The 226,213-nt window shown below is 44.1% G+C and carries 188 protein-coding genes and 3 pseudogenes (1 of these 191 only partly in view); 87 read left to right on the forward strand and 104 right to left on the reverse strand.

The genetic code is table 11. The annotated features are described in order from the left end of the window. The 5 genes from ACQEXP_RS07910 to ACQEXP_RS07930 all read left to right on the forward strand — a co-directional run. Positions 1–238 carry the 3' portion of a diacylglycerol kinase gene (locus ACQEXP_RS07910; protein WP_426969264.1) on the forward strand. It extends 137 nt beyond the left edge of the window, so 238 of the gene's 375 nt are visible here — the last part of the coding sequence; its start codon lies off the left edge, out of view; the stop codon is at positions 236–238. 208 nt (positions 239–446) lie between these two features. Then, positions 447–1,124 (forward strand): response regulator transcription factor, encoded by a 678-nt coding sequence (locus ACQEXP_RS07915; protein WP_426969266.1) that lies wholly within the window; start codon positions 447–449, stop codon positions 1,122–1,124. After that, positions 1,121–2,389: a sensor histidine kinase gene (locus tag ACQEXP_RS07920; RefSeq protein ID WP_426969268.1), complete on the forward strand. Its 1,269-nt coding sequence runs from the start codon at positions 1,121–1,123 to the stop codon at positions 2,387–2,389. Before ACQEXP_RS07915 ends, ACQEXP_RS07920 begins: the two co-directional genes overlap by 4 nt. A gap of 210 nt (positions 2,390–2,599) precedes the next feature. Further along, a complete protein-coding gene (locus ACQEXP_RS07925; protein WP_426969270.1) occupies positions 2,600–3,418 on the forward strand; it encodes a M14 family metallopeptidase in 819 nt (272 codons plus the stop codon). 299 nt (positions 3,419–3,717) lie between these two features. Next, positions 3,718–4,257, forward strand: coding sequence for a DUF3332 domain-containing protein (locus ACQEXP_RS07930; protein WP_269374882.1), 540 nt, complete (start codon positions 3,718–3,720; stop codon positions 4,255–4,257). Positions 4,258–4,445: 188 nt separating this feature from the next. On the opposite strand, the gene ACQEXP_RS07935 is transcribed toward ACQEXP_RS07930, so the two are convergent. Beyond that, a complete protein-coding gene (locus ACQEXP_RS07935) occupies positions 4,446–4,946 on the reverse strand; it encodes an N-acetyltransferase family protein (RefSeq protein WP_426969272.1) in 501 nt (166 codons plus the stop codon). 242 nt (positions 4,947–5,188) lie between these two features. Between ACQEXP_RS07935 and nfsA the strand changes: the two genes are divergently transcribed. Further along, positions 5,189–5,911: an oxygen-insensitive NADPH nitroreductase gene (gene nfsA, locus ACQEXP_RS07940; protein ID WP_426969274.1), complete on the forward strand. Its 723-nt coding sequence runs from the start codon at positions 5,189–5,191 to the stop codon at positions 5,909–5,911. A gap of 101 nt (positions 5,912–6,012) precedes the next feature. Here nfsA and ACQEXP_RS07945 read toward each other — a convergent pair whose 3' ends face one another. Together ACQEXP_RS07945 and ACQEXP_RS07950 are read right to left on the reverse strand one after the other, a co-directional pair. Beyond that, positions 6,013–6,357 (reverse strand): YajD family HNH nuclease, encoded by a 345-nt coding sequence (locus ACQEXP_RS07945; RefSeq protein WP_426969276.1) that lies wholly within the window; start codon positions 6,355–6,357, stop codon positions 6,013–6,015. 439 nt (positions 6,358–6,796) lie between these two features. Beyond that, positions 6,797–7,045, reverse strand: a complete 249-nt coding sequence (locus ACQEXP_RS07950; protein WP_426969278.1) for a hypothetical protein — start codon at positions 7,043–7,045, stop codon at positions 6,797–6,799. A gap of 138 nt (positions 7,046–7,183) precedes the next feature. Here ACQEXP_RS07950 and ACQEXP_RS07955 point away from each other — a divergent pair, with 138 nt between their 5' ends. Next, positions 7,184–8,587 (forward strand): HD-GYP domain-containing protein, encoded by a 1,404-nt coding sequence (locus ACQEXP_RS07955; protein ID WP_426969279.1) that lies wholly within the window; start codon positions 7,184–7,186, stop codon positions 8,585–8,587. Positions 8,588–8,732: 145 nt separating this feature from the next. On the opposite strand, the gene ACQEXP_RS07960 is transcribed toward ACQEXP_RS07955, so the two are convergent. Then, complete coding sequence (locus ACQEXP_RS07960) at positions 8,733–9,194, reverse strand: hypothetical protein (protein WP_426969281.1); 462 nt, start codon at positions 9,192–9,194, stop codon at positions 8,733–8,735. A 256-nt stretch (positions 9,195–9,450) separates the two neighbouring features. On the opposite strand from ACQEXP_RS07960, the gene ACQEXP_RS07965 reads away from it, so the two are divergent. Next, on the forward strand, positions 9,451–9,945 hold the full coding sequence (locus ACQEXP_RS07965) for a peptidylprolyl isomerase (protein WP_426969283.1): 495 nt from the start codon (positions 9,451–9,453) through the stop codon (positions 9,943–9,945). Between the two features lie 319 nt (positions 9,946–10,264). Here the strand turns inward: ACQEXP_RS07965 and ACQEXP_RS07970 are convergent, their stop codons facing one another. From ACQEXP_RS07970 to ACQEXP_RS08020, 11 genes are all read right to left on the reverse strand, one after another. Next, positions 10,265–10,654 carry a carboxymuconolactone decarboxylase family protein gene (locus tag ACQEXP_RS07970; protein ID WP_426969285.1) on the reverse strand — a complete coding sequence of 130 codons (390 nt, stop codon included), beginning with the start codon at positions 10,652–10,654 and terminating at the stop codon, positions 10,265–10,267. Positions 10,655–10,712: 58 nt separating this feature from the next. Then, positions 10,713–11,069, reverse strand: a complete 357-nt coding sequence (locus ACQEXP_RS07975) for a MerR family transcriptional regulator (protein WP_269374892.1) — start codon at positions 11,067–11,069, stop codon at positions 10,713–10,715. A 791-nt stretch (positions 11,070–11,860) separates the two neighbouring features. Continuing rightward, the gene (locus ACQEXP_RS07980; protein WP_006880396.1) at positions 11,861–12,115 is read right to left on the reverse strand and encodes a hypothetical protein; all 255 of its coding nucleotides are present in this window, start codon (positions 12,113–12,115) and stop codon (positions 11,861–11,863) included. A gap of 5 nt (positions 12,116–12,120) precedes the next feature. After that, on the reverse strand, positions 12,121–13,341 hold the full coding sequence (locus ACQEXP_RS07985; protein ID WP_426969287.1) for an RHS repeat-associated core domain-containing protein: 1,221 nt from the start codon (positions 13,339–13,341) through the stop codon (positions 12,121–12,123). 391 nt (positions 13,342–13,732) lie between these two features. Next, complete coding sequence (locus ACQEXP_RS07990) at positions 13,733–14,464, reverse strand: hypothetical protein (RefSeq protein WP_426969289.1); 732 nt, start codon at positions 14,462–14,464, stop codon at positions 13,733–13,735. Beyond that, positions 14,461–14,685, reverse strand: a complete 225-nt coding sequence (locus tag ACQEXP_RS07995) for a hypothetical protein (protein WP_426969290.1) — start codon at positions 14,683–14,685, stop codon at positions 14,461–14,463. Before ACQEXP_RS07995 ends, ACQEXP_RS07990 begins: the two co-directional genes overlap by 4 nt. After that, positions 14,672–15,400 carry a hypothetical protein gene (locus tag ACQEXP_RS08000; protein ID WP_426969292.1) on the reverse strand — a complete coding sequence of 243 codons (729 nt, stop codon included), beginning with the start codon at positions 15,398–15,400 and terminating at the stop codon, positions 14,672–14,674. Before ACQEXP_RS08000 ends, ACQEXP_RS07995 begins: the two co-directional genes overlap by 14 nt. After that, positions 15,397–18,648, reverse strand: coding sequence for a T6SS effector BTH_I2691 family protein (locus ACQEXP_RS08005; RefSeq protein ID WP_426969294.1), 3,252 nt, complete (start codon positions 18,646–18,648; stop codon positions 15,397–15,399). The genes ACQEXP_RS08000 and ACQEXP_RS08005 overlap by 4 nt, the downstream gene beginning before the upstream one ends. A gap of 2 nt (positions 18,649–18,650) precedes the next feature. Continuing rightward, positions 18,651–19,493: a DUF4123 domain-containing protein gene (locus ACQEXP_RS08010; protein WP_426969296.1), complete on the reverse strand. Its 843-nt coding sequence runs from the start codon at positions 19,491–19,493 to the stop codon at positions 18,651–18,653. 159 nt (positions 19,494–19,652) lie between these two features. Then, positions 19,653–19,949, reverse strand: a complete 297-nt coding sequence (locus ACQEXP_RS08015) for a DUF6404 family protein (RefSeq protein WP_426969482.1) — start codon at positions 19,947–19,949, stop codon at positions 19,653–19,655. Between the two features lie 343 nt (positions 19,950–20,292). Further along, positions 20,293–21,486 carry an acetate/propionate family kinase gene (locus ACQEXP_RS08020; protein WP_426969299.1) on the reverse strand — a complete coding sequence of 398 codons (1,194 nt, stop codon included), beginning with the start codon at positions 21,484–21,486 and terminating at the stop codon, positions 20,293–20,295. Positions 21,487–21,830: 344 nt separating this feature from the next. Here ACQEXP_RS08020 and cueR point away from each other — a divergent pair, with 344 nt between their 5' ends. Then, positions 21,831–22,223, forward strand: coding sequence for a Cu(I)-responsive transcriptional regulator (cueR, locus tag ACQEXP_RS08025; RefSeq protein ID WP_426969301.1), 393 nt, complete (start codon positions 21,831–21,833; stop codon positions 22,221–22,223). A gap of 37 nt (positions 22,224–22,260) precedes the next feature. Here the strand turns inward: cueR and vctC are convergent, their stop codons facing one another. The 5 genes from vctC to ACQEXP_RS08050 form a co-directional block, all read right to left on the reverse strand. Next, positions 22,261–23,016, reverse strand: a complete 756-nt coding sequence (gene vctC / locus ACQEXP_RS08030; protein WP_269374898.1) for an iron chelate ABC transporter ATP-binding protein VctC — start codon at positions 23,014–23,016, stop codon at positions 22,261–22,263. A 9-nt stretch (positions 23,017–23,025) separates the two neighbouring features. Next, positions 23,026–23,976, reverse strand: coding sequence for an iron chelate uptake ABC transporter permease subunit VctG (gene vctG / locus ACQEXP_RS08035; protein WP_426969303.1), 951 nt, complete (start codon positions 23,974–23,976; stop codon positions 23,026–23,028). Beyond that, complete coding sequence (gene vctD / locus ACQEXP_RS08040) at positions 23,969–24,904, reverse strand: iron chelate uptake ABC transporter permease subunit VctD (protein WP_269374900.1); 936 nt, start codon at positions 24,902–24,904, stop codon at positions 23,969–23,971. Before vctD ends, vctG begins: the two co-directional genes overlap by 8 nt. 71 nt (positions 24,905–24,975) lie before the next feature. Further along, positions 24,976–25,887 carry a siderophore ABC transporter substrate-binding protein gene (locus ACQEXP_RS08045; protein WP_426969305.1) on the reverse strand — a complete coding sequence of 304 codons (912 nt, stop codon included), beginning with the start codon at positions 25,885–25,887 and terminating at the stop codon, positions 24,976–24,978. Positions 25,888–26,046: 159 nt separating this feature from the next. Further along, on the reverse strand, positions 26,047–27,141 hold the full coding sequence (locus ACQEXP_RS08050; protein ID WP_426969307.1) for an HD-GYP domain-containing protein: 1,095 nt from the start codon (positions 27,139–27,141) through the stop codon (positions 26,047–26,049). A 111-nt stretch (positions 27,142–27,252) separates the two neighbouring features. Between ACQEXP_RS08050 and ACQEXP_RS08055 the strand changes: the two genes are divergently transcribed. Beyond that, positions 27,253–31,209, forward strand: coding sequence for a response regulator (locus ACQEXP_RS08055; protein ID WP_426969309.1), 3,957 nt, complete (start codon positions 27,253–27,255; stop codon positions 31,207–31,209). An 81-nt stretch (positions 31,210–31,290) separates the two neighbouring features. Next, positions 31,291–33,027, forward strand: a complete 1,737-nt coding sequence (locus ACQEXP_RS08060) for a methyl-accepting chemotaxis protein (RefSeq protein ID WP_269374904.1) — start codon at positions 31,291–31,293, stop codon at positions 33,025–33,027. A gap of 156 nt (positions 33,028–33,183) precedes the next feature. Here ACQEXP_RS08060 and ACQEXP_RS08065 read toward each other — a convergent pair whose 3' ends face one another. Beyond that, the gene (locus ACQEXP_RS08065; RefSeq protein ID WP_426969484.1) at positions 33,184–33,939 is read right to left on the reverse strand and encodes a hypothetical protein; all 756 of its coding nucleotides are present in this window, start codon (positions 33,937–33,939) and stop codon (positions 33,184–33,186) included. Between the two features lie 400 nt (positions 33,940–34,339). On the opposite strand from ACQEXP_RS08065, the gene ACQEXP_RS08070 reads away from it, so the two are divergent. Next, positions 34,340–35,902 carry an amidohydrolase family protein gene (locus tag ACQEXP_RS08070; protein ID WP_426969311.1) on the forward strand — a complete coding sequence of 521 codons (1,563 nt, stop codon included), beginning with the start codon at positions 34,340–34,342 and terminating at the stop codon, positions 35,900–35,902. Positions 35,903–35,922: 20 nt separating this feature from the next. On the opposite strand, the gene ACQEXP_RS08075 is transcribed toward ACQEXP_RS08070, so the two are convergent. Continuing rightward, complete coding sequence (locus ACQEXP_RS08075; RefSeq protein ID WP_426969313.1) at positions 35,923–36,894, reverse strand: helix-turn-helix domain-containing protein; 972 nt, start codon at positions 36,892–36,894, stop codon at positions 35,923–35,925. A 72-nt stretch (positions 36,895–36,966) separates the two neighbouring features. Next, positions 36,967–37,398, reverse strand: a complete 432-nt coding sequence (locus ACQEXP_RS08080) for an RNA-binding S4 domain-containing protein (RefSeq protein ID WP_426969314.1) — start codon at positions 37,396–37,398, stop codon at positions 36,967–36,969. 107 nt (positions 37,399–37,505) lie between these two features. Here ACQEXP_RS08080 and ACQEXP_RS08085 point away from each other — a divergent pair, with 107 nt between their 5' ends. Both ACQEXP_RS08085 and ACQEXP_RS08090 read left to right on the forward strand, forming a co-directional pair. After that, positions 37,506–38,291: a substrate-binding periplasmic protein gene (locus tag ACQEXP_RS08085; protein ID WP_426969316.1), complete on the forward strand. Its 786-nt coding sequence runs from the start codon at positions 37,506–37,508 to the stop codon at positions 38,289–38,291. Between the two features lie 152 nt (positions 38,292–38,443). Next, a complete protein-coding gene (locus ACQEXP_RS08090; RefSeq protein ID WP_426969318.1) occupies positions 38,444–39,076 on the forward strand; it encodes a response regulator in 633 nt (210 codons plus the stop codon). Here ACQEXP_RS08090 and ACQEXP_RS08095 read toward each other — a convergent pair. Then, positions 39,057–39,947 carry a LysR family transcriptional regulator gene (locus ACQEXP_RS08095; protein WP_269374910.1) on the reverse strand — a complete coding sequence of 297 codons (891 nt, stop codon included), beginning with the start codon at positions 39,945–39,947 and terminating at the stop codon, positions 39,057–39,059. The genes ACQEXP_RS08090 and ACQEXP_RS08095 overlap by 20 nt on opposite strands. A 385-nt stretch (positions 39,948–40,332) precedes the next feature. Here ACQEXP_RS08095 and ACQEXP_RS08100 point away from each other — a divergent pair, with 385 nt between their 5' ends. Beyond that, positions 40,333–42,108 carry an EAL domain-containing protein gene (locus tag ACQEXP_RS08100; protein WP_426969320.1) on the forward strand — a complete coding sequence of 592 codons (1,776 nt, stop codon included), beginning with the start codon at positions 40,333–40,335 and terminating at the stop codon, positions 42,106–42,108. A 250-nt stretch (positions 42,109–42,358) separates the two neighbouring features. Beyond that, positions 42,359–43,663, forward strand: coding sequence for an insulinase family protein (locus tag ACQEXP_RS08105; protein ID WP_426969322.1), 1,305 nt, complete (start codon positions 42,359–42,361; stop codon positions 43,661–43,663). 72 nt (positions 43,664–43,735) lie between these two features. Here ACQEXP_RS08105 and ACQEXP_RS08110 read toward each other — a convergent pair whose 3' ends face one another. From ACQEXP_RS08110 to ACQEXP_RS08135, 6 genes are all read right to left on the reverse strand, one after another. Beyond that, positions 43,736–45,328 (reverse strand): ABC transporter ATP-binding protein, encoded by a 1,593-nt coding sequence (locus ACQEXP_RS08110; RefSeq protein ID WP_426969324.1) that lies wholly within the window; start codon positions 45,326–45,328, stop codon positions 43,736–43,738. A gap of 2 nt (positions 45,329–45,330) precedes the next feature. Next, on the reverse strand, positions 45,331–46,365 hold the full coding sequence (locus ACQEXP_RS08115) for an ABC transporter permease (protein WP_426969326.1): 1,035 nt from the start codon (positions 46,363–46,365) through the stop codon (positions 45,331–45,333). Next, positions 46,365–47,453: a microcin C ABC transporter permease YejB gene (locus ACQEXP_RS08120; protein WP_426950224.1), complete on the reverse strand. Its 1,089-nt coding sequence runs from the start codon at positions 47,451–47,453 to the stop codon at positions 46,365–46,367. The genes ACQEXP_RS08115 and ACQEXP_RS08120 overlap by 1 nt, the downstream gene beginning before the upstream one ends. A gap of 11 nt (positions 47,454–47,464) precedes the next feature. After that, entirely contained in the window at positions 47,465–49,279 is a 1,815-nt protein-coding gene (locus ACQEXP_RS08125; RefSeq protein WP_426969486.1) for an extracellular solute-binding protein, read from the reverse strand. A gap of 217 nt (positions 49,280–49,496) precedes the next feature. After that, positions 49,497–50,015 carry an NUDIX hydrolase gene (locus tag ACQEXP_RS08130; protein ID WP_269374918.1) on the reverse strand — a complete coding sequence of 173 codons (519 nt, stop codon included), beginning with the start codon at positions 50,013–50,015 and terminating at the stop codon, positions 49,497–49,499. Positions 50,016–50,077: 62 nt separating this feature from the next. Further along, on the reverse strand, positions 50,078–50,545 hold the full coding sequence (locus ACQEXP_RS08135) for a GNAT family N-acetyltransferase (RefSeq protein WP_426969328.1): 468 nt from the start codon (positions 50,543–50,545) through the stop codon (positions 50,078–50,080). Positions 50,546–50,713: 168 nt separating this feature from the next. On the opposite strand from ACQEXP_RS08135, the gene ACQEXP_RS08140 reads away from it, so the two are divergent. After that, the gene (locus ACQEXP_RS08140; protein WP_426969329.1) at positions 50,714–51,712 is read left to right on the forward strand and encodes a 2-hydroxyacid dehydrogenase; all 999 of its coding nucleotides are present in this window, start codon (positions 50,714–50,716) and stop codon (positions 51,710–51,712) included. A gap of 47 nt (positions 51,713–51,759) precedes the next feature. Here the strand turns inward: ACQEXP_RS08140 and ACQEXP_RS08145 are convergent, their stop codons facing one another. Next, complete coding sequence (locus ACQEXP_RS08145) at positions 51,760–54,120, reverse strand: Lon protease family protein (RefSeq protein ID WP_426969331.1); 2,361 nt, start codon at positions 54,118–54,120, stop codon at positions 51,760–51,762. A gap of 205 nt (positions 54,121–54,325) precedes the next feature. Between ACQEXP_RS08145 and ACQEXP_RS08150 the strand changes: the two genes are divergently transcribed. Together ACQEXP_RS08150 and ACQEXP_RS08155 are read left to right on the forward strand one after the other, a co-directional pair. After that, a complete protein-coding gene (locus tag ACQEXP_RS08150; protein ID WP_426969333.1) occupies positions 54,326–54,820 on the forward strand; it encodes a hypothetical protein in 495 nt (164 codons plus the stop codon). A gap of 13 nt (positions 54,821–54,833) precedes the next feature. Further along, positions 54,834–56,456, forward strand: coding sequence for an ABC transporter ATP-binding protein (locus ACQEXP_RS08155; protein WP_426969335.1), 1,623 nt, complete (start codon positions 54,834–54,836; stop codon positions 56,454–56,456). Between the two features lie 151 nt (positions 56,457–56,607). Here ACQEXP_RS08155 and ACQEXP_RS08160 read toward each other — a convergent pair whose 3' ends face one another. The 3 genes from ACQEXP_RS08160 to ACQEXP_RS08170 form a co-directional block, all read right to left on the reverse strand. Then, entirely contained in the window at positions 56,608–56,787 is a 180-nt protein-coding gene (locus tag ACQEXP_RS08160; protein WP_426969337.1) for a hypothetical protein, read from the reverse strand. Then, entirely contained in the window at positions 56,774–57,079 is a 306-nt protein-coding gene (locus ACQEXP_RS08165; protein ID WP_426969339.1) for a hypothetical protein, read from the reverse strand. Before ACQEXP_RS08165 ends, ACQEXP_RS08160 begins: the two co-directional genes overlap by 14 nt. A gap of 110 nt (positions 57,080–57,189) precedes the next feature. After that, positions 57,190–58,089: a LysR family transcriptional regulator gene (locus tag ACQEXP_RS08170; protein ID WP_269374926.1), complete on the reverse strand. Its 900-nt coding sequence runs from the start codon at positions 58,087–58,089 to the stop codon at positions 57,190–57,192. A 153-nt stretch (positions 58,090–58,242) separates the two neighbouring features. Here ACQEXP_RS08170 and ACQEXP_RS08175 point away from each other — a divergent pair, with 153 nt between their 5' ends. From ACQEXP_RS08175 to ACQEXP_RS08195, 5 genes are all read left to right on the forward strand, one after another. Continuing rightward, positions 58,243–59,934, forward strand: a complete 1,692-nt coding sequence (locus tag ACQEXP_RS08175; RefSeq protein ID WP_426969341.1) for an L-lactate permease — start codon at positions 58,243–58,245, stop codon at positions 59,932–59,934. A 162-nt stretch (positions 59,935–60,096) separates the two neighbouring features. Beyond that, complete coding sequence (gene lldD, locus ACQEXP_RS08180; protein ID WP_426969343.1) at positions 60,097–61,236, forward strand: FMN-dependent L-lactate dehydrogenase LldD; 1,140 nt, start codon at positions 60,097–60,099, stop codon at positions 61,234–61,236. A gap of 100 nt (positions 61,237–61,336) precedes the next feature. Further along, positions 61,337–64,186, forward strand: coding sequence for an FAD-binding and (Fe-S)-binding domain-containing protein (locus ACQEXP_RS08185; protein WP_426969344.1), 2,850 nt, complete (start codon positions 61,337–61,339; stop codon positions 64,184–64,186). Positions 64,187–64,344: 158 nt separating this feature from the next. Continuing rightward, positions 64,345–65,133, forward strand: a complete 789-nt coding sequence (locus ACQEXP_RS08190) for a PhzF family phenazine biosynthesis protein (protein ID WP_269374930.1) — start codon at positions 64,345–64,347, stop codon at positions 65,131–65,133. 152 nt (positions 65,134–65,285) lie between these two features. Continuing rightward, a complete protein-coding gene (locus tag ACQEXP_RS08195; RefSeq protein ID WP_426969347.1) occupies positions 65,286–65,903 on the forward strand; it encodes an esterase/lipase family protein in 618 nt (205 codons plus the stop codon). Between the two features lie 33 nt (positions 65,904–65,936). Here the strand turns inward: ACQEXP_RS08195 and ACQEXP_RS08200 are convergent, their stop codons facing one another. Further along, positions 65,937–68,687 carry a M16 family metallopeptidase gene (locus tag ACQEXP_RS08200; protein ID WP_426969349.1) on the reverse strand — a complete coding sequence of 917 codons (2,751 nt, stop codon included), beginning with the start codon at positions 68,685–68,687 and terminating at the stop codon, positions 65,937–65,939. A gap of 165 nt (positions 68,688–68,852) precedes the next feature. On the opposite strand from ACQEXP_RS08200, the gene ACQEXP_RS08205 reads away from it, so the two are divergent. Further along, entirely contained in the window at positions 68,853–69,194 is a 342-nt protein-coding gene (locus ACQEXP_RS08205) for an ArsR/SmtB family transcription factor (RefSeq protein ID WP_426969351.1), read from the forward strand. A gap of 59 nt (positions 69,195–69,253) precedes the next feature. On the opposite strand, the gene ACQEXP_RS08210 is transcribed toward ACQEXP_RS08205, so the two are convergent. From ACQEXP_RS08210 to ACQEXP_RS08245, 8 genes are all read right to left on the reverse strand, one after another. Then, entirely contained in the window at positions 69,254–71,296 is a 2,043-nt protein-coding gene (locus ACQEXP_RS08210; RefSeq protein ID WP_426969353.1) for an EAL domain-containing protein, read from the reverse strand. Positions 71,297–71,540: 244 nt separating this feature from the next. Further along, complete coding sequence (locus tag ACQEXP_RS08215) at positions 71,541–72,401, reverse strand: mechanosensitive ion channel family protein (protein ID WP_426969355.1); 861 nt, start codon at positions 72,399–72,401, stop codon at positions 71,541–71,543. A 72-nt stretch (positions 72,402–72,473) separates the two neighbouring features. After that, on the reverse strand, positions 72,474–73,364 hold the full coding sequence (locus ACQEXP_RS08220) for an OmpA family protein (RefSeq protein WP_269375435.1): 891 nt from the start codon (positions 73,362–73,364) through the stop codon (positions 72,474–72,476). A gap of 15 nt (positions 73,365–73,379) precedes the next feature. After that, positions 73,380–76,913 (reverse strand): hypothetical protein, encoded by a 3,534-nt coding sequence (locus ACQEXP_RS08225; protein ID WP_426969356.1) that lies wholly within the window; start codon positions 76,911–76,913, stop codon positions 73,380–73,382. Positions 76,914–76,959: 46 nt separating this feature from the next. Next, complete coding sequence (locus ACQEXP_RS08230; protein ID WP_426969358.1) at positions 76,960–87,969, reverse strand: DUF11 domain-containing protein; 11,010 nt, start codon at positions 87,967–87,969, stop codon at positions 76,960–76,962. Between the two features lie 263 nt (positions 87,970–88,232). Further along, on the reverse strand, positions 88,233–88,700 hold the full coding sequence (locus ACQEXP_RS08235; RefSeq protein ID WP_269374938.1) for a DM13 domain-containing protein: 468 nt from the start codon (positions 88,698–88,700) through the stop codon (positions 88,233–88,235). Positions 88,701–88,775: 75 nt separating this feature from the next. Continuing rightward, positions 88,776–90,005, reverse strand: coding sequence for a peptidase T (pepT, locus tag ACQEXP_RS08240; RefSeq protein ID WP_426969360.1), 1,230 nt, complete (start codon positions 90,003–90,005; stop codon positions 88,776–88,778). Between the two features lie 165 nt (positions 90,006–90,170). After that, positions 90,171–91,379 carry a NupC/NupG family nucleoside CNT transporter gene (locus ACQEXP_RS08245; RefSeq protein ID WP_426969361.1) on the reverse strand — a complete coding sequence of 403 codons (1,209 nt, stop codon included), beginning with the start codon at positions 91,377–91,379 and terminating at the stop codon, positions 90,171–90,173. 540 nt (positions 91,380–91,919) lie between these two features. Here ACQEXP_RS08245 and ACQEXP_RS08250 point away from each other — a divergent pair. Both ACQEXP_RS08250 and ACQEXP_RS08255 read left to right on the forward strand, forming a co-directional pair. Further along, complete coding sequence (locus tag ACQEXP_RS08250; RefSeq protein ID WP_426969363.1) at positions 91,920–92,366, forward strand: exoribonuclease R; 447 nt, start codon at positions 91,920–91,922, stop codon at positions 92,364–92,366. A gap of 121 nt (positions 92,367–92,487) precedes the next feature. Continuing rightward, complete coding sequence (locus tag ACQEXP_RS08255; protein ID WP_426969487.1) at positions 92,488–93,408, forward strand: hypothetical protein; 921 nt, start codon at positions 92,488–92,490, stop codon at positions 93,406–93,408. 35 nt (positions 93,409–93,443) lie between these two features. Here ACQEXP_RS08255 and ACQEXP_RS08260 read toward each other — a convergent pair whose 3' ends face one another. Next, a complete protein-coding gene (locus tag ACQEXP_RS08260; RefSeq protein WP_426969364.1) occupies positions 93,444–94,697 on the reverse strand; it encodes an SGNH/GDSL hydrolase family protein in 1,254 nt (417 codons plus the stop codon). 422 nt (positions 94,698–95,119) lie between these two features. On the opposite strand from ACQEXP_RS08260, the gene ACQEXP_RS08265 reads away from it, so the two are divergent. Together ACQEXP_RS08265 and ACQEXP_RS08270 are read left to right on the forward strand one after the other, a co-directional pair. Then, positions 95,120–97,150, forward strand: coding sequence for a S8 family serine peptidase (locus ACQEXP_RS08265; RefSeq protein WP_426969365.1), 2,031 nt, complete (start codon positions 95,120–95,122; stop codon positions 97,148–97,150). A gap of 15 nt (positions 97,151–97,165) precedes the next feature. Then, on the forward strand, positions 97,166–97,495 hold the full coding sequence (locus ACQEXP_RS08270) for an ATPase (protein WP_269374945.1): 330 nt from the start codon (positions 97,166–97,168) through the stop codon (positions 97,493–97,495). A gap of 122 nt (positions 97,496–97,617) precedes the next feature. On the opposite strand, the gene ACQEXP_RS08275 is transcribed toward ACQEXP_RS08270, so the two are convergent. From ACQEXP_RS08275 to ACQEXP_RS08290, 4 genes are read right to left on the reverse strand one after another with little or no spacing between them, the layout of a single operon-like run. Next, entirely contained in the window at positions 97,618–98,880 is a 1,263-nt protein-coding gene (locus ACQEXP_RS08275) for a sigma-54-dependent transcriptional regulator (protein WP_426969367.1), read from the reverse strand. Beyond that, positions 98,816–101,227 (reverse strand): ATP-binding protein, encoded by a 2,412-nt coding sequence (locus tag ACQEXP_RS08280; protein WP_426969368.1) that lies wholly within the window; start codon positions 101,225–101,227, stop codon positions 98,816–98,818. The genes ACQEXP_RS08275 and ACQEXP_RS08280 overlap by 65 nt, the downstream gene beginning before the upstream one ends. Beyond that, positions 101,224–102,507 (reverse strand): ABC transporter substrate-binding protein, encoded by a 1,284-nt coding sequence (locus ACQEXP_RS08285; protein ID WP_426969369.1) that lies wholly within the window; start codon positions 102,505–102,507, stop codon positions 101,224–101,226. The genes ACQEXP_RS08280 and ACQEXP_RS08285 overlap by 4 nt, the downstream gene beginning before the upstream one ends. A gap of 46 nt (positions 102,508–102,553) precedes the next feature. Next, positions 102,554–102,742, reverse strand: coding sequence for a hypothetical protein (locus ACQEXP_RS08290; RefSeq protein WP_426969371.1), 189 nt, complete (start codon positions 102,740–102,742; stop codon positions 102,554–102,556). 68 nt (positions 102,743–102,810) lie between these two features. Between ACQEXP_RS08290 and ACQEXP_RS08295 the strand changes: the two genes are divergently transcribed. Both ACQEXP_RS08295 and pyk read left to right on the forward strand, forming a co-directional pair. After that, positions 102,811–104,190, forward strand: a complete 1,380-nt coding sequence (locus ACQEXP_RS08295) for an MFS transporter (RefSeq protein WP_426969372.1) — start codon at positions 102,811–102,813, stop codon at positions 104,188–104,190. A gap of 172 nt (positions 104,191–104,362) precedes the next feature. Then, on the forward strand, positions 104,363–105,817 hold the full coding sequence (pyk, locus tag ACQEXP_RS08300; RefSeq protein WP_426969374.1) for a pyruvate kinase: 1,455 nt from the start codon (positions 104,363–104,365) through the stop codon (positions 105,815–105,817). Positions 105,818–105,960: 143 nt separating this feature from the next. Here the strand turns inward: pyk and tdh are convergent, their stop codons facing one another. Continuing rightward, positions 105,961–106,992: an L-threonine 3-dehydrogenase gene (tdh, locus tag ACQEXP_RS08305; protein ID WP_269374946.1), complete on the reverse strand. Its 1,032-nt coding sequence runs from the start codon at positions 106,990–106,992 to the stop codon at positions 105,961–105,963. Beyond that, positions 106,992–108,188, reverse strand: a complete 1,197-nt coding sequence (locus ACQEXP_RS08310) for a glycine C-acetyltransferase (RefSeq protein WP_426969375.1) — start codon at positions 108,186–108,188, stop codon at positions 106,992–106,994. The genes tdh and ACQEXP_RS08310 overlap by 1 nt, the downstream gene beginning before the upstream one ends. A 234-nt stretch (positions 108,189–108,422) precedes the next feature. On the opposite strand from ACQEXP_RS08310, the gene ACQEXP_RS08315 reads away from it, so the two are divergent. Then, entirely contained in the window at positions 108,423–109,331 is a 909-nt protein-coding gene (locus tag ACQEXP_RS08315) for a LysR family transcriptional regulator (RefSeq protein ID WP_269374948.1), read from the forward strand. Positions 109,332–109,386: 55 nt separating this feature from the next. Here the strand turns inward: ACQEXP_RS08315 and ACQEXP_RS08320 are convergent, their stop codons facing one another. The 4 genes from ACQEXP_RS08320 to ACQEXP_RS08335 all read right to left on the reverse strand — a co-directional run bounded on the left by ACQEXP_RS08320 (position 109,387) and on the right by ACQEXP_RS08335 (position 112,655). Then, entirely contained in the window at positions 109,387–110,853 is a 1,467-nt protein-coding gene (locus ACQEXP_RS08320; RefSeq protein WP_426969376.1) for a PepSY-associated TM helix domain-containing protein, read from the reverse strand. Positions 110,854–110,950: 97 nt separating this feature from the next. Then, complete coding sequence (locus ACQEXP_RS08325) at positions 110,951–111,325, reverse strand: hypothetical protein (RefSeq protein ID WP_269374950.1); 375 nt, start codon at positions 111,323–111,325, stop codon at positions 110,951–110,953. Positions 111,326–111,445: 120 nt separating this feature from the next. Continuing rightward, a complete protein-coding gene (locus tag ACQEXP_RS08330) occupies positions 111,446–111,829 on the reverse strand; it encodes a cytochrome b562 (protein ID WP_269374951.1) in 384 nt (127 codons plus the stop codon). Between the two features lie 82 nt (positions 111,830–111,911). After that, on the reverse strand, positions 111,912–112,655 hold the full coding sequence (locus tag ACQEXP_RS08335; protein WP_426969378.1) for a phosphatase: 744 nt from the start codon (positions 112,653–112,655) through the stop codon (positions 111,912–111,914). A gap of 181 nt (positions 112,656–112,836) precedes the next feature. On the opposite strand from ACQEXP_RS08335, the gene ACQEXP_RS08340 reads away from it, so the two are divergent. From ACQEXP_RS08340 to gnd, 4 genes are all read left to right on the forward strand, one after another. Further along, on the forward strand, positions 112,837–115,713 hold the full coding sequence (locus tag ACQEXP_RS08340; RefSeq protein WP_426969380.1) for an HD domain-containing phosphohydrolase: 2,877 nt from the start codon (positions 112,837–112,839) through the stop codon (positions 115,711–115,713). A gap of 370 nt (positions 115,714–116,083) precedes the next feature. Beyond that, on the forward strand, positions 116,084–117,586 hold the full coding sequence (gene zwf, locus ACQEXP_RS08345; protein ID WP_269375437.1) for a glucose-6-phosphate dehydrogenase: 1,503 nt from the start codon (positions 116,084–116,086) through the stop codon (positions 117,584–117,586). Further along, positions 117,583–118,299: a 6-phosphogluconolactonase gene (gene pgl / locus ACQEXP_RS08350; protein WP_269374954.1), complete on the forward strand. Its 717-nt coding sequence runs from the start codon at positions 117,583–117,585 to the stop codon at positions 118,297–118,299. Before zwf ends, pgl begins: the two co-directional genes overlap by 4 nt. 34 nt (positions 118,300–118,333) lie before the next feature. Then, entirely contained in the window at positions 118,334–119,782 is a 1,449-nt protein-coding gene (gnd, locus tag ACQEXP_RS08355; protein WP_138972627.1) for a decarboxylating NADP(+)-dependent phosphogluconate dehydrogenase, read from the forward strand. A gap of 460 nt (positions 119,783–120,242) precedes the next feature. On the opposite strand, the gene ACQEXP_RS08360 is transcribed toward gnd, so the two are convergent. The 5 genes from ACQEXP_RS08360 to ACQEXP_RS08380 form a co-directional block, all read right to left on the reverse strand. Further along, entirely contained in the window at positions 120,243–120,425 is a 183-nt protein-coding gene (locus tag ACQEXP_RS08360) for a hypothetical protein (protein ID WP_269374956.1), read from the reverse strand. A gap of 394 nt (positions 120,426–120,819) precedes the next feature. Next, complete coding sequence (locus ACQEXP_RS08365; RefSeq protein WP_426969382.1) at positions 120,820–121,062, reverse strand: hypothetical protein; 243 nt, start codon at positions 121,060–121,062, stop codon at positions 120,820–120,822. 153 nt (positions 121,063–121,215) lie between these two features. Then, positions 121,216–121,407, reverse strand: coding sequence for a hypothetical protein (locus tag ACQEXP_RS08370; protein ID WP_269374957.1), 192 nt, complete (start codon positions 121,405–121,407; stop codon positions 121,216–121,218). A gap of 152 nt (positions 121,408–121,559) precedes the next feature. Further along, positions 121,560–122,324, reverse strand: a complete 765-nt coding sequence (locus tag ACQEXP_RS08375; RefSeq protein ID WP_426969384.1) for a sulfite exporter TauE/SafE family protein — start codon at positions 122,322–122,324, stop codon at positions 121,560–121,562. Between the two features lie 87 nt (positions 122,325–122,411). Further along, a complete protein-coding gene (locus ACQEXP_RS08380; protein ID WP_426969386.1) occupies positions 122,412–123,242 on the reverse strand; it encodes a DUF6279 family lipoprotein in 831 nt (276 codons plus the stop codon). A gap of 393 nt (positions 123,243–123,635) precedes the next feature. On the opposite strand from ACQEXP_RS08380, the gene ACQEXP_RS08385 reads away from it, so the two are divergent. From ACQEXP_RS08385 to ACQEXP_RS08395, 3 genes are all read left to right on the forward strand, one after another. Beyond that, positions 123,636–123,980 carry a DUF3316 domain-containing protein gene (locus ACQEXP_RS08385; RefSeq protein WP_426969388.1) on the forward strand — a complete coding sequence of 115 codons (345 nt, stop codon included), beginning with the start codon at positions 123,636–123,638 and terminating at the stop codon, positions 123,978–123,980. 167 nt (positions 123,981–124,147) lie between these two features. Then, positions 124,148–124,519 carry a cystatin domain-containing protein gene (locus ACQEXP_RS08390; RefSeq protein WP_269374961.1) on the forward strand — a complete coding sequence of 124 codons (372 nt, stop codon included), beginning with the start codon at positions 124,148–124,150 and terminating at the stop codon, positions 124,517–124,519. Positions 124,520–124,663: 144 nt separating this feature from the next. Further along, positions 124,664–125,092: a DUF3010 family protein gene (locus ACQEXP_RS08395; RefSeq protein ID WP_138972633.1), complete on the forward strand. Its 429-nt coding sequence runs from the start codon at positions 124,664–124,666 to the stop codon at positions 125,090–125,092. 83 nt (positions 125,093–125,175) lie between these two features. Here ACQEXP_RS08395 and ACQEXP_RS08400 read toward each other — a convergent pair whose 3' ends face one another. Together ACQEXP_RS08400 and ACQEXP_RS08405 are read right to left on the reverse strand one after the other, a co-directional pair. After that, a complete protein-coding gene (locus ACQEXP_RS08400) occupies positions 125,176–125,589 on the reverse strand; it encodes a GFA family protein (RefSeq protein ID WP_269374962.1) in 414 nt (137 codons plus the stop codon). A gap of 246 nt (positions 125,590–125,835) precedes the next feature. After that, positions 125,836–127,407 carry a BCCT family transporter gene (locus ACQEXP_RS08405; RefSeq protein WP_426969390.1) on the reverse strand — a complete coding sequence of 524 codons (1,572 nt, stop codon included), beginning with the start codon at positions 127,405–127,407 and terminating at the stop codon, positions 125,836–125,838. A 366-nt stretch (positions 127,408–127,773) separates the two neighbouring features. On the opposite strand from ACQEXP_RS08405, the gene ACQEXP_RS08410 reads away from it, so the two are divergent. Both ACQEXP_RS08410 and ACQEXP_RS08415 read left to right on the forward strand, forming a co-directional pair. Continuing rightward, positions 127,774–128,250: a MarR family winged helix-turn-helix transcriptional regulator gene (locus tag ACQEXP_RS08410; protein ID WP_138972636.1), complete on the forward strand. Its 477-nt coding sequence runs from the start codon at positions 127,774–127,776 to the stop codon at positions 128,248–128,250. Positions 128,251–128,340: 90 nt separating this feature from the next. Then, positions 128,341–129,390, forward strand: a complete 1,050-nt coding sequence (locus tag ACQEXP_RS08415) for a GGDEF domain-containing protein (RefSeq protein ID WP_426969392.1) — start codon at positions 128,341–128,343, stop codon at positions 129,388–129,390. 5 nt (positions 129,391–129,395) lie between these two features. On the opposite strand, the gene ACQEXP_RS08420 is transcribed toward ACQEXP_RS08415, so the two are convergent. Beyond that, positions 129,396–129,851: an Lrp/AsnC family transcriptional regulator gene (locus ACQEXP_RS08420; RefSeq protein ID WP_269374965.1), complete on the reverse strand. Its 456-nt coding sequence runs from the start codon at positions 129,849–129,851 to the stop codon at positions 129,396–129,398. A gap of 146 nt (positions 129,852–129,997) precedes the next feature. Between ACQEXP_RS08420 and ACQEXP_RS08425 the strand changes: the two genes are divergently transcribed. The 3 genes from ACQEXP_RS08425 to emrD all read left to right on the forward strand — a co-directional run bounded on the left by ACQEXP_RS08425 (position 129,998) and on the right by emrD (position 132,745). Continuing rightward, complete coding sequence (locus tag ACQEXP_RS08425) at positions 129,998–130,930, forward strand: DMT family transporter (RefSeq protein WP_426969488.1); 933 nt, start codon at positions 129,998–130,000, stop codon at positions 130,928–130,930. Positions 130,931–131,020: 90 nt separating this feature from the next. Then, on the forward strand, positions 131,021–131,329 hold the full coding sequence (locus ACQEXP_RS08430) for a cysteine-rich CWC family protein (RefSeq protein WP_426969394.1): 309 nt from the start codon (positions 131,021–131,023) through the stop codon (positions 131,327–131,329). A 210-nt stretch (positions 131,330–131,539) separates the two neighbouring features. Then, positions 131,540–132,745, forward strand: a complete 1,206-nt coding sequence (gene emrD / locus ACQEXP_RS08435) for a multidrug efflux MFS transporter EmrD (protein WP_426969396.1) — start codon at positions 131,540–131,542, stop codon at positions 132,743–132,745. A gap of 34 nt (positions 132,746–132,779) precedes the next feature. Here the strand turns inward: emrD and viaA are convergent, their stop codons facing one another. Together viaA and ACQEXP_RS08445 are read right to left on the reverse strand one after the other, a co-directional pair. Further along, positions 132,780–134,225, reverse strand: a complete 1,446-nt coding sequence (viaA, locus tag ACQEXP_RS08440) for an ATPase RavA stimulator ViaA (protein WP_426969397.1) — start codon at positions 134,223–134,225, stop codon at positions 132,780–132,782. Positions 134,226–134,234: 9 nt separating this feature from the next. Further along, positions 134,235–135,899, reverse strand: a complete 1,665-nt coding sequence (locus ACQEXP_RS08445) for an ATPase RavA domain-containing protein (protein ID WP_269374969.1) — start codon at positions 135,897–135,899, stop codon at positions 134,235–134,237. A 274-nt stretch (positions 135,900–136,173) separates the two neighbouring features. Here ACQEXP_RS08445 and ACQEXP_RS08450 point away from each other — a divergent pair, with 274 nt between their 5' ends. From ACQEXP_RS08450 to ACQEXP_RS08460, 3 genes are all read left to right on the forward strand, one after another. Then, a complete protein-coding gene (locus tag ACQEXP_RS08450; protein ID WP_269374970.1) occupies positions 136,174–136,698 on the forward strand; it encodes an NUDIX hydrolase in 525 nt (174 codons plus the stop codon). An 11-nt stretch (positions 136,699–136,709) separates the two neighbouring features. Then, on the forward strand, positions 136,710–137,717 hold the full coding sequence (gene ltaE / locus ACQEXP_RS08455; RefSeq protein ID WP_426969400.1) for a low-specificity L-threonine aldolase: 1,008 nt from the start codon (positions 136,710–136,712) through the stop codon (positions 137,715–137,717). A gap of 74 nt (positions 137,718–137,791) precedes the next feature. Then, the gene (locus ACQEXP_RS08460) at positions 137,792–138,100 is read left to right on the forward strand and encodes a c-type cytochrome (RefSeq protein WP_426969402.1); all 309 of its coding nucleotides are present in this window, start codon (positions 137,792–137,794) and stop codon (positions 138,098–138,100) included. Between the two features lie 136 nt (positions 138,101–138,236). Here the strand turns inward: ACQEXP_RS08460 and ACQEXP_RS08465 are convergent, their stop codons facing one another. Both ACQEXP_RS08465 and ACQEXP_RS08470 read right to left on the reverse strand, forming a co-directional pair. Then, on the reverse strand, positions 138,237–138,689 hold the full coding sequence (locus ACQEXP_RS08465) for a GNAT family N-acetyltransferase (RefSeq protein ID WP_426969403.1): 453 nt from the start codon (positions 138,687–138,689) through the stop codon (positions 138,237–138,239). An 80-nt stretch (positions 138,690–138,769) separates the two neighbouring features. Continuing rightward, on the reverse strand, positions 138,770–139,204 hold the full coding sequence (locus tag ACQEXP_RS08470; protein ID WP_426969404.1) for a GNAT family N-acetyltransferase: 435 nt from the start codon (positions 139,202–139,204) through the stop codon (positions 138,770–138,772). A gap of 255 nt (positions 139,205–139,459) precedes the next feature. Here ACQEXP_RS08470 and ACQEXP_RS08475 point away from each other — a divergent pair, with 255 nt between their 5' ends. Beyond that, positions 139,460–139,798 carry a cytosolic protein gene (locus ACQEXP_RS08475; RefSeq protein ID WP_269374975.1) on the forward strand — a complete coding sequence of 113 codons (339 nt, stop codon included), beginning with the start codon at positions 139,460–139,462 and terminating at the stop codon, positions 139,796–139,798. Between the two features lie 169 nt (positions 139,799–139,967). Here the strand turns inward: ACQEXP_RS08475 and ppiC are convergent, their stop codons facing one another. Further along, positions 139,968–140,246, reverse strand: a complete 279-nt coding sequence (ppiC, locus tag ACQEXP_RS08480) for a peptidylprolyl isomerase PpiC (protein WP_038177557.1) — start codon at positions 140,244–140,246, stop codon at positions 139,968–139,970. A gap of 196 nt (positions 140,247–140,442) precedes the next feature. Between ppiC and ACQEXP_RS08485 the strand changes: the two genes are divergently transcribed. Then, positions 140,443–141,378 (forward strand): chemotaxis protein, encoded by a 936-nt coding sequence (locus ACQEXP_RS08485; RefSeq protein WP_138972171.1) that lies wholly within the window; start codon positions 140,443–140,445, stop codon positions 141,376–141,378. A 193-nt stretch (positions 141,379–141,571) separates the two neighbouring features. Continuing rightward, positions 141,572–142,588, forward strand: a complete 1,017-nt coding sequence (locus ACQEXP_RS08490) for a GGDEF domain-containing protein (RefSeq protein ID WP_269374977.1) — start codon at positions 141,572–141,574, stop codon at positions 142,586–142,588. Between the two features lie 59 nt (positions 142,589–142,647). On the opposite strand, the gene ACQEXP_RS08495 is transcribed toward ACQEXP_RS08490, so the two are convergent. Further along, the gene (locus tag ACQEXP_RS08495) at positions 142,648–143,580 is read right to left on the reverse strand and encodes an exopolyphosphatase (protein WP_426969406.1); all 933 of its coding nucleotides are present in this window, start codon (positions 143,578–143,580) and stop codon (positions 142,648–142,650) included. 195 nt (positions 143,581–143,775) lie between these two features. Between ACQEXP_RS08495 and ACQEXP_RS08500 the strand changes: the two genes are divergently transcribed. Next, positions 143,776–144,039, forward strand: coding sequence for a putative hemolysin (locus ACQEXP_RS08500; protein ID WP_269374979.1), 264 nt, complete (start codon positions 143,776–143,778; stop codon positions 144,037–144,039). 193 nt (positions 144,040–144,232) lie between these two features. Then, positions 144,233–144,916 (forward strand): hypothetical protein, encoded by a 684-nt coding sequence (locus ACQEXP_RS08505; RefSeq protein ID WP_269374980.1) that lies wholly within the window; start codon positions 144,233–144,235, stop codon positions 144,914–144,916. Here the strand turns inward: ACQEXP_RS08505 and ACQEXP_RS08510 are convergent. Next, positions 144,879–145,712: a YdcF family protein gene (locus ACQEXP_RS08510; RefSeq protein ID WP_426969408.1), complete on the reverse strand. Its 834-nt coding sequence runs from the start codon at positions 145,710–145,712 to the stop codon at positions 144,879–144,881. The two genes, ACQEXP_RS08505 and ACQEXP_RS08510, sit on opposite strands and share 38 nt — an antisense overlap. Before the next feature lie 188 nt (positions 145,713–145,900). On the opposite strand from ACQEXP_RS08510, the gene ACQEXP_RS08515 reads away from it, so the two are divergent. Continuing rightward, on the forward strand, positions 145,901–147,271 hold the full coding sequence (locus tag ACQEXP_RS08515; RefSeq protein ID WP_426969410.1) for an L-serine ammonia-lyase: 1,371 nt from the start codon (positions 145,901–145,903) through the stop codon (positions 147,269–147,271). 64 nt (positions 147,272–147,335) lie between these two features. Here the strand turns inward: ACQEXP_RS08515 and ACQEXP_RS08520 are convergent, their stop codons facing one another. Then, a complete protein-coding gene (locus tag ACQEXP_RS08520) occupies positions 147,336–148,460 on the reverse strand; it encodes a M14 family metallopeptidase (protein ID WP_426969411.1) in 1,125 nt (374 codons plus the stop codon). Positions 148,461–148,739: 279 nt separating this feature from the next. Here ACQEXP_RS08520 and ACQEXP_RS08525 point away from each other — a divergent pair, with 279 nt between their 5' ends. Beyond that, the gene (locus ACQEXP_RS08525; protein ID WP_426969413.1) at positions 148,740–150,215 is read left to right on the forward strand and encodes a peptide MFS transporter; all 1,476 of its coding nucleotides are present in this window, start codon (positions 148,740–148,742) and stop codon (positions 150,213–150,215) included. Positions 150,216–150,278: 63 nt separating this feature from the next. Here the strand turns inward: ACQEXP_RS08525 and ACQEXP_RS08530 are convergent, their stop codons facing one another. From ACQEXP_RS08530 to ACQEXP_RS08555, 6 genes and pseudogenes are all read right to left on the reverse strand, one after another. Then, complete coding sequence (locus ACQEXP_RS08530; RefSeq protein WP_426969415.1) at positions 150,279–151,181, reverse strand: EamA family transporter; 903 nt, start codon at positions 151,179–151,181, stop codon at positions 150,279–150,281. 74 nt (positions 151,182–151,255) lie between these two features. After that, positions 151,256–151,960: a phosphonate utilization transcriptional regulator PhnR gene (gene phnR / locus ACQEXP_RS08535; RefSeq protein ID WP_426969417.1), complete on the reverse strand. Its 705-nt coding sequence runs from the start codon at positions 151,958–151,960 to the stop codon at positions 151,256–151,258. A gap of 254 nt (positions 151,961–152,214) precedes the next feature. After that, positions 152,215–152,472 (reverse strand): annotated as a pseudogene (locus ACQEXP_RS08540) (IMP dehydrogenase); the annotation flags it as partial. Between the two features lie 225 nt (positions 152,473–152,697). Then, positions 152,698–152,874, reverse strand: coding sequence for a hypothetical protein (locus tag ACQEXP_RS08545; RefSeq protein WP_165491420.1), 177 nt, complete (start codon positions 152,872–152,874; stop codon positions 152,698–152,700). A 363-nt stretch (positions 152,875–153,237) separates the two neighbouring features. Further along, positions 153,238–153,837 (reverse strand): hypothetical protein, encoded by a 600-nt coding sequence (locus tag ACQEXP_RS08550; RefSeq protein ID WP_074545127.1) that lies wholly within the window; start codon positions 153,835–153,837, stop codon positions 153,238–153,240. A gap of 12 nt (positions 153,838–153,849) precedes the next feature. Continuing rightward, positions 153,850–154,698 carry an endonuclease/exonuclease/phosphatase family protein gene (locus ACQEXP_RS08555; protein WP_074545125.1) on the reverse strand — a complete coding sequence of 283 codons (849 nt, stop codon included), beginning with the start codon at positions 154,696–154,698 and terminating at the stop codon, positions 153,850–153,852. Positions 154,699–155,585: 887 nt separating this feature from the next. On the opposite strand from ACQEXP_RS08555, the gene ACQEXP_RS08560 reads away from it, so the two are divergent. Next, positions 155,586–156,452 (forward strand): IS5 family transposase, encoded by an 867-nt coding sequence (locus ACQEXP_RS08560; protein WP_276396143.1) that lies wholly within the window; start codon positions 155,586–155,588, stop codon positions 156,450–156,452. 147 nt (positions 156,453–156,599) lie between these two features. Here the strand turns inward: ACQEXP_RS08560 and ACQEXP_RS08565 are convergent, their stop codons facing one another. Then, entirely contained in the window at positions 156,600–156,989 is a 390-nt protein-coding gene (locus ACQEXP_RS08565) for a ribbon-helix-helix domain-containing protein (RefSeq protein ID WP_042770534.1), read from the reverse strand. Between the two features lie 55 nt (positions 156,990–157,044). Further along, positions 157,045–157,839 (reverse strand): type 1 glutamine amidotransferase domain-containing protein, encoded by a 795-nt coding sequence (locus tag ACQEXP_RS08570; protein WP_052036783.1) that lies wholly within the window; start codon positions 157,837–157,839, stop codon positions 157,045–157,047. A gap of 465 nt (positions 157,840–158,304) precedes the next feature. Here ACQEXP_RS08570 and ACQEXP_RS08575 point away from each other — a divergent pair. After that, positions 158,305–159,128 (forward strand): annotated as a pseudogene (locus ACQEXP_RS08575) (IS5 family transposase). Positions 159,129–159,286: 158 nt separating this feature from the next. Here the strand turns inward: ACQEXP_RS08575 and ACQEXP_RS08580 are convergent. The 11 genes from ACQEXP_RS08580 to ACQEXP_RS08630 form a co-directional block, all read right to left on the reverse strand. Then, complete coding sequence (locus ACQEXP_RS08580; RefSeq protein ID WP_074545115.1) at positions 159,287–160,363, reverse strand: glycerol dehydrogenase; 1,077 nt, start codon at positions 160,361–160,363, stop codon at positions 159,287–159,289. 58 nt (positions 160,364–160,421) lie between these two features. Beyond that, positions 160,422–161,822: an aldehyde dehydrogenase family protein gene (locus tag ACQEXP_RS08585; protein WP_139309360.1), complete on the reverse strand. Its 1,401-nt coding sequence runs from the start codon at positions 161,820–161,822 to the stop codon at positions 160,422–160,424. A 17-nt stretch (positions 161,823–161,839) separates the two neighbouring features. After that, entirely contained in the window at positions 161,840–163,030 is a 1,191-nt protein-coding gene (locus ACQEXP_RS08590; RefSeq protein ID WP_074545110.1) for an FIST signal transduction protein, read from the reverse strand. Between the two features lie 325 nt (positions 163,031–163,355). Next, complete coding sequence (locus tag ACQEXP_RS08595; protein ID WP_074545109.1) at positions 163,356–164,045, reverse strand: EAL domain-containing protein; 690 nt, start codon at positions 164,043–164,045, stop codon at positions 163,356–163,358. A 10-nt stretch (positions 164,046–164,055) separates the two neighbouring features. Then, positions 164,056–165,114, reverse strand: coding sequence for a hypothetical protein (locus ACQEXP_RS08600; protein WP_426969421.1), 1,059 nt, complete (start codon positions 165,112–165,114; stop codon positions 164,056–164,058). 10 nt (positions 165,115–165,124) lie between these two features. Then, the gene (locus ACQEXP_RS08605; RefSeq protein ID WP_285373016.1) at positions 165,125–165,790 is read right to left on the reverse strand and encodes a fimbrial biogenesis chaperone; all 666 of its coding nucleotides are present in this window, start codon (positions 165,788–165,790) and stop codon (positions 165,125–165,127) included. Then, positions 165,769–168,252 carry a hypothetical protein gene (locus ACQEXP_RS08610; RefSeq protein ID WP_426969423.1) on the reverse strand — a complete coding sequence of 828 codons (2,484 nt, stop codon included), beginning with the start codon at positions 168,250–168,252 and terminating at the stop codon, positions 165,769–165,771. The genes ACQEXP_RS08605 and ACQEXP_RS08610 overlap by 22 nt, the downstream gene beginning before the upstream one ends. Before the next feature lie 81 nt (positions 168,253–168,333). Continuing rightward, a complete protein-coding gene (locus ACQEXP_RS08615; RefSeq protein ID WP_285373013.1) occupies positions 168,334–168,879 on the reverse strand; it encodes a fimbrial protein in 546 nt (181 codons plus the stop codon). 323 nt (positions 168,880–169,202) lie between these two features. Then, on the reverse strand, positions 169,203–171,083 hold the full coding sequence (locus ACQEXP_RS08620) for a methyl-accepting chemotaxis protein (protein ID WP_426969424.1): 1,881 nt from the start codon (positions 171,081–171,083) through the stop codon (positions 169,203–169,205). Between the two features lie 80 nt (positions 171,084–171,163). Then, the gene (locus ACQEXP_RS08625; protein WP_042769940.1) at positions 171,164–171,433 is read right to left on the reverse strand and encodes a ribbon-helix-helix domain-containing protein; all 270 of its coding nucleotides are present in this window, start codon (positions 171,431–171,433) and stop codon (positions 171,164–171,166) included. A gap of 413 nt (positions 171,434–171,846) precedes the next feature. Further along, on the reverse strand, positions 171,847–173,709 hold the full coding sequence (locus ACQEXP_RS08630) for a methyl-accepting chemotaxis protein (protein ID WP_426969426.1): 1,863 nt from the start codon (positions 173,707–173,709) through the stop codon (positions 171,847–171,849). Between the two features lie 673 nt (positions 173,710–174,382). Here ACQEXP_RS08630 and ACQEXP_RS08635 point away from each other — a divergent pair. Further along, entirely contained in the window at positions 174,383–175,402 is a 1,020-nt protein-coding gene (locus ACQEXP_RS08635) for a helix-turn-helix domain-containing protein (protein WP_407006185.1), read from the forward strand. 30 nt (positions 175,403–175,432) lie between these two features. Here the strand turns inward: ACQEXP_RS08635 and ACQEXP_RS08640 are convergent, their stop codons facing one another. Beyond that, positions 175,433–175,696 carry a hypothetical protein gene (locus tag ACQEXP_RS08640; protein WP_426969428.1) on the reverse strand — a complete coding sequence of 88 codons (264 nt, stop codon included), beginning with the start codon at positions 175,694–175,696 and terminating at the stop codon, positions 175,433–175,435. Positions 175,697–176,847: 1,151 nt separating this feature from the next. Here ACQEXP_RS08640 and ACQEXP_RS08645 point away from each other — a divergent pair. The 25 genes from ACQEXP_RS08645 to traI all read left to right on the forward strand — a co-directional run bounded on the left by ACQEXP_RS08645 (position 176,848) and on the right by traI (position 204,573). Continuing rightward, on the forward strand, positions 176,848–177,225 hold the full coding sequence (locus ACQEXP_RS08645; RefSeq protein ID WP_407006182.1) for a hypothetical protein: 378 nt from the start codon (positions 176,848–176,850) through the stop codon (positions 177,223–177,225). Between the two features lie 60 nt (positions 177,226–177,285). Beyond that, positions 177,286–177,609, forward strand: coding sequence for a type IV conjugative transfer system pilin TraA (gene traA, locus ACQEXP_RS08650; protein ID WP_407006238.1), 324 nt, complete (start codon positions 177,286–177,288; stop codon positions 177,607–177,609). 17 nt (positions 177,610–177,626) lie between these two features. After that, complete coding sequence (gene traL, locus ACQEXP_RS08655) at positions 177,627–177,929, forward strand: type IV conjugative transfer system protein TraL (RefSeq protein WP_407006180.1); 303 nt, start codon at positions 177,627–177,629, stop codon at positions 177,927–177,929. 12 nt (positions 177,930–177,941) lie between these two features. Continuing rightward, complete coding sequence (traE, locus tag ACQEXP_RS08660; protein WP_407006179.1) at positions 177,942–178,511, forward strand: type IV conjugative transfer system protein TraE; 570 nt, start codon at positions 177,942–177,944, stop codon at positions 178,509–178,511. Then, positions 178,508–179,251, forward strand: coding sequence for a type-F conjugative transfer system secretin TraK (gene traK / locus ACQEXP_RS08665; protein ID WP_407006178.1), 744 nt, complete (start codon positions 178,508–178,510; stop codon positions 179,249–179,251). Before traE ends, traK begins: the two co-directional genes overlap by 4 nt. After that, a complete protein-coding gene (locus tag ACQEXP_RS08670) occupies positions 179,241–180,722 on the forward strand; it encodes a TrbI/VirB10 family protein (RefSeq protein WP_407006177.1) in 1,482 nt (493 codons plus the stop codon). Before traK ends, ACQEXP_RS08670 begins: the two co-directional genes overlap by 11 nt. 12 nt (positions 180,723–180,734) lie before the next feature. After that, positions 180,735–181,121 carry a type IV conjugative transfer system lipoprotein TraV gene (gene traV / locus ACQEXP_RS08675; protein WP_407006176.1) on the forward strand — a complete coding sequence of 129 codons (387 nt, stop codon included), beginning with the start codon at positions 180,735–180,737 and terminating at the stop codon, positions 181,119–181,121. A gap of 8 nt (positions 181,122–181,129) precedes the next feature. After that, positions 181,130–183,718 carry a type IV secretion system protein TraC gene (gene traC, locus ACQEXP_RS08680; protein ID WP_407006237.1) on the forward strand — a complete coding sequence of 863 codons (2,589 nt, stop codon included), beginning with the start codon at positions 181,130–181,132 and terminating at the stop codon, positions 183,716–183,718. Further along, a complete protein-coding gene (gene trbI / locus ACQEXP_RS08685; RefSeq protein WP_407006174.1) occupies positions 183,715–184,059 on the forward strand; it encodes a type-F conjugative transfer system protein TrbI in 345 nt (114 codons plus the stop codon). The genes traC and trbI overlap by 4 nt, the downstream gene beginning before the upstream one ends. A gap of 2 nt (positions 184,060–184,061) precedes the next feature. Continuing rightward, entirely contained in the window at positions 184,062–184,736 is a 675-nt protein-coding gene (gene traW, locus ACQEXP_RS08690; protein WP_407006173.1) for a type-F conjugative transfer system protein TraW, read from the forward strand. 23 nt (positions 184,737–184,759) lie between these two features. Beyond that, entirely contained in the window at positions 184,760–185,740 is a 981-nt protein-coding gene (gene traU, locus ACQEXP_RS08695) for a conjugal transfer pilus assembly protein TraU (RefSeq protein WP_407006236.1), read from the forward strand. Between the two features lie 61 nt (positions 185,741–185,801). Next, on the forward strand, positions 185,802–186,053 hold the full coding sequence (locus tag ACQEXP_RS08700) for a hypothetical protein (RefSeq protein ID WP_426969431.1): 252 nt from the start codon (positions 185,802–185,804) through the stop codon (positions 186,051–186,053). Then, positions 186,037–186,276, forward strand: coding sequence for a hypothetical protein (locus tag ACQEXP_RS08705; protein ID WP_407006172.1), 240 nt, complete (start codon positions 186,037–186,039; stop codon positions 186,274–186,276). Before ACQEXP_RS08700 ends, ACQEXP_RS08705 begins: the two co-directional genes overlap by 17 nt. A gap of 9 nt (positions 186,277–186,285) precedes the next feature. Further along, positions 186,286–186,990 carry a type-F conjugative transfer system pilin assembly protein TrbC gene (trbC, locus tag ACQEXP_RS08710; RefSeq protein ID WP_407006171.1) on the forward strand — a complete coding sequence of 235 codons (705 nt, stop codon included), beginning with the start codon at positions 186,286–186,288 and terminating at the stop codon, positions 186,988–186,990. After that, entirely contained in the window at positions 186,990–188,783 is a 1,794-nt protein-coding gene (traN, locus tag ACQEXP_RS08715; RefSeq protein ID WP_407006170.1) for a type-F conjugative transfer system mating-pair stabilization protein TraN, read from the forward strand. The genes trbC and traN overlap by 1 nt, the downstream gene beginning before the upstream one ends. 85 nt (positions 188,784–188,868) lie before the next feature. Continuing rightward, entirely contained in the window at positions 188,869–189,657 is a 789-nt protein-coding gene (gene traF / locus ACQEXP_RS08720; RefSeq protein ID WP_407006235.1) for a type-F conjugative transfer system pilin assembly protein TraF, read from the forward strand. Positions 189,658–189,678: 21 nt separating this feature from the next. After that, positions 189,679–190,092: a type-F conjugative transfer system pilin assembly thiol-disulfide isomerase TrbB gene (trbB, locus tag ACQEXP_RS08725; protein ID WP_426969434.1), complete on the forward strand. Its 414-nt coding sequence runs from the start codon at positions 189,679–189,681 to the stop codon at positions 190,090–190,092. A 205-nt stretch (positions 190,093–190,297) separates the two neighbouring features. Beyond that, positions 190,298–191,707: a conjugal transfer protein TraH gene (locus ACQEXP_RS08730; protein WP_407006167.1), complete on the forward strand. Its 1,410-nt coding sequence runs from the start codon at positions 190,298–190,300 to the stop codon at positions 191,705–191,707. 3 nt (positions 191,708–191,710) lie between these two features. Further along, a complete protein-coding gene (locus ACQEXP_RS08735) occupies positions 191,711–194,521 on the forward strand; it encodes a conjugal transfer protein TraG N-terminal domain-containing protein (RefSeq protein WP_426969436.1) in 2,811 nt (936 codons plus the stop codon). Positions 194,522–194,600: 79 nt separating this feature from the next. Further along, complete coding sequence (locus ACQEXP_RS08740; RefSeq protein WP_407006164.1) at positions 194,601–195,119, forward strand: hypothetical protein; 519 nt, start codon at positions 194,601–194,603, stop codon at positions 195,117–195,119. A 142-nt stretch (positions 195,120–195,261) separates the two neighbouring features. Continuing rightward, the gene (gene traD / locus ACQEXP_RS08745) at positions 195,262–197,355 is read left to right on the forward strand and encodes a type IV conjugative transfer system coupling protein TraD (RefSeq protein WP_407006163.1); all 2,094 of its coding nucleotides are present in this window, start codon (positions 195,262–195,264) and stop codon (positions 197,353–197,355) included. Positions 197,356–197,385: 30 nt separating this feature from the next. Then, on the forward strand, positions 197,386–197,565 hold the full coding sequence (locus ACQEXP_RS08750; protein WP_407006162.1) for a hypothetical protein: 180 nt from the start codon (positions 197,386–197,388) through the stop codon (positions 197,563–197,565). 15 nt (positions 197,566–197,580) lie between these two features. Then, positions 197,581–198,324: an endonuclease gene (locus tag ACQEXP_RS08755; protein ID WP_407006161.1), complete on the forward strand. Its 744-nt coding sequence runs from the start codon at positions 197,581–197,583 to the stop codon at positions 198,322–198,324. Positions 198,325–198,524: 200 nt separating this feature from the next. Next, positions 198,525–198,674, forward strand: a complete 150-nt coding sequence (locus ACQEXP_RS08760) for a Hok/Gef family protein (protein ID WP_080286292.1) — start codon at positions 198,525–198,527, stop codon at positions 198,672–198,674. Between the two features lie 103 nt (positions 198,675–198,777). Further along, positions 198,778–204,573 carry a conjugative transfer relaxase/helicase TraI gene (gene traI, locus ACQEXP_RS08765; protein ID WP_426969439.1) on the forward strand — a complete coding sequence of 1,932 codons (5,796 nt, stop codon included), beginning with the start codon at positions 198,778–198,780 and terminating at the stop codon, positions 204,571–204,573. 19 nt (positions 204,574–204,592) lie between these two features. On the opposite strand, the gene ACQEXP_RS08770 is transcribed toward traI, so the two are convergent. Further along, on the reverse strand, positions 204,593–204,952 hold the full coding sequence (locus ACQEXP_RS08770) for a hypothetical protein (protein ID WP_074545446.1): 360 nt from the start codon (positions 204,950–204,952) through the stop codon (positions 204,593–204,595). A gap of 774 nt (positions 204,953–205,726) precedes the next feature. On the opposite strand from ACQEXP_RS08770, the gene ACQEXP_RS08775 reads away from it, so the two are divergent. After that, a complete protein-coding gene (locus ACQEXP_RS08775; protein WP_426969442.1) occupies positions 205,727–206,200 on the forward strand; it encodes an Hcp family type VI secretion system effector in 474 nt (157 codons plus the stop codon). After that, positions 206,179–206,976 (forward strand): DUF4225 domain-containing protein, encoded by a 798-nt coding sequence (locus ACQEXP_RS08780; protein ID WP_426969444.1) that lies wholly within the window; start codon positions 206,179–206,181, stop codon positions 206,974–206,976. The genes ACQEXP_RS08775 and ACQEXP_RS08780 overlap by 22 nt, the downstream gene beginning before the upstream one ends. A gap of 580 nt (positions 206,977–207,556) precedes the next feature. Here the strand turns inward: ACQEXP_RS08780 and ACQEXP_RS08785 are convergent. From ACQEXP_RS08785 to ACQEXP_RS08845, 13 genes and pseudogenes are all read right to left on the reverse strand, one after another. Further along, positions 207,557–210,673, reverse strand: a complete 3,117-nt coding sequence (locus tag ACQEXP_RS08785; RefSeq protein ID WP_426969446.1) for an HsdR family type I site-specific deoxyribonuclease — start codon at positions 210,671–210,673, stop codon at positions 207,557–207,559. Further along, positions 210,666–211,829, reverse strand: coding sequence for an AAA family ATPase (locus tag ACQEXP_RS08790; RefSeq protein WP_426969448.1), 1,164 nt, complete (start codon positions 211,827–211,829; stop codon positions 210,666–210,668). Before ACQEXP_RS08790 ends, ACQEXP_RS08785 begins: the two co-directional genes overlap by 8 nt. 1 nt (position 211,830) lies before the next feature. Next, a complete protein-coding gene (locus tag ACQEXP_RS08795; protein WP_426969450.1) occupies positions 211,831–213,060 on the reverse strand; it encodes a restriction endonuclease subunit S in 1,230 nt (409 codons plus the stop codon). Positions 213,061–213,074: 14 nt separating this feature from the next. After that, the gene (locus ACQEXP_RS08800) at positions 213,075–214,622 is read right to left on the reverse strand and encodes a type I restriction-modification system subunit M (protein ID WP_426969452.1); all 1,548 of its coding nucleotides are present in this window, start codon (positions 214,620–214,622) and stop codon (positions 213,075–213,077) included. A gap of 112 nt (positions 214,623–214,734) precedes the next feature. After that, complete coding sequence (locus tag ACQEXP_RS08805; RefSeq protein WP_426969454.1) at positions 214,735–215,688, reverse strand: nucleotidyl transferase AbiEii/AbiGii toxin family protein; 954 nt, start codon at positions 215,686–215,688, stop codon at positions 214,735–214,737. Position 215,689: 1 nt separating this feature from the next. Next, a complete protein-coding gene (locus ACQEXP_RS08810; RefSeq protein WP_371693100.1) occupies positions 215,690–216,094 on the reverse strand; it encodes a DUF6088 family protein in 405 nt (134 codons plus the stop codon). Positions 216,095–216,283: 189 nt separating this feature from the next. Next, positions 216,284–216,804: pseudogene (locus ACQEXP_RS08815) on the reverse strand (tyrosine-type recombinase/integrase). 192 nt (positions 216,805–216,996) lie between these two features. Beyond that, positions 216,997–218,292, reverse strand: a complete 1,296-nt coding sequence (locus ACQEXP_RS08820; RefSeq protein WP_426969456.1) for a tyrosine-type recombinase/integrase — start codon at positions 218,290–218,292, stop codon at positions 216,997–216,999. Further along, positions 218,289–219,419, reverse strand: a complete 1,131-nt coding sequence (locus ACQEXP_RS08825) for a tyrosine-type recombinase/integrase (protein ID WP_426969458.1) — start codon at positions 219,417–219,419, stop codon at positions 218,289–218,291. Before ACQEXP_RS08825 ends, ACQEXP_RS08820 begins: the two co-directional genes overlap by 4 nt. A gap of 342 nt (positions 219,420–219,761) precedes the next feature. Continuing rightward, entirely contained in the window at positions 219,762–220,205 is a 444-nt protein-coding gene (locus ACQEXP_RS08830; RefSeq protein ID WP_426969491.1) for a lytic transglycosylase domain-containing protein, read from the reverse strand. 53 nt (positions 220,206–220,258) lie between these two features. Continuing rightward, entirely contained in the window at positions 220,259–220,600 is a 342-nt protein-coding gene (locus tag ACQEXP_RS08835) for a type I restriction endonuclease subunit M (RefSeq protein ID WP_426969460.1), read from the reverse strand. Between the two features lie 81 nt (positions 220,601–220,681). Continuing rightward, the gene (locus tag ACQEXP_RS08840) at positions 220,682–221,062 is read right to left on the reverse strand and encodes a DUF7659 family protein (protein ID WP_426969461.1); all 381 of its coding nucleotides are present in this window, start codon (positions 221,060–221,062) and stop codon (positions 220,682–220,684) included. Between the two features lie 3 nt (positions 221,063–221,065). After that, complete coding sequence (locus tag ACQEXP_RS08845) at positions 221,066–221,446, reverse strand: hypothetical protein (RefSeq protein ID WP_426969463.1); 381 nt, start codon at positions 221,444–221,446, stop codon at positions 221,066–221,068. Positions 221,447–222,143: 697 nt separating this feature from the next. On the opposite strand from ACQEXP_RS08845, the gene ACQEXP_RS08850 reads away from it, so the two are divergent. The 3 genes from ACQEXP_RS08850 to ACQEXP_RS08860 all read left to right on the forward strand — a co-directional run bounded on the left by ACQEXP_RS08850 (position 222,144) and on the right by ACQEXP_RS08860 (position 225,939). Continuing rightward, entirely contained in the window at positions 222,144–222,458 is a 315-nt protein-coding gene (locus ACQEXP_RS08850) for a hypothetical protein (RefSeq protein WP_104038400.1), read from the forward strand. A 3-nt stretch (positions 222,459–222,461) separates the two neighbouring features. Further along, a complete protein-coding gene (locus ACQEXP_RS08855) occupies positions 222,462–223,904 on the forward strand; it encodes a DUF4041 domain-containing protein (protein ID WP_426969464.1) in 1,443 nt (480 codons plus the stop codon). 1,012 nt (positions 223,905–224,916) lie between these two features. Next, positions 224,917–225,939: a hypothetical protein gene (locus tag ACQEXP_RS08860; protein WP_426969466.1), complete on the forward strand. Its 1,023-nt coding sequence runs from the start codon at positions 224,917–224,919 to the stop codon at positions 225,937–225,939. Positions 225,940–226,213: the final 274 nt, after the last annotated feature.

The raw sequence follows: 226,213 nt of genomic DNA on the forward strand, positions 1-226,213 counted from the left end.
TACTGTGTTTGCATTCTGGCTTGACCTCCCCACTATGCAAACCTTACTGGTAATACTGAGCATGGTTTTTGTCCTGTTCGCAGAAATGGTCAATACCGCAATCGAAGCCGTCGTTGACCGAATTAGTCTCGACTACCACCTGTTATCCGGTGTCGCTAAGAATATAGGTTCTGCTCTTGTTCTACTGAGCATGTTATCCAGTTTAGCCGTTTGGGGAACCGTGCTGTGGTTACGGTGACTCGATCGGTTGAAACTTAGATTTAGAGGATGATAAACCGCACCACTAATGCGACATTAATAACGCCAGATAATTCTATCTGGCGTTGCTATTTCCTGCACGATGGCTTTAGATGCTATTGTTCAAGTAATAAGATAAATCACTTTATCCAACCCCAACTGGGTGATTAAATTGAAACTAAGCTTGCGTTAACTTATTGAGTATAAATGTGAAAAAAATATTGCTGGTCGAAGACAATAGAGAAATTGTCGGTATTTTGTTTGACTATTTCGAAAGTGAAGGGACGATAATAGATTACGCTGATAATGGCGAACTCGGATTGAAACTCGCGTTGGAAAACACCTTCGATGTGATCATTCTTGACCTTATGCTCCCTCGCATGAGTGGTTTGAGTGTGTGCGAAAAACTCAGAGAAGCCGGCAACGTCACGCCTGTACTCATGCTCACTGCGCTAGACAGCCGCGAAGATATGCTAAGTGGATTCAAATACGGTGCCGACGAGTACGTAACCAAGCCGTTTGATCTTGAAATACTTGAAGCCCGTTTGCATGCGCTTATCAAGCGCTATCGCAGAACCGTTGCAGATACTTGGCTTGAATTCGCCAATCTACGTATCGATCAAAAAACTCATCAAGCTTACCGAGATGGCATAAAGTTGACTCTCAACCCTACGACATACGCAATACTGGAACTGCTGTGCCAGCGAGCTCCTGACGTTGTCACACGGGAGGAAATTATCTCTATGCTTTGGCAAGATAACGAGCCTGACACCGATATCTTACGTAGCCATATTTACAATCTTCGTAACCAGTTAGACAAACCTTTTGGTTCTTCTATGCTCGTCACCGTTCCCAAAGTAGGCTTTCGTTTGGAAAAAGCATTATGAGACCAATCAACAGCACCAGTACTCGCACACTTACCAGCCAGCTGGTATTTTTCTTTACCTCTGTCGCCTTAATCATGGGCTTCGCAAGCTATATTATCTTCTATGCGGCTCTGCATTGGTCTGAGGATAAAGTGGGAGAGCGGCGTATTGAAATAGATAAGAATGAAGCGATTCATCGTTTTCTTCACGGTGAACAAGGCGAGATAACGATAGACATCCTTACGCGAGCCTATGACGACATTAACCTAGTGCCTGAAAGTTACCGCAGACAGTTTGAAGGCAAAGAGGAGTTCGTTGGGGAAGTCGGTAGCGGTGAAGAATCACGCATGCTCTACTTTGGCTATTACATGAAGGACGGCTCCAAGCATCCCGTCATTTTGGTCTCTGACATCAATCAAATTGAGTTTGGGTTATCTGAAACCATCTTTGCCAGCCTTATTGTCATCACCAGCATCGCCGGGCTATTGGTCATATTCGGTGCCCTGCTTTCACGCATGTCACAGCGTTTAATCGCTCCACTTATTCACTTGACTGAGCGATTAACTGAACAAAGCGGCAACTCAGCACATCGATTCGAAATACCATCAGGTGCCGCATCAGAATTTCAAATACTGGCCAATCAACTCAATAAAGACCGCCTTGAAATCCATAGCTTACTTAAACGCGAACAAGCTTTCGCCCGTTACGCCAGCCATGAATTAAGAACGCCGCTAACCATTGTAAAAGGAGCGAGCAAGCTGTTAGAACGTAATTCATCTGATGAATTTCAACAGCGTCAAATCCAGCGTATCAACGAAGCAACTACCCAAATGAGTACTATGGTCGATGCTCTACTTGGCCTTGTTCGCTATGAACGTAGTGATGCAGACGCGGCGGTTAGACAGGTCGATAGAGCCGAATTTGAAGCCATTATCGAAACCAATACCGCTCAAGCCAAAGATAAAAGCATTGAGACAGCATTAATATTCCACCAAGCACCACAACTCAAAGCCGCACCAGCTGTGCTCAACATGGTGATTGGAAACCTGATCCGAAATGCCATTGCCGCATCTGACCAAGGAACAGTGACGCTTGAGGTCTCAGAGCAATCCATCAAGGTGACGGACGAAGGTACGGGACTGCACAGTACTTCAAACCATGATGGACATGGATTGGGGCTACTTATCGTCGAAGACCTCTGCCATCGATATGGTTGGACATTCACCATCGAGAATAGGATGACGACAGGTTGTGAGGCACGAATTTCGTTTAACCCTTTCTCTTAACTAAGCGTTAAGCCGCAATAATAGATATATCGTTATGCGAATGCAGAAGATAACCATTGCCTTAGCGATAAGCTCTCCCAGACGACCCAAAGATGGGGGAGCGAGTTCCCACCACTCTACCCTACGCTATCCTTTTGAATCTACTTCACTTCCTTAGTTTTGCTGGTATGCTGACAACGTTCAAGACAAATTTTTAACAAGGACGTAACAATGGCCCAATCTACTGCCTTAGCCTATCAATGGCATAGTGAGATTTTTGAGTGTCAAACTAACGATATTGATCGTTTTTACCATTTGTTGGAACAACAGATAGAGCGCCTTGGTCTCTCCAAGAGCATATTAGGAACCTCAGGTGAATATCCTGTATGCCTCTTACAATCATCACAACACATTGCCTCTAATCCTAACTTGATGATTAGCGCTGGGTTTCATGGCGAAGAGGCTGCCGGACCATGGGGATTACTGCATTTTCTATCGAGTTTAGATCAACCTCTTTTCGCCCAAGTGAATCTGAGCTTACTGCCACTGGTCAACCCTACTGGCTTTGCCATTGGTCAACGATTTAATCAGCGTGGCGAAAACCCTAACCATGGATTTTACCTTGAAGATGGTACTCCGACGTCAGGTCGAGGAACATCCATCGAAGCAAAGATACTGATGGATCATACAGAGACCCTGTTGTCAGCGAGTCGAGATGGAATACTGACCTGCCATGAAGATGTGTTATTGACAGATACCTACATCTATTCATTCGAACCACAACAAACTCCGGGGCGTTTCAGCGAAAACTTGAGAGATACTCTCGGACAGTTCTTTCCTATCGCAGCAGACGGGGAGATTGATGATTGTCCGGTTCAAAATGGCATTATTTTCAACCATTTTGACACCTCGTTTGAATCATTCCTAGTGCAGCAAGGAAGCCGCTTCGGCTGCTGTAGTGAAACGCCTGGTCAACAGAATATCGACCAGCGCATTTTGGCCAATGCAGCAATAATGACGGAGTTTGTGAACATCGTTAGACGCGCCTAGTGATCATTGCCCTTTAGATATAACAGCGAGCCTATTGAGCTCGCTTTTTTCACCCTCGCACCAATACGACCGCATAGCAGATGCCCACTTGTTGATAAATTATCAACGACTAGCCAAGCAATGAAGTTTCTTGATGATTCGTTTAAGAGACAAAATCACGTCAACGGAACGTTTAAAATTTGGGACTACTAGTACAATTTTGAAAATTACTTCTAAATTATTGATGCGCATAACATATGCAACTCAACTATTACACTACGCTTGTTATTGATTGTTATCGAAAATAGTTAGAGGGATTTATGAAATCAACAATAGCAAAAGTAGTGGCGTTGTCGGCAGTAGCAATTAGCTTGTCCGGTTGTGTAGGCAGTAATGCGGTGACAGGAATGTTGATGAAATTCAACGTTGAAGCGGTCGACAACCGCTATGCTAGGGGCGGACTCAATATGCTGCTAGCGCCAGTTTACGGTATCACGGTAGCAGCGGACTATTTAATCTTTAACTCTCTTGAGTTTTGGACTGGTAAGAACCCATTAAATGGCAAGCCGCACATTTTCGATACTAAGACTGAAACCATGATTGATATTAATGACAATCTTGATGATTCGTTAAAAGAAGCGCCTATCGCTCCAATTAGCCAATTCCGCACCATTGAGCGCGGTCATATGCAGTCATTAGATGCGAATACCATTCAAATGGATATTACTTACAATAACGGTGAGCGAGCGACTCTTATTGGTGTTAAAGAAGGCGAGAAAGTTTCTTACTTCATCGATGGAGAGTTAGTGGCTGAGACCAGCCTACAAGAGCTTGAAGACTATTTAGCAACTCAAGCCTAACGTGATGACCTCGGATATCTAGACGTTTACGCTCTGGCAAATATCCCCTCGTTGTTATCCAAAGCCACGGGCACTGCCTGTGGCTTTGTTTCATCTGTAGAGTCACGCTCATTTGTACTTTACTAATCGAGACTAATTTCATAAGCGTAAGGAACCTCAATTTCTTGCTAATTTTCGATTTTCAACAGCTACAAAAACTTCTCTATAATAATTTCGTCTACGTATTTCCCGCAAACTTTCGCATGTTTCTTCGCTGTGCCCACAACTTCAAAACCTTGTTTAAGGTAAGCGGCTAAAGCACGTTCATTGTCACTACGCACGTACGCGAATACCTTTTCATAACCCTTCTGCTTTGCAACTTCAAATGTCGAACTAAAAAGCTGTTTAGAAACACCTTGGCCACGAGCCGTTTCACACACAAACGTACCAATAACGCCAACATGGTCAAAAGCTTTTGTGTATTGTGCAAACGGTTCTATATTTTGAAAACCAATGACTGTGGCGTCCTTTTCGGATAAAGCCACTGTAAACACACCACGCTCAGGAAAATTAGTAATGAATGCTTTTTCTTCTTCGGGTGTAAAAGTCTTGTCCAATACAGTGTATAAACCTTCAGTAATGATTGGGTTGAGAACATTTGTAATGCCTTTAGCATCTCCTACCGTAACCTGACGTACAACTAAACTCATGCAACTTAACTCCTATTATAATTAGAGTTGTTTTGTACATGAGTGGAACTTTTTCGGCAACTACTAACGAATGATATAAACTCCCTCCACCTAAGCCACACAGTGTCATAACCGACCCTTAATACGTCGTATAAACAATACGTTATCTAGCCCTCTTAATTTTTCGATTTACGCAGCCACGACAACTCGCTATGGTGAAGTCGTACCCTGTCAGAATCAAAATCAAAGGATGTATTTTCATCATGAACAGTACAATAGAAACCATTCTCGGCCATCGTTCCATTCGCAAGTTCACTCCAGAGCCGATTGAATATGACCAATTGCAAACCATCATTCAGGCGGGTCTTGCGGCTTCTTCGTCTAGTATGTTGCAGGTAGTCTCAATTATCCGAGTGACGGACAACGAGAAACGTAAGCTGTTGGCACAATACGCGGGTAATCAAGCCTATGTCGAGAGTGCGGCAGAGTTTCTGGTGTTTTGTATTGATTATCAACGCCATTCAACCATCCGACCTGATGTGCAAGTGGATTTTACAGAGCTAACGCTTATCGGTGCGGTTGATTCTGGCATCATGGCCCAAAACTGTTTATTAGCAGCAGAATCTTTGGGGTTAGGTGGGGTATATATTGGCGGTTTAAGAAACAATGCTGAACGTGTGGATGAACTGCTCGGCTTACCAAGCCACACCGCAATTCTGTTTGGCATGTGTCTAGGACACCCAGACCAACAACCGGAGGTGAAACCGAGACTGCCAATCAATGTCGTCATGCACGAAAACCAGTATCAAGCGCTCAATCTTGATGCTATTCACGACTACGACCAAGCCATGCAAGAGTACTACTCAAGCCGCTCTAGCAACCAGAAGCAAAGCACATGGTCACAAGAAGTCACTGGTAAGCTCGCTGGGGAATCTCGTCCTCATATTCTCCCCTACCTAAACAGTAAAGGGTTGACAAAACGATAGAACAACAGCGTTTTATAAGGCCTCAGTGAGGCCTTAAATGCAATCGAAGACGATTAAACTCTCAAGTCACTCGCCCATCACTTTCACCAACAACTGTTACATCACTTCTTCATCATTTTTGCCAAATCAGCAAATGGATTGTATGTCGCCCCTTGGTGTTCATCTTCACCTGGTTTTATTTCACTACCGTAACGTTCATGTTCAAGGTATTTACTGTGTTCATGATCGTGGCAATAGAGGCAAAGCAACTCCCAGTTGCTCCCATCTTCAGGGTTATTCGTGTGGTCATGATCTTTGTGGTGAACGGTCAATTCGCGCAGATTTGAGTAAACGAACTCTCTCGCACATCTGCCGCATACCCACGGATAGAGTTTTAGCGCTTTCTCTCGATAACCCGCTTCTTTACGTGCGTAATTGGCGCTGGTTCCGTAATGGTCTGATGACATTTTTGTCCCCTAGGTAATTGATTACATCTGATGCTAGCACGAGTACAAACTGGACTAAAGTGACCAACGTTAAGCTTGAAGAGACTATTTGCAAACTTGCATTTATATTGTTCAAAAAATCTAGATCAACATAGGTTGGATAAGAGGTTTCCTTCGCCAGCTCATGCATTGACTGAGTTCTCTCCTCCACCTTAACAGAACGCGACACTGATCAATCATTTCAAATCATGTGTATAGGTTCTACTCCATTCATTGTGATCAAAAATAGAGCTATCTTTAATTTATTAAACCTGTATAGTGGCTCTTGCTCTGACACAGAGTTGTTTAAAGATAAAAATTATTAACCAAGTTTTCCAGCGTCATTCCTAGCAAGTTTCTCTCTGTATCTCCCTAATTCTCTATCCAAAAAATAATACCCATGTTCAGTGCACCTTAATTCTCAAATAAAAAAGGCGTATGGTATGTCAAATAAAAATACCGCTGTTATTAATTTCTCTAGCAGCAATAAAACCAAAACAAAAAAGACTTCAAACAATAAAAAGCCAGTAAAAAATTTACTGCAAAGAATAACAAGCGGCCAAAGCGGTGTCGTTTTAGATGTGTTATTTTGATAAGCCATCGAAGCAACAAAGTAGCGACGATTTAAACTAAACAAAGCCAGCCCTCTAATAAAAACCAAGCTAATCATTGCTCTTTTCTTTAAATACCTGCTTCACAAAACAGACCAAGAACACCGCTATTACAGTGTGTTATTGTTTATTTGTCCTTAGGTTTTAGTGCAAGATTGCACTATAATTTTTGTTTCAATCGTGAAAAGTAGAGTGCAATGTTACTACAAGGTTCAAATCTCAATATGCCTCTGGCTGAGCTCGTTTCGTCACTGACACTAGCGTTAGATATGACGGAGGGACAGCCCGCAGAACACAGTATGCGTTGCTGCTGGATTGGAATGCATATTGGTGAGCGAATGAGACTTTCAACATCTGAGCTCTATGACCTTTATTTTACGTTACTTCTCAAGGATGCAGGCTGTAGCAGCAATGCAGCGCGTATCTGTGAACTCTACGCAACCGATGATCTCACGTTTAAGCAACGCTATAAGACTGTCGGTACCAGTCTAACGAGCGCGATTAATTTCGTACTAAAAAATGCAGGCTCGGGAGAGAATTGGCACAAGCGTATCTCAACCACTATCGATATTTTGAAAAACGGTACAGATTACGCTCAAGAGCTGATTCAAACGCGTTGTACAAAAGGGGCCGAAGTGGCTCGTGAACTCTTGTTCAGCGAAGATGTGGCACTGGGAATACGTCATTTGGATGAGCACTGGGACGGTTCAGGCCGTCCGGATAGATTGATGCATGACCAAATCCCACTGTTTTCGCGAATTGCCCTCCTCGCTCAAGTGATGGATGTTTTTCAACACGAACATGATTTGAATATTGCATTTTCTGAACTGGAAAGTCGCTCTGGAAACTGGCTAGATCCTCACTTAGTGGCTATCTCTAAGCAGTTGAAAAACAATCCTGACTTCATAGAAGCGCTCAATGCACCATCTATCGTTCCTTTCGTGCTCGCTATGTCACCCGCCCAAGCGATGATTCCTTTAGATGATGATTACTTCGATCGAATTGTGACTGCTTTTGGCAAAATCATCGATGCCAAAAGTCCCTTTACCTCCGGACACAGTTCCAGAGTGGCCGTGTTTAGTACACTCATTGCCGAAGAGCTCAATATAGACCAAGAGGATCGACTATGGCTGAAACGTGCAGCACTCTTACATGATCTAGGTAAACTTGGGGTAAGTAATACTATCTTGGATAAACCAGGAAAGTTGGATGAAGATGAGTGGGCACAAGTACAAAATCATGCGGTGTTTACCAGAGAGATCATTGCTAAGATCTCTCCACTCAAACAATTTGCCAAAATGGCAGCGGCTCATCATGAAAAATTAGATGGAACCGGCTACCCCGATCGACTGGTTGCCGACGAAATCTCTATGATGACGCGGATCATTACCACAGCGGATATTTTCGATGCCATTACGGCGGAGCGCCCTTACCGAGCGGCTATCCCCATTCCTAAAACCTTAGAGATCATGGAAGAAAATGTTGGTACAGCCATCGACCCATTATGCTTTGAGGCGTTAAAAACGGCACTCAGCAAACTGCCTGAAAAGTATATGAAAGATATTGGTATGAGTGCGGTTCCGCCGTCACCAATGCTCTAAACCAATGAGTAAAAGCGTTAAAAACCGTCTTGGATGATGAATCCGCTCGGGTTAAGCAAATTTCGTTAATCGAAAAAGATCCCCAATATTCCACAAATTCACCACCTATATTAGAAACCTCGCAAGCATTACACACTTGCCATGCTTAGTTTATGCTTTCATATATCTCGTTGGCGATAAAGGGCTGTTTAATGACGTTTTGTAGAATATTTAGTTCTACGCGGTCAATACCTTTTGGGGGTTCTTGCTTGAACTCATGCAGACCAACATACTGATTAAAAAACAGTTGTATATCATCAGATTGCTTTGCCAAAGACATTTTAACCACCTTGACCTCTTCGCTAATACACAAATTGTAGGCATATTGCGCTAGGTAGCTAAGGACCTGTTTTTGGTCTTTTTCAGTTAGACTTCGTAACCATTGAGACTCAGGAAACGAATGTACCCCATTTTTGGCTCTCTCAAAACAGGCTTCTTTTTGGGCCATTAACTGACTATATGGCTGAGTGAGGCTTGGAGGCGAAGCCGTACAACCAACCAACAAAATAAAGGCAATGCTACAGAGCAGCTTCGCTGACACACTTCCAAAACTTTTGTTCTTCACCATAAGTAAGCAGCTCTTTAACGGAGCAGTAGTCTCTTAAAGACATATAAACTCCAAAATAACCATGTGAAGGCAGTTTAAATCAATACGCGGCGAAGCAATGAGAAACTTGGAACACATTGAATAAAAGTCACAAAGTCAGTCAAAAAATGGGGATGCTAAATTATCAACTTCATCGGATAACGGAACAAACACTTGTTATAACGCGCTACCACTACCTATAATTGCGGCCATCACTCCAATGAGATTGCCATATACAATGATTACGCTTCACACCAACTTTGGTGACATCCAAATCGAACTTAACAAAGACAAAGCTCCTGTCTCCTCACGTAACTTTAAAAAATACTGTGAAGATGGTTTCTACAACGGCACTATCTTTCACCGTGTGATTAAAGGCTTTATGATCCAAGGCGGTGGTCTAACGGAATTAATGGACGAAAAGGAAACTCGCGCTCCTATCACCAATGAGGCGAATCGCGGTCTAAAGAACCTCACCGGCACCATTGCAATGGCACGAACGGATGCTCCACACTCTGCAACCGCACAGTTCTTTATCAATCTTGATGACAATGATTTCCTAGATCACACAGCAAAAACCAACAACGGCTGGGGTTATGCTGTGTTTGGTAAAGTGATAATGGGTATGGATGTGGTATATAAGATTGCCGAACTACATACGCTATCAAGGATGGGGCATGATGATGTGCCAGCAGAGACGGTTATGATTGAACGGGTAACCATAGAAGAATAGCAAGACATTGGGAAACACTGTCGATGATCTCGTCCCTACAAATCATGAAATGATGTGTAAAAACAAAAATTTAGGTCTATTCTATCGCTTTAATTCTTATAAAGTGAAAGACAGTGTTGCCATGCGCGTGGTTAGCGATATTCTCCCAACGTATCGAAGAAGCGAGTTTCGGAAAAACTAGTATTAGCAATTCTTGAATAACTACAGGCATGGCAAAATAAGTTGAGCAGAGCTAGTGCGATGAGTAAAAAATCGCACTAGTAAAAAGGTTATGTTCATTTCAGATGCGGATTAAGTATCCTTTAGGTTAAATACAAAATTAGCAATTGTGATTTGCCATTCGTTCAGCGAGCACTTCTTTGAACGCAAACATCCCATTCAGCGCAGCAGGAAAGCCAGCGTAAACAGACATCTGAATGATCACTTCTTTGAGCTCTTCTTCATTGCACCCCACATTAAGCGCAGCATTCAGATGCACTTTAAGTTGTGGGGCACAGTTGCCTAATGCCGTTAACGCTGCCACCGTCGCAATTTCACGAGATTTCAAATCCAAGCCTTTGCGCGCATAGATATCACCGAAAGGATACTCAATAGTGTATTGCGCCAAGTCAGGACTGATATCTTGCAAGCTATCGATAACATTTTGCCCTGCTTCACCATCAATCTGCTCAAGTAGTTCTAATCCTTTTTTAAAGCGTGATGCTTCCATTGTATTACTCCTATGTGTTCAATAGGATCGAAGCATACAAGTTAGAGTTCACTCTAAGTCAACACACTTTTCCATCTTTATACAGAGTAATTTTGTCTTCCAATACCGAAAGGTGGGATTGTTGTTGCTCAATATGCACTTTTAAACTCTGTTGGTGCTGTTCTAGCAAGGCTTGACGCTCAAGTACCGTGCTACTGCCCAACTCTCTTAGCCGAGCGTATTTCAATATCTCTTCAAGTGGCATGGCCGTTTCTTTCAGGCGAATAACAAACTCAATCCATTTTACGTCTTTCTCGGTATACACTCGGTGGCCACTATTGTTGCGCTGAACATTTTTAAGCAAGCCGATTTTTTCATAATACCTAAGTGTATGATGCGACAAGCCGACCAAACTAGAGAACGCCTTCATGTTCATTTTTTTATTTCCTTAATGGCAGCTGGATTGTGCATTGAAGCCGAAATAATTTCGTCAAGAAGTGCCGCATGATACCAACTTTTCACACTTTGTTAAAAATGACCTGGGATTGGTTATATTTGCTCAAGATTCGTCCAATTCCGAGAGTGGTTTTCTGGCTAGTACATAATGGGACAATTCTGAACTAGCCTCACCAGGTAACACAAAGTTGGACATTTTCGTTTTAGCAATCGTGCTAATTTAACAAAGCACTAATTACTAAAAGTATGGCAAAAGTCGCTTATGGGAGTGTTCAGTATCACTGAAGCAGAACTGTGCGCATGAGGGTTATACCAACGCGCATCCATTTGTACGAAACCCGTGTGACTTTCTGTTAACTTACCAGTGTATTGGCATTAACCGTATCATTCTTTTTCCAGAACGCTTTGCCATTGTTCTTGCGATAGACCTCACCACATGGGGGGTAGCCTAAACGTATTGCTTCTTTGCCTTTAAAATCCACCACTCCAATCGCACTGCCTTGACGGTCAAAGTGGGTGTAAAGGTCACTGATGTTTGCGCCTTTATAACCATCGGCATCAAGGTACGGTGAGTTAGTTTGGTATAACGATTGGTGCAGTACCTGACCATAACCGTCTTGCTGTGGCAGCAGGGTTCACTAGATAGAAAAATGGACACACACCTCTTAATCGGTGTTTGTCTTATGAAGTATCTGGGGGTAGTGGTGGTGAATGACTTGGGTGGATATGACCTGATCCTCGTCGGAGGATCAGGTACAAGTCTAAATAACGTTACTTTCTTTTAACTTTCGAGCCGAATGTGCCTAGCCAAGAAAACAGAACAAAAATAGCAATTTCTTTAATTAACTTTGAGTAGAACGCATATGATTCTTCCCCTAAGATTAATTCTTTGCCTTTACTATTAACTGCTGACCCTGAGCTAATAATATCTATAATCTCCAAGGCAACAGGGATAGCCAAGACCATCATTAAAAGTTTGAAACCAAGTAAGTACTTTTTTTCCATGTATACGACTAGTAGTTTCATTACCTTTATTCCTTATCTTCTTGCTTGAAAACGTCACCTACTTCATTTTCGACATACTCTGAAATACCGTCTGTAACATTATTATCAGGTATCACCTTTGCACCCTTTAAAATAGTAAATGCAGGAACTGTAGCCTTTTTACCCGCCACATATGAAAGAGCTTCATCCGTTGCAGCATCAACAGGATCATCATCCATAAAAATAGACACTACTGTCGCGACACTAGCCAGCAGTGATGTTGGTGCTGATATCCATAGCTGACCTGTAAGTGTCCCACCGATAGAAGCGGTGATCATGTTATCTCTAAAGGCTTCCACATCCGTTTGTGAGTATGGCTCTACACCTGCATTAGTCGCAGCAGAGTAAGCATCTTCACCATTCTGCTTCACCGTACCATCAGAGAATGTTTCTACTAATGTACCGCCAGCATTATAGGAGTTAGTGGCTTCAATTCCGTAGAACTCTGGTAAGCACAGTCCCCATGGATCCACCCAAGTCAACGGATTGCCACTCACATACCCAAATGCCAGTTGTTGATTTGGGTCGCGCAGCAGTTGATTGGCATTGAGCCCCGTAAACCGCATCAACTCATGCTGAATCTCTGCTGGCAAATAAGTGTTCTTGAGGTTCCAGTAGTCTGGCTGCACAAATCGGCTGGAGTGTGGGTTGTACCAACGGGCATCTAAATGCACCAAACCCGTATTACCATCCGTGTAACCACCAGTGTACTGGTATGGCATCAACTGACTAAGTTGCTTGTTGGCGTTGACGCCTGCGTTAATCTTCCACTGCGTTTTGTCGTTGTGCTTACGATACACTTGACCAAATGGGCTGTAACCTAAGCGCATCGTTTGTGTGCCAGTGTTATCCAACACCTGCATCGCACTGCCCAAACGGTCATGATGCACGTATAGGTTAGCTATATCGGCCCCTTTTGTCCCGCTGGCTTTCACAAGCTGTGACTTGCTGTCAGAAAGACTTTGATGCAGCACTTGAGCATGCGGCAAGTTCGCTTGTGGGAGCAACGTGAGCGAGCGGAATACCTCAAAGCCATGGCCTGCTTGTTGCCACTGGCCTTGCTCTTGGCGACCATCATAATGACTGTAGAGGGTAATGATGCCTGATTGTGTGACACTGCTGGTGCTGCTTTGTCCCTTGCCTTTGCCCCTGCCGTTATTACCCTTGTTACCGTTAGAGGTGGTATCTGGCTCAGCGTCAAAGCTCATGGTGCGCTCGGTCATCACGCGTCTAGAACGAGCGTCATAGCCATGCGTTCAAGGTGAGACCAATCTGCGCACGCATTCCAGATAAGATTTTCTAAGGAAAAACGACGTTCAGCATTTTAAGGAGATCATCCCGCTAAAACGTTTTGGGGCACAAACGTTTTAGAGTCGTAGCTCAAAGGCGCTCTTGTTGAAGTGCGGCAACAATATGGCTTCAAACGATAGCAACGCTCGCTTCCTTGAGAGAGGTTTCACTACCTTCAACACCAAAGTAAAACGATCAGCACTATATACCTCAATCAAGTTGACCCCTTTTGTTGTTCGTAACACCGCTTGGTTGTGACAACGGTTCCGTCAAGGCATTTACAAACGCTGCAACGGACTCACTATTGGACTACTCCGTAGCACTCCCTTCATCTCGCTGATAAACAGGGTGTTTATATTGGTCATTAAGTCTTTTGATTTTGACGATCTCTATATTGGGAAAAGTCTTTTTCAAGTAAGTAAGTAACTCTTCTTTTTGCGCAGGGAATATAAAAATATCACCGGAGTAAGCAAGAGTTCCTATATCTGGGGTTGTAAATGAAACGACCCCATCGTTTATTAGATTAAAAGCGACGCTACGTTCGTCCATGAGAAGATAAGATTTAATTACCTCTGGCTGAAAATTGGTCATCCCAAATGACATCAACGCAAATGCCCCCGCTCCAACTAAGGCTAACGGGCCAAGTAACAAAACCGCAATAACACACACCGCAATCCCTACCCAAGCAAAGCCGCGCACAATTTTATACGCCACCTCTGGGATCATATCTTGCTCTGTATAATGAATCCCCAATGAGGTTAAGTGATAACAGTAGTGCTTATCTGGGGAAAAAAGGTATCTTGAGACCAATACCATCATCGTCATGAAAAGAAATAGCCCCCAAAAAGCGGGAGTATCTGCAGTAAGCTCATCAATAACATACCAAAGAAATAGTAAAAAAAGAGCGCCAAATACGACAGACCAAACCCAATCCAATAGATTATTGTACTTAAATCCTGCTCCCTTATACTCCCAAGAATAGGCTACCTCAGCGTTATAAAGTTGTTCTTTATGGGACTCAATGCCTTGTTTACTATTCATTCGTCGATTCTCACTTCAATCACTCGTGTACCAAACTCTCTCGGTACTGGCTCCACCGTTAGGCCACCTTGGTGATTGCCCGTTGCCACATAGCCCAGTTGTTGATGCGTTGATGCTTGCCAGTTAAACGGCATACTGACCAATACCGTAATAGTGTCGTCCGGTGCAGCCACGCAAATCTGATGATTTTGTGAGAAAACGATAGCGTTACTCCGTAGCACTCCCTTCATCTCGCTGATAAACAGGGTGTTTATATTGGTCATTAAGTCTTTTGATTTTGACGATCTCTATATTGGGAAAAGTCTTTTTCAAGTAAGTAAGTAACTCTTCTTTTTGCGCAGGGAATATAAAAATATCACCGGAGTAAGCAAGAGTTCCTATATCTGGGGTTGTAAATGAAACGACCCCATCGTTTATTAGATTAAAAGCGACGCTACGTTCGTCCATGAGAAGATAAGATTTAATTACCTCTGGCTGAAAATTTGTCATTCCAAATGACATCAACGCAAATGCCCCAGCACCAACGAAGGCTAACGGCCCAAGTAAAAAAACCGCAATAACACACACCGCAATCCCCACCCAAGCAAAGCCGCGCACAATTTTATATGCCACCTCTGGGATCATATCTTGCTCTGTGTAATGAATACCCAGTGAAGTTAAGTGATAACAGCGATGTTTATCTGGGAAGAAAAGGTATCTCGATACAAAAATCATTATTAAACTAAATGACGAAAACAGCCAAAAACCGGGTTGGTAAATTGCATCATCGTCTACGACTAATAAGAACAACGGAAATAGTGAACCAACCAATATCGCCACTCCCCAGCGCCATAGATAATCGTATTTTCCTCCCCATCCTTTGTGTTCCCAAGAATACGCTATCTCAGCGTTATAAAGTTGCTCTTTAAGGGACTCGATGTCTTGTTTTCTATTCATTCGTCAATTCTCACTTCAATCACTCGTGTACCAAACTCTCTCGGTACTGGCTCCACCGTTAGGTCGCCTTGATGATTACCCGTTGCCACATAGCCCAGTTGTTGATGCGTTGATGCTTGCCAGTTAAACGGCATACTGACCAATACCGTAATGGTGTCGTCCGTAGTGCCGCCGGTAGTCAGTCGATAAATAGGATTTCCTTCCTCGTTATCTAAATGCCAAGTACCCAATTGCTCATTAAGGAGTTGAGCGGGTATCTCCTCACTGGTGCCATAGCTATAAACTTGTTTGGGCTTACGAGTTATTTGTAAGCCAATCCGTTGGCCTTTGGTAAATGCAGGCAAGGTCAACTCCAATTGCCATTGGTTAGTGCCAGAGTCCATCCATTGGGACGGGTTGCGGTTAGGTACTGAGATAAGTTGAACTTGAGGTTTATGAATAATCTGCTCTAAGAGCGTTAACTCCTCGATAGGCTTCCAACGCTTCGATTGTTTGCCCCATGTGGAGTGAAGCAGCCATTTCTCTAGTTCTGAGCGTTTAAACACATTAATGATGATGTCAGCAATCAGATATGCAATACCAACCACCATCAACGTGCTCAGCATCCAAGAGGCGATAATAGATCCAATACTAAAAGCACCTATTCGACTCAATGTACTAGTTATAAACTGTGCTCCAAATACCACGACTTGAGCCAAGGTTGATACCCCTTTTAACCCATAGCCCACTCGTTCCATTGGCGCATGACTTGAATCAGTGAATTTATCGTAGCTTTCCCATGTTTCGAAACCTGTGGCAATCAAACCAAACAAAGATACGGCTGCCGTGGTTTTAGCAAAGGTTTTGAGTGTTGCCGCTTTGGAAGAATCGACTCTCGAAATAGCTCGACTTAAACTTGTTTCAAGCAATTTTTCATCTTTAACGATCTTATCCCAAGCCGCATCTCGCCATACAGCAGTAACGGTAGAGACCGCATAACCTGTTGCATAGGTCGCTTCCCTAATCGCTGGATTAATCCATAAATCACTACTTGACTGTTGCTGAGCTTTGCTCCGAATATCACGCAACACCAGCGCGCTATTCCAAAGGTTAAGGATGGCGACTAAGCCCCCTATTTTACCCAATTTGCCCCACGATGCTTGAGTGAATTGCTTACCTTGCTGCCAACTGCGCTCTATCGCATCGTTGAGTATTTGCTTGGCGGTATTATTGACCGCTTCATGCTTAAGCATCACCATCATTGGCAACTCACTGCTCAACAGTTTCTGCATTTTCTGCTGAGCAAGGCGCATGGTTTGTATCTCATGGTTCTTTGGCGTTACGCTCCCTGATGGAAGCTGACTGATACGACGAATCGTGGTCATTTCTGCGTTTAACTTGCGCTGCCATGCTTTAAACTGTGCGGGATAGTCAGGATTATGAACCACGATAGCTTCTGGGTTCACGATGGCCTCTAAGATAACCAGCCGTAAGTTACTGACTAAACCTTCCGGTGTTGCGGTGGTATCTATCTGGCTTGGCAGCAAAAAGTTAGTGACGGCGCGCCAACTCTCTTTAGCTTGCCCTAATACCGCGTTTTGCAGTGCCGTAAAACTTAACTGAACGGGTTCGGTTAACGCTTTAAACCACACTTTATCTTGCATACGTAGGTCACTACTAAACGCCCCCCAGTTCGCAATCGCACTAGAAAGGGCCACCATATCGCTAGCGCTCTCGATGGAAAGTAGACTAGGATTAAGTTCATTTACGTAAGCGTTCAGTGCTTGCCAGTTTTCTAACTTAAAGCCAAGTGAGGCTAAGGCGAAAAGGTTTTTTGGGGAATCCCACGCGAGCATTTGCTTCAACTGTTCGTGCGCTTGTTCGGTATTCAGCGCTTGTTTCACCACCGCTAAGTACTGGCTGGTTAAGCTAAGTAGATAAGTCAGGTGAATCTCGTCTTGATTATCGAGACCAAAAACCAGTGGGTCCGTCCCCAATTGATTAAACACCGACATAAAGTCTTGATAAAGCACATCAATACGCTCATCCAGACCTTTCACCTGAGTGTAGTACTGAGTGAGGAAAGCATCGAGTTCACTCCAGTTGACTTCGTCACTAAACACCGTATTGCGTTGCCAACTTTCTCGTTGCGCGTCAGTCGGAGTGAAGCGATACGTCTGTTTTAGCTTAGCAAGCTTCTCAAGCGCTTGTTCTTGAAGTTGAGTCAACGGGGCGTTGCCCACATTCGGGTTAGCTTCAAGGGCTGTACGTTCTTTATCTGCAAGAGATTGAATGGCGACATATTCGGTAAGTTGACGTTCAAACTCCATCACCTTAATTGGGTCATCTTTAACCTGCACCGGTAATTCATCATGTTCTACTCTGATCCGCCCCAGTGTTCGAGTCAGTTCGGCCATTTGCAGTTTGTAAAGGTTGTCTTCCTCTTGGAAAACGTTGTTGCGCGCCGCGACTTCCGCAGCAAGAGGTAAGAACAAGTCGCTCACATCCGCTAGAGGGTCATCGAGGGCAATGAACATCCCGCAATCTTGAGCGGGCAAATCCGCTCGGTAATCCAAATCCCAACACCCTGCCTTATCTGCCACATGTTTAAAGTCATCAATATCACCATCCATTGGCGTTAATGGTGTACAGGTCGTGTCAAACACGCCTGTTGGTGCGCCCTCAGTCCCCACATCAGCGACATACTTGCCAAGCTGAGACGAAAGGCCCGCATGGGGGTGACTCTGTGTTGAATGGAACTGTTGCAAATTTACCTTACGCATCCATAACGAACGATCAGATAGGTTAGAACGCATATGCTCACACAGTCGCCATGTCCAGCGTTGATGGGCAAATGTCATATAGAGTGTATTTTTAGCAGGATAGACCAAGCAACTTCTTGTTTCGCCTTCGCTGCCACGCTCATTCGCGGGTTTATCCGCTTCATCGTTTGACCCGTCAATTTTGGTAAACTCATACCCTTTCACCTGATACTCATCAAAAGTCTTATCTGTCTCGTCATAGACATACAACCATCCGTCACGTAGCTGCCTCAAGGTATACTGACGTTGCTTTAGGGCAAATCGACCTTGCCACTGGGTATCGGTGGTAGGCAGTGGGTGAAGTGGTTGGCCTTGTTCATTGATATCATCCAAGGCGTAACGTACAGGGATAATTCCCACATCATTACGTCGAAAAGGGCATAGGCCAACCCCACTTTTTGCATTGTGGGTGGACGCGCATTTAGCGGCTTTATTGGGGGTACTCATACTTAGTTCTCCCTAGATTGGTTAGCAATTTGCTCGGCTAAATACGCCGCTTGTGCAATGCGTTGTGATGGCGTGTGTGATGACGGTTGTTCGATAAGTTGAGAGAGGCTTGGGTAGGTATTGTTAAGCAACGCCTGTTCGCCAACATACCCAAGAATATTGAAGTAATAGAGTAAGTCTTGCTCTGTCTCGAAGCCTTTAGCATAAGCGGTATCCATATGGGTACAAACCCAGCCCCTTAAATCGTGAGCCTGGTGGTCGTACTTTGCATACCAGCGTTTCATGTGAGCAATCAATGTATTGGGCAGTGAATTTTGCCATGGGATGAGCGAGATTCTTCGCCACTGTTCGTCTGTAAGTTTCAGCGTTTGATGGGGTATTTCAGGAGGTATCACGAAAGGATTATCAAGTGTTTGCCACTCTCCCATGTGATGTAGCCAGACTCGGTTCATCGGCTGCCATAACATGGCACATTGCGTATCTAATAAAACATAAGCGGCATTACTATCCGCAAAGCGCACAAAGCCCTTATTGCCGTTAGGCATTTCAATCAGAATCAGTCGCCTTAGAGAATTGGCCGCGTCCCTCAACGATAAGTCTGAGCAGAAAAAGTACCCCCATTGACACTGGTTGAGTTCAAAGAACCAGTGTTGAACCTCTGGGGTCGCTTTCACTAGCCTCGGTGAGACACTCAATAACGAATCATAAGGGGGATACAAAAATATCGGCTCTTGTTCTATTACCCCAGATAGCTGATAAAGCTGCCTTTCTAGATCAGGAATGCGAGCGCCTTCCACCAAAAGGAATAGTTGCCCTGATTTTGACAATTCAAATAATGGCTTCATAGCGTATTACTCTGGTCTGACGTAGATAAGTATCTTCTGTGTGAAACCGAGAATAACGACCGCTCAATAAGCAAGCAATGGCACAGTGAAAAATTACTAATTTTCTGACTTAAAAAGAAAAACTAGGCAAAAAATGTCGAAGTAAGATCACGTTTGTCTCTATCTATGAAAGCGAGAGAAGACTAGAGCCGTTCTTGAACCATTTCCAACGTCACTTTCAAAGAATGCGACACAAAGTATGACGTTTGCATAGAAGCTTTGGTAGCAAGTCGGCGGAAAACACAGTCCAAGTTTACGTAACAACTTTACAAGTGGCGGATTGTAGTTCGGCTTCCAAACACCTTTGTCACTTAATTCTTTATGCGCAAGTTGTAGCTTCGTTTCATAATCTATGACCCAAAATCCTTGTATTCGATGTCTCCCGCGGAGAAACCTAACGCTTATTAGACGAAAAATTGTCGTCTATCATCCTTCGATGATCCAGTCTTTATCAAATTAACTCACTTGATAATCAATACGTTATGCCACATGAAGGAAAGTTAGACTGCAAAATGTCGCATAAAAACGGGAACGCTAAGTTCTCAACTCAAGTGGATAAGTTTGAGTAAGTCAAACTCAGATTAAAAGATATGAATGAGTAAAAGATCTAACTGTAGTGGTCAACTAAAAGGGGCTGCAGACGCCAATAGAGAGAGTAATAGGTGTACCGTCATGCGCTACTTAGCGATGGTCTATCCAACATATAAGTACAAAAAAGCGAGCACTAGGCTCGCTTTTAACTATCTTTTTTGGTTTTAAATTACAGCAGTTCAACCGACTGCTGAGCAATCACAAATTCTTCGTTGGTTGGGATGACCATCGCCACTGCGTTTAGCATTTCTGACTTAGCAATAATGCCTGCTGCACCAAAGCGTGCGTCTTCGTTACCCTTCTCGTCTTCGATAAAACCAAGTAGGTTTAGGTTTTTCAAAATCTCACGGCGAATAGGAAGAGAGTTCTCACCAATGCCACCAGTAAAGATAATTGCATCTAAGTGGTTAAGCGGGATCAAGTATGAACCAATGTATTTCGCTACGCGGTAAGTAAATACTTCAAACGCTAACTTGGCACCTTCGTGACCATTTTCCATTGCTTCCAAAATGCCACGTGCATCGGATGTTAGACCAGAGACACCTAGGAAACCTGATTTTTTGTTCAGAGTTTCGAATACTTTCTCTTGGCTCCAGCCCTTCTTCATTAGGAACTCAATGATACCTGGGTCAAGGTCACCTGAACGCGTGCCCATCATTAGGCCTGCTAGCGGTGTAAAGCCCATTGATGTATCCACTGATTGACCATTTTCAATCGCACAGACAGACGCGCCATTACCTAAGTGAACAGAGATAAAGCTTGCTTGTTCCACTGGTTTGTTAAGCATCTTAGCTGCTTCGCGGCTAACGAAGTAATGGCTCGTACCGTGGAATCCGTAACGACGGATACCGTACTCTTTGTACAGTTCGTTTGAGATTGCGCCAGTGAACGCTTTCTGTGGCATTGTTTGGTGGAAAGCCGTATCAAACACAGCAAACTGTGGCAAGCTTGGGAAAGCTTTCATCGATGCTTCGATTCCAAGTGCGCCAGCAGGGTTGTGGAGCGGAGCTAGGTCTGACAGGCTTTCAATTTCTGCTAGAACTTCGTCATCAATACGTACTGTCGAAGTGAATTTTTCGCCGCCGTGCACAATGCGGTGGCCAACGGCCACTAAGTCATTGCTGAAGCCTAATGTATCTATTAGAGCAACGATACGGTTAATCGCGTGTTGGTGGTGGTTGTCCGGTGCATCAATGGCTTCTTCGGTTTTTTCGCCATTGTACTTCCAGCTGATTACAGCTTCCGGCAAGCCAAAGCACTCGCCCAGACCGCTAACAATTGCTTCACCCGACAGAGAGTCGATAACGGCAAATTTTAATGAAGAGCTACCTGAGTTAATGACCAGCACAAATGTGTTCGACATGGATATGTTCCTGTTTCAGACTGATTGATGAAGCGTCACACTTCTATAGTTTTGTGGATTCTATTATTCAATATTTTTTGAATGTTTCAACTTTATTTATACTTCTTCAACAAAACAAACAAACTTTTGTTGATCTATCGCAAATGGCTATTTAATTTGAACTCAAAAATTAATGTGTTTTTTGTCAGTTTGGGATAATTATTCGTCATCCAGCTCTGTTTCACGGTATCGATTGCCACGTATATCTCAGGCTACTTGTCGCTGTTGGCTAGCCTTTGACGAACAAACATAGTAAAACAGTGTCAAAGTAGAATTAGCCGTGCCTAACTCACTAAGGAAACACAATGAATATTGGTGCCGTATCAAAGCTAACTGGACTATCAACCAAATCAATTCGTCTCTATGAAGATAAAGAGCTCATCACCGCTCCCCACAGAAGCGAATCTGGGTATCGTGAGTATTCAGATCAGCATGTTCAGGAGCTCAATCTGATTTCTAGAGCGAAGAACGCTGGATTTTCTTTGATTGAATGTAAGGAATTGGTTCAGTTAGCGCACAACTCCAACCGCAAAAGCAGCGAAGTAAAGGCAAAAGCGAAAGAAAAACTGCACGAAGTGGAAATCAAGATTCGTGAACTCCAAGAGATCGAACGTCAGCTTAAAAAGTGGGTGTCTGCATGTCCAGGCGACTCAGGCAGTAGCTGCCCTATTATCGAAGATCTCACCAAAGCTGAATAAACCTCGTAACACGAGGCTTATTCAACATTGATTAAGCTTAATAGTAGGTACACATCCGTTTGCCACCAACTTCAACGATGTTAAACGGTGTTTCGTAGATACTTTCTAAGATCTCAGCCTGAATCACTTGCTCCACACTCCCCTGAGCGACAATTCGCCCTTTCTTGAGTGCGATGATGATGTCTGAGTAGCAAGCGGCAAAGTTAATATCATGAATCACAACAACTACCGCCTTGTTCATTTCATGAGCCAGTCGTCTGATGTTTTTCATGATTTGTAATGAATGCTTGATGTCCAAATTGTTGAGTGGTTCATCCAAGAATACATAGTCTGTATCCTGTGCCATGACCATAGCAATAAATGACAATTGCCGTTGCCCACCACTCAGTTCATCCAGATACTTATGCTGAATGTCGCTTAAGTCGAGATACTCGATCGCTTTGTCGATAATCGATGCGTCATCCTGATTAAGTTTACCTTGGGTGTAAGGGAAACGACCAAATGAGACCATTTCTCTTACGGTAAAGCGCATGGTTATGTTATTCGACTGGCGCAGCACTGCTAGCCTCTTTGCAAGCTCCCGACTGTCCCACTCGCTGAGTTCTCGACAATCAATCATGACATGCCCCTGATCTTTCGGCACTAAACGACTCGCCATAGACAGCAAGGTGCTTTTCCCTGCACCGTTGGGACCAATGATTGATGTGACTTGCCCTTTCTCAAAGTCAGCACTGGCGCTTTCAACGACGGTGAATTGGCCAAACATTTTGGTAAGACTTTTCAATGAAATCATAGGGAAGACCTAAACAATCTTGTTGCGCAGCAACATGGTTAAAAAATAAATACCGCCAACAAAGTTGATCACAACGCTAATCGTGGTTGAGAAATCAAATAGGTTCTCAACAATCCACTGACCACCAAGTAGTAGAGCGATAGATAGCAAAGACACGCCACAAATGAGTATCTTGTGCTGGTAGGAAGAAAACAGTTCTCTTGCTAAGTTGGTCACCAATAGACCAAAGAACATAATAGGGCCAATCAACGCCGTCGATATCGCTATCAACGCCGCACTTAAAACGAGAACTTGCATAGTGACTCGCTTAACATCGACACCAAGGCTAGTGGCGTTATCTTTATCAAGCCAAAACACATCTAAGACACGATTAAGCCGATAAAGCGTAATACTGATCACCGAAAGCAGTGGCAAGCAGTAGTACACCAATTCAACTTTAATGTTGTTGAAGCTGGCGAACATGTTAGCTTGCACACTGGCAAAGTCATTCGGGTCCATAAGCATGGTAAAGAATGAAGAAATGCTGCTAAACAATTGACCAAGTATCACGCCAAGTAGCAGAAGCACCATTAGATTGTGGCTCTTGCCCTTAAAATAGAACGTAAATAAGAGCAAAGAAAAGCCCATCATCACTAATACCGACAGGCTAAAGTTGATGTATGCGTTAAGAGCAATGCTGCTCATGCCACCAAATATCACAACCACCAATACCTGAGTAAACATATATAGGGAATCAAATCCCATAATACTTGGTGTCAAAATACGGTTGTGAGTGATGGTTTGAAAAACCAATGCCGATTGACCAATTGCTATCCCCGCCGCCACCATTGCCAGCACTTTAGGAATTCGACGAGACAAAAAGTATTGATAGTTATCACTGGTAAGCCCAATGCTAATAAACATCGTACACAGCAAGATGCATATAAACGCAACAGCGATTAACTTATGGCTATCACGCATTTTTTTGCCCCTTAAGAATAAAGTAAATAAACACTGAGCCACCAAGAATGCTGATGATGGTCGAAATCGGGATTTCATAAGGGAAAATGATCAACCGCCCTGCTAAATCGCAACAAAGGACGATTAATGCGCCAAGCAACGCTGTAATTGGAATATTCTTACGTAGGTTATCGCCACAGAATTGGCTCACCAAGTTTGGCACAATCAGGCCCAAGAATGGCAACATACCGACGATCATCACAACCGTTGCCGACATGACCGAAACAAGTAGAACGCCTAAAACCAGCACTTGCTGATAATTGAGGCCTAAATTGGTCGCAAAATCTTTACCAAGTCCAACCGCGGAGATTCGTGCCGCATATAGATAGCTGAAAATAGCCACAGGTATGGCGATATAAAGGAGCTCAAAGTCACCTTGGAGCAGATTGGCAAAATTGGCGATAGTCCAGCTAGAAAGGTTTTGTAAGGCGTCGTATTTGTAGGCGATAAACGTTGCCAATGAATCAATCACGTTACCAAAAATGATCCCTATTAACGGGACAAATATGGCGTTCTTAAATTGCACTCGATTAATAAACTGAACAAACAACAAGGTTCCTGCCATCGAAACAGCAAAAATCAGCCATAACTGTTGCCCGTTACCAAATAAAACCAGACTCAACACGTAGCCGAGCATTGCACACTCAACCGTTCCCGACGTTGAAGGTGAAGCAAATCTATTTTGGCTAATTTGCTGCATGATCAATCCAGCAATACTCAGCCCTGCACCAGCAAGCAATACCGCCATCAAACGGGGAATACGGCTTGTCATTAACAATTGCCAGCTTTGACTATCTCCAGCAAACAACAAAGAAGGGGTCAGTTTCCCAACCCCAACAAATAGTGACGCGATACCTAAAACAATCAGTATCAGCAATATCTTTTTCACTTTTGGCCTCATCAGCACAAAACCTCAGGCGGCAACGCCCGAGGCTGATTAATATTTATAGTTTTTGGTGATTAGTTTGCTGCTGATACAGACATGACGTCAGCGATCATTTGCTCAGTTGCACGGATACCCGCAACAGATAAATACCACGCATTAATGTCTAAGTAAGCCAACCGTTTTTGCTGGTAAGCTTGTGTTGATTTCACGAGATCATTTTCAAAATCTCGTTGAACAGTACTGCCCTTGCCTTTGTTGATCAGTAGATCTTTATCAACCACTAACAATGTGGAGGGATTCTTTTGGCTGATAAATTCGTAAGACACTAAGTCTCCATGGCGGCTTTCTTTGATTCCTTCAACGGTCTCTTTGAATCCGAAGTCACTGTAGATAGCCGAGAATCGAGACTGAGAACCAAAGGTTGTAATATTGCCACCAGCACTCATCACCGTTAGCGCGTCTAGTTGTTTGCTTTGGTTAGCCGCACGAATGTTGTTGATCTGCTGTTCAACTTGTTCAATTTTGCTCTCAATAATCTCTTGTTTATCAAAAACTTTTGCTAGATTACGCCACTGCTGTTTGGTACTCGCCCAGTACCCCTGCTTTGAATCGATATCGTAGACAATAGTCGGCGCAATTTCTGATAGCTCTTTGTACTTTGGTGCTGCACGTGAGCCCACAATAATGAGGTCAGGCTTCTGGGTATAAATCACTTCAAAGTTTGGCTCATGAAGACTGCCCGCCGACACAAATTGATAGTCTCGATATTCCGCAAGGTAATCAGGGAACATACTGACCGTAGACAGTGCCACAGGTTCAACGCCCAGTGCTTTGACTGTATCAAGGGCTCCAAGACCGATCACCACCACTCGCTCAGGATTAGATTCGAGCTTGGTTGTACCTTGAGCGTGTTCTACCTCGACCATTTTCGCACTGGCACCAAATACAGTTAGGCTGGCTAGCAGCGCAACGGCAGACAATTTCATTGTTAGACTCCATAATTACAAATGCAATGCATTATCATTTAGATTTGTAACCATGTACCGCTGATTTACGTTTTTTACATTTATCAAAGAATTGTAAGCTGACAGGAAAGTCAGGCTGATTGGTAAAATATCCAACTCATCCTGTTGATTAAAGAACGGTTACTCATCGCCAAATTCTTGGGCGATTTTTATAAATCGATCTTCTTGCTCTATAAAGGCGTCAATCACCTGAGGATCAAAATGGCTCCCGACCCCTTGCATGATGATATTTTTGGCATCTTGATGAGTCATTGGCTCTTTATATACACGACGACATCTCAACGCATCATAGACATCTGCTAACGCCATCAAACGAGCGCTGAGTGGAATTTGTTCACCACTATAGCGATTTGGGTACCCTGAACCATCCCACTTTTCGTGATGACCATAGGCGATCTCTTTGGCTACCGTGATCAAATCATTTCGGGCACCTGACAACTGCTCTGCCTTCTCCAAAGCTATCAATCCGAGTGTCGTATGCCCTTTCATGATTTCAAACTCTTCATCGGTCAATTTTCCCGGCTTGAGTAAAATCGAATCGACAATTCCGACCTTTCCAATATCGTGAAGTGGCGCTGCCTTGAAATAGGTATCAATCATCTTGGGTGTCAGCCATTCACTGTACTGAGATTTCTCGGCGAGCTTTTCTGCTAGGAGTTTTACGTAGTGCTGGGTACGCAAAATATGATTGCCTGTTTCAGGATCTCGAGTTTCAGCGAGGCTTGCGAGAGCAAAAACGACCGCATCCTGCATTCTGTCAAGTTCATAGGAGCGCTTGAGGACTTCTTTCTCTAGGTAACCATTTTGGTCGAGGAGAATATCTTTTGAGCGCTTATTTTGCAGATGAGTTCTAACCCGTGAGCGCAATAATGGTATGCTGACGGGCTTATGAATATAGTCAGCCGCCCCTAGTTCAAATCCTAGTTTTTCATCTTCAGGAGAGCTTTTTCCTGTAAGAAATATCACTGGAATATGACGAGTGTTGTGATTACTGGTGACCGCTCGGATAACGTCATATCCAGTAATGTCTGGCATAACAATATCGAGTAAAATCAGATCGATATCGAAATTCTCAACGATATTGAGCGCCATCTCTCCACTCTTGGCCGCTTTTACATGGTAACTCCCTTTCAAACCTTGAGCCATAAACGCTAGGTTGTCAGCACAGTCATCTACGATCAGCACTGTACAGTCACTCAGGTTTTCAACGGCCATACGAAATTTCCCAAAACATTTTATAGACTAGAATAACAATAGGTAAGCTTATCAATAACTATAGACAAGTCGTTGTTACTTGCACTGCTATCTACTCAGGGAAGGAAATCAATGCGTTCAATTCGCACACTATTTATGCTGCTCTTCCTAATAATGGGCGCCTGCGCTGTGACCATGTCTGTGGTTACGGATAAAGTTTCAGAACTGCGTTTACAAAGTCACACTTATCTAAATGACTTGCACCGCTTCTACCGACTTTCACAAGAACTCAAACAAAGCTCAGATCACCTTACAAAATTTGCCAGAGCGTATGTAGTGACAGGTGATGAGTATTGGGAAGAACTGTTTAATCGAGTCCTTGCCGTACGCAACGGCGAAGTGGCGCTGCCGACAGGCAATGAATATGAATACTGGGATTTGGTAGCAAATTCAACCGAACAGCGCCCTTCTACCAGTAGTGGGCAAGGTACTCCACTGCTCACCAGATTGAGAGATTCTGGTATCAGCGAGGCTGAATTTCTTGAACTCAAAAGCGCTCTCTTGCTGTCAGATGGCTTAGTCAATCTTGAGCGTGAAGCGTTTCTTGCGGTTAAAGGGATAAAACTACTCGAACAAGGACAAGAGATAGACACCGGTGAACCCGATCTTCAATACGCACAGTCACTGCTATACAGCAAAAAATACTTCGCCGAAAAGGCGAAAATCATGCGAGCCGTCGGTTCTGCGCACCAAGCGATCGTTTATCGAATTGAAAATAGCATCACTAACTTCGACCGAAAAGCGCTCGAATACCGGAGTATTTATCTCACATTAATGACCATATTGCTGGCTTCGATCGCGCTTTCATTCGCTTTGCTGTGGCATCTCTACATTAGCCCTGTCAGTCGGTTATTAAAAACGGTGGTTCATCAAGTCAAAGAGAAGAACTATGCCTTTACTATTACTCAAAAAGCCTATGCGGAACTGCAACACTTCATCGATAGTCTGAACGTTGTTTTTCATCATATAACAGAGCAACTCAATCAAAATACGCTATTCAAAGACTTCAATATTGTTCTAAGAACCAGTCAATCAACGCTCGACCTATGCCAAGAAGTGACCCAGTTTCTTCTGCATCAATTTCCAATTCAACAAATCGGTCTCTCCTTGTATCGAGATAATCAATTAGTTCGAGTGGCAGGTGCTGGCTACGATGGAACACAAGCGAGCCATATTTCAGACACCAGTTCTACGGAGTTAAGCGTTCTTCTTTCCGGTAAGCCCTACAGCATGACATCACTGGCGGGCAAATACACCATGCCAGTCAGCGGTGGTAGTCTAGAGCTCAATGAACTCTACTACTTCCCTCTTTGCGTTAACGAACAACCTGTCGCCTTACTCGAAGTCGGTACCATCAATGAATTAAATGAAATCCAGTATCAGTGGCTGACTCAAATGCTCGATGATTTGGCCGTCAGCATCCAACTGAGCCAAAACATCGAGCTACAGAGAAAAGCCGAACAAAAAGTACTGGAACAATCTCAGCTCAACCAAGAGATCTTAAATGCGACCCCCAACCCGATGTACTGCCTGTCCCCACAAGGCAAATACCTGACCGTCAACGCCAAGTTCAGCGAGTTATGTGGCCTGCCCATGCAAGATATTGTTGGCAAAACACCCTTAGAAGTATTTAGTCAGCAAGAGGCCTCGCGGTGTTTTAACGATACTCATCAGGAGTTAATACTTCAGCAAGGAAGTAAAACCTACGAGTTATCTCTACTCGACCAACACCAGCAGGAACGCGACATGCTCGTGTGCGAAGCGTCGTTCAGTAATAGCCAAGGCAAGGTGTCCGGAATTGTTGGCATCTTACTTGATCTGACTGAGCGTAAGCAGATGGAAACCGAACTCCGTGACGCGAAAGAGACTGCCGATGCGATGAGCCGTGCGAAAGGTGAGTTTTTAGCGAATATGAGCCACGAGATACGTACACCAATGAACGGTATTTTGGGTATGGTTCACCTTGCACTGAATACTGAACTCGATCCCGCTCAGCAGAAATATTTAACTCGCATCAATGAATCTGCGAAAAACCTGCTTGGCATAATCAATGACATCCTCGACTTCTCGAAAATCGAAGTGGGTAAATTGAACATAGAGACCATCGACTTTAGTTTGGACGAGGTATTTGAAAACCTGATCAATGTTATATCGTTTAAAGCACAAGAGAAAAAAATCGAATTTCTACTCGATATTGACCCGCAAGTTCCCGTTGGTTTGATTGGCGACCCACTCCGAATCGGGCAAGTACTGGTAAACCTGTGTGGCAACGCCGTTAAATTTACCGAACAAGGCGAAGTGGTCGTATCGGTACGTCCTGAATTAGTCACCGAACGCGAGGTGGTTCTTCATTTTGCGGTCAAGGATACTGGCATTGGCATCGACAAAGATAAAATTAGCCACCTATTTGATGCATTTTCTCAGGCGGATAGCAGCATCACTCGACAGTTTGGCGGGACAGGGCTGGGACTCAGTATCAGCAAGCAACTGGTTGAGTTGATGGGTGGACAATTGAGTGTCAGCAGTACTCCAAGTGTTGGCTCAACGTTCGCTTTTACCATCACATGTGGTCTGCAAGAGGCCAAAATGCGTGATATATCCAAACCTATCGCCGGACTGGCTGGTAAGCGAGCCTTGGTGGTTGATGATAACGACTCCGCCCGAAATATTTTGGTCACCTTGCTAAGTGCGATGCACTTTGAAGCCAAAGCGGTAAGTAACGGTTTTGAAGCGCTTGATGAAATGCGACAGAGCCAATTTGACCTCCTATTCGTTGACTGGAACATGCCTGGTTTAAATGGCGTTGAACTACTACAAACTGCGCAAAAAGAGCGGCTACTCGAACGTTCAAAACGTTTCCTCGTCACCGCTTACGGTCGTGAAATTTCGTTAGACCAAACCACATCAAAACTGATTGATTCTCTGATTGTAAAACCCGTCAATCCTTCCAACCTTCTCGACGCAATCATGAATAGTTTTGGCATTGAACAAGCCACTCGCAACCATCATGCTAATCAACTCGAAAAGCCCGTGTTTGATGGACAAACCGTGCTATTAGTTGAGGATAACGAGGTCAATCAAGAAGTGGCTTTAGGTCTACTCAACGGCACTAATCTCAGTGTGGTGACTGCTGAAAATGGCCAACAAGCGATCGACATTCTTGAACAAAAAGCGGTGGACTTGGTTCTTATGGACATGCAGATGCCTGTCTTAGATGGTGTCTCTGCCACTGAACAGATCAGACGCAATCCAAAATGGCAAAATCTCCCCATTATCGCCATGACCGCCAATGCCATGCAGAGCGATGTTAAACGCTGCATAGATGCAGGCATGAACTCTCATCTCGCCAAACCTATCAATGTGCACAACCTTTATCAAACTCTGGTTCAATATCTGTCATCACAACAACCAAACGATGAATTGCTGCAAGAAGAAAAACCCGTCTCTCCCGCCATTGATTCAGAACTGCCGATCCTATCGGGCATCAACGTTGAGCAAGCCATCTATGATATTGGCGGTGATAAAGAGAGTTATTTGACCATTTTAGGTCGATTCTTAGAGATGCAAAGCACAGAGTTATCTATCTTTAAAGAAGTCATTGATAAAGAAGATTGGGACATGGCGGCTCGAATGGCCCACTCACTAAAAGGGTCTTCGGCTAACTTAGGAATTAAACTTGTCTCGCAACTTGCGGCTAAAATGGAACGTAGCATCCGAGAACAAGATAGGTCTGCGCTGGGTGAGCTGGAAGTTTGCGCAGAGATGATTAAAAAGCTGCACGCTGAATTGGCACAGTGGCACGAAAATCGACAACCAAGCGAGGTGAAAACAGGGGCCGATCCAGTCGAACTCTACCAACGTTTGGTCAGCTTAGTGGAAGCGTATGATGTTGAGGCGCTGACCATAGTTCAAGATGCCCAGCAATTCGGGATTTGGACCGAAGAACAGAAGCTTCAATTCATTGATGCTATTGAAGGATTTGAATTTGAATTGGCCAAACAGTTGCTTGACCAGTTCCCTAAACCATAACAAATAATAACAGGTAGAGAGCAGTTACCTTAAGTTATAAAACAGCGTCAGTTGATTCATAGTAAAAAAGGGATCAACACAATGAACATTAACAATACAATGAAGCTGGTGTTTGGGGTCATCGCCTTAGGCATTATCATCAGTGTCGTCACTGTTTTGCAGCTTAACGGCCTATTGCAGAAAGTGGATGATATGGCACAAGTTCGTTATCACTCCTATCAAGCTGCCGATGAGTTACGTCAAAGCTCTGATGACTTAACTCGTTTAGGCCGCACCTATGTCCTAACTGCTGATGATACCTACGAAAAAATGTACATGGACATTCTGGCTATCCGCAACGGCCAAAAACCACGCCCAGAAAATTATCACACCATCTATTGGGATTTAGTGTTGAGCTATGGTCAGAAACCAAAACCAGACGGCCAGAGAATTTCTCTGCAACAGATGATGGAAAACCTAGGCTTCACCCAATCTGAATTCAAGCTGTTAAAACAAGCGCAGCAAAACTCAGATGCTCTGGTCAACATGGAAGTCAAAGCAATGAACGCGGTTAAAGGGCTATATCCGGATAGCTCAGGCAACTATACCAAAAAGGGAGAACCCGACTTAGCAATGGCCGCAGCACTTTTGCATAGTAAGGAATATCATCAAGAGAAAGCCAAGATCATGGCACCTATCGATACGTTCTTTCAAGAGCTCGAAGCTCGAACCAATCGACAGTTTGATATGGCAGCCCAAGAGGTTCAAACCACCGTTTTGATCGGTAATATTTCATTAATCGCTGTATTTGTTATCGCAATTGTTGGCTATGTATTGGTCAATCGCCGCGTGGTAAAACCGATCGACCAAATGGCGACCTTATTGCAACAAGTCGATACCAATTCTGATCTCACCCTTCGTGTCGATGATAAGAGCAATAACGAACTCGGCATCATTGGTAACACAATCAACAAAGTCCTAGTGAGCTACGCGAAAACCATCAGCAAAATCAATCAAGTTAACGCCACTATTTCAACCATTTCGCAGTCCATTCAATCTATCACTCAACGCAACATAGATATGGCAGGCCAACAGAACCAAGAAATGGAGATGGCGGCGACAGCTATGGAAGAGATGACCACGGCATTATCCAATGTTGCCGAGAGCACCAATATGGCCGAACAGTATGCAGGGAGCGCGGAAAAAGAAGCATCGACGAGTAAAGAAGTGTTTGATAAGACATCCAATGAGTTCACTCAGTTAGAGGGAGAATTCACGAATACCTCACATATCATTCAACAACTTGCCGAAGAATCAAATAATGTCGGAAATGTTCTGGACGTGATTAAGGCGATAGCCGAGCAGACAAACCTTCTTGCACTCAATGCGGCAATCGAGGCGGCGCGCGCCGGTGAACAAGGACGAGGCTTTGCAGTGGTTGCCGATGAAGTTCGCTCCCTAGCCCAGCGGACCCAAGACTCGACGGGAGAGATCGAAAGCATCATCTCAACGCTACAAGAAAAAGCCAAAGAGTCTACCGTCACAATTCACAGCAGTGCTGACAAAATGCAGTCAACACGTTCAAACATGAGCGTTGCCAATGAAGCCCTCAGCACTATTCAAGGCTCGGCGGCGGAAATACACAAGCTCAATACCTCCATTGCCGCTGCCACTGAGGAACAACTCGCCGTCAGCGGTGAAATATCCGGTAATTTGGCGAACATCAAAAACCTTTCGTCTGATATGAGCGAGGCCATCAATCAGCTTCAACCGATTGTTGTCGACTTGCAGCAAAACGTCGAGGATCTCAACCAAGTGATAGCCCATATTCGCACTTGATTACTCAACGATTTCAATTTTCAAAGGGCCCAGATGGGCCCTCTGCTAGTAGCACTCGCGTTCAAGCGTTAAACACCATTTATCTTCATTTGATGTCACGCATTAAGTCTCTGCGAGAGTTATAACTGCAATAAAATAGGAAACTGGATAAAAGGCTTAGAAGTAAACCTTGTAGAAAGCCCAAGCAACGGTATCGTCAATATCGATGTTTACTTTTGATGATTCCATGCTGCCATAGGTGTTTTCCAGCTTAAACTGTCCCCAGCGCTTACCATCCGCAGACAAAGGCGTACCTACCGTCAGTGACGTTTTTAGTGTCGAAGTTTCAATACTGCCATCCATATATGTGTATTCTGGCGAGAACATTAGGTAAGTACCATCAGCGCCAGGCTTCCATGAAAAATAGGCAGCCGCCATACCGCCAACGATATCTTGGTCAGTCTCGCCCATTGCCTTAGTGAATCCTTCATCGTATTGGCCCGCTAACACTCCTACGCGACCAAACATAACAAAATTTTCCACCCCAGGATTGATCATCGAAATCGCCCCTACTGCAGCCGTCGTAAAGTTTGTGTTGTCGATAATGTCTAGTGACGCTGCGGCTTTTGGTGCAATGCGATTGCCCGTATTAAACACATGGTAGTATTGGGCGCGGCTATCTTTGTACTTGCCGTCGTTGTCCAACGTCCCCTCAAGCGTTCCCATTGCCATTTGACCGTTATCTAAGCCAAATCCTAATGAGGCGGAGACCTTAACATCACCTTGGTTATTCATACCTACGTAACCAGAAGTGTTCACAGAGGTGAGATCGGAAGGATCCACTTTATCCGTTGTGGTGTCTTGAGCCCACGCCAAGTTAGCGCCAGAAGCAAGCAAAGCGGTGGCAATTAGTGTTTTAGTAAAAAGTTTCATCATAGTTCTCCTGTATCGAATCTGCGGAGAACTATAAAGTTTTCACCATCCTGCAAATAGGTCATTACACGCCAACTATTGGGTCATTTTGCGCCACATCATTTCCAATTAGGCACATGCTCAGCACCGAGCATTCTCGCCATTGAAAATAACAACAGCGCTAACCAAATTCGTTGGTAGACGTCGAACACGTATAAGGATGGCATCCTCTTTGTTAATTCACGCGAGAGATAGCTGGATGAAAACATGGCGCAAAGTGACCTAAAACTATCCCGGCAAATCTCCTATTATCTTCACCAGAACGCAACGGATGGTTTGATAACAAGTGAGTTCACCAAACCACTTTGTTGCTTAATTAGGATTTTATCGACTATATAAAACAGACATGAGAAAGACCAATATGAGACATTCAAGCTCTATGATGAAGAAAGCATCGTTACTTAGCCTCGCCCTTTTGGCACCCATCACTTTCGCGGCTGACTATGATACTGTCATTTTGAACGGCCGAGTCATTGACCCAGAGACACAATTTGATTCAATCGCCAATATTGGTATCAAAGACAACCAAATCGCGACCATTACAACCGATGCGATCAGTGGCACCAAGACGATTGACGCAACAGGCAAAGTTGTCGCCCCAGGGTTTATTGACGTACATGCCCACGGACAAAACATTGGTGACTACCGCATGCAAGCGATGCAGGGGGTAACAACGATGCTTGAGTTAGAGTCGGGTGTGCTACCAATCAGTGACTGGTATCAAGCACAAGGCGCAAAAGGATTACCTCTTAACTATGGTGCAGCCGCGGGTTGGACTTATGCACGCATCGCGACTTTTAGTGATACTCAACCAGAAGCCACTGCCGATTACTTTCAAAAGGCGCAATCGCGTAACGATTGGAAGATGGATATCGCGACACCGGCACAGCAAGAGCAGATTCTTAAACTGATTGAACAGGGCCTTGACGAAGGTGGCCTAGGTATTGGCATCAATGCGGGTTACGCACCAGGTCATGGTCAAAAAGAGTACTACGCGCTGGCAGAATTGGCAGCAGAACGAGATGTGGCGACTTATACCCACGTTCGTTATGCAAGTAACTCGGAACCGCAAAGTTCATTTGAGGCCGTTAAGGAGCTAATTGGCAACGCTGCAATCACTGGTGCACATATGCATTTATGCCATATCAATAGCACGTCACTCAAAGACATTGATACCATTCTTCCAATGGTTGAAAAAGCGAAAGAACAAGGCATTAATGTCACTGTCGGCGCTTACCCATACGGCGCGGCGAGTACTGTTGTCGGTGCTGCGATGTTCCAAGGAGAAGGCTGGCGTGAACGTATGGGTTCAACAGCGGAAAACTTCCAGTTAGGAAAAGAGCGTATGACTGAAGAACAGCTCGCTGACTATCAGGCAAACAATCCTGGTACCTTCATTGTTTGGCACTTTCTAGATGAGAATAACCCACAAGATCTCGCCAAACTTGATGCATCAATCTTAAGTCCTGATGTCCTTATCGAGTCTGATGAAATGTTCTGGATGCATATGGATGAGGAAGGACATGTAGATAACTACGCGGGAGATCAATGGCCTTTGCCTCAAGACCTTTTCTCTCATCCACGCTCAAATGGTACCTTTGCCAAAGTATTAAGAGTGTATGTTCGCGAACGTGGTTTATTGTCTATGCCTGAAGCATTAAGAAAAATGACCTTGATGCCAGCACAACTACTTGAAGACTTTGTCCCACAAATGAAGCGCAAAGGCCGAATTCAAGAAAACATGGATGCTGATATTGTCGTGTTCGACCCAGAAACTATCGCGGATGTCGGTACTTACCAAGATCCAAACCATCCTGCTGTTGGCGTACATTGGCTACTGGTTAATGGTGAGATCGTGGTAAACAACACTCAACTCGATACCACGGTAAAAGCTGGTCAACCTATCCGTCGCCAACAAAAATAACACCACTGTCTGCGCGTAGTTCAACTACGCGCACTGAAGTGCTGTTTACGATATTGTGCCGGAGTCATATTTAGCCAGACTCGAAAAGCGCGATTAAAGTTAGACAAATCATTATAACCACATCGCCAAGCGGCCTCTTCTGGAGAGAGGCCATCTTGCGCTAACAATTCAGTCGCCACCTCTCTTCTCGCTTCATCACGCAATTGCTTTACCGACAATCCATGCTCTGCCAACCGTCTCTGCAATGTACGGGCTGACATACTCAAGAACTTGGCAAACCAGTCAACACTAAAAAATGGTAACACTGCATAAGTCTGTGACAGACGCTTTACTCTCTGTGACCATTCTAGTTCGCTCTCTACTGAAGGGGGGATAGGTTTGAACTCATCTTCAAGATCGACCCTTATCGCCCCAAAAGGATGTCCAAAGCTGAACGCTGTTTTAGAAAACCCTACGGGTAAGCCTTTGGTCAGATGTTCCGCAAGACACATGTAGGCATGCTCTGGTAACCAATCCTTACCCAGAAATAATCGACACATTGATAATAGAGCAAATGAGCGAAACCATTCTGTCTGATCAAAGCCTGGGGTTGAAGGGTGATACTCACTTCTATGACATAGGTACCAATGACCTTCGATTTTCTCAACCCAAATCACGACGTGGCTATTGAGTTCAGGCATCAGCTTAATTAAGGTGACGATGGCTTCACCTAAATCATGACACTGCTCTAGCCTCTCCTCCAAGGAGCTAGATATTTGACCAAGCGTAATCAGCTTGCCAACTTCGACTCCCACCCTTTTATTACTGTGGCGCATCATCGCCATCAGAAACGACATGACTTTTTGAGAAGAAAGCCAAACCGTCCTGTTGGTCAAATCTTCTGGGATTTGATGCTCTTTAGCGAGTTTCTTCCATTCAATTCGGTGTTTTTCGAAGTAAAGGATAAACGGAACAAGGTTGTTGGAACTGGTGGTATTGATGTTGGTTAGCATTGGCACTCCTTGGCGCGATATGCGCTCCATAAAGTTAAGGGCCCTGTGGGCCCTTTGCTCATCAATCAAACCTTAAAAAAAGTCGATTGAGGAACGTCCGTTACCGCTTTTCTTCGCAGGTTTAGACTCTGCCTTTTTTGCTTTATCTTTGTTTTTTGGCGTTTTTTTACTCTGGCTCTTTGGCTGAGACTTAGGTGGCTGCGGCACTTTTTCGACCTTAGCAGGCTTCTCTTGAGGCTCTGTTACGGGCGCATCACAGATCACGACATAGTATTCCTGATTGAACTCCAAGAAATCACCGTCATACATCTTACGACGTTTGCGAGTTTCCAGCTCACCATTTACCGCAACATAACCTTCCGCTATCAAGTGCTTCGCTTCACCACCGCCACCAACAAGGTTAGCGATCTTAAACACTTTATACAGCTCAATTGGCTGTGACGATACTTCAATACCTATCGCTTCAATTTCGATTTCTTCGCCCTGTTCGTAATCCTGGCTCATACCATACCTTGCGGTCATTCACTGATAAAAATGAAAGTCTAATCTCTCAGCGGCGATAAATAAACTAAAGTTAACTATAGAAAGAACAACGCTAAGGTGATGTCGTCTTGAGATGGCTAATAATCGCTCTGTTAAGCAACGCCTGTTGGGCATACCATCCCCCCACTCCCGTAACTATTTACGGCGATGATTCATACCCGCCATACAGTTATTCGATCGATGGTGAGCTTAAAGGAATCTACGTGGATATTCTATTAGCCGCTTTTGAGAGAATGCCGGAATATCGAATAAAAGTATCACCAGTCCCTTGGAAAAGAGGGTTGAAGTTGTTAGAAACCGGAGAAGGGTTTGCACTATTTCCTCCCTACTACTACCCAGATCAACGCTTATACATCTCTCCTTACTCACACCCCATCCTTGACGAAGAAGTCGTGGTTTACTGTCAGCCAGATCGTGTAAAAGACCGACAACTCAATGTATGGCCTGATGATTACCTTGGCTTAACGGTCGGCGTAAACGAGTCTTTTGCGTTAGGTGGAAATGAATTCTGGCAACAGGTTAAAAAAGGGGCCATTAAACTTATCGAAGCCAAAGGCAATCGCAACAATGTCCTCAACCTGTATAAAAATCGAATTGACTGTTACTTAAACGATCGACTGTCAATTCTTTGGGAAGTCAAGTTGTTACGAGAAGAAGGCATCATTAATTCTTCCTGGAAAATGCAATTAGGTAACTCTGTGAGTAGTGAACAAGGCTACGTGGGATTCACCAATCAATCGCCAGATAAATACCCTTACAAAGATGAATTTATTCAACAACTTAACATCATTATCACCCGCTTCAAAGAGGATGGAACCATGGATGAGATCCTCAATAAATATTTAGAGCAATAACGATTAATTGACTTAACTAACCATGCCCTGACAGTTTTTCCGTACTGGAAAGTGTCGCTTTCCCCCTTTTCCGTCAGTTATCTCTTACATTAGCGCCATCGGATTTGAAGGCACGGAAGCATCATTGATTAGAATAAAAGCGAGAAAGTAAAATGATTTCCTCAACTCATACGTTAGTGATTGATAGTCAACCAATTATGCGCGAAGCGCTATCTCAACTGCTTTACGAGACTATCCCAGACATGCAGGTTTTACAGGCACCTTCAGCAACGTTTGCAATACAGTTGATCAGAAATCACGACATTAATTTGGTGATACTTGATGTCGATCTTGAAGGCTCTGATGGATTCGAATTTGTAAGACGCGCACGAGCATATGGATACACGGGACGCATTTTATTTGTTTCGAGTAATAAGCATCCGATGTATTCAGAAACAGCAAAATCGTTAGGGGCGAATGGTTACGTCTCTAAACTAGAAAACACTCTAGTGCTCAAAGAGGCTGTGCTAAGCGTGTTACGTGGCCATTCTGTATTCAAAAAAACAGATAACCTAAAGAAGCGCAATACCACTTTGTCAAAGCGAGAAACTGTTGTATTCAACTATCTGATTAAAGGCTACAGCAACAAGAAGATCTCTGAAATGCTGTCACTAAGCTCAAAAACCATCAGTACTTATAAGGCGAGAATTTTAGATAAATATAAGGTCGATTCCATTGTAGAGTTGATGCGAATTCAACAACACATCTATATCGACCTTAATGAAACTAGAAAAGATGCTGCTTGAGCTTAGAAGCTAAGAGTTGATGGAGCGGATTGCCATGGTTGACCAATTTGTAATTGGCAACCACTGACGGCGGATGCTCCATCTGCAAATGATCAGGTAGTGCAGTGACGCAATATTTATCATGCAGCTGAGTGTGGCTGGTATATGGGAGCAATGTTGCGCTCTCTGTACACTCAAGAACATCAAATAAACAGGTGATATTATCGACGGTCGCAAACGTGTTGATTTCAATTCCCTGCTCTTCCAGTGCTTTGTTTGTTACCGCCTTGGTATCTTGCCAGCCTTTCATCTCCATCATGATATAAGGCATACGCAGCTTTTCTTCTAATGACCTGTCTGCATACGGCTTGGCACAAATAATTGCCCCTTTGTATTTGCCTAAGTGATGCTGAAAAATCGTTTTGGTTAGCTCTTCGTTGAAATACTGCACCCCGATATCTAACCGTTCATCAAGAATGTCGGTGATCGATGTTTCATTCCAAGTAGTGATATTGATCTTGGCCTTGGGGAAGATTTCCATGAGATCCAACAGCAAGGCTTTTCCCACCAATGACTGCCCTAGACTGGGTAAGGCTATCGAAATACTTTTTTCATATAAGGCAGGGTTAAACTCTTCACGCTGTACCGCCTCTCCGATCATATCAAGACCTGCGGTAATTTTAGGCAGCAAATTGGTTGTATATTCGGTCGGTTCGAATTCAAACGCCCCTCTGACGAACAGCGGATCGCCTAGTTGCTCTCTGAGTTTGGCTAAATGCTTGCTCACCGCACTTTCTGTTTTCCCCAGTTCTTTAGCAACCGGTTTCAGTTGACGGTGTTTATCAAGCAACGGAAGTACTTTAAGGAGATTAAGATCAAGCTGTGATTTCATAGTGTATCCAGTGAGACAACGTAGACTCTTCGACCAAACTTCAATTAGGTCTTTATCTTCTATTTATCCGTCAGTATAGCGAGGAAAAATCATAAAAACAGCTACTTATGTTCTCTGTGCACTGCCTATCTGTGAAATGAAATGGCGTCTTTTCAGCAAACAAGCCTGCATTTTGTCATCACTAGCATGCAATTAATCAAACTGTCACTATTTTTTGGTTATGTTGCCAACGCAAGCCAACGTTTTTGATCTATTAACAATTATTGCGAGCCATCTGCTAGAGATTCATCTTAATTTAATGTATTACTGAAAAGATGCGTAAGAAAGAATGTTTATAGAATTAAGATTTGACCGAGAAATTGTCTTATAGGTAACTAAGCCACAAATGTCACAATCAATGAAAAGCATCAATCCTCGTCCTAGAATCACACTTGTCTCAGAGATTAGTGTTGAAACGGCTGAGTCAGATTCACATCAGCCAAGCATCCTAAGCGGTGCCGAGTTAGATGAATTGATGGATAATCATTTTCAACATGTGGTAGACGTTCTGAATGACGGTATTTTCTATATGTCTGATACCGAACATGTCTGCTTCTATAACCCGTCGTTTTACGCCCGATTTGGTGTAGAGTCAGGGCATACCTGTCTTCAAACCTGGCTTGATCTTGTCCATCCCCTCGACAAAGTCGCCTTGTCTGAACGCGTCGACGAACATATTCAAGAAGATGAGTCTCGTGTCACCGTAGAATATCGAGTGCGCTGTACTAACGGTCAATACACATGGCTGGAAGGTACCGCCATCACCAAAACGGTAAACGGGCATCGCTTTATGATTGGCTGCCACAAAGACATTTCCGACAGAAAACTCATGGAAACGTATGTGCAGCAATCTTCCCTGCGTGATGGGCCAACTGGACTGTCTAACGAACAGAAGCTTGCTCTTGACCTTGATAACATCAAGGGAGTCACAACACAGTCACACCACCTAGTTTATATTCAAGCAGGCAACGCTCGCTCAGACCAAACACTTTATGGTTCGCAGATAATGCGCAATCTACTTTCTCACTTCACGATGATATTAGGTGAGTTCCCAGACCAATTTGTCGATATTTACCGGATTCAATCGCACGATTTTGCCATTCTGGTGCGGGGTCAGTACGACAACAGTGAACTAAAAGACCTTGCTCAGCGGATGTGTCAAGCCTATCAAGACTCAGTGGAAGCCATCGATTTCCTATACACGACCGACATCAGCATCGGCATCTACCCCAATATTTGTGATAAGTTAGCCGTCGATGAGTTGGTCAAAGTTGCAGCAAAAACCAGCCAATACGCGGCGACCAAGCGTGACAACTACATTCGTATTTATGCCGGAAACACCAAAAATCAGGTTGACCGGCATTTTTATATCGAGCAAGAACTTGGCAACGCAATCAAAAAGCGCAAGCTGTCCGTCAAGTTCCAACCGATCATTTGTACTAAAAACAATGTCGTTGCGAGCTTTGAAAGCTTAGTACGCTGGAAAAGCGGCCAGCACGGTGAAATTTATCCTGACGAGTTCATTAGTGTGGCTGAACGCAAAGGCTTAATTAGTGAGCTGGGCTATTTGGTTTTTGACGAGGCGTGTCGCTTCATCAACCAATACCAGCAAACCCACACAGACTCTATTAAAGTCAACGTCAATGTCTCTGTTTTGCAGTTACTTAGCCAGCAATTTCCAGACGAACTCAAACAGTTAATCGATAAACACAATGTTTCCGCAAGCTCCATTGTGCTTGAGTTAACAGAGACCATCATACTGGACGACAATAAAAGTGCGATTGCCCAGCTACATCGCCTCAATGGCTTAGGCTTTCAGTTATCGCTTGATGATTTTGGTGCCGGCTATAGTTCATTAAACAGCTTTTTCGATTTGCCTCTGTCGCAAATCAAAATCGATAAATCCATTGCATGGCGTTCAATGGAAAACCCCGTCACCTTTGAGTATCTCTCTTTCATCACTAAGCTCTGTACAACTTACAATATCGATATTGTGATCGAAGGTATTGAAAACGCCGCGATGCAAAAGGTCTTCACCGATATGGGTGCCTCCTATTTACAAGGCTATTGGTTTTCAAAACCGCTCTCTATCGCCAGCGCCAGCCACTATACGACTGTTTAATCGTACGTCTCAGATATGAGATATATTCACTCAAATCATAATTCAATTTGACTAATCAACTTTAGTTGTAGAAAATCTCACCGTTTTAATAACGAGATGTTCCATTGCCTCGCAGGATGGCGATTCACTGGCAGCGACGTGTTACGAAGCTCAGCTTCGAGTTCATGGATAGACATACACGGAGTCCGATGTTTTTACATCGAACTCTCAGAACACAGAGATATCAAATTCATTGTTTCTGGAGTAATAAGTGTCTAATTCAATTCGTACTTTGTTCAGTGCAGCCCTATCTGCATCTTTAATGTTTTCGCCAATCGCTTCTGCTACAAGCAATAGTCCGCTGTGGTTTGAGCACACAGATATTCAGCTACCAGCCCGCACTTCAGTCGCACAGTTGGAAAACGGCCTACGTTACATCATCCTACCGACCACCAAGACCAGTGATGAAGTGTCGATTCGCGTACGAGTGGGATCTGGTGTTGCACAAGAGCCGGCAGACTATCCACTAGCAAGAATTGCCGCACTGAACTCAATCTCAGGTACAGACTGGCTTGCAACCTCTGGTTATCAGCAAACGGTATTCAGCCTAGATCTCGCTCATGGCACCGATGCAGACATTGGTCGTGCGCTTGACCTAATTCGCTCTGGTTTAACAACACAGATCCAAACATCGCAAGTTTCAGAATTACTGGTTGAAGGTCAATCGTCGCTAACAGATATTGACCAAGTTATCGCAGCAAAACAGTTGCAGCCGTTGGCGGTTGATCAGCACTGGTCAGCACTTGATGCGGAAACTTTGGCCGATACCCCTCTGTCCTCAGTGCATGATTTTCAAGCTCAACAATACGTACCGCAGAACATTACTGTGGTCATCGCTGGTGCGGTTAGCCCTCGCTCAGCAGCGAATCTGATTGATAAAAGTTTCGCAGACTGGAAAGCAAACAAGAACGCATCAACACACTCTCTTGCTGCCTTTGCCGCCACGCCAGTCGCGGCTCAGTCTGTCGCCAATGATTCTTCAGTATCAATCAGCAGCTTGAAGTCAGTTTATAACCAAACAGACAGCAAAGCGTTAAGAAAAGATATGCTGATTGCAACCTTAGCCAATAAGTTGCTTGAACAACGTATTGAGACTGCATTGCAACAGCAGCACTCATTAGCCAAAGTTGTGGTTGATAATCAGCTTGTATTTAACCACAAGCTGCTCTCTCAAATTCGATTAACGGATCTCGACGTTAATGAACGCAGCAACGCACAACAAATCGTACAATCAGAAATTAAACGTGCCATTGCCGGTGGTTTTACTCAGACCGAGTATGAAATGGTGGTAAGCCAAGTTCGTGAACAGCTACAACGTCAGACTCGTCTACAAAATGCGGATTACACCGCCCAGCAAGCTGATCGTCTGATCGCAGCAGTCAACTCTGGTTCAGTCTATACGGCGCCGTCATACGATCTTGATCTGCTCAACTTCCATGTAGCTCATCTCAACGAGTTGGATGTGAGTAAAGAGCTGGCAAAAATCTGGTCTCAAGATGATGCCGTGATTCTTTAATCACAACGGCCCAATTGATGAACAAAGCCGCCTATTATGGCGGCTTTTTGCTAACAGCTTATCGAGGAAAATTTAGAAACTCGACAACTCAACTAAATGGCGGGTGTATTCCTGTTGTGGATGACTAAATAGCGCCTGCGTCTCTCCTTGTTCCACCACGTGGCCTTGCTTCATCACAATGGTGTAGTGACACAAAGATTTCACGACATTGAGATCATGGCTAATGAACAGGTAGGTCAGATGATATTTTTCTTGCAGAGATTTTAACAGATCAAGCACTTGAGCTTGCACCGTTCGATCCAGTGAAGAGGTCGGTTCATCTAGTAGAATAAATTCTGGCTTCAAAATCAACGCGCGTGCAATCGCAATACGTTGACGTTGACCCCCAGAAAATTCGTTGGGATAACGGTGACGAGTTTCAGGGTCAAGATCCACCTCTCTCATCACTTCGCATATCAAGGCATCAATTTCTGACTCGTCATGTTGCTGATGAACTCGTAAGCCTTCACCAATAACTTGAGCAACCGACATCCTTGGATTGAGCGCAGAAAACGGGTCTTGGAAAACCACTTGCATTTTACTCCGGTAAGGGAGCATACCTTTACGATCCAAACCTTGTAATTCAGCCCCTTGATAAGAGATTGAGCCTTCAGACTTTATCAGCTTTAGGATTGCCATTCCTGTGGTCGATTTACCCGAACCGCTCTCCCCGACAAGTCCAATAGAATAGCCCTTTTTAAGGGTAAAATTCATATCGGTGACAGCTTTAATATGTGAAACCACTCGTTTAAAAATGCCACCGGTGAGTGGAAACCAAACTCGCAACGAATTGACGTTCAATAGAGGCTCTGCGTTGTCGTCAACATTTACCGGCAAACCTCTCGGGTCAGAGTTAATCAGTGTCTGAGTGTACGGGTGCTCTGGTGCGTTGAATACCTGTTGGCACTCCCCGACCTCAACCAATACGCCATCTTGCATCACAGCCACTCTGTCCGCAATTCGCTTTACAATGCTGAGGTCATGAGTGATAAACAACATCGCCATCCCTAGCTCTTGCTGGAGCTCTTTCAGCAAATCGAGTATCTGAGCTTGGACGGAAACATCCAGTGCGGTTGTTGGCTCATCGGCAATGAGCAGTTCAGGTTCATTGATTAACGCCATGGCAATCATCACTCGCTGCCGTTCACCGCCAGAGAGCTCGTGCGGATAGGCCAAAATCTTTTGCTCTGGATGGCGTATTCCTACTTTACTTAGCCATTCAATCGCCAGCGGCTCTGCGTGACGGGTTCTCATCCCACGGTGGATGGAGAGGGTTTCGACCAACTGCTTGCCAATTTTATGCAGCGGATTTAACGATACCATGGGCTCTTGAAAGATCATGCCAATGCGCCCACCACGAATGCCTCTAAGTTCGCGTTCAGAACAAGAGAGAATATTGACACCATTAAAGTCAATTGAACCATTAAGGTAATGAGATGAACCTTTAGGCAGCAGCTTTAACACTGAGTTGGCGGTCACCGACTTGCCAGAACCACTCTCACCCACCAGCGCCAATGTTTCCCCTTTACGGATAGATAAGGAGACATCGTGAGTCACTTGCTGAATGCTATTTTTTTGCCCAAAGCCCACCGACAGATTCTCAATGGTGAGTACTGTTTCATTCATGGTTATCTTCCTTGATGGTGAGGGTCAAAGGCATCACGTACTGCTTCGCCAATGAAAACAAGCAGGGTTAGCATCACGGACAGTACAAAGAATGCAGAAAAGCCGAGCCACGGCGCTTGGAGGTTTGCCTTACCCTGTGCAAGTAACTCCCCCAGCGAAGGAGAGCCTGCCGGTAATCCAAATCCCAAAAAGTCGAGCGAGGTGAGTGTCGTGACTGAACCAGAAAGAATAAACGGCATCATCGTTAGTGAAGCGACCATGGCATTGGGCAACATATGACGGAGCATAATACGTTTATCATCGACGCCCATCGCCTGCGCAGCGCGAACATAATCAAAATTGCGGCAACGCAGGAACTCCGCCCTTACGATACCAACCAAACTCATCCAACTGAAAGCCACCATGATGCCTAACAACCACCAGAAATTCGGCTCAACAAAGCTTGAGAGAATAATGAGTAGAAATAAGGTCGGCATGCCTGACCAAACTTCGATAAAACGTTGACCAAATAGGTCGAGCCAACCGCCGTAATATCCCTGAGTTGCCCCAACCGCAACACCAATGATGCTTGAAACGATCGTTAATACAAACCCAAACAGCACCGAAATGCGAAAGCCATATATTACTCGAGCAAGGACATCTCTTCCTTTGTCATCGGTTCCAAGCCAGTTAACGCTATCAGGAGCTGAAGGCACACTGCCATCAATATTGAAATTGATAGTATCGTAACTAAATCGAATCAGCGGCCAGACGATATAGCCCTTATCCTCAATCAATTCGATCACATAGGGGTCGGTATAATCGGCTTCGGTTTCAAACTCACCGCCAAATTCAGTTTCAGCATATTGATTGACGATCGGCAAATACCACTGGTTGTTGTACTCCACCAGCAAGGGCTTGTCATTGGCAATGACTTCAGCAAATAAGCTGATCGCAAATAGCGCTCCAAATATCCACATCGACCAGAAACCACGTTTATTGGCCTTAAATCTTTGCCATCGCGCCTGATTTAGCGGGTTCTTACTACGACGAAACATCAACGTGCCTCAAAATCAATTCGTGGATCAACCCAGGTATAGGTCAAATCAGAGATGATGCTCAGCACAAGACCAAGCAATGTCATTATGTAAAGTGAGCTGAATACAACTGGATAGTCCCGTTGAATGGTCGATTCAAAGCCTAGCAAACCAATCCCTTCCAACGAAAACATAACTTCAATCAGCATCGACCCAGTAAAGAAAATACTGATAAAAGCAGCAGGAAAACCCGCGATGATGATCAACATAGCGTTGCGAAAGACATGTTTATAAAGGATGTCACGCTCATCGAGACCCTTTGCACGTGCTGTCACCACATATTGTTTGTTGATTTCATCAAGAAACGAGTTTTTAGTTAGCATGCTCAAAGTGGCAAAACCACCTATCACCATAGCGAAGATAGGCAAGGCCAAATGCCAAAAGTAATCGGCAATCTGTTGATACCATGTCAGTTGATCGAAGTTACTCGATACCAGTCCTCGCAGTGGAAACCAGCTAAAGTAATTGCCGCTGGCAAACAGAATAATCAAAATGATCGCAAACAAAAAACCCGGTATCGCATAGCCGATAATAACAACAGCACTCGACCAAATATCAAAACGGCTACCATGATGAATCGCTTTAAGAACACCTAGGGGAATGGAGATTAAATAGATAATCAACGTGCTCCATAAGCCTAACGATATCGAAACTGGCAACCTTTCAACAATTAGGTCAATGACATTGCCGCCCTTAAACAAACTTTCACCAAAATTGAAGGTGGCGTAGTTTTTGAGCATATCAAAGTAACGCTCATGGATCGGTTTATCAAAGCCGAACTGTTTTTTCAGCGCTTCGACGACTTCAGGATCTAGGCCTCTAGAGCCTTTATATCCGGTAGCTCCCGCTTCATCGCCGACACTGAGTTCCACTTCATTTCCGCCGCCTGAAAAGCGTTCCATAATGCCTGAGGAGTGCCCTTCTAATTGAGCTATCGCCTGTTCGACAGGACCGCCGGGAGCAATTTGTATGATAAAAAAATTAATGGTAATGATCGCCCAAAGCGTGGGGATCACCAGCAACAAACGTCTGAATATATACGCTGCCATTATTCCCTCATCTATCGACGTTTTTCAGGTAGCAAAGCCGCTTTTGACTCTGAGACCCACCAAGTATCAACACCTAAGTCATACTTAGGTAAGATTTCTGGGCGTTCAAACTTGTCCCACATCGCCACTCGATACTTGCTTACATACCACTGAGGGATGATATAAAAGTTCCATTGCAGTACACGGTCCAAGGCTCGGCCTAGAGAGAGTAACACGTCTGGATTCTGCTGATTTTTGGCGATTTCCATAGTAAGGAAATCCACCACAGGATCGGTGACACCAGCGGTGTTATACGTCGAATCGATGTAGTTCGAGTTCCATATAATCATCAGATCAGGGCTTGGATATGGGTTAGCACTGTAAGAGGAGGAAACCATATCAAAGTCACGGTCACGAAGTCGCTTAATGTACTGGGTGGTATCGACGGTACGTATTTTCATATCGATACCCATACTCTGTAAGTTTTTTTGGACTGGTATTGCAATTCGTTCCGTGGTCGGGCTGTAGATCAGCAACTCAAAGGCCATAGGCTGCCCTGTTTCTGAGTTCGTCATAACCTTGTTTTTTAGTTCCCAGCCCGCCTCTTTGAGTAGCGCAAAGGCTGTCCGCATCTGAGTTCTAATACGACCAGAACCATCGGTCACTGGTGGCTGATATTCTTCAGTGAAGACACGTTCAGGCAACTTATCTTTAAACGGAGCAAGTATCTTCTGCTCGGCTTCGGAAGGTACACCTTTCGCTTCATAATCCGTATTTTGGAAATAACTGCGTGTGCGACTGTATTGGCTGTAGAACATGTTCTTGTTCATCCACTCAAAGTCCATCGCGTAGTTGAGCGCCTCGCGAACTCTAGGGTCACGAAATACATCACGTTGAGTGTTAAATACAAATGCTTGAGTGCTCTCTGGTTTTTGATGAAGAATTTCTTGCTTGGTAATGTACCCTTTATCAAAGTTGACACCCGTGTAGGAGTTAGCCCAAAACTTAGCCGAGGACTCTAATCGAAAATCAAACTCCCCCGCTTTAAATGCCTCAAGCATAACCGTGTCGTCTCGGTAGTAATCATATTGGACCTGTTTAAAGTTTTTACGCCCAACGCTGACGGGCAGATCAGCGGCCCAATAGTCATCGACTAAGCTGTAAGTGACACTCTGCCCTGGTTTGTAATCGGTAATCTTGTATGCTGCACTGCCCACCGGAGGGGTAGATAATGGCTCCGATAAGCTCTTGTCACTCCAGAAGTGTTTAGGCAATACACGAGTGCCCTGAGCAAAACTGAACATCTTTTCGCGATTTGGCGTCGCCATTTCTATTCTGACTGTTAAATCATTTATTGCCGTAACGGATTTAATATCTTGGTAGTAAATACGGTACTGAGGAACGCCTTCAGACATGAACTTGTCGAACGTAAACGCGACGTCATGAGCGGTAATTGGCTTGCCATCATGGAAACGAGCGGCCGGGTTTATATCTAACTCAAGCCAGCTGTAGTCATCGGAGTAACGAACTTTTTGTGCGATCAATGGGTAGTATGAGTCAATCTCATCATTGGGAGAAAACATTAAAGTGTCGTACAGTTCGCCACTGGCGGCTGCGGGTACGCCTCTCGACGCAAAGCGATTGAAGTTATCGTAAGTCCCGACTTGGCCGTAGGTCACTTTGCCATATTTGGGCGCATCCGGATTAACATAGTCAAAGTGCTTAAAGTCTTCCGCGTATTTCGCTTCTCCAAATCCCACTAGCGTCGTGGTTTCGATTATTTTGGCATAAGCTCCAAAGCTCGCGGTTGTGGCAACCAGTCCACCGAGTACGAAGCGCGTCAACATCTTCATATACTAATCCCTTAGTCGTTATCCGAATCGCTGTATTCACTATAATATTAATTAGTATTAATAATTCAATTACTTGGATAAGTATAGAAAGAATATGAGAATTCTGTGTGCTAAATTGAATCCGCACCACATTAACTCACAAATAGCTAAGAAGAGAGACAACCTTTCAGAGCCTAAAAAAGCCTGCATGGGCAGGCCTTGGGAGAGAAGCTTAAAGCATTTCTTTGACGATTAAGTGAAGTAAGAAGGTTTCTCGTTCAATACTCAACCCCTTTTTAGGGCTTTCGGCCATCGTCTTCTCGTTGTGAGCGATAGCGTCGTGAATATTTTTCCACACAGCTTTCATACCATTCTTGATTTCATAATCTTCGTAATTGGTTTCACCTAACTGGCGGTCAATTTTGCAACTGTAGCAATGTGAAATCATATGAACGATGTCCGCATCCTCTTTATGCCAAGGACGAAACTCTTCATAGATGCCAAACGGCTTGATGGCATGAATGTTCTGTGCGCCAGTCTCTTCTTCGAGTTCTCGAACCATACCAGCAATGACATCTTCGCCTTCGTCAAGGCCACCTCCAGGGATGGTATAGTCATGGTAACGCTCGGTGTATAGGAGGAGTATGTCCTCGCCATCAATCACGATAGCTCGGGCAGCGTTACGCTTATAGATAATCTTGCCATCCAAATGGTCTATGTCAGGATGAATCGTGGTCTTGAGGTGTCTCATAAATTTACTACAACTGAAGGTTTGTCTTGATTTTAACACCTGTAGTCTGCCGACATAACCCCCTACAGAGGCATGAACATTATATGCTGTGGTCCCGCTGCGCCGCCCAGATACAATTGATGGCTATCTTTGAAACCATTGTTGACATAGCACTGGTACGCTACCGTATTTTTGCAATTAACGGTTAGATAAACAGCGCTAAAATTCGGATATTGTTCACTGAGATATCCAGCCAACTTCGACATCGACTGACCGCCGATCCCTTTTCCCTGATAACCACTATCGATTAAAAACGCGCGAAATCCAACAGCATCAGAGGGTGAAAAATCGTAATTCTGCCCATAAGTGGTATCAATGAGAAAAATACCAACGACCTTCTCTTGTAGCCAAACTAAATGAGGATGAACCTTATCATCTGCATTAAGTAGTACTTCTTCTATGGTGCCGACATAAGGAAGCTGCTCTTTTTCTATGCTCAGGTTCATCACTTGTTCCAAATCACTGCTTTTCATCGGAGCTAATTGGATCATTTATTCTCTCGCTTCCACTATATCCATTCATTCAAACCATATATATCAACTATTTAACTCATTAATCAAGTAAACAAATCCCCCAAAAAATTCGTGGTTTATTTTCACGTAAATTAGGTATTCAATAGGGCTGTTACTCTCCTTTTCTCTTTTGAGAGGTTTTTCCAAATGATAGATGTCGCAGTTTTTAGTTCTAAGTCCTATGATGAAATTTCATTTTCCAAAGTTAACGAGGGATATGGATTTAACCTCCATTTCCATGAGTTTCCTCTGACGGTAAAAACAGCCAAAATGGCTCATGGAAGCCAAGTGGTCTGTGCCTTTGTTAATGACGACTTATCGTCACAAGCATTAGAAGTACTCGCTCAACAAGGGGTCAAAGTGGTTGCAATGCGCTGTGCTGGCTTCGATCGCGTCGACTTGAATCGAGCCAAAGAGTTGGGCATCCAAGTGGTGCGTGTGCCTGCCTACTCCCCTGAGTCCGTCGCCGAGCACACCGTAGGTCTGATGATGAGCCTCAACCGTCGTTTCCACAAAGCTTATCAACGAACCCGAGACGCGAACTTTAATCTTGAAGGCCTAGTGGGTTTTAACTTCTATGGCAAAACGGTGGGGGTTATTGGCACTGGTAAGATTGGTATAGCAACAATGCGTATCTTAAAAGGACTTGGTATGAAGATCCTCTGCCATGACCCTTATGAAAACCCACTTGCTTTGGAACTCGGTGCGACCTATTGCTCTAAAGAGGAATTGTTTGCAAACAGTGATGTGGTTACTCTCCACTGCCCAATGTCGCAAGACAACTACCATCTGCTGGATGAAACCGCATTCGAACAGATGAAAGACGGTGTGATGATCGTCAATACCAGCCGAGGGGGTTTACTCGATTCAGCGGCCGCGGTTGAAGCGTTAAAACGTGGACGAATCGGGGCATTAGGTCTCGACGTTTACGAGCATGAGAAAGAACTGTTCTTCCAAGACAAATCGAATGATGTCATTGTTGACGATGTCTTCCGCCGTTTATCTGCTTGCCATAACGTACTTTTCACTGGTCACCAGGCATTCTTGACTCATGAAGCCCTTGGCAATATTGCCGAAACAACACTGGGAAATATTGATGCATTCGGGAAAGGCGTTGCCTCAGGTAATGAAGTGATTGAACTTTAAACCCATCGAAAAAAAGAGCCCATTTGTGGGCTCTTTCATCTCGTTATTTACTTACGCAATGCGTTGAGTTTCGCCTGTGCGATACCAAAAACGGTATCAATTGGGTAACTTCCCTCATCACTCGGTTCACCAGCTGGCTTGCCAGTAAACAGTTCAATGGCCTCTGTTACATGGTCTATTGCCCAGATGTGGAATTCACCTCGTTCTACAGCCTTGACGATATCAGGTCGCAGCATCAAGTTGTGCATGTTAGAGCGAGGGATAATCACGCCCTGCTGATCGCTACGTCCTTTGATGGTACATACATCAAAGAAACCTTCGATTTTTTCGTTTACACCACCAATAGGCTGAGACTCACCAAACTGGTTCATTGAGCCAGTAATGGCGATATCCTGACGGTTAGGTTGTTTGGAGAAAGCCGACACCACCGCACAAAACTCAGCCATACTTGCGCTATCGCCATCAACGCCACCATAAGATTGCTCAAAAGTAATGGTGGTACTCAATGGCACTTTCGCTGTTTTGCCAAAGACCGAGGACAAATAAGCGGTCAGGATCATGACGCCTTTTGAGTGTATGCTTCCGCCGAGATCAACGCTGCGTTCAATATCTATCACTTCGCCGTCACCGTAACAGGTCGTGGCGGTGATTCTATTTGGCGCACCAAACATATACTCACTGGTGCTCAGCACCGACAAAGCATTCACCTGTCCCACTGCCACTCCGTCAGTGTGAATCAAGGTTGTACCGTTGATGAAGCTTTCCATTACACTGTCTTTCAAACGACTAATGCGCAGCTCCTGATTCGCCAGTGCCTCTTCGACGTGGCTTGAACGAATCATGTTCGAATTAGCCTGTTTCGCGACATAGTTCGATTCACGCAGTAAATTGGCAATATTGGCCGAATGAAGCGAAATTTTAGTCTGATCACCCGCCAGTCTAGAGCTATGTTCAATGATGCGAGCAATCGCCTTACGGTCACAATGAAGCATGCCATTATCATTGACCACACTAGAGATAAAACGTGCATACTGAAGTTCAGAATCCGCATCGCGTTTCATCTCGTCTTCAAAATCTGCCGTCACACGAAATAGCTCACTGAACTCCGGATCATAATGTTGGAGCAACTGATAAGTACGGTAGTCGCCAAACAGAATGATTTTAACATCAAGCGGTATTGGTTCCGGATCCAAAGAGACGGTACCGGTCAGTGTCACCTCTTTCTCTAATGATGTGAAACTTAGCTGACGAGCCCGCAGTGCGCGTTTTAATCCATCCCAAACATAGGGTTGCTCTAGCACTTTTTGTGCATCCATGAGCAACACACCACCGTTTGCCTTATGCAGGCTGCCCGGACGAATAAGTGAGAAATCCGTGAAAACCGTTCCTTTGAAGGTTGCCGTTTCAATGTAACCAAACAGAGTGTGATAGTTAGGGTTCTCTTCTACCACAATAGGGAATTCGCTACTCTTACGGCTTACTAGAACGTTAACCTTGTATCGACGTGGTAATTTCTTATCTAAAGAGGCACTCGCAACTTCCCCTTGCTCAGCGCTCTGTTCTAGGAAAATATCCGCGTTCTCAACAATATCTTGCTGAAGTTCGGTTAAGTAACTCTTGATCGCCGGATAACCAGAATAGTCTTTCTTCAACTGTTTGATAAAGTGGGTAATCACATCGAGAGTCACTTCATCGTTGAGCTTCTTAATCTTTTCCGTGTACGCTTCTTCCCATTCAGTGAGTTGACGAACCATGTTTCTCAATTTGACCTCAAGCTCGTCGATGGTCTCACCAAAATACTCTTGCTCTTTCTTGCTCAGCGCATCAAAACTCTCTTCGTTGTGAAGCTCTTCACCGTTCATCGCCACAAACTGATAATCACCCTGAGTCGTGATCGTCAAGCTAATGCCCTTGGCTTTGGCATCTTTGGTGATAACTTCTAGTTCTGCTTCTTGCTTTGCTGCAAGCTGATTCTTCAACTTATCAGCACGGCTGTAATAAAGTTCGTTGTCAAAAGCTAATGGCATAGCATTGACCAGCTTAGACATCAGTTTTTCGATATCTTGCTTGAGTTTGCTACCTACACCGCATGGCAGTTTAAGGACACGTGGCGTACGAATGTCCTCAAAATTGGCGACATAACACCAATCGAACAAAGCGCTTTCATCATGCTGATGGCGGTTTAGATAACGCAGAATCATCGTTCTCTTGCCTAAACCATTTTGGCCAATAGCATAAATGTTATAGCCCTTCTCTTTTATCGACATCGCGAATTCGACTGCTTTTTGGGCTCTCTCCTGACCTACAATCTCATCGATAGGCGCCAACTCTTTTGTCGACTTGCTTTGCAATTTTTCTAACTCAGCATGTAGATATAGCTGATTGGCTTCAAGTCTTTGAATCGTCATCACTCTATCCTTATTGTTATGATTTTATAAAATCTAGTTTAGGCTAGATTCATTTATAATTTAGTGACTTACAACTAATTCATGTTTAAGTGCTTATTTTTTCGCCATTCGAGATGCAAAACATACGATTAAATGATAATTATTTGCATTCGTTAATAAGTTGTATTTAAATGCTAACTCATTACTGACTGCGGAGTATTTAGACATGGATTTGCAGCAATGCTGGACGCATTATCTAAAAGCACAACAATTGCTAGAGCAAGGCCACTGGCCAGAAGCCTACTACCTTTATGAAATCGTCCTCACTCATTTACCATCACACCTGCAAAACGCATTAGCGAGTGAAGACACTAAGCCCTGTCAGTTTAGTTGCTTAATCACTGGATTAAGAGATGCCGCGGTCTCTCAGTCAGAGATACTCAACAAGATGGGACAGCATCAACAAGCGTTTGATCTTCTCAACCAGACTTATGCTCACCTTCAGTTTGTCTCTATCGAGTCTTTTGAACTGGTGTACGCCACTCAACACATTATCCAAATTCAGTGTGAAGATTTATTGCGTCACATCGGCGCCTTTTGCAGTGCTCAGCGTAGCGCTCAATGGATGCTGGAGTTTGAGCATGTACAAAAGGCACACCACTATTTCTCGACACTGAAACAGCACAACACCGCGATGGAAAGCGCTTACTGCATTAACTAATAAGGAAATTATAATGTCCATGATGCCGATTCTTGAGGTTCGTAACCTGTCAGTTAGCTTCACCACCAACGACGGAATGGTTGATGCGGTGAAAAACATCAGCTTTGACCTATTTCAGGGCGAAACGCTAGCGATTGTGGGTGAATCTGGCAGTGGGAAATCCGTTTCGACCAACGCTTTAATGCAGTTGCTGCCAAAGAATGCTTTAGTTCACTCCCAATCGAGCATTGTGTTCGAGAATCAGCAGTTGCTCGATAAGTCTGAGCAAGATATGCAGGCCATTCGAGGAGATCGAATTGGCATGATTTTTCAGGAACCAATGACGTCACTTAACCCATTTATGCGTGTCGGTATTCAAGTTGCTGAAGCCATACTTTGTCATCGAAATGTCAGTCGCTCTCAGGCTAAAGAGAAAGTCCTCGAACTGTTTGATTTAGTTCACTTACCCAACCCTCAGCAAGCATATAAAAAGTATCCACATGAGTTTTCAGGTGGCCAACTCCAACGCATCATGATTGCGATGGCGTTAATTAACGAGCCCGACATTCTTATCGCCGACGAACCGACAACTGCGCTCGATGTGACGGTTCAAGCTGAAGTTCTCAACTTGATTAAGGAAATTCAGCATAAAATGGGGATGTCTATTTTGTTCATTACCCATGATCTCGGCGTCGTTAAGCATTTGGCTGACCGCGTGATCGTGATGTGCAAGGGTGACGTAGTTGAACAAGGGATTTGTGGCGAGTTGTTTACCAACCCTCAACACGCCTACACTCAAATGCTGATTGATTCCATTCCTAAAGGTCATAAGCACCCCATCGAACAGGATGCTCCAACGCTACTCAAAGCCGATGACATCCGAGTCAAGTTTCTGATCAAAAACCATTTTATTCCTAGTCGGGCTCAATATTTTGAAGCCGTTAAAGGGATTTCCCTTGAGCTTAAACAAGGAGAAACGCTGGGCATCGTCGGTGAATCCGGCTCTGGTAAATCGACACTTGGTCGAGCATTGATTGGTCTACTCCCTTCGACGGGCCATATTGAATTTAAGGGTCGAGATGTGAACCAGCTTTCACGTCAAGAACGATTTGAGCTGAAAAAAGAGGTTCAGATGGTCTTTCAGGATCCTTATGGTTCACTTTCGCCACGTATGACTGTCGGAGATATTATTACCGAGGCGCTCACTGTCCATCAGCCACAATTAACGAAACGCCAGCGAATGGCGCGCGCTCGAAAAGCGCTTGAAGAAGTTCGCCTCGATCCACACTCTATCAACCGATATCCACATGAGTTTTCCGGTGGTCAAAGGCAACGTATCGCCATAGCTCGTGCGCTCATTCTGGAGCCTTCATTCATTCTGCTTGATGAACCAACATCAGCGTTAGACCGTTCCGTTCAGTTAACGGTGATAGATTTGCTCAAAGACTTACAGCAAAAGCACAACATAGGTTTTATCTTCATTAGTCATGACTTGAGTGTAGTAAAAGCGTTAGCCGACCGCGTGTTGGTAATGCAAAAAGGCACAGTGATGGAACATGGGAGTGCAGAAGAAATTTTCCATCATCCTCAAAGTGAATACACCAAGAAATTAATTGCCGCCTCTTTTGAACTGGAAGATTCAACTCAAGCTGCCTAAACTAAAATAATTCGGTTTGGCCGCCGACGAAAAGCCGACGCAAGGATGCGTCGGCGTTTTTTATTGGCGTATAAGAAATCGAGCAACCCAAGGTTTATAAATCTTATTTATCCATACCTCGATTAACACTTATAAATAGAGCGGACACCAATCAATTAAGATCAATATCGTTTCTCTGTGCTAGTTCTTCATGAAAGCGTTCTATTTTTCTTCTAATTTCGTGTTTAACAGGCTGCTGTTTGGACTCAATATTGTTTTTCAATGCTCGTTCGACGGCTTCATATAGCAATAACACTTTGTCATCAATATCACCACTTTCATCCGTTTTCATCTTGCCCCCTCAACTCCAGCGCTTGCTGTTGCAGCTTCTTTAGTTCAGATAGCGACTTGTGTAACAGTGAGAGTTTGGTAGTAAGTTCTGACAAAATCAGCGATAAAGCGGAATCACTAGTAGGGACGCTGTTAAGCATTTCATCGATAATTTTCTGCTGTTCAAGCACAAACTTCTTGTTTTTCCAGTCGACTTTTTCTGAGGAAATATATTCAGAAATAACTTCTCCTCGGTACTTTTTAATTTCACTATCAGTTTTATCTGACAGTTGAGCCTTAAATACATCATCCATAAACGACCCCAGCAAATAAGCATGTGGCCATCATACTAATGGGTGCGTGAATAATAATGCAATCTATCAGAAAAAAATCCTACTTTTCGTACAAAAGCAGGCACATGTAATTAGAAATAGTGTGAGATAGCCAAATATCGAGTCCGAATATGTTCTATTAACAACTTTACTTTGTTTGGGGGCTGGCGGGTAAACGGGTAAACAGCATAAATACCCAATCTCTTTCCGACTTGTTCGGGGAACAGATCAACTAACTGTCCGTTACGTATATCGTGATACACCAAGCACCTAGGTACGTAAGCGATACCATGCCCACCTAACGCTGCTTTTCGAAGTGCTGTCGCATTATCCGTTGAGAAACTACCACTGACTCTCACAATATAATTGTCATCTTGGGCCTTAAACTCCCACTCGCTCGCTCCGGTCGTTTGATAGGCATATTGAAGACAGTTATGCCGAGTGAGATCTTGTGGTTCGATAGGCTTGCCATTACGAGCAATGTAAGACGGTGACGCGCAAACGACCCATTGTGAATCTAAGATGTGGCGTGCGATTAATGAGGAGTCTTCTAAATAGCCCGTTCGGATAACTAAGTCATACCCTCCTTCAACAAGATCAACGAAGCGATTATCAAGTGACATGTCTACCGTTAACCCCGGATGCAAGTTGCAAAACTCCGCTACCGCGTCGGCCAAAATCAGATCTCCGGAGATGGAGGGGACAGACATCTTGATATGTCCGCTGATATTTTCGCCAAAGCCTGAAACTGCATCCATAGCCTCTTGCGCGGCCTGTTTCACATTTTTGGCACCATTGGTTAACGCCTTACCCGCTTCTGTGAGCGTTAATTTGCGCGTTGTTCGATACAATAGCTGAACGCCAAGTTCTTCCTCTAATCTGGCGATTCTTTTGCTAACTACTGAGTTTGTAAGGTTATTTATATCAGCAACCTTACTGAAGCTACCCAATTCTACGACCTGAGAAAACAGGATTAAGTCATCTGCACGCATTGATTATGTCATTTTTGGAATTAATTATTTTCATTATTTCCCTATATCAATAAAAAATAAAGGGGTAAATTCACCGACACTTAACAAAATTATCACAAATATAAAATCTAAGAGGCTGCGAAGGCCCTTATTGAGAATGTAAAGGACGTACCAATGAGTGAAACAATTCTAGCTCTCGTGGCTTTCTCACCAATTGTGGTGGCAGCCATTTTACTGGTGGGCCTCAACTGGCCTGCAAAACGCGCCATGCCTGTGGCATTTGGTCTGACTGTCGTCATTGCGCTTTTCGCATGGGATATGACCACCACACGCGTACTCGCCTCTGTACTTCAAGGACTGGGTATCACCGTCTCCGTTCTATGGATCGTGTTTGGTGCAATATTCTTACTAAACACACTGAAACATACGGGCGCGATTTCAACGATTCGTAACGGTTTCACCAACATATCTCCAGATCGCCGTGTACAAGCCATCATTATTGCTTGGTGCTTCGGTTCTTTTATTGAGGGCGCTTCAGGGTTTGGTACTCCAGCCGCCATCGCTGCGCCATTGCTTGTTGCCATTGGCTTCCCTGCTCTTGCTGCGGTGTTAATGGGGATGATGATTCAATCGACACCTGTCTCTTTTGGTGCAGTGGGAACGCCGATTATCGTCGGCGTAAATAAAGGCCTAGATACTCACAACATTAGCCAAGCACTGCTAGCAAATGGCTCGACTTGGGACGCGTATTTACAACAAATCACCTCAAGTGTTGCGTTAATTCATGCGGGTGTGGGTACCTTGATGCCTGTGCTGATGGCGGTGATGCTAACGCGCTTCTTTGGTAAAAACCGTCGTTGGAGCGAAGGCCTTGATATCTTGCCGTTTGCTATCTTCGCAGGTCTCTCGTTTACCGTACCATACGCATTGACAGGGATTTTCCTGGGTGCAGAGTTCCCTTCCCTTATTGGTGGCTTGGTCGGTCTTGCCGTTGTGGTTTCCGCAGCGAAGCGTGGCTTCTTAGTTCCAAAAACCACATGGGATTTCGAAGAAGAAGCAAAATGGCCGACTGAATGGCTAGGTTCACTGAAGATGGATCTACAAGAGAGCACCGCAAAACCAATGAGTATGGTACTAGCTTGGTTACCTTATGTTCTGCTCGCGGTAATTTTAGTGGCAAGCCGTGTTAGCGCGGACTTCAAAGCGCTGCTCGTTTCTGTCAGCCTCTCATTTAGCAATATTCTGGGTGAAACTGGGGTAAGCACAGCGATTCAGCCACTTTACCTACCCGGCGGTATTCTGGTATTCGTTGCTCTCATTGCAGTGTTACTCCAATCACGCAATGCGGCTCCGCTTGCAAAAGCCTTTGGTGAGTCAAGTAAAACCCTTATCGGTGCTGGTTTCGTGCTTGTATTCACGATTCCAATGGTGCGTATCTTCATCAACTCAGGTGTCAATGGTGCGGATCTAGCGAGTATGCCCGTCACCACTGCTAATTTTGCCGCGGGTCTAGTTGGTGATGCTTTCCCAGCATTAAGTGCGACTGTGGGGGCTCTCGGTGCCTTTATCGCAGGCTCAAATACCGTCTCCAACATGATGTTTAGCCAGTTTCAGTTTGAAGTCGCCCAAACTTTGACTATCTCTAGTGCGGTTGTCGTTGCACTTCAAGCTGTCGGCGCGGCAGCGGGTAACATGATTGCTATTCACAACGTCGTTGCGGCTTCAGCCACCGTGGGTTTGCTTGGGCGCGAAGGTGCCACACTGCGTAAGACGATTCTCCCAACCATTTATTATTTAGTTGTCACAGGCATCATCGGTCTTATCGCCATATACGGCCTACGTGTCACTGATGCACTAATGCACTAACTCATTGATCTATGGTGTTAATACTCAACTCCCCCTGACAAGACCCCTGCCAGTGTGAAAGCGCTAGCAAATTCACGAGTATTAACGCCACCTTACTTAGATGTCGACCATACTAACCCTTCAGAGAAAGGGTGTTGCAACAAGATTAATAGGAATGACTTTATGATTATCTCTGCCTCAACTGATTACCGTGCTGCTGCGAAATCCAAGCTGCCTCCGTTTCTTTTCCATTATATTGATGGCGGTTCTTATGGCGAACACACCCTACGCAAGAACACCGAAGATCTTGCTGATATCGCGTTAAAGCAGCGTGTGCTCAACAATATGTCTGACCTAAGTCTCGATACCGAAATTTTCGGCGAAAAATTAGCCTTGCCAATTGCCCTTGCTCCAGTTGGTCTGACGGGGATGTACGCACGTCGCGGAGAAGTTCAAGCCGCAAAAGCCGCAGCCAACAAAGGTATCCCATTTACCATGTCGACAGTCTCGGTGTGCCCTATCGAAGAAGTTGCCCCTGCAATTCAACGTCCGATGTGGTTCCAGTTGTACGTACTAAAAGATCGCGGCTTTATGAAAAACGTACTAGAGCGAGCCAAAGCCGCTGGTGTAACGACATTAGTATTTACGGTTGATATGCCAGTTCCAGGGGCGCGTTACCGTGATATGCACTCGGGAATGAGTGGCCCAAATGCAGCGGCGCGTCGTGTTTTTCAGGCAATGCGCCACCCTAGCTGGGCATTTGATGTTGGTCTATTGGGTAAACCGCACGATCTTGGCAACATCTCTACCTACCGTGGTGAACCAACCAAACTTGAAGATTATATTGGCTGGCTTGGTGAGAACTTCGATCCATCAATCTGTTGGAAAGATCTAGAGTGGATTCGTGACTTTTGGGATGGTCCGATGGTGATTAAAGGGATTCTCGATGAACAAGACGCTAAGGATGCGGTGACGTTTGGTGCTGATGGGATTGTTGTCTCTAACCATGGTGGTCGTCAGTTAGATGGTGTTCTCTCTACCGCGAAAGCCTTGCCGACCATCGCAGATGCGGTTAAAGGAGACCTGAAAATCTTTGTAGATTCGGGGATACGAACAGGTCTTGATGTCGTCCGCATGTTGGCACTAGGCGCGGATTGTACATTGCTCGGTCGCTCTTTTGTCTATGCATTAGCTGCACAAGGTCAAGCAGGTGTCGAAAACCTACTTGATCTGTATGAGAAAGAGATGCGCGTCGCAATGACTCTGACTGGAGCCAAAAGCATTCAGGATCTCAGTCGCGATTCATTGGTCAACATCAAATAATGACAATAGGTGTCATAGCCAAAATCCCTTGTCTGTGGCACCTTTAACCTGCTGAAAAGAAAACAACAATATTGACATCAGCATGTACAAGGAAGCCAACATGTCGAACCAAACTCACCCGTCTGATAGCGATGGCCTTTATCAACAGTTAGAATCTCTACTAGCGGTTGAAATTGATCCACAACGCATCATTACCCAACACGCTAAGCGCCTCGCTTACGGCACTGATGCCAGTTTTTATCGCCTTGTTCCACGCATCGTATTACGCCTAAAAACACTCGATGAAGTGATTTATACCATTCAGTGCTGCCGTGAAATGAACATTCATTTTACCTTTCGTGCCGCTGGCACCAGCTTATCTGGTCAAGCTGTCTCTGACTCTGTATTGATCACCCTAACTGATGATTGGCGTGGGCATAAGATTATTGATAATGGCAATAAAATCTTGCTCCAGCCGGGTGTTATCGGTGCAGATGCAAACAAATACCTTGCTCCTTTCAAGCGCAAAATTGGCCCTGATCCTGCGTCAATCAATACCTGTAAAATTGGTGGTATTGCGGCAAATAATGCGAGCGGCATGTGTTGCGGTACCGCACAAAACTCTTACCGTACCATTGATTCCATTAAAGTGGTCTTTAGTGATGGCACACTGCTTGATACCTCGTGCAAAGAGAGCATCAGTGCGTTTCATTCGACCCGCCCAGATATCATTCAAGGTCTCCGTCAACTGGTTGAAGAAACGCATCAGAACCAAGAATTGCGTGAACTTATCACGCACAAATACCGCTTAAAGAACACCACGGGATATGCTCTGAATGCCTTGGTCGACTTTCACGACCCTATTGAGGTGCTAGAACACTTAATGATCGGTTCTGAAGGTACGTTGGGTTTTATTGCAGAGATTACTTACAACACCGTCATTGAACATGAGTTTAAAGCGTCGTCTCTGTTGGTGTTTGCTGATATAGAAGAGGCTTGCCAGGCTGTCACGACGCTATCACACACACCTGTCGCTGCGGTTGAGTTGATGGATGGTCGAGCATTGCGCTCAGTGGCAGACAAATCTGGTATGCCAGAGTTTATCCAACATCTTGATCTCGAAGCGGCGGCGATACTGGTTGAAACCCATGCCAGTAACCAAGCGGATATTGATACTCAATGCCAGCAAATTATGGATTCTTTATCCGATTACCACATCATTGAATCGGTACCATTCACCCTCGATCCAAAAACGGTTGCCACGCTATGGGGGATCCGTAAAGGTATGTTCCCAGCCGTTGGTGCCGTACGAGAGGTAGGAACCACCGTTGTTATTGAAGATGTCGCTTTCCCAGTCGAAAACCTTGCAAACGGCGTACGAGACCTTCAAGCGCTGTTTGATAAATATGCCTACAGTGAAGCGATCATATTCGGGCATGCGCTAGAGGGAAACCTCCATTTCGTCTTTACCCAAGGCTTTGACTCTCAACAAGAGATCACGCGCTATGGAAATTTCATGGATGATGTGGCGGAATTGGTCGCTGTCAAATACCAAGGTTCTCTTAAAGCGGAACATGGCACTGGTCGAAATATGGCCCCCTATGTCGAGCTGGAATGGGGCAAAGCTGGTTATCAATTGATGCAAAAGATCAAAGCGCTTTTCGATCCTCAAGGCTTGCTTAATCCTGGCGTCATCATTAATGATAATCCCCAGTCACACATTGAAAATCTCAAACCGATGCCTGCCGCGGATCCACTCGTCGATCGCTGTATTGAATGTGGTTTTTGTGAACCCGTCTGTCCATCACGTACGCTAACTCTATCCCCTCGCCAACGAATTGTTCTCTATCGCGAATTGCAGCAACGACGCGCTCTTGGAGAAGACACTGCCGCCACAGAGTTGGAACAGATATTTGAATATCAGGGGATTGATACATGTGCAGCTACAGGTTTATGTGCTGACCGCTGTCCTGTAGGGATTAACACTGGCGACTTGGTCAAACAACTACGCACAGCAAAATATCGTAAGTTCACCCCTATTGCTAAGTGGACTGCCGATCATTTTGCGACCACAACGGCGTTAACCCGAGCATCTTTAAAAGCAAATCAAATTGCAGTAAAGGTGATTGGAGAAAGTGGCGTGGCAAGCCTAACCAACGGTGTCCGTAAGCTAGCCAACAATAAAACCCCTGTTTGGTTACCTGAAACTCCACAAGCCAATCAACATAAGATCAATAAAGCGATGGAACTGCTGGTCCGTTCGGATAAGAAAGTCGTCTACCTACCCTCCTGCGCGTCGCGCACTATGGGCCAGCAAAGTGATGCGGCTGATCAGCGATCATTAACAGAGGTGACATTGTCACTTATAAAGAAGGCAGGTTTTGAAGTGATTATCCCAGAATCACTCAATGACCAGTGCTGTGGTATGCCTTATGACAGCAAAGGGATGACCGACATTGCGCGTAATAAAGTGCAGCAGCTTGAGAATGCGCTTTGGAAAGCCAGCTACGAAGGTGAATACCCCGTACTTATGGATACCAGTCCGTGTGCAAAACGCAGTATTGAGCATTTCACAAAACCACTGGAAATCTTAGAGCCAACGGGCTTCGTCACTAAGTACTTATTAGACCACCTCACCATTACGCCTAAGCAGGAAACCGTCATGTTGCACGTAACGTGCAGCTCTCGCCGTATGGGGTTAGAGAGTGATATGGTCACGCTGGCTAAAACATGCGTTTCCGATGTGGTCGTCCCTGAACATATCTCTTGCTGTGGTTGGGCTGGCGATAAGGGCTTTACCACTCCTGAGCTGAATCAAGCGGCAGTTCATCCGCTTAAGGCGCAAGTTCCAAAGGGATGTCAACGCGGATTTAGTAACAGTCGTACCTGTGAGATTGGTTTGTCCCATCATAGTGGTATCGCATATCAGTCAATACTCTATTTAGTCGATGAGGTGAGTTCTCCCCAATAAACAGAGCTTAGACATAACTTAACAATAATGAATGAAACAGCAGTAGCATTCACTTAGATCTTACTCTCAACTCTACACTGTTACGCAGGCTTAGAGGCCGCGATAGGTTCATAATCAAATTCGATTATGAACCTATCAGCCGACAATAAGGAGTACTGATGGAGTATGAAATTTTTGTATGTGATGCTTTCACGCAAACACAATACAGTGGGAATCCGGCTGCCGTGGTTCCCGTTAGTGAATGGCCAGATGCAGAGCTAATGCAGAAAATCGCCTCTGAGAATAATCTTTCTGAAACTGCCTTCACTAAGCAAATTGCACAAGACCACTACGAAATTCGTTGGTTTTCTCCACTATGTGAAGTGGATTTTTGTGGCCACGCTACACTCGCTACAGCCTATGTTTTATTTAATCATTTTGATGCAGGTGAAATCCTGCGTTTCGAAACAGCCTCAGTCGGGCAGCTCGTCGTCGATCGTGATCTGACAGGTCGTATCTGCATGGCTTTTCCTCTACTCACGCCTAGCGCAGAAGACATCCCTTCACAGCTTCTTGAAGGGCTATCGATCGCCCCCATAGAGATCCTACGTAGTCAACAAGCTTACTTCGCGATCTATGATAATGAACAAGACGTCATTAATCTCAAAACCAATAGTCACTACCTAAAGCAATTAGCTCCCTACGATGTGGTCGCAACCGCTCCCGGAGATGAGTACGATTTTGTTTCCCGCTATTTCTGGCCTGCCAATGGAGGAGATGAAGATCCCGTTACTGGTTCCATCCATGCTGGATTAGCACCGCTTTGGGCTGAACGATTGGGAAAACATAACCTCAAAGCTTACCAAGCATCTAAACGAGGGGGGATCTTATACTGCCATGTGGAAAATGATCGAGTCATTGTGTCAGGTTATGCAGTCCTTTACTCTCACGGAAAGATCTTCTCGTAGTATTCCGACCTATGGCGGCTAATGCGCAATTAGCTGCCAGTATTTATCTCCACGTCTAACCCCACATACTTACACAATCTGATATTTTTTTAGGTGCTTTTCTTTGTCGAAAATGGTTAGATTATCTAGCACATCTCGTCACAGGGAGTTCTATGAAAATCATAATCTTACATGGCCTGTATATGCATGGTATGGTCATGCAGCCCTTGAGTCACCGCTTACGTGATTTAGGCTATCGCACCAAAATTCTCTCTTACAACACTGTTGCGATTGACGAGAATAAAGTCTTTAACGCTATTGATAATGCCCTTTCAACGCAAATGCCCAATATTCTGGTCGGGCACAGTCTAGGTGGACTTATCATTAAGCACTACCTACAAGCTCGCCAACTTGATGAACAGCAGGTATCACATGTCGTCACCATTGGCTCTCCGATGCAAGGCGCATCCATAGTAACTCGCATTCAAGAACTAGGGATGAGTGCCATCCTCGGAAACTCACCATCATTTGGGTTGGCACAACACGAAGGGACGTGGAATCAACCACAAAAACTGGGATGCATTGCCGGAACATTACCACTTGGCGCGCGATCATTACTGATGATGGATAATAAAATGATGTCTGATGGAACGGTCACCGTCGAAGAGACCAAAATAGAAGGTATGACCGACCATGTTGAGATTCGCAGCAGTCATACCAGCCTAATCTACACCTCATTGGTTCCGCAGCAAATTCATCATTTCATTGAGAACAATGTGTTTATCCATTAAAAAAAGCAGCGATGACTCGCTGCTTTTCTGTGACTAGGGTTTCGGTGTTAAAGTGTACTTAGTCTTGATACTCTCTTCACCGAAGGCTTGGCTAACCCTCTGTTCAAACTCTTGCTTAGTAATAGACTTCGTCATCGCATCAACATCGGTCAATGCCTCTATCCCATAGCCGTGGATCAGATAACGGGTATAGAACCATAGTCTTTGCACCGGGTCATTATCTAGGGGTTGTAACGCTACAGACAACTGCTTCGCCACCAGTTCTAAGTCTTGCTGGCTGATTCCCTGCACCATGTCATGTATCACTTTATCCACCGCTTGATCGATCTTTTCGATATCTTTCGGCGCGACCTGAGCCTCAATAAACCAATCGGTACTTGGTTCCCTGTCTTGAGACACGCTGTATGCATCTGGTGCATAATCGAGGCTGAGCTCTTCCCGAACATAGCTGGTCAGTTGCTTCGACAGCTGACGTTGAATCATGTCATCAATAAATGCCGTGCGTACACTACTCGCAACCGTATTAGGGTTGGTTGCTCGCAACAGATAGAAACTGTTTTGCTCATTATTTAACGGCAAATCAATACGCGGCTTTGGTTGCAGTTGATAGCCAGCAACATAAGAGCTTTGTGGCGCTTCCTGAAGAGGAATAGAACCGATGAAATGAGTCAGCAGTGGCTCTAGCTCCTCTGCTTGAATATCACCAATCACCACCAGCTTGTTATTGCGATTAAAGTCATAGAGCTGCTCATAGACTTTCTGCACTTCAACGTCAGTCACCATTGCGAGCTGAGGAGCTGTGATCATACGATGGCGACTATCCGGTAAGTAAGAGTTACCGTTGATCGATTTATTCCACTGACCAACGGGGGTCTCTAAGTATGACTTGAGTTCCTCTAGTCTTTCTCTAGCAACGGTTTCTACCTGACGCTTGTCTACTTTCGCGTTGGTCACAATGTTGAACATGACATTAAACGCATCAGCAAGTTTTGCTCTCGGTGACGCTATCTCGATACCATGATGACTGAACCCAATGAATGGATAGACTTCAATCGTGTTGCGACCAAGGTAAGCATCAAACTGGGAGCCAGTAAACTCACCAACCCCACTGCGTGAGATCGCAGCCACGGCTAACTCTGACGCCGCGTATAAACTCGGATCAAGTGCCGCAGTGCCGCCTTCACTAGCGTAAATAAACTGAACGTTGTCACCGGCATTGGAGTCTTGTTCAAACCACACCTCAACCCCATTGGATAGAGTCCAAACGGTAAAGCCCGTATCTGTGATTTGTTTATTTGCAACTGTACCGCTTGATTGAGGCTGAGCCAATTCTGATACCGCTGTCGCTAAAGCGAGAGGTTTAACTCCCGGTTGCTTCACTTGCTTACGCAGTTCTGGCAACTGTTTTTCAAGTGCAGGAATCGCAGCAGTGTCATCAGCTCCAAGCACAATAGCAAAGTCCTGCGACAGCAAATCCTTCAGTGTCTTATTGATCTGCTCAATCGAAGCTAGCTGGATAAACTCATCTAAGCTTTGCTTATAGTCCTGCTTTGACTGAGTCGACTCACCGAGTGAAATGACATTAACCATTTGACTAGCGAAGTCGACTGGAGACTGTTGCTGCCAATTATGATCAACATTAGTCGCAAGTTGGTTAAACGAAGCCATTACCCTTTCGACTTCTTGTGCACTGACACCGTGGTCTCGCAGTGATGCGATAGTTTGGCTAAATAACGCCTGTGCTTGTTCTCTGTCCGGTGCCGAGAAACTCACTGAAAGCAACGCATAGCGTCGTTCATTCAGGTAATAAGGCGACGAGTAGAGACTTTGTAAGGGTGCCGCCTGCTCGGTGAACTTAGCATCGAGGCGATTCCAAACTAGCTGTAAAGCAACTTCATCCAGCCACTGTTCATGCAGTTGACCACGATGACGGATACTTGCTGGACCACGCTCAACCAATAGGCTCATGCTTGGCGCATCAAATTCGCCAACCTCAGCGGTGAAGTCACGCAATACGATCTCTGTATGTTGCTTGTTTTGTAGTTTAGCGCTCGACGTTTGCTGCCAAGGACCAAAGTACTTATCCAACAATGCTTTGGCTTGTTGCGGATCAATATCACCTGTCAGGATGATTTCAGTAGACTGAGGCTGATACCAAGTCTGGTAAAAGGCTCGGATCGACTCTGGTGTTGCACCGTCGACTGACTGCTGATTTCCAACTGGGTCGATGTTATCCAGTTGAGTTCCCTTGACAAGAAAATCGTAATACTTACCTTCCAGCGATTTATGCTCTGGGCTCGAACGGCGAATCTCACCTTGAATAACGCCTTTCTCTTTCTCTACTTCATTTGGAGAAAGCGACAAACCATCCGCAATGTCTCGCATCCACATCACCGCGGTTTCGATCTCTCTATTGTCAGGTAGGTCAAGTTCATACACCGTCTCATAGTAAGAGGTATAAGCGTTCATATCGGCGCCAAACGTTAAACCTGTCTTTTCGAACAGTTTAACAATGTCATTGGTGCTGAAGTTTTTCGAACCATTGAACGCCATGTGTTCCAAAAAGTGCGCGTAGCCTTTTTGTTGATCAGTCTCTTGTGCAGAACCCGCATGGACAAACATGCGAATCGACACAGACTCATCATCCATCGGGTACAAGTGGAAACGAACACCGTTTTCTAGCTGTCCGCTTGTCCATTGAGGATCTTGTTGTATTGGGACCTCAACTTTAGGTTGACTACAACCTACAAGCAAAAGTGCTAGAGCAAAAAATATTATTCTCATAGCCATACTTCATTGTTATTAAAATCAGCCCAAATATATCCTAAGCAAATGGAAATATTAAATAATTCCATCTCAATAATGTAATATTCTGAATGAGTTGCAGATTTGAGATAAGGTGCGTATTATCAATCGCAATTCGACGATTAACTATTTGAGTGTGTCCAGATGCCTAATTCATGCAGTCAAGTCAATGCGCAAGCTTTCAAATCTACTGAACAAGAGCTGGCACAAGAACTCAAACTCGCCGCACAAGCAAAGGCACTCTCCCACCCAGCACGCGTAAGAATAGTGAAGATTCTACTAAATCTCGAAAAGCTGGGCGGATGTCTGAATAGTGATTTGGTGTCTGAGCTTGGTTTGGCACAATCCACCGTGTCTGAACACTTACGCATCCTGAAGCAGGCAAATTTCATCACAGCTCAATCTATCCCACCCAAAGTTTGCTATCGCGTCAATAAGGCAGAGCTAGGGCAGTTTTCTGGTCTGTTCGGTATGGTATTTAGTTAACGGTTACGATGGAATTCGCATAAAAATGAAAGGAGCCATAAGGGCTCCTTTTATAGACGCTAACATCCGTGATTGCAGATCACCACTTGCTGGCAAACTTGTTCAAACGACATTGGCTGGTAGAAATAGTACCCCTGAATGAGCGCGATCCCTTGTTGAGTGACAAAATCCAACTCCTCTTGTGTTTCTACACCTTCGACGACAATTTCTGCTCCAGTAATACGCACGAGCTCACTGGTTAGACGGAACATCTCTCGACCGTTTTTGTGCTTTAAGTTCATGACTAATGAACGGTCAATTTTCACCTTATCAAATTCATACTTGCATAAGTGACCAATAGAGGAATAACCCGAACCAAAGTCATCAAGCGCGATTTTAATGCCTTTCTCTCTCAACTGTGTGAAAACACTCCAAGTTCGCTGCTCATCTTGAATCAGCAGTTCCTCAGTGATCTCCAGTTCAATTTGCTCATAGCTCAAGGTGCTATTATCGATTAGTTCAATAACAATTTCAGCGAAATTAGGCACAAGAAACGTTTCTGGAGAGACGTTAATCGAAATCTTGAATGTCTTATTGGATGCCAGCGGTGCAACCTCTTGTAACGCTCTTCGGATAACCCATAGATCTAACTCTGAGGTCAGTCCCAGAGTGGCGAAATTGGCGAGAAAAGTCGGTGGCGTTATCGTGCCATCTTTGCTTCGGTGTCGAATCAACGCCTCAAGAGAAGAGACACAGTGTTTGCTATTGTCGATCTGTGGTTGATAGAACAAAACAAATTCGCCATCGTGTTGCAAATCACTAATCTGCTTTTGTGCCAGAAGGTTACCACTCATATGAGGCAGTAAACCTATCACACCACGGCTATTTCCCACTTCTTCATAGTTGAAAAACTCATCCGATGAACCCTTTGAGAACACCGCATGACTGCCCAACACTCGATCCATCTGCTTAAAAAATGGCAGATAAATCATCATGCCGATGATTATGATGACAAATTGTAGGAGAGCACCACTGATGCTGCCATCCGTCGCCAGATAGCCACTAAACAAGGTTGGCGTCATCCAGCTTACAAATTGCGACACCGGAGCGACCAACCCAATCCATGTCGCGGTGTAAGCGACTAAAATAGCCACCAATGGTGTGATCAAAAACGGAATGATCAGAACGGGATTAAATATCACAGGCAAGCCAAATAACACAGGCTCATTGATATTAAAAATACTCAGAATTAACGTCGCGCCTGCTAACGTGCGATAGCCTTTGTTTTTTGTGAACAACAGCATACATAACACTAAGCTAAGCGTATTACCCGCCCCACCAATTCCCGCATAGATATCGTAGAAACTGCTGGTCAGTATAGGCAGTTCCTCTCCCATGATTTGATACATAGTGAAGCTATCTACTGAGAGTTGATACAATTCTTGTTTGTAACCCGCGAGTAAGACGTGGCCGTTAATACCTATTGTCCACAACAGATTTCGGACTAACTCATACCATAGACCACCAAGTAATGAGTCAACACCCATGGTAGGAACTAGCTCCTTCACACAGGACATTGAATAAAAAGCACCACCAAGGTAATGCCCCAGTGAAACATAGAGGGTCACAATCAAAATCGTGCCGAATATCAAGTTGATCGACTGATCGACGACGTTAGGTAAGTCAGACTCCATATAGACTCTTCGTCGGGTCAAATGCTTTACCGTAAAAGCCACGAGCAGAGGCGTCATGATCGCCATCGGGTAGTTGTCCGGTAGAATCGAACCGGTATGAAGTAATCCCCACTCATTAGATAGGATGACGTAGATCAGCAGCGAAGGCGTAATAACGTTGGTACGGGAGATGTTATATAAACGCGCTAAAAATAATGAATAGTAAATTAGCAGCAGTATTGGAAAGAGCTTCCACACAAGTTTGCTAATAAACACCAGATAGTTTGCTTGGGATTGAAAACCAAGCTCCGCCAGGCTACTACCAATGAGCATAGCAAAGGCGGAAAGCAGCGATACCGGCAGCAACATCACAAAAACATTACATAAGCCGTTAAGATAAGCGTTTTCAGAAAATCGGGTGAAAACGCGATAGATAAAAGAGGTGTTCATTAAGGAAATTAATAGCCAATAGATTAAAGAATTTACGCACTTGGTGCGCATCCATTGCCTAACGCAGCATTTTCCTTAATGAAATTTTTTGTATCCGTAAAAGGCTCCGAATAGACTACCGAGCTCATATAGGCAATTGCGCGCACCATACTCCATTTTTCGACAAAACTCGAACTAGGTTATCTATCGCCACGACAACCAATTGCAATTAAACCAGTCACATAACCAGTAAGGCTTACGCTATTTAGTCCGATTCCTTAGCGTTTTTATTGCAAGGAAAACGTTGTTCATAAAGCGCCATAAAATCTGCTCTAATCTCTTGTTCCAGATGCGTCGCCTTATCCGTTGGGCAGAAAAGCATAAAGTGGACGATCTGCTCACCCGTACTGCCACTATTGATATGAATATGCGGCTCAGAGCCTGGCAGATCAACGCCTGCGTGCTTTTCGATCATCGAGTTATAACGTTTGGCAACTTCGCTAAAGTAGTGAATACGTTCATCAATCTTAGCCAAGATATCAGGGACAAGAGGGAACAGATTCACAAAATCTGGTACGACGATCGAGAAGTCATGGTAGACATAGCGCTTCATAAAATTGAGGTTTTTCACCGGATAGGTAAAGAACATACTGTTAGGTAAGGTCGCTGTTTTACCTGTGTAGTGATACTGACCATGATAGAGGTCAATCTCTTGAATCACAGTCGCCATCATGTTGTGTTCAATTACCTCACCACAGATCTTACCCACTTCTATCCAATCACCAATACGAAATGAACGCGAACTGGCTCGTTGAATTGACCCAGTAAAGCAGAGAATGATCTCTTTAGATGCCACAACTATCGCAACAGCAATTGCGGTGACTGAGAGCGCAAATTCATTGATTTCCGACTGCCAGAGTATAAACAGCAACATGACCAGTACAATGAATGACCCGTTTTTCGTACGTGACATCCAGTTACGCTGTTTCTCTGTAACAAAGGCGACCTCACCACGTATCCGTGACAATATTAGCCGACGACCCAGTGAGATCATCACAATGATCAACACGGTAAACATCAATTTGTGAGTTAGAAGAAAATCGATGACTGCTTGTACTTTCTCCACGCTCTGCTCCTGCTTGGTAATTGTTAAAAAGGGGCAATGAGCCCCTTTAGATAGTTGGTTTTATTGAATGAGTTACTTGGGTAACTCACCCTCTTTGAATACGACAAACGCACGTCTATTCAGAGCATTGGCATCTAGGTTCTGCTCTTGAGTGACTGGATTCAACTCACCAAAAGACTTAACTTCCCATACAAATTGGCTTGGGTCTAGCTTAGTCTGCAAATATTGCATGACCGATTCCGCTCTGCGCTGCGCGAGCTGCTCATTGTAACTGATTGAACCTTGATAGTCGGTATGTCCTGCAATCAATACTCGCCCATTTAAGCCAGTTAAATTGCTCGCAAACTCATCCAATGAGATTTTATCCGCTGGATTCAGCTGCGCCTTGTCAAAGTCAAAATGCGAGGTCATGGCGACAAAGACTTTGCGCTCTGGTTCTGGAGGCTGACAAAACGCATTTTCTTGCTGGGTTTGCGTCTGTTCAAACACAATATACGCACGACGGTTTTCGGCATTCGCTTGCTTTGTCGTCCCCTCAACCAGTGGCTTAGACTCGCCGTAGTACTTCACTTCCCAATCGTAGCGAGAAGGGTCTAGTTGAGTTTGCATGTAAGCTTTTACCGCTTCAGCTCGACGCAGTGACAGTTTAACGTTGTAATCATCCGAGCCTTGGTAATCCGTATGACCGACAATCGCAATCTGACCATGCAGTTTACCTATGCTTGAGATCAGTTGGTCGATTGATGCTTTATCCTGTTGTTTCAACTCTGATTTGTCGAAATCAAAATGGGAGGCCATGGCAATTCGTATGTCTCGCTCTGGCACGATACATTCACGAATCAAGAACTTCTCTACCTGCGGATCACCAAATTTGTCGATGTTTTCTTTACTTACATAGGTATCGGTAGAACACGCGGCCAAACCCATTACCATACCTACAACAAAGAGCGTGTTGAGTTTCATTGTCATGCTAATCCTTTATAACTTACCAACAAGGTTGATAAAGACACCCTTGGCATTGTAGTCATCATCGTTGGCTAGGTTACTGTCAAAGCCAGAGAAGTTATAGCCAATACCCACTTTAAAGTTGTCAGAAAGATGTTTGTTCACTGAAATAAGTGCACCGTGCTCAAGTTCATCATTGAGCGTATCGGTTTTCCAGTGATATTCACCCGTCACATCCCACTCTTTTATGACATGGTAGGACGCGCTTAGACCATAAAGGTTGATGTTGCTTTCGACCGTTTCTACGCTCCCAGAAGCACGCTCAAAATCCTCTTTCTTATCTTTGTGCGCGTATTTAGCACCGACATCGACTTTGGCGTTTACCGAGTAGATACCTTCCACTTCGATGATATGTGACTCTTCATTGCTGTAATCGACATCACGATCGAGATTATCTTTGTCAGCAATATACGTATAGCGGCTAAGCAGGTTCAATCGATCATTATAGATAGGACGATACGCTAGACCACCCGTTGCTTCAACGAAACGCTCTAGTGTTTCATCGGTCTCTTTACTGATCGATTTCGAGTAGTTGAACTTGCCGAACAAGGTATATTCTTCGGTTAAGTTCTGAGTGTATCGGTTAGTAGTAACAAACTGATCCACCCTACGCTTATTGACATCGACATTTTCGTTGCCTTTATCGACACGGTACTCAATCTTATGCTTGAGGTTAACATCGTCAATATCCATATTGGCGGTGAACGTCACCGCTTTACGTTCCGTGATTTCGAGTTTGGTCGGATCGACTTCGTTTTTCTTCTCAATCTCACCCTGCTGATAACCGATACCAAAATCAATGTCGTCACTCATATCGTAACCAAAGCCAAAGGAGTCAATCTGCCCTTTGCCGTTGTTCTCATTAACAAACTGATTTTCCTGATAGAAATCGACATTGGATGTCAAATCAGCACGCTGCCCTACGACAACGTTATTTTGCCCTTCGTAGTTATCGTCCGTATAAGTTACATAGGTGGTGTAGTTCTCTGTGATGTCGTAACTTGCTGTTGCCTCCGTCGCATCACCGCGATCACCTGTGGTGTATTCCGCTCCCAATGAGAGATCATCAAACACTCGGAACTCGGCTCCCACAGAGACACTGTCGTTATCGTCATACTGAGCCGTCTTATCTACCGTAGACTGGCCTTTAATATAGACGCTGTTGTCACTGTCCCAGATATAGTCAGCTCTTAAGCCCGCTAGGGTACCCTTACCCTTTACGTTCTCACGATTCAGCTCGTCGACTTGTTTTGCTGCTGCCGAAACTTTAACGTGATCGGTCAGCTTAAACTGAGCTTCAAGTTCAGCCTGCTGAGTATCGGTTTGCTTAGTACCGTCGAGCTCTGTCTCTTCGATCGAGGTATAGCGCGTCGCAAAGCTCAGTCTATCGGAAGCTTGTAAACGTAACTCGGTTCCGTATGACAATTGCTCCAAATCATCACTTTGGCTGGCATAGCTGTAACCCGCATCTTTCGATTTGTACCAAGCCTTAACATCGTTCCCCACTGCACCAAAAATGTTCGGAGCAATGTCGTATAAGCTTGCAACACCTTTAACCTGTATCGAGTCACCTTTACGCTCATCAAAATCTTCACCCACTGGGGTAAAGGTTAAACCACCATCAAAGGAGACAAAGTTTGAGTCCGTCTGACGGCCCTCGCTGTGTGCCCATTCCGCTTTGATGTATGTCCCTTCTGTTGCGCGTAGCGTCAGATCTGTTCCCGAAGCTTGATAGTTCTGACCATCTCGCTCTTCAGTTGCGTAGTTGACTCCAATACCAATGTAGTCGTTTACCCAGCCCTTAGCGCGACCACCGTAAGTCAATGAATCCTTAACGTCGGAGCCTCTTGGCACGTATTCATAATCGACCGCAAGGTAGTTTTCAAAACCGTCTGTTGGTGTGTCATCAATAACGCTACCAAAACTATCTGAAATGATATTGTTCAGAGGTCGCATCAAGATGATTCGGCCCTGATATGGGTCGATTTCATAATCTCGGCCTGATTGAAGTGGTACTTCTCGCTCTGATATACCCGAGTCCTTATTGACGACTTTGACGTAGACTTTGTCACTGCCTGGAACTAACTCACCATGACGTAGGAAGTAAAGTGAACCCCCTGTACCGAGGAATTCATCATGAGCAAAAGAGGAGTCTGCTGACGCAGCAAAGCCAACAATGTTGAGTCTATCTTCACCATACTTAGTGGTAGAACGGGTACGATAATCTCCTTTAAAACCATACAAGCTACGGTTGTAGTCATTGTTATCGGTGCCAGTCAGTCCAGTGTTGTAGTTACCCCACAATACCCGAGACTTATCGTACTCAAGGTCGAAGTAGACTTTACCTTTAGTGTTCACCACCTTGTGGATGTTGGCTCCATCGCCGTAATCACCATAGTAAAGTTCATCATCGTCTTCGAGAATGTCGAATACAGACGAGTCTTCCGCTGCAAATGGATGCTTGAAGATGTCTTTGATCTGCCCATCTTTGCTATCAAAGTGCGTGGTTAAACGTAACTTATCGCCGAATTTACCCTGACTGAAGTAGGCAATACGTCCTTGGTTGTATACATCATCCTGATATTGGTCATTGACCCCCAATGCTCCGGTATCACCCGTTACACGGTTTTTACCAATATACATATCGGCCAAACCTGCCTGTGCATAGTAGGTATCTGGAATACGCACGTACAACTGATAACGACGCTCATCACCATTGTCAAAGATGACCTTAGTTGGAAAAATATAGGCGTCAGCAGGCAAGAACTGCTCGGCGTATAGCTCCCCATCTTCAACTTCGAATTCATCTTCTCCAATCACCACTTTATCGACACCTTTAAGCCCGGTACCAATAAACTTAGCCAAACCAGAATTGGTCGGGATGTTGTGTCGCATTAGCTGCGCACGACCAAAACTTCGCGCCAATTGCTCTTCGCTCTGATTACGATCGATATCCACCTCAGAATCTGGACGCACTAGGTCAATCACACCAATAGTAGTGATGTCCATGTTGCCGTCTTTATCCCAAGCTTTGAACCTGAATTGCAGTTGGTTGCCAACTTCGAATGCATAATCAGTGTCGGTCGAGCCATCCCAACTAATATCAATATCGTTCGCAACCTCAGTACCTTCGATGACCTTAATCGGCTGAGATAGGCTGCGGTCTTGACCACGAAAAATCTCTATTTGATAACGTTGCATGTAGTAGCTGTAGTTTGAGCTGACGGTAAAGTTAACCTTGTCAGATAACTGTCCCTCTTGGACTTCTAGCTCATCACTCACACTTACATCAAGTACTGGTTCAAAACGCGTAATATCTCGGCTAGCCCAAATAGCACCCTCTTCGAGATAGATGCGTGAGCTGTCTTCCTGTTGATGAACTTCGACCTCAATACCCGTGGTATCTGTATCGATTTTTTCCAACTGACTGGTATCTTTTGCCACTGCCATAATGGGAATGGCAGCCATAATACTCACTGCCAAACGAGTCATTTTGAATTTATTCATAATTGTTCCGCCAATCGCGTCTGTTTGTCGTTATAGTTATTCACGATTACTCTTTGTCCTCTACCGAGACACTGAAGTTAAACTTCGTCAGTTTGTTGGGAGAGATCCGTTGTACTCTTGGGTTTTCGCTGATGACTTTCATGCCTGTCGGCAATGAATCGGTATCAACCTTGACCAAGAAGTTCTTACCTTTTTTATCTAGAACCCACTGATCAGGTACATGGTAGCGACCGTACTGATCGGTTTCTATCACAATACCTTCTACTGTGAGTAGTCTTACACCAGGGATTCCATCCTCATAGATCCCTTTGTTTTCTATGACGATTTCCCACAAGTAGTGATCACCATCTTTGTATAGATTTCTGGTTACATCGAGATTTTCAGCAGATAACCCCTGTTGCTTATCTCCAACATGGTTCGAACTGATGTTGCCCTCTCGATCAAACACTAGGCGCGTTCCAGACTCAGTAATGACGCTAAAGCTGAATCCTTCTTTGGTCTTCGTTTCAAGCTGGAAACTCACCTTGTTGCTCGATGGTAAGGTACGGTTTTTAGACATCCCGTATAGCTCGTCTATCTCATAACCAGCCACTAATGCCGAATCAAACTGCTTTGACTGTTGTTTCGATTCGACCGCATGCGCATAGTTATGCTTAAATTCGCCAGCCTGATTAACCTTCACACCATAGACATTACCCGTATGCTCACCTCTTGTATGGCTACGGTCTTTAAGATGATGCTCTTTGCCATCACGAATCATCACAGTGGTGTTGGCGATATAATCTCTATCACTGACGTTCGCAGACAACTGTACTTCAAATGCGGTGGCATCAGCTTGGAAACCATCTTTGTTATGATCTTCAAACACTTTACCTATGATAGAAGCCGTGTCGAATACCTTATCTGGCATAACTTCAACCGTCGCGGTGGCTGTGTTTGATTTCTCTTCCAATGCGCCCGTCACCTGACCTTCAGGTGGCGCCATTGCCACTGCTGAGTTGACGTACTTGCCGAATGTTGCGCCAACAGTCACACGCAGTAGGTAACGAATACGTACTTGCTCAGTGATGGTCTTGTCAGCACCGCCATAAGCCAACATATCACCCACATTAAAGGTCAGCGTGCTCGTGACAGCGGGATCATCCGTGTTAATGACATCATCATTGGTATCAAACTGACCATCAGGACCGCTATTGGTAATCTCTGTGGAGCCTGGAACATAAGCGAAGCCTGATGGGTAACGATCCACTAGCTTAACGTTCTTAAATTCTGATTCGTTGTTGTTGATGATGGTCACTTCATACTCAACAACGTCGCCCACCTGCGCATCTGTATTCAGCGCTTCTTTGGTCACCAGCAACTCACCTTCATTGTCAGCAAACTTCTTGACGTGAATAGTGACATCATCCGATGCAGAAATGCCGGTCGCGGGGTCAGTGACAGTAAAGGTATTGGTGATGTTGTCATCCAAGCCTTTGTTCAATTCACCGGTAATCTTAATCACATAGCCATTACCCATGTAAGGCAACAGATCAAGTGAAAGCGCCCCGTCGGGAAGCATCAGGTCTTTATCGGTAAACTCGCCTTTCTTCTGACCACTTGGCCACTCTTCAATCGTTCCTTTCCAAGTAGTAAATAAGGCATTGCCGTTCGCCCCCACCAGCTTAGTGATTTCATCCACCATTTGCGCACCAGAAATGGTCGCAGAGCCTTCATTGCTCACACGAAGAATGTAAGTCAGCTCTGAATCATCATTGGTGTACTCAGCGTTCTCACCTTTATCTGTGGTTTTGTCGATAGCAAAGCTTACAGCTTGAGGCGTGATCATTGCACTGACAGTTTCAACCGACACATTTCGTGTTGACGGCGTTGTTGATTGAGACTCGTCGATCTTATGAGTTGTGTTGATTATTTCACCCATAGCACGAGCATCTGTGGTACCCGTGATCGCGATTTCAACCGTGTCACCTGGGGCAATATCACCCGAGATATCAATGTCATCATTGGCAGCCAATGTACCCACATTAATGTTGGTTCTAGGATCGGTGCTTGTCGCAGTGATGTCCCAATCGGTAAAGGCATTAACAACTTCACGATCACCGCTGGTGACGTCCGGTTTAGTTGGAACTTTCATCCGAGAAATCGCATTTCTCAGCACGATATCGTTGGCAAAACCTTTACTGTCGTTAAATAGCGTGATGCGGAATGTCGCAGCTTGACCCGCCGTATAGATTGGGTTGTCCGCTGATTCAGTGATCACGACGTTATCTGGTTCAGGGATTAGGCTTGCAACGGCAGTCGAACGCTGTGGGCGACCACTGCTGTTGATTACCATCGATGCTTTGTTATCAATCTGTCCGTTAGCAAACTCATTCACTGTGCCTTTAATCACGAGCTCAAGGGTGTCGTTTGGCGCGAGATTGACGACCGCATCCACCTGTTTATTGTCTCCGCTAGGATCTGGGGAAATCGTCGTCAGCTCGTTGCCTTTGTTAACTTCAATATTCCAACTAGAAAACGCAGCTTCTTTTGCCCCATTCACGGTATCCACTACCATTGAATCAAGGAGATCTTTCAGTTGAATGCCAGCTACAAAGGCCTCGTTCTGGTTAGCAATAATGACGCGGAAGACAGACTCTTTACCCGGTTCATAAGCCATTTCTGTCTCAGTTCCAGTTTCACCAACGTATTTTTCCAATGTCAGAGATACTGGGCGGTGCTTGATGATCGCCTCTGCATTTAACGTTGGCTGACCAGAAAACTCCACACTCACCTGGTTGATAATATCAGTCGTGGCATAACGGTTGACCGTACCATTTATCGTAAAGGTCACCGTGCTATTCGGTGCAATGTCCGCAATAGTATCGATATCAGGATTGTTGCCACTAGGCACAGACGTCAGTGATGAAGTGACATCACTCAACTGTGTAGTAACCGTCCATGATTCAAATGCCGTGCCGTTCGAACCATCAACCAAGGTGACCAAAACATCGTTCATGATGTCTTTGATGATCACATCATTGGCGAAACCTTCTCCACCATTGGTGATGGTTACGACAAACTGTGCGCTCTGCCCGGCCTGATAGAATTCTTGGTCAGCGGTTTTCGTCACCGATATATCTGCTGGCTTAGGCTTAATCGTGGCACTCGGCTCAAAATTTTTGCCATCGTATGTCACCTTAGCGGTGTTGACGATATCACCTATCGCTTTGGCATCGACTTCGCCTTGAATCGTAAACGTAATCGTATCATTCGGCGCTAAGTCAATCGTCGCATTAATATCGCTGTTCCAAGCGTAACTGCTTTTATCCACCGATGTCATTGGATCGTTAGCGGAGTAACTCACTGTCCAGCGACTAAATGCTTGTCGGTCAACGCCATCGGCTGTCGATACCATGACCGCAGAAATCAAATCTTCCAGCACTATATCATTGGCAAAGGCAGCATCCTTATTGACGATTTTGATTTCAAAACCGTTAACCGTTCCCGGAGTATAAAGAGGATCGAGCGGCTCTTTTGTTACGTCAATCGTCGGAATCAGTGGCGTACTGATCGCTTCATCTTCAAGCGTCTTACCATCGTATTCAAGCTGAACGACGTTTCGCACTTCGCCAATGATTTCAGGCTTGAGTTGCCCTTTGATCGTAATCGTCACAATGTCTTGCGGCGCAATATCAATGGTGTTGTCGATATAGTTACCCGACAGTGCTGGCAAACTGGTGTTTCCATTGGAAGACACGGCGCTAATTTCAATCGTTGCTGGGTCAAATACTGAGATCGTACTGCCGTAGATCGTTTCCGCACTGATACGATCAACTAAGTCCGTAACCTTAACATCGGTCGCCCATACTCGCTGTGTATTGGTCAACACTAGCGTATAAGTCAGGGTATCTTGCGCCTGATAAACACTCTTATCGACGGTTTTCGACACGGTTACTTCCGCATCCATCGGCAAATAAGTTGCCGTATCGTTAGCCGCGTCGACGTCATCAGCGGTGACACTCACTTGGTTAGTAATGGCCCCGATCACATTGCTATTAACAGTACCTTCAAGATGAAGCTGAATCTGAGATCCGGGTGCGAGATTGAAGTCACCACTAAACCCATCCGGCGCATCAAAAGCCGACTGGTTAATCACAAATGTTTTGCTTGCCGAAGGATCTACGATGGTGATCGAACTGGTCGCACTATCCCATGAGTTGAACACTCGACCTGGCAATAAACTGTCCACGACATCCGCTCGGATACTTGATGCGATATCTTCAACATGAAGATTTTGCAGATAACCCGCGCCAGTATTCTCAATCACAATATCAAAGCCAATCGAATCACCGGGTGCATAAAGCGCTGGAGATAGTGAAGCTTGTTTCGTGACGGTCAGTGCACCTTGCTGAGGATAGATAAAATGCTGCTGTAAATCGTACTGTTTGTTATTGACGTATAATGTGTTACCAAACTTACCAATCGCATCGTCTCTGACTTGACCCACCACTTCGATTTTAAGCACGGTCGGCTCGGTACCGGCTGCACCTAACTTGACGACGGCATCAATATCGCCGCTGGTCTGAATGGTGCTCGCATCATTGTGCGCAGCGCTGATATTCGACACAAACGTTGCGTTAGTCGTCCAAGATTTAAGTGCTGTCTGCATTGAACCATCAGCGGTCAGCACCGTAAATTTCGAAATCTCATCTTGAACACGTACATCTGCATTCGAATCAGCTCGGTTGGCAACGTACATGGTATAACGTACTTCACCACCTGGCGTGTAACTTGGAGTATCCGTCGACTTGGCCGCGATAATATCGGCGTCACCTTGGCCAAGTACGATTGAGTTCGAGTCCTGACTGTCAACTTTCGCAATGTTCGTGATGGTGCCTGTCGCATCGGAATCGACTATACCCAGCAGACCAAACACCACTTTATCGCCTGGCATGAGATCGAAAGTGGCATCAAGTGGCTTGTTGCCTGAGTAGTTACCAGAAATAAAGAAACGATCGCTACTAGGCTGTTCAATGATGGTGGTCGAAAGTCCACTGAATGCTTTTGCACCAGTCGATGTACTAATGGCATTTAGCTTATCGATAATCGCAACGTCATTGGCAATACCTTCACCACGGTTTTCAACAGTAATGGTGTAACTTACCTGACCGCCTGGGTTGTATTCACAACCGCTGCCGCTGTTCGATGGGAAGCTACAACTGCTGCCATCCGCAGTGGTATTGGTAACCAGTTTTTCGAACACGAGATCCGGAGCCACTGGAGGTATCTCGGGGGTTGCTACTTCATTATTGCCGCCCGTTGCTTGGTTCGCGTCAATGGTACCCAGTGCGTCTGGTCTAATAGTGCCCTTGATCAAGAACTGAATCTCTTCTCTTGGTGCAATATCTACGACGATGTCGAGATCACCTGTTTTGTCATACGGTGGTAGATAGGTATCGATGTCACCATCGATACCTGTAGAAATCGTATGCGTGATTTCAGTGTCCAACAATGCTTGGGTAACATTGCCACCGAGCACTTCAACGGTAATGTTCGACAGTAGGTCACGCAGTACAGCATTGTCACGCCACACTGGCGTCGTATTGGTGACAGTAAACTGATAAATAACTTCTTCGCCCGGTTTATATGTATCGCCGTTCGAATAAGGTCTACCACCAATAGATACAATCTCTTTGCTGACATCTAGGCTCGATGTTTCTGGTTTGATTTGCGACTTACCAAACCCAGTACCATTGTATTTAGGCTGAATGGTCACCGCAGTCATTGCATCATCGCGGATCTGGGACTCCATCTTAATGTCAATCCAACCATTGGCGGCAATCGACAGCTTAGGAATATCAATATCCACATCGGTGCCACCTACAAATGAACCAATATCGGTCGTCACTTCATCAGATTTTGCAACCGATACAAGCCAAGTTGCTGGCTGGTACACCACGCCCTGTTGGTTGTCTGGTTGACCTGCGGCAATCTGAGCGAGCTTTGATTTCAGCTTGCTAAACTCTTCACTCAGATTCGCATTGTACTCAGTACCCTTACCTTTGTTTTCAAGACGCAGACGGTAAACCACTTTCTGCCCATCAACAGTATGGTTGTAGGTTCCCTTTTGCGTGGCATAACTAGAATCCGTGTAGGATTTATGCAGTTTTTCAACATTGGCTGGCAGCATATCTACCCTCTCTGACGGGAGATTATGCTTACCATCAACCTTAGCAATATTTTGGATAGATCCGACCGCTTTGTCCGACACATGCGCCTTAATCGTGTACTTAACGAAGGTACCTGATGGATCGAAACTGCTGGCAGCAAGGTCAAACTCCGTATCTATATTGGCATTGTTAGCCACAGACCCCGCGTTTGACAGCGATGAACCATCGACGTCGGTAATGATCGTCCAACTGGTAAATGCTGGACCTGTTGTGCCATCGAAATATTCGGTTGAGATGCCCTGAATATCATCAAAGATGGCAATGTCTTGTAAGTGAACATTGTTTTTGTTTTTGAGCAGGATCTGATACTCGATGTAACCACCAGGTGTGTATCCACCCGACAGCTCAGTGCTACCGTCAACATCGTAGATTTTGGTCACATGCTTTTCAAAGTCATACTTCTCCGTGTCGGCTTTCGACTCAGCACTCACTGTGTCACCGTCGACCTTGAGCAAGTTGACAATATTACCTACCGCATTGGCATTCACTTTAGCACGAACAACGTACTCAACCGTTTCACCAGCCGGAATAGAAGCATGTGTATTTATATCTTGGTTATTTGCAATGGTTTTATCGAGATCGACTTCAGCATGCGGATTGCCACCAACAACCTTAGGTTCTATCGTCCAACCGTCAGGAAAGGCAACGCCTTCGCTACCATCAAGCAAACTCACTTTGATGGTCGAAAGTGTATCGACAACAGGAATATTGTATGCACCGCCCTTACCATCATTTTTGATCGTGAGATGGTAAGTCAGCTCAGCACCTGGTTGATAGTTTTTCTGCTCGACTGTTTTGGTAAACGCTAGATGGTAGTCGTACGGTTCAACCGTAATTCCACCAATAGTGATATCCCCAACGGCATCGTCACGTACTACACCTTCGACGGTATAGAGGACATAATCTCCACCGGCAACGTCTATGGTTGTCGTGATGTTTTCATTGTCTTTAACCACACCATCTAGGGTGCCGTCCGTTGTGCCATCGCCACCATCGCTGTCTTCTTTTTCTACCGCTACAGAGAAGGTGTCATTAAACGGGTTAGCATTCGTTCCATCTAAAAGCAGAACGCTTACTCCTTTAATGTTTTCAGCCACACGGTGGTTATTGAAATATCCACGATCAGAACTGACTTTTATTTTATAAGTCAGCGTATCACCTGGTGCATAAAACGCACTCTTCTTACCATTGACCAATAGTTCACGAGTCGTTGTGCCACCACTGTCCACTCGCTCCATTTCATGGTGCGACACATGCGACTCTTCCGAGACTTGTTTGTAGTCACGGAAGATGTACGCGTTGTTGGCAATGATAGGCTCTAATATGCCTGCTGAATCACGAGAACCAATCACGTTGTCTTTGACTCGAGCTTTAATCTTAACAGTGCGCGTCTCGCCGGCGGCTAGAGAAAACGAACTGCTAACACTGCCTGGAGGATAGACTAGGTCTTCTGTAGTTTGACCTTGCCAACCGGCACCGTCACCATAATCAAACTCCCAGTATTCAAATGGAGATTGGTCTTCATAGTCTTCAAACTGATTGTTCTTCTTATTGGCAAGTACCGACTTAATTTCCTTAATTGGATCAACAAGTTTCAGGTTGTCTGCCGTGTTATCACTGTTGTTCTGTAAATAGATAAAGTAGGTCACATCCTGTCCTGGCGTGAAGCGAGTCACGTCGGCAGTCTTGAGGATAGACACGTTCAGTTTTGCGTCGCCACTGTCACCAATTTCGGCGGTTGCAGATTGGTCAAGATTATTGACTGGATCGTGGATCTCTACCGTGTTAGAAATTTCATCTTTGCGGTAGTCATTTTTGACTAAACCGCGAATTTTATAGGTAACAAAACCCATCCCCTGAACCGTTTGAGGATCAATATCAATACGGGTATCTATGTTACCGTTGTCTGGATATTTCGACTTCACATCAGGGTAACTACCTGTTTTAAAAGGAGAGTTATTCTTATCTGTGATAGCTTGTATTGTCCATTCCGAAAACGCGTTCATACCCGCGATATCATCAGTGACTCGCACTTCATTGGCGTAACCTGCACCACGGTTATAAACCGTAACATCAAACTCTACCCACTGCCCCGGAACAAACTCATTCTCTTTGGTAGTTTTGACTACAACAACATTGGGCGCTTTTGGATAAACCACAGCAGCATCTTGCATCCCTGATTGCGAGTCTGAGTCTGGAGTCTCAACTACGGCACTGTTGTCTATACGCTTATAGATAATTTCGTCACCGTTGCTGCGATCGATCTGAGCAGTAATGGTGTAAATAACCTCAACGTTTGGCGCAATCTGGGCGACGGTATCAAGATCTTTGTTATCTTCAAAAGTCCCAACCTTGGTGAAAGTACTATTGCCGTTTAGCAGTGGATCATCCGAAATAATCTCTGCACTGATCGTCCAAGAAGAGAAGACCTTTTTCGAAACATTGTCTGGTTCAAGCAGGCCAGCTTCAATCGTCGAAATGCTATCTTTGATTTTTACATTAGTGGCATAACCATTCCCTTTCGCATTAATAACACGCAGACGATAGGTGATCTGGTTTTCCATTTTGGAATAGCTTGTTTGATCGGTGTGGAAGTTCGCATCGTTGTTTGTTTTCACTTCTTTGATCAGATTAATAGTGAAATCTCGAGGATCCGAACCTCGGTCAGCATAGACGGAATCATCCACTGTCACGCTATTCTGAATATGACCATTCGCCAATGGATTGGTCTTAGCTTCAATGGTGTAAATGATGTAACCGTGCGGCTCAATCGTTGCTTTTACATCCAGAATGTCAGGACTGCTAATACTACCACTGATGCCTGTGTCTGATGCTGTTGATGGTGAACCGTTTTCTTTATACGCTTGTGCGGTAATAGTCCAGCTATCGAAAGCCGTAATCGTATTGCCAAAGATGTCGACAGTTTCTAGCTTATCGATGGCATCCATAACATGCACTTGGTCTGCAAAACCATCGCCGTCATTATCAACACGAATAGTGTAAGTTAGCGTATCACCTGAAGAGTAGTAACGTGAGTCAACATCTTTACTTGCACGAAGGTTATCCTCAGGCATCTGTACACCCGAACCTTCTTCTGTCACGTTATCACTACACGCAGGGTTATCATCGAGAATCAGACCCACGCTCGAATCATTAACTTCAGCAGTAAGCTTGTAAGTCACGAACTTACCAGGTGCGATATCTGGTGACACTGTCACTGGAGAACTGGTCCACGAACCATAGCTATATTGGCCATGATCGGTACCTTGATTATCTTCTGCGCTAACAGGTTCCAGCTTCCAACGCTTGAAAGCCTGCCCCTGACCTGCACCAGCAGCCATATCTGTGGTAACACAAGTTAAGTCATCGACGATTTGTAAATCGTTAGCGAAATATTTTGACGAAGAGTTGGAAACTTTAATCTCATATTCAACGGTATTACCCGGGATATACTCAGATTCTTTGGTTGTTTTAACGATCTTAATTTCAGAGTCAGAAACATTGAGCGTTCGCTCTGCACCAAATATATTGCTGATTTGGGAATCTTGCTCAAGAGCACCATCAGCATTGAATATTGCCGCATTAGCCCCTTTTATCTCACCGATCGCGACGGGTGAAATACTCGCTTTAATCTGATAAGTGATGCTTTCATTTGGGTAGATAGAAACTTGGTCATCAAAATCGACATCTGATTGAGATCCAAGGTCTTTATACTTGGAAAGAGAATTGCCACCAATATCGGTCACCTCAACACTCCACTGAGCGAATGGATTACCAGATAAGTCGCTGCTATTGTGCTCAGGTTGTAAATTGTTACCTAAACCTAAGTCAGTGATAAGTTGTTTGATATTGTGTTTAACATGATAACCATAAGCAATGCCTTGACCACTGTTGCTAACTTCAACAGTAAAGACACGCTCTGAACTAACCAGATATGGAGATGCATTATTTAGTGTATGTTCAATACTAACGATGGGCTGCGCTGGAGGGGTGATTCGCTCATCACTTTCAATATTGCCCTCTTTGGTATGCGCTGTTGCTGAAGTGACAATATCGCCAACAAGATCGTTGGCTACCGTCGTTGTAACGGTATAGGTCAGCTTACCACCTACCGCAATCTTTGCGTCTGTAACCGCTAGATCACCGCTCGTAGCAAAAGTACCAAGTTCACTGCCACTACCGGTTGCCTTACCACTAATGGTGACACTACTAAACGGAGATGAAGTTGCTCCGTTGGTATGCTCGACAGCCAGTGAATCGAACGCTTGGTTGATATCAAGGCCTTGAACTCGATAGCTGCCTGTGTTGGTCACTGTGAGGGTATAAGTTAGTGAATCACCAACGAGGTACTCATCTTTATCTGCCGAAAGAGCCAGTTCATATTGGTAAGGAACTGGGTTAAAAACACTCGCTACACTCGGTACAAACACGTCTGCGTTACCATCGCCATCAACGTCTGCTCTAACCGTGGTTTTGCCCAGTTCTATTTGACCAATCGCATCATCACTCACTTTGGCTTGGATGAGATAATCGTTGCTACCGAATGGGAATAGCTTTGCATCAGATACCGACAGATTCGAATCACTGCTGGTAAACGAACCAGGGTTTGACCCCCAACTATTTGAAGCCGTTATTGTGACTGAACTAAACGCTTTACCACGGCCCGACTCGGTGTCGGTCTGTGTATCCCACACAAGGTCTTCCACTTCTACGTCACGGAATGTTTTCGCAGTCGTGTTTTTTACGGTGACATGATAATCAATCACCTGACCATTTTCGTATGTCGAACTTGCAGGTGTAACAACAACTTCTATATCTGCCGCAAAGGCTTGTATAGAGAACACTGCAAATAACACTGTGATAAAAGAATACAGTTTTGAAGGAATCTGGTTTAGCAAAACGGTTTCATCCCATTGTCTAATTACTGCTATCGCGATTGTTTTATGTTTTTGATTAGCAGCGGTTGAGCAAGCTACGCATTATTGTTTTGAACGGTGATCGGTTGTCACTGCACTGTCAGAAAACATCTATTGAGTGCAAAAAATATCAAATACTCAAATTTGAGATACCTTTAAAGCCCATTATTCAGAAATGTCCTACATAATAATTATTTATATCTTGCCGACGTAATAAACTGGCCAAAGCTTTCACACCAGATAATAACGGTATTGTATTTAGCCGCATCAAACCCTGTTGGAAGAGTGACAGTAAAGCGATCGAAACTTTTGACATCACCAACCTGAACCATCTGATCTTTTTGCGCTAAAAAGTCTGCTTCGGTTTCAATAAAGGTTGGCGAAAAATATAACTTGTAGTCGGGTCCAGGAGCCAATTCGCCAACAAAAGCGACTTCATCTTGGCTGATTGAAAGTGAACCTTCTCCCCAATGCAAGAAATCACTATCTTTGCGATCTTTTTGAAAACTCGCAGTATAGATAGCCTGCGTGGTGATACTTTGCACCTGCTGCATCGTAGGAGATGGAGGTTGAGTGAGAATGGGCAACGCATAAATTCCTAATGCGAAGCCCAATGCGATACACATCGTGTGTGTTAGCAGCAGCAATATCCTTTTCATCCTGACGCTCACTTGAAAAATTACTGCTATAAATGTATATGATTTTTAATGAAATATCAGTGTCGAATTAGATACTTATTGGTAATTAAGTGCTGTTTTCTCTGCCAATGTCACAATAACTTTTACCGCTTGCTCCATTCCCTCTATCGAAACGAACTCATGGATGCCATGAAAGTTGTAACCACCAGTGAAAATGTTAGGGCATGGCAGGCCCATAAATGATAACCGCGCACCATCCGTACCACCACGAATAGGCTTAATCTGGGGCTGAACATCGCACGCAATCATCGCTTGTTTCGCTAACTCTATGATATGCGGATACGGCTCCACTTGCTCTTTCATGTTGAAGTAACTATCGGTTAACTTCAATTCAACTGAACCGTGCGTTAATTGGCTGTTCAACTCGGCAACTTTTTCAATCATAAATTGTTTACGAGCCGCTTGCCCTTCACGGTCAAAGTCTCGGATGATGTAGCCCAACTCGCTACGTGCAACCGACATACTCGCAGACTTCAGATGGTAAAAACCCTGATAACCATCAGTGCACTCAGGAGTCTCGTCACTTGGCATCATCATTTGGAACTGAGCAGCAATGTTCATTGAGTTAACCATCTTGTCTTTTGCTGTTCCAGGATGAACATTGACACCATGGCAAATAACATCAGCGCTGGTCGCATTAAAGTTCTCAAATTCCAGCTCACCGACCGGACCACCATCAATGGTGTAAGCCCACTCGGCCCCGAATCTTGCCACATCAAACTTGTCAGCACCTCGGCCGATCTCTTCGTCCGGCGTAAAGCCAATACAGATCTCACCGTGAGGGATTTCGGGATGGGCGATAAGCTCAGCCATAGCAGAGATAATTTCCGCAATGCCTGCTTTATTGTCTGCCCCAAGTAACGTTGTCCCATCTGTGGTAATTAAGTTATGCCCGTGTAATTGATGCAAATCGGGATATTGAATTGGAGAGAGTATTTGGTCACCTTTACCTAACGCAATATCGCCACCCTGATAATCTTCTACAATCTGCGCTTTTACATTCTCTCCTGAAGCATCAGGCGCAGTGTCCATATGCGCGATAAAGCCAATCGCTGGAACAGGATATTCCACGTTACTTGGCAGTTTAGCCATTAAATACCCATTGGAATCGAGAGAAACATGACTTAAGCCAAGTTCAATCAATTCCTGTTTAAGAAATTGAGCAAAGGTCATTTGTCCTTCGCTGCTTGGACAGGCAAGGTTGTGCGGATTTGATTGAGTATTAAAAGTCACATAGCGCAGAAAACGTTGTACCAATTCATTCATAAATACATTCTCTTTTAATTTAAGCCTTACTCATAACGAGCTCTCATCGTACGCCTTCTTAGCTACAAGGCTTTGCTATAAATCATTTTTTTCGCAATAACTAGCGAATACAAAAAAGCCCGAATAGCATGGCTATTCGGGCTTAAAAATATTCAAGTTGCAGGATTAAAGCAGAATAAAGATACCTGCTAAACATGCACTCATCAGGTTAGCTAATGTGCCAGCAAGCACAGCTTTAATACCTAAATTGGCGACTTCAGCGCGTCGCTCTGGCGCAATAACGCCGATTGAGCCAAGCTGGATTGCAATAGAACCAATGTTAGCAAAACCACAAAGTGCAAAAGTAATGATGACTTGGCTATGCTCTGAAAGCAGAGCTTTATGTTCAACAAAATCAATGAACGCAACAAATTCATTCATTACGATCTTCTGACCGATGTATGAGCCAGCCATCAACACTTCATTGGAAGGAACACCAATAACCCATGCTAGTGGCGAGAACAAATATCCAAACAGTGCTTGTAGTGTAATGCCACTAAAGCCAACCAGCTCACCTAGGCTTTCAAGACCCGTGTTCACCATCGCAATCACACTGACAAAAGCTATCAGCATAGTACCCACAGCAACAGCCACCTTCATGCCATTCATCGCACCACTTGCTAGTGCATCAATCACATTACTCTCTTGCGCTTGGTCCATTTCAATATTTGATTGGTCGATAGGAGTATCACGTTCAGGCACAATGATTTTTGCCATCATCAAACTACCTGGTGCAGCCATAAAACTCGCGGCAATCAGATATTTTAGCTCCACTCCCAGACCAGCATAGCCACCGAGCACACTCCCAGCAACAGACGCCATACCGCCAGCCATAACCGCAAACAGTTCAGAACGAGTCATTCGAGAAAGGAAAGGACGAACTAAAAGAGGAGACTCACCTTGAGAAAGGAAAATGTTACCCGTTGCCACCAAAGATTCTGCTTTACTGGTGCCAAGGAATTTTTGAATACCGCCACCGATGAACTCGATAACTTTTTGCATAATGCCGAGGTAGTAAAGCGCAGAAATAAGAGCACTAAAGAAGATGATGATAGGAAGAACGCGAACAGCAAAAATGAACCCAGTATTGGCGAGATCACCAAATAGGAAGGCTATCCCTTGATCTGCAAACCCCAATAAGCTCGATACGCCGCTACTTAAACTTGTTAATGCTGCCTGTCCCCAAGGGAAGTAAAGCACTAACGCTGCAAAACCAACTTGAAGTAACAGAGCACGAGACACTGTTTTCCAGTTAATTGATTGGCGACTTTCCGACAGTAATACTGCGCACAAAAGCAGGGCAATGACACCGATTAAGCCAAATAAAACATTCATTAAAAATTACCTCTACAAGCATTGAATTGGTAGCTGGTCCTGTCCTTGGGGTCATTCACCATTCCCTGTGACGGCTTGTATTGGTAGAGCTGTTATTCTCAACCGGGCGGAAAGTATAGCGCCACGAATGAGAGTTTCATCACATATTTTCACGCAAACGTTCAAGCGTTCAATGTATGACCATTCTGCACATTTGGGGCACCAATTGGTCGGGGTAAACTTCGTTTTCACCCTTGTCAACATATGCACTTAAACACCTAAATATTTGGAACCAAACTCTCAATTTCACTGTCAGGGCATCACAATTCTTGTCCAAAAACTGGCGTTATATCATTTGGCACCTAGTGTTAAATGATAAAGCTTAACGTACCTTTGGTATGACAGTTAAGTTCACTACAACGTCATAGGCTTACCTAGCTAATACAACTAAGACTTTCCCCGCGCAAGCGGGGATTTTTTTGGCTCGTAAGGGAGGATCGTATGGCATTTTTCCTCCCAACCGCTAGAATACCCGCCCTACTTTGATGTCTGAGAACCTATATGCAACGCGATTACACTTACAGCAGTCTCACGCAAACTTCTCGTGAAGAACTTGAAGAACTGAGCCTGAAAATGATTCATCGTCTTATTCCTGAAGAATCAATGACAGAACTGTTTACGTTTGAGCAAGATGAGACCGAAGATCAGGATAAGCTTCAAGAAGCTCAGTTTGACGCAATGCTAAGAATGAACGCCATCGCACTGAGCGAACTGCCAGCGTTATTTGAAGAATCGGACAATAAGCAGCAAAACATCATTCGAATGCAGCGACTACTGCTGTGGCATTTTTACACAGTATCATTCCATCTAGAGCGAGCGATTCCACTTGAGACTCACTGTAACCACGTTGAGATAATCCTCAAGGATAGCCCTCAGAATGCACTCGAATGGGTTACGACACTCACTGACTTACTGCGTCAATACGCTCAGATTGCACAGTCAAAATAATCTTATCGCTGGCTGTTTTGCGGCTGGCGGTAAAGTTTCATCTATCATTTCAAGCAATTTATTGACCTGTCCTATCATAGATGACGATACTAAGTTCTTTATCACTAACTCCTTATCCGGTTTGCGTTATCTAGCTTTATTGCCACTACTACTGCCTTTTAGTGCCTATGGGGAAAGTGACATCGACTATTCGTCATGTCACAGTCAGCCCGATAGCGCCAAGATCCTTGATTCAACCTTTAGCTACGTCAATACCAAACTCTGCCAACCTGCAGTTTGGTTTGATAATTTCTTCGTTGATGAACGTGTCGACGAAGATGCGCAAGCGGGAAGCCTTGTCAGATGGGTTAATGACTTCGTCTATGTCGAAGGAGAAGGTTACCAATTCAACACTAAATTTAAGGCACGTTTCCACCTCCCTAAAGTTACAAAACGGCTCAAGATCGTGTTTGAATCCGATGATGAATCCGATCTTCTCGACCTATTTCCACGCAGTAGCCAAGACGCTGAAAATACACTTGGCCTAAGGTACGACTGGCTAAGTAACGAACGTAACAGCTTCAACGTAAAACTGACCGCGAAGCCCGGCATAGAAGCTCGATTTCGTTATATTTACCCTATCAGTAACGACGTCATCTTACGCGCGACTCAGAAACTCTACCAAAAGAAACGCTTAACAGGAGAATCTACCGAGCTAGATCTCGACTACTCGTTATCTCCAGATTTCCTAGTTCGTTGGAGCAACATCGCCAGTTACGAAGATGATATTAAAGGCTGGCAGCTCGGGACAGGCGTCACCCTTTATCAACATATCTCAGATAAGCAAGCCATTAGCTATCAAGCGAGTACAACGGGGACGAATCGCCCGTTCCACTACATCACTAATACGCATGTTTCTCTGACTTACAGGCAGAACATATTGCGCCCTTGGTTGTTCTATGAACTCACACCGGAATACAACTGGGGACGAGAAGCCGATAGCCAGAGAGAGGGAGAAGCCCAGATCACCCTGAGACTCGAAGTTCTTTTCCATAACATATAAAAAAGCCGAGCTTGAGCTCGGCTTAATGGTGAGGTCTAGAAGGGATGATCTGCGAGTTGCTGACTGTCTTCTAGCATCTGTTGTGCAACGTACTGGTGTGTCGCTGTTGTCGGATGGGTTACGTCCCAGAACACAAACTTATCCGAACCTTGATAAGCACACTCAGAGCGCAAAGGATGGTTGTACAAATAGTCGACGGATGAAGAACGATTAATATCGAGACACGCTTCACTTGCGTTAACAAATCCATGCGCTTGAGGATCAGCAACCAAGCTCTCAAACAAAGCATGGGTATCATGCAGAGTAATGGTGTAACCCTGTGCAGTGTAGTACGCCACTTGTGCTTTTATGAATCGATTCATCTCAACAATCTTCGCGCGAATTTTGTCAATCTCTTCTTGGGTAGAATAGCTAAACTGAGGCGCACGTGTTGCATCTGGTAATGTCATTAACAAGAGGTGCTTCGCCCCAGCGTCGGTGAGTCGAATCAGTGCCTCTGCATAATCAGATTTAACCTCCGCGACACTTCGGTTGTAATTCATGAAGTCATTCAATCCAAACTCTAAGGTAAATAGCGTATTTTCAGGTCGGTAGTTTTTCGCTAACTTCGCGTAGGTTAAATAAGAAGTAACCTGATCCCCGACGCCCGTTAACGCAATGTATTGGTTCTCGCCCGCAGCCCCACCGACTGCCCAGTTGTAAAGAGGTAGATTTTTCGCTTTAGCAATGTATTCCGTCCAAACAAATCCGTTCGAAAAATGCCCCAAGAACCAACTGTTCGGGTTCGGGAAACGCCACTGCGAGGCATTAAAAATATTGCCGGTATCCGATAAGCTATCGCCAAACGCAATCATCTTGTTGATTTGCTGCGGCTGAACAACAGGGTCGTTGCTCCAGATCGAATGGTTGTACGAGAAACGATTATCGGCCGCATAGTAAGTAATATCGGCATTGTCGTTCGCAAGATCCAATGTTTGTTCACAACGTTGTTTAATGATGCTGTGGGGAGTGTCGGTATAAAACATGTTTTTAAACGACACTGAGCTCCACCAATATCCATTCAAAGTGAAGTAACTTCCGTCAGGATTTTCAGCCCATTCCCAATCTGTGCCAGAATCATCTTTGGAATAGCTGGTTCGATACCAACATCGCACATAAGTATAAGTTTGCTTACCCTGTGCACTGACAACTTGTGCTGGAGATATCATCTCAGGGGTAATCAACTCTTCTGACGCCGAAGCAAATGCGAGTGGCAGCAAAGCACTCATTAGTGTCATGGTTCTTTTCATAAGATTCTCGTTATTGTAATTAATGAGAAACACTCTCATCTAAATGTCATTTTCAGACTAATTACTCTAACGAGTCAAATGTAAGAATAATCCTATGCCCAGCTTTGTAACCAAGATCTATTTTCAATAGATTTAGTAAATATATCCCACCACCCCAAAAATAGAATATTTACTCAAAATTTATGATTAGAAAAGCAATTTATCACTACTAAGTAATTGCTTTATAAGAATATATAAGCACTACCAGTGTTAACGGATTGTGTTGTTTTGAAGATCTTTTGTTCAGTTTTATCGATTCAGGACGTAAATGTATTGGCATTTTCTGACAAGTGATCATAGCTATATTGCTCATTCACATTTTCTTTGAATGAGAACTAATTAATAAAAAGTGAATAAAATTGTCTCAAAAGGAATAAGACAAAATGCATCACAAAACAAATACAATCAAAGGTTTGTTTTCAACTACTGCGGTTGCAGTAGTGCTAACACTACCAACGTCAGCATACGCTTCTTTAACTGGATTCGACGAATCCAAACTACCCACCAAGTACATCGTTAAGTTCAAAGATGACCAAGCTGCTCTTTCTTCAATGAGCACTAGTCCTTTCTCCGGACCACGAATCGTACAAGAATCGGTGTTGGAACAACTCAACGCCAACAAAGTAGAAAAGCTAGGTGACCAATCGATATACAGTATCGAAATCGACAACACAAAAGTAACTCAGTTGAGTAATCGAAGTGACGTCGAGTATGTGGAGATTGATCCACCCCGCTACCTTTTGAGTGAAACGGTGCCATGGGGCTACACCGCCGTAAACGCTCAGCTTCTTGATGACTCAAACGCGGGCAATCGCACTGTGTGTATCATTGATTCAGGTTACGACTTATCACACAACGATTTAAGCGGAAACCGAGTCTCTGGCACAAATGACAGTGGGACAGGCTCGTGGAGTGCTCCGGGTAACAACAATGCCCACGGCACTCACGTAGCGGGAACCATTGCAGCAATTGCGAACAACGAGGGCATTAAGGGCGTAATGCCAAATCAAAACGTTAATTTGCATATTGTTAAAGTGTTTAACGAATCGGGATGGGGGTACTCATCTAGCTTGGTTAAAGCGATTCAAACCTGTGCAGACAACGGTGCTAACGTGGTCAATATGAGCCTAGGTGGCAGTCAGTCCAGTGTTACTGAACAAAATGCACTTCAACGCATTTATGACCAAGGGGTACTGCTGATCGCTGCGGCAGGTAACGACGGTAATACCGCGCACAGTTACCCTGCCTCCTATGACTCAGTCATGTCGGTCGCTGCAATAGACAATCAAAATGCTCACGCAGCGTTCTCTCAAGCAACGGATCAAGTTGAGATTTCTGGCCCAGGTGTGGCGATCTTGTCCACTGTTACGGTCGGAGAAGGTAAACTTTCAGACATCCAATTAGACGGTGTAAGTCAATTCGACCGCGGTATCGTCCCACATAACCGCTTAGTACAGCGTTCAGGCAACTATCAATCGGAACCTGTTGCAGGTTCAGTTACTGCGTCTCTTGGTGTTTGTGACACCTCCAACGGCCGTTTTACTTGCGCTGATATGACTAACAAGATTTGTCTGGTTGAACGTATTGGTAACCAAGGTTCAGGAAGCTATCCGGAAATAAATGCGGTTCAAGCTTGTTACGATGCGGGCGCTAGAGCGAGTATTGTTTACAGCAATAGCGACTTGCCTGGACTACAAAATCCGTTCCTTGTCGACACAAACGATACCGCGCGTATACTGTCGGTCACGGTTGACCGAGAATTTGGCCAACAGCTTCTCGCATACGCAGGTCAGGAGATCTCTGTTTCAACAACGCTTGGAGAAGACTACGAGTATTACAACGGGACTTCAATGGCAACGCCACATGTCACAGGTGTCGCTGGTTTAGTCTGGAGTTACTACCCTACTTGTACTGCGGCTCAAATACGTAGTGTGCTAACCAAGACAGCTACCGATATTGATGTTGCAGGACGCGATAATCGAACCGGCTACGGTCTCGTTGACAGCGACGCTGCAGTTAAGTATCTGGAGCAGTACGGTTGTGAAGGTTCTGGCAATGGCGACAATGGAACTGATAGCTATGTAAACGATACCGCGGTTGCGATCCCAGACAACAACTCCCGTGGCGTGATAAGTGAACTATCTGTAAGCCGTGCTGGCGACGCTGGTATCATCACTGTAGCGATTGATATCAGTCACACCTACATCGGTGATCTCAAAGTCACATTAATCTCACCAGAAGGTGGCCAAGTCACTCTGCATGACAACACAGGTGGCAGTTCAAATAACATCCAGAACAGCTATCAAGTTGACTTCACTGGCTTTGAGTCAAAAGGTGATTGGCAGCTAAAAGCGGTTGATAGTGCGAGACGAGATGTGGGTACAATTAATCGCTGGTCACTGACTTTTCCATAAGGAGTTCAAGTCACTATGGTAAATAGACTCATAACATGTTCAATACTGCTGATGATAGGGATCACAGGCTCGGTACTCGCCAATAGCCAAGGTTTCCCTTTCCCCGGAAACAAACAAGAGGCTACAGAGCAAGCACCAACAAGATACTTCGTTAAATATCTTGTTGGTAAAGCATCCGAGGCTCGTGAGGCTATCGCTCAATCTGGTCTAAACATTGTTGATGAGCTACCTGAAGACCACGTATTGGTTGTTGAAGGAGAGTCCAAACAAGTTGAAAAACTGATGCAGAGCTCTTCGATTGAATACACCGAACCCGAGCCGATAAGAAAACTATTGGCTCAGTAATGACAAAGGCGAACATTCGTTCGCCTTTGCTACTTTTCCACGCCTAAGTCACGAACAAAACCACGCTCTTCGTAACCATGCTCTCTCACGGTATTAAAGCTTCCAGTGAGCGGTGTGAATGTCTATGACCGACTTTTAAATTTGTCTTTGTCTATCGCGTGTTTTTTCATCCTTAAATAGAGCTTTTTCCGCGGAACTTGCAGGTAATCAGCGGCCTCACTCACTCGCCCCGAATGCAAAAACAGCGCATCTTCAATGACACCTTTTTCAAAGTCATCCACCAATTCATCAAGCGGTAGCTGCGTTTCAGCTTGGGTATAGAGTTTTTCTTTACCCGTTAATTTAATGATCCCTACCGCATATAGCTCAGCTATATTTCGTAATTCACGGACATTTCCAGGCCAAGCATGACCTCTGAGTATCGACAAATAGTTCGACTCCACTTTAGGGAGCAGTTTACCTAATGTCTTACAGCTCTTTTTAAGATAGTGATGAAATAACACCGCTATATCGTCTGGACGCTGTCGCAAAGCTGGCATTTCTATCACCCCCTGATTGAGCACGTAATAGAGCTCGGGAATTAACTGCTGCTTAGCGATGAGTGTTTCTGGATCGCAGCCTAAAACAGCTATCACACGTAACGGCCTACCCTCTCTTTCGTTGCCGATCAGCCTTTGAGCCAGAAACCGTTGGCACTCTTCTGAAAGTAACTCCGCACTATCCAGCATCAGAGTTCCTTCTTTAAACTCAGACAGCTGTTGAGCCAAGTCACTTTCCATCATATCCGACTTTGCTTGAATGACTTCAAAGGCATCCCCTTTGTCAGACATTGAGTGCAATAGATGCGCAGCAAGGTGCCTGCCAGTTCCAGATTCACCCCAAATAACAACATGATTCTTGAGTAAGGCAAACTGGGAAATAAGGAGACGGATTTGCTCCAATTGCGCCGAGCTTCCCACTAAAGACTTATCAATCGTGGCGACCATTGCATGTTTTTGTTCAATAAAGCTGCGCCGTAAATCTAAATGCTCTTTGACCATTTCCAATAGTGCCGCAGGATTAATCGGCTTCTCAATGAACTCGCACGCCCCTTTTTTGACGGCATCCACCGCCATTGGGATATCGCCATGCCCAGTAATCACAATGACCGGAATCCGTTCATCAATTTGTTTAATTTTCTCTAGTAACTCCAGCCCATGAATCTGTGGCATGTACATATCCAACAACACGACCCCCGCCCAATCAGGGGTGAGAAACTGTGTCGTCAATGTAGGGTCAAGGAGTGGCTTCGCCGAAAGTCCAGCGATATCCATCAGATGCTTATAGGAATCCAAAACATCTTGGTCGTCGTCCACTAATAGGATCGAGTAAATAAGATTTTGCATGTAGCAATTCCAAAATAACTAACGCGCCTTTATCTAAGTTGGACGCTAAATAAATCTGCCCAGAGTGTTTTTCCATCAGAGATTTGCTTATGTTTAGCCCAAGCCCCAAACCCACTTCTTTGGTCGTCGTGAAGGGCGTAAAGAGTTTATCAATGATGCTAAAATCAAACCCGTTACCGCTATCAAATATTCCGATAGCATGATGTGTCTTAGTCTCGTAAACCGCACGAATAGTGATTTTTCGCTTCTCTCCATTCTGCTCATCAATAGCATCACAGCTATTCACCAACAGATTGACGAGTACCTGTTCTATGGCGAGAGCGTTCCCATGTACGGTAAGGTCTGAGGTCAATTGGTTATCAATTTCGACCATTTGTCTTCTTGCTTTTGCGATCACAATGGTCATCGCTTGGTCTGCGATATCTTTAAGATTTTGCGTTGCCGCTGGCTGGTCATCGTCTGACTTTTTCGCAAAGCTCCGTAAGCTGGATATGATTTTCCCCATCCGCATAGCCAAGCCTTCGATGTAACCAAGTGACTGATTGACGCCTGCAAAATTACCCGCTTGCGATGAAATTTTGGCACTATACAAATAAGTAGACATTGCATTGAGCGGCTGATTTAGCTCATGCGCCATACTGGTCATGGTTTGCCCTACCACTGCCATTTTTGCTGCTTGTATCAACTCACCTTGTGTTTGTTTTAGGTGTCGTTCCGTTCGCTCGCGCTCAACGATTTCCTCTAACAAGCGGTGATTTTTCTCTCTTAAATCTGATGTTTTATCCGCAACACGTTGCTCTAGCTCCCGTGTATTCAATTCTTGCTGGGTAATATCAGTGATCGTAACAATCACTTTGTTGAGTTGACCATGTGAAAACAGATGGAAATCGAAATGCAGATAGCAGGTCTGCTCATCTACAACACATAGGGTAATCTCATCATGCCCATCTCTAAATAACGCTCCATTACGTTGGAACACTTTGGCTAAGACCCGTTGGCTGCGATTTTCGAACGAATCCCAAATCAACTTCTTTTCCACCTCTCCCTGAACCGCCAGTAGCCTGCGCGCGCTGAGATTGGCAGACTCGACATATCCCGCTAAGTCACAGGTCAATAAACTCGCAGATGTGTTGTTGATCAGACTCATCGCATTGGTACGCTGAATCTCTTTGACGCTGACGCCATACTCAATCAGTTTTTCACTCAGGCGACCAATCTCATCAGCCCCATCAACTTGAATAGGATGACTTAAATCGCCTTTTGTTATCGCATCAATACTCGAACTTAATGCCGTTAGACGAGCAACGATGCGGCGATTTATAAAATAGTACGTGAGGAACAGCGACATCACTATCGATACACTGAAACAAACGATAAGAACATGGTTCCCATAGGAGACAAGACTCGTCGTTTGCGCTTGTACATTGATAAAGCTGTCATCAGCCTCTTGTACAATCAAACCAATCTGCTGATGAATATCACTTAGCTGTTGGTCAATATTGACCTTTAACAGATCAATACGTTGGTTTAACGCTACCTTATCTAACACTTGATGGTAGAAAACACCTTGTGGGGCAAGTAATGTCGCTAACTCTTGAATTAACTGCTGGTACGCAATGGTTGAAGGTAGGACAAAAATGGCGGCACTATTGCTCACCAAATCATCCAACTTGTATTGGATTACTTTAGTCGCATTGTGGACCTCACCAAGTTGCTGCGCCTGAATAACTTCGCTGGTCATAGCGAAGACATTCGACTCCAGATCTAATACATGCTGAATCGCTCGTAATTGATCCAAGGCGATGTTGCGCTCTTCGCCAGTTTCATCACGTCGGATCAACCAATGTAACTCTTGGCGTATCGGTGTGAGTTCAGAACGAATATCTTGATGAATCCAGTTGATCTGCTCTTCTAATTTATTCACTCTGCGACTTTGTTCAATCCGCTGAAGCACGAGCGTACTGTACTGTTCTAATGTTTCATCAAGAACTCGGTAACGCTCAGAAAGCATTTGAGTTTCGTCGTTTGACATATCCCCAGAACCTATGCGATTCAGAGTCAAATTGATGGCTTCAAGCTGCTCAGAGAGTTCTGCGATTTGTCTGTTCAACTCAACTTTGTTATTCAGACGAGGCAACAGTTGAACTCGATAGCGTATCTCACTACTTCGGCTTTCTAGCAAGTAGCTGGTGTTGTATTTCGGCACACTATTGTCGAGCAGTTCACTCACTTGCTCATCGAGTTGGTTCCACGTTAGCCAGGCAACAATACTCACTACCATCAGTAAAAGCGTTGAACCAGCAAAGGCTAGGATCAACTTTGCGCCAATCGTACTCCACTTAGTCATAGCGCGAGCTCTACTTGAATGGCTTTTAGGGTATCCGCCACCTGAAGCAAATTGTCCTCAAATTTAACCCCGAAACGATAACCAAACTCTGCCAATACTGCTTGTTCCAATCCGCTAGAGGCTTGATTTGAAGCATCTTGTTCAGCAATGGAGTTCGCGATCAAACGGATTTCTTCCTCTGTCATCGGGATTAGGAAAAGTTGCTGTTTTAAGTGAGAGACTCTCGTACTCAGTTCAGGGTTCGACGCAGTGATTGACTCAAGCTCTGCAATGCTGTGCCAAAGATCCTGCAACTCTGGTAGACGCTTCGTTATCGCTTCATCAAAAATGATATTAACCAGCTTTTCTCTTTTCATTAGTTTTTCCAAATTAAGAGGCGGATTCTTCTCGCTATACAACGAGTCATCTTTAATCGAGTGCTTGGCAAAGTCACTGTTGACCATACTATCTTGGACGCCTTTGGATAGGAGCAGCGTAATAAAGCTTTGGGTTGATTCATTTTCTCCTGAGTTTTTTAGCACCCCAATATAGGTTGGCATTAGCGTAAAATCTGAATCGTATCCAAAGCCAACATGCTGAAACTGTTTTGGTAACACTAACGCATAGCTGTCGATGGTGGGTCCAACGCCAAATTGTCCTTTAGCGACATAGTCAGCGACACCAAAGCTGCGAGAGGAAACAGTGCCCAGATTGGCTCCAACATTTAAAATGATTGCCCAACCTTTTAACCACCCATGTTTGGCTAAAATACTTTCTATCATCATTTGTGTCGTCCCCGAACGACTTGGCGTACTCATCGTAATGTGACCAAAGTACTCAAACGCAACTAAATCTTTAAATTGATTTGGGATTTGTAGCTGGTTAGCTTTTAGGTAATCGTTGTTCCACACTAGCCCTGCACCAGAGTAGCCCACGCTGACTACTTTGTTTCGTTTAGGCAAAACAAAAGGCACCAACCACTCGGGCATTTCATTGCTATAAGACACGCTTGCCAGCTGGTTACGCTTATAAAGTTCCTCCATTAGAAATGGCGATGAACTAAGTACGACATCGACATCTTGCATGTAACTTTTGTTTAGTAGTTGAATCGCTGACTGTGTTCTTCTATGAATCAGCTTTATATCTACCTTAGGATTCCTTTGTTTATATTCCGACATTAACTCCGCGATTGGCTCGCTCGAAAACGTAGTGAGTACCACCAATTGATCTTGATTTGCCAACGCATATGGGCTGAACCAAAACGCGACCAGCCCTATCTTTGCCAATAGCCTTATAAACACTTTTGTTAATCCCACTTCACAAAATCCCCTAGAAATGTGCGTCAATTCAAAAAGTGACAAACCAACCACTAAATTCATCCCCAATTGAATGGGTCACTGCTGACGCAATTAAATCTCTCAATAGCGGTAATTCTATCAACTTCGTTACCAACAAAATGGTCAAAAGTGTCTCTTTTAACCCTCGCCAATCTTTAGTTTGGGTCATTTTTGCCTCAAAAGTAGCCTTTTGAGCCAATTCTCCTCCTTCTGCATCATGCCGACGACAACTCATTAATCGTCACACATATTCGGAGTGAAACATTTATGTTCAATTTCTTTAAAACACGCCCGGACTTACCTTTGTCCGATAGCTCTAAAGAGGCTATGCAATCCCGCTTTAAGAGCTTCCAATGGCAAGTATTCCTTGGTTTGGTATTTGGTTACGCTGTTTTCTACGTAGTTCGTATGAGTTTAGGTGTCGTGAAGAAACCTATGCTAGATGCGGGCATCGTCACCATTGAAGAACTCGGTATTATGGGTTCCGCCTTTTTCTTCACCTACGCAATAGGTAAGTTTTCGAACGGCTTCCTTTCTGACTACGCCAACATTGGCCGCTTTATGTCGTTCTCACTACTATTGTCGGGCGCGACAGCCGTCATCATGGGCTTGAATACCGCTGGTTTCTTCTTTGTTCTGCTTTGGGGTTTAAACGGTTGGTTCCAATCGGTAGGCTCAGCACCTTCATGTGTATCTCTGTTCCAATGGTTCTCGCCTAAACAACGTGGCTCGCGTTACTCAATATGGGGTGGCTCGCGTAACATCGGCGAAGGCATTACTTGGATCCTAACCGCTACACTCGTGAGCTACCTTGGCTGGCGCGCTGGCTTCATCGGCGCAGGTATCGCAGCAATCGTCGCAGCACTATGTATGTTCTTTATCCTTAAAGACCGCCCACAAACTTACGGTCTACCAGATGCTGCGACGGCTTTTGATGAAGAGCCAGAAATCAAGAAGAAAAATGATCCTAAAGAAACACGTCGCGCTCAGCTATTTGTATTAAAACAACCCGTTGTATGGCTTATCGCTGCGGCGTGTGCGGCAATGTACGTCTCTCGTTATGCGATGTCTTCTTGGGCAGTACTGTATCTGCAAGAGGCAAAAGGTTATTCGTTGATTGACGCCGGTTTTGCAATGTCTACGTACCCTATCGCTGGTCTAGCGGGGGCAATTTTATCAGGCATCGTATCGGATAAAATCTTTAACGCTAACCGTCATATCCCGACGCTACTATACGGATTGGCAAATATCGCGGGTATGTGTCTAATGTTCTTTGGCCCAGATAACCGCATGGTTGATGCAGTAGCCCTAGGCCTGATCGGTTTTGCTATCGGTGGTCTGGTCGTATTCCTTGCAGGCCTCACAGCTTGTGACCTGATGCCAAAGAACGCTGTTGGTGCGGTAAAAGGCTTCATTGGTTTGTTCTCTTACATGGCGGCATCTGCTCAAGAAATTATTTCTGCAAAGCTCATTACCATTACAGAAATCGACGGTGTTTCTAAGTACGACTTCTCTCAAGCTCAATACTTCTGGTTAGCGGCAGGTGTGCTGTCACTTCTGCTTGCGTTAACTGTTTGGAACGCGAAGAAAGTCGTTGATATCGATGAGGAAACTCAGCCTAAATTAAAAGCTAACGTTGCCAACTAACAACGAACTTGGGGGAGTTCGCTCCCCCTATGGCTGGCGATTGACATTGACTTGAGGTGACGTACTTATCTGGCTCCTAGAGATAGTACCCCCTTCCCCATCAAACGAATGTTGACCACCAGCCGCCCCCTTTTGATTACCCATTTTCGGTTATGTTGTTAAAGGTAAGGTTATGAATAAAACTAAAATCGTCGCGACACTAGGCCCCGCAAGCCAAAGTGCCACTGTGCTAGAAGAGATGATTCTCGCTGGCGTTAACGTGGTTAGGTTAAACTTTTCACATGGCAATCCCGCAGACCATATTGCGGCTGCAGTCAATGTCCGTAACACAGCACGAAAACTTGGAAAGCACATTGGCATTCTGGTTGATTTACAAGGACCTAAAATCCGCATTTCTGGATTTAAGAATGGAGCAGTCCGACTTGAACAAGGCGCAATATTTGCCCTAGATAGCACGCTAGATTCACAAGCGGGTGACGAGCAGCGAGTAGGTCTTGATTACCCTCAGTTAATTAAAGATCTCTCTGTCGGAAATGTCCTTCTGCTTGACGATGGGCGCATACAGCTCGAAGTCGTCCATATTGACGAAGCTGGCACGGTTGCAAACACTAAAGTACTAAACAGTGGAATCCTATCCAACCGCAAGGGGATCAACTTATTGGGCGGTGGGCTTTCTGCCCCAGCTTTAACTGAGAAAGATAAACAAGATATCGAGACAGCCGCGATCATTGACGCTGACTTTTTAGCCGTATCCTTTCCACGTAATGCGGACGACCTCCACTATGCTCGAGAAATCGCTCGCGCCACAGGCTGCAATGCACAAATTGTCGCTAAGGTTGAACGTGCTGAAATTGTCGAAAATCAGCAGACCATGGATGACGTGATCATCGCTTCTGACATCATTATGGTCGCTCGTGGCGATCTTGGCGTCGAAATTGGAGATGCTCGCTTACCTATTGTTCAAAAAGCACTTATCAGCCGTGCGAAACATTTTGGAAAACCCGTAATCACTGCGACTCAAATGATGGAGTCTATGATTGATAATCCTCTACCAACACGAGCAGAAGTGATGGATGTGGCGAACGCTGTTATCGATGGAACCGATGCGATTATGCTATCTGCCGAGTCCGCGACAGGTACCTATCCAGTTGAAACCGTAAAAGCGATGGCTCGAATTGCACGTGGTGTTGAACAAGAAATTGAATGCTCAAGCAGTTGCTGGGACAAGGTCCAACAGCTTTGTAGCAACAGTAGTAAGAGCTTCGCTGTTTCTTCTGTTTTGTTCGCGGCCAAATCACAACAAAACTTAGGCGTAGCGGTATTCACCAACAGTGGTGAAACCCCACTGCTTATGTCACGTTGTCATAGCCAAGCGATGATTTGGGCACTAAGCGACAATGAAAAGTTACTTTCTCGTCTATCTATCTTACGTGGCGTTCAACCTGTATTGGCTTCGATAGATGAATCCGATGTCACCACATCGGTTTTGGAAATCCTGGCACAGCCGATCAAAGATCACCAACTGCAATCACTGTTAATTTCTCGTTTTGAGTCAGTTGAAAACGCAGGCGATGTCAACATTAGCCGCCTGATTGCCATTCCAACTAAAGAAGCCATTGCAGCTTAATTATTGAATTCTCCATAAACATTAGTCACCCCCACTCCTTGCTCCACAGGGAAACTTAGGGATTTGGCCTACCCTCGCGGTAGGTCTTTTTTTCATAGAAACAAAAAGCGCCCCAATCGGAGCGCTATTCTTAGTTGAATGGGTTATTCCCAATCAAGGATAACTTTGCCTGAAAGCCCGCTACGCATAGCGTCAAAGCCTGCTTGGAAGTCATCAACTTTGAAGTGATGAGTAATGATTGGCGTAAGATCTAGGCCTGACTGAATCAATGAAGCCATCTTGTACCAAGTTTCGAACATTTCGCGTCCGTAGATGCCTTTGATAACAAGACCTTTAAAGATAACTTGGTTCCAGTCAATACCCATGTCTGATGGTGGAATACCTAATAGCGCAATACGACCACCGTGGTTCATTGTCGTTAGCATTGAGTTAAATGCTGAAGGTACGCCAGACATTTCAAGGCCAACATCGAAGCCTTCTGTCATACCAAGTTCAGCCATCACGTCCTCAAGTTTTTGCTCTGCAACGTTAACTGCGCGAGTCACACCCATCTTACGAGCAAGATCGAGGCGGTATTCGTTTACATCCGTGATCACTACATGACGAGCACCGACGTGCTTAGCAACCGCTGCTGCCATAATACCGATAGGGCCTGCACCTGTGATCAGTACGTCTTCACCGACTAGGTCGAACGACAGTGCTGTATGTACCGCGTTGCCAAATGGGTCGAAGATTGACGCAAGGTCATCAGAAATCCCTTCAGGGATTTTGAATGCGTTAAATGCTGGAATCACTAGGTACTCAGAGAACGCGCCTGTGCGGTTAACACCAACACCCGTTGTGTTGCGACATAGATGAGTACGTCCGCCACGACAGTTACGGCAGTGACCACATGTAATATGGCCTTCACCAGATACTCGGTCACCGATTTCGAAGCCACGAACTTCTTGACCAATGCCAACCACTTCACCCACATACTCATGACCAACAACCATAGGAACAGGAATGGTTTTTTGTGACCACTCGTCCCAGTTGTAAATGTGAACATCAGTGCCACAGATAGCGGTTTTCTTAATGCGGATCAGAAGATCGTTATGACCAAGTTCAGGCTTGTCGACCTCAGTCATCCAGATGCCTTGTTCAGGCTTTAGTTTTGATAGTGCTTTGATTTTCATTATTTAATGATCTCCATGTCACGACCCACTTCGATAAACGCATCGATAGCGCGATCTAGCTGCTCACGAGAGTGTGCTGCTGACATTTGTGTACGAATACGTGCCTGACCTTTTGGTACTACAGGGAAAGAGAAACCGATCACGTAGATGCCTTTCTCTAAAGCGCGCTCTGCAAATTCAGCAGCGACTTTGGCATCACCTAACATGATTGGGATAATTGCGTGGTCTGCACCACCCATAGTGAAACCAGCCGCTTCCATACGTGCACGGAAGTGTGCTGCGTTTTCCCATAGACGGTCGCGTAGGTCACCACTCTCTTCAAGCAAGTCAAGAACGCGGATAGAAGCGTTGACGATGGCTGGTGCAACAGAGTTAGAGAATAGGTATGGACGTGAACGCTGACGTAGCCAGTCGATCACTTCAGCTTTACCAGAAGTGTAACCGCCTGAAGCGCCACCCATCGCTTTACCCAGTGTGCCTGTAATGATGTCGATACGATCGACAACATTGTGGTATTCGTGAGTGCCTGCACCTGTTTTGCCCATAAAGCCTACAGCATGAGAATCATCAACCATTGTCAGTGCGCCGTACTTTTCAGCAAGGTCACAGATGGCAGGAAGATTAGCCACCACACCATCCATTGAGAATACACCGTCAGTAACAATCAGGATGTGGCGAGCGCCAGCTTCTTTCGCTGCGATTAGTTGCTGCTCTAGCTCTTCCATATTGTTGTTTGAGTAACGGAAGCGCATAGCTTTACATAAGCGAACACCATCAATGATTGAGGCGTGGTTTAGCGCATCAGAAATGATAGCGTCTTCTGGACCCAGAATCGTTTCGAACAGACCAGCGTTCGCATCGAAACAAGACGTGTATAGGATGGTATCTTCTTTACCCAAGAACTTAGAAAGTTTTTGTTCAAGTTCTTTATGGATGTCTTGAGTACCACAGATAAAACGCACAGATGCCATACCAAAGCCGTGAACGTCCATACCCTCTTTGCCTGCTTCGATTAGAGCAGGGTGATTTGCAAGACCAAGGTAGTTGTTCGCACAGAAGTTAAGCACTTCTTCGCCGGTCGAAATTTTCACCGCAGCGGCCTGTTGAGAAGTGATCACGCGCTCTGATTTATAAAGGCCTTCCGCCTTTACTTCTTCAATTTGCTGTTGGATCTGTTGGTAGAATGCAGAAGACATTTCAAATTCCTTCCTAGTTATTATGATTGTAAGCATATCGCTTATCGATTGCCTTCAGCATATTGCTAAAGACTAAAATCTGCTGTCTTAAGTGTAATTCAAGCACGTAGTTTCCATTATCCCGTCGAGCGGAAAAACATTATTGAATCTGAGGCACAAATTAAACGCTTTTGTGATGACCGTCGCTCAGGATCACGCTAAACTCCACCATCATTGCCATTAATGCACTCCACTATGAAAAACACCAAACTGATCGCCCTGCTCCCTGACTTAGCGAGTTTTATTTTAATCGTTGACGAAGGAAGCTTTACCGCTGCGGCGAAACAGCTTGAGGTGACGCCTTCAGCGCTAAGTAAACTGGTGACGCGATTGGAGACTTCCCTATCGGTGAAACTGTTTGAACGCACGACGCGCAAGCTGATCATTACCCGCTCAGGTCAACAGGTTTATGATCAGGCGATGGTCATGGTTAACGCCGCCAAGCAAGCCGTTGAACTTTCGACTTCTGATCATCAAGAAATGTCTGGTGCGTTGACCGTTGCAGCACCCGAAGCGTTCTTAAACTCGGTGCTTCAGCCTCACGTTGTGCCTTTCCTCAAGCAATACCCACACATTCAGCTAAAACTCCGCGCTGCGGATGGCGAAATAGATTTGATCCGCGATGGAATTGATGTCGCTTTCAAACTCACCGATAAGCCAGATGAGAATTTGGTATTGAGAGAAGTGAGTAAAACTAACTTAGTATTGTGTGCAAGCCCTGAATATATCGAACAGCGAGGGATGCCAACCCATCCAACAGAGCTCGTACAACACGACTGTTTGTACCTAGCAGAAACCGACCGTGACCATATCTGGGACTTTTTTAAAGAAGACGAGTACCACTCAGTACCCGTTAGCGGACGTTACGCAGTTAACCACTCACAAATGCGATTGACAGGGGTTAAGAATGCACTGGGTATTGGCATCTTCCATGACTTTGTTATCGCCGATGCGATTGCGCAAAACCAAGTCGTTCCGGTCTTGCCTGACTGGACAATCAAAAGCAACTACCACGGGGCAATCGCGATGCAGTACCCACAAACCAAGTACATGCCCGCTCGTTTACGTGGATTCATTGACTATATGACCAAGCAACTGAGTTAAAGAATCATACCGCCCTGAGGCGAGCCTCAGAGCGGTATCCATCAACTCATCGCCGCTAGCACGCTAAGTATTCGCGCAGTCTGGTACTTCTGCTGACGACAAATGCATCAAACAACAAGGTCGCAATAATCGTTACCCCTGCCAATGGGAAACAGAGACTGATCACCACAACAGACACCAGCCCCACCTTCCAAATACCTTCTTGTTCAAAACGCGCTGGCACCCCCAACTTGTTCTGTTGACTTGGACGTCGCAGCCACCACATCATCGCTCCCGTGACTGAGATAGCGATGAATGCCAAACAGAACAGTAGATTAAGCACTTTATTGATAACACTAAGATCGCCCTGATGGAGAGATACCCCTGCTGCCATCAACTTAGCCATTAGGCTGTAGCCCTGCCACGTCACATCGACTAATACCTTGCCACTGTATTGGTCGATATGAGTGGTTCTGTCTTCTCTTGGATCCGTCACATCTCCTGCCATCGAATTCGCCGCAATGGTATAGACACCTGTCGACGACTGAGGCAAAAAGACTTTAAAACGGCCAAAACCAAGTTGCTGTGCCTGAGATATCACGCTATCGATATCTATCGTGTTACCGGCATCATAGCTCACTTCGCTATGTTCATGACCGCCATGATGGCTTTGCGACTGCGGTAACGGCGCTTGCTCAAGATTCCAAGGCAGCTCTTCTTCACTTCCATGATTTAAACTGGCGTGAGTCTGTACCGATTGTGGCTTTTCACCCCACGTATAATAGGTTGGAAAGGTGTTCCAGCCTTGGACCATTTTTGCCCCCCACACTCCAGCCCAAGCAAGACCAGACAGCAAAAATAGCAGCAGCACAATCGACAGCACACCTCCTAGATTAGCGTGAAGATCTCGCAACAATGTACGTGTACCGCTGGTCAACCTCACCTTGAGAAAGCCTGCTTTAGCCGCGTTGTCCGTTGGCAGCCATAGGTATATCCCTGATACCAACAACAGAATTCCTAAACTGGCTGACACTTCTATCAGGTAATCTCCCCACGTTCCAATTAGCAAGGTTCCGTGAATATCGTTCGCCAACTGGTACCAACTGTTGCTGCGATCGATTTCGCCCAACACTTCTGCTGTGTAAGGGTTAATCGCCACTAATATTGATTTTCCATCTGCTAAACGAACGTTAAATCGATTGGCAACCGTCGCTTCTGAAGCCGCGATAAACTGCGTCACACTCGCTTTGGGATATTGTTCAATAACGGCTTGCATCTGCTTCGAAACAGATTGAACCGTCTCTTGTGGAGTGACCGTTAAAATTTCGCCGTAACGAAAATGTTCAATCTCATCATCAAACAGCATCACAATACCGGTGAGACTGAGCATTAACATAAACGGGATAACGAATAGACCTGCATAAAAGTGCCAACGCCAAGCGAGAAAATAGCGTGCTTTAGCATTTTTCTTTTCGATGGATTGGTGACTTTTTGATGAGCGTGCGTGTTCCTTAGGTTGAGTCTCAAACTGACTACCCAGCATTATATTTTCCTTTTTAAGACGCACAGCATCGCACCTCGAATCATGTCGAGGCTAAGTGCTGAGCATTAACTTTACTTAGTGGCTTTAAGCCTAATTATTATGAGATATGGATAAAGTTGGAAAAAAGAACCGCTGGCGGCGCGCGTGGGATAGCGAATTGAAAACGTTCACTTAGAGCCAAATAAGTGTACGAATCCATCGTCGCTAATGTCGATCTTCGTGCGTGTTGGGGTGTTGGAAGAGAATCCTGATGGAAACTGGAAAAGTGACTAAATGGACAAGGTTTGCTGTGTTGGGTTTCTACCGTACCTTCTTCAACTTGAACCAGCTCAAAACCATTGATAGTACAGAGCGTCGCCCACACCCCGGCATTGGCACCATGGGCGTTTATAACAGGCATCAACGTCACAAGCACCCAGCTAAGGGCACTTGCGATTAGCATGCTTCGCTTAAAATAAGACGCTCTGATCATTGTCACTCTCAATTATTAGAGCGCAAATATATAACCTTCTGCTAACAAACTCAGTAACCTACGATAAAAAACCTAACATTGATCATGGTTTTTTACCCTTACAGTATCGCCTTGAGCCTCTTAGCCAAATAGCTTACTCCAGATGCTTGGATTACGCTTATCATGATACTCAACACGTAAATCATCGACGCGTTTTAGCTCAGCTTTGGCCGCTTCTAAGTTGCCAGCCTCTAGTTTCGCCTCAACAGAGTCCAACGCAACAGAAAGCTTATTAAAGCCTTCAAGGTAAAGATCGGTTTTCTCAGGCGGGTATTCACCCTGTTTCGACTGCTCGATTAACTCAGAGAGATTAGCAACTGCGGATTGCATTTGGGTGATTTCCTCTGCCTGAGCGGCCTGTTTGAATTCGACTTTCATCTGTTTCATGGTCGCTTTCAAATCGAAATCACTCGCAAACACTTGAGCTGACATAACTAGCGCGAATATTGGAACCAATTTTTTCATTGTATTTATTCTTTATTTTGGGGAAATGAGGACAAAGTGTACTGAATTTATTCCGCACACATGAGCGTAAATTTGTATCAACTTATAACGGCTTAAAGTCTTCGATAACCTCACGGCCACGTAATGCCAAGAAGCCTAAAAACTGCGCCACTGAATGAGTAATCACCTTTTGGCTGTCAACGCCCACTTGATCTAAGAGATCCGATACAAGCTTCAGTCCGCCTACATCCTGACAGAAATGGGCATCACTACCTGTAGTAAAATACACGCCAATTTCTTTGCCCAAAGCAGCGATCTCATGACAGCGCTCGACACTGCCAACGCGGCTATTTCCGCGCAAAGTTGTATTATTAATTTCAATCGCCACGTTGTGCTGTTTTGCACATTCAAGGACGGGAACATAGTCAAAATCAAAGTTCGGATTACCTAGGTGGCCCAACGCATCGACATTGCCACTTTGAATAGTATTAATCAGCGCTTGGGTATGGGTCTCTTTGTCCGACGGATGGAACACTGGTTCGTGAAAACTGCCGATCACCCAGTCGAGACTTTTGTAAGACGTTGGGTGAACATCAATATCTCCATTGATATTGAGAATGTTCGCTTCAACGCCACGGATCACCGCCACCCCTTCAATAAAACGTGGCAAAACACGCTGATTAGAGAAGAACCAATAATGAGGCGCACCAGGCATTGACTCTGCGTGGTCCGTCGTGCAAAACATCGCTAGACCATTTTCCTTCGCCAGACGAGCATTCTCAATCAGAGTGCTATACGCGTGCCCACTTGCATACGTGTGAGTATGGGTATCAATAACCAGTTTCATAAATCGACGCTACTTCTCATCCAGTTCAACGACGGCATTAGCCTATCAACTCTCCCCTGTTTAAGTCCACCGAAACCCTCTGCTAAAGGCTTTCAATAATAAAAACATCAATATTAAGTAGTTTTTTTGCATCATCGCCAGTTTGTTCAATACTTAGTATGTACTTGCTACTGGACAGATCATGAGAAAGCGTCGTTACTCCCTAAGTATTCATATCACTACTCTATTTCTGGTTCTCACGACATTAGTGGGCTCGGTTCTTATTGCCATCAGTTACCGACATGCTCAGGATTTGTTAACCGGAAGTGCGAAAGAACTCAGCAGTGAAAACAGTCGACAGCTGGAATCAACGTTCCAGGTCAAAGCGGGGCCGATTCTTACCACTCTCGATTTTATGGCGATGAGTAGAGCAATCGATGACCATCGAGCACCTGAAAAACATCAACGTTTCCTCGCCTCTCTCCATTTAATTTTTCAACGTAACCCAGGCGTCGTCGCACTTTTTTATGCTAACGAATCTGGTGACGTCACACTGATTCGTGCCCTTAGAACCAATGCCGACCGAGAACGGTTTGATGCACCAGACAAAGCCGCGTTGATGATCAATACAACCAACCCGTCCGGTCTCAATCGCTTTACCTTCCTTGATGGCAGTTTCCGCAATGTTGGACAGCGCCAAAGCAATGACAATAAGTTCGATCCACGCACTCGGCCGTGGTTCTCCAATGCAGACCTAGATGGAGAAATACGACTCACTGAGCCATATTTTTTTTACTTCCTGAAAACCAACGGAGTCACACTATCGCGTCGTTCGCCGGATGGTCAGAGCGTCGTTGGAGCAGATTTCACCTTAACTTCGCTGTCTGAACAAATCAGTCGAATGGGACATTCGGAAAATACCAAGCTGACTCTATTTGACAACCAATTCAACATCTTAGCCCATCACAATGTTGACATCGAGCAGAGTGACGACGACCGACCCAGTGTTGATTTACTCAAAGACAGCGTATTTAGAACCGTCATCAACCGTAGTTCGAGCCAAATCATTTACGAAACTCTTGAGTACGATGACCAGAATTGGTCAGTGACGTTAACGCCGGTTAGATTAAACAACAAAACCCGCTTGTTACTTGCTGAAGCGACACCTCAAGATGATTTGCTCTCTTCATTGCTGTCAATGAGAGATAAGCAAGTCCGAGTCGCAGTTGCAATGCTGCTGATGAGCTTTGTTGTCGTTTGGTTAGTGGTACAACGTTTGGCTAACCCGCTTCAGGCATTAGTGAGACAGACCGACAACATCGCCCGTTTTGACTTTAAAAAGACTCGTTACACCAAAAGTGTCATCAAAGAAGTGGCCAATCTCACTCAATCTATCGAGTTGATGGAACATACACTCTATGATTTGCTCATGCTGCTTCGAGATACTGCCAGTAATCAAGATTTCGCTGTTCTTGCTAAAACGATCGCCCATCAAAGTTTTTTAGTCACCAAGGCAGAAACTATCGTTCTCTTTACTCGCGATGACAAAGCAAACTCACTGCTACCGTCCGCAAACCAAGCCATTATTCCGTTCAAAATCGATATCAATCAGTTGATTCAATCCACACCTTGGGTCAGCACCGACTTAGCTAAAGGCGACATTGTCCATCTAAACCGCGAAGATAACGTACTGGCTAAGTACAGAGACATCATCTACAACTCCGACATTTACCTATTCCCACTCCACAATCGGACTCACGAACTGATCGGTGTACTGCTACTTGGTTATGAACGAGCCATTACACCTGAACAATCAGATAAACACGCATTCCTCAAAGAACTGCTCAGTTTTGGCGCATTGGCAAAAGAGAATATCGACCGTATCGAGCAACAAAAAGAGATGCTCACCGCGTTTGTTGAGCTGATTGCTTCTGCCATTGATACCAAATCACCTTACACGGGTAGTCACTGTCAGCGCATCCCTAAACTGACTGAAATGCTGGTTAAGGCAACCGAGCAAGATAACAGCTATTTCCCGCTGTTTAAGATGTCGAAACAGCAGTGGGAAGAGTTGCATCTCGCCTCTTGGCTGCATGATTGCGGTAAAGTCACAACGCCAGAATACGTAATAGACAAAGCGACGAAACTGGAAACCATATACGATCGGATCCACGAAGTCCGAATGCGTTTTGAATTACTCAAAGCACAAGCTGAAATCGACTATTGGAAAGCGCTATCTGAAGGAGGAGACGACAAACAGCTGAAAGAAACACTGACCCATAAACAACAGCAACTCGATGATGACTTTTACTTCATTGCTGAATGTAATATCGGTGGCGAAAACATGAGTCAGGATGCTCTAGAACGCCTGAAGAAAATCAGTGCCTATAAATGGACAAGGACGTTAGATGACCAAGCTGGTGTGTCATGGATAGAAAAACAACGCGCGGGAAAATCTAGCGATTTACCCGTTGAAGAGTCAATCCTCGCCGACAAACAAGTGCATCTCATTGAGTGGCAGAGTAACGCTAAACCACAGGATGTTTGGCAAGAGGAGTTTGTATTGGTACCCGGCGATTACAAGTACAATCGTGGCGAACTCTATAATCTCTCAATCCAGCGAGGGACCCTTAACGATGAAGAACGATTTATTATCAATGACCATATCATTCAGACCATCATGATGCTCAATCGTCTTCCCTACCCGGACCATCTCAAAAATATTCCTGAAATCGCAGGGGGACACCATGAGCGAATGGATGGCCGAGGTTATCCAAAAGGTTTATTCCAAGAACAACTCTCCATTCCGGCACGTGTGATGGCGATTGCCGATGTCTTTGAAGCTCTGACTTCAAGCGATAGACCGTACAAAAAAGCCAAAACTCTTTCTGAATCTGTAGAAATCATGACAGAGATGGCAACAACGGGTCACATTGATCCTAAGCTATACCTAATTTTTCTTGAACAACACATCGATCAGCAATACGCAGAGATGTTTTTATCATCAAATCAGTTGGGCGAGATTGACCGTGGAGCGCATATCAAAAGAGTGAAAAGCTTCCTAAAATCCCATTTCTAACGACTCCCCCAATCTGCGAATCAAATTAGAGTAAATACGTCATTTCTATCTCAAAACACAAAATCATGCTCTAGCTATAACTTTCAACAAGTTAGCTCACCAATGAGTCAATATTTAATCGATTGCCCTCTCAAAGGTTGATGTATATCAAAGAGTCATAGACAATACGCTGCCATCTGAGCATTGAGCTCCGTTTTTTGGCGTCAGCCCCGCTGACAAATGAAAGAATTGGCACGCTTTATTGGCTTTTGCCTATCAGTTTAATAGGCAAGACCAGTTTTATAATTTGAGGTGTCGTTGATAGGGTTGGTCTACTTAAATGCCAACCTCCTAGGCACATGCTAACTACCTCGTTTCTAAGGGAAAGATGATGGTAATACCAGAAAACAGCAGCATCGTTATTTTTGGTGCTTCGGGCGACTTAACGTATCGTAAGTTGATCCCTGCTTTATATCACCTTTACTCAAACAAACAGCTGCCTGAGAACTTCGCTATCCTCGGCGTAAGTCGTACGGAATACAGCGATGAGTCTTACCGTGAAAAGCTAAAACGTTCTCTTCAGGAAATGGAGAAAACTGAGCCAGCAACATTAGATGCTTTTATCAACCATCTGCATTACCAAGCGATCAACACCTCTGATACTTCTGATTACTCTAAACTGTCATCGCGTCTCGACCAATTGGCAGACCATTATCAGTTCGAGCAACGCAATACGCTATTCTACCTAGCAACGCCACCAAGCCTATACAGTATCATTCCAGCCAGCCTTGCTGCACACGGTTTGAACAGTGAAGATGACGGTTGGAAACGCCTAATCATCGAAAAACCGTTTGGCTATGATCTGGCTTCTGCGCGTAAACTCGATAAAGAAATTCACGAGCACTTCCAAGAGCACCAAATCTACCGTATTGACCATTACCTAGGTAAAGAAACAGTACAGAACCTATTGGTATTCCGCTTCTCCAACGCGATGTTTGAACCATTGTGGAATCGCAACTTCATCGACTATGTTGAAATCACCGGCGCTGAATTCCTCGGTGTGGAAGAGCGTGGTGGCTACTACGATGGCTCGGGTGCTGTTCGTGATATGTTCCAAAACCACTTGCTGCAAGTCCTTGCTATGGTCGGTATGGAACCACCAGCACAAATCAATGCAGACTCAATGCGTGATGAAGTGGTTAAAGTGCTTCAATGTCTAAAACCGCTTGAAGAAGACGACCTACGTAACAACCTCGTTCTTGGTCAGTACACTGAATCGGATGTACGTGGTGAATTTTTACCAAGCTACCGTAATGAGCCTGGTGTTGCCGAAGATTCACGTACTGAGACTTACGTTGGCCTGAAAGCGTACATCAACAACTGGCGTTGGAATGGCGTGCCTTTCTATGTCCGCACAGGTAAACGTCTTCCAACACGTGTCACAGAAGTGGTTATCCATTTCAAACAGACACCGCATCCAGTGTTTGGTCAAAATGCTCCAGAAAACAAACTGATCATTCGTATTCAGCCAGACGAAGGCATCCAAATGAGCTTTGGTTTAAAAGAACCAGGCGCAGGTTTCCATGCTAAAGAAGTGAAAATGAACTTCCATTATGCTTCTCTGCAAGAAACGCAAATGCTGACGGCCTACGAGCGTTTACTCCTTGATGCACTAAACGGTGATGCAACACTGTTTGCTCGTAGCGATGCGGTCGAAGCGTGCTGGAAATACGTTCAACCAATTCTAGACTTCAAACAAGACCCACAAGCTCTCTTTGGTTACGCTTGTGGTACATGGGGACCAAAAGAGTCTGATGACTTACTGCAACGCGACAATCGTGCATGGCGCTTCCCTTGTAAAAACTTAACTGACACGGATTACTGTGAACTATGATTAATCACAAGATTTTTCCAACCGCTGAACAAGTGGTGGCAAGCTTAGCTGACGACATGAAAGCCTTTAGCGAACTTGGCCGACCTGTCCATATTTCACTCTCTGGCGGTAGCACGCCGAAGATGCTATTTAAACTATTGGCAAGTGACGCTTACGCAACATCCATTCAATGGAACAACCTGCACTTCTGGTGGGGTGATGAGCGTTGTGTTGCACCAGATGATGTAGAAAGCAACTATGGCGAGGCCAACGCCTTATTGTTTAGCCAAGTCAATCTTCCTAGCGAAAACATCCATCGTATTCGCGGCGAAGATGAGCCAGCCGTTGAAGCAAAACGCTTTGCTGAAGAAATGGCTGCCGTGATTCCATGTGAAAATGGCACTCCTGTGTTTGACTGGATTCTACTCGGCGTTGGGGCAGATGGTCACACTGCATCCCTGTTCCCAAATCAAACCAATTACCAGGATGAGAACTTATCTGTGCTTGCCTCTCACCCTGAGTCAGGACAGATTCGAGTTTCAAAAACCGCAAAAGTGTTGGAAGCAGCGAAACGCATCAGCTACCTCGTACTTGGTGCAGGCAAAGTTGACATTGTAAACGAAATTCATACTACTCCGGCGAATGAGCTGCCTTATCCAGCAGCCAAAATCCAGTCAAAAACTGGTCTAACGGAATGGTACTTAGATTCAGACGCAGCAGCAAAAATCGCGTAACGCGAGCGCGTAAATAGAAAATTGGAGAGAAAAAATGAAAGGTGATATCGGTGTAATTGGCCTAGCAGTAATGGGTCAAAACCTTATCCTAAACATGAACGACCATGGTTTCAAAGTGGTTGCTCACAACCGTACTGCTGCGAAAGTAGACGAGTTCCTAGAAGGCCCAGCTAAAGGTACTAACATCATTGGTGCTTACTCACTAGAAGAGCTAGTTGAGAAACTAGAAACACCACGTAAAGTGATGCTTATGGTCCGTGCAGGTGAAGTTGTAGATACATTTATCGAAGCGTTAGCACCACTTCTTGAGAAAGGTGACATCATCATTGATGGTGGTAACACCAACTACCCAGACACTAACCGCCGTGTTGCAGCACTACGTGAGAAAGGCATTCACTTTATCGGTACAGGTGTTTCTGGTGGTGAAGAAGGTGCTCGTTTTGGACCTTCGATCATGCCGGGTGGTTCTCCTGAAGCATGGGAAGCGGTAAAACCTATCTTCCAAAGCATCTCTGCTAAAACTGACGCTGGCGAGCCTTGTTGTGACTGGGTTGGTAACGACGGTGCTGGCCACTTCGTTAAAATGGTTCACAACGGTATCGAATACGGTGACATGCAGCTTATCACTGAAGCGTACCAGTTCATGAAAGATGGCTTAGGTATGTCTGCTGACGAGATGCAAGCGGTATTCGCTGAGTGGAACAAAACCGAATTGGATAGCTACCTAGTAGAAATTACGGCTGACATCCTAGGCTACAAAGACGAAGACGGTGAGCCTCTAGTAGAGAAGATCCTAGACACTGCTGGTCAAAAAGGTACCGGTAAATGGACAGGTATCAACGCACTAGACCTAGGCATTCCACTGACGCTAATCTCTGAATCCGTTTTCTCTCGATGCCTATCTGCACTAAAAGATCAGCGTGTTGAAGCAGAATCTTTATTTGGTAAAACTATCACGCCAGTAGAAGGTGATAAGCAAGAGTGGGTTGATGCACTTCGCCAAGCTCTACTTGCGTCTAAGATCATCTCTTACGCTCAAGGCTTTATGCTAATGCGCGAAGCGTCAAACGAGAACGGCTGGGAGTTAAATTACGGTAACGTAGCGCTAATGTGGCGTGGCGGTTGTATCATCCGTTCAGCTTTCCTAGGTAACATCCGTGATGCGTATGAAGCGAACCCTGACATCGCGTTCCTAGGTTCAGACGATTACTTCAAAGGCATTCTACAAAATAGCCTAAGCGCTTGGCGTAAAGTTGCAGCGAAATCATTGGAAGCGGGTATCCCGATGCCTTGTACTATCTCTGCACTCTCTTTCCTAGACGGTTACACGACAGCTCGCCTGCCAGCTAACCTTCTGCAAGCGCAGCGTGACTACTTCGGTGCTCACACCTACGAACGCATTGACCGTCCACGTGGTGAGTTCTTCCACACTAACTGGACTGGTACAGGCGGCGATACAGCTTCTACAACTTACGATGTGTAATCTAAGTTAAATTTGACGCAAAGCCGATTTGGTAATCAAATCGGCTTTTTTATTATCGGTTCATCCAGCGAATTCATCACTACTCAATAATTCACTACTATAATTAAAGCAAAACAATCACTTATTAAAGTGCTATATGCACGAATAAAAATGAAAGGAAATAGAATATTGCTTTATTAGGTATATTATTGGCTTTTTTATTAATAAATTAATTATTGCGAACTAGTTAACGACGTTTATCGATAAACTATCGATTTAAAATATATTCCGTCAAGCGTTCCCTATTCATACCCTCGATACGCACGAATATTGGCTACTAGGCAGTTCAAAGATAAAAGGCACTAAACTATTGGTGGGTTGTACGATAAGAGCAAACATCAATGGTTGGCAGCGAATCTCAATGGTTCTCGATGTTAGAGGCCGTTGGATAAGTTGGCGTAGAGTCCCCGTAAACGTACGATTAACAGTAATCTTCATCCTTATAAAGCTCACTGATGAAATCCAGCTCTTCATCTGAGAGCAATTGCCCGGACTTCTCCATCTCACTCAGGATTTTGTCAACTTCGTGCTTGATGTTTCGGAGTTGCTGGTCATTGAGTCCTTCCAACTCTGATTTTATTTCACTAAACTTCATTCCGTTCATTCAGTCACCAGAAAGTCAGATTAATTGAGATAATTTATACCATATCTTTATAAGGAAATATGATTTAAAGAAATACCCTACATTTTATTCGGGCTTATCTCTAGACAATCATAAAGTTTAGGTTAACTTTAGTTACTTTATATTAACATAAACAATAATTAGCCTTAATTATCCAATAGGGCCAATTAGAATATTTTCATCTAAATCTTTGAAATTATTTTTATACTAATTTAACCAACGTCTCTAATTTGATAACCGTACACGGTAAATTGCAAAGATTCGCGCAATAGCTAAGGGTCGAGAAGAGGAGAATGGATGGAAAATCGGATAAGGTAAAAAGAGCCATACCTCCCAACGTTGAGAGGTACTGTAGATATCAGTCGTATCAAACCATTTATCGACGAACTAAGGTTTGACCATCGACAAAGCCGATGCTTTTTATCTCGCGATGTTTGATATTCCTTATTACGCTCCAATCGAGGTGTGACTGCGAGAAAGAGCAATAGATATGCCGGCCTCCGGACAACTCCGTTTTTAAGAAATCTTCCAACGACTGTACATTAGAAGCAATAAACAGATCTCTTTCATCAATTAGCGGTGTTTTTTCCAAGGCGATGGGTGAGTAGTGTGTGAGCATATGTGTTTTATCCTCTAGGCCAGTACAGTGCTGGCTTTGTGTAAGGCAAAGTGAGTAACCTCCTTTTATTTATCTCCTACAAGTATTGTATTACACATGGTGAATGAACTTGGGAAAGACATGCTTTCCAAAATGGAAACGGCAAGAGCGCCATTAGGCGCTCTTCTGTTTATCGTTTCCTTTGAACTTATCGGTGACATAGAGAGCAAAACTGGCAATCAGTGCGATCACCGACACGGTAAAAAGAGCTGGCATGCTCAGTACCCAAGCAAACGTCGCGGCAAGAAATGCGATGAAGGTAATCATGCGACTGCTTGACATTACTCTGCCTAATTTTCTGTTCATAACGCCTCCTAAGTATCAACAAAGGGACATGGCTAAAACATTAATCGGCCATGTTTTGACCAATTCATTATGCCGTAATGTAAGCTAAATAAACCTAAATCAAACTCAAAATAACTCGGTATGTGACACTCCGCAATGAGCGAGTCGACGTGTTACCAATAGACATCAACAAAGAAATAGACAGTCATCACTATGCTCGACAAGGCGACAAACCCTTTCACGTAAACCTGCTCCACTTTACGCGATACACGAGCGGCAACATAGCCCCCCGAAAGCGTTCCTAACATCACAGCAAAACCTCTAGGCCAATCAATCGCGCCATCAAGAACGAACACGACAATGGCAATGATTGAAACACATGATGAGATAAGCAATTTCAGGCCGTTCATCTGGTTGATATCGTTATGTCCGGCCAAGACTAAGTAGCTGAGGACGATAACGCCCAGCCCAGCATTGAAGAATCCCCCATAGGCGGAAACCAGAATCAATAACAACGTAATGGAGATCACCGCCCACATCGGACTCAACGACGCCGTTCTCGCCGCTAAACTGACCCAATGACTGATTTTATTGCCAAAAACAAATAGCAAGGTAGCAAACAGTAGCAGCCATGGAATGGCGACTAAAAACTGCTGCTCAGACACACTCAGAAGCAAGTAAGCGCCAATGGCACCGCCAAGGAGACTGAAGAAGATCATTGATTTCAATGCGCTAGCCGACTGAGCGATATCCTGACGAAATCCGTAGGTACCGCTGATATAACCTGCGCATGCCGCGAAGGTGTTGGTCGCATTAGCAATCACAGGAGGTACACCAACAAACATAAGTGCAGGAAAAGTGATAAAGCTTCCACCGCCTGCAATGCTGTTAAGTATGCCTCCCAGAACACCGGCGCCAAATAGTAGAATCCATTCCATTTTGGTTACGAGTTTTTATTAGGGGTTAACTACTCTAACCTGCTCTTTCCATTGAACAAATAGCGACGATTAAATTTTGTGCTCAAGCTACTGAATATCTAACGCGATTGCTTTCCAGTCACGTAACTCATCTCGGTAGTATTGAGTCTGCTTTGTGGTCATGGTGTTGATGACTTTAACCAAGTACTGATTCGCGATCTGTTTATTGTGGTCGATTTTCTGTTCCAACTCTGGCGCATAGAAGCTATCAGGATTGAACATTAGCTTGTTAAATTCTGGTTGAAACTTGTTGATATCAAGTCGATTGGTCAGTAATGCGTTCATCTCTATGCGCATCTTGGTCTGATGATCAATCCAGTCATGTGATGTGACGTAAAGCGCTGCCACCCATTCATCGAGCAAGCTTTGCTGTTGGTCAGTGAGATCACCTATCCATGTTTCGAGATTCTCTTCTATTCGCTCTCGGTAACGCTGTTTTACTTCTGGTTCACTCAGTGGCTGGTATCTTTTTTTGTATTTGGTATGACGAACACGAATACTGTCCATAAGCTGATCTACTTGGCTGTCAGACAACTCACGCGCAATAGAATACAGTTCGGGCGCAACTCTCATCACCAGACGTTGAGAATGGTTCTGAAACTTTATCTCTTGCTGTTCGAGTTGTTGCAGTGTAAATGTGCTCGGTTCTATCTCGATTAACTCATCAAGATGCTCGATATAATTGGGGACTTCTTCACGTCGGTGCCATTCACTAAGAATCGCCACCTTCTGACTCACTAGCTCTTCCTGTTCGTCGTTTAACTCGACATAGTCATCTAAGTACTCCAGCAACAACCAATCCATGTTGTTGTAGACAAACTTAGAGCTACAACCGATTAGGGACAAACAAATTACCAATAGTAATGCGAGTTTTTTCATTGCTTCTTCCTACGCAACGCACTGCTAGAACCATTATTATTACCATAGACACAATCTTCCTTTGTGTCTGCGGTAATCTATATAGCAACTTCGAGACCAACTTGGATCATTTCCACCATCATTATAATAAAAACAATCTGTTGTGATTAACTATTGCCTGATGCGTTGATTTGTTTTTGTCCAGCATCGCGATAAGGCGGCAACCACTCTCCCTTCACTTTAACGTAACAATCGAGCCAGCAAATGGGGCATTTTCTCACACTGTTTTCTAACGGTTAGTAACGTAAAGGTAAGCTTTACGAAAACTATGATTAATCTTACATTGCCTGACAGACTCCTTACCCTTCTAAGCGTAATCTAATTGGTGAAGGTTACCCATCAGGAGAAACAACTATGAAAAGAGTGATTTTATTAGCTTCGATCGTTATGAGTGCATCAGTTTTTGCTAGCACTAATACTGTCACGTCAAATACCAGTTTGACTACTGATGCTTACGCAAGCAAGCAGCAAGCCTATGATGCGGCGTTTAACCTCATGGATAAGATGAAATCAATGAACAGCGCTGAACTAAAAATCGCGCTGCCAATTACAGAAAGTAATGTTATTACCCCTAGCGTCAAACTCAGTGATATGACGGTTTCAGTCGACGAATTTGCTCGTAGCCCTGGCAATATTGAGTACAAAGCCGTGCTTGATATCGATTACCAATACCAGTACCGCGAAAGTAAAAAAGGTTAATCTACACCCCTCTGCCTTGCCGCTCTAGGTCACTATTGCGGCTTTTTTTATTGCACTGTCTTGACTTTGTTTGACGCTCGAAAGCTATACTCGCTGCATATCAGATCTTCGCGACTCTTCAGATCTGATTAAATCAATTTATGTGTCTTCGATCTAAGGGTATAACAATGAACAAAGTTATCTTTACGTCTGTGTTGGCGCTAACCGCCCTATTTGGGTGTAGCCAAAACAGCAAAAATGAACAACCTACCCGTCCAGTGACCGCTATGTGCCAATCGAAATCTATGCCTGGAGGCTGGTCCGTTTCTCAAATCACACCCGAAGCTCAGCAAGCCATTGATACCGTTATGGCACAAATGAATACCGCTTCCCCTTTGAAACAAGTTAATGAAGTACGTACTCAGGTAGTTAATGGTGTCAATTACGCCATTGAGTTTACGCTTGAGAACGGTGAAGTCTGGCACGCAGTTGTCTACAGAAACCTACGCAATGATTACATGATTGATCAAGTCGCTGAGCAAGGTGCTCTCTGTCCCTAACAAGTCATAAATCATTCGTCATTGGACAGTAATGACTCGCCTACACTGAGTGGGCAACCCTATATCGACTATTGCTAAATAAAATAGTCGATATGTTACCGATGCCGGATATAATAGCCAGCTCAGAAACGATCAGGTAATAACATGAAAATTTGTGGTGTAGAACTTCAAGGTAACGACGCAGTAATCTGCCTTCTTTCACATGCCGACAGCGTAGTCCACTTGCCAGACTGCCGCGTAGCAAAGCTAAGCATAGGCAATGCTAACGACACGCAAGAAGTGAAGAAATTCCAGTTCTCATTTGCTAAGTTAATTCAAGACTACAAAATTGAAAAAGTTGTCATTCGCCAGCGTCAAACAAAAGGCAAATTTGCTGGTGGTGCCGTTGGTTTCAAATTAGAAGCAGCGATCCAGCTTATTGATGATGTGGAAGTGAAAGTTGTTTCTCCAACTGACATCAAAGAGAGCCTGAAGCGAAACCCACTCGGTATCCAGTTCAAGGATACGGGTCTTAAACAATACCAAGAACCGGCATTCATGACGGCATACGCTTGCGCAATGATGCGTGGTTAAGTGACTCAGATATAATTAAGCCCAAGTATTTTGCTTGGGCTTTTTCATTTTTGATAAACCGGTATTCAACCCATCACACCGCGCTATGGCTGTTTGTCGAAACACTTAACGCCTTGCGGAATCTCATACCAATCTTGTTTTTCACTCACCCAAACGTGCGCTGTCGGCTCAAACACATGGTGATCCGAATCGCTGCTTGATTTCAATTTAAGCTTTATTGTCGATGGATCATCTGGATTGAAGTGATAGACCCGATTCCCACATTGAGCACAAAACTTTGCATAATTTTTATTGCCGCTCTCTGCCATTCGCTGCCACTCCTTTAGCTCCCCTTTAAATTCAATATCTTGGGTTGCAACAACAGCAGTCACACTAAAAGGAGCCGTCGCAAGTTTTTGGCATTCTCGACAATGGCAAGCTAATACCATCTTAGGTGGCTGGTGCAATTGGTAACTTACCTGACCGCACTGACACGCACCTTCCACTAGATAACTCATTCCTTTTTCCTCCCTGACTTCACGGCGTTCACAAACAAGGCACTTTGCCTTTGATTGTACAATTATCAGCCACAGTAACGGGTTTATCGCTCAAATACCAGTATGTGTGACACGCAAATCTGAGAATAATTAACAGTGTAAATCTGAGTACTACCAAGAGAACCGTAGCAAGGATGAGATCGCCTTGCGTATAAAACAGAAAAGGGACGCAAGCGTCCCTTTTCTGTTTTTATGCCGTTTTATCGCTTATTGACGCTCAGTACGCATACCCATGAGTAAGCTTACACACATCAACAGAAGAACTATCGTAAACGGTAGCGCCGTAGAGATCGCCCCTGCCTGTAATGCCTGAACCGCTTCGGAGCCACCAATCCATAATAGTGCGACAGCAATCGCTCCTTCCATAAAGGCCCAGAACACGCGCTGAATGACAGGCGCATCAACCTTACCACCCGCCGTGATGCTATCAATCACTAGCGAGCCAGAATCTGAAGAGGTAATAAAGAACACCAAAACCAGAATGATGGCAATTACAGAAAGAATGGAACCATACGGCAACACATCAAACATTTGGAACATCGCCAGAGACACGTCCGTCAGACCTTCGCTACCAAGCTCACCCACATTGTTGATGACCTGATCGATTGCCATACCACCAAAGGTCGACATCCACAATAGCGTCACCGCTGTCGGGACAAGCAATACTGCTGTAATGAACTCACGAACTGTACGCCCTTTAGAAACACGCGCAATAAACATACCTACAAATGGCGACCATGAGATCCACCAAGCCCAGTAGAATACCGTCCAGCCCTGAAACCAAGCTTCGTCTTCTCGTCCATGTGGATTACTTAATGGAATTATATTCTCCACGTAAGACATAAACGTCGTGCCAATATTCCCTACAACAATGGCATAGCCGATAAGGGCCACTAAGATGAGTAATAGGAAGGCAACAAGCATGTTGATATTACTGATAACCTTCACTCCACCGTCGATACCACGCACAACAGAGACGACAGCCAGCAAGGTCACAACCGTGATCACAACCACCTGCAAGCCTAAACCTGATTCAATGCCAAACACGTGGTGAATACCACTTGCTGCTTGCTGTGCTCCCAGCCCCAAAGATGTCGCTAGACCAAACAAGGTTGCGAGTACCGCTAAGATATCGACAACATGGCCTGCCCAACCCCACGCTCTATCGCCAAGTAACGGATAGAAAATCGAACGAATGGACAGTGGTAGACCTTTGTTATAAGTGAAAAAAGCCAGCGATAATGCAACAACACCGTAGATTGCCCATGGATGAAGACCCCAGTGGAACATAGTTGCGCCCAAGGCAAGCTTAGCGGCTTCAGGTGAATTCGCTTCAACACCCAATGGCGTTTCATACCAACCTGTAAAATAAGCGACTGGTTCCGCAACGCTCCAAAACATGAGGCCGATACCCATACCGGCAGCAAACAACATCGATAGCCAAGATATGTATGAGTAGTCTGCTGTAGCCTCGTTGCCACCTAATCGGATTTTGCCTAGCGGCGATACAATCAAAGCTAAACAAAAAATCACGAAGATGTTCCCAGACCAGATAAACAGCCAATCAAAGCTGCCGATGATCTGCCACTTGATGCCATCCAGTGTCGCCTTGGCTGATTCCGCATCCATGACCAATACGGCAATCAAAAACAGGGCAATTAGGCTCGCGCTCCATCCAAAGACTGGATTGTGAACATCAAATCCCCATTTCTGCACGTTATCCTGACCGATTGTATAGTCGGTACTGTCAATACTGTACTTGTCTATGCCTTTAGTCATTCTTCCCCTCTGCATCTATTCTTTAATGAGTAGCCGTTGCCCAACCAACAAAATAGTTAGAGTTAAAAACAATTTTGTCATTCTACAACTGGATACAATTCTCATTATTGTACATTTTTCATCGTTTCAATCCAGTCACATGCTAATAAATGAGCAATATTTTATCAAAATGGCATTTGAGTGGCTATTATTTACTCACAAAGATAAAATATCGACAAGAAAAACACTTCGTACACTAAACAATTTTAATTAAATAGTTTACTGATGATGGAATGGTGGCAATGCTGATTTGTGAGACTAGAGGCTTTAACTAGAGTGACATTTGATGTATTTTCCCTCCTTTTATCGAACCAGTGAGGAAGCGCATTGGAGAAGCACGAAGAAGTCCTAATTTCCATTCGCCAGATCATTCGAGCGATAGATTTACACTCTAAAAAACTGAGCAAAGAGTCAGGTCTAACCGGACCGCAATTAATACTCATGCGTTCGATTCAAGAGTTAGGCGATGTCACTATTCGTCAGTTGTCTGACCATACCAACATGAGCCAAGCAACGGCCACCACCATTCTTGACCGGCTGGAGCGCAATGGGCTGGTTCAGCGTGTGCGTAATAGTAAAGATAAACGGAAAGTCCATGCCCACCTGACTGACCAAGGCAAGAACGTGCTGGACAACGCACCGACTCCGCTGCAACAAAGCTTCATCACTAAATTTCAGAAACTGGAGGAGTGGGAGCAATCACTCTTGCTTTCCTCTGTACAGCGAATTTCATCGATGATGAACGCAGAGGATATTGATGTAGCTCCCGTTCTAGAACTCGGTAGTATCACCAAACCCGATTAACCAACCAAGATATTTGCTTTCATTTACCTTTATGATTACGTTTAAAGTTAAACAATAAACATCTAAAGCGGTCATAAAGGTGTAATGGTTATGGGCAAGACATTACCAAATTTGAACGACGAGGCGATTCTCGATCTCGCTAAGCAAAAGCAAGTGCTAAAGATTATCGCCGTCATCACGCTCGTAACTTTTGTACCATTAGGTATCAAAAACATCGTCGCTGGTGAAGTTATGCTCGGTGTTGTTTTGCTCGCGTTTGAAGTCTCTCTCCTGCTTGAAATCACCGCCATTGTTTATAATCGTTCGACTCTATTCGGTCACTATCTACCGCTATTTCTGCTGATTTTCTCCGCTGTATTATCGGTACGTGTTTTTGGCACTCTGGCGACGTACTGGATCTATCCAATCTTAATCAGCCTTATCTTCCTGCTCCCAGAAAGAGAAGCGGTTGTTTCCAACTTCATTATGATTACAGGCTCGGGTTTTGCCGCTTTGATGCACCAAGACGCGGCTGTGACGCTGCGATACGTTATTTCATTAACCGTAACCGCTATTATCGTTCATGTTGTGGTTCAAGCGATACGAGCTCTCCAACTCGAACTGCGCACGCTTCTCGTGCGAGATTCGCTTACCGGCGTCTACAATCGTCATGAACTCAACGCCTCACTTGAGAATGCGATAGAGCAATATCCGTGTTCATCAATTTCCCTAATCGATGTCGATAAATTTAAGTACTTTAACGATCAATTTGGTCATGATGTGGGCGATCGCATCTTGATTTCAATCGTTGCCAGCCTCCAACAAGAAGTATCTCCGACAGATAAGTTGTTCCGCCTCGGTGGCGATGAGTTCCTCATTCTGCATTACGGTAAAGATCAAATACTGGCCGAGGAGACCAGTCAGCGTATCCTCAACAAAGTCCGTCAGCTCCCTAGCCCCAGTGATCAGGCGATCACTATCAGTGTTGGTATCGCTGAATGTAGACCATTTGAAGAGAATAAAGAGTGGATAAAACGTGCTGATTTAGCGCTATATCAATCAAAACGTCATGGGCGCAATCGTATGACAAGCTATCACAATGCTATGGCCGATGACGTAGAGCGCTCCGGCGGAAAACGACAACGAGGCAATGCGAGTTAAGGCAGTCACTTAAAAATAGGTAGTTCGCTCCCGCCTTTGACCTGCCTGATGGCTAAGTGGGTATGAATATCTTTAACGTTCTCCAAGCGTTGAAGTTTACGAGTAAAGGACTCATAGCCCGCTAAATCATGACTGACAACTTCTAACAGATAGTCATACGCTCCCGACACGACATGGCAACTGATAACCTCATCCATTTCTTGAATCGCATGTTCAAAGTCGTCGATGCTGGCCGCTTGGTGGTTGTTGAGACTCACTTCAACAAATACAGTCATACCGACGCCAATCAAATCCTTGTTGAGTGTGGCGCGATAATTGGCAATGATACCCAGCTCCTCTAATCTTTTGATTCGACGAGCACATGGGGACGCAGACAACCCCACCTTATCGGCAATTTCCGCTGTCGCCTGACGAGCGTCTTGCTGTAAAAGTCGTAAAATGTGTTTATCAATTCTGTCCATCGTTACTCACGCACATTTCCATCAATTACTAACTCAATTTTAACTGAATCCGTCAAAATTTCTTAAATTCTCGGTCAATATTGCCAGATTTCACCTCGATATACATTCCATAATGTTCACAATTACTTTCAAGGTCACATATGGATATGGTTTCTGGATATCTGGCAATGGTTGCCACACTTTTACTCTGGTCAGGTTTTTTTCTTTCATTACGCAGCGGGGCTCATTCTGAACTGCTGACAGCGGATATTGCACTGACCCGTTTTCTGATCCCTTGTGTGATCCTACTTCCTCTTGTTTACAAAGCGAGACAACAGATCATGGCAGTGCCTAAACGCTATCTGATCGGCATGTTTATTGGCAGTGGTCTCCCCTATTTACTTGTAGCGGGTACCGGAATGACGTTGGCTCCGGTATCGGATGGCAGCGCCCTGGTTCCCGGCACCTTACCTTTGTTTGTATCCGGTATTGCCGTCATCCTGTTTAAGCAGCCATTAAGTCGCCATCGAATTGTTGGTTTGACCTTGGTGGTAATTGGTATTGGAACTTTTCTAACCCAGAGTCTTAGCCAAGCAGATCCTAATTTGCTTCAGGGGCATATGCTGTTTTTGATTGGTAGTGTCATGTGGGCGATGTTCACCATTTGTGCCCGTGTATCCAATCTCAATCCGTTGGCGGCTTCAGGGCTCATTGCACTGATGTCTAGCCTCTCGTTATTTCTCCTAATAGCGAGCGGTGCTATCGATAGCTACCTCTACAGCCATGCCTTTAGCGAGTGGCCGTGGGAGCAACTCAGCGGTCACTTCATGCTTCAGGGTGTCGGTGCTGGCATCATTGCCGCATTCACATACCTCCACGCGATCTCTGTCCTTGGAGCTGAGAGAACCGCAGCATTTGGCGCTGCGACGCCCGCCGTTGCTACCCTACTCGCCATACCTATTTTTTCGGAACAGCCTACCCCGTTGGGTTGGCTAGCCTTGTCTCTGATTTGTGTTGGCAGCCTGATTGCAAGCAACATTCTGATGAAGAAAGATACGTCAATGCAGTATCAGCCTCCCTCGTTTAAAAGTAAGGCGTAACAAGACTCACGATGTAGCACAGCTTTGATGTTAGCGGCAGAACTCGGTATAGTCCCTACTTAGATTTGTCACCAACAAGATGGAAATAACGTGAAAACTCCGTGTATCGCTGCCTGTAAGAATAACGAAGGTATATGTAGCGGCTGCTACCGTACGATAGATGAAGTAGTGAGCTGGCGACATTTGAGTGATCAAGAAAGGGATGAGACGATGGCGAATCTCCGTGGTGAAAACGCCAGCCATACTTGTCCTTCATGTAACCAAGCAGCCCAATGCGATATCAGTCAAGGTAAAGCGACTTGCTGGTGCTTTGATATCGAAAAACGCGATACTTCTAAACTGGATAATAACGACCTCTGTCTATGTCGCAAATGCCTATCTAGTCTGCCCATCGCATAATTACTCACCCACCAGCACATAATAATTTTGGATTAGATTTTCTAATCCAAATCTAAAATTTTTATCTTGCGTCAGTTCACACTTTTTAATTGCTAGAAACTGCAAGCCCCCTTAATATCTCGCGCCTGAAAGTCCCCTTTGTTTGTTTTAGTTATTAGCTTTGCTACTGCAAGGCTAATGTTTTTCGCGTTGATTTTAGGTGTTGTAGAAATGTCCGCCTCTGCTCAAGTAATTAAGTTAACCTTTCTAATTGCTATTCTGACTGCTGTGGGTCAAATGACTCAAACCATGTACGTGCCATCTATCGGCCACATGGCAAATGAGTTTTTAGTTAGTCCATCTGCACTTCAAGCAGTAATGGCCTGCTATCTGATCCCTTACGGGTTCTCGCAGTTCGTATATGGGCCGCTATCAGATCGTCTGGGGCGCAAACCAATCATCATTGCAGGACTGCTGATCTATATCGCAGGCACACTTGTGGCACTCTTTGCTCACGACTACGATTGGTTCCTAGCGGGTAGCTTTATCCAAGGCCTAGGCATCGGTTGTGGCGGCGCTATGTCTCGCACACTAACTCGCGATCTGTTTGATGGCGCTGAGCTGCACAAGGTGAATAGCTTGATTAGCATGTGTGTGATCTTTTCACCTCTTATTGCTCCGGTTTTGGGTGGCTATCTCACCGAGTCATTCGGGTGGCGTTCAAGCTACATGTTCTTAGCGCTATTTGGTATTGCTGTTGTGATTACTATGATGACTAGCTTTATCGAGACCTTACCTCGTGAAAAACGTCGTTATGAGAAAGTCACCAGCAGCTATCGTTATGTATTGTCAGATCGCCGTTTTCAAGGTTATCTGCTCTGCTTAGTCGCAACATTTTCAGGTATCGCTATCTTTGAAGCCGCCGCGGGTGTCTTGCTTGGTGGCGTATTGAAATTGCCAGCAACGACCGTCAGCCTACTGTTTGTCCTACCGATTCCGGGTTACTTGGTTGGTGCAGCGTTATCAAGCTATATCGCGACGAGAAAAAATGAAAAACACGCTTTGAGTGTTGGACTGGTCGCTATTATGGCTGGCTCCCTCGTGGTGTTGTTACCTGGATTAATGGGCCAAACAAGTGCTTTAACGCTCATTGGCGGTGCGACCATCTACTTTTTAGGCGCTGGCATATTGTTCCCAGCAGCAACGACAGGTGCACTATCACCTTTACCTTATCATGCTGGAACAGGTGGTGCGGTACTCGGTGGAATGCAAAACTTGGGCGCGGGATTGGCAACCCTTGGTGCATCTATGATTCCTGCACCGGATCAGATGCCGCTCGGTGCACTGATGTTGGTCATGTCAATTGTCGCTTTGCTCGGTCTGATTCGTGTTTACCGTAAGCACGATCCATCTAACGAAATGCCACTGGCGATTTAAAGTAAAAAGGAGCGCATCGCGCTCCTTTTTTTATCTACCATTTTTTCATCAATCGACCGACGAGATTCGGATGATAGGCCCACGTGTGGTCAAACATCGACATCAACTGAGGGTTGCCATACTTTGATAAGCTGATCGCGTGGAATCGATTTTTACGCGCTTTAAGCTTCTCGACTTGTTGCGCCATCTCATCTGACTGCTTAGGTGCGATAAAGTCAGAAATTACCACCATGTCAGCATTGCGATATTTGTCGCCGCACATCAAATCGATCGACTTCATCAGCACAGGTTCCAAATCCGTACCACCGTGAAAGCTGTAAGTAAGAAAATCACTCGCTTCGCGCAGACCATCTTGCTTCGTCAACTCATAGGTTATCTGTTCAGTAGAAAACAGAATCACGTAACATTCGCGGTCTTCAGCCAATGCAATTTGCATCAAGGCATAGGCCATCGCCTTTGCACACTGCTCTGGAAAGCCACTCATTGAGCCAGAGGCATCAACACAAACGATGAATGGCCCTTTTTCAACATCGACTTGCTTGTTGTCTGGTTGTTGTGCTCGGATCTTACGTAGTGTTCTTGATTTTCCCTGCATGCGGTAGTTCATTAATCGCTTATCGACTAAATGTTTGTAGAACACCACTTCCAACTCTGGATAGGCAAGAAACATGGTTTCATTAGGGAGTAGCTTGTTGAGATCGTCGCTCTGGTGAATGCCAACAATATCATCTGTTGCTTCGTCGGATTTCTCTTCGACCATTTGCAACTCTTCTGCTGGTGCGCGCTGTAGCTCTGGATCATCAACTTGCCCAGCCATTCGACCAAGCTGCTCAGCAATTTCTTGCAAGCCTTTGTTCTTTTTCAGAAATTCCGCATGACGCTTCATCACAGTCAAGTCAGATTTGCTTAGCTTCGCGGATGCCATATCCCACAATCGACCCACACTGCCTTCGTCCCCTTCTTCCGTCACTTTATCCATGTTTTTCATGGTTTCCATGCGTTGATAGAGATCTTTGAGGACTTTCTCTTTACTGACTTCCAGCTCATTTAACTGAGCCTGACGCAAAGCATCGGAAAGGCTTTGGTACCATTGATCACAAAAGTAATGGGGAAACATAGGGTTGTTGAGACCCTTATTTTTTTCCATTAAACGGCGGGCTTTTAGATAGAACGCGGAATGCCATTCTAGCTTTTTGATCACTTGAGGAATCTCTTCGAAGAACTGTGTTTCATCCCAGTGAATGACTTCCTGATACAGCGCCAGTTCTTGCTGAAAACGTTCTGTTTCACACACTTTAGTGATGCGCTTCTTCACGCTGCCACGCCATTTAAGCAGGTGATTTTTAACCGAGCTTTTCACACCGCGATTCTCTGCCATCACCATCACTTGTGAACGAGCAATGAGATCGTTAACCGCAGAATCGATAATCCCCGAGTCGGCGATGGCCAGTGCTAAGTTTAATCCATCGGCACCTAACATATCGGCTCCTTATGAGAAAAACTGGTTTAAGTTTTTAAAACGGAAAACCGTACGTTCACATTCAGACTTGGTCGACTCCAACACTTGTTGAAGGTTCTGCAAGCTCGCCTCCATCACACGTGGTAGTTCTTGATCAATAAAGCCGTGTGGTAACGCACCATGGAAGTTAGAACGAACTTTGCGTAAGTGATGTTCGGCGTTTTCTAGCTGTGACATCGCCTGCTCTGACTTAGTTAACCACTCTTGATAAAGTGACTCATCTAGCCCCTTGTTGGTTACGACAGAGACCAACACAGCGCGATTAGCAATATCCTTGATAACAAGATTATTCGCCGCATCGAGGTCAAAGCGCAGACGACACATATTGGTGTTCTGATTAACATAGCCATAGACATCCCCCTGACCATCTTTAATCACTCGCTCCAACTCATTCTTAGGCACGTACACCCAACGGCTGTCGCCCTTCTCCGATTCGGAAACCGACATATTGCTTTGGAGTAAAACCAACTTGACCAAATCAAATGCGCTGCCAACTTTGTAGCTCTTGGCGTTTGAAATATCGTAGCTGTGAATCTGCTTCTTAATCAGACCCGTTGTTGTTTCTGTACCCAGTGTTATACCAAATTGTGACTCCAGCGCTTCCTGAATATCTCCAAGCTCTTCGCGACATAGGGTGATTTGTTGCTCTACTTCCTGTTGGTCAAACGCGTGATTAAGAGCAAACTGCTTGATGACATTACGCACAACATCACGTGATTCAGGACTGTTCCACAAACAATCTTGCAGCAGGAGTAAATCAAGAGGGTTAATTGAATCACGACCGTTGAAATAAGCACTCGCTTTAAGGAGTTTTACCGCCTTCTTCCAGCGTCGGTCTGAGACATACATGTCGGTATCGGCAACATCGACTCCCGTTGTTGAGGTCGCCGCATTCTCTAGCATGGTTTTCAGTTCGAAAAGTTTTTCGAACACGTCATCTGACAATTCAAGTTTATCCAGCTCGGATTGCCACTGATGATACTCTTCGTCGGTAATCGCAAGACCTTCCGGAATAGCGGCTTCTTGCGGTGTACCAACCGTTAACATCGACTTAAAGTTGTTCTTATTCTGAATGCGATTAACGAACACTCGCACTAGCATTCGGTCATATAGCGCTTCTAGCCCGCTATCTTCGTCCGGCAGTTCATTGGACGCTGACACCAACAAACGCATCGGTACTCGATGGATATCGCTGCCATTTTTAAACGTTTTTTCGTTAACCACCGTAAGTAGCGTGTTAAGAATTGCTGGGCCTGCTTTCCAGATTTCGTCAAGAAACACCACTTGCGCTGTCGGCAAGTAGCCCTCAGTTAGACGTAGATAACGACCGTTGTCTTTGAGTTCTTGAATACTAAGTGGGCCAAACACTTCTTCGGGTGTCGAAAATCTGGTCATTAAATATTCAAAATAAGATGAGTTGTCAAAGGCTTGAATAAGACGTTTCGCAATCAGACTCTTGGCAATACCCGGAGGGCCAAGTAAGAAAACACTTTCACCCGCAAGGGCTGCGAGCAAACAGAGCTTGATGGTTTCTTCTCTTTCATAGACGCCATCAGAAAGCGCTTGAGCTAATTTACTGATCCGTTCAGAGAGCAATGCTTTTTGTGAGTGAGACACTCGATTTGGGCTAATCATTTTCGTGCTCTCCTAGGGCCATCTTGAAACCTTGTATGTATAATTTTATACATTTGTTATCACTTTGTTACAAGTGCATTTTTTTGATTGGACGGATCTTTATAGCAGAAGCGGTTTTTACGTAACTCCTTGAAATCAATGTTTGCACTTTTGAGAGTTTTATCACTGTTCTGCATGACCGACTCAGCAACTAGGAATGGAATTGATCTTTATCTCTTCAAGCCGAAGCTGTAATGTAGGCCAGTCTAGAGCTATGGACGAATAAAGCGATTCAATGGAAAATCAAACCAAAACTATCCATTCGTGGAAAAGCATTTCTTTGATAGAAGAAAATCTGACGCTTCCCAATGGCAAAAACATCACGCACACCACCATTTCTCATCCTGGAGCGACTGTTATTCTTCCGATTGATAACGATGGAAAGATCATTGTTATCAATCAGTACCGACCTTCATTGAAAAAATGGCTTCTGGAGTTACCCGCTGGAACGCTAGAGAGTGGCGAACCCGTCGAGGTTTGCGCCCACAGAGAGCTTGAAGAAGAGACTGGTTACAGCGCAAAAAGCATGATATCTCTAGGTCAGGTAACACCTCTCGCGGGTTTCTGTGATGAAATTCAATACCTATTCGTCGCGAAAGATCTCAGCCATACGCAACGTTACCAGTGCGACGAGGACGAGGTCATTGACGTTATCTCGCTATCGATAGAACAACTCGAACAAAAAATCATTCAAGGCGAAATCACCGATGCTAAAACGATCGCGTGTTTAAGCAAAGCCAAGCTATGTGGATATATTTAGGAGATTAATTTATGGATTTTCGTTCTGATACCGTAACCAAACCAACCGAAGCAATGCGCAAAGCAATGAGCGAAGCGCTTGTCGGTGATGATGTCTATGGTGATGACCCAACCGTTAATGAGTTGGAGCAATGGGCTGCGCAGCGACACGGTTTCGAAGCTGCACTATTTACCACATCGGGTACTCAGGCGAATCTACTTGGCTTAATGGCTCACTGTCAGCGCGGTGACGAGTATTTATGTGGTCAGCAAGCGCACAACTATAAGTACGAAGCTGGAGGTGCCGCAGTACTTGGCTCAATTCAACCTCAGCCGATTGAAAACAATCCAGACGGGACGCTCGATTTTGCAAAGCTTGCAGCAGCGATCAAACCGGATGACTCACACTTTGCTCGTACTAAATTACTCAGCCTCGAAAACACAATTAATGGCAAAGTGCTACCGCTTAGCTATTTAGCACAAGCGCGAGAGTTTGTAGATCACCACGGTTTAATGCTTCATCTTGACGGTGCGCGTGTTTACAACGCAGCAGTCGCACTGGATATCGATGTTAAAGAGATTGCCCAATACTTTGATTCCATGACTATCTGCTTATCAAAGGGACTCGCAGCACCGATTGGCTCTTTACTGCTAGGCAGCAGCGAATTTATCGCCCGTGCTCGTCGCTTACGTAAAATGGTCGGTGGTGGTATGCGTCAGGCGGGTATTTTGGCAGCGGCAGGCAAACTCGCATTAACTGAGCAAGTTGAACAACTCAAGTTAGATCATGCCAACGCTAAACGTCTTGCTGAAGGCCTAAGCAAGATCGATGGTTATCATGTTAAACCAGAGTTGGTAGAAACGAATATTGTGTTTGCCAAACTCGATGAGAAGATTGATATCAAACAGATCGCGGCAAAACTGGCAGACGATGGCATCACAGTTTCACCAGGAAACCCTATTCGCTTCGTCACTCATAAAGATGTCACAGGCGAAGATATTGATACTTTGCTAGCAAAACTGGCACAGTACAGCCAATAATGACTTCAAACTCTTGAGCTTCCCCTAAGGGGAAGCTTTATTCTACTACCATCATTGTTTACCGAGCTCAACTGATGGCAAGAGTCTTCTTACTTCTACTGTTACTGTCACCCTTCTCTCAAGCTGAATCATTCGGCGACCCAGAACTAGGCAAAATCAAAGCCCCAAGCTGCGTCTTTTGTCATGGTCAAACTGGGGAAGCGGTTAAGCCGTCTTACCCTAACATCAATGGTCAAAACGCTCAGTATCTATACCAATCTATGAAAGATTATCAGCAAGGTAATCGGACTGGGCCACTGGCAGAAATGATGAAAGGTCAGCTTTCGCGCCTTAATGATCAAGATCTAAAAGACATTGCCGCCTACTTTTCCCGTCAAAACTAACGTCGGCAAATAGAACAAAGCCTTCGGCTCAACGAAGGCTCTGTTGTCGCGCGTTTGTCATCTTTACGCCCATTCGGTGTGTGTCCTGTCTACACTTCTATAGTCTTTCGTTATACTCGTACTCTCGACATTAGGACTAATCAGTTAACTCATCCTCGACGAGCACAGCCTTACGCTTTGTACCTTCAATTTCAAAGCCAAAGGATTTGTACAACGCCAGTGCGGCTGTATTGTTAGCGTGAACTTCTAGCTCTAGGCGTGATAAATCAAGCGTTTTATCACTATAAGACAATAAGTGTTCCATCAAGAAACGACCAACACCTTTTCCTCGGGATGCTTTCGCCACCGCAATTCCAAAAGACGCTGAATGCTTTAGTCTTGGTTTTTCAGTAGTGATGATCGACAAATGACCCAAAATTTCCCCGTCAGTGTCAACCGCCACAAAATTGTGCTGGCTATCATTAAACATTGAATCAAACTCTTCCCGTTTAATGTCAGGTAAGTAGCGATTATTATTCACCACTTCTTTGTCTATATAAATGTCGTATAATGCAGACAAGTCTGCTGAACTCATTGTTCTTATTTTCATAGAGCACCAAATTTCAAATAATTCACTCAAGCGAACATTAGCCTTTAGCAATCAGTTTTTTTAGTGTCATTTACCATGCACTAGACATTGTTATTACTCGAACTGTTGAATGAGTACATTCGAACTTCATCTCGAGCAAACCAACCTAGCCTTTGATAAAACTGTTGGGCATTAATATTGTCGTTATACACAAACAAATGAGTCTTCGGGATACCTATTTTGGCCAGAGCGTTCACCGCTTGGTCTACCAGCCTACGACCTAACTTTTTACCTCGACACTGCGGTGATACCGCTAAATGCTGTAGATAGCCTCTGCGTCCATCTGTGCCGACCAATACTGCACCAACGATTTCACTATTAATTTCTGCGACAAAGCTTAACTCAGGATTACGCTCTAAATAATTAGCGATACTTTCTCTTGAGTCCGCATCCCGAATACTCATGCCCTCAGTTTGCCCCCAGAGAGCAATTACTTTGTCATAGTCCGCGATCTCCATTTCACGAATGTTTACCACTGTACACTCCTAACGTATGACGCTAATTAGGCGGCTAATAGCCGCTTTTCACTCTCACATAGTGCCGTCTTTCAACTACTGGTTCAATGAACAATCAATACGTTTGCGCAGGACGAAGTCAGGTTTATACGATATGAATAGATAAAAGGCCAAACGAATATGGGGTGAGAATTACTGCCTTTACCAACTAAACCCCTACTATGTTATCTCCTGATAGTGATAAAATCTTCGCATCAGAATTCCCCGAGAAACTCTATGTTTATCCATCATGTTAATGACATCGACTGGCTGGTGATTACCGCTTTTGAAGAACTGAAAACGCTTTTTATCGAAGAAGCCGGTGCGATCCCCGCTTGCTTCTCTACTACCAGCGAATTGAGCCTGATAGATCAAGCCAAACGCACTTATGGATATTTGCCTAAACTCAGTGGCGTGATCACTGACACTGGCACTTTTCAAAGCCCAAATATCGAGGAAGATTTGCATCCACAGCTTGCCTGCTTAGTTGAAGGTCGTGGTCGAGTGTTTATCTATCACGGCGGCTATGTGGCTTTTGTCGATGACGAGCAAACTTTAATTACTCGAATGAGCTAAAAGTTTTTCAGTAGATTGAAGCCGAATAATTAACATCCCTAGCAGGGAATGGGGCAGTTAAGATGGCAGAACAGTATGCATCTGCCATCTATTGATGTTTGTGATTGGCTATAAGAGGCGGTACAGATTCGGTTTGGGACGCTGACAAGCTCTGTGCAGAATTCAAGCCTTATGTTCTGTAAAGCACTTTCACAACGTGCCACCCAAACTTGGTTTTTACTAGGTGCGGGACAAGCGTTTCGCCAGAGAAACAGACTTTGTCAAACTGAGGCACCATTTGCCCACGTCTGAACTCACCAAGGTCACCACCACGCTTACCCGACGGGCAGGTCGAATACTTCTTTGCTAATGTCTGAAATTTAGCGCCCTTTTTAAGCTGTTTAATGATGTCTTCTGCCTGTTCTTTATGTTTAACAAGAATATGCAGAGCAGCTGCTGTATTGGCCATGTTAATGCCTCGTGATTGGTAACTAATATGGTGCCGATTGTACCCGATCAAAATGAGATCTTCATCAAAGCGATGAGTTAATAATATTGAAAACCTCTGACTCTCAGCCAAACGATAACAAAATTGATATAGGTTCATTGATCCTAAATGGTTTTACATTACCATGTAAGGTAACAAGTACTCGGATGAAGATGGTATGGCCAAGACAATTAGTAAAGCAAATCAATCGCAAGGTATGCTGATGTTTACTCTCACGAGTAACAAACAGCTATTTGCTATTGGTACACTTAAAGTACGCGAAATCGTCCCATATCAACCAACAACACAGATCCCTTATTCTCACCATCATGTCATTGGAACGGTCACTATTCGTAATAAGACTATTCCGGTGATAAATATGCCCGCTGCGATTGGTTTTCGTCCCATTCAGCCAGAAGAGTATGATTCATGCTATTTGATTGTGACTGACTGTCTACGAACGATAGTCGCCTTTATGGTTCGCTCAATCGAAAAGATTATTGAATGTGACTGGAAGTCGATAGAATCCGCACCAAAAACAGCCGGCAATAATGTGTTCGTTACGGGGATTACCCGATACAAAGATCAGATTGTACAAATGCTCGATGTCGAGCTGCTGTTGTCAAAAATCTATCCTCAGTATGAGTCCACCAATATTCCTATGCTCACTGATATTGAGCGTGAGCGCTTAAAAGCCCTCAGAATCCTGTTGGTTGATGACTCTTCTATCGCTCGTAAGCAGCTGTCTGACGCCCTTGATAGTATCAATATCCCCTATCAAATCTGTAACAACGGGCTGGATGCTTTGGCGTTAATGCGTGCATGCGCTGCCAAAGGCGAGGCTATCGATATGTTAGTAAGTGATATTGAAATGCCAGGGCTTGATGGTTATGAACTGGCATTCGAGACCCAAAATGAGCGGGAGTTGAGTAACAGCTATGTCATTTTACATACCTCACTCTCTAGCGAGATTTGTGTAGAACGTGCTCAGCAAGTGGGAGCACATGAAGCGCTAGAAAAATTCAACGCAGGCGATTTGATTCAGGCTATGTTACGTGGCGCTAGCAGACTGGAAGAAGGCAACGTAAGAAGCGAAGTTATTGTCGGCGAATAAGCGCCAACAGTCAGGATGTTAAATTCGTCGCGCTTCATTTGCTCAATCTCTATACAGCTTCTAGTATTTAGATGTGCTAAAGTTCATATAATCAATCAATAAGTCAGTACAAAGTATTAGTAAATCAAGCATCTATGCGTTTTATCCGCTAATCTTAACGAACAGGTGCCTAGAGTAAGAATGCTCATAAAACATGACAGACGACGACTTTAAAAAATCGACGGCAAATTTAAAAAAAGCCGTCCCGCTAATGATGAAAAATCACGTAGCTGCTACCCCAGCAAACTATGCACTTTGGTACACCTATGTAGACAACGCGATCCCTCAGCTAAATAGAGAACTAGACAGCGTTTTAGAAAACTATGGCATCTGCCCACCAGCGGCAGGCGAACAACTCTATAACAACTATGTTGCCACTCGTTCTGAAACCGACATGAGGAATCTTCGCGCGAATATTGAGATTCTGGTGAACGAAGTAGCCAGTTCAATGACTGACACGCTCTCTGACACCTCTGAATTTTCACAACTGATTGATAAGAGCTTTGACAGCCTTGAAAGAGTGGAAGATGAATCGGTTTCTCTCGAAGAAGTGATGACCGTGATAAGACAGTTGGTGGCAGAATCAAGAGAGATTCGTCATTCGACTCGATTCCTCAACAGCCAGCTTGCAAACGCGGCAAAAGAGATCAATCAGCTTAAAAGTCAATTAGCCGAAGTGCAGCAAGACGCGCTTTTTGATGCACTAACCAGCCTTTACAACCGTCGCGCATTCGATAGTGATATCAAAACACTATGTCGAGCAGAGCAGAAAATGTGTTTAGTCCTTGCGGACATTGATCACTTCAAGACCTTTAACGACTCGTACGGACACTTGTTCGGAGATACGGTTATTAAAGGGATTGCTCGTAGGATGCAATTAAGTTGCCGAGAAGGGATTCATGCATACCGCTTTGGTGGTGAAGAGTTTGCGCTGATTATTCCAAATAAGTCTCTTCGCATCGCTAGACAGTTTGCTGAGAGCCTGAGACGAACCATTGAAAAGCTTTCCGTTAAAGACAGACGTACCGCTAAGTCGGTCGGCAATATCACTATTTCATTGGGTGTTGCCGAGCTAGAGCCGGGAGAGTCGCCTGATTCACTGATTGAGAGAGCTGACAAACTGCTTTATGAGGCCAAACAGCTAGGCCGTAACCGTGTTATGCCCATTTAGGGCTTAGTAGACAGGTAGACATTGAAGCCCCAGCCAATCGCGCTGGGGCTTTTTTGTTCTTAACCGTCTGAGGTGATGGCTTTGATCAGTTCTTGCTCAACTTCATCTGCTCGTTGGTTGTCAATCTGACAAGTGCCAGCAGCTTTGTGTCCACCACCGCCATATTTGAGCATCAGTTCCCCCACATTAGTCTTAGAGCTGCGATCAAATATCGATTTGCCGGTTGCAAATACCGTGTTCTGCTTTTGGAAGCCCCACATTTTATGGATTGAGATATTACATTGTGGGTAAAGCGCGTAGATGATGAAGCGATTACCGGCATAGATAACCTCTTCTCCGGTCAAATCCAGTACCACTAGATTGTTGTAAACCGTTGCACAACGCTGTATCTGCTGTTTAAACAAGTTTTCATGTTCACGATAGAGGTCGATTCTCTCTCTCACATCAGGCAATCGTAAGATTTCATCAATCGTATGGTTTTTACAATACTCAATTAGATCCATCATTAAGCTGTAGTTCGAAATTCTGAAATCTCGAAAACGCCCAAGCCCAGTGCGGGCGTCCATCAAGAAGTTGAGTAGGTTCCAGCCTGTAGAGTCGAGCACTTCATCACGACTAAACTGAGCGGAGTCCCCTTTGTCAACAGCGGCCATCATATCAAGCCAGCGGCTTGGGAAAGTTTGCTCACCACCATAATGCTCCCAAACAACACGAGCGGCTGAAGGCGCGTTTGGGTCGATAATGTGGTTCTTTCTTTCGCCCTGATTGCGCATCACTTCTGACAAATGGTGGTCAAAGACAAGGTGCGCTTGTTCAACGTATGGCAGATTGGTCACAATATCATTCGCCGTAATTTCCACTACGCCATCTTGCATATCTTTAGGGTGAACAAATTTAATATCATCAATCAGTTCGAGCTGCCTAAGTAACACGGCACAAACCAATCCATCAAAATCACTACGAGTTACAAGTCGATGTTTTCTATCCGACATCTGGCACTTCCTATGCTTAGAATTATTTTAGAGACACAACACACTTAGCAATAATCTTTGTGCTTATTTATAAGTGTGCTGAATTGTTACTTTTAATTTTAGACATCGACTACTTTTTAACAAACTCAAGACAGAAATTTTAGTTCAATCCTCTATACTCGATATGCTACCAATTGATTCAATTGAGGAAACTCTATGAGAAATGCCTATTTAGCTCTGGCAATATCCAGTGCTGTATTACTCGCAGGCTGCGCGAGCGAGCCAGATGAATACGAAGTGAAAGAGTACACATCTCTTGCTAACCCTGCTGCGGTTTATTGTGTCCAGCAAGGTGGAGCGCTTGAGACGGTGACGGAAGATGCAAAACGAGTCACCTACTGCGTATTACAAGACGATCAACGCGTTGAGCAGTGGGAGTACTACCGAAACAATCATAAGCAAGAGAGCGACAATAGCTAATTGCTTGAGCTGAATCGGTTTGGCACGAGAAACCTATTCGTTTGGTTATATGAAAGAGAGAGCACTGCCTCTCTCTTTTTGATCTCAAGTGTACACTGTTCAGTTATGACATTTCTCTGACAAAAGAACCAAGGCGGAAAATAAAATGTGACAAAAATCACACAAACTTTTCTGCACAAAGGCGATAGATGCCATGAAATGCCAAACCTCAACCGATCATCCAGTCGATCACCCCGCAGTGGTCACTGTTAGCTCAAAAGCTACATTCCAACGAGTTGCCCTGAATGTCTTAGTTCTAGCCGCACTCAGTATCTTTGTGAATCTCTGCTTGCGCGTCGATTTTACTCTACTTCATCATGGTTTAAGCGAAAGCTCTATGACAGAGTTGGCTCAATCACTCATGCTTGCAGTCACGAGCTTGGCGTTCTTTCTACTAGCCCAACGCAATCGCTCTATTCGTCACGCATCGATACTGATCAGCGGTTTCTTTGCTGTGCTGTTTATACGCGAGTCCGATGTGTGGTTTGATTTGATATTTCATGGTGCGTGGGTTATCCCTGCCCTTTTGGTCACATGTTCTGCGTGCTTTTATGCTTACCGTGGAGGAAGTGATTCAATTCAACAGCTTGCCAAGATCTTAAACAGTCGATATATGCCGATGTTGATCACCGCAGTGGTGTTGCTGCTGGTATTTTCTCGTTTGTACGGGATGGGCTCGTTTTGGCACTCCGTGATGGAGGAGCACTATCTGCGAGAGGTAAAAAACCTATCAGAAGAAGCGATCGAGCTGCTTTGCTACAGCCTGATTTCACTCAGTGCCGTTAAGACTTATTTCCTTCTCACAAAGTCTGACGCTCAGGATCGTACTGGCGATTAAGCTTCGTCAGCGTCACATCAAGCCGATTGAGCTGTTGTAGCGTTTCTTCGCGACTCAATTGCGGGGTAGTCATTTCGACTGCCCTTTTTATCACATCAAGATCAGCTAGCGTCTCCTCATCCCCTATACATTTTTCAAGCTCAATAAGCGCATTGCGAGCAATTTGGTATGGTTGCTCCCTCACATCAGCCAACGGCCGTTTAAAGACTTTTGACACGTACCCTTGCAGATAAACTCGATACGTAGTCAGTTCATCGAGTAGCAAAAACACTCGGCTAAACTCATTGTGATGCGGATAAGGCACTGAATAGTGAGCACCGACCGCCCTATCTATCTTGATGGGTAGCCCCGTCTCAGCACATCGCTTTTCCAATACACGCAATAAGCCCTGTTCGTCCATCAACGCCTGTATTTCAAATATCCGTTTGAGGTGGTAGTCGTTCGAGACGAGTTGGACATTAATCCCCTCTCCCTTCGCACAGAGACCACTCTCAATCAATTTGTTGGCAGCATTACCAATATTCTCAATGGTGTTGGTGGATTGGTCTTCAAGAAGCAAATATGGTGGACTGAGTTCGGTACCAGCAACGCAACGTTTGAAGTAATCATACATAGCTTGCGCCTCAGTCACGGTTTGGCCCTCAGTGACTCCACCACAAAATAGAACCACAGTTTGACGCAAGTCTTTTGTCGCTAGAAGCGCTAGCAAAGCTTCCACTCTTGAGCGACCTTCAGCCGTAATCGTGTTATCGACCAGCCGTTTTCCGAGAACTAGCACTACATTCATAATGTCCATTATTTACTCATGTCTCAATTATTCCTACTAACGATACGAGAAACTGTACAAGTATTGACCTTGTCGCTAAGTTAGCTTGGATTATTATGTTGATAATCAAACTGGCAAACGTGCAATTGCTCGGCACATGCCATACTTGTTATTAAAAGAGTCCGAAGTACGGGCCATTCAAACAGGAAGTTAAGTTTATGCTGTCAATATTTGATATTTTTAAAGTTGGGGTCGGGCCTTCCAGTTCCCATACTAACGGTCCGATGCTCGCTGGTTATCATTTTACCCGCCTGCTCGCCTCCTCGATAGCGAGTGTCAGTCGCATTCAAGTGGATCTTTATGGTTCGCTCTCCTTAACGGGTAAAGGCCACCACACTGATCGCGCGGTCATCCTTGGCTTACTCGGCAACAAACCTGACACCATCAAAATCTCCAGCGCAAAACAAGCATTGAGCTCAACGATCGAAGAGGGAAAACTTTGTCTTGCCGGCGCGCATACGATCAACTTCAGCTACGATAGCGATATTCTTTTTCACAAAGATAACCTACCTCTGCATGAAAATGGAATGACTATCACCGCCTATGATTCATTAGGCACCCAAATCGCGTTCGAGACTTATTATTCTGTGGGTGGTGGCTTTATCGCAACAGAAAAAGAACTCAAAGAAGGCGGTGGTCAAAACGAAGTTGACGTTCCTTTTCCGTTCACCAGCGCAGATCAAATGCTAGAAATGGCAGAAGCAAATGGTTTAAGCCTTGGCGGCATGATTCTGCAAAATGAACTCCAGTTTTTCAGTGAAGAGGAGATCGTTCGCAAAGCAGATCAGATCTGGAAAGTGATGACGCTTTGCATGCAGAGAGGCTTTGAGACTGAAGGCATTCTAGAGGGCGGTCTCAACGTAACCCGACGCGCACCTAACCTTCTCAAGAAGCTTGAGGCAAATGCAGCGATAGAAAACGATCCGATGGAAATTATGGACTGGATCAACCTGTTTGCGTTTGCCGTCAGTGAGGAGAATGCCGCTGGTGGTCAGGTCGTAACGTCTCCAACTAACGGTGCAGCGGGCGTTATTCCTGCGGTTCTCATGTACTACCACCGTTTTATTAAGGAGTTAGATACCAAACAACTCAAAGACTTTCTGGCCGTTGCTGGGGCGATTGGTATTCTTTACAAAACCAATGCGTCCATCTCTGGGGCAGAAGTAGGCTGTCAGGGCGAAGTCGGTGTGTCGTCCTCTATGGCTGCCGCGGGCCTCACCGCGTTGCGTGGAGGTAGCAATGAGCAAATTTGTATCGCAGCAGAAATTGCGATGGAACACTCGCTGGGTATGACCTGTGATCCTATTGGCGGACTGGTTCAAGTGCCTTGTATCGAGAGAAATGCGATGGGTGCAATGAAAGCCATTAATGCCTCACGTATGGCGCTAAAACGCACCAGTAAGTGTCTTATCTCTCTAGACAAAGTGATTGCGACTATGTACCAGACTGGTAAAGACATGAATAAAAAATACCGCGAAACATCATTGGGCGGGTTGGCCGTGATCCATATGGCTCCACCATGTGAATAACAGCCCAAATAAAAACCCCTGAGATTCGTCTCAGGGGTTAAGTGTTTTGTTCATTGTAGCGCGATTAGATCTTATCGCTGACAGCAAACACTGCGCTTAGCATATCGTGTCCGAATTTAACGCTACGTTCCGGAGACCAGCCATAAAGTGGATCGGGATAATCATTGTTGTCTTTAAACGGCATCTCTACCGTGTATGACAAACATCTGAACTGTTCACCCACCCAATTAGAACCAACCGTCAGGTTTGCCTTGCCTGCTTCGTCTTTATCGTAACCAAACTCATCCTGAAACTCTGGCGTGACCGTTTTTAGGACATCTTTGAACGCTTGCTCTAACTTAGCATGTCGCTCATCATACGATGGTATTCCCTCAGAGCCCGCGACAAAGTTATACGGTATCGCTTCATCACCATGAATGTCCAAGAACATATCAACCCCCGTTGCAAGCATACGCTCTCGCACTAGGTAGACTTCAGGGCTACGTTCCATTGAAGGTGTTTGCCATTCACGGTTTAGGTTGACCCCAATGGCATTGCAACGTAAATGACCTCGAATGCCGCCATCTGGATTCATGTTAGGCACAACGTACAGGACAGCTTTCTCGAGCAAAGCACGCGCCGTTGTGTCATCGTCATCCAGTAGTCGCTGTATGAACCCCTCCATAAACCATTCAGCCATGGTTTCACCTGGATGTTGGCGTGCAATCAACCAGATTTTCTTTTTACCCTCTTCTGGCTCACCAAAAGTGAGTAGGCTCATATCATTGCCATCAAGTGTATGACCCAAGGTTTCAAGCTGACAATGGTGCGCGCTTTGCGCCATATGCAGTAGATCGAGGTGACGGTCGTAGGTATAAGGCGCGAAGTAAGCGAAATAGATTGAGCGACGCTCAGGAATCACAGTGAATGTCAGTGTGTCGCCATCAAAGTCTGCCGGAATTCGAAACCACTCGTCACGGTCATAGGAAGCAACCACATCATAACCGTTCCAACCTTCTGGATACGCTGAGTTTTTCAGATCCAGTATTTTGAACGTGTGAGGCTGTTCAGCTTCAGACTCTAGACGAAAATGAAACCACTGATAAAACTCAGACTGATTGTCATTAGGGATTCTAAGCTGAATATCATCCATATTGGTGGTATTGACGACTTCTATACTACCGCTATCGAAGTTACTGAAGATTTTCATAACGTTACGTTCCTTTTACAAATTCAAGCTTGCAGCGCAGACTAACACAAAGATTTCTAACTAAGAATAGATTTGAACTTGAATGAGTAACTATAGCTGCTCAACAAATATCCAAGGCAAACGATTTAGATCAATAACATTACATTAATTTATGCGAATTTGATAAAACTTAGTGCATCAAGCATTATTTCTGCGATAATTGTTTCAATTTATAACATACCACAGATTTATTAATATTCAGTTGTTACTTCTGTGTTACAACATCTAAAAGAGACTATTATGTGGAATAAACTCAATAAATCAATGATGTTCTGCCAAGCCATGTTTGGGTTATCATTCTATGGTGTAATGGTGATTCTAACCCGCTTCTTCTTAGAAGATTTAGGCTACAGCGAAGCGGATACTATGATGGTCGTGGGCGCATTTTCTTCTATCGGACCGCTGTTTGCGATCGCGGGCGGTTTTATAGCAGATAAGTTCCTTGGTGCCTACCGCTCTCTAACTATTGCATACGGCACTTTTGCTACAGGTTACACGCTACTTGTGTTGGGTGCTTCAGCAACCAATATCCCGATGAGTTTGGTGGGTATTGCTCTAGCAAGCTATGCGCGCGGTTTGATGTCTCCTTCTTACCCAAGTCTTTACAAACGCACTTTTGCTTCAGAAGAAGATTTTGAAAACGGCTACCCTGTCAACTATTCGGTAAACAACGTCGGTGCACTATTAGGTCAGTACCTATTCCCGATGTTTGTGCTTGTTATTGGTTTCCACGGCAGCTTCTCACTCTCAGCGGTTATGGCTGCTTTCGCGTTTGGGGTACTCATCGTATTCAACAAACAACTGGTTAGCGTAGGTGCAGACATCGACCAGAAACCAGTTAGCGCAAAAAACTGGATCGCTTTCCTTACCCTATCTGCGGCGATGGTAGGCTTAGTATTCTTCATGTTCTCTAACATGGATATTGGTCAAAATATCGTTTATGCGATTGGCGCGGCCGCGATTCTTTACTTCATCTCACTAATGTTTAAATCAGGTAAATCTGACGCACTGAAAATGGGTACTATCCTCATCATGACAGTGCTCACGACCTGTTTCTTCGTTTACTACGGTCAGATGATGACATCTATGACAATGGTCACCATCAACACAATGCGTGGTGATCTGTTCAACTTGATCCCAATCGCACCAGAAGCCTCAATGGCGATGAACCCACTATGGTGTATTGTTGCAGGTCCAGTGATTTCAATGACTTTCTCTTCTTTGGAAAAGAAAGGCATCACTTTCTCAACAGCCACTAAGATTGGTTTTGCTTTCATCTTTACTGCGATCGCGTTTGGTATCCTGACGATGGCTGTAATGAATGTTGGCGAAGATGTAATTATTCGCCCTGAAGTGTTCCTTGCTATCCACTTCTTCCAAGCGTTCGCTGAAGTTATCGTTGGTAGCTTGGTGGTGGCGTTTATTCTGTCGGTTGCACCTAAGCACATCGAAGGCTTCTCAGTATCACTATTCTCGGTAGCCATGGCACTGAGTGGCATCGTTGGTGCGGTATTCTCCACCTCAATCGCATTAGAGAAAGGCCAGCAAATCACCCAAGAGATCGTGCAAACGGTTTACGGTGAGTACTTCCAGCTACTCACAATTCTTGCAGTAGTCATGGTCGCAATTGCGCTGTTCTCTTCAATGATCATCCGCAAAATGCTTGCAGCAGCACGAGCAGATGAGCAACCTCAAATGGTTGAAGCTGAAAGCTAATTTACTGCCAGCAATAAATAGAAAAACCCAAGCCATTGCTTGGGTTTTTTATTGTTTGTTGATCTAAACAACGGTCATTACAAGTCCGATAAAGATGAAACTGGCGCCGATGCTTCTCGTCAGAGAAAAACGTTCTTTGAGTAACACAACGCCGAAAATCATGCCAAACACGATACTCATCTGACGCAGTGCCACCACGTAACTGACGTTTTCTGTCATCGTCATCGCATACAACACCATGCCATAAGTCATCGCCATCATAGCACCGGCCATCGCGGAAGGTTTACGTATCTTCCAAGCCTCTCTGAATTCATTCCATTGACGGGTGACGATCAGATATAAAGCGATCACAGCGAAGATGACCCAAAACTGCAAAGCTAGGTAATAGATAGCAAGATAACTTTCAGTGGTGAGGTTGGCTAACTCCCGCTCAAGAATGACCAAGGCTTCTTTGTCTAATATTGAATACCCCATCGTCCCGATGGCAGCAACAAGGGCCCACAGCACACCCGTATTCGCGTATTGAGCAATATGGAACTGTTTCAGGGATACGATTGGAACCAATAAACAGCCCGCTGTAATGAGAAAAAACCCAACCCATACCGTCAGTGACAGATGATAACCTAGCAGTGCAGTGCCTACTCCAACCATCAGAACAGGTAACGCACGAGCGATAGGATATATAACGCCGATATCACCATGTTTATATGCGATACCTAAGCTAATAAGATAAATAACCTGCGCCACGCCGCTTATCAGTAGCACCCACCAAAAAGAGGGGGAAAGCGAAGCGTAGTTTATCTCGTGCAAGTACCATATAACGTAAGGAAGCAGCATTAACGAAGCTGCAGCGCTGCTCGAAAGAAAAAATGCTTTACCCGAAGACTTGTTGCTCTTGCTCAACAGATTCCATCCGGCATGCAAAAATGCCGATATCACCACCAGACCAATTGCCCAAAGCGACATAAAACGTCCTTATTGAAATGCCAGAGAGTTTCAGATCTCCAAAATCACACCCTGTTCGGTTGTCAAACGGCTGTTTATTGATCTAAGACCGCTTGCGATTGAATGCTGATCGCGTCGTGTCGCCAGTATTCGATCTCCCCTTCAATTAGGGTTCCGTTGCGATCATACTTGATTCGTTCAATCACCATTGCCTGTGTGCCTGGCGTGGCTCGCAAAGCTAACGCCAGCTCTCCAAGTAGCGTACTAACGCCTATTCGATAGGTTACTTTATGACAGTGGACGCCAAAGTGGTTTCGGTAAATCCCACTCAGTGAGTCAGATAGATCAAAATCGAGTAAATTGGGAAATAACTCTGGTCGAATATAGTGAGTAACGAACGCTACCGGACGGTTTTCTAAGTAGCGTACACGCTCCAAGTGATACACATCGGAAAAGGGCGGAAGTTTGAGCAAACTAGCAGCCTGCTTATTAGCCAGACCGGTTTTGGACATCAGGAGTTCTGTTTTAGCCATACGCTCTTGCGTTCGCGCCACTTCGGTAAAACTCGCTAATGTCGAGAGATCGTAAATAAGTGGCTGTGGAGAAATAAACCATCCACGACGGTCCTCACGATAAATACTGCCTTCTGCTTCCAGTAACGCTAGCGCCTCACGCAATGTTACTCGGGTAGTATCAAACGACTCGGCCAATTTCCTCTCTGATGGCAGTTTTTGCCTCGGTGCTAACATGCCCGTCTCAATCTGTTCTTTAATCGAATCCTTGATTTTTACATATTGCATAGTAGACCTAACCTTTACGCCATCTGGGCATTTCTCTAATCGCCGAACCAAACACCTAAACCGTGATAAATAGCAGAAGTAGAGTGTGGGGAGTAAATGAATACTACCCTAGAAACGGGGGAAAATGCATTAGTAACAAGCCGTTGTGTTGCGCTCATAGCAAGTTGGTGGCTATTCACAGATTGGCAATCTAGTGCTGTCAGTTTTCAGACAAAAAAAGAGCCGCGAAATGCGGCTCTTAATAATTCGTAATTTTACTTCTCTTTACCGAATACGTTGTTCTCTTGCTCTTGTACGCGGATGAAAGTCGTACGCTTAGTTAGCTCTTTAAGCTTTGCTGCGCCTACGTAGGTACAGGTTGAACGTACACCGCCAAGGATGTCTGAGATAGTGCCGTGAACGCTACCGCGGTATGGCAATAGTACGGTTTTTCCTTCAGCTGCGCGGTACTTAGCGACACCACCTGAGTGCTTGTCCATCGCAGACTGAGAAGACATGCCGTAGAACCTAACACAAATACAATAAACACGTTAACAATCAGAAACTTAACCACAATTATCATGTACATAAACACAGCATTTTGCCCCTTATATAACGCTGATTTACATTTGTTTTCAGTGGGTGCCGCCATTTTTGTCGCCACTATTTTTGCTTATCATGTGACTTTTCTATTTTGAAACGTTAACTGTACCTATTTGTTGAATCCATCCAAAATGCTAGTTTTTGCTGCACGATATTTAAAAAGCAAAAATCATACGTAGGGTTAAGAATGGGGATGAACCAACATACTGAATAGCGGCTAGGTGAATATGCTCTTTGGTGAGAGGCGCAGCTACAGCCCTTAACCCTAGGATTAGCCCTGATTCATCAGATAGAGGAACACTTTCGCCTGATTTCGTTTTCAGTTCTGCCAACGTACGCAGCCTTTTCTAATTGTATATTAAACTCATTATGCCATCGGCTGCTCAATTATCGCATTGATTTTCTGTGGTGTTATTGGAATGTACTTCTGAATCCAAGAGCAGACTAGTATGGACTAGTAGCATTGAACTCTTAGATATAAGCAGCCTAAATTGACGAATATAGGATACGTATACAACTTCGGTCTACTTTGCTAAGAAAAACTCACTTGAATAGTGGGTCAATAGTTTTGGGGCGCTTTGAATCAGAGAGCACTACGTTTAAGTTTAAGCATTCAAACCATCAGATTCTGGGTAGGCGCAATTCGAAGGTCTTGTGAAAATGTAAATCAAAGGATTAACTGAAATTCTAATACACTAAGCCTCGAGCGTTTTTTTGAACATCTCTATGTCAATCTCTCGACCACCATTATCGTGAACGTCAGGATCATTTTGCTTCCCGTAATCTGTGTTAAAAATTACTGTAATCTTCACAAACAGCAACTCACCGTCAGAACCGGACTCAGACTCCAAAGTGTAATCTAGAGACTCTTCATCTAGAGCACGGTATATCTTTCCTTTCAACTCCGCTTCATACGTTTCAGCGGTCTTCTTTTGTTTCGTTTCTAGATGGCTTTCAATAGCTATACCAACAAGATAATTTGCTACATAGCCGGCTATAAATTTTGCCACACTCATAACCTCTGGCGATAAAAGGAACTCAAAGCTTCCCTTTCTCACATCTTCAAGGAACAAAGTTTGTAGCTCACCTTTATGTACTTGTTTAGATATTACCTCAAGGTTTTCTACTAACGTCTCATCAACCCCCATCAATACTGTTTTGAGTTCGTCGATATCTGATTCAATGCTCTCAATTACAAAATCTGATGTACAATCTAAAACTCGAACGATCGGAGCTAAAGGCATTCTCGAATCAAACACAGATTTAAACTTTATACTCAAGCTTAAGTTGCGCATAACACCTGCCTCCTATTTCATTATCAGAGTAGATATACGATGGTCACTAATCGACTTGGGCAGGTCCATATTCTTAAATTCAGCGTTACTCAATCCAATATCGACCAAGATATGGTCAATGAGCTGCTTTTTCTTCCTATAGATGTATGAATAGTTCTCGTCAGTTGCAACTTGAACCAACTTGTCCCCATCGTCAAATTCTCCTAGTAATGTCTTCAACGGTTTAGAGTCTGGGAGGTCATTCATATCACCCATTACAATAACGTGGTCATAACTGCTCCAATTGGTAACTACAGCTTTTCTAATGGCTTCTGCCTGAGCCGCACGCTTAGCATCTTTCTCTTCGCTATTGTTTCTCTTAGAAGACAAATGAGCCACAACCACATAATAATTCTTACGTTCATCCTTTAAGCCAACAGCTAAGACTTTAGATGGCTGTACCGGTTTCTTCGTGACACTTGAAGTGCCCTTGAATTCAGGTAAGTTTGAAGCGGTCCCCTCGATCACAGAAAATCTCGTTAAAATAGCCACATCCTGCTTCGTAAACGTGTCTCTACCCTCAACGAAAACAACGTTCCATTCAGGAAGATAAGCCGCTATATCCTCAACAACATGCCGGCCTTCAACTTCAATTAAGCCAACAACATCAGCATCTATAGCTTTGATGACTAGAGCAAGTGCAAAAACTTCCATTTCGTATTCTTTGCGAGTTGGTGGATAAATATCATCGTATTCATAACCAACGACCTGTCCTTCATGGGGTTCTTTATAGTCCCAAAGCCATTCAGTGTTGATTGTTGAAATAGTTATTGCTTGTACTTGTAAGCACACTAAACACAATAAGCCAGCTAACGTTTTCATGGTCACTCTCCTTGTTACACTAAAACTTAGCACATCGTGATATCTAACAAGTGTCATAAGTAAGACTCATAAGGAGGTAATCAAAAAAGTACATTCTTAGCGTCTGATGGTAATATAGCCGCTACTTGAGAAGACAAGTTCGTAAGCTAGTCGAATGCTTCGACGACAAGGCACTTAAAACTAACAACTCACCTCACCACTTTGAACTGGTTCTGCTAAATCAATAATAAAAGTGTTGCTTCTAACACACGAGAATAATCTTGGCTCAAAAAGTGTTAGCGCATAATTTGCAAAAAGTCGGGTCAATGCTGCAACTCGCAACCAAACGTCATTACGAACCTTACTGCCTCAATCAGTACATACTCATTGAAATTGATCGTTAAATCGACGTCGGTCAAAACAATGGTAAAAAGTATGTCAGCATCCACTAAATCGTTCATTAAATACCAATCGAATTCTTCAAGGTCAGTTCGCGCCACAGCTTGACTCATCAAATCAAGAAGCTCGTCTAAACACTTCTCTCTATCTGACTTTGCTCGGTGTATATGTGTTAGCAGGATAGTCTTTACATTCATACAACTAGAGTAGCGGCTTTTAGATGTTACCAAGTATGGAATTCGTCTGATGCATCGTGATCTGAAACAAATTTTGAGCTCACCAAAGAACCTAACGAGAAGGCTTTGGGTATTAATAATTTAAATTTTTTTTCAATAATAGCTGGTACTTTAATTAGACATTGCACACCGGTATAAGTAGGCTTTGTTTCCTAAATCAGGGAACTAAATCATTAACCTACGATCTGATCGGCTAAGTTCACTCAAATACTTAGACCAATGCCCAAGCCTCGCTACAAAACAACCAACTGGAAACTCTATAACTAAGCTTTAATCAATCGCGGTTCACTGACATTTTGGATTGATGAACAGGCTGTTCAGCAATGGAAGCAAATCAAGCGGGGGAACCGTGGAAGACCTCGTTCGTTTAGTGACTTAGCGATTACGACGGCTCTTATGGTTAAGCGAGTATTTTCACTGCCGTTGAGAGCTCTCCAAGGATTCATTAACTCTATTTTTAAGCTCGCTCAACTACCGTTGTCATGCCCTCATTATTCATGTATTAGCAAACGAGCTAAAACGGTCAACGTCGCCTTCAAGACAAAAACTAAAGGAACAATCCAGCATTTAGCTCTTGATGCAACAGGACTAAAGGTCTTCGGTGAGGGTGAATGGAAGGTAAAAAAGCATGGCACTGACGGGAAGCGTCGTGTCTGGCGAAAGTTACATTTAGCGGTCGATACAGACACGCATGAAATCATTGCCGCTGAGTTAAGTTTATCGAATGTGAGTGACGGTGAAGCGCTCCCCAATTTGCTCAAACAAACTCGCCGAAGAATTGTAGAGATATCTGGTGATGGTGCTTATGACACAAGATTGTGCCACGAAGCCATTCGCATCAAACGAGCCACAGCACTCATTCCACCAAGGGAAAGCGCAGCCTTCTGGGAACAAGGTCCTCCTCGCAACTTAGCAGTCGGTTGCCAGAAGCTATATGGTTCAAATAAGCATTGGAAAAAGAAGTACGGCTACCATAAACGTTCACTCTCGGAGACGGCGATGTTCCGTGTAAAGAAACTGCTCGGTGGGACGCTAAGCTTAAGAAATTACAATGGCCAAGTTGGTGAGACTTACGCCATGATAAAAGCGTTGAACAAAATAACAGGGCTAGGTATGCCTGAAACAATGATGATCGCCTAACAATTAGTCATGTTAGGAGCGTTCTTAATTGAACTCGAATTAGGAAACAAAGCCCATTTAAGCTGATAAAAATCTAGTACAGATATGATCTGACAGGCACCGAGTCCAAAGTGAATAACTATCAGATCAAGTCTTAATTTGTATAGATTAATTAATAGATGACGACTTTATTGGACTAAATTTTCTTAACTTTAGATTATTTTCTTCTTTCATTAAAATATACTCTGAATCAACTTCCTCTAAAGGAAAGTTATCACCTCTTATTAACTCACCATCTGCAATTAGTGATAAATACCTAGAGCAACAAACTCTAAGGAATGATGTGAAATTTCCTATATCTAAATCGGCATCAAGAGATTCAAAATACAATTTCGTAATCATTTTATTTACAGTCATATTCTCCCTATTAGATATTTCTTCTAATGTATTCCAGAAAAAGTTCTCTAATCGAATAGATGTTGCCACACCATCTATTCTTAACGAACGTGTCACGCTTGACCATAAAGTTTGATCTCCCTTTACAAATAACTTACACATCTAAATATTCTCCTAAAAGGAAAGAGTATAATTTTATACTCTTTCAACGTTTTAATTATTTTACTTTGTCAGTAAATGAAACCATTAATCTTGGTAAATCATAAGGAAACCTACTAGTAATCAAATTTCCATCAATTACAACTGGTTGATCATAAACTTTAGCACCTGCATTTTCTAAGTCTTTCATGATTGCCCAATAACCAGTCATTTTTCTTCCTTTAACTAAATCTGAGTTAATTAAAACTAATGGACCATGACATATAGTTGCAAGTGGTTTGTTTGCACTCATAATTCCCTTTACAAGTTCTTGCGCTTCAATATCAGTTCTAAGAAAGTCTGGATTCCATGCTCCTCCGGGTAAAACTAGACCATCAAAGTCATTCGGAGAAACTTCATCAATATATTTATCTATTTTTAACCAACCAGAATTTTCCATCAATCTCACGGTCATAATGTGTGTACGTCGGATTTCTGGGAATTTCAAACCTAATGTTTCTGGGTAATCTATTTTCCTAGGAGATACAACGACAACATCGGCTCCAATTTCACGTAAATAGTTTAATGGGACCAGAATTTCTAGTTCTTCAACACCATCAGTTGCTAATATGGCGATTTTCTTACCTTTCAATTGTTTTTTATCGTGCTTTTTTAGCATAAAATCTTTAAGCTCTTTATTTAATTTCCCATCGGCTGTGATTAACTTCACAGTATCAAGTGTAGGAACAAGAGAGTTAGTAGAAACTAAATCATACACATCGACTTTATTTTCATAAGCAATAGCATTACCAGAAGCCAGTAATATACTCAGTGTTAATAGGATGGTTTTAAAGTTTATACTATTGATTTTCATTTAATTTCTCCAAAAATTCTTAAACAAATTTATATTTTAGTTTCCCTAGATAATAAAAATAGAAATAAACTAGTACCCCTTTCTATTTTAGATATCTTTAAAAAAAAGAATTATTATCTTTTTCGACAGATCTAATTTTATTATAAAATGTAGTTGTCAATTAGTGCGTTTATAGGTATGGCTTACATGAAATGGCATTAACCCCTTAAATTTGTTAAAGTTAACTACTATTGTTATGATAAGTTTCGATGAAATTTAATTCTATATTGATCTTATGGTGGCTGGGTAATATGTGAATACCACAAATATAAGTAATTCCCGTTCGGTTATAAATAATCAACGCCGTTTGTTAAACTAGTGGGGTTAAATTGGCTTTGTTGCTTAAATCGATGGAACTCACTCGAGAAACTACGATTAGGCTACACCTATTAATCGTCTAAGCCTCGCTACAAAGCAACTAACTGGATGCAGTACAACCAAGCTTTAATCAATCCAGGTTCACTCACTCTCCAGATCGATGAAGAAGCCATACTCAAGTAGAAACAGACCAAGCAAGATAAGCGTGGTAGACCACAGCTCTTTGATGAAACGAGTTTTCTCAATGCCGTTAAGAGCATTGCAAGGGTTTACAGATTCAGTTTTTGCGTTAGCCAACGTCCCCTTAGTCTGCCCAAACTCCCGTTATATCATTCGCAGAGCTAATTGAGACGTCATTTAAACCAAGCATCAGAGGTGCAATACTGAATGCCTCAAGGTTTATGGCGAAGGTCAAGAAGCATTGGATTAATGGGAAACGTAGAGTTTGGAGAAGGCTGCACTGAGCGGTAGACACCTCTAGTCACGAAATTATTGCGGCAGACCTGAGTCTATCTAATATTATCAACCAGAAGTCCTCCTTAATTTGGTCAAGCAAACACGTCAACGAATCAACGGAATAACCAGAGATTGGGCTTACAATACAAGGTATTGTAAGGATGCTATATAGCTCAAGGGAGCGATTCAACTCACCCCGCTAACAGAAAAGGCTCCCTTCTGGGCTCAAGGACATTGGCACAATTTAGCAGTTGGACGTCAAAAGCTTTATGATTCGAACAAGACGTAGAAGAACCGGTATTGGTATCACAAGCGCTCACTCTCTGAAACCACTATGTATCGAGTAAAACAGGTACTAGGACGAAAACTAAGCTTGAGAAATTATAATACTTCAGGTTGGAGAAACGCACACTATGACCAAAGCACTGAACAAGATCACAGGGCTAGGTATATCAGAAGCTCGGTATATCCTTTGAGATATCAAGCACAATAGGTATGTATACCTGCGCTATGAGTAAAGCACCAAAGCTACTTAGGCATTGTTGTTCCATTCCTCAGCAAATAACTTCTTTCTATGGATTGCTCTTTAAAGAGCAACCCATAGTCTCAAAAGGTGACTAAACTAAATCTACATTTACACCAATTTTGACGAAATTTCGTTGGCCGTGATTATCGCTTGAACTAGATCGCTTGGCTTTATCGTGAAAGGCATATTATGGATGGTTTCGCTAGACTCACATGCAGCATCAGCCACGACTTTAAGGTGAGCTAATTCGATTTTAGATATACCCATTTCTTTCAACGTCGTCGGAAGCCCTAGTTCACGACAAAATCTAATAATTGCTTTTAGCTCATCGGTATCAGATCTTTCTAATACCAGTTGAACAATAGTGCCAAAAGCGACTTTTTCACCGTGTAACAAATGATGACATTCGTTGATTTGAGAAAAACCATTGTGAATAGCATGAGCAGCGGCCAACCCCGAACTTTCGAAACCAATACCACTTAAATAGGTATTCGCTTCAATAATATTCTCTAGAGCAAGTGTCACTTCACCATTATCAACACTACGCTTAGCATCAAGACCAAACTTCAATAAGGTTTCATATGCGAGCTTGGCCAACGTAAATGCAGATAAACTCGGTATACCTCCTGCCATGGTGGTACGCTGATATTGATAGTTAACTCTAGCTTCAAAATATGTGGCTAGTGCATCACCGATACCAGCAACCAGCAAACGAGTAGGAGCTTTCGCGATAATATGTGAGTCAACGACGACAAGATCTGGATTTTTGCGAAGTGGAAGGTATTCTAAGAACTCACCTGATTGTTTATAGACGACCGAAAGAGCACTCGTTGGAGCATCGCTCGAAGCTGCTGTAGGGCAAACTACCACTGCGATGTTCTGTAAATGACTTATAGCCTTTGCACTATCAATGACTTTTCCGCCTCCAACACCAATAACGACATCAATAGACTTTTCTTTTACTAAGAGTCCTAGCCGTTCAATTTCTTCATAGCAGCATTCACCTGAAAATAGTTCTATCTTCTTAAATACACTGTCAGATAAATCAATACTCACCTTTTCGCTTATTGTTTTATCAATGATCACCAATGCTCTGGTACCCAAATGCATCACCAAAGACGCCAGCTCATTAAGTACATGAGGACCTTGAACATATTTAGCAGGAGAAAGAATTACTCGATTCATAATAAATCCTTGAAATAATAGGACCGTGTTATGAACACACAACACGGTCATCTAATAGTTAGTAAACGTCTTTAAGGATTAAGCTTTTAACTTTTGACATTTCTTCCAGCGTGGATGAAACCCCTTCACTTCCAAAGCCACTCATTTTGTGTCCACAGAAAGGAATTTCGAAACTACGATAGAAACTGGCTCCATTGACAACAAACACGCCACACTCGATTTGTTTAGAGTATGCGATGGCCTTTTTGTAGTCAGTAGAGAAAACACAAGCACTCAGAGCATAAATAGAGGCGTTAGCAATACGAATAGCTTCCTCTTCAGTATCAAAAGGAATAATGGACACTACTGGACCAAAAATCTCCATATTTGATGCTACATCGGCTGTTACGGGGATGTCCGTAATAATCGTTGGGCTGTAACAAGCACCTTCTCTTGTTCCACCAAAAACTAGTTTCCCCCCCTGTTCAATTGTCAGTGCAACTTGTCTCTCCACTGACACAGCAGCCTGCTCGCTAATAAGACAACCAAAATCTGTTGACTCATCTTGTGGGGAGCCTAGGTTTAGTTGCTGCAGTTGAGCGATGCTTTTCTCGATGAATGTGTCTACTTTCGACTTATGAATGATGAAACGTTTACTTGCGCAGCAGACTTGACCCGAGTTGTACATACGTCCCCAAATCATCTCTTTTACTGCGAGATCGATATCGGCATCTTCGCAGACGATGAAAGCATCGTTCCCGCCAAGCTCTAATGCGACATGTGCCAGACGTGACGCACAAATATCGGCGATTTCGAGTCCAACGGGTGTCGAGCCAGTGAAAGTAACCATATTGACGTCCGGATGTTGTGTCAGCACTGGACCAATATCTCTCCCCTCCCCGATTAAACAATGAATCGCGTCTTCAGGTACCCCCGCTTTCTTCAACAATTTAACCAACTCTCTGACAGTGAGGGGGTTGTTGGTAGAAGGTAACACAATGACTGAATTACCCATCATCAATGCAGGAGCTACCTTTTGACAAAATAGATCACAAGGAAAGTTAAAGGGTAAAATACAAGCAACAACACCGAGTGGCTCTCGTGTTGTGATCTGAAGATTAGAAGCTTGGCCGGCTTCACTGGTACCAGGGAAGGAAGTGTCGTATAAATGCTTGGCCTTTTCGATAAATGCTAAAAACCCAATAGCGATATTATTAATTTCCGCTTGCGCTTCTTTAATCGGCTTGCCGGACTCTTGAGACAGTAAAGAACTAAGCTTGTCTTTTTCATCTTCAACTAAGGTTAGAAATCTATATAAAACAAGCGCTCGTGAGCTTAGCGGTAAAGCACTCCATGTTTTCTGACCAATCACTGCATCTAAGATGTGTTTTTCCACTTGCTTTTTAGTTGTTGTTTCCAACTCAGCGATCAGTTCATTATTGTAAGGGTTATAAACATTTAGCATATTTTTATTTGACATGATTATTCTCAATATTCTTATTTTTCAAAAGCGGTAAATGAAAGCATCAACCCGCCGCACGTATTAGCACTACATTCGTTATATCCATATTCGCCAAAGGTGAACTCCACTACATAAGGAATATCACCACATTCCTCTTGAAGGATTTCGTGGACTTGATGGATCTCGTTGCCAATTTCCATTCGACGGCCAGCACAGTGAACGAGATGTAAAGCGCCCACTTTATCCTTTGGCATCTTGGCAAATAATTCCCTAATGGTGTGTCGGACTGCCCCGATGAGTTCCGTTTTCGTCGCTGACATTTGAATGAATGACGAACCTTCACAAATGTCGTTTCCAACGGACATGGACATATCATCATATCCAACGAGCGGGTGCCGTATCGCAGTCAAAGAGCCTGTTATATCTTTGATGCCAATAGGCTTTAAAATAGACTTCGTAAGAAGCTGATCGCCGCGGAGGCTCTCTACTGTTTCTCCAATCCATTCGGCGTATTGTTTTAATGCAGGTTGATTATTAATTTCGCATACCACACGCTTGCCTTTCATTTTGGTGACAAGTCCCATGTTTATCGACTCGTGATATCCGTCGGCGTATTGATTAACAATCTTTTTGTTTGACAAAAATAACGCTGCTGCGGCGCCGTTTCTGGTTGACTCGCTTTGTGTAAACAATGCCCAACGACCTTGGACCGAATTGTCTGCAGCACTCCCACCAAACAAGGGCAAACGGCCAGTTTTTTGGCTGATACCTTCTAAGTAACTCTCTTCTTCACCTGGAGAAGAAACCATGTACAAAAATGTGGGGGGCTGCTCAGAAACAACGAGACCTTGGTTTAAGCTATGACCCAACTTAAGCCCAAGAGTATAAGCTTCCAAAGAGTCTGATTGCACAGAAGTGTTACTAACCAAAGACGTTCTAACTTCCAGCTGAGCATCGTAAATAGCCAAAGCGCATGCAAAACCCTCACGATTAAATAAATACCCACTTGGTGTAATTACTCCGCATGAGGACGTGTTTCCTATAATATTAACGTCACCCAGAACACTTTTAACGCCTTTAACAAGCTGGGTATGTTCATGAGTTTCACTGATATATATAAAAATAATACTTATTTTGGTGAGTTTTGATTTAATGCTTTTTCCAATATGTTCACCAGACTTAAAGCTATCTGATTCGATATTTGAGCATACATGTGATTGAAGCATGTCGTTCTCCTTTTTCTTCGTAACCATTTAACCAATGGGTATGAACTCAAAGGTAGTAAGATTCTACTATTGAAAAAATGTGTGACGACAATCAAAATATAAACTGAGAAGAAAATCGGGATGGATAGAGGAGCGATGATTAAGAAAAACGAACTATCAAAAAGAATAAAGTTAATAAATTATTACTACAAAAAACGGATATTAACAGTCAGTCACTCGTAATAAATCCCATTCCATTAATAAAATGGCCACCCCCAACGATCCATGTCAGAGACAGCCTAAATAGAATACATACACAATTGCAACCGAATAAAGCCGGAACTCATCAACCAAATAAATCACCCAAAGGTTTAGGCGCGCTAAACAAATATCCTTGAAAATAATTAATATTCAGCTTCTTGATAAAGTCATAAGTATCTGTATTTTCTACTCCTTCCGCCACAACCATAATATCAAGTTTTCTAGTTAAATCCGACATACTCTCCAATATACATCTCTTTTTAAAATCATACTGAGAGTCCAATATAAAAATTCGGTCTATCTTTAACTCATCTATTGGTAGTTTTAGGATTTTATCGAGCGATGAATATCCAACACCAAAATCATCAATTGAAATACCGACCCCGTATTGTTTTAATTTGAGTATATTTTTTATCAAAGACATAGAACAATCATAGTACTCTGTCTCTGTAATCTCAACTTTAAACCGTGAAGGACAAATATTGTACTCTTCGCATCTAGAAACAAAATACTTATAGAAACTGGAGTTTTCTAATAAACTAGGAGGCAAATTTAAAGAAATCCTATAAGGAACCTCATAAAATCCAATATCATGGATTGCATTCAAAAGAACATTATCAAACAAACGACAATGTTCAAATTTCGATAAAAACGCAGACGGATAAAGGACACCTTTATTCGGAACTTTGAGTCGTACCAATGCCTCCAATGCAACAACATCGGATTTGTTATCAATAATTGGCTGATAATAATTTATGAGTTGGCCATTTTTCACGATGCTATCCCTACTTAAAGTTAACTCGTATGCGCATTGTGGCGGAATACTCCCCCAACGTGACTTGCGACTTCGGTTTAGTCAACACAGGTGCTGAAGTAAACTGAATTCTTTTATATCCTCTGGAATCAAGAGAAGTATTAAATTTGTTCCAGACATTGTTTATTACGTAGTTAGTCCCGAAAGTACCGACAGATAACACAGATTTAATTTCAACACCATCCAAGTCAGTCTTCAAACCATACTCACTAAAGTCACCAGTAAACTCGATTTCAACTGGAACATTTGAGTAGTTACAATAAATATTTGTGATATGTGTTTGTGGTGGAATTTGAGTATTTTCGCTGGGCATCTGGTCATCAAAGTCGCTTAGAAATGACGTTTTAAACGTATATTTTTGGGTAAAATCGCCTGTAGTGAAACAGTTGTGACCGCTAAATACCTGACCGTTAATTTCAACCATTCGGATTATGTCCGTACTCGAATCTGGGGATTGTCCTCTCCTCATTCTAAAGTAGCCTAAAGGAGAATTATTAATATCTTCCCAACCTATAATAGGAGCCAGTAAGCGAATTCTTAGTCGCCCTTGAGTCAAGCTAGATAAAGTGGACGGGCCCTTGCAGTTACTTTCTGGGACGTTATTTCCGTAACCAGAAAAAGGTATATCTTTTTTAACGTAGGCACGTACGCTATCATCCCAAATATCTGTATCTAAAGCATATGCTAATACATTACTCCCTGGCACTGTGTACCATTGGGAGCCGTCATAATTGTCCACGTAAGTAGCGTAAGGATTCGTACCACCGGTAAAGAAGGTTTGCGCAACCCACGAGTTTGCAGCACAATCACATTCAGCTGTCAGAAGCGGTGTAGAATAAGATTGATCATAAATAATGCTGTTGGGCACATTTTGAGCTTGCGTTAACGTAATCGTATTAAGCTGAACACGCGTTCTCTGATTTCCAGACGTATTGACGCAATTGAAAGTCTGAGCGTATGAGACGTCTGGAAATATGACGAATAACAAACTCAGCACCAACTGACCAAATAGTACATAGTTATTTTTCATCTTAATCAACTCATTCGGCTGTCATAGCAAAAGATTTAGTATATATTCCACCGTACCTGTTGATAAACTCAACAAATACACTTTTTCCACTAGGGCATTTAGTATTCAAATCAAAGTATGTCGTTGAATTAGGTTTAAGCTCCGACAGTGAATACTCTTCTGAAAGCACATCTTCATTAAACAATACCTTATTGATTGAAATGTGACCATCAGTCTTATTACTTACAAACAAACTAGAAGGTGATTTTCCACACCCGATTTCAATTGCATTATCATAGTCAATTCTATCCGCTTTTTTTCGGACAAATATTTTTATTCTCGATGATAACACCACATTAAGACCTAATTGTGTGTTATCTGTCTCCTCTTGAATTTCAAAATAATACAAGCGTCCTTCTTTGAGATTTTTCTCCAAGGAAAACAACCTTACTATTCGTGACTCTCCTGGTTGCATTTTAATAAAATTGGGGGTTAATAAAATTTTATCAGTACGCTGAACTTCATTTTGGTCAGTCACTAAAATAGAGACATTCTTCACCACTTCTGAGTTATTTCTTAAAACAACTTCGCCAGGCTGGTTTTGAACAAGGTTCAACCGAGTACGATCTATCGTGACTGCTGCATGACCCTGAGATGAAATTATCATCAGCATTACTAAATAATATAATCTGCGCATTTTAACGTTCCAAAATCGATTACAAGTTTTTCCGAATCAATTGGTAAAGAATATTCACAATTTAACTCGGGTATTCTAAGCGAGACTTCGTCTTGCCCTGGTTTTAAGATAAATTCATTTGAAATTAGTCCATTGGGACCGATGTATAAAACCTCATCACCTAGATGCACTTCCATGCCTTTAACAGTTTTTCTAGAGTCGGATTCTACGTAGCCAACTAAATACTTTATCAAGTTGACTTGGACATCAAAGTGGTAAATACCATTAGGTTTAGGAGTAACATTCAATACATCTTCATCACCTAGGCTTTTATCCACAGAGCCTTCCGTTAATGAAACTTTTTCTGAAGCAAAATGAGAATTTAAAGGTATGATCAGCACCCCATCATCGTTAGGCCTATTTCTAGCTGACAAAGTTTCGGAGTTACTCTCCAAAATCATTAAGGTGGGTGTCGTCAGTGATGTCAGATAAAGGTTATTTTTTGAGTATATCGCTCCCCCAGATAAACTCAGACTTCTAGTCTCAAAATGATTAGATTTACTGTATCCTACGTTCAAGTTAGTATCTTCAGTACTAAGCCATGCGTCTGCCGATTTTGTTGTACCAATTCTACTGTTGTCTTTTCTAACTGATACAGACATCCCCTTATCTCTGTCATCAGATGTGTAACTCGCTCTAGCATAATAGCCGCGATTACTTACATCCCCATACCACTGTAATTTATCAAAATCAACACTCATAGTAAGACCAAAATATTCATCTTCGTCACTACTATTGGTATAATTTAATGTCATACTTCCAAGCCTATTAGGTATCGAGTAGTCAACTGACACTTGATTGAGATAAATCTCACTGGAGTTATTCGATAGATCAATCAATAAACTGTCGTCGTTTAGTATTAATCCTTTTCGATTATACGTTGCATTTAACTGGTAGTTATTGTCTTGATAATACTTGCCATATAGATTGAAGCCATCCCCTGTAGACATATAGATCCCAGCATATGATCCCCATGTTTTATCATATCCAAACAATAAATCGTTATTTAGGCCAAACATCAGACTTTTGATACTGAGATTAAGCTGACGATCCGATGTAGAGTAATATCCATTCAAACTGACGCTGTAATAATCGAACCCCCTCACCCCTTCATATTCAATAACCAGATCTTCATTGCTCTCACTCAGTCCAAGCTTAGCTCCCCATTCATAACTACCACTTTTGTAAAGCGAAGCCATGTTATTGGAATAGTCATATGGGATATTTATATACTTTTTTTTCAAACCAAGTTCGGATATAACCAATGTCAGATCATTAGTATTGACATATTGATAGGATTCAATTTTAGATTCACCGCCTGACGTAGACATTGAACTAATTAATTGATTTCCTTGATATAGCTCCACATAGGCTGGACCTCCGGTGGTAAAATAAATCGGCGGCGTATAGATCAAACTATCATCATTCAATAACCTTCTGTTGTACTCGACACCCACCCCATAGATTTTTGAGGAGTTACCTTGAATTTTCCCTACTGAATAAATCATAGGGCCTTCCTCACTGATAGACTCCAAATATAAAGAATCAAGGTTGAGTTCTGAGCGACTATCATAATCATAGTAAGAAAGCTTAGAGATCACTGTCGACCTTTCAAAGCTTAAGTAATTGTTCAAACCACCAGTGAAACTATCGTTATTATTGATATTTGAGCTATAATTCATCCAATAATTGGAATAGTTTGCAACATTACCATTTTCAAAGGTCTTTATCTCTGTTTCAGAACTAGACTCTTCAGATTCAATGTCTAAGATTAGGTTTATTGATTGCTCTCTATCATCTAGTTCAATAAACATACCGGGGATATCTTCATAAGGCATAGAGATATATTCAACTAAATCTATGTCATTGTTGTAGATGATATTACTTGCAACTTCACTGCTTAATAATGGTTTGTCATTTATATAATCAGTTTTATATACACCAATTATATTTCCATTTAATACAACTTGGTTAACTCGACTTGTATATTGGGTGCTATCATCAACAGTCTTATCCGCCGTTAATAAAGAATCTTTCAGGGAAAGATCACTTTCCTCATAGCACACAAGGAAAGGGATTGACTTCAGATTGGCATTTTTTTTCAGAAAGCTTATCTGTCTTTTTGCCTCATCTAGTCCATCATAACCAGAAATGTAAACTCTCCATTTACCAGAAAGTAATTTTCTTACTTCTAGCTTTAGAGTAGAATCTATTTCAAGAAGAGATTGAAATTCATTAAAATTCGGTTTCTTAAAGTCTGTATATAAAGATACCTTAGTTTCTCCCGAACATTCAGTTGCTTGTAATACATCCCAATACGAAACTGGAATTATACTATCTTCTTTGTATTCTATTTCTTGAGCAAACAAGAGCACTGGACAATAGAGAACAAAACCAAGGTGTAATTGGCTAAGACGACTCATATATATCGATTCATATTATTTTTGGAAACACCCTGAACCTTAATGGCACAGGGTGATGTTGGGCGTACAGCTTGTTATCTTTTATTTGTAAGCAACTTGTAGCGAGATCTTTCCACCAAACTGTCCAGGAGTTAGAGTTGCCGAATGCGCATAAGGTTGAGCTTTAAAAAGAATCGCGCCTGTACTTGGAGTATACGCAGCTGTATTAGTAGACAAGATATCAGTATAACCTGCATTTACAACCTTGGTACCATCAGCTAGTTTAACTTGCACTCCAGCGCTTGTATTTCTACCATCAGTAACAATGCTATTATCAATCACAGTGTCCGCGCTTGTGACCTTAATTTCAGCACCATTTGTAAATGTACCAGAACATGAGCTTTCTGGTACAACTGAGAATGGCACTTCAGTACCAAAAACAGCGGAAGCAGTCGTTGGAGCAGAGTCGTCAAACACTCCAAAGTCAATAGTATTAACAACCCCATTAGCTGTTTTAATTTCAAAATCACATGTTGCTGTTGAAATTAAACCATCAAACTGAACCTCAGTAACATTTTGGCCAACAGCCAATACACTACTAGAACTAAAAGACGTCAATAATGATAATGCAATAATATGTTTTTTCATAAACACCACTTTAAACTTTTAAAAAGATTCCACTTAACAATAATATGACCTCCATTTCATAAACCTATTATTTCATGGCACTCTAAATATGGGTGGTATTTATATACTACATACTGATTTTTCTAATCTTGTACTATTTGTCATATCTTTTAATAAAAATAGTTTCACTGCTGCCCAATATTTTTCTTGGTCGAGTTTCAAACTGCCTCTATATAAGCACTCCTTACAAGTCAATATCTTTACCATCATTTGATATTGCAATCAGTAATGCTTCCCAAATTGGTACAAATGCGCATCAGAACGATAATCTGATACGTACATTCTTATATTTTAAAGAAACCAAGATCACTCTTTTGGGTCTCTGCAAGCTTAGCGAGATCAGAGGATGCTTGAAGCGTATCATTCATGCCAGAAACGTTTTGCTGAACAAGGTCAAACGCCAACGTGGTGTTCTTAGAGATGTCTTCAGTCACGCTAAATTGCTCTTGAGCGGAAGTCGCTACTACGGTGTTAATTTCTGAAATGGATTCAACAGAAGCCGAGATGTCCTCAAAAGAGGCCCTTATGTTGTCTGCAAGTTGGACTGAGTGCACGATAAGCTCAACGTTCTGAGCCATATTAGTTTGCGCTCGCTCTGATTGCTTTTGCAGCTTCTCAATAATTTCTTGGATACTAACCGTGGATTCTTGTGTTTTAGAGGCTAGGGATCTCACCTCATCAGCAACTACAGCAAATCCACGCCCGTGCTCGCCTGCCCTTGCAGCCTCGATTGCAGCATTCAAGGCAAGCAAGTTGGTTTGTTCCGAAATTGAATTGATTACCTCCGTTACAGAACCAATTTCAATCGCAAACTGACGAAGCTCATCAACAATGTTCGCGCTTTCATTCACGGATGAATGGATAGATCCGGTCAGAGTAATGTTTTGCTCCAATGCTTGCTTACCAGACTGTACATTTTCCTTGGCCTTACAGGCTTCTCTTTCTGCAACTAGTGCTTGCTGGCTCACTTCCTGTGAAGTTGAGGAAAGCTCACTAATAGCAGTAGAGATTTGCTCTACCTGAGACAGTTCCTCCTGCGCGTTGGACTTAGTATCACTCATCACTGCATTCAGTTCTTCCGAAGCAGACGCCACATTCTTGGAAATGGCGTGTGTGTTTTGGATTAACTCCGACAGTTGATTCGATAGTTTAATGAGTGACTGATAAATGCCTGTTTCATTCCCCCTTGGGGTAATGCGCTGTGTAAAATCGCCATTAGCCATCTTCTCCATCAAACCAGCAATCTCAGTCGGAGTACCACCAACAGGAACTAATACCAATTTGTTCACTGTTACCAATAAGATACTTAATCCGATTATCAAACTTATGACACCCACAATGGCTGAAGTGACTAATTGACTGTCTGCTCCTTTCTCAATTTCTGTATCTTTGATAAAACTGACCAACTTCCAACCTGCGATATCGAGCTGTGTCCAAAATGCAGTAAACGCAGTCTCGTCTCCTTCAACGACCTTGCTATAGTTCATTTCCGGTGTACTAGCACTAAAGCTTTTGTAAAGTGGAAGCTCTTGGTAAATGTTTTTGCCACGTAGACCTGGATATGGCGCGGCTAGGATAGTGCCATCCTCAGCATACAGGAACACATCCTTTCGCTCTGCAACAGACTCTAAAAAGGAATCTAGATACACAGAGGTAATAACAGCAATCGAGTGGTCTATTTTATAGGCCATCACGACGATTTCTCTATTGGTCACAGCAGAGACAAATGGTGGAGAAAAGAAGAATGTTTTGCCTTCATTGAATACAGCTTTATAGTAATTACGCCCAAGGTCTCGAACGTTGAAGTCTAGCTTTTCACCTTTGGCATTAAAGATCCCTCCATCGATATCGATAAGGTACGCGCCTTCAATAAATCGAGTTTGAGTCCGATACAGCATCTCAAGTTGAATGATCGCTCTGACCGAGAGGCCTTCATCCGTTATGTCGGCTTTACTTGCTTTAACCGCAGAGAGAACACTTCGATACCCCTCTATCCTTCGAGATAAATTTTCCTCAATTGTCGCATTCTTTTCTTGCAGTACTTGTTTATTTAACTCGATACTCTCATTCTTAAAGGACATAAAGCCAATCGCTATTAACGCAACAACGATAAACGCGATAATAGCGCCAATGGTTCCTAAAATCCTTACCTTAAACTCGTTCATAAATCCTACTATTAGTTTTATCTTTCTGGAAAACATGACGCTTATATACGAATTAAATTACAACTCTACATTCACGAAAATTAAGTGCTATTTTTATTTTCCAAGAAGACCACGCACGAAGTCCTAAGGAGAGACGTAAAGTTTCTAATATCTATGTTTCTATCTAATGCTTCACTATAAAGTTCAGATATAAACTGAGCTCTAGATTTACCTTCAATTTCAGACATTTCATCTAAGACTGCCCAATATTTATTTTCCAATCTAATACTTGTTATATGCCCTAGAATCCGAATAGATCTACTTCTGACCATATAGTTTTCTTTTGGTTGACCTATAAACAGTTCGCACATGGAACCCACCTCAACTTAACACAAATTTTATCAATTAAACTAAAACACTACATAGTACTTTGATTTCAGAAACTAATTTATTAGCGTAATTTGACAATTCGCTATTAACATCAATAGCATTTAATTTCAAATTAGCAACATGACCAGATAGTAAAGATATTGCTTTTGAGTCTATATCTTTGCAGTGTTTTGATATTATCCTTAATTTCTTTAGCTCGAGTTCGATAAGAAAAATCATTGATTTAAAAATATCATCCGTATCATTATTAGAAGGTAATGAGCTTATATTGTTAATGGTTTCAGAACAGCTCCTACAAACTGTAATACTTCCAAACTTGATACAGTCATGATGTTGAATACAACAAAAATCACACCTACACAACATAATATCTTTCTCAGATTATTTATGAATATTAAACTTTAAAGAAACGTAGCTGTTCTTTAAGACCATTTGACACACTGACTAATCCTGTAACTAGCTCACCGCTATTACGGATATATTTCATGTTTTCATCAACAGATTGCGTTAATGTATCAATTTGTTTAGATACTTCCTCGACTACAGACGCTTGTTGCTCCGAGGAAGAACTCACGGACGCATTCATTTCTAAAAGAGTCCTTATATTTTCCTGAATGACAGAAAACTGCTTCTCTAGTTCAAGTCGACTACCATTGTAACTTTTGATTAGAGTCATATTTTCTTTGACAAACGTATCAAGCTTTTCTGACCTCTCCTTGAGTATTTCAACAATGTCTTGTATCGATGATGTCGATTGTTTTGTCTCAGAAGCTAGTTTTCTGACTTCGTCAGCAACCACAGCGAAGCCTCGACCATACTTGCCTGCTCTCGCAGCTTCGATTGCGGCATTCAGTGCTAATAAATTTGTTTGTTCAGAAATTGTATCTATCATCTGAACAATCTCACTTACACTGGTCGAGCTATCGATGATTCCACTAGAAATTTCTGACGAATCAATCGTAGATTGAGTTATTTGATCTCCAATACGTTGAACTTTCTTTAGTATATCCCTACCCTGTACTACCTGTTGTTCAATTGCTTCATTAGTTTTACTTACTGTCGTCGCATTGCTTGCAACTTCTTTAGAAGATTGACTAAGTTCTACGCATGCCGTCGCTATTGATTCAAATTTACCCTGCTGTTCTATGCTGTTCTCTACCACTACATCGATGTTTTCTCTGCTATATTTAGAGTTTTTATCCATAATTTCAGTAGCACTAACAATTTCACCAACAATAAGGGAAATACTATTTTTTAATATGGTTACGGATCGATCAATTGATGACAATTCATTGTGTAATTCGGTTTGTTCATATTCAGACAAGTCGCCCTGAGCTAGACGATGCAGCCTGATTTTAATATAATCTATGCCAACTAATTCTTTCCTTACAATTAGAATAACTGATGCAACTATAACCAGATTAGTTCCGACAACAATCCCTATAAATATAAGTATTTGCTGTGAATTTTCATTTATAACTTCATTCTGACTGACAAAGTTATATAGATTCATGTCACCGAGTTCTTTTTTGGAAGCAGAGTACCAATCTCCATCCGGAGTTTGATACATCAACACTTCACTCCCTAATTCAGAAAATATTGGCCGTATTTGGATTAATTGATTGCCAACCCAATCAGAATTGGAAGAGTCAGCAGCTATAACATCGCCATCCAAGTTAGTAAGCGCGTATTCCAGTCCTAATTTTGGTACTAGATTATCTAGAGCCACGTCAAACCCAAGTAGACCAATAAGTCCACCTTCATTTTTTATTGGCACCGATAAAGTAATTGTATAATTGCCAGTCCAAGACTTATACGGACGAGTCAAATAGTAATTGGATGGCTCCCTTATAACAGCATTGAACCACGTTCTAGATTCCTTTTTGGCATTAAAATCAGGAATCCAACCATTAGAAGTCAATACTCTTCCTTCTAAATCGGCGACGAAAACTTCAGTCAATGCTTCCGTTTCACCTGCGGTATGCTTTAGTACAGACTGTAAATAATCATTTTTATCTTTGTCGTACGACCAAGATGATGGCAGACTCGATAACGCGTAAGCGATTGATTTTGCTTCATCGATGAATGAGTTCATCTCCGAATTATAGGAAACTTCAATAATTTTTCTCGACTGCTCGTCAAGTTGTATTGCGTCAGCGTCTGCTAGAGCCCTTAGATAGTGATATGTTGCTAATGTGACAAAAACTAACATAGCAACTAATGCCAATAGAGAATATTTTAGTATTTTTTTTAGCATGACAAGGCCTGCTCAATTGGAACTTACACATAATCCCTTATAAGCACATGGACATGTAGTACTGATACACTACATGCATTAAATTTCCATACAATGTGACAATAATCACAATAGTATGCCAACAAAGCTATTGACTCTTGTCATATTAGGACAATTGACATACTTAAAAGGCCAGATTAGAATATTAAATGAGACATATCTCCAATATATATCGAAATGCTCTTATGCATATTTTCCTATTTTTCAATATTTTTATTAGGAGATTTCTTACATGTTTTTTGATTTTTAATAAAATACTTTAAGTCTAGACAACGAACAAAAAATGACTTTATTTAAATTGGTCAAGTTGATTTATAGGTCTAGTTTTTAGAACGTAACCATTAGAAAGATCTGTTCAGTCAATTGGAAGATATGCTCATTTAGAAAAGCCATACACGCTCATTCGTCGTTGTAATACTTTGAATGTTTGAGTCATGTCAGATAAGTCACAAAACATCAATAGATGATTGATACTCTATCCCCCTTAACTATAGCAATGGGATAAAATCTCAGTCTAGTCACTTCAAACGTCAGAAATGTAAGGTAGAGTATTTGATTTACAATAAACCTGTATATCATCCATATTCCTTCTTGTTTTGGCGCTATAGCAACAACTAACATTTAAAGAGATAGTATGCAAAAAACAACAGATACACTGAACGACTCTCTCTCGGTTCACCCAGGCTGGGGAAAGATGTTTCAACACGCAAAAAAAGAGCTCCGTGTACAATCTTTATTTGATAGCTGGCGAACTACCCCATCAAATCGCCTTTACTTGGAAGATTTGCGAAATGACTTATACGCAGCACTAACCGATCCAGAACAAACTATTCCATTCATATCAAAATGTGCCAAGAGCGTTAACCCTTTCACATTTGGTTGCTTTAGTCTTTTGTTTTGGACTTCACCCTGCATTAAAACAGCCTTAAAAAACAGTGAAGATTATTCAATATTAATGAGCAACCCCATTCACCTTCAAAGTCAAACCATGAACAACGGCGATATCGAAATCTGGTTTATAGACAACGAAACAACTCATCACAATCCAACGGTAACCCACCTTGGTACCCTTTTATACATTTTAACTTTAAGCGAGATGCTCCAAAAGTTGATTGATCATCCGGTCCCCCCCTTGGCTATTGAGTTAGTTTCTCCTGAGTTTACCGATATACAATTAGACACCATCAGGCAAATTTCAAACGTCTCGCTCAGTCCAAATAAAACTCAGAATAAACTCTGTGTACCACATGAATTGCTACAAATTGGCAATCCATATTATGATGAAGAAGTCTATCACTCCCAATTAGATCTAGTTCGCGTCAAAGCAAGCGCGCTTAAGAAAAACGATATTATAACTAATATATTCATCTACTTAGATGGCATGCGTGACTTAACTACGGTATCCGCTGAAACAACAGCTAACTACCTTGCTATGAGCGTAAGAACTCTAAATAGAAAGCTCAACAATCAGAATACGTCCTACCGAGACGTGCTTACTAACTACAGAATCGAAAAATCTCTTCGACTCCTCAGTGACAACTCGCTAAATGTTACAGAAATTGCTTTCCAGTTAGGTTTTGGCGATGTTAGTTCCTTCTCAAGAGCATTTAAGGGATGGACAGGAACTACACCATTGAAGTTAAGAAATACTTAGCGTTTTACCGTATTTATAAGGTTATGAAATTCAAATACTTTTAACTTGTTCCATACAGTCAAAATATTTCCTAGCTTCCGCTTCCCAATAACTGTGTAAAAGCAATGCAAAGTAACCACGCTGCTTTTGCTTCAAGGTTCGCAGCGATGCTTGTTCATTGGAGTGACTTTGATACATAGACTCAGTAATAACAACGTTCGTGTCTAGCGGATTCGATAGATAGAGTTCTATATCTAAAAGGCAGTTGGCTTCTGATTCATTAAGCCCCTGATTGACTAGTAGTTTCACACACATATGATGCACCAAGTTATTTGAAACTGCCTGTAATTCAGTGCTTGTCTTATTCAATGTCATTTCTGTTTCTCTTTCAGTCTAACCTGTGAGAGATCCATGCTCAGAATTTCCATGTTTATTGAGAATACGTTAGTTCAGAATGAAAGTCTGGAAAATACTCCTTCCATTTTGGAAAGCGGCCGCTACCGACAGGCTCGGTATTGATAACGTTGTCTCTCTTTTTAAGCAAAACTCTCGAGCCTTCTTTCACCGTTTTCACTTGCAAAGTTAGGCTCAACAAGTGGGGGGCTACTGACGATTTATTGAGTCGCATCATTCTGATACTCGGTCAGTACCAAGTAACCATATGATGCTATATAACGAAGAAGATTTGTTCTAACTATACATATGACACAGTCCCCCAACGACTACCCTCATTCGAGTGAAATTAAATTCGACACTCGGCCTTTAAGCAACCTAAATTCAGGTGGCTACTTTATATCAGTAAGTCCACCCCATATCACCCCATCCAAATTCAACTCTGGCCCTTTTCACTCTAAACTTTATCAAAGGTGACTGGTTTATCAAACTTGATGCGGCGTTCAGTTTTGGGCCTTGCTAAGCGGCCAGATTAGCAAGTGAGATAGCTCTGAACTTTCCGTCGGTTCGTGATCTCTTGTGTAGTGCCACCGAGCCTCGAGTTTTATCCTCGGACTTGCCAAACAGATACCATTGTGCGATTTCGGTATATTCGTACATTGCTTGTACTTTCATTTTTGACGCATAGTGGTTGCATTGATATTGGAGTGATTGAAAACAAAGAGTCATTCTCGTTTACTTTTGAATCCAATACATAACTAAAAGAGTCGGCTGCTCTTTTTGCTGAAAGCGCCACAGATGGGCGCAGGACAGCTTAAATAACCTAACCAAATTCAGGCGCCTGTTAGGTGAGGCGCAGACCAATGCCAACATTCTGAGTATGTATGCAAGCATCATCACTCGGTTTGAGGGAGCTAATTGGGAGTATCACCTTAGCCTTTAACCTAAACCTTAAAGGTTGAGTTTGACTACACAAACTCACAAGCCAGTTTGTAGCACGAGCTCTGTAAGGGGCTCCATTGTTGTGTCGATTTTACAGTCTACACAACAATGTCCTACCACAAGGAGTGCCTATGATCATCGTCTACGGATATTACCAAGGCGATCCCATGGAGCTGATTGGCAAAACGCTTGACCAACAAGGCACTTTCATTGCCGCCAAACCTATTGGTCGCATTGATAATCAATTAACCTTTGCCGCTCTTGTTGATAGCTCGAAGCCAATCGACTTTCCAGTCGTTCTGCCTCATTGCGTTCTTGTTAAAGAACAAACATACACCCACAAACCTTATAAACCCCATCTCGTCAATACGGCGTTGATGAATGCCAAGCAACGCAAAACCTATTGCAAAAAGCTCAAAAAGAGACAGCCCTTAAGTACCTCGAATTGGAAACTGCACATCAGTCGCAATCGAGGCCTTAAGTGGGTACGCGATCATTTAACCGCTTAATCTCATCACTTTTTCACCCCAAAAAACGACTCTACATCATCCAGCGTTGAGTCTTTTTTTATTTCAACACAAATAAGGAAGCAACTTATGCCACTTATCAATCAAAAACACACCCATCACGTTCTTTTTCTATTGCTCGCCACCTTCTTACTGCTCTGCTTCGCCGCCCCATCCTTCGCCACGGACTTGTTTGCAGGTGGTAAAGCCACCATCAAATCCACCGCAGGTGACGATTCAGCGGCAGAAATGGCCATGCTCACCGCAGGTGCACTCGGCGCTGCGGTTCTCGGTTTCACGACGCGTAACTGGTTCGCTGCCATTGGCGGTTTTGCTGGCGGTATGATTTTCTGGGAAGTCATTAAGCCACTGGTTGGCCTAGTTTAAAAATCGGGCGGTGATGTATGGACAACCAACAGCTTTTTTTTGCTATCCCAAAGCACCTCAGTAAAGGCAAGCGCTTATCAGGTTTACCCCGAGACGAAGTCTTGCCCGGGTTTATTCTCTTTGTGCTCTTCTTCTTAGCCGGTAAATACTTGATAGGCCTTATCCTTGCGGCCATCTGGTTTATGGGACTTCGCTATATAAAAGTTCAGTACGGTGAAAACATCATCGCCCTAACCCTCTACTGGTGGGGAAACGCCTCACTCAATCACAGTGTCTTCAAACATACTCCCGCTGCGCAAAAGCGTTACTGGCTCTCTTAAGAGGGATAATCTATGGATAACCAACACCAGGGTAACTTACTTGCACTGAGTAAGTTACTGAACTTTCTTCTCGTCTTTGGATTTGCAGCATCGATGCTCGTGAACGTGGTCTTAGGACTGAGCCTGGCGAAAACCTCATCAGAAAAAAGTCGAACGCTCGTTCCCCCAACGATTTCACAAGCATTTACGATTTCAGATACGGCCATTGATGCACCTTACCTTCAGCTCATGGGGGAATACTTTTTAAAGCTCAAGCTCAACGTGACGCCTGCGAATGTCGTTAGACAATACGGTCTTTTGCTTGAGTACGTACCAGCCGACAACTGGTCGGCCATTCAACCGGTACTCATCCAAGATGCCGAGCACCTTAAAAAGTACAACACGACCAGTCGCTTTGACGCCCTGCCTGGACGAACCGAAATTTCAATTGAGAATAGGCAGTTCAAACAGACAGGCCACCTTACGAAAACCGTCGGCGACCGCACACTGCCTTCAGAGCTTGTGACCTACACCGTTCAAATGGATTACATCAATGGCGTGATTGAACTTATTGGCATCCACAAACAAGGAGCAAAAGAATGAAACCCTTATCTTGGCTGATGAGCGTGCTTATCACCACTCTTAGCCCTTTCGCGTTAGCAAGTAATGTCCAAAAAGCCACGTTTCCCTTTGCTGACGGCGACACCATCCCCGTGAGTTTGTCGTCTGTGAACATCAATCGCCTCGTGGTCGAAGACGATAAAATTCTTAACATCACCTGCCCTCACGGTTTTTGTACCACTAACGGTATTCAAAAAGATAAAACGGGCTCGGTGTCCTTAAAACTGAATGTCGCGCTCCCTTTTACCGCCCACGTTCTCACTCAAAAAGGGCGTCTTTTCGCCCTGTTCATTACCCCAAAAGCCACGCCAGGCATCGTCACTGCATTTACACCAACCGACCGTCACCTGTCTCAGCCTTCCGTACTTGAACGCGGCTTTGATTACCCTGCAGCCATCGCTAACTTCACCAAAGCCATGATGACATGGAAAAAAAATGGCACACCGATTTCTGGATTTAGCCTTCATCCGGTAGACCCTAATACCCTGCCTAAGAAGGACTCCTTACTGCCCGTCACTCCGCAAACCGTGTTCGTGGGTAAGGATTACTCGGGCATCATTTACGAGGTGAAGAACAAATCCAGTGACACCGTCACGCTCACAACCGCACAGTTCTACAGTTATGCCGCTCGAAGCGCGGCGCTGGATACCTTTGAGCTCGGCCCAAATCAAACCACACACCTGTATGTGGTGACAGGGGGAGGAGTGAATTATGCTCGATAACTGGAGAAAACGCCTTTTTAGTGACACAGATGGCGACTTTGAGCAAGGGGGCGAGATTAATCAGCGCACCGCATCGAGAAACAACACCGTCACCATTATCGTTGTCTCGGCTCTGCTCCTCGCTGCATTAGGAATGTATAAATACACCAGACCGACTGCACCTTCACAGCAAGAAAGCCATCAAGAGCCTGTCGAGTTTGGGGTCATCATTGAGCAAGATTTTGTCGAAAAAGACAACCAATCGGCGCTCACCCTACAACAAAACACGCTGTCTGGCCTAGAAAAACAAATCTCGGATTTGACCAAATCGATACGCACTCATCAAGAAGAGACCGAGCGTAAAATCGAGCAAGCAAAAGAGAAGACCGCTCGCTTAGTCGAGGAGCAAGTTCGTGAAGAATTTCGAAGTAAAGAAGCGCAGCTTCAAGCCCGTATTGATGAACTCGAACAAAGCAATTCGGGAGGCGTCAATTCCAAGCCGTACAGCACCATCTACACTCAAGGGGCAATTAATGGCTCAGAAACGTTTGGGCAGCACAAGCTTCCACCCAGACCCATTGTCACTTCGAACGACAAACCCGACATGGCGCAGATGCAATATCAGCCCTCAGAGCAAATCCCTTTCAATCGCAATGAGTTTGATAGCTTTGATTTCTTTTGGGAAAGCGATGAAAAGACCTATCACCGTACCGTTGATAATTACGTACCGACCGGAACCTTTGTGACTGCCGTAGTGACAGGAGGCGCGGACACCAACGCTGGCGTTCTTGGCCAAGGCGATACCACCCCCGTAGTTTTTCAAACCATCCATGAGGGTATCTTACCCAATGGGGAAAAATCCAAGCTCAACAACTGCACCATTACAGGTTCATCCTACGGTGAGATATCGTCAAGCCGCGGTATCGTTCGCACTAACCGCCTGAGCTGTATCCAAGACGAAGGGCGTATCTTAGACGTTGCCATCAAAGGAACGGCCTTTAACTTTGGACGCAACGGCATACGGGGCACCACCATCTTAAAAAATGGGGAGATTGTTCAAATGGCGGGAATTGCCGGCATTTTGACGGGCATCGGCGAGACAGGTAAAGCGCTCTCACAAACCACCTCCACCTCGGCATTGGGCACAACCTCAAGCATCAACAGCCAAGATGCGGCGTTGAACTTGCTGGGCAATGCCACCGCAAGCGTGGGCGCGAAGCTCTCCGATTACTACATCGGCCTTGCAGAGCTCTACCACCCCATCGTGGAAATCAACCCAGGTGCCGTTGTCAATATTGTCTTTTTAGAGGGATTCCCACTCGACCCACTCATGGCCGAAGAGTACGAACGTCAGCAACTCTCAGAGCAAAGCATGTCAAGTCAATCGAATCAAATCCTCGATGTGATCACTAATACCCCTATGAATCCATTGGCGAAAGAGTTGTCTGCACAAGGCATTGACGTTCCCCCAACGCCATTTGGCCGCAAATAAAGGAATAGGAATATGTTAAAACTCTCCTCGATATTCTTTGCTGTGCTGCTCTTAACGGGCTGCGCGGCAGGTCTTGGCGAAGATTATAGCTGCACGAAAGTTGGCGGCGTATCAGGCTGTACCAGCATGGATGAAGTCCGTCGAAATATCGATCTCTATACCGCCCAAGAAAACCAAACTTCCGCTGAGCAAGCTCACCGCGCGCCAACGGATTTTATGACCTTACCGAGACGCACACGACAAGGTGAACCAACCCGAACGGAGGATGTGGTCAAAAAGGTCTCCGTCTTTCCGTTCATTGATAAAAACGGTCATTACGTGGATACCACGGACATCTATATCATCCTCGATGACAGCCGTTGGACAGGTCGCCCAGCGCGAGCCATTTGGAAGGACTGATCATGTTTATGAATTTTTTTACAAAGCCTAAAACGGGCACATTAGGGGCGTTTTATCAAGACGTCAAAAAGCATCAAAATCACTTCCATCATGAGCTCCCTTATCGCGCCTTCGACAATGACACCAAGGTTTTCCTCAATCGAGGGTCCCATGGTATTGGGTTTAAGCTCAATGTCTTAGGCGGTGCTAACGATGAGCTCATTCATTCACTTAATAAGTTGGTGTGCGAATTTCCTCAAGGGGATAAATGGGACTACCAGCTGTCGATGTTTGGCCACAACAAAGTGGCGCATTACATTGAGGCCAACCAAGCGCTCATGAGTAAGCGTGGGGGAATTTGTGAAACCCTCGCCGCCAAAGAGGCGCAATACGCGCAATTTGCTGCCACACAAGGTTTTTTCCACAAACAACGACACCATTTTGATTTGCGTGATTATGAAGCGTATTTCTTTGTCTCCACCACAACCAAAGACGACGAAGCGCTGTGCGACTTACGCGCGACCATTGAAACGGCTTTCAGCCAACTTGGTATTGACACTCAAAGACTCTCCCCAGAAGGACTTATTACCTTTACGGGCGACCTCTTAAATTTTGATGCGATGCAAGAGCGCCCTATCGAGCGCGCCTACAACCGTTATGATCCTATCAATCAACAAGTGATGTCGAGTGATACAGAGCTGCTTATTCGTCGCGACCATATCGCCACTCGTCACACTAACCATGAAGGCATAGAGACGCGAACCCGCACAGTTTGTATGGGACTGGCTAGAACCCCAAGTGACTTTCGGCTCTACGCGCTCCCCGAGTGCTTCGCATCGATCCGCAATATCGCTCGGCATGTGACGTGTCCTCACGTCCTGACCTTAAACTTTCGTCAAGAAGTGACGGGAAACTTTGAGCATGACAATAACCGCAAGATTTCCGATCTCACTAAAACGGTCGGCTCGTCGCTGGCCATGATCATGCCAACGGCCAAAGATGAACTGGAAGAGCGAAAAGGGTTGCAAAAAGGACTCAGCGACAAAGAGTTTACCATCAGCTCAATGGTATTGAACTTAACGCTGTTTACCAATCAAACCCATCAGCGTCGTGACGTTCAGGCCGCCAAAGAAGCGTTTTCCGCTACTGGCCTTGATATCCGTCCTCAAATTATGCTGCAAACGCAAAGCCTGCTGACCGCTTTGCCCTTTACCATGAGCGAAGGACTATGGCGAGATTGTGATGTGGCAGGCAAAGTGCGCTCAATGAAGAGCTCTAACCTCGTCAACTTCTTTCCTATTGTGCTCGATGTTAAACGCATGACCGGAGGCTTGTTGCTACCGACCATGCGAGGGCAACTTTCATTTTTTGACCCGTTCAACTGTGGCAGTGACAATAAGAACATTGCGTTAACCGGCGGCTCGGGCGCAGGTAAAAGCTTCTTCGTGCAAAGCATGGCCAAGTCGGTTTATGCGTATGGAGGGAAATGTTGGATTTTGGATAAAGGTGCCAGCTACAAAAAGCTCACGCTTATGCTTGATGGTTCCTACCTCGATCACCGTAACATCTACCTCAATCCATTCACTCATCTTGGCAAACTGATGGACAGCGCATCACGCGCCAAAGAAGCCCTGCAATTTGTCAACGACAATGGCCAACATGAAAACGTCGATCCCATCAAAGAAGCACTCAGTAACATTACCGCACTGTTTGCCACCATCGCATCCCCTTATCAAGAGCTAGAAAGCTATCAGATGGCGGTCCTTGGCGATGCCATCATTCGCGCTTGGGAGCGAAAACACACCGACACCTTAGTGGACGATGTTCAAACCGCCTTATTCGAACTCTCAGAAGAGTATAACGATGATCGCCGTATCCATGATATTGCCGTGCAATTGAACAAATATTGCAGCAATGGCATTTACGGCGACACCTTCAATAAACCGTCCATGCTCAACCCAAACATCGACATCACCACCTTAGAGCTCGATGGTTTCAATGAGGAGGTTCTACGTCCGGTCATTTTTGCTCTGATTGTCTCTATCAACCAACAGATGTACCTATCTGGCTCACGCTCGACCCCTAAGATGTGCATCATTGAGGAAGCCTGGAGCTTGATGAGTGGCGCTAACGCTCAGACCCGAGCCTTCATCAATACCGGCTATCGCACGGCGCGTAAGTTTGGTGGCTCATTTTGCACCGTCACACAAGGCATTATTGACTTCTTTGCCAATGAAGAAGCCCGGGCCAGTTACGACAACAGCGATATCCATATGGTTCTGAGACAAGGCGACGGCTTCGATACATTCTTAACCGACAACCCGAAAGCGTTCAGTGAGATGGAAGAGCGGATCATAAAGAGTTTTCCGCGAGCCAGTGACGCAGGTTATAGCTGCGTTCGCGTCAAAGCCGGGGGACATACTTCGTATCACCGCATGTTCTCCGACCCTTTTTCACGCGCCTGTTTAAGCACTGAACCTCATGAGTTTGAGTTCTGCGAAAACCTGATGAATAAAGGCATGCCACTCATGGAAGCCATTAACACCACCGCAGAGCATTTTTACGGTCAGGAGATTGCCGAATTTGAACACGCACTCAAAGCTAAGGAGACCGCATGAAACCGTCATTTTCAATGATTGCGATGATGGTGAGCCTCAGCGCGCTTTCGACGCTGACGGCTCATACCTTTCTCAGTCAACCCTCACCCACTTTTGTCAGTGTGGATGTCAAAAGCACCCTCAATGCCTACCATCAAGCGCTCATAAAAAAAGAGATGAGCCTTGAAGAGCAAACCGAGCGTTTAACGCAGTTTGCCGACATCATGCACGAAGAAATCGAGGCGTATAACGCGCAGCACAACACCATTGCACTAGTCAGCGCGGCCGTCGTGGGCGGGGCAGTGGATATCACCCCTCAAATCCAACGATCCATCATCACCCGATACCAAGACAAGGAGTGATTATGAAAAAAATGACAGTGCTCACCCTATGGGGCGCAGCACTCTTATTTCAGCCCCATGTTGGGGCGAAAGATTTAGGTCGCATCGGGGCGACGTTCCCTATCGGTGAAATCGATATGCTGATCTGGATAGAGCAGCGTTTAAAGGGGTTTGAACAATCGGGCAAACTGGCGGATATGCAGCAAGAGTTTGCTCAAAGCGTCGCTGAGAATGTTGAGACCCCGCCACCGCTTTCACTCACCACAACCACCACCCCCGAGACGTTTTTGGTTGATCCCAGCTTAACGCTGGCTAAGGACTTAGCCGATGCTAAGGGCCAAGTCTTTGCGAAAGCAGGGACACGCATTAATCCCTTCGATACAACCACTTGGCCAGAGCACAGTCGTCCCTCAAACCAATTTGAGTACTCCCATGTTTTGGTCTTCTTTGATGCACGCGATGAGCAGCAATTGGCCTTTGCTCAGACCTTTCAATCCAAGAAACCCATCAAATGGATACTAACAGGAGGCAGCCCCAATCAAGCCTCAGAGCATCTCAACAGTCGCATTTACTTTGACCAACAAGGGGATTTATCCAAAAAAATGTACATCAAAGCCGTACCAAGTTTGGTTGAGCAGTCCGGTATCCACTGGAAAGTAACGGAGTTTGACGTCAGCAACGAGGAGCCCAAACCATGATAAATCGTCTTGGCTTAATATTGATGCTATTAGGAGCCTTACTTTCAAGCTCTATCGCTCAAGCAAAAGCAACGTGCTCTGGGAACTTTATCAACCCCATCAGCGATATTTGTTGGAGCTGCATGTTCCCGATGACTGTAGGCTCAGTACCAGTCATCCCCTCAAATTATCCCGATACCAGTAACCCTTCCATGCCTATTTCTTATTGCCCCAAACCCCCACCTATTTACGTGCAAGTGGGTCTCAACATTGGCTATTGGGAGCCCTATGCATTGACCGATGTCACACGAGTGCCTTACTGCATGGTCAACATGGGGATGGAGTTAAGTGGCGCAAACATGCAACGGATAGGAGGACGCACAACAGCAAGAGACTCTGCCAGCAGTGACGGTGGCTTCTATCATGCTCACTGGTACAAGTACCCTATCATTTACTGGCTCCAGTTAATGCAATCGACCGCCTGTATGGCCACCGACGCCTTTGATGTCGCGTATTTAACAGAGCTTGACCCGTTTTGGGATGATGATGAGCTTTCTTTCATCTTAAACCCTGAAGCCATTTTATTTGGCAATCCCATCGCGCAGCTCGCCTGTGTCCCCGAAGCGATTGTGACCACCACGAACTCAGTCTTACCTTTTGATGCTTTATTTTGGTGTTTAGGCTCACAAGGCAGTGCTTATCCATTAACAGGTAACACTAACTATCGAGATACGCCAGTCCAAGCAGGCACGCTCATCATGGAAAGGTTGAATTACAAATTGCACAGACAAGGCATCGTCTGGGAAACAAGCGGTGAAGATGGCGCAATTTGTTATCAGTACCCCACACCTATTTTACCTAAGTCGCGTTACCGCTATCAAATGAGCGTCCCTATTCCCGATGCTGGATGGTGTCACCCTTACACCACCACAACCGCAATATGGGAAATGGGACACGACAACCCGACCACTGGCGATAACTTTGGTTATGTCCAATGGCGCAAGCGTAACTGTGTTTTCTTGTGATCCCCAAAATAAGACCGACTTTAATCTAAAGTTAACAATTCATTACTCAATGAGATTAACCATGATCCTACTAATCACCGACATTACTAATGCTGGCTCAGGCACTCCTAGTATCGATATTGTTTACTTTAAAGTCATTGACGGAGAGCCCACACTCAATGACGTCACTCAACTCCTCAATCAAGAGTTGGAGCATATCTTTACTCCTTCATATTCGACCGTGGAAAAAGAAGGCCGGTTCCTGACCTTATCCAATGAGTGTATTCAGGGAATGCATTTTAACTCAGAGGAACACAATGAACTTCATCACTGACACTAATACCCCAAAAGCCAAAGATATTCTCACCACACACAAATTTAGCCCACTAAAAATCCAAACTCCTGACGGTCATCAACTTGCTCGCTTCTCTCCCCCGAGACAAGGTTGGACACCTTACGATTTATGGCAAGTGCGACAACAATTTCCCCCTCAATGGGAAGGCACAACGGTTCTTGCTTACTTAAGCGATACGCCCATAGGGGGAACGCAAATTTAAGGAAACCCCATGAAACACCTTCAATCCCTTTTCATCGGTTCTTTAACCCTGTTTTTTAGTCAAATGACCTTCGCCAGCATTGGCTACACTCAAAACGAGCTCAAAGCCCTGGCCAAACTGGAACAACAAGTCACTTCGCAACCCCCCTCTTTGCAGACTCAACAGGCTATGGAAACACAACAACAAGCTAGCCATGAGTTTATAGAGTATGCAAGACAACAAGCTCGGCAGTGGCAAGAGAAGCTTGACCCCAATTCGTTACAAGGCATTGTTGATATCCCCACACCAACAGAAAACCCGAACGCAGCCCCCACTGGTGTCATGGTCTTTGTCTCTCTCACCATGCCAAAAAGCAGCCTGAAAGCGCTGTTAAAACAGAGTGAGATTTGGCAAGTACCTTTGGTGATTCGAGGGGTTTTACCTGACGGCTTTACCGCCACCGCCAACACCATTCAATCCCTGCTACAAACAAACGAAAAGAAACCGATAAACAGCGGATTCGCCATCAGTCCAGAATGGTTTCAGACCTTCAACATTCAAGAAGTGCCCACGTTCGTTGCAGTAAAGCCAGGACGCTGCTTACCCAAGCAACCTTGCAGTGAAAATGATTACGACATCGTCAAAGGCAACGTATCTCTACCTGACGCATTGGAGCAGCTTACCAAGGGAGACAATCCCGATGTGGTTCGCCAAGTACTTCAAAGGAGAAAATAATGAAAGTCGTCATCACCGTGTGTTTGTCGTGGCTTCTCACCGCTCATGCCTTTGCCTCCGACCTCACTATTGCTGAGCAAGAACAACAGTATCAAGACAATCTAGGTTGGGCGCAAAGCGCTCAACAAAGTATTACCAGTAAGGCCAATGGCAAACTGAATATCGCGGATTACTGTGATGATGCAGAGTGTGTCAGCCAAGTGAGTAACCCTCCCCAAAAAGGACTCAATGACAGCAAGATCAACAGTCAAAAAACAACGGAATTTTATTCCAATGACACCGCAGGCGCGATGCAAGAGAACTTTGATAAGGGACGGCCAGATGTGAAAACCGATCCTGCCTATCAATTTGCCCTGCTTGGCCAAGAAAATGCCTATGAAATTACCCATGGCATCTCGAACACCTATGTGGATTGCGACACTGGCAGCCAATGCCTCATCAAAGATCAAATCCGGGCATGTGATCAGCCCACCAATACTCCGGTTCGTTGCTTCGATACCCCTTATGTTGATGGGCAGCAAGTCACTTCTGGACAGATCTCGTTCCGTTACCATGGATTTACCCCTATACGATACACCTTACCTGACGGGGTGACTGAAATTACCGGGGTACGTTTTCCAACCGTCCTGAGTTGTCAGGGCTTGAAGTGTTTACCGAGCGTCAATAATGGCGTCAAGTTTCAGGTAAATAACGTGGTCATTCATACCAAGCCATACACTAGCGGCTTCTCTCCACCTAACGCCGAAAAAGCATTATGTACCAGCGGAGGAACCGGACTCTGGTGCTTAAAGAAGTACCCCGGATTTTATCAAAGCACAGGGGTGGGTACATCAGGCGCGATAACCATTGATATTCTCAATGACTATGGCCTGTTCAACGGTACATTCACCATTGACTTTAAAAAGCGAGTTAACGTGATGGCGTGGCAATCAGATTGCTCCACTTTACTGCCTGAATGTCAACAAACCAGCCGCACCTGTGTCGAACCCGGTGGAACCCGAACGATCAATGGCGTCCCGACATACATGAGCTGCTGGAAGTACGAAAAGCAATATCACTGTGACACACAAGACACCTGCGCTGAACTCACAGAGTGTCAGGAAAATAATCGACAATGCAGTCTCGAACTTGAAGGGGTCTGCATTAGTGAACAGATAGTCAAAACATGCGCTATTGAAGAGTGCAGTACAACCAGTCTTCAGTGTTTGGACACAACGTTCTGCCTCGACGGGGACTGCTATGATGACACTCCCACACAATCTACCGACTTCGATAAATCCGCCTCGGGGTTAGCGGCGGTCTCTGCGGCGGCGGAAGGTCTTGGCAACCCTCCAATGATATTCACTGGCAACGGTATGCAATGCACAGATAAAGCCTTTGGGTTTGCGGATTGTTGCAAAGATGGAGGATGGGGAACGGGGATTGGGCTTGATGAATGCAATGAAGAAGAGAAAGCGCTCGGGCAAGCCAAAGAGCAAGGGATTGCTATTGCACTCGGGGAGTATTGCGCCAATGAAGTCTTAGGCGTTTGCACCCGCAAAAAGCAAGGATACTGTGTATTTGACAGTAAGCTCGCTCGCATTGTTCAAGAGCAAGGCGTCAAAGGTCAGCTTGGCATCAGTCTGGGCTCTGCCGAATCCCCGTTATGTGAGCCCATTACCCCTGAGCAGCTTCAGAAAATCAACTTCGAGCTCATCGATTTCTCGGATTTCTATGACGATATGCACAATAGCGCCAACCTTCCTTCCGCCACCGAAATCCAAGGCCGCCTGCAAAGTGCATATGGACAATAAAGTGAAAACGCGCTCAGGAGTACCGGAAAACTTATCCATATTCATGTTCCTAAATGTGGAACCTAACACCATTACATTAGGCAAGATGATGAGAAAAGACTCAGCTATCAATCAAATCATAATTACGTTGTTTATCTGGACGTTAAGCAGTCTATCTTTCGTCCATGCAAACTCAAACCCTAAAGGTTGGAAATGGTATAACGAGCCCAAAGCCCGCCCAACAACACCCAAGCCAGCGCCCATACTCCTGCCCTCCAATACGAAGACTACCGTGATGAGCGCCACTGAGCAGATGCAGTGGTTTCATCAGACTTACGAGGAGGTAAAGGCGGATGCCACCATTAATCCCGATGATGAACAGAAGTATCTCAAACTGATGCAGCTCAATCACTTCATTGGTGAGAAGACGACCCAAACAGGTATGACGTTTAAAAAACTGCTACTCAAGTATCCAGAGTACTCCTACGTCAAAGACCGTCCTGTAGAGCAGGCAGCAAGAAGTACCTATCACCAACAAGAGCGCCAAAAGAAAATCGATATGGTGGAGAAGATGAAAAACGAGGGTTGGGGCTTTTTCTTTGTCTATGAAGGTGATGATCCGCTCACTCAGAGTCTGGCGCCCTCAATGCAGCAATTTGCCGATACGTACAACATTGAACTGCTCGGCGTGAGTAACGACGGCGTGTTCATCGACAACATCCGTCAAAATCGCCTCAATAATAACAAAGTTGTCGTGCCGTTTACCCCAGCCCTGATCTTGGTCAATCCAACCACCTCAGAGTTCAAACCACTCGCTTACGGGTTTATCTCACAAAACGATTTGTTGGGACGGTTCTATAACGTCGCAACCAATTACCAATCCCCTGACTTTTGACACGACACAGGAAGAAAAACTATGCTCAAACGTGCGCTCTTTTTCCTTTTATTCATAACCACTGCCTCGTCAAGTTATGCCGCCATGCAAGATCATTATGCGATGGTCTTTTTCTATCGCAGTGACTGCCCTTACTGCCACCGATTTGCCCCCAAGTTCAAAGCCTTTACTCAACGAGAGCAACTACAAACTTACGTCTTCTCACTCGATAACCGACCGATCACGGAGTATCCCGTGCCTATTCCAGCGACACCGGAGATCAGCCAACTGTTCTTTGAGAGCCCGAAAAACATCACGGTTCCGGCGACGTTTTTAATCAACGTCAATAGCCGAAAATTTGTCAAGGTATCGATTGGGGATGTGACTTACGACGAGCTAGAACAAAGCGTCAAAGGCATATTAAGTGACCGAGCCCTATTGGAGGCGATGCAGTGATTACTTCGAGTAAAGAGCACTGAGTAAAATCATGGCGAGAAGAAACAACCACAGCCAAGGGCACACGTGGAGCATCCCCCACACACTTCGCCCGATTTCATAGATGAACTCCACTCATCCCCCCGTAATCACATTAAGAGTCAGGCAATGCTAACCCATTGAGCTGTCTCAAAGATGCGTCCTCATTACATAAGGATATCTCAACATGCACGCATGGTTATCCACATTTTCTGTGGAAAAAACGCGCTGGTCATTGACCTGCCTTACTTTGTCGTTGGTCTTCGCGCATCCCGTCCACGCCACAGGGGTGAGCGGCTCGCTGGACAGTTTTTTCAATGATCTGGGCTATCACACGAATGTGTCCAGCCCAAACGCTTACAAAGGCCAAGGCGCTAACTATTACAATGGGGGCTCGCTGTATGTTCGCTCCCCAATCAAGAACGCCCAATTAGTCTCAGCCACTGTCCCTTCGGTGAGTATGGGGTGTGGCGGTATCGATGCCTTTATGGGCGGATTCAGTCACATCAATTCAGACCAACTGGTTCAGTTTGGCCAAGCGGTGGTCTCGAATGCGGTGCCGTTTGCCGTCGATTTAGCACTGCAAACCTGGGCGCCTCAAATCAAGCAAATCCGAGACAACTTACAAAACATTGCCGATAAGTGGCTTAACCAATCCATCAACTCATGTGAAACCGCCCAAGCCGCCGTGAGTGGCCTTGCGGGCGCGTTTGACAACCCTCAAACGAAAAAGCACATCTGCGCGACCATGGGCACCCACAACAATGCCTTCTCGGATTGGGTCGCCGCGCAGCAAGAGTGTGGTGTAGGCGGTCAGGCCAATACCCAACTGGCCAATGCGCGAAACAACCCGGCTCTGGAAGACCTAACCCAGACCAACCACAACATCGTGTGGTCAGCGACACTAAAAAACAGCTTTCTCTCCAGTGATACCGCGCTCGCGGAATTTCTCATGAGCTTATCGGGAACGTACATCTATAACGCCAGCGGTCAACCTCGCTATTACGCAAGCTTGCTGGCCGACAACAACAACTTAGTTCAAGCGTTACTCGAAGGGGGCGAGGTGTCTTATTACCGCTGTGATAACACAGACCAAAAGCAGTGTTTAAACCCAAGTAAGGTAACCTTAACGTTAGCCTCATCAAAAGGGCTTCAAGAGCGCATTCGAACTCTTTTGGAGCAGCTTTATACCGCGATTGCCAACGACAGCGCATTAACCAGCACTCAAAAGTCGTTTCTTGAGTACACCGAAACTCCGATACAGGCCATTTTCATCAGTGCGACACAAGCAAACCGTTACCCAAACTTTGCCGCTTATTCACGACTCATTGCCATTGAGTTACTTAGCCGCTATCTGGCGAACATGCTGAACGTGGTGCAGAGCTCGCTGGCGAACACGCAAGTCAACCATAAAGACATTGCACTGATCACTCGTGATATCGACAGAGCAAAACGCTTCACCGATGGGTTAGCCGACAAAGCCACCCAACAACTCCTTGAGCAAGAGCAGCTTATCCAAGCGCACAAAAGCAATGACCAAAAAGCTTGGCAAAAACTGAGCGAACAACTCCAACAAAACTTAACTTTTGGGGAATAAGTCATGACACTCGAATACTACGTTTACACCCAAGGTGCGACACTTCAACGCGCACTCAATGCCATCGCCGCGTTCTTTCAATCGGCCAGTTTTGCCTCCATGACTTCCATCGCCTTGATGATTGGGGCGATGATGACCATGGTGCTTTTCTTTGCCACTCGCAACACCAAACACATTTATGTTTGGGCGATGGTCTTTACGCTGGTTCCATCGATGCTGCTGCAACAAACCGCGCGTGTTCAAATCATCGATAAAACCGAACCAAGTGGCGTCTACTCGGTGGACAACGTGCCTTATCTTGTCGCTGTGCCCACTTGGTTTTTCAGCACCATGATGATGGGCGTGACCGAAGCCGTTGAAACCATCTTCACGACCACCGACGACAAACGTTACGGTCGGACAGGCATGATGTTTGGCTCAGAGTTGTATCAGTTATCCAGACAAGCGGATTTAAGAGACATTGAAGTGCGTCGAACCTGGAATGACTTTTTCAAAAACTGCCTCATTGGCGACATCGAAATCAACCGTAAATACACTTGGAAAGCCTTACTGAATGCCCCTGATATTTGGGGTTTTCTGGATGGACAATCGATGAGCCCTCTTCGCGGCGTCATGATAAACGGCATGAGTCAGGACTTTAAAACCTGCCGTGAAATTTACCCGGATTTAAAACGCCAGTTCGGCGTCGCGTCCGCAGACGAGCTTGACTTGATTGGCACGTATCTTCACGGCGCAAAAGCGGCAACCTACGCCCCTCACGTTCGCAATGCGCTGCAAAACAGTTATCAGGACTTTATCGGTATCAGCAATAACGCCGTGGACGTGCTTAAACAAAATATGACGATAAACGCCATGCGCCGCAGCATTCACGCACTCAACCCGAATGCCAGTGCCATGAACTACGCTTATACCTCCAACAAAATGCAGCAAACCTCGATGTGGGCAACACTTGGCATGCAAGCACGTGAGTTCATTCCCATGATGCATACCATGCTATTTTTCCTATTCAGTTGCTTAAGCTTTATGATTGCCGCCGCCGCGCTCATTCCAGCGCTCACCAAAATGGTCTTGGTTAACTACATCAAAACCTTTGCGTATTTAGCGACCTGGCCTCCCCTGTTTGCGATTTTAAATGTCCTGATGGTTTGGCCATTGGAAATGACCTCAAACGCCACCGCAGACCCCATGAATGGCCTCTCTCTTTCGAACGCCAATGCCCTTGATGAGCTCCATACGCGCTTTGGCTACATGGCAGGCTTTCTTATGATGGCCATTCCAGTTTTAGCCGGAAAGGTGCTGCAAGGGGGCGTTGCCGCGGCGCAGGCCATGAACTACCAGTTAGCCGGGATGATAAACAGCACCAACGCTCGAGTCTCTGCGGCCAGCTCAACCGGCAATATGGACTTTGGCAATTTGCAGATGCAAAACCACAGTTTCAATAACACCAGTGCCAATAAATTTGATGACAACGTACTACTGAGAACAGGCATGGCGACCATACAGCAACAAGATGGTGCTTCCATCACCACGTTGCAAAATGACGGCGGGCGCCGACTCTATAACGCTCAGGAAGCCGAGTCGAAACCGATTTGGCAAGCGCAAGCCTCGACCATGTTGCAAAACAGCGTCAGCGACCAATATTCCAGTGCCCTGACCGCACAAAAGCAGAGTATGAACACCTTCACGGATAACTATTCAAACAGTATGCAGCAAAGCGACCGCTGGAATGATAACTGGTCACGCAGTTTCTCGTATGGGGATGGCCATAGCACGTCCACCGAAGGTCAAATCAGTCAATCTTACTCGAAGATGGAATCGGCTATCGATAACATCTCGCAGACGATGGGTTGGACACAGGATCAAGCCAGAGCCTATGCCATTTCAGCCAATGCAGGCGTTACCGTAGGAACGCCCGGTCAAAGTGTGCTTGGCAGTGGCGCAAGTGCCGGCATTCAATGGAGCACCGACCAACGTGAGGCGTACAGCAACATGAGCGCTGAGCAGAAACAAGCCCTTGAGCAAGCAACGCAGCAATACAGTGAAGGGGCCACCTCAATGGAGCGTGCAGGTCGCACGCTGGATACCAAAGAGAACCGCAGCGCGGTGGAGCAATACGCCCATGACTTTGCGCTGAATCATCAACGTCTGCAAAGCAGCGCGGCTTCTGTCAGTGAATCGAATGCGGAAGTGGCCAGCTTACAAAACATTCAATCTCGCCTTGATACCGATTCGGTGAACTTTAGCGCCAGTGCGGTAACGGGTTTCCAGAATTATTTAGAAGCTACCAACCCCGATAATCCAAATAATGTTGCTCGCCTTATGAACGCCACTAAGCCAGAAGATTTGATGGAAGTACGCAATCAATTTAACGAATACACTCGCAGTGATGCGTTTCAAAACGCCTTTGGGGTCTCAACCTCAACCAGTGATATCGAGGACTTAGGTAAGTTGTATCAACCTAACAACTTAAGCGAGACTGCGACGTTATCACCAGAGCAACAACAGGGAGTCAACCGTGGCGCAGCCAATGCCAAGAATAAAATCGACGAAGTGACCATCGATATGATCAACTACAACGGAAGTGACGGGCTTTATAACCATGATGTGTATCGTAATGTAAAGGGCAATACATTAGTCGCCGGAGGGCACATGCAAAACGAAGCGGATCAACCTGTGACACCCACGACTAATCCAAACTCGGATGTAGCCAAAACCGTCCAAGACCATCTCGTGACACCGCCACAGATGGATACGGACAGGCCTCCTCATACAGGCTATCAATTGTATGATTCCAATTCCAAAAACAGCGAATAAATAATACTGTTTATTTATACAGTCCTTCATTTAATGTTATTATACCCAATGAATGAAGGGCTATTTACGGAGAACACAGATGAATAAGATACTTACCGTCATTTTAAGCTTGCTGTTCATCGCTCCAACCTGGGCGCAGGACAACACTTGGCACAAAAGCCCAGAGCTTAACGCTCTGATTGCTGAATTAAAGCAACACTATACTTCTGATAATTTATCTGACTTTCGTCATGAGCAGATGGCTCAAGTCGATAACCTGTCCTTTTTTATTCAGTACATCGATAAGCCTGATACGCCTGAGCACAAGCTGCTTAAGGCTTACCTATGGGGAACTCAACAAGCTTATATGAACAGTATCAATCAGCAAATCGACACTAATGTCGTGCCATGGTTCTGCCCAGGAAGTGGACTAAAAACTGTCAGCCCTAACGCTAATAATCCAACCCAATTTATAGAAAATATCATTTGGCAAGGGTTAGAGGGAGACTTAAAACGAGCTCCGACAAGATTTAAAGACTACAATGGTGCTGCTGCCTTTATGTCTACGACTAGTCCCATTACATATGGACTAAAATTAAAATACCCATGTTATGAATAACAGCTTTCGTTAACATCATTCATTAAACTCTACTAACAAACCTACACTGCGTGATACTTCCTGTATGGCGCAGTTTTTTATTCCCTCTCAGATCGAATCTCAAACTGAACCTTATTACTCTTTTTGCCCTATAGGAGCATTTATGCACACGCCTACCCGCAAGAAAAGCAACCACTTTACCCGTGGCGGACAAGTGACCTTTCACGCCATCACCATGTTCTTCCAAGTGAACAATAAGCTTGTAAAATTCATTGGTTGGGGCGTCGTTGCGCTCACTTTGTTACTGACGTACCTCAATTCCCCGCCTAATGCCTTTTGGGGCGAATTCTATTACTTGCGTAATGTTCTCTACGCAAAGTTAGGGAAGCCCCTCGATAGCCTTGTCACCACCATCTGGGAAGGTGAGCGCTACACCGACACCCTCGCCTCTCAACTGCAAAACTCGGTTCTCCTCGATATCCACGCCACCATTTGGCACAACGTTCAAATCTACTTTCTGATTGCTTTAGTGATAGGCATGGCCATCTTCATGATCGCCTTACGCTTTTTTAAAGAGCAAGGCGAAAAACAGAGTGAAGATTTTCATATCCGAGGCTTTCGCTTAGCCCCGCCAGAAGCCATCACCAAAGAGCTCAAAGCCCGAGCAAAATCCAAAAAGAAACGAGGGTATGGGGATGGCTCTATCTCCAGTTTTAAGATTGATGGTCATGCACTTTTGAAACAGTATTTCGAAGTTCAGCACTTGCTCATTGATGGCACTACAGGTGCGGGAAAGTCCATCATGATCCGTAAATTGGTGCGTTGGATACGCGCTCGAGGTGATAAAGCTATCATCTACGATAAGGGATGCTCCTTTACTGGTAAATTCTACAACCCTGAAACCGACGTTCTCCTCAACCCCTTTGATAAACGCTGCGCTAACTGGGATGTCTGGAGCGATGCCATCGAGGCGCCGGATTTTGAAAACATGGCCGCCGCATTGATCCCTCAACACGGTGAAGGCGATCCGTTCTGGGTCGATTCAGCGCGCACCATTTTTTCCTCTACCGCTTATCGCATGAGTCAAGATGACAAGCCTTGTACCACTGAGCGATTGCTCAGTTTGATCTTAACTTCTGAGCTAGAAACACTTGGCAACTTCTTAGAAGGTACTGAGTCCGCTTCCCTTGTCTCAAAGGACATTAAGAAAACCGCGATTTCCATCAAATCGGTATTGGCCACTTACATCAAAAGCCTGCGCTTTTTGGATGGCCTGAATAACGAAGCGCGCCCTGATAAGCTCAGACAAAAGTTCTCAATCACAAACTGGGTTCAAGACGATAACCAAAAAGGCTTTTTGTTTCTTTCGAGCAATGCACAGCAACATGCTTCACTAAGACCACTGATATCGATGTGGTTAGCCATTGCTTCCAATGCCATTTTAGGACTGAAAGAAGACGAAGAGCGCCGTATCTGGGTCATTATGGATGAGATGCCTAGCTTGCATAAATTACCTGAACTGGGCTCTATCATTGCCGAGGTGCGTAAGTTTGGAGGCTGCTATCTGATTGGCATTCAGTCGTATGCGCAGCTCGTCAAAACCTATGGTAAGAATGCCGCTGAGGAGATGTTTGATTTACTTAACACACGCTTCTTCTTTCGAGCCCCTTCTGAGCCTATGGCGCGTATCTCTGCTAAAGACTTGGGTGAACAAGAAGTCGATGTGTCAAAAGAAAATGTTTCTTACGGCGCAAATACCTTGCGTGATGGTGTCTCTCTTGGCCATCAAACCATTACACGCCCTGTCGTGTCTGCCAGCGAAATCCAAGCCTTGGATGATCTGCAATGTTATCTACGCTCCCCTGGCATTGATCTCATTACGAGGCTCGATCTGGAATTCGACAAAATGCGTGATGTTTGTCCATCGTTTGATAAGCGCACCATTGTGCTTTCGTCTGCAATGAACAAAGTATATGAACAAGCGATCTACCATGAATGCGTGGCGCCTGGGCTGTATCTCAATGAAGAAGATCGACGTAAGTTAACCGATGCTCAAGAGGCGAATTTTGAAAACGAAGCACAGATGAAAGTGGAAACCGATCAAATTCAGCAAGCGATAAAAAGTGAGACAGTGAGCGGGCTGATTAACCAAGACCCGAAGCGAGTCCAAGAGCAAGCCTATCAAGAGGAAGCACAGCGCAATATTGAAGAAGCCGCCATTTCTCAAGAAGCCGAAATAGGAGAAGTTTACGACTAGGTTTCCTTTACAGCTAACAAGGATTAAACAATGACAGACACCCAAGACCTTAACCCCTTTCAATACCCCGTCAAAGACTGGGATGAACCAAGTTATTCAAAGAAAAAGCCCTCAAAAGAGCAAAGCAACCTGAAAAGAATTCGAGATCGTATTGAGCAAATCGAAGAGCAACAAGCTTGGGAAGCCCTTTGGGGGAAAGACGCGCTTTAAGAGTGAGAACAACGTATGACGACAAAACATATCTTCGGAATGAGTTTACTGGTTATCGTTTCGGGAGCCAGTGTGGCTGAACCACTCGGCAATACCACCATTACCTCTTTCAACACCGCCAAGGAGATCATGCAACAGCATGTGTACACCACACCAGAGCTGCGTAAAACACTCTACTGCGGCGCCACATTTAACGCGAAAAAAGAAGTCACTCCCCCGAATGGGTTCAAGACGACTCAATACAAAAATCGATTAAAACGTTGGGAAGCCGAGCATATCGTTCCGGCAGAAAACTTTGGTCGCACCTTTATTGAGTGGCGCGAAGGACACCCGCAATGCATCGATAACAAAGGAAAAGCGTTTAAAGGCCGTAAATGCGCAGAAAAGGTCAACATCGAGTATCGCTTGATGCAATCGGATTTGTATAACCTCTATCCTGCAATTGGTAGTGTCAATGCGGCAAGGCAAAACTACAACTTCACATTGCTGCCCCATGCGACGTCCAACTTTGGTCAATGCGATGTGCGTATTGATGGTAAGAAAGTACAGCCGCCGGAGCAGGCTCGTGGCGCGATTGCTCGCACGTATTTGTACTTTGAAGCGGTTTACCCTCGATACTCAATGAGTAAAGCGCAAAGGCAGTTAATGCAAGCGTGGGACAAACAATACCCAACAACAAAAGTGGAATGTCAGCGAGCTCAACGGATAAAGCAACAACAAGGCAATACCAACCCTATCCTGGCCAAGCGTTGTCATTAACTCTCTACCCCTCAATAATCACCAGAGTAGCCATCCCCCTGCATTTTGTTACAATGCTTCTGGGCGCTTAGACATACCCATGTCGAAGCGTTAGCCAAAACATGGATATGAAAAAGCCCCGCATGAACTATAAATTCAAACGAGGCCTTTACCATGTGTGACAACTTGATATTAGCCTCTTACTTCATAGGAGGCAAGCTATGCCTAAAAAAACGGCTCTCGCAGCCTTAGTCGTGGTCTGCATCACGGCAGTCATTCTCACTGCACTTTATACCGGTTCGCTCTGCGATGTCCGATATAAAGACAAAGAGAACGACCTTAGCATCACACTTGCCTACGAAGTAAGATAAGGTCAAAGGGCAAGAGCTTGCTCTTGTCCTTTCCTTTATCTCTTTGTGAACTTGGTTTCTAAGCGCCCCTACTCTTGGTGGTTCCCGTAAAGGAAACACCACTATGATGTCCATCAGCCCTTTAAAATCACCCTCTAACGCAGCCCAGTACTACTTAAACGAAGAAAACACCCAAGACCACCCAGACACCTCTCTCGAAAAAGACGCAAGTGACAACTATTACCTCAAAGAGAAAGAACAAGGTGAAAACACTTTCTGGCATGGAAAACTGGCCGAAGAAGCCGGATTACTGGGCAAGCCCGTTGAACAAAAAACCTTAGAAACCGTGCTCTCGGGCACACTCAATGAGGAAAGCATTAAAGGAAAGCGAGAAGACCATAAAAGCGGATTTGACCTCACGTTTTCTGCCCCTAAAAACGCCAGCATACTCGCTTTGGTCGGAGGGGATACTCGTCTGATTGAAGCGCACAACAACGCGGTAAAATTTGCCCTCTCAGAGCTAGAGAAAGACGTCGCTCAGGCGACGCACATCAACGAAACAGGTGAGCGTGAATTTCACAATACTCAGTCTATGATTTTTGCGGTCGTTCGTCACAAAACCAGTCGCAACAACGATCCACAAGTTCACTCCCACGTCCTCGCGGCCAATATGACCCGAGATCAGGAAGGCAACTTACGTACACTCGCGTCTAACTTAAAACAAAAAGGCGGCGTCATTAATGGCAGCGGTGAACGAATCTATAACTTCCAAAAGTATTATGGCGCGCTCTATCAAAGTCAGTTCGCCAAAGAGTCTCAAGAACTCGGCTTTCAGATAAAGGGGCTGGGTAACGCTCAATTTGATATCGATGGCGTGCCTGAATCACTGCATAAAGCCTTTTCTACTCGTAAACAGCAAATCGACCAACAGGTGCTCGACTTTGGACACGATTCACGTGCATCAAAAGATGTCGCCGCTCTCGATACCCGACAAAGAAAAACTTACCACAGTGATGCGACCTTAAACCACAAATGGCAACAAACCGTCAAAGGTCAGGGGTTTGATCCGGCCCTTTTGGTCAAACAAAGCCAGGCATTACCACAAAAAAGTGGCCATGCCATGCAGCAAGCCCATAAAGCGTTTTCACATGCAATGACGCACTTGGGGCAGTACTCAACCTCATTGAGCCTTGAGAAAGTGATTGAGGTCGCGGCCTCAGACTTTACTAAAGGAGCACAGCAAGCCAACGCGATTGATTTAAAGCAAGTCGCCGATGAATGGATAAAAAATGGCCAGCTTGTAACACTGGCCAAGAAAGGACACTACACGTCTCAAGCTATGCTGAAAAACGAAAAAGCGCTCATGGATATCACTAAGGGACGGGCTCATAACATGCGCACAAATATCGATGAGACGACCCTAAACCGCCTCAATATTGCCCAAGATAATCGCCAAAAAGTGGCCGACATTTATGGCTCAACCAAACAGTTTCACGTGGTCAACGTGTTTGGCTCTTCCGAGCAAATCGCGCAAAACCTACTTAACGTAGGCAACCACAGTGGTAAGCGAGTGCAGCTTGTCTCTCAAAACACCCAACACCACCGCCATAATCAACAAAACATCCCCCGAGAAAGCCACACCTTTGCCACTTGGGTTAAGCATTTATTTCAGGACGATCAGCGTCATACCTTACAAGGTCTACTTGACTCTAAGCACCCGCTGACCAACAAGGACATTATTTTAGTCGATAACGCAAACAAAATGAGTGCGAATGAACTGCTCTCACTCAGTGAAAAAGCCAGCAGCAGCAACAGTAAAGTCATCTTACTTAACCGTGTCTCAAACCGCCAAGGCATGAAAGCGCACAGCGCAATCGACCTCTACAGTAAAGGAAATGTCACGACGCACACTTGGGTCAACAGCAAACAAGCGGACAGTGTCGTGCGACTGCATCATCGAGAGGAGCACAACATTGCTCTCACTTACGCCGACTTACCCGACAAAACCAATGCTCAAGTATTGGTAACCTCTGGCGTCGAACAACGGCGATTAACCAATGAGATACGCGCCGCTTTGAAAAACGATGGCCAACTCTCACGTACCAGTGTCACAGTCTTCACCCAGCAACCTCATTACCTTTCAAAGCCACAACAACAATTTGCAAAGCATTACCAATCCGGTATGACCCTCAGACAATGGGATAAGGGAAAGCCTCACGACTTCGTGATCGCCAGTGTCGATAAAGCCTCTAACACCCTAGAGGTGTTGAGCAAAACGGACGGTAAAGCAAAGACTTTTGACCCTTCGTCTAAAGCATTTCAATCGATGAACATGCAATTGTACAAACCAGACGTCCTTGAGATCTCACAAGGTGAACGTATTCTGGCCACAAATAAGCACTTTCCTTCTCAACTCGAAGCTGGACAGCGTTGCCTCGTCACGTCCATTACTAAAAACTCTTTAACGCTAATCAATCAACAAGGACAATCCAGTACGCTCCCTTTAGATAAATTGAAAGACGCGCCACTCACGTATGACTACGCGCATTCAGCCAATCACTTTGAGCCCAGAGCCCATACCTTACTGTCGGGAAAAGCCTTTGCGCTCTCTAAAGAGTTACTCAATGACCTAACAGAACATAGTGCTCGCTTAGATATCTTCACAGACCATCCTGAGAAAGCGCAGCAAGCTCTAGAAAAAGCCGAAGTCAGACCGTCAGCCATCGAACGAGTCCTGCACACTCAGCCCATCAATGATCGCTATCTCTCTGAAGCCACAGAGTCTACCCTCAGACACGATATTGAACACGCCATTGGTGTACTCGCGAAAGAGCAACACGCGCCCGTGTCAGAGAAAGCGGTGAATTTCGCCCTAAACCACCTGTCAGAAAAAGAGGCCGGATTCACTCAAAAAGCGCTCGTGATTGAGGCGGTACGTTATGCCTTTGAGGAAACCAATAGTCCGATCACCAAAGCGTACATTGAGGCCGAGCTGGCAAAACGCAGTGACGCCCTTTCAGCCGAATACAGTGATGGTACACGTTGGACGACAGAGGCGGCCATCGAAACCGAGAAGCATATCCTCAGAAACATCGAGAAAGGAAAAGGACAGCATCAGCCTTTCAGCACCTCTAAACAGGTTCATCAGTACCTTGAAAACCACCCTCGCCTCACTCATGGCCAAAGTAATGCCATTCATTTGATCTCCACCACAAAAGACAGCTTTGTGGCCATACAAGGTTTAGCCGGTACGGGTAAGTCCACGATGCTCGAAACCAACATCGATCTCATCGAGCACGTCACCCAAGTGGGAAAAAACCAACCTGATCGAATTATTGGTCTTGCCCCTACTCACTCAGCTGTAAGTGAACTGGAAAGTAAAGGGGTCAAAGCGCAAACACTGGAGAGCTTACTCACCGATATTCGCCAGGGCCGAGCCTCACCCGAAGACTATAAAAACACCTTGTTCTTTCTGGATGAGAGTTCGATGGTCAGCAATAAGCAAGCGAAGGAGCTCACTGACTTGGTACGACAAAGCCAATCTAAAGCGGTGTTATTAGGTGATAAAGAGCAATTGCTCTCTCTGAATGCGGGTAAGCCGTTCGAGCTGGCCATGACAAAAGGCATCATCGATACCGCGCAGATCATCGAGTCAGAGCAAATGACCGACATCATTCGTCAGCGCAACAAAGCAACATTAAGTGCAGTGCACAACATTCTCGATAAACAACCTGACAGCGCGCTCGACAAACTCAGTCAACAAGACGCGGATAAACAAGGAAAAACGCCGCATGTCATTTCAACACTTACCGATAACCCTCAAGACCCTCGAAAAGCGCAGCAAATCGCGACTGAGAAGCTTCCTTATGAAGTCGCGCAAGATTACCTATCACGTACTCAAGAAACGCGCGAAAATACACTTATCATTGCTTACACGAACAATGAGCGAGATGCCATCACTGAACACATTCGCCACGGCTTAATAAAAAAGAACGAGTTAGGCAAAGAAAATGTCATTGTGCCAAGACTTCGCTCTATCGGCGCCAGTGGCGAAGAGCTCAAAACCATGATGCCGTACCAAAAAGGACTTGTGCTCAGTACCAAGCCAGGGCAATACGGAACCATCACCAAAGTCGATTCTGAACATGGTGTGGTCATGGTAAAGAGCCACGAGACAGGGAAAGAAAGCGCCTTTTTACCAAGGCATCGTGATCATAAGTTTACTGCCCTGTTTTCGGTCTCGCATAAACCATTATCGACAGGCGATAAGATCATCACCCGCTTTACAGACAAAACTCGCGGCATTAAGGCCAACGTCGTGCACCATATTGTTCAAGCCGACAATAACGCCGTGATTGCCCAAACCAAAAATGGACAATCACTCACGATCGATCCCGAAAAAATTAAGGATGGCCATTGGGATTACGCCTATACCCGAACCGCAGATATGGCGCAAGGTGCCACGTACCAAAACGTCATTACCTCTATCAAAGGGAAAGGTGCTCTAACTAACCTAAGACGTGCTTATATCGATTTAACAAGGGCAAGTGAACACGTCAGACTCTACACCGATAACCCCAAACAGATGATGAAGAGCTGGTTATCCAAAGAGGTCAACAAAGCCAGTGCGATTGAAACCGTTAAGCACATCGCCCCTCAATCGACCACGTATTTTAATGACAACGCGCTTCCTCATGAAAACGTTCGTTATCAAAACAAAAATGGCGATTTCGATTACGACAAATTTAGAGAGCACATCAACTCTGAGTTACCAAAATACACAGAAAGCCTCGCTATCCACCTATTAGGAGCGCCTAACAAATCGAAATCCGATCGAGACTATTTAACGTTTGGTACGGGCAAGTCCGCCATTAAAGTCAGTTTAACGGGGGACTATCGCGGTTATTTCAAAGATTACACAACTGGAGAAAAAGGCTCGCTGATTAATCTAATGATGAGTCACAAAGACCTCAGTTACAAAGAGGCGATGAACGAGGCTCATCATCTCTTAAATAATCCTGAACACTATCAAGTTGCGATTAACAAGGATCACGACAAGCTTATGAATACAACACCAAAACACATTGCTCAATTTGAACAACGAGCGAAAGATTATTTACAAGAAAGCCAAGAGCTAAAAGGAACATTAGCTGAGCAATACCTCCATAAGTTAGGCGTTAAAAACGCTGAGAACGACAACGTACGTTTCCATCCTGCTGTTTACTCCTCAGAAGATAAAGAGTTTCACCCTGCTATGATTGCAAACATTCATAACCAGAAAGGAGAAACACGAGCAATTGAAATTACCTATCTTGACCATGATGCCAATAAAGATATTGATATGGATGTGAACCCAAGAGTATTAGGGACTAAATCGAAGCAAATGACTCACTTTAACCAAGGACAGGATTTAAACACCACGATTATCAGCACGGGTATTGAGCAGTCGTTCATAATAAATGAACATACTCAAGGACGATATGACATCATCAATGTCAATCATAAAAATGACATTCAAAATATAACGCCTGACGAAATACGACAAAATGTCATTATTGTGTTGACCAATCAAAACTTAGACATCAACTCAAACAACATGGAGAAGATAATTGAAAAATTCTCTTCTCCTAATATTCACTTTGTTACCGAAGAAGATATGCTCAAGCAAATCACTGAGTGCATTCAGAAATTTGAAGGACAGGATAAAGACATCAACCTCAATATTGCCATTGATGAGAGTGTGTTGAAACAGCCTAATAGTGATCATAAAGATGTTATTTTGTCTATACATAATGAGCGAGAGAGCAAAGAATTAGAGCACTTTGATCATAAAGAACATTCACCTCAACAAGATCTTGACTTAAATAAAGCTCAAGACGTAGACAAATATCTAGATTTAGACAGAGAGTTAGAACGGTAAAAAAAGGGTAGCCAAATGGCTACCCTTTTTTTTTGCCTTCAAGAAATGAATCCACTTGATTATCAATATCGGCTTTAACTTGTCGCCTAACAGGTTGAGACTCTTTTTGATCTTTAAATAACTTCTCACCATCAAATGTCTGACCATGAATAACATCCCCTATCGCAGAGGACTGGCGAACAACCCGATAAATCTCCTCCATCAGTTCACGATTAGACGGACGGTCATCATCACTATCATTCAGCTTGATCCGTAAAGCCAAAGTCAAAAGCTGCCGAGTAGCTTCGGCATCCGAAAGGTTTTCTCTGTCTCTGAATTTGATGAAATCTTGCTTTAATTGACCTCGTAATGAGCTCTGTAATGGGTAAGCACGACTCATATTTTCCACCATTTCCCATCATTGAAATTCATTACACTATCAATGAATTTTCAATGAATCAAATTCAACCTCTAGAGCTTGAAGGTATACCACAAAAGGGATAAATGACAATTCAATGAACTTTAAATTAAAAATCATTGAATCAGCCTGCATCCCATACCACCAAAGGGATAAATGACATTTCAATGAAACTACATGAAATTCAATTGAAAAAACTAACAAGTTTTAGTGAATAATTTGAAAATTTTTTCACCATTCACAATCAAGCTTTAAGAACCCCTATCCTATTGTTTTTAAAAGCTTTAGATTTCCACAGACAACCATTCGGATTGAAAATCAATCCGCCGTGGTGTGTGGTAAAAAGTAGGAAGAAATAGGGCCAATCTATTAGGCCCTTGTGTAGTTCGAGCTTTCTCTAACACTTTGTATTATTTTTTAAAGTCGCCCATATGAAAAGGGGTTGGGGTGAAAAATGGATCACACTACTAAAAAATCACCACCTCTTTTAGGAATTCAGGGCCATTATCCAAACAAAATAACAATGAAAAATGCCTTTAGAGAAGTGATTTTGTATCGCTTAATAAGTCCTGAACAACTTCAAGTACTGCACGCTTGAATTAGTGTTAGCTGGAAAAAATTTTTTTGAGATACACTCAATGAACCTACCGTAAAATAAATCAAATCTTGCTTCAATTTTTAACATTAACAGTCAATCTCAGCTTATCTTTTGACATACGATATGAGCATTATCTCATAAAATAAAACAGGTAAAATATGGCTCACACAGCATACCTATCAATCATCGGCAAAACGCAAGGTTCCATCTCTCAAGGCTGTAATACTAAGGACTCCATCGGCAACAAAGCCCAAGAATCTCATAACAATGAAATCACCGTTCTGGCTTGCAACTTTACCTTAAGCAAGCACGGTGGTCCTGCTGAGGTTGTCATTACCAAACCCATTGATAAGGCCTCGCCACTCCTTGGCAATGCTTTTTCCAAACAAGAACATTTACAATGCACAATTAATTTCTATCGCACTAATGAACAAGGCTATAACGAACACTTCTACACCATAGAGTTGGTTGATGCCTTAATTACGACCCTATCATTTAACCAACCGAACGTGCTTCAGTCGGGCGATGAAGACATGTCGGAAGAGCTCTACCTGTCTTATCGCGACATCATTTGGAAACATAAGATGGCTGGTACTGAAGGTTATGAAACATGGGAAACATTGTTGGGATGAGAAGCAAAAGTGCACCAGATTCATGGGATATTCGAGAAGTCGAAAAGGCTGGAAAAGGACTCACAATGCAAGCCGTCACACTCGCGAATCGCTATATCTCTAATGGTGGTCTAAAGAACCAATTTATTCGTGAAGTCGATAGGTTTGAACAGTGCCTTGTCAATGATTTTAAGAGTGGTCGAAAAGATAAGGAAACTGTATTTAAAGAGCTTCGAAAAGAGCGACAAAGCCTAATGGATCAAGGTAGCTTGATCATGAAGAAAGGGATTGGTCTCGTAGCTGGCGTCATGCAAGTAACAACCGGAGCAGGAATATGTTATTTTTCGGCTGCATCCTTATGTTTGATTGGCGCTCCTATGGTAGCTCATGGCATGAATAATATTCAAGAAAGCGGCAAATACTTTTTAGATGGCGATGAAAATACCACCGGATTTGTGCGAGAAGGTTATCAATTCACTGCTGAGTTATTAGGCTATTCAAAATCTCACGGTGACATCGCCTACTATGGAGCAGATTTAGCTCTGTCAGCATACGGAGCGTTAGCTAAAACCACTACAGTAAAAAATGCATCAGAGGTTTATCAAGTGATGTCCAAGCCCAATTTAAAGCCCATGCTTTGGACAAAAACTCCAAAAGCCAAGCAATTTAAGTTATTTAGGTATAGTGCTGAAGATTACTTAAGAGGCTACCAAGCATCAAACCGAGTATCATTAGGGGTCGGGGCTTTCAGTGATTATACAACAGCAAAACAATTGCACAGTGAGATTTCAAAATGATTACATTCATTTTATTTTGGGCGTTTTCTCTAATTCTTATTTATGTAACAAGAAAGCTATTTTTATACAGTAAAAATAAACTTTATATCTTCTGTAAATTTTTGGCATATGTAGTTATAGGAGCTCAATATTATTCTATTTTCCAGTATGGTTCCTTAATCCAAGGAAGTATCCCCTCTGGTATTAACCACTTTGAAGAAGTAACAGTAAAGGTTCTCAATTTACCCAATGACCTAGTACAATGGTCAAGTCTAATCATAATGTTTATTTATGCTATTCTTTGCTTTCCCAAATACATTAAATATTAGCTTATTCAAACACTCTTTCTAAGAGTTGATGTAATGTCTAATTTTATTCCTTTTACTCAAATATATCTAAAAAATGGACAAATATTGTTTAGTTCTATTACTCACCACGCTAGTTTTCGAAAGGCCATTTAAATCGAAAGTGCTAAATAAATAAACGATATAAATGAATATAAAGTTATCGTAATGTGGCACTACATACCTAAGTGAGTATGAGCTCTTTTCCCTAAAGCTATGTTGTTGTCTAGCGATATTATAAAGAGCTCTAAACACTGTTAAACCGGCCCACCTACACCTTTGAACTTCTCCACAAAAGCAACGATCTTCTGAAACACACTTTGTTTCTTGGTTTTGTATTGTGGGTTCAGTGGACTCATCTTTGGTAACGTGGAGTTAAGCTCAGTGCCGTTTTCACTGGCATATTCACGTTTCAGTGATGTCGTTATATAGCGCTTGGCAGCGTCTTCAACGAGATTTTCGCTGTTGATCAAATCCTCTGCTTCTCGCTTTTGCTCCGCTTGGGCAAAGATATAGAAAGCTTCAATGATACTTACTCTATCATCAAGTTCATCCAAGTCCGTTTGCTCGATAAAATCAACTATTAAGGTTTCTTTGGCACGGTTGCCTAGGCTGGCGCGGATCATCCGGCGCACTTCGTCAATCAGTTCTGATTTACTCTTGCGCTGCTTGTTTTTCTCGAAAATCAGCTCAAGGATGTAATCGAGATTGATCTCTTGTGATTTCAGCAGGTCAACTTCAAAAACCACGTCATCCCAGTCGATGGTGGACTCGTTTTTGTCTTTGCTCTTTTTTTGTTGGCGCAACCAGTCGCGGGTATCGTTGTAGGTTGAACGGTAATCCTGAATCAGGCGCTCTGCTGGCACATCAATCGCTTGCATTTTTGCAATAGCGTCATCATCAACGTAATACTTCGCCTTGAATGCCTCAACCACTTCTACATCGTCCATATCGACACTTTGCAGGGCTTTTAAGCCCGCAAATTCATCGTAGTTTTGCAGTACGTTTTCTACGCGCAGATATTCACCAAACAGTTTCACAAAGGCCTTTTTGTCTTTCTCGGTTTCAATCGCTGATGGATCCGGAAATCGTTCTTTCAGCTCAGCGACTACCGCCTGATAACCCCTTCGAGCTTCTCCAGTTACAAGGTCTTTAAAGCCCTCCATGTACTCTTGATAGCTTTTCTCCAGCACCACGTTCTTGGTGTTCTTGTCACCGAACAGGGTGATGGCATCAACAGTCGCTTTTTCTAAGTCACGGAAAGTCACAATGTTGCCAAAGGTCTTGGTGGCATCGTAAATGCGGTTGGTGCGTGAATAAGCCTGCATCAAACCGTGATAACGAAGGTTCTTATCTACAAATAAGGTGTTAAGTGTTGGCGCATCGAAGCCAGTAAGGAACATTCCTACAACAATGAGTAGGTCGACTTCCTGGTTTTTAACCCGTTGTGCTAAGTCGCGGTAGTAGTTTTGGAAACCTTTGCTATCGACACTAAAGTTAGTTTTAAAACTGGCGTTGTAGTCATCAATGGCGGCGCTTAAAAATTCTTTAGCGCTACTGTCCATCGCTGATACATCAAAGCCCTCATCTTGAATATCCCCAATCGCATCTTGCTCTTCGTTGGCGGCAAACGAAAAGATAGTGGCGACTTTGAGCGGTTTCCTAGCCGTCTTGCTTTGTTCGCTTTCCTCCTGAAGCTGCTTGAAGCGCTCATAGTAAGCCTTAGCGGTATCCACGCTGCTCACAGCAAACATGGCGTTAAAACCTTTGCCGCCCATTTGCTGGCGGTGGGTTTTCTGGCGGAAGGTATTCAGAATGTACTGAGTAATTTCACTAATACGCTGTGGGTGTAAAAAGGCCTTCTTCTTGTCCAGTGCGCTAAGCTTCTTCTCATCGGTTTCGGTTTCAATATCCTTAAATTTCGGACGAACATCGTTGTAATCGACCTTGAACTTTAAAACCTTTTCATCACGGATTGCATCAGTGATGACATAAGAATGCAGTTCTCGACCAAACACGCTACCTGTGGTTTCTGCGCCCAAGGCGTTGTCTGGGAAGATCGGTGTTCCGGTGAAACCAAATTGATAGTATTTTTTAAACTTCTTCTTCAGGTTCTTTTGCGCTTCACCAAACTGACTTCGATGGCACTCATCAAAGATAAATACTACCTGCTGCTGGTACACTGGTAGCGCACTTTCGCTCTTGATGAGGTTGTTGAGCTTTTGAATAGTGGTAACGATGATTTTGTTGTCATCTTTATCCAGATTGCGCTTAAGTCCTGCGGTACTGTCAGAGCCATTAACGCTATCGGGTGAAAAGCGCTGGTACTCTTTCATGGTCTGATAGTCGAGATCTTTACGGTCAACCACAAAGAACACCTTGTCGACAAACTCCAGCTCTGTGGCCAGTCGCGCCGCTTTAAAGCTGGTGAGTGTCTTACCAGAGCCGGTGGTGTGCCAGATAAAGCCGCCGCTCTCTGTTTTACTCCAGTTCCTGGTTTGATAAGCGCTGTTGATCTTCCACAAAATGCGCTCTGTAGCGGCGATTTGGTAGGGGCGCATCACCAGCAGATTATTGCTGACATCAAACACGCAGTAGTGAAACAGCACATCCAGCAGGGTATTTTTCTGGAAGAAGGTCGCCGTGAAATCTTTTAGATCTTTGAGCAGTGAGTTGTCTGACTTCGCCCAGTTCATGGTGAAATCAAAGCTGTTCTTGTTGCGTTTGGTGGTATTGGCAAAGTAACGGGTATCGGTGCCGTTGGAGATCACAAACAACTGCAAAAACTTATACAGCGAGTTGTCGGTGTTAAAGCTCTCTTTGCTGTAGCGATGCACCTGATTAAATGCTTCACGAATGGCTACGCCGCGCTTTTTCAGTTCGATGTGAACCAACGGCAGGCCATTGACCAGAATTGTCACATCATAGCGGTTGGCGGCGCTGCCAGTTTGTTCAAACTGCTTTATTACCTGCACCTTGTTGCGAGTTAGGTGCAGCTTGTCGACCAGGTAGATGTTCTCGATATGACCATCATCAAACACAAAGTCATGAATATAGTCATCGTGGATTTTGCGGGCCTTGTCAGTGATGTTATCGCTGGGATTGTCTAAGTACTGCTCAACAAAACGTTGCCACTCACCGTCAAGAAAAGTCACATTATTGAGTTTTTGCAACTGCTCGCGCACATTCGCCAGCATCTTTTTGGGGCTATTTAACTCAGGCAAAAACTCATAACCCTGATTTTTCAGATCCTCAATCAGTTCGCGCTCCAGTGCATCTTCGCTTTGGTAGCTTTCTTTGATCTGCCAGTCTCTGGTGTACTTGTTGAGCACGATAAAGCTGTTGGATTCTGCGATAGTTTTGTAATCAGTCATTTTGTGCTTCCTGCTGCCAGAATCCGTACTCACTACTTAAAAAATTAACAAGCTCTTCTAACTTCTGTTTATCATTGGTTTCTACTTCTCCAGTCTCCTCACCGGCATGCGCAGAATGACTTGAAAGGTTCAGAATTCTATTGGCAAATGGGTCAGGGTTACCATCAGCCGCTTTAGGAAGTAGCTCTACCCAGCCTTTGTGTCCTAAAAATGTTGCTGTTTTCTCCAAGATATTTCGTAGAAAGCTGAAGTGATATTTCATTATTTGATCATTACGAATAGCTTCCTTAATCTCAGATAGAAGATACAAGTGATATGAGAAAGGTGTCTTATTCCCCAATTCAGTGAGTACAAATGTACCATCAGATTTTTTATCTAAACGCGACCTCAGGGATTGATTCTCTCTATAAATCCATTGAATTGTTTCGGCTGTAGGATCTTTCGCTAGCTTGTTATTAAATTCATTAGAAAGAACATTATAAAATAGCGGATTATGTGTCGTAATGATAAATTTCAAGTCAGATTCGCTAGATTTTACTAACTTCGCCAAGTCAACTGCGAGTTCAATCAAGTGATTATCATCGAGAGAACTCACCGGGTCATCGATGAACACATACTCTAAATTATCAAATTTATCAGTACTTCTATCATCTTGAGCGCTGCTTAATTCTTCAATGGCTAGTTCCAATAGGCTGTAAAAGACACTCCAAACCAAGTTGCTCTCTTCCCCCTTGGAGATCTTTATCGGGTTACCTTGTGCGTCACCTGTCATCGTAAAACTGATTTCTGAAAAATCAGCACTGAATAAAGGTTCAATAACGCTACTGCTTAGTCGCTGAAAGTGTTCGATAATTGCCGGCCCTTGCCCTTGCTCTTCCAGTACCCAGTTAGTGAAAGCATTAGGTTGAATTTTCAACTTTCTATCTGCATCACCATCTAAATCGTTATCCCAATAAAACAGATCTTCTGTGAAGGCATTGTAATACAGTGCTTTTAATGGTGCTTGCTCCCCATTCTCATCAAGCTTTGGGGAGACTAATTGCTTAAACAAACGGGAAAGACGTGTTTTACCGGTACCGTTAAAGGCATAGATCAACTGCACTTTCTTAGGCGATGTTTGAAGGTCTTGTGCAATCTCGCTAAGTGGCTTGCTCATCTTACATATCCACCGTTACTTCAGGTTTTGGGAAGCTCAGCAGCAAATTGCGGTAGTATTCGTATTGCTTTTGACGCAGTTCAATTTCACGAGGCAAACCTTCGCTGATTGAGTTGGTTAGCGTGTCAAATTTATCCAAGATAGCGACAATACGGTCTTGTTCAATACGTGACTTTTTTGGATCATTTGGAAATGGAACCGGAATTTTTACCTTTGACACTCCATCAATAAGCAATCTTTTTACTTTCCCTCGACTCACGTGCTTAACTTTCTGCATAGTAAAGTTTTCGGTTTGTAGACAATAAGACAAATATTTCGGATTTAGTGAGTGACGGATAGCATAGCTATCATCATGAATTGCTACTTTATCTTCACCTAGCCAAGCGACAGCCTTACCCACATCTTCGATAGTTTCACTCACGCTGGATACAATGACGTCATTTGGCTCAGCAAAGCGAAGTGAACCTTCTAAGTCAGAGCGAACTTGTGAAATAGCATGTGTAGCGGAAGTACCGTAGTGAGTGTAAATTTCACCGTAATGGATAACCTTTACACCGCCATCAGTCACGAAGTCTTTTTTAGTAAAACGTTTTCCACGAATGAACTCGCCAATATCCCCCAAAGGTTTCCACTCAACTTCGCCATTTTCAAAGCTCAACAACTGATCGCGATAATAGTTGTATTGTTTTTTGCGTGCGCTAAGCTCAGTTGTAAGCTCGGTTGTCAGGGCGGTGAATGTGTCCAGAATCCGCACGATTTCCGCTTGGATCGCCAGCGATTTTTCTGGGTTATCTGGGCTGGGGATTGGGATCTCAAACTTATCCGTATCAGGCGTGGCAATTTGTGGCATTTGCATCTTGCTGCCAACATTTTGGAAATGAGGTTCGCTCATTTTCAAATAATGATAAGCATACTTTACGTTAATCGCAGAGCCATCGGAGTGATATGACCACATTTCGCTTTTATGCGAAAAGGGCTTGTCATAATACTCAAACTCAATCACCCCACGAGATTTAACGATAATCGAAGGCTCTCTGTTTATATCCTTTTCAGGAATATCTTTAAAATCTACAAATGCAAAAGTTTTACCTCCAGCAAATATTTTCAGAGGTGCTTTGTCCTTGTGCAGGGTCTTCATCTGTCCGGCAGTTATTTTTGTCCCTTTAGTGCGATTTAGCACATCTTTGAGTGGCTTCCATTCAACGTCTGCACCATCCAGCAATTTTTCCATAAAGCCTAGATTGCTCATGCTTCAATCTCCGTAACAATCGCATCAATGCCTTTACGCAGCCCGTCAATCTTAGCCACAGTTGTCGCTATCTCTTGGTTAAGCTCAGCAATATTAATCTGTTCGCGGGTATCTTTTGCTTCCACATAGCTACTTACCGACAGGTTGTAGTCGTTCTCGGCAATCTTGCTGTTATCAATTTGCGCTGCCACATGGTCAACATTGGCTTTGCTGTCGAAAAGCTTCATCACTTCTTCGATGTGATTATCGTGCATCACATTGTTGTTGGTTTCTTTTTTGAAGAAATCCTTACCGCTGGCATCGATAAACTGTGTAGTGGTATCGGTTTTGCTCTTAGACAGCACCAGAATATTCACCGCAATGGTGGTGCCAAAGAACAGGTTCGGTGCCAGCGAGATCACCGTTTCCACATAATTGTTATCCACCAAATACTGACGGATCTTTTTCTCAGCTCCACCACGGTAGAAGATGCCAGGGAAGCAGACGATGGCTGCGCGGCCTTTGCTGGATAGATAGCTCAATGCATGCAATACAAAGGCAAAGTCGGCTTTGCTCTTAGGGGCGAGTACACCCGCTGGCGCAAAGCGTTCATCGTTGATAAGGGTTGGGTCATCACTACCAATCCACTTAACCGAGTAAGGCGGGTTAGACACAATGGCATCAAAGGGTTTATCGTCGCCAAAGTGTGGATCTCTCAGCGTATCTCCCAACTGCATATTGAACTTGTCGTAGTTGATGTTGTGCAAAAACATGTTCATACGCGCAAGGTTAAAGGTGGTGTGGTTAATTTCCTGACCAAAAAAGCCGTCTTCAATGATATGCGCATCGAAGTGTTTCTTGGCTTGCAGCAGCAAAGAACCTGAGCCTGCCGCTGGGTCATAGATTTTATTGACGCTGGTTTGCTTATGCATGGCTAGCTGTGCAATCAGCTTAGAAACATTTTGTGGGGTGAAGAACTCGCCACCTGACTTACCAGCATTAGCAGCGTAGTTGGAGATCAAAAACTCGTAGGCATCACCAAACAGATCGATTTGGTTATCTTCGAAATCTCCTAGGTTAAGCCCTGCTACGCCTTTGAGCACATCGGCAAGACGCTTGTTCTTATCTTTTACTGTGTTACCTAAGCGGTTACTGGTGGTATCAAAGTCTGCAAACAGGCCTTTGATATCGCCTTCCGACTCGTAGCCATTGGCTGAGTTTTCAATTGACTTGAAGATATCGGCCAAATTGGTATTCAAGTTGTTGTTTTTGTGGGCATCGACCACCACGTTGACAAACAGGTTGCTCGGGTAGATGAAATAGCCTTTGGTTTTGACCGCATCGGTGATGATGTCATCGGTGATGATGTCATCGCTTAGTTCGGCGTAGTTGATGCTGTCATCACCACCTTCAATGTAGTTGGCAAAGTTCTCACTGATAAAACGGTAGAACAAGGTGCCGAGTACGTATTGTTTAAAATCCCAGCCATCTACCGAGCCGCGTACGTCGTTGGCGATTTGCCAGATTTGGCGTTGAAGCGCGGCGCGTTGTTGAGTGCTTGTCATGGTAGTATTTCCTGATTTCTCTGTGTTTGCCCACGCTTGGGCAACTCACTCTTGTTCGGTGTTAATTTGCTGATACACCACGAGTAGGGTAACTAGCAAACTAGTGTCTTAACTAAATTGTTGAAATTAACTTTTCCGCTACGCTTCTGAAGGAAGCAAAGCAGGTATCAAAATCATGAGGCTCGGTGTTAAATACCATAGGGGTAACAAAATCTTGAAAGCGCTGTCGAAAAACTGGGTTTTCTTCAAGCTCTTTCAGCCCGAGTTGTAGCTCTTGTTTAGGATTGTAGACAAACTCTGCATGCTGATTGCCGAAGCGCTCAATATCTTCTTCCAACACCGTTTTAAATAACGGTGTAAGTGCTTTCAGATCGAGGCTTTCTTTCTGGCCTTCGGTCTTTAAAATACAGTAAACATCATAAATATGGCGAACAAGCGTGGCATCATCCTTACGCTCAGCACTGCGCTTGACTGACATTGTACGGCGCAACATTGATATCACTTTTTCAACTAAGGTCGCGTGGATAGAGACGCAATCGAAAGCCTTCACTTCTTGTGGCTGCTTATACAGCTCTGCGACCAGTGATTGAATGCTGCGAGGCTCTACATCAAGCAGTGGTATTGTCTCCATCAACTCCAGCTTAATTATGGGGCGAAGACATGGCGCTTGACTAAACTGCTGTGGGTATCGAAGTTCCAATTCAATATAGCGATACTCATCACGCACAAGCCGTGCTTCGACGGTGAATCGCTCTGATTGGGTAATCGCCTGCTCAATCTCGTTAATGCATACCTTACGAGCCGCTTTCTTTTGGGCGCGGCTTAGTTCTTCAAATGCGGGTTTTGGGATCAATTTAATGTCGACGTCTTCTGACATTCGAAGGATCTTAACGTTGGACTTTGCTAGAGCAGTCCCGCCAGAAAAGACCATTTGATGATGCACTGGAGACACTTTCGCTAATTCTGCAAGTAAAGCGACGACCCAGTAATCTTTTTCAATAATGGCTGGGTTTCCGAGCTCAAGCGCATCGGAAACCTCAAGAAATTGTTGTTTTAATTTTTCCATATTAACTCGGCGAGTTTAATACTCGGTTACCGACAGCCAATTTGCGATTAAACTGTTTGGGGTTCCATGAGTATTGAACGGAGGATGGGATTTGGGTACTCGTACCTGAAAGACTTTGTAGCGATAGACTATCCATTTCAAAATCGACGCCTTTCATTTTAAGAATTTCTCGCATAAGGGCATCGGTCCCTCCCGGATTAGTGGGCATGGGCTTGCCAGTGAGGCTGTTAATTCTTGCTTTGGTATACAAACCATAGCCAAGCTTCATTAACTCACCTTGCTGCACAAGTTGCCTCAGTGCCCGACCTATTTGGTCATAGCTTGCAAATCCATCAAAGTCTTTGCGTTCAAACACATACCGTCTTGAACGCTTTATCTTTTGATAAATGCGGTCTACTGCTGTCATTTGAACCTCCTAACTTTCTTATGTATTGGCATTATAACGCAACGTTGATGTGTTAGGAATAAATACGGCATTAACGACAGCGAAAATACGGCATTCACACCACAAGGGGATTTAATAACTATCTGAATTTAAATATTTATTTTTATTACGATAACCATGACATTCCTATCGAAATGTATCATCACCTTGCTATGAATCTATCCCTTCTGAGATATTTAACGCATCCTCTATTTCTACGCCTAAATATTGAATGGTATTATCCAACTTCACGTGGCCAAGCAATAACTGAACAGCGCGAATGTTTTTGGTTCGAGCATAGATCAGTGTCGCTTTAGTGCGACGCATGGAATGCGTGCCATACAGATAGGGATCGTAGCCAAGTTCCGTTGCCCAACGGCGAATAATAGTTGCATAGCAGCTATAACTCATTGCCCTACCTTGTTTTCGAGGGCTAGGAAACAGATAGTCTTGAGGCGATAGTTGGCTGTAAAGCACCCGATCTTGAATCACACCACCGGAAGAAATATCCCTCACTTTCATTCTTAGCAAGTCACAAGAACGCAACTTGCAATCGATGGCAAGATGGCAAGATTGAGCAGGGCTAGTTCCATGATATTGCCTTCGATTTCTAGTCTCGTGCGAATTCGCCAGATGTCTTCAAGCTTGAAAGGCTTTTTCTGCCCAGTTAGATGACCTTTCTTCGTCCACATAATTGACCTCCAGTCTAACTTTAAAAGTGGCCTTATTAAGTTTAGATGCGGCAAATTGAATGGCTATACAGTTAGGGGGGCTGAAAAATATTGCAGACTAGAGTGAATTGGAATCTTTGCACTAACGGATTTTGGGGCAATAACAAGATAAGCCACTCCCTAAAAAAGTGGCTTTATAGGAATCCAAGGTCGTTACCAACTTAAAAAATCCAACTCAGCTCTAATATCACTTACTTGCTTATCCGTTAATTCTGGCGAGGTGCTGAGCACCCCTTTTCTTACCTTTGGTTTAGCGTTAGGATTGTCGGCCTTCAATGCCTTTGTGGTATGTTTTCGTTTTTTGGGTTTTACGTCTTTAGACTCTGTTAACACCCCCGTTATTACCGTCCCCATAAACTCTGCTGCCTCTGTTACATGACATTCACTGACATGCATATAGCGAAGTGTTGAAGAAATGCGCTTATGGCCAAGGAGTTTAGCCACCATCGGGAGCGGATAACCTTCCAGTACCGCATAACTGGCAAAAGTATGGCGTAAATCATGGATACGTACATCGGCAATATCAGCTAACACCCGCACTCTTTGCCAAATCATAGTAACCTTAGTAGGTCGGCTCACATAACACCGAAGAGGTGGAAAAACATCATCCAAATCAGCATTTACATCAAAAAACTGCTTACCTATCTGCAAAAGAAGTTTTCGAGCACCCTTACCCACATATACTACTTTCGCTCCCGTTTTACTGTCTGGCAAATGCCACTCATCTCCTTTCACAAATGACCATTGCAGCCCCGTCACTTCAGAAATCCGACACCCCGTTAAAAGCACAAGCTTTATGACCTGACAGCAACACGCCTCAATCTTTCCCTGTTGACTCACTGCTCTTAAAGCATCTTCAAGTCGTGATAATTCATCCAGACTTAAAAAGCGATTCAACTTCTTTTTTCGGTTCTGCTTGATACCATCACAAGGATTGTTCAAACAATACCCTTGCCTCTCGGCATAATTAAAAATGGAGCGAAGTACATCAAGAGTGCGATTAGCCGCTCCGGCATAGTCCTGGCTTAACTCATCAAACCAACGCTGCACATGGCACGAACCAATACGGGTGACAGGGTAACGACCGAATGCCGGCAATAGGTGTTTATTTAATGCACCTCTCGCTCCTTTCTGCGAGCTGGGTTTCCATGTCGAACATACATTATCTAACCATTCATCTTGCACCAACACATCAAAGCGCCTCGCTCCTACTGCCCTACCCTTACGCTGCATCAGGCTTAACGATTTTTGACGAGCCTGACTCAAAGAAAGGCTACCTACAGGTGCCACAATCTTATTTCCACCGTCTGTCTTGATGACATAAAAACGGGAGGTATCTTTGCCTACTCGCACCCCAAACCCATATTGTTTTGTATCCCAAACAGTATACGTTTTGGATTGAGGCAATAAGCTCTTAATCTTTTGCTGAGTAAGTTTGATATAGTTCATGAGCGCATCCCCTTAACCAACGCATCAGAGATACGAGAAGCCGCTTTACAAGCGTCCAGACTGCTTAAGTGGGCGTATTTCAACGTTGTTTCCACTTCCGCATGACCCAATAAACGACTCAGTACCGTTAAGTTAATATTGGACTGAATCGCAATACTGGCGTATGTGTGGCGTAAATCATGGAGGCGAACACCGTCTAATTCAGTTAAACGACGCACTTTACGCCAAAATGACCCCAAGGCTGCCTCAGATATTGGCTTGGTCTGGCATTTAGCTGGAAACAAATAGTCACTATTTGCTCGCCACTCTTTTAGATACGCTCTAACCTGTGAGCAAAGGTACACCGTTTTTGCGCCGGTTTTGCTGTCTGATAAATGCCAATGCCCTCCCCTGTAATCTTTCCATTGCAACGTTCTCACTTCCGAAGAGCGGCACCCCGTATAGATTAACAATCGGATAATCATGACGAGCATTGGATTATCGGGTTCCAACGTATCGAGCACATGCCATAGGCGGCGCAACTCTTCCGGACTGAGGTAGCGTTCGACCTCTCCCGCTTTATAACGCTTAAAGTGACGACACGGGTTAGTGTTTTTATGTCGATACCCCCACGCCTCACACTGCTGCATCATGACAGACATCAACACTAACGCCTGGTTCGCGGTGCCTTTAACATGAGTTAGCTTAGCAAACCACCTTTCAACATCTCTTCGCTCTATAGTATGAACCTGTCTATCGCCTAAGATGGGCGCAATATGTAACCGAAAAGCTCTCTTGTTCTTTACCGTTGTTCTTGGTTTCCAGTGACGCGGATAACGCTCAAAAAACTCCTCAGCGAAGAGGTGAAGCGTTATTGGTGGCAGCTCTTTCGTATCCTCCAGATAGCGAGTCTGGTGAACTTCATTCATCACCTGTTTTCGCGCCTCTCGTAATGACAAGTCGGTCGCTTTGCCAAGCTTTCGATGAACCCTTAACCCTTCATGCTGAAAGCGAATATAAAAACGCTTACCTCCTGATGGATACACTCTTAAATACAATTCAGGGACTTTTGTATCGTAGAACTCTTGAATCAGATGGTCAGGCGGGGTGCGTTCGACAAAGCGTTGTGTGAGTAAGATTTTTTTCATCGTTTAGTACCTTCATATAGGGACATAGAATCACGAAAAATTCGTAAAAACATGTCGTATCAATGAAAGACACAAACTACACACTCTTTAACTATCAAACACTTACTACAGACAACCATCCATAATCGCCAGATTATGACGTGGTGTGTGGTTCCTACTCAAAGACCCTACGACGCTAACAATGATCACTCATCGGTTAACAATCTAGAGCGGAGGGGTTGCAGCCAGTGCGAAGCGAAAAGCCGAACGGTGGCGATTGAAACGGGAAGAACAGGCAACGTGTGCCAGGCTTGGAGAGGAGATCAACGAAATGCCACTTGCACCACAACGGTGCGACATGTGTTATTTGAAGTTTGGAGAAAAATAAACGGCTTGAACTTTTTGGATGTATATTTTTCGGGCACTCTCGGTGCGTTTGGAAAATCCAGCATTATAAGCACCGACACTGTTCCAGTTATAACCATGACTGGCAAAGTTAGACGCTAATACCCAAGCGCCAAGCGACACATTAAAACACGGCTCGTAAACGTTGGATTCATTAACATTGAATTCAGCGAAACGAGGAAACCAAGACGAGTTAATTTGCATTAATCCAAAATCACGGCTAATTATTTCACCATTTTGATTTTTGTTTTCGTTGTAAGCGTTGGGTCTAAGACTGCTTTCTACTCGCGCAATAGCTCTAAGCAAATCAGGTGATACGTTATAATGCTCTCCAGCCTCTTCAAAGCAAAATGCCGAAACCGCACTAGGAAAAATAAGCAATGGTAAACATGATTTTTTCATAAGCAAAAAAATGGAGTCCATCAGGACTCCATTTTATCGCACATTTGAAGAGATTAATATTCAATCGGTAACAAAACCGTGGTAACACTTCTATCTCTTTCGGTAATAATCCAGATACGCTCACCACACAATTTATATTCAGATAAAACCCGTTCGCCTATTCGGGTAGCTTCATCATTCGTGATTTTATCTTCTATGCAGATAGAGCCCCAATCCCCATTTTTATGACGAGCCAGCGCAATAGACAAACTCCCCTGTGAACCACTGTTATTTTCTAGTATATCAGCAACACCTTGTGTCATTACCGTTTTTCCTAAGTCAAAAGGAATAGCCGTACAAACATACGTTTTTGCTTTTAAATCATCTTGAGCTTGGGTAGTGTTTAGTGTGTTCATTATTTAATACCTCATACAATTATATTTTGAACATGCCTTGATATTTGTTAGAGCAAATATCCAGGCGATTTTATTTCTGGTTTATTCGTAGTACGTTCGCCACTGTCTATACACTTGATAAACATCGTCGTATGAATAACCATACTCTTCGAGCTTTTCCACACAGTCGGTAATATCATTGGTATAAAAACACTCGTGATTAGAGAGTTCACGACGAATAATTGCCTCCTTGCCATTTTCGGCAATATCTTGCTTAATCCCTTCTTTTTGAATTTCCTCTAAGCGTTCGACTAATTTCTTAGCGTTGTTTTTTGGCACAATCATTCCCATACCAAGAGACACGTATTCAACGCCTTTTTTCTTAGCTTCGTCGAACTGCTTATTAGAAAAAGCGAAGAATGCGCCTAGCTCATCAAATAAAGCGGTTTGTGGTTGTTGGATGTAATCTGATAGATATTTCATAACTTAAGCCTCAACGTTAAAATTAATGGTGGTATCAATTAATGTGGCAGTTAGGGCTTTTGCTATTGCGCCACACTCTTGTTTAATTGCCGATATTGAAAGTTGTGAAAGTAGAAAGTTCTTAACGAATTTCTCATTGCCATTCGAATCAACCGCCACGACTTGATAACCTGCCTCCCATAGCTCGCGGGGTGTATCCCATGAACCAAAACGCTCCCCACGAATCACCACCGTAACCACGTTTTCCGGCTTTAAAGAAACGGGTAATTGTCGAAGCAAGTAACGAGAGATATCATTTTTTGGTGAGCTTTCGTGCCCAGCGGCGAAACGCTGGTCGCTGACCTTCGATTTAGAGAGAGTTGGGGTTGAGTGTCGTTGTGCCATAAGGAGTTTCCTTCTGTTTGAGTATCACTTTTATGGAGCCGCTTGGCTCTCCCATTCCTCAAACAGGGTTCTTCTTTGCAAGGGCGCGCAGCGGCTTCGCCCTACCTTGCAAAGAGGGTTCTGGGTGAGGATGGTTTACAGCCTGCGAGCGCCATCAAATGATGCGAGTTGAAAGGAAAATCGGCACATAAGACACCGAGCCCTTACTCGAACTTAATCGAAGTCAGTGAAAGTTTTTATGTGAGGAGGTACGACGAACGGCAACGAGGAAGTATGACGAGGCGCAACTACGCAGTAGCGAAGGCGTTGGGTGATTGTCCGCAGGAACTTAGAGCCATATCGAGCTTGCTCGATGGACATGGCTCAAGTTATCGGGGGAGGAGCGTAGCGACGGAATGAACCGACCGAAGCGGTGTGCCGCGTAGGGAGAACGCCAATAATAATGCTTACATGTAAAGCTGCTATGTGACACTGAATTTAAACGGACATAACTTCTAAGCTGTTTCTGCCCCAAAATCGTTTAGAGCCTGCACTCTATAAGAATGAGGCAACAGGAATTTACCCTACTAAAAGTAATCACTTCCCCCTTAAAACACCTAAAAATATTCCATCTGTTTGATATAACTACCAGTTGCACATATTCGATTGTGTTAGCATCCGAAAGGTCAGTGTTACACCACATCAAAGGAGGAAAACCTTGGCTAGACGAGGTAGTGGTTTACGAACGGCTATAAAGGTTGTTAAGGCAATAGATCGAGCCAACAAGCAAGCAGCTCGTGAATCCCAGCGCAGGCAGAAAGCTCGTGAGCGAGCGCATGCTCACGCAATGAGAGAGCACGAAAGAGAAGTGCGAGAAGCTCAGCGTGAATTACAGAGGCAAGCAAGACTAAATAAGTCAGCAGCAAAACAGGCTTTTAAAGACGCAATAGCTAGCGCCGCAGAAGAGTATCAGGATAGATGCGAAGAGCGAGCGGCTTTAAGGAAGCAATTCATACAAGAGGTTTTAAAGTAATCAATGGATAATAATTTACTGATGTTGGCGGGCTTGTCATTAGTAGCTGTCGTACTAACTTATATTCTAACTAAAAGCTCAGCCGATAAGAAAATAGAGAAATTCAAATCACTAGATGAAGCGCTAACAAAAACAAAAGAAGAATACGATTCAGCATGTATAAGCCGCGAATCAATAATTACTGCCAATGCAACAGCAAAACGAGAACTTGAAAAGATCAACGAAGAAACTGCCGAACTCCAGGCACTGAAAGGACAAGATGATGCGCTAAAACAAAGTATTCAGGAGCAACAATCGCTTTTGGATTCCGCTAAATCAACATTAGACGAGCTTAACTCCAGTATTGATAAAGGGGAACTTGATCTAGAAGAGTTAATGGGTGATATCGATTTATATTCAAGACTTGATGAATACACTGCTCATGGTCATTTTGAAATGCCACAGTACCTTTACGAAACATCGACCCGATTCGCCGAAGAGATCAAGGATGTTAGGCAGCAGCAAAAAGACATGATCAAAGATAAAACAGCGATCACTTTCCCAGAGTCAACGGTGATATCTAACGACAAGTCATTCAATAACAAAATTCTAAATGGTCAGGTTAAGCTCATGCTTACGGCTTTTAATATTGAATGTGACCTGCTTATTGGGAAGGTATCCCCAAGTTCGTTTGGGCGCACTCTAGAACGTATAGAAAAGCTTGCCAATACACTAGAAAAGTCAGCCGCGACATTAGAGTGTGGATTCGATATAGATTACATCGAACTTAAGTTCGAAGAGTGTAAGCTTCAATACCAATACACACTTAAAAAGCAGGAAGAAGTCGCTGAGCAGAAGCTTATCAAAGAACAGATCCGTGAGGAACAAAGAGCGATTAAAGAGTTTGAAAAAGCGATTTCCGATGCAGAGAAAGAAGAAAAAATGTACCGTAATCTACTTGATAAAGCACAGCGAGAGCTTGCTAAAGCTACTGATCAAGACCGTACTGAAATGGAGCAACGCATCGCAATCCTTGAACAACAGCTTGCTGAAGCTGAAGCGAAAGAAGAACGAGCTAAGAGTATGGCAGAGCAAACCCGTAAAGGGCATGTCTACGTGATTAGTAACATTGGTTCGTTTGGTGAGGATGTTTACAAAATCGGTCTTACTCGTCGACTAGAGCCTATGGACAGGGTTAAAGAGCTTGGTGATGCAAGTGTACCGTTCCCATTTGACGTACATGCCATGATTTACACGGATGATGCTCCAGCTCTTGAAACAGCACTACATCGTGAATTCAATTCTAAGCGTGTAAACGCTGTAAACCTTCGGAAAGAGTTCTTTAATGTCGACCTTGTATCTATCCAAGAAGCCGTAGAAAAGATAGCTGGAATAGAAGCCGAATTTAAAATGACTGCTTTAGCTGAGGATTACTATGAAAGCTTGAGATTAAGTGAAGCAGCATAAAGTGGAAATGCACAGAGCTAGCTGCTGTAGCTAGCTCAATTCTGCCCCAAAGTTGCTTAGACCTTTTACTCATTCACACCCTGTTCACGGGTTTTTGCAATACTAAAAGTTATCGATTCTTCCCATGCTGTTGGCTGTTAATCCCCGAGATGTATCATGGGGGTAGATTCCACCACACTCCAAGGCTTCAGCGTGTCTTTTCCACCATCGAGCGATTGTCCTTTCTTAGAAGAAAAAGCCGCCTAAGTCAGCGGCTGTTCATTGCTAGCAAAGATGTCTTTCATCTTGAATCTATCGTTCATCGCAAACACTAAACTACAGACTTGCGGCATTCAACACACTTCTGTATAAAACGCGATGAGCAATAATATGCTTATGTAAGTATTAGGATTATTAGTTGCCATAGTATCATAACATGAAGTGATTAGACGGCTTACGGCCTGCTAATCACCGTTGTGTACTAGGTAGAAAAGATGAACAATAACATTAGATCGAATATGTACAGAGATGTGTTCACAGAACTTGCTTACATCGTGTTTTTGTGGCTTGTCTTCTATTGGCTTTAAAGTGGTAATCATCATTTAATACAATCGCTTACATTAATAATGTGTTGTGGTGTAGCTGCTAGGATCCTTATGTTATGGAATAAGTTTCGGCAAGGTTCTCTAAAAATATTAGGAGGGAAGTTATTTTTCAAAGGGTTAGCTTGCGATGTAACTTTGTTGTATGACTTTCTGCCGTTAGGAATAGGCTCGACCATAAAGGTCTCATATTTTGAAGAGACTATGCAGAAACGTAGTATTTACATTCCGAAAATACGCTAAGCCATGAACATTGGCAACAATTGTTAGATCAACGTACATAACAAACACCTCAAGAGGGACAGCCAACGCGTGGCATTTTCATTATGCGTTGGTTTTCGTGATTGCAGTATTATGCGGAAGCTTGGTAGTAGCGTTGGCTGCCCCTTAAGCGGGCGTTAAATGTATAATTTTTACAATGGAGTAATTAAATGAGTCAGTTATCAGTTACACAAGAGTCTTTAGCTAGGATGCAATCTTTTGAGGCAAAAAGTTTAGCGCGAGAGGAAGATTTAGGGCGAAATTTTGATTTCTCAGCAATTGTAGCGCCAGCGTCTAAATTAATTCGATTATATAACCAGTTAGGTTTATCTACACTGGAAGACTTTCCTGATGCAATTCTTCTTCAAATCAAGCAAATCGCTGATGCAGACTTTAATCGTTTTCAACAAGCATTAGATTTTGATCCGACTACTGTAGAAAATCAAAATCCAACACAACCTCGAGACCATATCATTCAGCAAGTAATTGCTGCTTATGATCAGACTTTTCAAAAACTATTCCCATTCATTTCATACGGAACCAGTAAATCCGTTGATTTCCAAAGAATGGAAAATGAAGCGCGAGCAATGCTCCAAAATGTCAAAGATGAAGCTACGGTAATTACTAATGAGCTTACAGCTCATCAAGAGCAAGCTGAAAACGTTTTAGCCGATGTGCGCAAAGTTGCTGCTGAACAAGGTGTTTCGCAACAGGCAATATACTTCAAAGATGAATCTGAAGCTCATGAAAATGAATCTGAATATTGGAGAGTTAAAACGATCCAAGCAGCAATCGCACTCGGAGTTTACGCTTTTTGTACCTTATTTATTCACAAACTAGCATGGTTTAAGCCTGAAGATAACTTACAAGCACTACAATTGATGACAAGTAAGGTGCTAATCTTCGGTGTAATTGCGTACTTGCTTTTCTTAGCTGCAAAAAACTTTTTATCTCATAAACATAATGCAATTGTTAATAAACACAGACAAAACGCACTAATGACTTATAAAGCACTAACAGATGCAGCAGTCACTGGTGAAACTAAAGATATAGTTCTCAATCATGCTGCTTCTTGTATTTTCTCTCCTCAAGACACTGGCTACATAAAAAATGAAAGCTCCAGTTCACAAGCAGGTGTTGGGCGTTCAATTATCGAATTGATGCCCAAAACCTCAATGAAGCTTGATGGTTAGGTGTTTTTATACATTTAACAAAGCCTCAAGAGGGACTGTCAACGCGTGGTGTTTCCAGTCCCATTGAGCCGCGATGGTTATGGTTGTTGCATTTGAGTTTAGCGTTATGCGTTGTCAGGGCGTTAGGTGAGCAATTGAGTAATGAGGCAATAAGTGGACGACAAAAAAACTCTTTCTGGAGCAGAAATAAGGCAGAAAGTGTAAACCTCCCCTAATTAGTTGCGCCCATAATTAGAGGTTTCGGCTTGTTCATTCTTCATTAAATATTCCCATG

It is taken from the genome of Vibrio sp. TRT 1302 (assembly GCF_050113875.1).
Lineage (GTDB): Bacteria > Pseudomonadota > Gammaproteobacteria > Enterobacterales > Vibrionaceae > Vibrio.

Coding starts and splice junctions, on each gene's coding strand:
- ACQEXP_RS08550 (WP_074545127.1), bottom strand. CDS start 153,837: ATGCGCAACTTAAGCTTGAGTATAAAGTTTAAATCTGTGTTTGATTCG.
- ACQEXP_RS08235 (WP_269374938.1), bottom strand. CDS start 88,700: ATGAAAAGGATATTGCTGCTGCTAACACACACGATGTGTATCGCATTG.
- traL (WP_407006180.1), top strand. CDS start 177,627: ATGGACAACCAACAGCTTTTTTTTGCTATCCCAAAGCACCTCAGTAAA.
- ACQEXP_RS08210 (WP_426969353.1), bottom strand. CDS start 71,296: ATGAACACCTCTTTTATCTATCGCGTTTTCACCCGATTTTCTGAAAAC.
- ACQEXP_RS08420 (WP_269374965.1), bottom strand. CDS start 129,851: ATGGACAGAATTGATAAACACATTTTACGACTTTTACAGCAAGACGCT.
- gnd (WP_138972627.1), top strand. CDS start 118,334: ATGAAAGGTGATATCGGTGTAATTGGCCTAGCAGTAATGGGTCAAAAC.
- ACQEXP_RS08620 (WP_426969424.1), bottom strand. CDS start 171,083: ATGAACGAGTTTAAGGTAAGGATTTTAGGAACCATTGGCGCTATTATC.
- ACQEXP_RS08245 (WP_426969361.1), bottom strand. CDS start 91,379: ATGAATGTTTTATTTGGCTTAATCGGTGTCATTGCCCTGCTTTTGTGC.
- ACQEXP_RS08780 (WP_426969444.1), top strand. CDS start 206,179: ATGGGAAACATTGTTGGGATGAGAAGCAAAAGTGCACCAGATTCATGG.
- cueR (WP_426969301.1), top strand. CDS start 21,831: ATGAATATTGGTGCCGTATCAAAGCTAACTGGACTATCAACCAAATCA.
- ACQEXP_RS07945 (WP_426969276.1), bottom strand. CDS start 6,357: ATGTCATCAGACCATTACGGAACCAGCGCCAATTACGCACGTAAAGAA.
- ACQEXP_RS08090 (WP_426969318.1), top strand. CDS start 38,444: ATGATTTCCTCAACTCATACGTTAGTGATTGATAGTCAACCAATTATG.
- ACQEXP_RS08840 (WP_426969461.1), bottom strand. CDS start 221,062: ATGAAATATCTATCAGATTACATCCAACAACCACAAACCGCTTTATTT.
- ACQEXP_RS08220 (WP_269375435.1), bottom strand. CDS start 73,364: ATGAAACTCAACACGCTCTTTGTTGTAGGTATGGTAATGGGTTTGGCC.
- zwf (WP_269375437.1), top strand. CDS start 116,084: ATGGTAATACCAGAAAACAGCAGCATCGTTATTTTTGGTGCTTCGGGC.
- ACQEXP_RS08495 (WP_426969406.1), bottom strand. CDS start 143,580: ATGTCGGATAGAAAACATCGACTTGTAACTCGTAGTGATTTTGATGGA.
- ACQEXP_RS08225 (WP_426969356.1), bottom strand. CDS start 76,913: ATGAATAAATTCAAAATGACTCGTTTGGCAGTGAGTATTATGGCTGCC.
- ACQEXP_RS08375 (WP_426969384.1), bottom strand. CDS start 122,324: ATGGAATGGATTCTACTATTTGGCGCCGGTGTTCTGGGAGGCATACTT.
- ltaE (WP_426969400.1), top strand. CDS start 136,710: ATGGATTTTCGTTCTGATACCGTAACCAAACCAACCGAAGCAATGCGC.
- ACQEXP_RS08195 (WP_426969347.1), top strand. CDS start 65,286: ATGAAAATCATAATCTTACATGGCCTGTATATGCATGGTATGGTCATG.
- ACQEXP_RS08080 (WP_426969314.1), bottom strand. CDS start 37,398: ATGAGCCAGGATTACGAACAGGGCGAAGAAATCGAAATTGAAGCGATA.
- ACQEXP_RS08165 (WP_426969339.1), bottom strand. CDS start 57,079: ATGGATGATGTATTTAAGGCTCAACTGTCAGATAAAACTGATAGTGAA.
- trbC (WP_407006171.1), top strand. CDS start 186,286: ATGAAACACCTTCAATCCCTTTTCATCGGTTCTTTAACCCTGTTTTTT.
- ACQEXP_RS08465 (WP_426969403.1), bottom strand. CDS start 138,689: ATGAAAATAAGAACAATGAGTTCAGCAGACTTGTCTGCATTATACGAC.
- traV (WP_407006176.1), top strand. CDS start 180,735: ATGTTAAAACTCTCCTCGATATTCTTTGCTGTGCTGCTCTTAACGGGC.
- ACQEXP_RS08160 (WP_426969337.1), bottom strand. CDS start 56,787: ATGAAAACGGATGAAAGTGGTGATATTGATGACAAAGTGTTATTGCTA.
- ACQEXP_RS08520 (WP_426969411.1), bottom strand. CDS start 148,460: ATGAAAATCTTCAGTAACTTCGATAGCGGTAGTATAGAAGTCGTCAAT.
- lldD (WP_426969343.1), top strand. CDS start 60,097: ATGATTATCTCTGCCTCAACTGATTACCGTGCTGCTGCGAAATCCAAG.
- ACQEXP_RS08845 (WP_426969463.1), bottom strand. CDS start 221,446: ATGGCACAACGACACTCAACCCCAACTCTCTCTAAATCGAAGGTCAGC.
- ACQEXP_RS08810 (WP_371693100.1), bottom strand. CDS start 216,094: ATGACAGCAGTAGACCGCATTTATCAAAAGATAAAGCGTTCAAGACGG.
- ACQEXP_RS08555 (WP_074545125.1), bottom strand. CDS start 154,698: ATGAAAACGTTAGCTGGCTTATTGTGTTTAGTGTGCTTACAAGTACAA.
- pyk (WP_426969374.1), top strand. CDS start 104,363: ATGAATAAAACTAAAATCGTCGCGACACTAGGCCCCGCAAGCCAAAGT.
- ACQEXP_RS08405 (WP_426969390.1), bottom strand. CDS start 127,407: ATGACTAAAGGCATAGACAAGTACAGTATTGACAGTACCGACTATACA.
- ACQEXP_RS08005 (WP_426969294.1), bottom strand. CDS start 18,648: ATGAGTACCCCCAATAAAGCCGCTAAATGCGCGTCCACCCACAATGCA.
- ACQEXP_RS08785 (WP_426969446.1), bottom strand. CDS start 210,673: ATGACTGATTACAAAACTATCGCAGAATCCAACAGCTTTATCGTGCTC.
- ACQEXP_RS08045 (WP_426969305.1), bottom strand. CDS start 25,887: ATGAAATTGTCTGCCGTTGCGCTGCTAGCCAGCCTAACTGTATTTGGT.
- ACQEXP_RS08460 (WP_426969402.1), top strand. CDS start 137,792: ATGGCAAGAGTCTTCTTACTTCTACTGTTACTGTCACCCTTCTCTCAA.
- traW (WP_407006173.1), top strand. CDS start 184,062: ATGAAAAAAATGACAGTGCTCACCCTATGGGGCGCAGCACTCTTATTT.
- ACQEXP_RS08135 (WP_426969328.1), bottom strand. CDS start 50,545: ATGATCCAATTAGCTCCGATGAAAAGCAGTGATTTGGAACAAGTGATG.
- ACQEXP_RS08020 (WP_426969299.1), bottom strand. CDS start 21,486: ATGTCGAACACATTTGTGCTGGTCATTAACTCAGGTAGCTCTTCATTA.
- vctC (WP_269374898.1), bottom strand. CDS start 23,016: ATGATTTCATTGAAAAGTCTTACCAAAATGTTTGGCCAATTCACCGTC.
- ACQEXP_RS08820 (WP_426969456.1), bottom strand. CDS start 218,292: ATGAACTATATCAAACTTACTCAGCAAAAGATTAAGAGCTTATTGCCT.
- ACQEXP_RS08795 (WP_426969450.1), bottom strand. CDS start 213,060: ATGGAAAAATTGCTGGATGGTGCAGACGTTGAATGGAAGCCACTCAAA.
- ACQEXP_RS08325 (WP_269374950.1), bottom strand. CDS start 111,325: ATGATCAGAGCGTCTTATTTTAAGCGAAGCATGCTAATCGCAAGTGCC.
- viaA (WP_426969397.1), bottom strand. CDS start 134,225: ATGTTAGGTGCCGATGGATTAAACTTAGCACTGGCCATCGCCGACTCG.
- ACQEXP_RS08190 (WP_269374930.1), top strand. CDS start 64,345: ATGGAGTATGAAATTTTTGTATGTGATGCTTTCACGCAAACACAATAC.
- ACQEXP_RS08525 (WP_426969413.1), top strand. CDS start 148,740: ATGTGGAATAAACTCAATAAATCAATGATGTTCTGCCAAGCCATGTTT.
- ACQEXP_RS08280 (WP_426969368.1), bottom strand. CDS start 101,227: ATGACTAAGTGGAGTACGATTGGCGCAAAGTTGATCCTAGCCTTTGCT.
- ACQEXP_RS08445 (WP_269374969.1), bottom strand. CDS start 135,899: ATGATTAGCCCAAATCGAGTGTCTCACTCACAAAAAGCATTGCTCTCT.
- ACQEXP_RS08380 (WP_426969386.1), bottom strand. CDS start 123,242: ATGAAAAAACTCGCATTACTATTGGTAATTTGTTTGTCCCTAATCGGT.
- ACQEXP_RS08700 (WP_426969431.1), top strand. CDS start 185,802: ATGATCCTACTAATCACCGACATTACTAATGCTGGCTCAGGCACTCCT.
- ACQEXP_RS08295 (WP_426969372.1), top strand. CDS start 102,811: ATGTTCAATTTCTTTAAAACACGCCCGGACTTACCTTTGTCCGATAGC.
- ppiC (WP_038177557.1), bottom strand. CDS start 140,246: ATGGCCAATACAGCAGCTGCTCTGCATATTCTTGTTAAACATAAAGAA.
- ACQEXP_RS08475 (WP_269374975.1), top strand. CDS start 139,460: ATGTTTATCCATCATGTTAATGACATCGACTGGCTGGTGATTACCGCT.
- ACQEXP_RS08760 (WP_080286292.1), top strand. CDS start 198,525: ATGCCTAAAAAAACGGCTCTCGCAGCCTTAGTCGTGGTCTGCATCACG.
- ACQEXP_RS08200 (WP_426969349.1), bottom strand. CDS start 68,687: ATGAGAATAATATTTTTTGCTCTAGCACTTTTGCTTGTAGGTTGTAGT.
- ACQEXP_RS08640 (WP_426969428.1), bottom strand. CDS start 175,696: ATGTGTGTGAAACTACTAGTCAATCAGGGGCTTAATGAATCAGAAGCC.
- ACQEXP_RS08100 (WP_426969320.1), top strand. CDS start 40,333: ATGTCACAATCAATGAAAAGCATCAATCCTCGTCCTAGAATCACACTT.
- ACQEXP_RS08370 (WP_269374957.1), bottom strand. CDS start 121,407: ATGAACAGAAAATTAGGCAGAGTAATGTCAAGCAGTCGCATGATTACC.
- pepT (WP_426969360.1), bottom strand. CDS start 90,005: ATGAATGAATTGGTACAACGTTTTCTGCGCTATGTGACTTTTAATACT.
- ACQEXP_RS08050 (WP_426969307.1), bottom strand. CDS start 27,141: ATGGCCGTTGAAAACCTGAGTGACTGTACAGTGCTGATCGTAGATGAC.
- traD (WP_407006163.1), top strand. CDS start 195,262: ATGCACACGCCTACCCGCAAGAAAAGCAACCACTTTACCCGTGGCGGA.
- ACQEXP_RS08310 (WP_426969375.1), bottom strand. CDS start 108,188: ATGTCTTCTGCATTCTACCAACAGATCCAACAGCAAATTGAAGAAGTA.
- ACQEXP_RS07970 (WP_426969285.1), bottom strand. CDS start 10,654: ATGGAAGCATCACGCTTTAAAAAAGGATTAGAACTACTTGAGCAGATT.
- ACQEXP_RS08800 (WP_426969452.1), bottom strand. CDS start 214,622: ATGACAAGCACTCAACAACGCGCCGCGCTTCAACGCCAAATCTGGCAA.
- ACQEXP_RS08140 (WP_426969329.1), top strand. CDS start 50,714: ATGATAGATGTCGCAGTTTTTAGTTCTAAGTCCTATGATGAAATTTCA.
- ACQEXP_RS08060 (WP_269374904.1), top strand. CDS start 31,291: ATGAACATTAACAATACAATGAAGCTGGTGTTTGGGGTCATCGCCTTA.
- ACQEXP_RS08315 (WP_269374948.1), top strand. CDS start 108,423: ATGAAAAACACCAAACTGATCGCCCTGCTCCCTGACTTAGCGAGTTTT.
- ACQEXP_RS08855 (WP_426969464.1), top strand. CDS start 222,462: ATGGATAATAATTTACTGATGTTGGCGGGCTTGTCATTAGTAGCTGTC.
- ACQEXP_RS08530 (WP_426969415.1), bottom strand. CDS start 151,181: ATGTCGCTTTGGGCAATTGGTCTGGTGGTGATATCGGCATTTTTGCAT.
- tdh (WP_269374946.1), bottom strand. CDS start 106,992: ATGAAAATCAAAGCACTATCAAAACTAAAGCCTGAACAAGGCATCTGG.
- ACQEXP_RS07980 (WP_006880396.1), bottom strand. CDS start 12,115: ATGAAACTACTAGTCGTATACATGGAAAAAAAGTACTTACTTGGTTTC.
- ACQEXP_RS08585 (WP_139309360.1), bottom strand. CDS start 161,822: ATGTCAAATAAAAATATGCTAAATGTTTATAACCCTTACAATAATGAA.
- ACQEXP_RS07975 (WP_269374892.1), bottom strand. CDS start 11,069: ATGAACATGAAGGCGTTCTCTAGTTTGGTCGGCTTGTCGCATCATACA.
- ACQEXP_RS08670 (WP_407006177.1), top strand. CDS start 179,241: ATGCTCGATAACTGGAGAAAACGCCTTTTTAGTGACACAGATGGCGAC.
- ACQEXP_RS08250 (WP_426969363.1), top strand. CDS start 91,920: ATGCAACGCGATTACACTTACAGCAGTCTCACGCAAACTTCTCGTGAA.
- ACQEXP_RS08730 (WP_407006167.1), top strand. CDS start 190,298: ATGCACGCATGGTTATCCACATTTTCTGTGGAAAAAACGCGCTGGTCA.
- ACQEXP_RS08450 (WP_269374970.1), top strand. CDS start 136,174: ATGGAAAATCAAACCAAAACTATCCATTCGTGGAAAAGCATTTCTTTG.
- ACQEXP_RS08070 (WP_426969311.1), top strand. CDS start 34,340: ATGAGACATTCAAGCTCTATGATGAAGAAAGCATCGTTACTTAGCCTC.
- ACQEXP_RS08365 (WP_426969382.1), bottom strand. CDS start 121,062: ATGCTCACACACTACTCACCCATCGCCTTGGAAAAAACACCGCTAATT.
- ACQEXP_RS08075 (WP_426969313.1), bottom strand. CDS start 36,894: ATGCTAACCAACATCAATACCACCAGTTCCAACAACCTTGTTCCGTTT.
- ACQEXP_RS08130 (WP_269374918.1), bottom strand. CDS start 50,015: ATGAGACACCTCAAGACCACGATTCATCCTGACATAGACCATTTGGAT.
- ACQEXP_RS08705 (WP_407006172.1), top strand. CDS start 186,037: ATGAACTTCATCACTGACACTAATACCCCAAAAGCCAAAGATATTCTC.
- ACQEXP_RS08510 (WP_426969408.1), bottom strand. CDS start 145,712: ATGGACATTATGAATGTAGTGCTAGTTCTCGGAAAACGGCTGGTCGAT.
- ACQEXP_RS08625 (WP_042769940.1), bottom strand. CDS start 171,433: ATGTGCGAACTGTTTATAGGTCAACCAAAAGAAAACTATATGGTCAGA.
- ACQEXP_RS08600 (WP_426969421.1), bottom strand. CDS start 165,114: ATGAAAAATAACTATGTACTATTTGGTCAGTTGGTGCTGAGTTTGTTA.
- ACQEXP_RS07985 (WP_426969287.1), bottom strand. CDS start 13,341: ATGAGCTTTGACGCTGAGCCAGATACCACCTCTAACGGTAACAAGGGT.
- phnR (WP_426969417.1), bottom strand. CDS start 151,960: ATGCAATATGTAAAAATCAAGGATTCGATTAAAGAACAGATTGAGACG.
- ACQEXP_RS08115 (WP_426969326.1), bottom strand. CDS start 46,365: ATGTTTCGTCGTAGTAAGAACCCGCTAAATCAGGCGCGATGGCAAAGA.
- ACQEXP_RS08645 (WP_407006182.1), top strand. CDS start 176,848: ATGATCATCGTCTACGGATATTACCAAGGCGATCCCATGGAGCTGATT.
- ACQEXP_RS08385 (WP_426969388.1), top strand. CDS start 123,636: ATGAAAAGAGTGATTTTATTAGCTTCGATCGTTATGAGTGCATCAGTT.
- ACQEXP_RS08265 (WP_426969365.1), top strand. CDS start 95,120: ATGCATCACAAAACAAATACAATCAAAGGTTTGTTTTCAACTACTGCG.
- ACQEXP_RS08320 (WP_426969376.1), bottom strand. CDS start 110,853: ATGCTGGGTAGTCAGTTTGAGACTCAACCTAAGGAACACGCACGCTCA.
- ACQEXP_RS08185 (WP_426969344.1), top strand. CDS start 61,337: ATGTCGAACCAAACTCACCCGTCTGATAGCGATGGCCTTTATCAACAG.
- traC (WP_407006237.1), top strand. CDS start 181,130: ATGAATTTTTTTACAAAGCCTAAAACGGGCACATTAGGGGCGTTTTAT.
- ACQEXP_RS08335 (WP_426969378.1), bottom strand. CDS start 112,655: ATGAAACTGGTTATTGATACCCATACTCACACGTATGCAAGTGGGCAC.
- nfsA (WP_426969274.1), top strand. CDS start 5,189: ATGAACAGTACAATAGAAACCATTCTCGGCCATCGTTCCATTCGCAAG.
- ACQEXP_RS08340 (WP_426969380.1), top strand. CDS start 112,837: ATGAGAAAGCGTCGTTACTCCCTAAGTATTCATATCACTACTCTATTT.
- ACQEXP_RS08515 (WP_426969410.1), top strand. CDS start 145,901: ATGCTGTCAATATTTGATATTTTTAAAGTTGGGGTCGGGCCTTCCAGT.
- ACQEXP_RS08505 (WP_269374980.1), top strand. CDS start 144,233: ATGAAATGCCAAACCTCAACCGATCATCCAGTCGATCACCCCGCAGTG.
- ACQEXP_RS08740 (WP_407006164.1), top strand. CDS start 194,601: ATGAATAAGATACTTACCGTCATTTTAAGCTTGCTGTTCATCGCTCCA.
- ACQEXP_RS07960 (WP_426969281.1), bottom strand. CDS start 9,194: ATGGTGAAGAACAAAAGTTTTGGAAGTGTGTCAGCGAAGCTGCTCTGT.
- traU (WP_407006236.1), top strand. CDS start 184,760: ATGCTATTAGGAGCCTTACTTTCAAGCTCTATCGCTCAAGCAAAAGCA.
- ACQEXP_RS07955 (WP_426969279.1), top strand. CDS start 7,184: ATGTTACTACAAGGTTCAAATCTCAATATGCCTCTGGCTGAGCTCGTT.
- ACQEXP_RS08590 (WP_074545110.1), bottom strand. CDS start 163,030: ATGCTTCAATCACATGTATGCTCAAATATCGAATCAGATAGCTTTAAG.
- ACQEXP_RS08615 (WP_285373013.1), bottom strand. CDS start 168,879: ATGAAAAAACATATTATTGCATTATCATTATTGACGTCTTTTAGTTCT.
- ACQEXP_RS08360 (WP_269374956.1), bottom strand. CDS start 120,425: ATGAACGGAATGAAGTTTAGTGAAATAAAATCAGAGTTGGAAGGACTC.
- ACQEXP_RS08390 (WP_269374961.1), top strand. CDS start 124,148: ATGAACAAAGTTATCTTTACGTCTGTGTTGGCGCTAACCGCCCTATTT.
- emrD (WP_426969396.1), top strand. CDS start 131,540: ATGTCCGCCTCTGCTCAAGTAATTAAGTTAACCTTTCTAATTGCTATT.
- ACQEXP_RS08750 (WP_407006162.1), top strand. CDS start 197,386: ATGACAGACACCCAAGACCTTAACCCCTTTCAATACCCCGTCAAAGAC.
- ACQEXP_RS08770 (WP_074545446.1), bottom strand. CDS start 204,952: ATGAGTCGTGCTTACCCATTACAGAGCTCATTACGAGGTCAATTAAAG.
- traE (WP_407006179.1), top strand. CDS start 177,942: ATGGATAACCAACACCAGGGTAACTTACTTGCACTGAGTAAGTTACTG.
- ACQEXP_RS07935 (WP_426969272.1), bottom strand. CDS start 4,946: ATGAGTTTAGTTGTACGTCAGGTTACGGTAGGAGATGCTAAAGGCATT.
- ACQEXP_RS08275 (WP_426969367.1), bottom strand. CDS start 98,880: ATGCAAAATCTTATTTACTCGATCCTATTAGTGGACGACGACCAAGAT.
- ACQEXP_RS08790 (WP_426969448.1), bottom strand. CDS start 211,829: ATGAGCAAGCCACTTAGCGAGATTGCACAAGACCTTCAAACATCGCCT.
- ACQEXP_RS07990 (WP_426969289.1), bottom strand. CDS start 14,464: ATGAATAGTAAACAAGGCATTGAGTCCCATAAAGAACAACTTTATAAC.
- ACQEXP_RS08610 (WP_426969423.1), bottom strand. CDS start 168,252: ATGAGTCGTCTTAGCCAATTACACCTTGGTTTTGTTCTCTATTGTCCA.
- ACQEXP_RS07925 (WP_426969270.1), top strand. CDS start 2,600: ATGGCCCAATCTACTGCCTTAGCCTATCAATGGCATAGTGAGATTTTT.
- ACQEXP_RS07930 (WP_269374882.1), top strand. CDS start 3,718: ATGAAATCAACAATAGCAAAAGTAGTGGCGTTGTCGGCAGTAGCAATT.
- ACQEXP_RS08125 (WP_426969486.1), bottom strand. CDS start 49,279: ATGTTGACGCGCTTCGTACTCGGTGGACTGGTTGCCACAACCGCGAGC.
- ACQEXP_RS08570 (WP_052036783.1), bottom strand. CDS start 157,839: ATGAAAATCAATAGTATAAACTTTAAAACCATCCTATTAACACTGAGT.
- ACQEXP_RS08415 (WP_426969392.1), top strand. CDS start 128,341: ATGGGCAAGACATTACCAAATTTGAACGACGAGGCGATTCTCGATCTC.
- ACQEXP_RS08490 (WP_269374977.1), top strand. CDS start 141,572: ATGACAGACGACGACTTTAAAAAATCGACGGCAAATTTAAAAAAAGCC.
- ACQEXP_RS08110 (WP_426969324.1), bottom strand. CDS start 45,328: ATGAATGAAACAGTACTCACCATTGAGAATCTGTCGGTGGGCTTTGGG.
- traK (WP_407006178.1), top strand. CDS start 178,508: ATGAAACCCTTATCTTGGCTGATGAGCGTGCTTATCACCACTCTTAGC.
- ACQEXP_RS08860 (WP_426969466.1), top strand. CDS start 224,917: ATGAGTCAGTTATCAGTTACACAAGAGTCTTTAGCTAGGATGCAATCT.
- ACQEXP_RS07965 (WP_426969283.1), top strand. CDS start 9,451: ATGATTACGCTTCACACCAACTTTGGTGACATCCAAATCGAACTTAAC.
- ACQEXP_RS08065 (WP_426969484.1), bottom strand. CDS start 33,939: ATGAAACTTTTTACTAAAACACTAATTGCCACCGCTTTGCTTGCTTCT.
- ACQEXP_RS08580 (WP_074545115.1), bottom strand. CDS start 160,363: ATGAATCGAGTAATTCTTTCTCCTGCTAAATATGTTCAAGGTCCTCAT.
- ACQEXP_RS08605 (WP_285373016.1), bottom strand. CDS start 165,790: ATGCGCAGATTATATTATTTAGTAATGCTGATGATAATTTCATCTCAG.
- ACQEXP_RS08010 (WP_426969296.1), bottom strand. CDS start 19,493: ATGAAGCCATTATTTGAATTGTCAAAATCAGGGCAACTATTCCTTTTG.
- ACQEXP_RS08835 (WP_426969460.1), bottom strand. CDS start 220,600: ATGAACACACTAAACACTACCCAAGCTCAAGATGATTTAAAAGCAAAA.
- ACQEXP_RS08170 (WP_269374926.1), bottom strand. CDS start 58,089: ATGCGTGCAGATGACTTAATCCTGTTTTCTCAGGTCGTAGAATTGGGT.
- pgl (WP_269374954.1), top strand. CDS start 117,583: ATGATTAATCACAAGATTTTTCCAACCGCTGAACAAGTGGTGGCAAGC.
- trbB (WP_426969434.1), top strand. CDS start 189,679: ATGCTCAAACGTGCGCTCTTTTTCCTTTTATTCATAACCACTGCCTCG.
- ACQEXP_RS07950 (WP_426969278.1), bottom strand. CDS start 7,045: ATGATTAGCTTGGTTTTTATTAGAGGGCTGGCTTTGTTTAGTTTAAAT.
- ACQEXP_RS08630 (WP_426969426.1), bottom strand. CDS start 173,709: ATGCTAAAAAAAATACTAAAATATTCTCTATTGGCATTAGTTGCTATG.
- ACQEXP_RS08425 (WP_426969488.1), top strand. CDS start 129,998: ATGGTTTCTGGATATCTGGCAATGGTTGCCACACTTTTACTCTGGTCA.
- ACQEXP_RS08260 (WP_426969364.1), bottom strand. CDS start 94,697: ATGAAAAGAACCATGACACTAATGAGTGCTTTGCTGCCACTCGCATTT.
- ACQEXP_RS08150 (WP_426969333.1), top strand. CDS start 54,326: ATGGATTTGCAGCAATGCTGGACGCATTATCTAAAAGCACAACAATTG.
- traF (WP_407006235.1), top strand. CDS start 188,869: ATGATGAGAAAAGACTCAGCTATCAATCAAATCATAATTACGTTGTTT.
- ACQEXP_RS08565 (WP_042770534.1), bottom strand. CDS start 156,989: ATGTGTAAGTTATTTGTAAAGGGAGATCAAACTTTATGGTCAAGCGTG.
- ACQEXP_RS08055 (WP_426969309.1), top strand. CDS start 27,253: ATGCGTTCAATTCGCACACTATTTATGCTGCTCTTCCTAATAATGGGC.
- ACQEXP_RS08825 (WP_426969458.1), bottom strand. CDS start 219,419: ATGAAAAAAATCTTACTCACACAACGCTTTGTCGAACGCACCCCGCCT.
- traN (WP_407006170.1), top strand. CDS start 186,990: ATGAAAGTCGTCATCACCGTGTGTTTGTCGTGGCTTCTCACCGCTCAT.
- trbI (WP_407006174.1), top strand. CDS start 183,715: ATGAAACCGTCATTTTCAATGATTGCGATGATGGTGAGCCTCAGCGCG.
- ACQEXP_RS08805 (WP_426969454.1), bottom strand. CDS start 215,688: ATGGAAAAATTAAAACAACAATTTCTTGAGGTTTCCGATGCGCTTGAG.
- ACQEXP_RS08830 (WP_426969491.1), bottom strand. CDS start 220,205: ATGAAAAAATCATGTTTACCATTGCTTATTTTTCCTAGTGCGGTTTCG.
- ACQEXP_RS08145 (WP_426969331.1), bottom strand. CDS start 54,120: ATGACGATTCAAAGACTTGAAGCCAATCAGCTATATCTACATGCTGAG.
- ACQEXP_RS08175 (WP_426969341.1), top strand. CDS start 58,243: ATGAGTGAAACAATTCTAGCTCTCGTGGCTTTCTCACCAATTGTGGTG.
- ACQEXP_RS08500 (WP_269374979.1), top strand. CDS start 143,776: ATGAGAAATGCCTATTTAGCTCTGGCAATATCCAGTGCTGTATTACTC.
- ACQEXP_RS08395 (WP_138972633.1), top strand. CDS start 124,664: ATGAAAATTTGTGGTGTAGAACTTCAAGGTAACGACGCAGTAATCTGC.
- ACQEXP_RS08120 (WP_426950224.1), bottom strand. CDS start 47,453: ATGGCAGCGTATATATTCAGACGTTTGTTGCTGGTGATCCCCACGCTT.
- ACQEXP_RS08205 (WP_426969351.1), top strand. CDS start 68,853: ATGCCTAATTCATGCAGTCAAGTCAATGCGCAAGCTTTCAAATCTACT.
- ACQEXP_RS08270 (WP_269374945.1), top strand. CDS start 97,166: ATGGTAAATAGACTCATAACATGTTCAATACTGCTGATGATAGGGATC.
- ACQEXP_RS08485 (WP_138972171.1), top strand. CDS start 140,443: ATGGCCAAGACAATTAGTAAAGCAAATCAATCGCAAGGTATGCTGATG.
- traI (WP_426969439.1), top strand. CDS start 198,778: ATGATGTCCATCAGCCCTTTAAAATCACCCTCTAACGCAGCCCAGTAC.
- ACQEXP_RS08095 (WP_269374910.1), bottom strand. CDS start 39,947: ATGAAATCACAGCTTGATCTTAATCTCCTTAAAGTACTTCCGTTGCTT.
- ACQEXP_RS08155 (WP_426969335.1), top strand. CDS start 54,834: ATGTCCATGATGCCGATTCTTGAGGTTCGTAACCTGTCAGTTAGCTTC.
- ACQEXP_RS08400 (WP_269374962.1), bottom strand. CDS start 125,589: ATGAGTTATCTAGTGGAAGGTGCGTGTCAGTGCGGTCAGGTAAGTTAC.
- vctG (WP_426969303.1), bottom strand. CDS start 23,976: ATGCGTGATAGCCATAAGTTAATCGCTGTTGCGTTTATATGCATCTTG.
- ACQEXP_RS08635 (WP_407006185.1), top strand. CDS start 174,383: ATGCAAAAAACAACAGATACACTGAACGACTCTCTCTCGGTTCACCCA.
- ACQEXP_RS08735 (WP_426969436.1), top strand. CDS start 191,711: ATGACACTCGAATACTACGTTTACACCCAAGGTGCGACACTTCAACGC.
- ACQEXP_RS08775 (WP_426969442.1), top strand. CDS start 205,727: ATGGCTCACACAGCATACCTATCAATCATCGGCAAAACGCAAGGTTCC.
- ACQEXP_RS08755 (WP_407006161.1), top strand. CDS start 197,581: ATGACGACAAAACATATCTTCGGAATGAGTTTACTGGTTATCGTTTCG.
- ACQEXP_RS07920 (WP_426969268.1), top strand. CDS start 1,121: ATGAGACCAATCAACAGCACCAGTACTCGCACACTTACCAGCCAGCTG.
- ACQEXP_RS08000 (WP_426969292.1), bottom strand. CDS start 15,400: ATGAATAGAAAACAAGACATCGAGTCCCTTAAAGAGCAACTTTATAAC.
- ACQEXP_RS08330 (WP_269374951.1), bottom strand. CDS start 111,829: ATGAAAAAATTGGTTCCAATATTCGCGCTAGTTATGTCAGCTCAAGTG.